This is a genomic window from Faecalibacterium sp. I4-1-79 (assembly GCF_023347235.1).
Lineage (GTDB): Bacteria > Bacillota > Clostridia > Oscillospirales > Ruminococcaceae > Faecalibacterium > Faecalibacterium tardum.
Genome location: NZ_CP094467.1, coordinates 2800473 through 3025827 on the forward strand (window position 1 = coordinate 2800473; position 225355 = coordinate 3025827).

233 protein-coding genes, 5 tRNA genes and 4 pseudogenes (2 of these 242 only partly in view) are annotated in these 225355 nt (G+C 56.6%); 63 read left to right on the top strand and 179 right to left on the bottom strand.

From position 1 onward, the window contains the following. The 4 genes from uidA to MTP36_RS13770 all read right to left on the bottom strand — a co-directional run. On the bottom strand, positions 1-537 hold the 5' portion of the coding sequence (gene uidA / locus MTP36_RS13755) for a beta-glucuronidase (protein WP_249251392.1). It extends 1260 nt beyond the left edge of the window; the window shows 537 of its 1797 coding nt (coding positions 1-537); it begins with the start codon at positions 535-537; its stop codon lies beyond the left edge, outside the window. A gap of 73 nt (positions 538-610) precedes the next feature. Continuing rightward, a complete protein-coding gene (locus MTP36_RS13760; RefSeq protein WP_005920167.1) occupies positions 611-1471 on the bottom strand; it encodes a carbohydrate ABC transporter permease in 861 nt (286 codons plus the stop codon). A gap of 16 nt (positions 1472-1487) precedes the next feature. Further along, the gene (locus MTP36_RS13765) at positions 1488-2414 is read right to left on the bottom strand and encodes a carbohydrate ABC transporter permease (RefSeq protein WP_120081037.1); all 927 of its coding nucleotides are present in this window, start codon (positions 2412-2414) and stop codon (positions 1488-1490) included. Positions 2415-2592: 178 nt separating this feature from the next. Continuing rightward, the gene (locus MTP36_RS13770; RefSeq protein ID WP_158403743.1) at positions 2593-3912 is read right to left on the bottom strand and encodes an ABC transporter substrate-binding protein; all 1320 of its coding nucleotides are present in this window, start codon (positions 3910-3912) and stop codon (positions 2593-2595) included. 344 nt (positions 3913-4256) lie between these two features. Between MTP36_RS13770 and MTP36_RS13775 the strand changes: the two genes are divergently transcribed. The 10 genes from MTP36_RS13775 (at position 4257) to MTP36_RS13820 (ending at position 15888) form a co-directional block, all read left to right on the top strand. After that, positions 4257-6074 carry a sensor histidine kinase gene (locus tag MTP36_RS13775; RefSeq protein WP_158403741.1) on the top strand — a complete coding sequence of 606 codons (1818 nt, stop codon included), beginning with the start codon at positions 4257-4259 and terminating at the stop codon, positions 6072-6074. Next, complete coding sequence (locus tag MTP36_RS13780; protein WP_005943362.1) at positions 6049-7311, top strand: response regulator transcription factor; 1263 nt, start codon at positions 6049-6051, stop codon at positions 7309-7311. The genes MTP36_RS13775 and MTP36_RS13780 overlap by 26 nt, the downstream gene beginning before the upstream one ends. Before the next feature lie 14 nt (positions 7312-7325). Continuing rightward, positions 7326-9122 carry a heparinase II/III domain-containing protein gene (locus tag MTP36_RS13785; protein ID WP_249251393.1) on the top strand — a complete coding sequence of 599 codons (1797 nt, stop codon included), beginning with the start codon at positions 7326-7328 and terminating at the stop codon, positions 9120-9122. A gap of 11 nt (positions 9123-9133) precedes the next feature. Then, positions 9134-9928, top strand: a complete 795-nt coding sequence (locus tag MTP36_RS13790; protein ID WP_249251395.1) for a carbohydrate-binding protein — start codon at positions 9134-9136, stop codon at positions 9926-9928. 1 nt (position 9929) lies between these two features. Then, positions 9930-11333: a hypothetical protein gene (locus tag MTP36_RS13795; RefSeq protein ID WP_015565849.1), complete on the top strand. Its 1404-nt coding sequence runs from the start codon at positions 9930-9932 to the stop codon at positions 11331-11333. A gap of 853 nt (positions 11334-12186) precedes the next feature. Further along, the gene (locus tag MTP36_RS13800; protein WP_249251396.1) at positions 12187-12438 is read left to right on the top strand and encodes a hypothetical protein; all 252 of its coding nucleotides are present in this window, start codon (positions 12187-12189) and stop codon (positions 12436-12438) included. A gap of 72 nt (positions 12439-12510) precedes the next feature. Further along, positions 12511-12945, top strand: coding sequence for a plasmid mobilization protein (locus MTP36_RS13805; protein WP_249234910.1), 435 nt, complete (start codon positions 12511-12513; stop codon positions 12943-12945). Beyond that, positions 12917-14452, top strand: a complete 1536-nt coding sequence (locus tag MTP36_RS13810) for a relaxase/mobilization nuclease domain-containing protein (protein ID WP_249251399.1) — start codon at positions 12917-12919, stop codon at positions 14450-14452. The genes MTP36_RS13805 and MTP36_RS13810 overlap by 29 nt, the downstream gene beginning before the upstream one ends. Before the next feature lie 12 nt (positions 14453-14464). After that, a complete protein-coding gene (locus MTP36_RS13815) occupies positions 14465-15430 on the top strand; it encodes a hypothetical protein (protein ID WP_249251402.1) in 966 nt (321 codons plus the stop codon). A 137-nt stretch (positions 15431-15567) separates the two neighbouring features. After that, complete coding sequence (locus tag MTP36_RS13820) at positions 15568-15888, top strand: transposase (RefSeq protein WP_249251403.1); 321 nt, start codon at positions 15568-15570, stop codon at positions 15886-15888. Here MTP36_RS13820 and MTP36_RS13825 read toward each other — a convergent pair. The 7 genes from MTP36_RS13825 to MTP36_RS13850 form a co-directional block, all read right to left on the bottom strand. Then, a complete protein-coding gene (locus tag MTP36_RS13825) occupies positions 15827-17551 on the bottom strand; it encodes a recombinase family protein (protein WP_442900215.1) in 1725 nt (574 codons plus the stop codon). The two genes, MTP36_RS13820 and MTP36_RS13825, sit on opposite strands and share 62 nt — an antisense overlap. Next, positions 17548-18012 (bottom strand): hypothetical protein, encoded by a 465-nt coding sequence (locus tag MTP36_RS13830; RefSeq protein ID WP_249251406.1) that lies wholly within the window; start codon positions 18010-18012, stop codon positions 17548-17550. The genes MTP36_RS13825 and MTP36_RS13830 overlap by 4 nt, the downstream gene beginning before the upstream one ends. A gap of 176 nt (positions 18013-18188) precedes the next feature. Next, positions 18189-18605 carry a YjdF family protein gene (locus MTP36_RS13835; protein WP_005922200.1) on the bottom strand — a complete coding sequence of 139 codons (417 nt, stop codon included), beginning with the start codon at positions 18603-18605 and terminating at the stop codon, positions 18189-18191. A gap of 849 nt (positions 18606-19454) precedes the next feature. Next, positions 19455-20207, bottom strand: coding sequence for a carboxymuconolactone decarboxylase family protein (locus tag MTP36_RS13840; RefSeq protein WP_249251408.1), 753 nt, complete (start codon positions 20205-20207; stop codon positions 19455-19457). A 30-nt stretch (positions 20208-20237) separates the two neighbouring features. After that, positions 20238-20468, bottom strand: coding sequence for an aldo/keto reductase (locus MTP36_RS16010; RefSeq protein ID WP_330220863.1), 231 nt, complete (start codon positions 20466-20468; stop codon positions 20238-20240). Between the two features lie 53 nt (positions 20469-20521). Next, positions 20522-21175 carry an aldo/keto reductase gene (locus MTP36_RS13845; RefSeq protein ID WP_330220864.1) on the bottom strand — a complete coding sequence of 218 codons (654 nt, stop codon included), beginning with the start codon at positions 21173-21175 and terminating at the stop codon, positions 20522-20524. 15 nt (positions 21176-21190) lie between these two features. Next, a complete protein-coding gene (locus MTP36_RS13850) occupies positions 21191-21730 on the bottom strand; it encodes a flavodoxin family protein (protein WP_097840112.1) in 540 nt (179 codons plus the stop codon). Positions 21731-21848: 118 nt separating this feature from the next. On the opposite strand from MTP36_RS13850, the gene MTP36_RS13855 reads away from it, so the two are divergent. Further along, positions 21849-22316 (top strand): MerR family transcriptional regulator, encoded by a 468-nt coding sequence (locus tag MTP36_RS13855; protein WP_097840111.1) that lies wholly within the window; start codon positions 21849-21851, stop codon positions 22314-22316. Positions 22317-22354: 38 nt separating this feature from the next. On the opposite strand, the gene MTP36_RS13860 is transcribed toward MTP36_RS13855, so the two are convergent. Together MTP36_RS13860 and MTP36_RS13865 are read right to left on the bottom strand one after the other, a co-directional pair. Beyond that, complete coding sequence (locus MTP36_RS13860; protein ID WP_249251410.1) at positions 22355-22606, bottom strand: DUF6061 family protein; 252 nt, start codon at positions 22604-22606, stop codon at positions 22355-22357. Positions 22607-22783: 177 nt separating this feature from the next. Continuing rightward, positions 22784-22870: transfer RNA gene (locus MTP36_RS13865), tRNA-Leu, on the bottom strand. Positions 22871-23268: 398 nt separating this feature from the next. On the opposite strand from MTP36_RS13865, the gene MTP36_RS13870 reads away from it, so the two are divergent. Together MTP36_RS13870 and MTP36_RS13875 are read left to right on the top strand one after the other, a co-directional pair. Continuing rightward, the gene (locus tag MTP36_RS13870) at positions 23269-23646 is read left to right on the top strand and encodes a DUF3592 domain-containing protein (protein ID WP_249251412.1); all 378 of its coding nucleotides are present in this window, start codon (positions 23269-23271) and stop codon (positions 23644-23646) included. A gap of 16 nt (positions 23647-23662) precedes the next feature. Continuing rightward, complete coding sequence (locus MTP36_RS13875) at positions 23663-24616, top strand: FKBP-type peptidylprolyl isomerase (protein ID WP_249251413.1); 954 nt, start codon at positions 23663-23665, stop codon at positions 24614-24616. A 118-nt stretch (positions 24617-24734) separates the two neighbouring features. Here the strand turns inward: MTP36_RS13875 and MTP36_RS13880 are convergent, their stop codons facing one another. From MTP36_RS13880 to MTP36_RS13890, 3 genes are all read right to left on the bottom strand, one after another. Further along, positions 24735-25337, bottom strand: coding sequence for a TVP38/TMEM64 family protein (locus MTP36_RS13880; protein ID WP_118658403.1), 603 nt, complete (start codon positions 25335-25337; stop codon positions 24735-24737). A 171-nt stretch (positions 25338-25508) separates the two neighbouring features. After that, positions 25509-26489, bottom strand: coding sequence for a 3'-5' exonuclease (locus tag MTP36_RS13885; protein WP_249251414.1), 981 nt, complete (start codon positions 26487-26489; stop codon positions 25509-25511). Between the two features lie 19 nt (positions 26490-26508). Next, entirely contained in the window at positions 26509-27330 is an 822-nt protein-coding gene (locus MTP36_RS13890; protein WP_249251416.1) for a Cof-type HAD-IIB family hydrolase, read from the bottom strand. A 308-nt stretch (positions 27331-27638) separates the two neighbouring features. On the opposite strand from MTP36_RS13890, the gene MTP36_RS13895 reads away from it, so the two are divergent. After that, entirely contained in the window at positions 27639-29186 is a 1548-nt protein-coding gene (locus MTP36_RS13895; RefSeq protein ID WP_249251418.1) for an alkaline phosphatase, read from the top strand. 599 nt (positions 29187-29785) lie between these two features. Here MTP36_RS13895 and mscL read toward each other — a convergent pair. The 5 genes from mscL to MTP36_RS13920 all read right to left on the bottom strand — a co-directional run bounded on the left by mscL (position 29786) and on the right by MTP36_RS13920 (position 34859). After that, positions 29786-30235 (bottom strand): large conductance mechanosensitive channel protein MscL, encoded by a 450-nt coding sequence (gene mscL, locus MTP36_RS13900; protein WP_055186740.1) that lies wholly within the window; start codon positions 30233-30235, stop codon positions 29786-29788. 201 nt (positions 30236-30436) lie between these two features. Further along, on the bottom strand, positions 30437-31471 hold the full coding sequence (locus tag MTP36_RS13905; RefSeq protein WP_249251420.1) for a hypothetical protein: 1035 nt from the start codon (positions 31469-31471) through the stop codon (positions 30437-30439). Positions 31472-31559: 88 nt separating this feature from the next. Then, positions 31560-31787, bottom strand: a complete 228-nt coding sequence (locus MTP36_RS13910; RefSeq protein ID WP_055186738.1) for a DUF1653 domain-containing protein — start codon at positions 31785-31787, stop codon at positions 31560-31562. A gap of 74 nt (positions 31788-31861) precedes the next feature. Beyond that, positions 31862-33679 (bottom strand): molecular chaperone DnaK, encoded by a 1818-nt coding sequence (gene dnaK, locus MTP36_RS13915; protein WP_249251422.1) that lies wholly within the window; start codon positions 33677-33679, stop codon positions 31862-31864. Positions 33680-33761: 82 nt separating this feature from the next. After that, complete coding sequence (locus MTP36_RS13920) at positions 33762-34859, bottom strand: SseB family protein (RefSeq protein WP_249251425.1); 1098 nt, start codon at positions 34857-34859, stop codon at positions 33762-33764. A gap of 311 nt (positions 34860-35170) precedes the next feature. On the opposite strand from MTP36_RS13920, the gene MTP36_RS13925 reads away from it, so the two are divergent. The 5 genes from MTP36_RS13925 (at position 35171) to tatC (ending at position 40638) form a co-directional block, all read left to right on the top strand. Next, entirely contained in the window at positions 35171-36910 is a 1740-nt protein-coding gene (locus MTP36_RS13925) for an ABC transporter ATP-binding protein (protein ID WP_330220865.1), read from the top strand. Next, entirely contained in the window at positions 36907-38682 is a 1776-nt protein-coding gene (locus MTP36_RS13930; protein ID WP_249251426.1) for an ABC transporter ATP-binding protein, read from the top strand. Before MTP36_RS13925 ends, MTP36_RS13930 begins: the two co-directional genes overlap by 4 nt. A 257-nt stretch (positions 38683-38939) precedes the next feature. Next, positions 38940-39539: a twin-arginine translocase TatA/TatE family subunit gene (locus MTP36_RS13935; RefSeq protein ID WP_249251429.1), complete on the top strand. Its 600-nt coding sequence runs from the start codon at positions 38940-38942 to the stop codon at positions 39537-39539. Between the two features lie 101 nt (positions 39540-39640). Then, on the top strand, positions 39641-39838 hold the full coding sequence (tatA, locus tag MTP36_RS13940) for a twin-arginine translocase TatA/TatE family subunit (protein WP_015537270.1): 198 nt from the start codon (positions 39641-39643) through the stop codon (positions 39836-39838). 2 nt (positions 39839-39840) lie between these two features. Next, a complete protein-coding gene (gene tatC, locus MTP36_RS13945; RefSeq protein ID WP_005922805.1) occupies positions 39841-40638 on the top strand; it encodes a twin-arginine translocase subunit TatC in 798 nt (265 codons plus the stop codon). 154 nt (positions 40639-40792) lie between these two features. Here tatC and MTP36_RS13950 read toward each other — a convergent pair whose 3' ends face one another. Then, positions 40793-43054 (bottom strand): glycogen/starch/alpha-glucan phosphorylase, encoded by a 2262-nt coding sequence (locus MTP36_RS13950; protein ID WP_249251431.1) that lies wholly within the window; start codon positions 43052-43054, stop codon positions 40793-40795. Positions 43055-43258: 204 nt separating this feature from the next. Here MTP36_RS13950 and MTP36_RS13955 point away from each other — a divergent pair, with 204 nt between their 5' ends. Further along, on the top strand, positions 43259-44098 hold the full coding sequence (locus tag MTP36_RS13955) for an AraC family transcriptional regulator (protein ID WP_249251433.1): 840 nt from the start codon (positions 43259-43261) through the stop codon (positions 44096-44098). Between the two features lie 121 nt (positions 44099-44219). Further along, positions 44220-44477, top strand: coding sequence for a heavy-metal-associated domain-containing protein (locus tag MTP36_RS13960; RefSeq protein WP_055186730.1), 258 nt, complete (start codon positions 44220-44222; stop codon positions 44475-44477). Between the two features lie 254 nt (positions 44478-44731). Here the strand turns inward: MTP36_RS13960 and MTP36_RS13965 are convergent, their stop codons facing one another. The 3 genes from MTP36_RS13965 to MTP36_RS13975 all read right to left on the bottom strand — a co-directional run bounded on the left by MTP36_RS13965 (position 44732) and on the right by MTP36_RS13975 (position 46424). Continuing rightward, entirely contained in the window at positions 44732-45439 is a 708-nt protein-coding gene (locus MTP36_RS13965) for an LrgB family protein (RefSeq protein WP_249251435.1), read from the bottom strand. Beyond that, positions 45432-45791, bottom strand: a complete 360-nt coding sequence (locus tag MTP36_RS13970; RefSeq protein ID WP_113620720.1) for a CidA/LrgA family protein — start codon at positions 45789-45791, stop codon at positions 45432-45434. The genes MTP36_RS13965 and MTP36_RS13970 overlap by 8 nt, the downstream gene beginning before the upstream one ends. A gap of 201 nt (positions 45792-45992) precedes the next feature. Beyond that, the gene (locus MTP36_RS13975) at positions 45993-46424 is read right to left on the bottom strand and encodes an RrF2 family transcriptional regulator (RefSeq protein ID WP_005922796.1); all 432 of its coding nucleotides are present in this window, start codon (positions 46422-46424) and stop codon (positions 45993-45995) included. Positions 46425-46660: 236 nt separating this feature from the next. Here MTP36_RS13975 and cysK point away from each other — a divergent pair, with 236 nt between their 5' ends. Continuing rightward, positions 46661-47593, top strand: coding sequence for a cysteine synthase A (cysK, locus tag MTP36_RS13980; RefSeq protein WP_236130744.1), 933 nt, complete (start codon positions 46661-46663; stop codon positions 47591-47593). A 489-nt stretch (positions 47594-48082) separates the two neighbouring features. Further along, the gene (locus MTP36_RS13985) at positions 48083-49033 is read left to right on the top strand and encodes a tRNA dihydrouridine synthase (RefSeq protein WP_330220866.1); all 951 of its coding nucleotides are present in this window, start codon (positions 48083-48085) and stop codon (positions 49031-49033) included. A gap of 59 nt (positions 49034-49092) precedes the next feature. On the opposite strand, the gene MTP36_RS13990 is transcribed toward MTP36_RS13985, so the two are convergent. Beyond that, positions 49093-49338, bottom strand: a complete 246-nt coding sequence (locus tag MTP36_RS13990; protein ID WP_005921243.1) for an IreB family regulatory phosphoprotein — start codon at positions 49336-49338, stop codon at positions 49093-49095. Between the two features lie 164 nt (positions 49339-49502). Here MTP36_RS13990 and MTP36_RS13995 point away from each other — a divergent pair, with 164 nt between their 5' ends. Further along, complete coding sequence (locus MTP36_RS13995) at positions 49503-49910, top strand: holo-ACP synthase (RefSeq protein WP_249251441.1); 408 nt, start codon at positions 49503-49505, stop codon at positions 49908-49910. A 140-nt stretch (positions 49911-50050) separates the two neighbouring features. Then, a complete protein-coding gene (locus MTP36_RS14000; RefSeq protein ID WP_005921241.1) occupies positions 50051-50401 on the top strand; it encodes a type II toxin-antitoxin system PemK/MazF family toxin in 351 nt (116 codons plus the stop codon). 535 nt (positions 50402-50936) lie between these two features. Here the strand turns inward: MTP36_RS14000 and MTP36_RS14005 are convergent. The 4 genes from MTP36_RS14005 to MTP36_RS14020 all read right to left on the bottom strand — a co-directional run bounded on the left by MTP36_RS14005 (position 50937) and on the right by MTP36_RS14020 (position 54504). Further along, entirely contained in the window at positions 50937-52310 is a 1374-nt protein-coding gene (locus MTP36_RS14005; RefSeq protein WP_249251442.1) for a sigma-70 family RNA polymerase sigma factor, read from the bottom strand. Positions 52311-52361: 51 nt separating this feature from the next. After that, positions 52362-53360 carry an elongation factor P 5-aminopentanone reductase gene (gene ymfI, locus MTP36_RS14010; protein ID WP_249251446.1) on the bottom strand — a complete coding sequence of 333 codons (999 nt, stop codon included), beginning with the start codon at positions 53358-53360 and terminating at the stop codon, positions 52362-52364. 240 nt (positions 53361-53600) lie between these two features. Next, positions 53601-54101 carry a nucleoside deaminase gene (locus MTP36_RS14015; protein ID WP_044959752.1) on the bottom strand — a complete coding sequence of 167 codons (501 nt, stop codon included), beginning with the start codon at positions 54099-54101 and terminating at the stop codon, positions 53601-53603. Between the two features lie 13 nt (positions 54102-54114). Continuing rightward, positions 54115-54504, bottom strand: a complete 390-nt coding sequence (locus MTP36_RS14020) for a CPBP family intramembrane glutamic endopeptidase (protein WP_249251450.1) — start codon at positions 54502-54504, stop codon at positions 54115-54117. Positions 54505-54704: 200 nt separating this feature from the next. On the opposite strand from MTP36_RS14020, the gene MTP36_RS14025 reads away from it, so the two are divergent. Beyond that, positions 54705-55562 (top strand): DegV family protein, encoded by an 858-nt coding sequence (locus MTP36_RS14025; RefSeq protein ID WP_249251452.1) that lies wholly within the window; start codon positions 54705-54707, stop codon positions 55560-55562. Between the two features lie 173 nt (positions 55563-55735). Here MTP36_RS14025 and MTP36_RS14030 read toward each other — a convergent pair whose 3' ends face one another. The 9 genes from MTP36_RS14030 to MTP36_RS14070 form a co-directional block, all read right to left on the bottom strand. Continuing rightward, positions 55736-56509 (bottom strand): TSUP family transporter, encoded by a 774-nt coding sequence (locus MTP36_RS14030; protein ID WP_118658386.1) that lies wholly within the window; start codon positions 56507-56509, stop codon positions 55736-55738. A gap of 159 nt (positions 56510-56668) precedes the next feature. Then, positions 56669-57658, bottom strand: coding sequence for a dipeptidase (locus MTP36_RS14035; RefSeq protein ID WP_249251453.1), 990 nt, complete (start codon positions 57656-57658; stop codon positions 56669-56671). Between the two features lie 15 nt (positions 57659-57673). Further along, complete coding sequence (locus tag MTP36_RS14040; RefSeq protein WP_249251457.1) at positions 57674-60970, bottom strand: DEAD/DEAH box helicase; 3297 nt, start codon at positions 60968-60970, stop codon at positions 57674-57676. Positions 60971-61240: 270 nt separating this feature from the next. Then, the gene (locus MTP36_RS14045; RefSeq protein ID WP_249251458.1) at positions 61241-62419 is read right to left on the bottom strand and encodes a GGDEF domain-containing protein; all 1179 of its coding nucleotides are present in this window, start codon (positions 62417-62419) and stop codon (positions 61241-61243) included. 189 nt (positions 62420-62608) lie between these two features. Then, positions 62609-62998, bottom strand: a complete 390-nt coding sequence (locus MTP36_RS14050) for a metal-dependent transcriptional regulator (RefSeq protein WP_117928862.1) — start codon at positions 62996-62998, stop codon at positions 62609-62611. 207 nt (positions 62999-63205) lie between these two features. Beyond that, positions 63206-63760 carry a Fe-S-containing hydro-lyase gene (locus MTP36_RS14055; RefSeq protein ID WP_249251459.1) on the bottom strand — a complete coding sequence of 185 codons (555 nt, stop codon included), beginning with the start codon at positions 63758-63760 and terminating at the stop codon, positions 63206-63208. A 13-nt stretch (positions 63761-63773) separates the two neighbouring features. Further along, positions 63774-64613 (bottom strand): fumarate hydratase, encoded by an 840-nt coding sequence (locus tag MTP36_RS14060; protein ID WP_055186876.1) that lies wholly within the window; start codon positions 64611-64613, stop codon positions 63774-63776. Positions 64614-64628: 15 nt separating this feature from the next. Next, entirely contained in the window at positions 64629-65801 is a 1173-nt protein-coding gene (locus tag MTP36_RS14065) for an NAD(P)-dependent malic enzyme (RefSeq protein WP_112090919.1), read from the bottom strand. Between the two features lie 165 nt (positions 65802-65966). Next, positions 65967-66104, bottom strand: a complete 138-nt coding sequence (locus tag MTP36_RS14070; protein ID WP_249251460.1) for a hypothetical protein — start codon at positions 66102-66104, stop codon at positions 65967-65969. 76 nt (positions 66105-66180) lie between these two features. On the opposite strand from MTP36_RS14070, the gene MTP36_RS14075 reads away from it, so the two are divergent. Beyond that, positions 66181-67344, top strand: coding sequence for a trigger factor (locus tag MTP36_RS14075; RefSeq protein ID WP_249251462.1), 1164 nt, complete (start codon positions 66181-66183; stop codon positions 67342-67344). A gap of 661 nt (positions 67345-68005) precedes the next feature. Here the strand turns inward: MTP36_RS14075 and pgsA are convergent. The 54 genes from pgsA to MTP36_RS14345 all read right to left on the bottom strand — a co-directional run bounded on the left by pgsA (position 68006) and on the right by MTP36_RS14345 (position 109135). Continuing rightward, complete coding sequence (gene pgsA, locus MTP36_RS14080; RefSeq protein ID WP_249251464.1) at positions 68006-68605, bottom strand: CDP-diacylglycerol--glycerol-3-phosphate 3-phosphatidyltransferase; 600 nt, start codon at positions 68603-68605, stop codon at positions 68006-68008. Positions 68606-68625: 20 nt separating this feature from the next. After that, positions 68626-69951, bottom strand: a complete 1326-nt coding sequence (gene rimO, locus MTP36_RS14085) for a 30S ribosomal protein S12 methylthiotransferase RimO (protein ID WP_055187124.1) — start codon at positions 69949-69951, stop codon at positions 68626-68628. Between the two features lie 576 nt (positions 69952-70527). After that, complete coding sequence (locus tag MTP36_RS14090; RefSeq protein ID WP_249251466.1) at positions 70528-71037, bottom strand: regulatory protein RecX; 510 nt, start codon at positions 71035-71037, stop codon at positions 70528-70530. After that, positions 71038-72210: a recombinase RecA gene (recA, locus tag MTP36_RS14095; protein WP_117553723.1), complete on the bottom strand. Its 1173-nt coding sequence runs from the start codon at positions 72208-72210 to the stop codon at positions 71038-71040. A 116-nt stretch (positions 72211-72326) separates the two neighbouring features. After that, the gene (locus MTP36_RS14100) at positions 72327-73298 is read right to left on the bottom strand and encodes a N5-glutamine methyltransferase family protein (protein ID WP_249251468.1); all 972 of its coding nucleotides are present in this window, start codon (positions 73296-73298) and stop codon (positions 72327-72329) included. Further along, positions 73292-74239, bottom strand: coding sequence for a DUF1385 domain-containing protein (locus MTP36_RS14105; protein WP_097779119.1), 948 nt, complete (start codon positions 74237-74239; stop codon positions 73292-73294). The genes MTP36_RS14100 and MTP36_RS14105 overlap by 7 nt, the downstream gene beginning before the upstream one ends. Before the next feature lie 132 nt (positions 74240-74371). Continuing rightward, positions 74372-75796 (bottom strand): sensor histidine kinase, encoded by a 1425-nt coding sequence (locus MTP36_RS14110; RefSeq protein WP_249251472.1) that lies wholly within the window; start codon positions 75794-75796, stop codon positions 74372-74374. A gap of 90 nt (positions 75797-75886) precedes the next feature. Next, complete coding sequence (locus tag MTP36_RS14115) at positions 75887-76591, bottom strand: response regulator transcription factor (RefSeq protein ID WP_249251474.1); 705 nt, start codon at positions 76589-76591, stop codon at positions 75887-75889. 17 nt (positions 76592-76608) lie between these two features. Further along, the gene (locus tag MTP36_RS14120; RefSeq protein ID WP_249251476.1) at positions 76609-77922 is read right to left on the bottom strand and encodes a hypothetical protein; all 1314 of its coding nucleotides are present in this window, start codon (positions 77920-77922) and stop codon (positions 76609-76611) included. Positions 77923-78743: 821 nt separating this feature from the next. After that, on the bottom strand, positions 78744-79085 hold the full coding sequence (gene rplQ, locus MTP36_RS14125; RefSeq protein WP_249251478.1) for a 50S ribosomal protein L17: 342 nt from the start codon (positions 79083-79085) through the stop codon (positions 78744-78746). 27 nt (positions 79086-79112) lie between these two features. Continuing rightward, positions 79113-80069 carry a DNA-directed RNA polymerase subunit alpha gene (locus tag MTP36_RS14130; protein ID WP_015537248.1) on the bottom strand — a complete coding sequence of 319 codons (957 nt, stop codon included), beginning with the start codon at positions 80067-80069 and terminating at the stop codon, positions 79113-79115. A 111-nt stretch (positions 80070-80180) separates the two neighbouring features. Continuing rightward, positions 80181-80783 (bottom strand): 30S ribosomal protein S4, encoded by a 603-nt coding sequence (gene rpsD / locus MTP36_RS14135; protein ID WP_005921823.1) that lies wholly within the window; start codon positions 80781-80783, stop codon positions 80181-80183. Positions 80784-80803: 20 nt separating this feature from the next. Continuing rightward, positions 80804-81214 (bottom strand): 30S ribosomal protein S11, encoded by a 411-nt coding sequence (gene rpsK, locus MTP36_RS14140; protein WP_005921825.1) that lies wholly within the window; start codon positions 81212-81214, stop codon positions 80804-80806. 14 nt (positions 81215-81228) lie between these two features. Then, on the bottom strand, positions 81229-81600 hold the full coding sequence (gene rpsM / locus MTP36_RS14145) for a 30S ribosomal protein S13 (protein WP_005921827.1): 372 nt from the start codon (positions 81598-81600) through the stop codon (positions 81229-81231). An 82-nt stretch (positions 81601-81682) separates the two neighbouring features. After that, complete coding sequence (gene rpmJ / locus MTP36_RS14150) at positions 81683-81796, bottom strand: 50S ribosomal protein L36 (protein WP_005921832.1); 114 nt, start codon at positions 81794-81796, stop codon at positions 81683-81685. A 35-nt stretch (positions 81797-81831) separates the two neighbouring features. Continuing rightward, a complete protein-coding gene (infA, locus tag MTP36_RS14155; RefSeq protein ID WP_005937979.1) occupies positions 81832-82083 on the bottom strand; it encodes a translation initiation factor IF-1 in 252 nt (83 codons plus the stop codon). 34 nt (positions 82084-82117) lie between these two features. Then, positions 82118-82348: a hypothetical protein gene (locus MTP36_RS14160; protein WP_249251480.1), complete on the bottom strand. Its 231-nt coding sequence runs from the start codon at positions 82346-82348 to the stop codon at positions 82118-82120. Positions 82349-82983: 635 nt separating this feature from the next. Further along, the gene (gene map / locus MTP36_RS14165) at positions 82984-83775 is read right to left on the bottom strand and encodes a type I methionyl aminopeptidase (protein ID WP_005921840.1); all 792 of its coding nucleotides are present in this window, start codon (positions 83773-83775) and stop codon (positions 82984-82986) included. 2 nt (positions 83776-83777) lie between these two features. Continuing rightward, a complete protein-coding gene (locus MTP36_RS14170) occupies positions 83778-84410 on the bottom strand; it encodes an adenylate kinase (RefSeq protein ID WP_005921841.1) in 633 nt (210 codons plus the stop codon). Between the two features lie 121 nt (positions 84411-84531). Further along, positions 84532-85827: a preprotein translocase subunit SecY gene (gene secY, locus MTP36_RS14175; RefSeq protein WP_249241215.1), complete on the bottom strand. Its 1296-nt coding sequence runs from the start codon at positions 85825-85827 to the stop codon at positions 84532-84534. 1 nt (position 85828) lies between these two features. Beyond that, the gene (gene rplO, locus MTP36_RS14180; protein ID WP_097779113.1) at positions 85829-86269 is read right to left on the bottom strand and encodes a 50S ribosomal protein L15; all 441 of its coding nucleotides are present in this window, start codon (positions 86267-86269) and stop codon (positions 85829-85831) included. 20 nt (positions 86270-86289) lie between these two features. Further along, a complete protein-coding gene (gene rpmD, locus MTP36_RS14185; RefSeq protein WP_005921851.1) occupies positions 86290-86475 on the bottom strand; it encodes a 50S ribosomal protein L30 in 186 nt (61 codons plus the stop codon). A 14-nt stretch (positions 86476-86489) separates the two neighbouring features. Further along, entirely contained in the window at positions 86490-86990 is a 501-nt protein-coding gene (gene rpsE / locus MTP36_RS14190; protein WP_005921854.1) for a 30S ribosomal protein S5, read from the bottom strand. Between the two features lie 19 nt (positions 86991-87009). Beyond that, the gene (gene rplR / locus MTP36_RS14195; RefSeq protein WP_005921856.1) at positions 87010-87369 is read right to left on the bottom strand and encodes a 50S ribosomal protein L18; all 360 of its coding nucleotides are present in this window, start codon (positions 87367-87369) and stop codon (positions 87010-87012) included. Positions 87370-87387: 18 nt separating this feature from the next. Then, positions 87388-87939, bottom strand: a complete 552-nt coding sequence (gene rplF, locus MTP36_RS14200) for a 50S ribosomal protein L6 (protein ID WP_055185963.1) — start codon at positions 87937-87939, stop codon at positions 87388-87390. Between the two features lie 17 nt (positions 87940-87956). After that, a complete protein-coding gene (rpsH, locus tag MTP36_RS14205) occupies positions 87957-88355 on the bottom strand; it encodes a 30S ribosomal protein S8 (RefSeq protein WP_005921861.1) in 399 nt (132 codons plus the stop codon). A gap of 111 nt (positions 88356-88466) precedes the next feature. Further along, a complete protein-coding gene (locus MTP36_RS14210) occupies positions 88467-88652 on the bottom strand; it encodes a type Z 30S ribosomal protein S14 (protein ID WP_005921866.1) in 186 nt (61 codons plus the stop codon). A gap of 17 nt (positions 88653-88669) precedes the next feature. After that, on the bottom strand, positions 88670-89215 hold the full coding sequence (gene rplE / locus MTP36_RS14215; protein ID WP_005921869.1) for a 50S ribosomal protein L5: 546 nt from the start codon (positions 89213-89215) through the stop codon (positions 88670-88672). A gap of 17 nt (positions 89216-89232) precedes the next feature. Beyond that, positions 89233-89547 carry a 50S ribosomal protein L24 gene (gene rplX, locus MTP36_RS14220; protein ID WP_015537247.1) on the bottom strand — a complete coding sequence of 105 codons (315 nt, stop codon included), beginning with the start codon at positions 89545-89547 and terminating at the stop codon, positions 89233-89235. Positions 89548-89560: 13 nt separating this feature from the next. Beyond that, positions 89561-89929, bottom strand: a complete 369-nt coding sequence (rplN, locus tag MTP36_RS14225; RefSeq protein ID WP_005921875.1) for a 50S ribosomal protein L14 — start codon at positions 89927-89929, stop codon at positions 89561-89563. A 43-nt stretch (positions 89930-89972) separates the two neighbouring features. Further along, a complete protein-coding gene (gene rpsQ, locus MTP36_RS14230; RefSeq protein WP_005921877.1) occupies positions 89973-90230 on the bottom strand; it encodes a 30S ribosomal protein S17 in 258 nt (85 codons plus the stop codon). Positions 90231-90242: 12 nt separating this feature from the next. Continuing rightward, positions 90243-90428 (bottom strand): 50S ribosomal protein L29, encoded by a 186-nt coding sequence (gene rpmC / locus MTP36_RS14235; RefSeq protein ID WP_005921879.1) that lies wholly within the window; start codon positions 90426-90428, stop codon positions 90243-90245. Further along, positions 90418-90858, bottom strand: coding sequence for a 50S ribosomal protein L16 (gene rplP, locus MTP36_RS14240; protein ID WP_005921880.1), 441 nt, complete (start codon positions 90856-90858; stop codon positions 90418-90420). Before rplP ends, rpmC begins: the two co-directional genes overlap by 11 nt. After that, on the bottom strand, positions 90858-91562 hold the full coding sequence (rpsC, locus tag MTP36_RS14245; protein ID WP_118657947.1) for a 30S ribosomal protein S3: 705 nt from the start codon (positions 91560-91562) through the stop codon (positions 90858-90860). Before rpsC ends, rplP begins: the two co-directional genes overlap by 1 nt. 12 nt (positions 91563-91574) lie before the next feature. Next, positions 91575-91910, bottom strand: a complete 336-nt coding sequence (gene rplV / locus MTP36_RS14250) for a 50S ribosomal protein L22 (protein WP_005921882.1) — start codon at positions 91908-91910, stop codon at positions 91575-91577. 18 nt (positions 91911-91928) lie between these two features. After that, on the bottom strand, positions 91929-92195 hold the full coding sequence (rpsS, locus tag MTP36_RS14255; protein WP_005921883.1) for a 30S ribosomal protein S19: 267 nt from the start codon (positions 92193-92195) through the stop codon (positions 91929-91931). A gap of 17 nt (positions 92196-92212) precedes the next feature. Then, entirely contained in the window at positions 92213-93043 is an 831-nt protein-coding gene (gene rplB / locus MTP36_RS14260; RefSeq protein ID WP_249251483.1) for a 50S ribosomal protein L2, read from the bottom strand. 77 nt (positions 93044-93120) lie between these two features. Beyond that, positions 93121-93417 carry a 50S ribosomal protein L23 gene (gene rplW, locus MTP36_RS14265; protein ID WP_005921885.1) on the bottom strand — a complete coding sequence of 99 codons (297 nt, stop codon included), beginning with the start codon at positions 93415-93417 and terminating at the stop codon, positions 93121-93123. Continuing rightward, positions 93417-94040: a 50S ribosomal protein L4 gene (gene rplD / locus MTP36_RS14270; protein WP_005921886.1), complete on the bottom strand. Its 624-nt coding sequence runs from the start codon at positions 94038-94040 to the stop codon at positions 93417-93419. The genes rplW and rplD overlap by 1 nt, the downstream gene beginning before the upstream one ends. Positions 94041-94054: 14 nt before the next feature. Then, a complete protein-coding gene (rplC, locus tag MTP36_RS14275; RefSeq protein WP_005921887.1) occupies positions 94055-94687 on the bottom strand; it encodes a 50S ribosomal protein L3 in 633 nt (210 codons plus the stop codon). 97 nt (positions 94688-94784) lie between these two features. Then, on the bottom strand, positions 94785-95096 hold the full coding sequence (gene rpsJ / locus MTP36_RS14280; RefSeq protein ID WP_005921888.1) for a 30S ribosomal protein S10: 312 nt from the start codon (positions 95094-95096) through the stop codon (positions 94785-94787). A 1212-nt stretch (positions 95097-96308) separates the two neighbouring features. Next, positions 96309-98063, bottom strand: coding sequence for an Rqc2 family fibronectin-binding protein (locus MTP36_RS14285; RefSeq protein ID WP_249251484.1), 1755 nt, complete (start codon positions 98061-98063; stop codon positions 96309-96311). Between the two features lie 131 nt (positions 98064-98194). After that, positions 98195-98971 carry a Nif3-like dinuclear metal center hexameric protein gene (locus MTP36_RS14290; RefSeq protein ID WP_249251486.1) on the bottom strand — a complete coding sequence of 259 codons (777 nt, stop codon included), beginning with the start codon at positions 98969-98971 and terminating at the stop codon, positions 98195-98197. Position 98972: 1 nt separating this feature from the next. After that, entirely contained in the window at positions 98973-99632 is a 660-nt protein-coding gene (locus MTP36_RS14295) for a class I SAM-dependent methyltransferase (protein WP_249251488.1), read from the bottom strand. Further along, complete coding sequence (locus MTP36_RS14300) at positions 99633-99887, bottom strand: DUF1858 domain-containing protein (protein ID WP_005921897.1); 255 nt, start codon at positions 99885-99887, stop codon at positions 99633-99635. A gap of 105 nt (positions 99888-99992) precedes the next feature. Further along, positions 99993-100871: a YitT family protein gene (locus MTP36_RS14305; RefSeq protein WP_249251490.1), complete on the bottom strand. Its 879-nt coding sequence runs from the start codon at positions 100869-100871 to the stop codon at positions 99993-99995. Positions 100872-100982: 111 nt separating this feature from the next. Continuing rightward, on the bottom strand, positions 100983-101663 hold the full coding sequence (locus tag MTP36_RS14310) for a P-II family nitrogen regulator (RefSeq protein ID WP_442900290.1): 681 nt from the start codon (positions 101661-101663) through the stop codon (positions 100983-100985). A 30-nt stretch (positions 101664-101693) separates the two neighbouring features. Further along, positions 101694-103244, bottom strand: a complete 1551-nt coding sequence (locus MTP36_RS14315) for a DUF1538 domain-containing protein (protein ID WP_249251493.1) — start codon at positions 103242-103244, stop codon at positions 101694-101696. A gap of 427 nt (positions 103245-103671) precedes the next feature. Then, positions 103672-105162: a lipopolysaccharide biosynthesis protein gene (locus MTP36_RS14320; RefSeq protein ID WP_249251494.1), complete on the bottom strand. Its 1491-nt coding sequence runs from the start codon at positions 105160-105162 to the stop codon at positions 103672-103674. Positions 105163-105190: 28 nt separating this feature from the next. Continuing rightward, positions 105191-105745 carry a M48 family metallopeptidase gene (locus tag MTP36_RS14325; RefSeq protein WP_249251496.1) on the bottom strand — a complete coding sequence of 185 codons (555 nt, stop codon included), beginning with the start codon at positions 105743-105745 and terminating at the stop codon, positions 105191-105193. A 1-nt stretch (position 105746) separates the two neighbouring features. Then, positions 105747-106664 carry a DMT family transporter gene (locus MTP36_RS14330; protein WP_249251497.1) on the bottom strand — a complete coding sequence of 306 codons (918 nt, stop codon included), beginning with the start codon at positions 106662-106664 and terminating at the stop codon, positions 105747-105749. Further along, positions 106661-107203 carry a hypothetical protein gene (locus MTP36_RS14335; protein WP_249251498.1) on the bottom strand — a complete coding sequence of 181 codons (543 nt, stop codon included), beginning with the start codon at positions 107201-107203 and terminating at the stop codon, positions 106661-106663. The genes MTP36_RS14330 and MTP36_RS14335 overlap by 4 nt, the downstream gene beginning before the upstream one ends. A gap of 148 nt (positions 107204-107351) precedes the next feature. Then, entirely contained in the window at positions 107352-108638 is a 1287-nt protein-coding gene (locus MTP36_RS14340; RefSeq protein WP_249251500.1) for a glycoside hydrolase family 10 protein, read from the bottom strand. Beyond that, positions 108635-109135, bottom strand: coding sequence for a conjugal transfer protein TraD (locus MTP36_RS14345; RefSeq protein WP_097779100.1), 501 nt, complete (start codon positions 109133-109135; stop codon positions 108635-108637). Before MTP36_RS14345 ends, MTP36_RS14340 begins: the two co-directional genes overlap by 4 nt. Positions 109136-109261: 126 nt before the next feature. On the opposite strand from MTP36_RS14345, the gene MTP36_RS14350 reads away from it, so the two are divergent. Together MTP36_RS14350 and MTP36_RS14355 are read left to right on the top strand one after the other, a co-directional pair. Then, positions 109262-109681 carry a hypothetical protein gene (locus MTP36_RS14350; RefSeq protein ID WP_055185978.1) on the top strand — a complete coding sequence of 140 codons (420 nt, stop codon included), beginning with the start codon at positions 109262-109264 and terminating at the stop codon, positions 109679-109681. 251 nt (positions 109682-109932) lie between these two features. Beyond that, a tRNA-Ile gene (locus tag MTP36_RS14355) sits at positions 109933-110008 on the top strand. 54 nt (positions 110009-110062) lie between these two features. Here the strand turns inward: MTP36_RS14355 and MTP36_RS14360 are convergent. From MTP36_RS14360 to MTP36_RS14410, 12 genes are all read right to left on the bottom strand, one after another. Further along, on the bottom strand, positions 110063-111541 hold the full coding sequence (locus MTP36_RS14360; protein WP_249251502.1) for a site-specific integrase: 1479 nt from the start codon (positions 111539-111541) through the stop codon (positions 110063-110065). Between the two features lie 107 nt (positions 111542-111648). Beyond that, on the bottom strand, positions 111649-111873 hold the full coding sequence (locus tag MTP36_RS14365; RefSeq protein ID WP_055185980.1) for a hypothetical protein: 225 nt from the start codon (positions 111871-111873) through the stop codon (positions 111649-111651). After that, positions 111866-112270 (bottom strand): type II toxin-antitoxin system PemK/MazF family toxin, encoded by a 405-nt coding sequence (locus tag MTP36_RS14370; protein WP_429966217.1) that lies wholly within the window; start codon positions 112268-112270, stop codon positions 111866-111868. The genes MTP36_RS14365 and MTP36_RS14370 overlap by 8 nt, the downstream gene beginning before the upstream one ends. Positions 112271-112352: 82 nt before the next feature. Further along, positions 112353-113198, bottom strand: a complete 846-nt coding sequence (locus MTP36_RS14375; RefSeq protein WP_249251504.1) for a DUF6551 family protein — start codon at positions 113196-113198, stop codon at positions 112353-112355. Further along, the gene (locus tag MTP36_RS14380) at positions 113195-114238 is read right to left on the bottom strand and encodes a hypothetical protein (RefSeq protein WP_249251505.1); all 1044 of its coding nucleotides are present in this window, start codon (positions 114236-114238) and stop codon (positions 113195-113197) included. Before MTP36_RS14380 ends, MTP36_RS14375 begins: the two co-directional genes overlap by 4 nt. Beyond that, on the bottom strand, positions 114216-114461 hold the full coding sequence (locus MTP36_RS14385) for a hypothetical protein (RefSeq protein WP_227613675.1): 246 nt from the start codon (positions 114459-114461) through the stop codon (positions 114216-114218). The genes MTP36_RS14380 and MTP36_RS14385 overlap by 23 nt, the downstream gene beginning before the upstream one ends. 559 nt (positions 114462-115020) lie before the next feature. Further along, positions 115021-115326 carry a helix-turn-helix domain-containing protein gene (locus MTP36_RS14390; RefSeq protein WP_249251506.1) on the bottom strand — a complete coding sequence of 102 codons (306 nt, stop codon included), beginning with the start codon at positions 115324-115326 and terminating at the stop codon, positions 115021-115023. A gap of 341 nt (positions 115327-115667) precedes the next feature. After that, positions 115668-116096 (bottom strand): RNA polymerase sigma factor, encoded by a 429-nt coding sequence (locus tag MTP36_RS14395; RefSeq protein ID WP_117527974.1) that lies wholly within the window; start codon positions 116094-116096, stop codon positions 115668-115670. A 144-nt stretch (positions 116097-116240) separates the two neighbouring features. Beyond that, positions 116241-116423: a hypothetical protein gene (locus tag MTP36_RS14400; RefSeq protein WP_147323233.1), complete on the bottom strand. Its 183-nt coding sequence runs from the start codon at positions 116421-116423 to the stop codon at positions 116241-116243. Continuing rightward, on the bottom strand, positions 116395-117003 hold the full coding sequence (locus MTP36_RS16100; RefSeq protein ID WP_117527976.1) for an accessory gene regulator B family protein: 609 nt from the start codon (positions 117001-117003) through the stop codon (positions 116395-116397). Before MTP36_RS16100 ends, MTP36_RS14400 begins: the two co-directional genes overlap by 29 nt. 93 nt (positions 117004-117096) lie before the next feature. Beyond that, positions 117097-118416, bottom strand: a complete 1320-nt coding sequence (locus MTP36_RS14405; RefSeq protein ID WP_117527978.1) for a sensor histidine kinase — start codon at positions 118414-118416, stop codon at positions 117097-117099. After that, positions 118401-119120, bottom strand: coding sequence for a LytR/AlgR family response regulator transcription factor (locus MTP36_RS14410; RefSeq protein ID WP_117527980.1), 720 nt, complete (start codon positions 119118-119120; stop codon positions 118401-118403). The genes MTP36_RS14405 and MTP36_RS14410 overlap by 16 nt, the downstream gene beginning before the upstream one ends. Positions 119121-119291: 171 nt before the next feature. Between MTP36_RS14410 and MTP36_RS14415 the strand changes: the two genes are divergently transcribed. The 9 genes from MTP36_RS14415 (at position 119292) to MTP36_RS14455 (ending at position 129646) form a co-directional block, all read left to right on the top strand. Next, a complete protein-coding gene (locus tag MTP36_RS14415) occupies positions 119292-119648 on the top strand; it encodes a helix-turn-helix transcriptional regulator (RefSeq protein WP_117527982.1) in 357 nt (118 codons plus the stop codon). A 277-nt stretch (positions 119649-119925) separates the two neighbouring features. Then, positions 119926-120363 carry a hypothetical protein gene (locus MTP36_RS14420; RefSeq protein ID WP_117527984.1) on the top strand — a complete coding sequence of 146 codons (438 nt, stop codon included), beginning with the start codon at positions 119926-119928 and terminating at the stop codon, positions 120361-120363. 139 nt (positions 120364-120502) lie between these two features. After that, on the top strand, positions 120503-122998 hold the full coding sequence (locus tag MTP36_RS14425; protein ID WP_249251509.1) for an ABC transporter permease: 2496 nt from the start codon (positions 120503-120505) through the stop codon (positions 122996-122998). Then, a complete protein-coding gene (locus MTP36_RS14430) occupies positions 122995-123672 on the top strand; it encodes an ABC transporter ATP-binding protein (protein WP_249251510.1) in 678 nt (225 codons plus the stop codon). The genes MTP36_RS14425 and MTP36_RS14430 overlap by 4 nt, the downstream gene beginning before the upstream one ends. Before the next feature lie 557 nt (positions 123673-124229). Continuing rightward, complete coding sequence (locus MTP36_RS14435; protein WP_117527990.1) at positions 124230-125096, top strand: thioredoxin family protein; 867 nt, start codon at positions 124230-124232, stop codon at positions 125094-125096. A gap of 602 nt (positions 125097-125698) precedes the next feature. Next, positions 125699-126652 (top strand): hypothetical protein, encoded by a 954-nt coding sequence (locus MTP36_RS14440; protein WP_117527992.1) that lies wholly within the window; start codon positions 125699-125701, stop codon positions 126650-126652. Continuing rightward, positions 126652-127764 carry an ABC transporter permease gene (locus tag MTP36_RS14445; RefSeq protein ID WP_154244598.1) on the top strand — a complete coding sequence of 371 codons (1113 nt, stop codon included), beginning with the start codon at positions 126652-126654 and terminating at the stop codon, positions 127762-127764. Before MTP36_RS14440 ends, MTP36_RS14445 begins: the two co-directional genes overlap by 1 nt. After that, positions 127761-128936 (top strand): ABC transporter permease, encoded by a 1176-nt coding sequence (locus tag MTP36_RS14450; protein ID WP_117527995.1) that lies wholly within the window; start codon positions 127761-127763, stop codon positions 128934-128936. The genes MTP36_RS14445 and MTP36_RS14450 overlap by 4 nt, the downstream gene beginning before the upstream one ends. Positions 128937-128953: 17 nt before the next feature. After that, a complete protein-coding gene (locus tag MTP36_RS14455) occupies positions 128954-129646 on the top strand; it encodes an ABC transporter ATP-binding protein (RefSeq protein WP_117527997.1) in 693 nt (230 codons plus the stop codon). Positions 129647-129932: 286 nt separating this feature from the next. On the opposite strand, the gene MTP36_RS14460 is transcribed toward MTP36_RS14455, so the two are convergent. The 21 genes and pseudogenes from MTP36_RS14460 to MTP36_RS14565 all read right to left on the bottom strand — a co-directional run bounded on the left by MTP36_RS14460 (position 129933) and on the right by MTP36_RS14565 (position 155315). Further along, positions 129933-131318, bottom strand: a complete 1386-nt coding sequence (locus MTP36_RS14460; protein WP_154244601.1) for a relaxase/mobilization nuclease domain-containing protein — start codon at positions 131316-131318, stop codon at positions 129933-129935. A 53-nt stretch (positions 131319-131371) separates the two neighbouring features. Beyond that, positions 131372-131647: a hypothetical protein gene (locus tag MTP36_RS14465; protein ID WP_154244602.1), complete on the bottom strand. Its 276-nt coding sequence runs from the start codon at positions 131645-131647 to the stop codon at positions 131372-131374. A gap of 105 nt (positions 131648-131752) precedes the next feature. Continuing rightward, on the bottom strand, positions 131753-132085 hold the full coding sequence (locus MTP36_RS14470; RefSeq protein WP_249251517.1) for a plasmid mobilization protein: 333 nt from the start codon (positions 132083-132085) through the stop codon (positions 131753-131755). Next, positions 132082-137823 (bottom strand): DEAD/DEAH box helicase family protein, encoded by a 5742-nt coding sequence (locus tag MTP36_RS14475; RefSeq protein WP_442900291.1) that lies wholly within the window; start codon positions 137821-137823, stop codon positions 132082-132084. The genes MTP36_RS14470 and MTP36_RS14475 overlap by 4 nt, the downstream gene beginning before the upstream one ends. A 161-nt stretch (positions 137824-137984) precedes the next feature. Next, positions 137985-138338 carry a TnpV protein gene (locus MTP36_RS14480; protein WP_249251524.1) on the bottom strand — a complete coding sequence of 118 codons (354 nt, stop codon included), beginning with the start codon at positions 138336-138338 and terminating at the stop codon, positions 137985-137987. A gap of 850 nt (positions 138339-139188) precedes the next feature. Next, positions 139189-139581 carry a hypothetical protein gene (locus tag MTP36_RS14485; RefSeq protein WP_249251526.1) on the bottom strand — a complete coding sequence of 131 codons (393 nt, stop codon included), beginning with the start codon at positions 139579-139581 and terminating at the stop codon, positions 139189-139191. Between the two features lie 160 nt (positions 139582-139741). After that, positions 139742-140323 (bottom strand): methyltransferase family protein, encoded by a 582-nt coding sequence (locus tag MTP36_RS14490; protein ID WP_249251534.1) that lies wholly within the window; start codon positions 140321-140323, stop codon positions 139742-139744. A 94-nt stretch (positions 140324-140417) separates the two neighbouring features. After that, positions 140418-140621 carry a transposon-transfer assisting family protein gene (locus tag MTP36_RS14495; RefSeq protein WP_097779582.1) on the bottom strand — a complete coding sequence of 68 codons (204 nt, stop codon included), beginning with the start codon at positions 140619-140621 and terminating at the stop codon, positions 140418-140420. After that, positions 140611-141126, bottom strand: coding sequence for a YodL domain-containing protein (locus MTP36_RS14500; RefSeq protein WP_249251542.1), 516 nt, complete (start codon positions 141124-141126; stop codon positions 140611-140613). Before MTP36_RS14500 ends, MTP36_RS14495 begins: the two co-directional genes overlap by 11 nt. 8 nt (positions 141127-141134) lie before the next feature. Beyond that, positions 141135-142022, bottom strand: coding sequence for an LPD16 domain-containing protein (locus tag MTP36_RS14505; RefSeq protein WP_249251557.1), 888 nt, complete (start codon positions 142020-142022; stop codon positions 141135-141137). After that, positions 142022-144064 carry a type IA DNA topoisomerase gene (locus MTP36_RS14510; protein ID WP_249251565.1) on the bottom strand — a complete coding sequence of 681 codons (2043 nt, stop codon included), beginning with the start codon at positions 144062-144064 and terminating at the stop codon, positions 142022-142024. The genes MTP36_RS14505 and MTP36_RS14510 overlap by 1 nt, the downstream gene beginning before the upstream one ends. Before the next feature lie 99 nt (positions 144065-144163). After that, positions 144164-144901: a DUF4366 domain-containing protein gene (locus MTP36_RS14515; RefSeq protein WP_249251573.1), complete on the bottom strand. Its 738-nt coding sequence runs from the start codon at positions 144899-144901 to the stop codon at positions 144164-144166. After that, positions 144885-145151, bottom strand: a complete 267-nt coding sequence (locus MTP36_RS14520; protein WP_249251581.1) for a DUF4315 family protein — start codon at positions 145149-145151, stop codon at positions 144885-144887. Before MTP36_RS14520 ends, MTP36_RS14515 begins: the two co-directional genes overlap by 17 nt. Positions 145152-145165: 14 nt before the next feature. After that, positions 145166-146899: a C40 family peptidase gene (locus tag MTP36_RS14525; protein WP_249251588.1), complete on the bottom strand. Its 1734-nt coding sequence runs from the start codon at positions 146897-146899 to the stop codon at positions 145166-145168. After that, positions 146896-148365: a VirB4-like conjugal transfer ATPase, CD1110 family gene (locus tag MTP36_RS14530; RefSeq protein ID WP_442900292.1), complete on the bottom strand. Its 1470-nt coding sequence runs from the start codon at positions 148363-148365 to the stop codon at positions 146896-146898. Before MTP36_RS14530 ends, MTP36_RS14525 begins: the two co-directional genes overlap by 4 nt. A gap of 66 nt (positions 148366-148431) precedes the next feature. Next, positions 148432-150405 (bottom strand): group II intron reverse transcriptase/maturase, encoded by a 1974-nt coding sequence (ltrA, locus tag MTP36_RS14535; protein WP_249251597.1) that lies wholly within the window; start codon positions 150403-150405, stop codon positions 148432-148434. Between the two features lie 739 nt (positions 150406-151144). Then, positions 151145-152092 (bottom strand): annotated as a pseudogene (locus tag MTP36_RS14540) (VirB4-like conjugal transfer ATPase, CD1110 family); the annotation flags it as partial. After that, on the bottom strand, positions 152064-152429 hold the full coding sequence (locus tag MTP36_RS14545; RefSeq protein ID WP_249251607.1) for a PrgI family protein: 366 nt from the start codon (positions 152427-152429) through the stop codon (positions 152064-152066). The gene MTP36_RS14545 and the pseudogene MTP36_RS14540, both read right to left, overlap by 29 nt. A 13-nt stretch (positions 152430-152442) precedes the next feature. Further along, a complete protein-coding gene (locus MTP36_RS14550; protein ID WP_249251617.1) occupies positions 152443-153309 on the bottom strand; it encodes a VirB6/TrbL-like conjugal transfer protein, CD1112 family in 867 nt (288 codons plus the stop codon). 212 nt (positions 153310-153521) lie between these two features. Next, a pseudogene (locus MTP36_RS16105) lies at positions 153522-153626 on the bottom strand (Maff2 family mobile element protein); the annotation flags it as partial. 78 nt (positions 153627-153704) lie between these two features. Further along, positions 153705-155315 (bottom strand): recombinase family protein, encoded by a 1611-nt coding sequence (locus MTP36_RS14565; protein WP_249251642.1) that lies wholly within the window; start codon positions 155313-155315, stop codon positions 153705-153707. Between the two features lie 213 nt (positions 155316-155528). Between MTP36_RS14565 and MTP36_RS14570 the strand changes: the two genes are divergently transcribed. Beyond that, positions 155529-156068: a DUF3795 domain-containing protein gene (locus tag MTP36_RS14570; RefSeq protein ID WP_055246193.1), complete on the top strand. Its 540-nt coding sequence runs from the start codon at positions 155529-155531 to the stop codon at positions 156066-156068. Between the two features lie 61 nt (positions 156069-156129). Here MTP36_RS14570 and MTP36_RS14575 read toward each other — a convergent pair whose 3' ends face one another. The 6 genes from MTP36_RS14575 to MTP36_RS14600 all read right to left on the bottom strand — a co-directional run bounded on the left by MTP36_RS14575 (position 156130) and on the right by MTP36_RS14600 (position 160285). Then, the gene (locus MTP36_RS14575) at positions 156130-156327 is read right to left on the bottom strand and encodes a transposon-encoded TnpW family protein (RefSeq protein WP_009320846.1); all 198 of its coding nucleotides are present in this window, start codon (positions 156325-156327) and stop codon (positions 156130-156132) included. Next, a complete protein-coding gene (locus MTP36_RS14580) occupies positions 156324-157181 on the bottom strand; it encodes an ATP-binding protein (protein ID WP_249251646.1) in 858 nt (285 codons plus the stop codon). The genes MTP36_RS14575 and MTP36_RS14580 overlap by 4 nt, the downstream gene beginning before the upstream one ends. Then, on the bottom strand, positions 157178-157927 hold the full coding sequence (locus tag MTP36_RS14585) for a phage replisome organizer N-terminal domain-containing protein (protein WP_249251656.1): 750 nt from the start codon (positions 157925-157927) through the stop codon (positions 157178-157180). The genes MTP36_RS14580 and MTP36_RS14585 overlap by 4 nt, the downstream gene beginning before the upstream one ends. Next, a complete protein-coding gene (locus MTP36_RS14590) occupies positions 157917-158108 on the bottom strand; it encodes a hypothetical protein (RefSeq protein WP_249251664.1) in 192 nt (63 codons plus the stop codon). Before MTP36_RS14590 ends, MTP36_RS14585 begins: the two co-directional genes overlap by 11 nt. A 184-nt stretch (positions 158109-158292) precedes the next feature. Beyond that, a complete protein-coding gene (locus MTP36_RS14595; protein ID WP_249251673.1) occupies positions 158293-159915 on the bottom strand; it encodes a relaxase/mobilization nuclease domain-containing protein in 1623 nt (540 codons plus the stop codon). Then, complete coding sequence (locus tag MTP36_RS14600) at positions 159887-160285, bottom strand: plasmid mobilization protein (protein ID WP_034479871.1); 399 nt, start codon at positions 160283-160285, stop codon at positions 159887-159889. The genes MTP36_RS14595 and MTP36_RS14600 overlap by 29 nt, the downstream gene beginning before the upstream one ends. Positions 160286-160360: 75 nt before the next feature. Between MTP36_RS14600 and MTP36_RS14605 the strand changes: the two genes are divergently transcribed. After that, entirely contained in the window at positions 160361-160873 is a 513-nt protein-coding gene (locus MTP36_RS14605; protein WP_249251675.1) for a hypothetical protein, read from the top strand. On the opposite strand, the gene MTP36_RS14610 is transcribed toward MTP36_RS14605, so the two are convergent. From MTP36_RS14610 to MTP36_RS14665, 12 genes and pseudogenes are all read right to left on the bottom strand, one after another. Beyond that, positions 160818-161243: a hypothetical protein gene (locus MTP36_RS14610; RefSeq protein WP_005946134.1), complete on the bottom strand. Its 426-nt coding sequence runs from the start codon at positions 161241-161243 to the stop codon at positions 160818-160820. The two genes, MTP36_RS14605 and MTP36_RS14610, sit on opposite strands and share 56 nt — an antisense overlap. A gap of 42 nt (positions 161244-161285) precedes the next feature. Further along, entirely contained in the window at positions 161286-161483 is a 198-nt protein-coding gene (locus MTP36_RS14615; protein WP_249251677.1) for a helix-turn-helix domain-containing protein, read from the bottom strand. Then, a complete protein-coding gene (locus tag MTP36_RS14620; RefSeq protein WP_023921375.1) occupies positions 161461-161919 on the bottom strand; it encodes an RNA polymerase sigma factor in 459 nt (152 codons plus the stop codon). The genes MTP36_RS14615 and MTP36_RS14620 overlap by 23 nt, the downstream gene beginning before the upstream one ends. A gap of 162 nt (positions 161920-162081) precedes the next feature. Then, on the bottom strand, positions 162082-162669 hold the full coding sequence (locus tag MTP36_RS14625; protein WP_005927795.1) for a DUF2812 domain-containing protein: 588 nt from the start codon (positions 162667-162669) through the stop codon (positions 162082-162084). Beyond that, complete coding sequence (locus tag MTP36_RS14630; RefSeq protein WP_249251679.1) at positions 162666-162989, bottom strand: PadR family transcriptional regulator; 324 nt, start codon at positions 162987-162989, stop codon at positions 162666-162668. Before MTP36_RS14630 ends, MTP36_RS14625 begins: the two co-directional genes overlap by 4 nt. A 192-nt stretch (positions 162990-163181) precedes the next feature. Further along, positions 163182-163310, bottom strand: a pseudogene (locus MTP36_RS14635) (Maff2 family mobile element protein); the annotation flags it as partial. Positions 163311-163449: 139 nt separating this feature from the next. Further along, a complete protein-coding gene (locus tag MTP36_RS14640) occupies positions 163450-165189 on the bottom strand; it encodes a VirD4-like conjugal transfer protein, CD1115 family (RefSeq protein WP_442900293.1) in 1740 nt (579 codons plus the stop codon). A gap of 23 nt (positions 165190-165212) precedes the next feature. Further along, positions 165213-165671: a PcfB family protein gene (locus MTP36_RS14645; protein ID WP_249251695.1), complete on the bottom strand. Its 459-nt coding sequence runs from the start codon at positions 165669-165671 to the stop codon at positions 165213-165215. A gap of 109 nt (positions 165672-165780) precedes the next feature. Beyond that, on the bottom strand, positions 165781-166230 hold the full coding sequence (locus tag MTP36_RS14650) for a hypothetical protein (RefSeq protein WP_249251702.1): 450 nt from the start codon (positions 166228-166230) through the stop codon (positions 165781-165783). A gap of 66 nt (positions 166231-166296) precedes the next feature. After that, a complete protein-coding gene (locus MTP36_RS14655; RefSeq protein WP_249251712.1) occupies positions 166297-167244 on the bottom strand; it encodes a ParB/RepB/Spo0J family partition protein in 948 nt (315 codons plus the stop codon). Beyond that, positions 167201-168028, bottom strand: coding sequence for a ParA family protein (locus MTP36_RS14660; protein WP_249254441.1), 828 nt, complete (start codon positions 168026-168028; stop codon positions 167201-167203). The genes MTP36_RS14655 and MTP36_RS14660 overlap by 44 nt, the downstream gene beginning before the upstream one ends. Before the next feature lie 4 nt (positions 168029-168032). Next, positions 168033-168899 carry a DUF6017 domain-containing protein gene (locus MTP36_RS14665; protein WP_249251722.1) on the bottom strand — a complete coding sequence of 289 codons (867 nt, stop codon included), beginning with the start codon at positions 168897-168899 and terminating at the stop codon, positions 168033-168035. A gap of 789 nt (positions 168900-169688) precedes the next feature. Between MTP36_RS14665 and MTP36_RS14670 the strand changes: the two genes are divergently transcribed. Together MTP36_RS14670 and MTP36_RS14675 are read left to right on the top strand one after the other, a co-directional pair. Further along, positions 169689-170108 carry a nuclear transport factor 2 family protein gene (locus tag MTP36_RS14670; RefSeq protein ID WP_003864537.1) on the top strand — a complete coding sequence of 140 codons (420 nt, stop codon included), beginning with the start codon at positions 169689-169691 and terminating at the stop codon, positions 170106-170108. A 253-nt stretch (positions 170109-170361) separates the two neighbouring features. Next, positions 170362-172005, top strand: a complete 1644-nt coding sequence (locus MTP36_RS14675) for a recombinase family protein (protein ID WP_249251730.1) — start codon at positions 170362-170364, stop codon at positions 172003-172005. On the opposite strand, the pseudogene MTP36_RS14680 reads toward MTP36_RS14675, so the two are convergent. Then, a pseudogene (locus tag MTP36_RS14680) lies at positions 171977-172045 on the bottom strand (hypothetical protein); the annotation flags it as partial. The gene MTP36_RS14675 and the pseudogene MTP36_RS14680 overlap by 29 nt on opposite strands. Positions 172046-172241: 196 nt before the next feature. Here MTP36_RS14680 and MTP36_RS14685 point away from each other — a divergent pair. Beyond that, entirely contained in the window at positions 172242-173111 is an 870-nt protein-coding gene (locus MTP36_RS14685; protein WP_249251738.1) for a patatin family protein, read from the top strand. Positions 173112-173391: 280 nt separating this feature from the next. Here the strand turns inward: MTP36_RS14685 and MTP36_RS14690 are convergent, their stop codons facing one another. The 6 genes from MTP36_RS14690 to MTP36_RS14715 form a co-directional block, all read right to left on the bottom strand. Further along, a complete protein-coding gene (locus MTP36_RS14690; protein ID WP_097785312.1) occupies positions 173392-175182 on the bottom strand; it encodes an ABC transporter ATP-binding protein in 1791 nt (596 codons plus the stop codon). 19 nt (positions 175183-175201) lie between these two features. After that, complete coding sequence (locus MTP36_RS14695) at positions 175202-175921, bottom strand: YggS family pyridoxal phosphate-dependent enzyme (RefSeq protein WP_249251744.1); 720 nt, start codon at positions 175919-175921, stop codon at positions 175202-175204. Positions 175922-175926: 5 nt separating this feature from the next. Further along, positions 175927-176487: a TIGR01440 family protein gene (locus MTP36_RS14700; protein ID WP_097779096.1), complete on the bottom strand. Its 561-nt coding sequence runs from the start codon at positions 176485-176487 to the stop codon at positions 175927-175929. 16 nt (positions 176488-176503) lie between these two features. Then, positions 176504-177817: an SMP-30/gluconolactonase/LRE family protein gene (locus tag MTP36_RS14705; protein WP_249251754.1), complete on the bottom strand. Its 1314-nt coding sequence runs from the start codon at positions 177815-177817 to the stop codon at positions 176504-176506. 136 nt (positions 177818-177953) lie between these two features. Beyond that, positions 177954-178694 (bottom strand): glycosyltransferase family 32 protein, encoded by a 741-nt coding sequence (locus MTP36_RS14710; RefSeq protein ID WP_249251756.1) that lies wholly within the window; start codon positions 178692-178694, stop codon positions 177954-177956. A 45-nt stretch (positions 178695-178739) separates the two neighbouring features. Continuing rightward, positions 178740-178877: a hypothetical protein gene (locus tag MTP36_RS14715; RefSeq protein WP_249251758.1), complete on the bottom strand. Its 138-nt coding sequence runs from the start codon at positions 178875-178877 to the stop codon at positions 178740-178742. Positions 178878-178955: 78 nt separating this feature from the next. On the opposite strand from MTP36_RS14715, the gene MTP36_RS14720 reads away from it, so the two are divergent. Continuing rightward, complete coding sequence (locus tag MTP36_RS14720) at positions 178956-179642, top strand: response regulator transcription factor (RefSeq protein ID WP_055186656.1); 687 nt, start codon at positions 178956-178958, stop codon at positions 179640-179642. A gap of 19 nt (positions 179643-179661) precedes the next feature. After that, entirely contained in the window at positions 179662-181194 is a 1533-nt protein-coding gene (locus MTP36_RS14725) for a sensor histidine kinase (protein WP_249251759.1), read from the top strand. Positions 181195-181267: 73 nt separating this feature from the next. On the opposite strand, the gene MTP36_RS14730 is transcribed toward MTP36_RS14725, so the two are convergent. From MTP36_RS14730 to ruvC, 18 genes are all read right to left on the bottom strand, one after another. Further along, a complete protein-coding gene (locus tag MTP36_RS14730; protein ID WP_005921947.1) occupies positions 181268-181429 on the bottom strand; it encodes a hypothetical protein in 162 nt (53 codons plus the stop codon). Continuing rightward, on the bottom strand, positions 181426-182391 hold the full coding sequence (locus MTP36_RS14735; RefSeq protein WP_249251766.1) for a pectinesterase family protein: 966 nt from the start codon (positions 182389-182391) through the stop codon (positions 181426-181428). Before MTP36_RS14735 ends, MTP36_RS14730 begins: the two co-directional genes overlap by 4 nt. A 93-nt stretch (positions 182392-182484) precedes the next feature. After that, entirely contained in the window at positions 182485-184776 is a 2292-nt protein-coding gene (locus tag MTP36_RS14740) for a serine/threonine-protein phosphatase (protein ID WP_249251776.1), read from the bottom strand. A gap of 183 nt (positions 184777-184959) precedes the next feature. Further along, positions 184960-185199 (bottom strand): hypothetical protein, encoded by a 240-nt coding sequence (locus MTP36_RS14745; RefSeq protein WP_249251778.1) that lies wholly within the window; start codon positions 185197-185199, stop codon positions 184960-184962. A 35-nt stretch (positions 185200-185234) separates the two neighbouring features. Continuing rightward, positions 185235-186704: a glutamate--tRNA ligase gene (gltX, locus tag MTP36_RS14750; RefSeq protein ID WP_249251788.1), complete on the bottom strand. Its 1470-nt coding sequence runs from the start codon at positions 186702-186704 to the stop codon at positions 185235-185237. Between the two features lie 157 nt (positions 186705-186861). Next, on the bottom strand, positions 186862-187305 hold the full coding sequence (locus MTP36_RS14755; protein ID WP_249251790.1) for a DUF6773 family protein: 444 nt from the start codon (positions 187303-187305) through the stop codon (positions 186862-186864). Between the two features lie 3 nt (positions 187306-187308). Continuing rightward, positions 187309-187506 (bottom strand): helix-turn-helix transcriptional regulator, encoded by a 198-nt coding sequence (locus MTP36_RS14760; protein ID WP_015537233.1) that lies wholly within the window; start codon positions 187504-187506, stop codon positions 187309-187311. Between the two features lie 157 nt (positions 187507-187663). After that, on the bottom strand, positions 187664-189973 hold the full coding sequence (locus MTP36_RS14765) for an ATP-dependent Clp protease ATP-binding subunit (protein WP_249251807.1): 2310 nt from the start codon (positions 189971-189973) through the stop codon (positions 187664-187666). Between the two features lie 21 nt (positions 189974-189994). Further along, positions 189995-190690 carry a hypothetical protein gene (locus MTP36_RS14770; protein ID WP_249251809.1) on the bottom strand — a complete coding sequence of 232 codons (696 nt, stop codon included), beginning with the start codon at positions 190688-190690 and terminating at the stop codon, positions 189995-189997. A 60-nt stretch (positions 190691-190750) separates the two neighbouring features. Next, the gene (locus MTP36_RS14775; RefSeq protein WP_249251819.1) at positions 190751-191971 is read right to left on the bottom strand and encodes a DUF5711 family protein; all 1221 of its coding nucleotides are present in this window, start codon (positions 191969-191971) and stop codon (positions 190751-190753) included. Beyond that, the gene (gene truA, locus MTP36_RS14780) at positions 191968-192729 is read right to left on the bottom strand and encodes a tRNA pseudouridine(38-40) synthase TruA (protein WP_249251828.1); all 762 of its coding nucleotides are present in this window, start codon (positions 192727-192729) and stop codon (positions 191968-191970) included. The genes MTP36_RS14775 and truA overlap by 4 nt, the downstream gene beginning before the upstream one ends. 340 nt (positions 192730-193069) lie before the next feature. Next, entirely contained in the window at positions 193070-193885 is an 816-nt protein-coding gene (locus MTP36_RS14785) for an energy-coupling factor transporter transmembrane component T family protein (RefSeq protein WP_249251830.1), read from the bottom strand. Then, the gene (locus MTP36_RS14790) at positions 193885-194799 is read right to left on the bottom strand and encodes an energy-coupling factor transporter ATPase (RefSeq protein WP_249251845.1); all 915 of its coding nucleotides are present in this window, start codon (positions 194797-194799) and stop codon (positions 193885-193887) included. Before MTP36_RS14790 ends, MTP36_RS14785 begins: the two co-directional genes overlap by 1 nt. A 14-nt stretch (positions 194800-194813) precedes the next feature. Beyond that, the gene (locus MTP36_RS14795; RefSeq protein ID WP_249251854.1) at positions 194814-195653 is read right to left on the bottom strand and encodes an energy-coupling factor transporter ATPase; all 840 of its coding nucleotides are present in this window, start codon (positions 195651-195653) and stop codon (positions 194814-194816) included. 111 nt (positions 195654-195764) lie between these two features. Then, positions 195765-196640 carry a class I SAM-dependent methyltransferase gene (locus MTP36_RS14800; RefSeq protein ID WP_005921982.1) on the bottom strand — a complete coding sequence of 292 codons (876 nt, stop codon included), beginning with the start codon at positions 196638-196640 and terminating at the stop codon, positions 195765-195767. Between the two features lie 47 nt (positions 196641-196687). Then, positions 196688-197743, bottom strand: coding sequence for a Holliday junction branch migration DNA helicase RuvB (gene ruvB, locus MTP36_RS14805; RefSeq protein ID WP_055186645.1), 1056 nt, complete (start codon positions 197741-197743; stop codon positions 196688-196690). 3 nt (positions 197744-197746) lie between these two features. After that, on the bottom strand, positions 197747-198358 hold the full coding sequence (gene ruvA, locus MTP36_RS14810; RefSeq protein WP_055186644.1) for a Holliday junction branch migration protein RuvA: 612 nt from the start codon (positions 198356-198358) through the stop codon (positions 197747-197749). Positions 198359-198616: 258 nt separating this feature from the next. Beyond that, positions 198617-199129 carry a crossover junction endodeoxyribonuclease RuvC gene (ruvC, locus tag MTP36_RS14815; protein WP_005921987.1) on the bottom strand — a complete coding sequence of 171 codons (513 nt, stop codon included), beginning with the start codon at positions 199127-199129 and terminating at the stop codon, positions 198617-198619. A gap of 232 nt (positions 199130-199361) precedes the next feature. On the opposite strand from ruvC, the gene MTP36_RS14820 reads away from it, so the two are divergent. From MTP36_RS14820 to MTP36_RS14830, 3 genes are all read left to right on the top strand, one after another. Beyond that, positions 199362-199437: transfer RNA gene (locus MTP36_RS14820), tRNA-Val, on the top strand. A gap of 438 nt (positions 199438-199875) precedes the next feature. After that, the gene (locus MTP36_RS14825) at positions 199876-200532 is read left to right on the top strand and encodes a hypothetical protein (protein ID WP_004851532.1); all 657 of its coding nucleotides are present in this window, start codon (positions 199876-199878) and stop codon (positions 200530-200532) included. Positions 200533-200605: 73 nt separating this feature from the next. Next, positions 200606-201025 (top strand): PPC domain-containing DNA-binding protein, encoded by a 420-nt coding sequence (locus tag MTP36_RS14830; protein ID WP_249251862.1) that lies wholly within the window; start codon positions 200606-200608, stop codon positions 201023-201025. A 57-nt stretch (positions 201026-201082) separates the two neighbouring features. Here MTP36_RS14830 and MTP36_RS14835 read toward each other — a convergent pair whose 3' ends face one another. Together MTP36_RS14835 and MTP36_RS14840 are read right to left on the bottom strand one after the other, a co-directional pair. Further along, a complete protein-coding gene (locus tag MTP36_RS14835; protein ID WP_249251877.1) occupies positions 201083-202498 on the bottom strand; it encodes a lipase family protein in 1416 nt (471 codons plus the stop codon). 743 nt (positions 202499-203241) lie between these two features. After that, complete coding sequence (locus MTP36_RS14840; protein ID WP_015537220.1) at positions 203242-204126, bottom strand: LysR family transcriptional regulator; 885 nt, start codon at positions 204124-204126, stop codon at positions 203242-203244. Between the two features lie 247 nt (positions 204127-204373). Between MTP36_RS14840 and MTP36_RS14845 the strand changes: the two genes are divergently transcribed. Continuing rightward, positions 204374-205120 carry a TraX family protein gene (locus tag MTP36_RS14845; protein ID WP_249251885.1) on the top strand — a complete coding sequence of 249 codons (747 nt, stop codon included), beginning with the start codon at positions 204374-204376 and terminating at the stop codon, positions 205118-205120. Between the two features lie 748 nt (positions 205121-205868). Here the strand turns inward: MTP36_RS14845 and MTP36_RS14850 are convergent. Both MTP36_RS14850 and MTP36_RS14855 read right to left on the bottom strand, forming a co-directional pair. After that, positions 205869-205962, bottom strand: a tRNA-Ser gene (locus MTP36_RS14850). Between the two features lie 34 nt (positions 205963-205996). Next, a tRNA-Ser gene (locus MTP36_RS14855) sits at positions 205997-206084 on the bottom strand. 231 nt (positions 206085-206315) lie between these two features. Between MTP36_RS14855 and MTP36_RS14860 the strand changes: the two genes are divergently transcribed. The 4 genes from MTP36_RS14860 (at position 206316) to MTP36_RS14875 (ending at position 209946) form a co-directional block, all read left to right on the top strand. Further along, positions 206316-206948 (top strand): LexA family protein, encoded by a 633-nt coding sequence (locus MTP36_RS14860; RefSeq protein WP_055186311.1) that lies wholly within the window; start codon positions 206316-206318, stop codon positions 206946-206948. A 150-nt stretch (positions 206949-207098) separates the two neighbouring features. After that, complete coding sequence (locus MTP36_RS14865) at positions 207099-208457, top strand: putative DNA modification/repair radical SAM protein (protein ID WP_249251895.1); 1359 nt, start codon at positions 207099-207101, stop codon at positions 208455-208457. After that, on the top strand, positions 208436-209233 hold the full coding sequence (locus MTP36_RS14870; RefSeq protein ID WP_249251905.1) for a TIGR03915 family putative DNA repair protein: 798 nt from the start codon (positions 208436-208438) through the stop codon (positions 209231-209233). The genes MTP36_RS14865 and MTP36_RS14870 overlap by 22 nt, the downstream gene beginning before the upstream one ends. 236 nt (positions 209234-209469) lie before the next feature. After that, positions 209470-209946, top strand: a complete 477-nt coding sequence (locus tag MTP36_RS14875) for a peptidylprolyl isomerase (protein ID WP_005921677.1) — start codon at positions 209470-209472, stop codon at positions 209944-209946. 61 nt (positions 209947-210007) lie between these two features. Here the strand turns inward: MTP36_RS14875 and MTP36_RS14880 are convergent, their stop codons facing one another. The 6 genes from MTP36_RS14880 to MTP36_RS14905 form a co-directional block, all read right to left on the bottom strand. Further along, positions 210008-211414, bottom strand: a complete 1407-nt coding sequence (locus MTP36_RS14880) for an NAD(P)/FAD-dependent oxidoreductase (RefSeq protein WP_055186306.1) — start codon at positions 211412-211414, stop codon at positions 210008-210010. Positions 211415-211502: 88 nt separating this feature from the next. Next, a complete protein-coding gene (locus tag MTP36_RS14885) occupies positions 211503-212207 on the bottom strand; it encodes an HdeD family acid-resistance protein (protein ID WP_118657985.1) in 705 nt (234 codons plus the stop codon). Positions 212208-212253: 46 nt separating this feature from the next. Further along, a complete protein-coding gene (locus MTP36_RS14890) occupies positions 212254-213639 on the bottom strand; it encodes an MATE family efflux transporter (RefSeq protein WP_249251907.1) in 1386 nt (461 codons plus the stop codon). Between the two features lie 208 nt (positions 213640-213847). Continuing rightward, positions 213848-214450 (bottom strand): cytidylate kinase-like family protein, encoded by a 603-nt coding sequence (locus MTP36_RS14895; protein WP_055186304.1) that lies wholly within the window; start codon positions 214448-214450, stop codon positions 213848-213850. A gap of 39 nt (positions 214451-214489) precedes the next feature. Beyond that, positions 214490-215869, bottom strand: a complete 1380-nt coding sequence (locus MTP36_RS14900) for a hypothetical protein (protein ID WP_249251909.1) — start codon at positions 215867-215869, stop codon at positions 214490-214492. 31 nt (positions 215870-215900) lie between these two features. After that, a complete protein-coding gene (locus tag MTP36_RS14905; protein ID WP_015537206.1) occupies positions 215901-216740 on the bottom strand; it encodes a DUF624 domain-containing protein in 840 nt (279 codons plus the stop codon). Positions 216741-216958: 218 nt separating this feature from the next. Here MTP36_RS14905 and MTP36_RS14910 point away from each other — a divergent pair, with 218 nt between their 5' ends. The 10 genes from MTP36_RS14910 to aroA all read left to right on the top strand — a co-directional run. Beyond that, entirely contained in the window at positions 216959-217687 is a 729-nt protein-coding gene (locus MTP36_RS14910; RefSeq protein WP_249251911.1) for a lysophospholipid acyltransferase family protein, read from the top strand. A gap of 195 nt (positions 217688-217882) precedes the next feature. Continuing rightward, a complete protein-coding gene (locus MTP36_RS14915; protein WP_097779066.1) occupies positions 217883-218635 on the top strand; it encodes a hypothetical protein in 753 nt (250 codons plus the stop codon). Positions 218636-218637: 2 nt separating this feature from the next. After that, positions 218638-218817 carry a hypothetical protein gene (locus tag MTP36_RS14920; RefSeq protein WP_097779065.1) on the top strand — a complete coding sequence of 60 codons (180 nt, stop codon included), beginning with the start codon at positions 218638-218640 and terminating at the stop codon, positions 218815-218817. Positions 218818-219006: 189 nt separating this feature from the next. Then, positions 219007-220077, top strand: coding sequence for a bifunctional chorismate mutase/prephenate dehydratase (locus MTP36_RS14925; RefSeq protein ID WP_223450633.1), 1071 nt, complete (start codon positions 219007-219009; stop codon positions 220075-220077). After that, positions 220074-221117 carry a 3-dehydroquinate synthase gene (aroB, locus tag MTP36_RS14930; RefSeq protein WP_249251920.1) on the top strand — a complete coding sequence of 348 codons (1044 nt, stop codon included), beginning with the start codon at positions 220074-220076 and terminating at the stop codon, positions 221115-221117. Before MTP36_RS14925 ends, aroB begins: the two co-directional genes overlap by 4 nt. 3 nt (positions 221118-221120) lie before the next feature. Further along, positions 221121-222263, top strand: a complete 1143-nt coding sequence (gene aroC / locus MTP36_RS14935) for a chorismate synthase (protein WP_249251936.1) — start codon at positions 221121-221123, stop codon at positions 222261-222263. 1 nt (position 222264) lies between these two features. Continuing rightward, a complete protein-coding gene (locus tag MTP36_RS14940) occupies positions 222265-223527 on the top strand; it encodes a shikimate kinase (protein ID WP_249251938.1) in 1263 nt (420 codons plus the stop codon). Further along, a complete protein-coding gene (locus MTP36_RS14945; RefSeq protein WP_015537199.1) occupies positions 223508-223972 on the top strand; it encodes a type II 3-dehydroquinate dehydratase in 465 nt (154 codons plus the stop codon). The genes MTP36_RS14940 and MTP36_RS14945 overlap by 20 nt, the downstream gene beginning before the upstream one ends. Before the next feature lie 154 nt (positions 223973-224126). After that, positions 224127-225143, top strand: coding sequence for a 3-deoxy-7-phosphoheptulonate synthase (gene aroF, locus MTP36_RS14950; RefSeq protein ID WP_015537198.1), 1017 nt, complete (start codon positions 224127-224129; stop codon positions 225141-225143). A 92-nt stretch (positions 225144-225235) separates the two neighbouring features. Further along, positions 225236-225355, top strand: partial view of a 3-phosphoshikimate 1-carboxyvinyltransferase gene (aroA, locus tag MTP36_RS14955; protein ID WP_249251949.1) — the start only. It continues 1155 nt past the right edge of the window; 120 of the gene's 1275 nt are visible here — the first part of the coding sequence; the start codon lies at positions 225236-225238; the stop codon falls past the right edge of the window.

The window sequence follows — 225355 nt, forward strand, 5'->3', positions numbered from 1 at the left end:
AAAGTTCGGGCGGTTCTGGGGTGCGGCGGTGCGCTTGGCGGCTTCCACGCTGGGGATGCCCGCGTTGTCCGAGCCAAAGAAGGCCAGTTGTCCGTCCTCGTTGCCCACAGGCAGGGTGCTGTGGTTCACCCGGTTGTCGCAGGCGACTGTCAGCAGCACCGTCTCGCCGGGGCGCAGCAGGGCGGTGACGTCTGCTTCAAAGGGGGTAAAGCCGCCCTTGTGCTGTGCAATGAGCTTGCCGTTCAGCCAGACCTTTGCGGTGTGGGTCACCGAGCCGAACCGCAGCACCACCCGCTGCCCGGCGCAGAAAGTGGGCAGCGTGACCTTGCGCTGATACCATGCCCAGCCGTAGTGGCGGCGCAGGGCGGTGGTCTGGTCGTTCTGGTCGTTGTAGCTGGCGGGCACGGCGATGGGCTGGGCATCCGGCAGGGGCTTTGCGGGATCGAACTGGTCTTCCACGCAGCTGCCCAGCGCAAACGCCCATGTGCCGTCAAGGCTCAGCTTCAAGCGCGCTTCATTCTGTTCAGGATATAACATAACGCTTTCCCTCTATTTCTGCAAAAAATGCGGGGCGCGGGTACTGCCCACGCCCCGCTTACGGGTGATTTGTTTAACCCTTGATGCCGGTGGATGCCACGCCCTGCACAAAGTACTTTTGCAGGGAGAGGAACACGATCAGCACCGGGATCAGTGCCACCACAGAGGCCGCCATGATCAGGCCGTACTCTGCGGAATACTGGGTGATGAACATACGCAGACCGATCTGGATGGTCTTGAGTTCGGTCTTGGTCAGATAGATCAGGGGGCCAAGGAAGTCGTTCCAGGTATTCACGAAGGTGAAGATGGTCAGGGTGGACAGGGCGGGCAGGCTGAGCGGCAGCATGATGTGCCACCAGATGCCGTACTCGCTCAGGCCATCAATGCGGGCAGCCTCACACAGCTCGGTGGGCACGCCCTCGTAGAACTGCTTCATCAGGAACACGCCGAAGGCGCTGAAGGCCTGTAAGCACATAATGGCCAGATGGGTGTTGTTCAAATGCCACGAACTCATCATCATGAACTGGGGCACCATGTAGGCCTGCCAAGGCACTGCAATGGTGGCAATGTAGCCGAGGAAGAGCGCGTTTTTGCCCTTGAACTGCATCTTGGCAAAGGCGTAGGCTGCAAAGGAGGAGGTGAACAGCTGCAACAGGGTGACCACCACGGTGATCTTGACCGTGTTTTTCACAAAGGTCAGCAGCGGGATCTGGGTCCAGATGTCCACATAGTTCTGCCAGCGGGGATTTTTGGGGATCCACTGGATGGGGAAGCCGAACACGTCCTTATTCAGCTTAAAGGAGGAGGACAGCATCCACAAAAAGGGCAGCAGCATGCAGGCTGTGATGACGATGAGGAAGAAATAGATCAGGAACTTGGAGATGAAATTGCGGCGCTTCTGAGAGGCTTCGGTCTTGATAATAGCAGCAGACATGGTTCTTCCTCCTTTCTCAGTTCTCGCCCTTGGAGCCGCGGAACTGGATGATGGTAACGATCAGCACCAGTACGAACAGCACCATGGAAATTGCACTTGCGTAGCCGTATTTCGGAGTATTGACGAAGGCCACATTATAGATGTAGTACACCAGCGTCATGGTAGCAGTACCGGGGCCGCCCTGCGTGATCATGTACATCTGGTCGTAGACCTTGAAGCCGGAGATGGTGAGCATAATGACCACAAAGAAGGTGGTGGGGCGCAGCTGCGGCAGGGTGATGTGCCAGAACTGCTGCCAGCGGTTTGCACCGTCCAGCTCGGCGGCTTCGTTCAGGTCCGGGTTGCAGCCCTGCAGGCCTGCCAGATAGATGACCATGTAGTAGCCCATGTTCTTCCACACACTGAACAGGATGACCGTGATCATAGCGGTGTCCTTACCGGCAGCCCAGCGGGGCAGGTTTTCCACCGCCACGCCGAAGAACTGGTTCAGGATCATATTGATGGGGCCCATGGAGGGGTTGAAGATCATGTTCCACACCGCTGCCACCGCCACCAGCGAGGCAACGTAGGGGAAGAACGCCACCGTGCGGAAGAAGTTGCGCAGCTTCACGTTCTGGTTCAGCAGCACGGCCATGGCCAGCGAGCAGGCCAGCGTCAGCGGCACGGTGCCGATGACATAGACGATGGTGTTTTTCAAAGCCGCCTGAAAGATCTTATCGGTGGTAAAGAGCTTTACAAAGTTCTTCAGGCCGACAAATTCGATGGCGTGGCGGCCGTCCCATGCGCAGAAGGCCAGCGCAATGGCAAACACCATGGGCACCAGCGTAAACACGCAGAAGCCGATGAAGTTTGGCGCAATGAAGGAATACGCAATCAGAGAATCGCGGGTCGATTTTTTAAGCACTTTACGGGGAGTTTTATTCTGGACAGCAGCACTCGCCATAAAAGAGCCTCCTTTCCCGGAAGTATAACAATTTTTTCAAAAAATGAGCGGAGCGGGCGCTGTGCATACCCGCCCCGCTCGGACAGGGCTTTTTTTCCGATGCTCGTCCATCGGAAAATGAATGGGGATTGAAAACGATGAAGAAGGAGAACCGCAACGTATTGCGGGAAACGCTTTATCAGCCGAGAACTGCGGGCACCTGATCGTTCATGTTCTGGATGCCCTCGTCCACGGTCTCGCTCATGGTCATAATGGCATCGTGCTCGGCGTTCAGGATGGTCTCGATATCAGATGCGTACTGGGTGTAGGGCATTTCCAGATAGACATTGCTGGTGGTCAGTGCATCCACAGAATTGCTGTCCTCGGGGAAGCCCTCGGTGGACTTGATGATCTCGGCGGTAGCAGCGGAGCCGCAGGCCGGGAAGGTGCCGGTCTTGGCAATGGCCTGTGCGCCCTCTTCGGAGACACACCAGTTGATGAAGTCGGCAGCGGCCTCTGCCTTGGGAGAATCGGCGTTGATGGCCAGACTGGTCACAGTGCCCAGCGTAGAACCAGCCTCTGCACCGGCGGGGTGCGGGTACTTGACGATGCCCCAGTTGAACTTGGTCTCGGCATCCTTCATGTAAGCTTCCAGCGTGGAAATGAACCAGCTGCCCATGTTGACCATTGCGCACTGCTGGTTCTCAAAGGCTGCGGAGTAGTGCAGAGAAGAGGTCTTGAGGTAGCCGTAGTCCATGCAGATGCCGTCCTTCTGCTGGGCAATGACCATATCGTAGGTGGGCTTCATGAAGTCGTATTTGCCGTCGATGATGGTGTTCTTGCCGTCCAGAATGGAGAACAGAGAAGCGGCAGAGCGCCAGGTGTGGTAGTGGCAGCCATAGACCTTAGTGTCGCCGGAGCCGCTGGTCATCTTGCGGGCCAGAGCGTCGTAATCTTCCATCGTCAGGTCATTGGAGGGATACTCCACACCGGCCTTATCGAACAGATCCTTGTTGTAGTACAGCACCCAGAAGTCGCTGCGGAAGGGCACGGCGTAGAAGTTGCCGTCATCGGTGGTCAGCTGCTCGATGGTGCCGTTGAAATCGCCGGTATCGCGGGTCAGCACCTCGTTCAGGGGCTTGAGGTAGTCCAGATTGATCAGGTTTGCGTAGCCGGGGATATCCTTGACGGTCACGACATCCAGATCGGCGCTGCCGGCCAGCTGGGTAGCCAGAACGGTCATGTAATCGCTGGAGCCCAGATCCACCATCTCGATGGTCACGTCCTTGTGGCTTGCCATGTAGCCGTCGGCCATGGCCTGCCAGTAGGGGGTGGACTCCTTATCCCACACCGACCACTGCAGGGTAACAGGGCCTGCGGCTGCGGCTGCAGCGGTGGAACCGGCAGTGGAGGAAGCAGCAGTGGAGCTTGCGGAAGAGCCGCCGCAGGCGCTCAGGGCAGCAGCTGCGCCGCAGGCAGCGGCAGCGGTAAGGAACGAACGACGAGAGATCTTTTTCATAAGTGTGTCCTCCTTCAGGGCAGTGTGTTTGTTCTGTGCAGCGGTCTCCCCCGTGCCGGGGAGCCGCTCGCTTTTGTTGACACTAGGATACCGCACAAACGCAAAAACCGGAATGGAAAAATTCCGGGAAGAGTTGCAGTTTTTCTGTATCTTTTAAAAAAAGATGCACTTTCTTACACTGGAGTCTGCACTTTCTTGTTCTCTTGCACAGTTTACATCCATGGCACAAGAAAAAAGCGTATAAAGTACACAATTTTCATGAAAAAAGTCGTTGACAAACCGCGCCGGAATCAGTACTGTATAAAGGAAAGAATGCAAAATATTACCGGAAAGGAGGCACCGTTATGAAGAGCAGCCATCGTTTCCCGCTGCGGCGGCAGATCGTGTGGGGAATGCGCTTTTTTACCTTTCTTACCTCGCTGGCCGTGGGCGCGGCGCTGTTCATCCTCTCCAACCAATATGTGCGCGCCAACTCCCTGCAGGCGGCAGAGTTCAACCTGCGGCTGGTGGCTACCTCCATCGAGACCAGTCTGGACAGCGCCGATGCTCTTTTGAACTGGGCTTCCATCGACAGCACCGTGCGGCGGTACATCACGCAGGAAAATATCAATGGTACCCAGACCATTGCCGCTTACGAAGCCATGCAGGAAAAATACTATTCCAGCACCCTGTACAGCCATATCCTCCGCTTCTTTATTACCAATGAGAACGACCGGCATTTGCAGTTCGGCACGCTGAACTCCTCGGCGGCGCTCAACCGCACCAGCATAAATCAGTTTCTCACCAAGGGGTACGGGATGCAGTTCACCACCGACCCGCTGCTGCCCGGCAGTCCGGGCTGCATCGCCCTCAGCCAGCCTGTCCGCTGCGGCAAGGGCACCTTGCACCGGGGCAGCACCTACCTTGCGCTGGATACTGCCATTATCACCGACCCGGCAGCAGGTTACAGCCTGACCGACGGCAGCGCGTTGTACTGGGAGATGGGCAGCCGCCTGTGGCAGATCGAAAACGGCAGCCTGACCGAGATTGAAAACCCGCTGCGGGAGGTGGACTATACCCTGCGCACCGGCAGCAATAACGGCGTGACAGAGCAGACCGCATGGCAGGGCAAGGTGCAGCTGGACGGCCAGAAGTATTATGTAGTCAAGGTAACGCTGAACGGCCGCAGCGCGGCGCTGGTACAGCTTTTGCCCGCAAATACCTTTTTGCTGCACTACGGCGTGTACCTGTGGCTGGTCGCCCTTGGCACTGCCATCATCTGGGGACTGAGCTTTTTGATGCAGCATTGGCTGGAGCAGGTCATCACCCGCCCGGTGGAGGCGCTGCAAAAGCGCATTGAGACCGTGGGCAGCGGCAACTTTGCCCCGGACCGCACGGTGGAGTGGAACAACGAGCTGGGCGACATCGGCCGGGGCATCAACCAGTTGGCAGAGAACGTGGACAGCCTGATGACCCGCCGGGTGGAGGACGAGCGCCGCAAGCAGGAGCTGGAATACCGGATGCTGCAAAACGAGGTGAACCCGCACTTTATCTACAACACCCTCAACAGCATCCGCTGGATGGCCACCATCCAGCACGCACCCGGCATTGCCGAGATGGTCACCGCCTTTGCGCGGCTGACCAAGAGCATCTCCAAAGGCACCCAGAAGCTGGTGCCTTTGCAGGAGGAGCTGGCATTGCTCAACGATTACTTTACCATCCAGCAGTACCGCTACGGCGGTGACCTGGAGATTGAGGTCTCCCGCATTGAAAGTGAGACCCTTTGCCGGGACTGCATGATCCCCCGGTTCACCTTGCAGCCGCTGGTGGAAAACGCCATCTTCCACGGGCTGGAGCCCAAGGGCGGCCACGGCAGCGTGCTGCTGGATATCTCCACCGACCCAGATACCGGGGACGTACTGCTGCGCATTACCGACGACGGCGTGGGCATGCCGCCGGAGCTGGTTGCTCACCTTCTGGACGAGCCCGCCGAGGGTGCCGAAAAGGCTGAAAAGTTCCGTCATGTCGGCCTGTGGAACGTGAACCGCCGCATCCGGTATTCCTTTGGCGAGGGCTACGGCCTGACCATTGAAAGCGAAGAGGACGTGGGCACCGAGGTCACCATCCGGCTGCCCTATCAACAGAAAGGAGACAGCCATGCTGCGGATATTACTGGTGGATGATGAGCCGCTGGTGCTCATCGGCCTGCAGGGGATGCTGGAATGGGAAAAGCTGGGCTATACCGTCTGCGGCACCGCCCGCAACGGCAAGCTGGCGCTGGAACTCATTGAGCGGGAGAAGCCGGATATCGTCATTGCCGACGTAAAAATGCCGGTGATGGACGGGCTTACCCTTGCCCGCACCTGCCGGGAACGCAGCGCCCTGCCCGCCTTTATCATGCTGACCAGTTTTGAAGAATTTGATTACATCAAGCAGGCCATGGGTGCCGGGGTGGTGGATTATCTGGTCAAGCTGGACCTGACCCCCGAGAACCTGCAAACCGCCCTTGCCAAGGCCGCCGAAAAGGTAAAAAAGGAGCGTGCTTTGCTGGGCGAATTGTCGGCACAGGAAAATCTTGCCGAGAGTGTGCGCAGCTATCAGGAGCGTTTTTTCGTGCGGCTGTACGCCGGGCTGTTCCCGGACGAAGCCGCATTGGAGCAGCCTTTGCAGCACATGGAGCTGAACCTTGCAAGCGACGCCTATCTTGTAGCCAGCTGCGAGATCATCGCCAACACCGCCCTTACTCCCGCCCAGCAGCTGAAGCTGAGCTTTTCCTGCGGGCGGATGCTGGAGACCACCCTGCAGAACTATCTGCCCTGCTATGTGACCGGGGCGGATGCCATGCGCTGCAATGTGCTGTTCTGCCTGACCGATGTCCAGTGCCAGAACTACCGGACGGTGCTGCGCCCGTTGCTGGAACGCGCCAGCCAAATTCTATACAACTATTTCACGGTACGGCTGCTCTGGGCGGTAGGTCGCCCCACCGGCTCCCTGCTGGGGCTGGCGCGCCGCTGCCGGGAAAACGCCCACCTGCAGCCCCTGCTCACGGTGGAGCAGCCCATCCAGTTCGTGGAGGTCAACGAGGGCGACGCCACCGCCGGGAAGATGCAGGTGGTGGCACAGGTGCAGGAGTATATTAAGAATCACCTTTCGGAAAAACTGACGCTGGCCGATGTGGCGGCTGTATTCAATTTTTCGCCCAACTACCTCAGCCAGCTGTTCGGCAAATACGGCGACAGCGGCTTTGTGGAGTACATCACCGAGACCCGCATCGCTGCGGCGAAGGAGATGCTGGAACAGGGCGATTTGAAAGTATACGAGATCGCTGAGAAACTGGGGTACGAAAGCGCCTTTTATTTTTCCAAGGTGTTCAAAAAGGTCACAGGGCTCAGCCCGCGGGAATACCAGCAAAGTATTTAAAATCGGAGGCTTTTATGATACAGGAACAACTTGCCCATCTGCCGGAATTTCTTCCCGATTACCGGCCCTTCCCCCCTGCCAAGGAACGCACCGCATGGCAGGGGCTGCCCCTGCGGGCAAAGCAGCGCTTTTTGCAGGCGGGGGAAGCCGCACTGCAAACGCCCATTGCGCCCCTGCCGCTCTCGCTCTGGCTGGATTTCACCCACACTGGGCGGCGCACGCCATGGGAGACGGCTTACTTCTCCCGCCGGGCGCGGCTGTGCGCGCTGGTAAGTGCCGAGTGTGTGGAGCACACCGGGCGCTTTCTGGATGAAATTGCAGATACCGTATGGGCGATCTGTGAGGAAAGCGCATGGCAGCTGCCCGCCCACAACAGCTACATCCGGGACACCCCGCAGCTGCCCCTGCCGGACACCACCCGCCCCATCGTGGACCTGTTTGCCGCCGAGACCGGCGCACTGCTGGCGCTGACCCGGTACTTACTGCCCGATGAGCTGGATACTGCCGCGTCGGGCATCACGGCGCGGATGGAGCGGGAGCTGAACGCCCGCATCCTGACGCCTTATTTTACAAGCCACTTCTGGTGGATGGGCAACGGCGCAGAGCCTATGTGTAATTGGACGAGCTGGTGCACCCAGAATGTGCTGCTCACGGTCTTTCTGCTGCCCACCACGCAGCAGCAGCGGCAGGCTGCCGTCAAACAGGCAGCGTACAGCCTCGACTGCTTTTTAAAGGACTACGGCGCGGACGGCTGCTGCAACGAGGGTGCGCAGTATTACCGCCACGCCGGGCTGACCCTGTGGGGCTGCCTTGAAATTTTGTCCAGCATTGTGCCGGAGGCCTTCTCTCCCCTGTTCCATGAACCTAAAATCAAAAATATCGCGGAGTACATCTGCAATGTCCATGTAGAAGGCCCTTACTACCTGAACTTTGGCGATTGCAGCCCCCTTGCCGGGCGGTGCGGTGCGCGGGAATACCGCTTTGGGCAGGCTGTGGGCAGCGATGCCCTGCAAGCCCTTGCGGCGGCAGACTTCCGCGCCGATGCCGACCCCGACCATTTGCAGAACCCGGACGGCAGCGCCCACATCAACCTGTGGTACCGGCTGACCACCGCCTTTGCAGAAGAAGAAATGATGGCGTACTCCGCAGCGCCCCGGCACCATTTAACGGTGTGGTACCCCAGTGTGGGCGTCTATGCCGCACGGCAGGGCAGCTGGGTGCTGGGTGCAAAGTTCGGCTCCAACGGCGACAGCCACAACCACAACGATACCGGCAGCATTACCGTGTACAAGGACGGAAGACCGTTTCTCATCGATATCGGAGTGGAGAGCTACACCCAAAAGACCTTCAGCCCCCAGCGGTATGAAATTTGGACCATGCAGAGCGCATGGCACAATCTGCCTACCTTTGACGGTGTGCAGCAACTGCCCGGCGCGGAATACGCCGCCCGGGAGGTGTGCACCGATAAAAACAGCATCACCGGCGAGCTGGCGGACGCGTACCCTCCCATCCCGGGGCTTACCACCTACCGCCGCAGCGTATCCGTCAGCGAACAGGGCATCACCCTGCGGGACGAAACGGACTATCCCGGCACGGTGGAGCTGACCCTGCTCACCGAGCAGAAGCCTGCCCCCACTGCGGACGGCTTTGCGGTGGGCACACTGGGCGGCATCCGTTTTGACCCTGCTGCCGTAACGGCTGCTGTTACGGCGGTGCCCATCACCGACCCGCGCCTGCGCACCGCTTGGCCGGAAACAATCTATAAGATCACCCTGCATTTCCAAAAAATGCTGAACCTCGAACTGTACTAAGGAGAACTGCCATGGAGACCATCAAGCTGAAAATTCTGGACGAAGCCGGCCACACCCTGATGACCTGTGACGCCGACACCGCCGTATCCCTTGTTTACACCAACGAGTACCACCCCGGCGACCGGGTGGCACTGGAAATCGACCATCCCGGGCAGTACTGCGTCATCCAGTTCGAGGACACCATGCCCGAAGCCCTTGTATATGTGGTCAAGCGGGAGATCAATTTCCACATTCCCTTCGGGGAGCAGGCCATCACCTACTCGCCCAAGAGCTTTGCGGGCAGCCGTCACGTTATCCGGGCACGGCTGGCACTGCCGGAAGAGATTGCCGCCCGGCGGAATCTGGCCTTCAACTGCTATGACGAGCATGGCGACACCGGTTTTTATCCCCACGCCAGCGCCAACGTAGAAACGCGCGGCGAGGCGGTGTTTGCCGCCCGCAACGCCATCGACGGCATTTTTGAGAACAGCGCCCACGGCAAGTATCCCTACCAGAGCTGGGGCATCAACCGCGACCCGAACGCAGCCCTGACGCTGGATTTTGGCCGGGAAGTACTGCTGGATGAGCTGCGCATCACCGAGCGGGCAGATTTCCCCCACGACAACTACTGGGTCAAGGCCACGGTGGAATTTTCTGATGGCAGCCAGCTGGACATCCCGCTGGTGAAAAGCGCCAAACCCCAGAGCGTGGCCTTTGAGCCCAAGCGGGTGCGCAGCCTTGTGCTGAAGGATCTGATTCAGGCCGAGGGGACTTCCCCCTTCCCGGCGCTGACCCAAATCGAAGCCTTTGGCACCGAGGTGAAGTAAAATGAGCATCTACAATGCCCTTTATGGGCGGGACGGCCACGGCGTAGGCCCAAACGAGCCGGAGAAAAAAGGCTTTGCACGCTTTTGCCAGATGGTCGGCCGCGACCTCGGCCAGCTGCTGGGCACGAACCTGATGGTCTGCGTGCTCTGCCTGCCTGCCGCACTGGGGGTCTCGCTGGGCGTGACCCTGCTCTCCCTGCCGCTGACGGTGGTGTGCAGTGCGGTCACCGGTCTGCTGACCGGCCCTGCCATGGTGCTGCTGGCAGACTGCGCTCTGCGCAGCTTGCAGAACGACCCCTCCCAGTGGCTGCCCCGGGCAAAGCAGACCCTAGCCGCCCATTGGAAAGCCGCCTGCGGCTTTGGCTGCATTGGCACGCTGGTGCTGGGGCTGCTGTGCTTTGTATCGGCCTTTGTGTTTGAAGCCGCCGCGCAGCAGGGGTATTACCCCGGGCTTGCCATTCTCGTTTTTCTGGCGCTGGATTTTCTGGTGCTGGCGGTTCTGGCTACGCTTTGCGCTGCCGTTCTGCCGCTGCAACTGCCCGCCCCGGACAGCTTGCTGCGCCGGGCGGGCAGGCTGCTGGCTGTCGCCCCGGCGCGCTGCGTCCTGGCAGGCGTTCTCATGCTGGCGGGCATCGGCGGCATGATCTTGCTGTTCCCGGTCAGCGTGTTCTGGGCGGTGCTGTTCGGCTTCTGGCTGCCGGGGCTGGCAGCGATGCAGACCCTGTTCCCGGTTTTGCGGCAGGAATACGGCGTAGAGGTGCGCAGCATCCCGCGCCCGGCAGCGCCGGATAAGCCCCTGACCGCACAGGAGCAGAAAAAGCGCTCCCGCGCCAACTGGTGGTATTACAACTGGGGCATCGTGGCGGTGGCGGCAATGGTCATTGTGGGCGTAGCGTATGTGGCGCACGGCCTGCTGACTACCGTAGACCCGGACTACACCGTGGCGGTAGTCACGGCGGAGGCCCTGCCGGACGAGGCCGTGCAGCGCCTGCAGACTGCGCTGGCAGACTATGCGGAGGACGCCAACGGCGACGGGACTGTGGTGGTGCAGGTGAACAACTACACATGGAGCGCCGATGCCGCCCTGACCGACATGAACGGTCAGATGGCCGGTGCCACCCAGATGAACACCGACCTTGCCAACGGCGAGAGCAAAATCTGGATCTTGGATGACCCGGAGGGCTTCGAACAGGCCTATGGGGCACTGAGCGAAAAGCTGGGCGCGGAATGGCAGACAAAGCTTATCCCGTGGCGCAGCCAGCCCGCCCTTTCCGGGCTGGAACTGGGCAGCTACAACACTGCCGCCGATGGCAGCCAGACTGTTGATATCCAGAGCCGCTTTGCCGGGTACAGCGTGGCAGTGTTTGATGCTTCAGATGCGTTGTGGCAGGCGCTCAATTCGTAAACAGAAACGACCGTCCGTTCTCTTTTTGTTTATGTGGTATTCTATACACAGAAAAATAGACGGAGGCATACCGCCATGAATCCCCATACCACGCTGAATCTTGCCAAGATTGCTCTGTGCGCGGTGGAAACCGTACTGAGGAATACTTCGCCCGATGCAGAGGACTATCCCCCAGCCAGTTGAATAAAATAACAACGCTGCAAGTGCTTATCGTCAGGCTGTTACAGATGCAGCAGCATAAAACGGACATCTCTTCAATAAAAAAGTCAAGTAGACTTCAATTTGAGCCAAATAGTAAGACTTCTTATGCTTTACCGTCATAAATTTTTCAAAATCATCTTGACGCACCTTGCGAAACATGATATTCTCTGTCACAAATCTCACTGATTTTGTGGATTGGTTTGAAACCATCCACAAGATGTGGTCGTGTTCATTTTGAACACAGCCACAGAAAGTGGTTGGTTATCACCGTGAGACCCACCACTTCCGTGAGGAAAAGTCCACGAAGAATTTACCGCCCCGCAACACACCCGATTCATTTTGCCGCTGTTTCACCCGACAAAATCCATCGCTGCGCTGCATGGGCGGTATTTTTCTTTTTTACAAATAAAATCTTATGTAGTTGTACAAATCTCCGAAAATCGTTTTTGGTTGTTGACTGCACAACTTCAAAGTGTTATTCTTACGTTTGAAAGAAGCAGAACGTAGTGTCCGCACTGCGCCCGGCTTTCTTCATACTGAACCTTGAATCTTGCATAAGCCGTCTGAACGTGATACCGTGCCATGACCTCACACTTTCCGTGAGCGAGCCGGACAACGCCGCTGCAAAACAGGGGTAGGAACTGCGTTCGGTGTGAACGGCGATCAACATACACGAGCAGCGGAACTCTCTACTTATTTTTGCGTCTTAACAATTCGGAAACATTTGTTGAAAATGCGTTTTGAGCGCAGCGGTAGAGGGCAAGAACCGTCCCGTGGCCACAAATTTTCAATTCTTGAAAATTTCCTGTCCATCCGGGACTTCACTTCTCAAACTCTTGCGAATTTTCCAAGTGATCTTGTTGGGGCGTGCCTGCCCCAAACCCTGCTCATGGTTCGCACCTGACGGTGCGAACAGCAACGGCGTGTCGTGCTTACATAACTTCACCGAGGAGTTATCGAACAGACAGGAGGTACAATGACCAAAACGAATGTTCAATCGACCCCTAGCAATTCCCAGCACCACGACACGCCGAACAACAAAACGCACGTCATCAAGTTCCGTGTGACAGCGGAGGAAAAAGCGTCACTGGAACTCACTTGTAAACTCCTGAATCTCTCCCTCTCCACTTTCATCCGCCGTGCCATCCACAACGTCAAGATCGAGAAAACGGTCATCGTTGCCGGCGGCGGCGAAGAAACCCTAACCGCTGTTTCCACCCTGCTTGCCCAGTGCAGCAAGGTGGGCACCAACCTCAACCAACTTGCAAGGCACTTCAACTCCGGCGGTGCAGACACCGAGCAGATCCGGGCGAAACTCCTTGACGAACTTGCAGACCTGACCGCATTTCGGCTGCACGCCGAGAAAGTTCTGGGTGAACTGTATGGCAACGCTCAAGCATATCGCCTCTAAAAACTCGGACTACACCGCCATCGAAGCGTACCTCGTTTACCAGCATGATGCGTTCACTGGAAAGCAACTTCTGGATGAACAAGGCCGACCCATGCTGCGGGAATCCTACCTACTCGACACCCTTGAGTGTGGCGATTTCTCGTTTGCAACAGCCTGTCTGCTGGCAAACCGCAAGTATGGCAAGAACACCCAGCATGGTGATATCAAGAGCCACCAGTATATCATCAGCTTTGACCCCAGAGATGCAGCCGACAACGGCTTGACCATGGAAAAGGCACAGGCACTTGGCCTGAAATTCTGCGAAGAAAACTTCCCCGGTCACCCTGCCATCGTCTGCACTCACCCGGATGGGCACAACCATTCGGGAAATATCCATGTCCACATCGTGATCGGCAGCATCCGAATGCGCGAGGTGGAGCGCAAGCCCTATATGCAGAAGCCCCGCGACTGGCTAGAGGGCATGAAGCACTCCAGCACAGCCCAGACCATGCGGCACTTGCGTGTCGAGGTCATGGAATTGTGCGAAGGTGCTGGACTGTACCAGATCGACCTGCTCAACGGCTCCAAGGAGCGCGTGAGCGAAGCCGAGTATTGGGCGCGCAGGCGCGGCCAGTTGAAACTTGACCGTGAAAACGCAGCCCTCACCGCAGCAGGACAACCGCCCCGGCAGAAGAAGTTTGAAACCGTGAAAGACACTTTACGGAAACAGATTTCTTCGGTGCTGCACCGTGCCACCAGCTTTGAAGATTTCTCTGACAAGCTCATGCAGCAGTACGGCATCACCGTCAAGGAAAGCCGTGGACAGCTCAGCTATCTGCCCTCTGGCAGAACGAAGTTCATCCGGGCAAAAAAGCTCGGTGACAAGTTCGATAAGGCAGCAGTGCTTGCCACGTTGCAGGCAAACGCCGAACGAAAACCCAAGGCGCAGTTCAAGCAGGATACCATCGGGAAACTGATCGACATCCAGTCGAGGATGACCGAGGGCAAGGGCGTCGGCTATAAGCGTTGGCTCACGAAACACAATCTCAAAGTTATGGCACAGACCGTGAATCTTCTGCAGGAAAAGAACTTGACCGACGAGGACGCCTTGAACCAGCGCATCGCTGAACTGGAAACCAAGTATCACGACGCACTGGCGGTGGTGAAAGACCTCGAAGGTCGCATGAAGGCCAACAAAGAGCTGCGCTATCACGTCGCAGCCTACGCCAGCACCAAGAACATCGCACAGCAGTTCAAGACCGCCAAGCGACCCGCAGCTTTTGAGGAGCTGCACCGTGCAGAGCTGACAGCGTACCGGGCGGCAGCAGTCTATTTCAAGGCAAACGATATCACTAAGCTGCCCAGCCCGAAAAAGCTGGAAGCCGAGTATGCGCAGTTGGCATCCGAAAAGGCAAAGTTCTACGAGCAGTACAAGGAAGCTAAGGAAGAACTGCTCAAACTGAAAACCGCAAAGCAGAATGTTGCGTCCTTTTTCCGGGAGGAAGAACCTGCGCAGCATGAGAGATAAAGGAGTGTGCGTATGATCAATCTGAAAATCGACCCGGAGTTCCAGAACCAGATCCCGCCGCTGACGGACGATGAGTACAAGCAGCTTGAAGAAAATATCCTCAAAGAGGGCAAGTTGCTCTCTCCTTTGATCGTCTGGGGTAATACCCTTGTTGATGGACACAATCGTTATGCCATTCTCCAGAAGCATCCTGAGATTTATTTTTCCACCATGCCGCTCCGATTTGAGAACCGCGAAGAAGCCATTGCGTGGATTTGCCGGAATCAGTTGGGACGGCGAAACCTGAGTCCCGAACAGAAACGCTATCTGCTTGGGAAGCAGTACGAAGCCGAGAAGAAGGCTGCAAAAATCTTTCGGGGCAATCAGTACACTTTAGCAAAGAAAAGTGGTGGTGCTCACGATGATAACCACCACTCCGGGAAGAAAACCTGCGACCGAATCGCAGAAGAAAACGGTGTCAGCCGTGCCTCTGTTCTCCGTGCCAGCCACTATACACGAGGCATCGACATCGCGGACAACCTCTCTCCCGGCATCAAGCAGAAAGTCTTTTCCGGTAAAGTGAAGTTCACCAACGAAGAAATGTCCAAGCTTGTGCAGGCAAGTGTCGAGCATCGTTCAGATGTTCTTGCTCAAATCCTGCATCCAGAGGCATTGGAAGTGTTGGAATCTGCCAGCGCTGAATTTGAGCCTGAAAAAGCGGAACCCGTTCCCATGCCCACGCCACAAACAGAAGAATTCCGGTGCTATCATGTGCCGGACGAGTTTATGAAGGTTTACAAATCCTTGAGCCGTGCGACCGAAATGATGAAAAACTCATGGAAGAAAACGCTCAAAAACAATCCCAGCTATTTCACTGACCCGGAAAAGCAGAAGGTTCTCCGCTTCGCAATGCAGAGGCCTGCTAACTACCTGACTGAAATCGAAACCTATCTGGAAAAGGCTCTTGCAGAAGCCCTTGAAGAAGAAAAGACCGCATAACAGCAGACACCTGTAAGCCATCAATGAGCCACCAGCCGCAAGTGCAGGGTGGAAAACTTCCGCGCCCTTGCGCCTGATAAAAATTGGAACTTTGATTTTCTCGCCCGACTTTGCCACGGTGGGACGATCAAAGGAGCGTGCGTTTGAACAAAAAGAAAAAGTCCACAAATACTTCCCCTTACCCCGATGAAGTCATTGACCGTCTGGCACGGGCATTCTATCCGGCCATTCTTGCCTGCTGGAACAGCGAGGAAGGGCAAAGAGAATTTGCTGCATGGCAGGCGGAACAGGCTCATCATGCAAACAACGAAAAACAGGAAGTTCCCACTAGCAGAGTTCCCATAAAACAGTATTTGCAAAAGTTCCCTAAATGGGGAAGATTTGGCGTGACTCCGGTCACGCCTTTTCTTTTGCTTCCAGTTCATCCAGAGGGATATACCCCAGCCCATCATACTTAATATGGATGTGCTGCACCCGCTTTCCGCTGGACTTATCCGGGGCATCCACATAGATGGCCGACACCAGTTCACGGAGAGCATAAGGGGTGAGTTCTTCAATATGAACGTACTTGTGCGCTTTCTGGACGAACTTCTCAATATTCTCGATCTGCTGTTCCTGTACTTCGATTTCCTGCTGGATAGAGCGTGCTTCCTCTTCCAGATGCTTCTGTTCGGCATCGTAGCTCTGGCTCATCATGTCAAAGCGTTCATCGCTCAGCTTTCCGCTGGCGTTATCCTCGTAGATTTTCACGAACAGCCGTTTGAGGTCTGCAATCCGCTTCTCATTCCGGGCAAGCTGCTTCTTCAGGACGGTCAGCTTTTCGGTGCTTTCCACCCGAAGCTGCTCCTCCATGACCTTGCGGAAGTAGTCTTCATGACGGAGAATGTAGTCCGTCACCCGCTGAACATGACTCAGTACACGTCCTTCCAGAACCTTTACTCGGATGAAGTGTCCCTTGCACTTGCTCCCGTTCTTCTTGTGCAGAGAGCAATCAAAGAAGTCTTGACTGAAGTCCCTGTTGTTGGACGAACCATATTGCATCTTGGAACCGCAGTCAGCGCAGTAGACCATACCGGAGAAAATGCTGCTCTTGCCTGTCCGGGTCATGCGGTGACGCTGGTTACGAATCTCCTGAACCTTTTCAAACACATCATCGTCAATAATGCGCTCATGTGTATCTAGGAAGATAGCCTGATTTTCCACAGGATTCAGATGTCTCTTTTTATCCCAGATAGAGTTAGTATAGGTCTTGAAGTTGACTGTGCAGCCAGTGTACTCCCGGCGTTCCAGAATCAAACTTACTGCTCTTTTATCCCAGCGGTAAGGGTCTTCCGGGGCAGGTGCGTTTGTACTCCGGCCATGGCTCAACTTGTAGGCGGTAGGAGTCAGAACTTTATCTGCCCACAGTTGGTTCGCAATTTGGGTCGGCCCACGTCCCTCCATGCACATGGAGAAGATGCGCTTCACAATCGCAGCCGCTTCCGGGTCAACAAGCCAATGCTTCGGGTTCTCCGGGTCTTTCACATAGCCGTAGGGGACATTGACCGTCAGCGGTACTCCACGCTCTCCCTTGGCCTTCTGGACAGCCCGAATCTTGCGGCTGGTATCGCGGGCGTAAAACTCGTTGAACCAGTTCTTAATGCCCGCAAAATCGTTGTTTACGCTGTTCGGGTCAATGGTGTCGTAATTGTCGTTAATGGCAATGTAGCGAACGCCATACTGGGGAAAGGTGAAGTTTGTGTACAGACCCGTCAGGGCAGAGTTGCGCCCCAGTCGGGACAGGTCTTTTGTGATAACGATTCCTACACGCCCTGCTTCGATCTCGACCAGCATACTCTGAAAGCCGGGGCGGTCATAGTTCGTGCCAGAATAGCCATCATCAACAAAGAACACCGGGTTCGAGAAGTGGTTCTTTTTAGCGTAGTCCAAAAGGATATCCTTCTGGTTCTCGATAGAAAGGCTTTCGCCGAGTCGCTCGTCCTCCTGCGACAGTCGGCAGTAAAGTGCGGTGATTTTATTCGTTGCTCCAGACATTGTTGTGTCCTCCTTATTCTGTGGAGCAACTGTCAGTACAGGATTGGTTACCGGGTCAAGTATAGCAGAATTGGGCGCAGTTGTCATTCGTCTGCACCCTCATCTTCAAATTTTTGCTGGGCGTTCTTGGCAACAATGCGCTCCAGCTTCTTCAAAAAGGACTCCTTGCCCTCATAGCTGCCGGTCACGGTATAGGTGGTGTGACCGACTTTCTCCGTGGTGGTCAGTTCTGGAATCCAGAAGGCGGACAGGTTCTTGACATGGAGATTGCCGTTCTCATCTACATAGGAGCCGTGCTTCTTCTGCTCTTCGGTCAAGGGCTGCCGCTTGAAATAGATTTCATTTTCGGAGATGTTCACAGTCTCGCTGGTCTGCTCTTTCGGGGCATCATCATACAGCTGTGCGAAAAATGCCAGTGCATCTTCGGGTGGTTCTTCCTCCATGAGCTGCTCGAAAACTCGCTGTTCCTCTGCCGAGAGGTTATTCCATGCGGCTTCCAACTCCTGCTCGTTGGCTGCGTTGACAAAGGCTTCGATCTCTTTTTTCATGGTGCATCCTCCTTTGGCTGCGAAAAGCGTTTTTTCAAAAAGTATGGGTTTTCGTGAGAGCAAGAATCGTCCCGTGGCCACAAATTTTCAATTCTTGAAAATTTCCTGCCCCTTTGGGACAGCTTCTTGTTGGGGCGTGCCTGCCCCAAACCCTGCCAGATAAAAGCAAAGGGGCATTATCTGCCCCGATGCTTTTCCTTTCGCTTCTGCTGTTTCAGTTCAAATTGACGCTGCTTTTCTGCTTCGCGTTGTTTACGGCTAAGTGCTTTTCGCACCAGCTTGTTTTCTTCTCGCTGCATTTGCAACGCCTGCTGTGATTTTGTGCCGATTCCTGTGGCAGCTGTTTCCTTTCGGATTTGCCGTTGCAATCGCTTTGGATTCACAGACTCTTTCTTTACAACTGTCTCAACAGATGGACTGAAGCGCAGCCGACTGTAATTTTTGAGCAGATACTCCCAGACTTCATAGTCCTTTGGTTCTGCGCCAAACACGACTTTACACACTGAAAGCTTTCTTCTCTCAATACGCTCAAACACTCCAATCCAGAATGGAGCCTCAAAAAACACAGTCAGCTTTGTAGAATCAATGTCCATAACGAAACCCTCCTGAAATAAATCCTTACAGGAATGGACAACCCGGAGGGGAAGGTTACTTACCTACACCGTGCGGTGCAGACGGCTGGGCTACCTACCAGCTCTAGCATCTCTCAGGAAGAAATGCGTTGCGTTTTTATCCTGCTTTTATTATATAAAGCACATCCCTGTGCATTATATCTACCTTAATTGGTTTTCCAAGTGAAGTATACCACACTCGTGGTCAAATGACCACCCATATATACGAGAATTTGACCGTTTTACTGCGTACGTGCGTACCAACCTTCCGTACGCACGTACGCAGCGATTCGCCCGAAACGAACCCCATACCACCGTTCCCCCTCGGAGAGCCCACTACACTTTGCAGACCGCAGGGCTGAAAGCGTCATAGTGGGTTATTACACTTCCGCAGAAGTGCCTTTTCCTCGCCGCAAACAGCCGGGGTGAGCCTTTGTGAGAGCTTTCTATGCGGCGAATCCACATCGCCCACAGGCGATGTGAGCAGGGATTCTAAGGGGCGCAGCACCCTTGGCACACGACTTCGGTACAAAGTCTAGTGTGTTACACCTTGCCAAAGGCGTACACGTTCCTGAAATGCAAAAAGCCCCATACCCAACACCTTGACGGTGCAGACATGGGACTTGATGCTTCCTCGGCCTAGCCTGGTACTCGTAACCAATCCTGACAGGGCAGTTGCCGTGTCATTTCTCGAAAACTGTTTTACGGATACCCAGCACTGGGGAACTCCCTGTTGTACATATCGCTATCGTCTGTGGCTTTTGGCAGGGTGCGTCCGGCAGGACGCACCCTGTTTTTGTTTCATCGTGGTTGGGTGTACATCAAAACGCATCACCGCAACTCCTTATAGGTTTCTTCCGGCACCGGCTCGCACCACTCGTTAGAGGTGTCTTCGCCGGGCACTTCCACTGCCAGATGAGAGAACCAGCAATCGGGTGCGGCACCGTGCCAGTGCTTGACCTCCGGGGGAATGTTCACCACATCGCCCGGATGCAGCTCCTGCGGCGCTTTGCCCCATTCCTGATAGTAGCCCCGGCCTGCCACGCAGACAAGGATCTGCCCGCCACCCTTTGCGGCATGGTGGATGTGCCAGTTGTTCCGGCATCCCGGCTCAAAGGTGACGTTGTAAATGCCAACCTGTGCGGTGGACAGGGGTGCCAGATAGCTTTTTCCGCTGAAATATTGTGCAAAACCGTCGTTGGATGCACCGATGGGGAACACCATTTCGCCCTGATGCTGTGCCTTGGCATCCTCTGCAGCGTCCTCTGCCCAGACTTCCTTGGCCATGCGGAAAGCCGCCCACGCCTTGGGCCAGCCTGCATAAAACGCCGCATGGGTCAGGATCTCTGCAATCTCAGTCCGGGTAATGCCGTTGTTTTTTGCTGCCGTCAGGTGATACCGGAATGAGGAATCCGTCAGTCCCTGCGCCATCAGTGCTACCACCGTCACAAGGCTGCGGTCCCGGAGGGAGAGTTTATCCTCTCGGCTCCACACCTGCCCGAATAGTACCTCATCGTTAAGTTCTGCAAATTTTGGTGCAAATTCGCCCAGAGCATCCCGCCCTGCTGTCTGTTTCACTGCCATTGTTGTACCCCTTCCTTTCCGTGTAAACGCTTAGACCTGCTTTTTCCCGCTGAACACCGGGAAAAAGCTGAATTCTCCGTAGTCAGCAATGTGCTCCATCTGCATGAGTGCAGCCATATCTTCCGGAGTGAGGACAAAATCTACGGCGGCATTCTCTTCCATGTGCTGTGGGTCTGCCGTTTTGGGCAGTGCTACTGCGCCAAGCTGAAGAACATAGCGGACACACAACTGTGCCGCAGATACGCCGTATTTCTTTGCCATCTGTGCAATCACAGGGTTCTTAAGCGCCTCGCCGTGGGCAATGGGCGAATACTTTATGAGCCAGAACTACGGCGCGGGACGGCCTGCTTAAGCGCCTCGCCGTGGGCAATGGGCGAATAGGCCTCCACCTGAATGTGCTGCTCTCTGCAGAAATTCAGCAGATCATGATCGGTGTTGCTGATGTGGAGCAAGATTTGGTTCACCATGGGCTGTATCCGGCAATCGGACAGCAGGTTCTCCAAGTCATCCTGCAGAAAATTCGACACTCCGATGACCCGCACCTTGCCAGCCGCCTGCGCATCCTCCAGCGCACGCCAGACGGCTTTGTTCTCTGCAAAGTAGCGTTTGGTGTCCCTGAATTCGTTCCACGGCTGGGGTGCATGGATGATCATCTGGTCCAGATAGTCCAGCCCCATTTTTTCCAGCGTTTCCTCAATAGAGGCGGCTGCAGCCTCATAGGTTTTCAGTTCTGCGGCCACTTTGCTTGCGACAAACAGCTCCTCACGGGAAACGCTGCAGCTACGGATTCCCTCGCCAACGCCCTGCTCATTTTCGTAGGCCTGTGCAGTATCAATGAGACGATACCCCAGCGTAACAGCGGTGCGGACTGTCTGCGCCGCTTTGTCATTGTCAATGCACCATGTGCCAAGCCCCAGTTTGGGGATTTTCGTTCCATTTTCCAGTTTGTAGGTTTCCTGTAAAATCATCTGATTTCCCTCCATTTATACATTTTTTCCCATCTCGTAAGCCTGTGCCATGGCAGGTGTACCGCACACTGCACCCGGCTCGTAAACGCCACATGCTACAAGGACTCCCTTTTCCACGGCACTTTCCACACAGTCTGCATAGCCCCGGAAGCAGGCCAGCGTAGTGTCCGCAGAGGCTTTTTCCTCGTCTGCCATGGTGGTGATGTAGTAGAATTCCTTGTCTTTAACCTCAAGCCACCGTGCCACAGTACGGTCGATCACTGCCTTCAACTGGGCACTAATGGAGTAGAAGTATACCGGGCTTGCCAGCACAATGACATCGGCATCGATCATCTTTTGCAGGATGTCTGCCATATCATCCTTGTGGACGCAGGCTCCGCCGTGGGTGCTGCAGTAGTAGCAGCCGGAGCAGGGAGCCACCTTTTTCTCAGCGACCCGGATCTTTTCTGCTTTGTGCCCGGCATCCTGCGCTCCACGCAGAAATTCATCGCATAGAATATCAGAGTTACCACCCTTCCGGGGACTTCCAGACAAAATCAATACCTTCTTGCTCATAGGAACCTCCTTGACAGCAGAGTGCATCCGCATTATGATGTTGATAAAGTTTGATTTTATCATACAACTTAAAGCGTACTTTAAGTCAAGGTCTTTTTGAAAAAAACGGAGGTTTCAGATGATCTATACCGTAGGCGAAATGGCACAAAAGCTGGGCGTACCTGCCTCCACCCTGCGCTACTACGACAAAGAAGGGTTACTTCCCTTTGTGGAGCGTTCCTCCGGCGGCATTCGGATGTTCCGGGAAAACGACTTCGAGTGGCTGCAGGTCATCCGCTGCATGAAAAAAGCCGGAATGTCCATCAAGGATATCCGGCAGTATATTGAGCTTTCAGTGCAGGGAGACGACACCATTGACACCCGGCTGGAAATGTTCCGGCATCAGCGGGAGGTACTCACCCAGCAGATCCAGCAGTTACAGCATACGCTGGAGACCGTGGAGTATAAATGCTGGTTCTATGAAGCCGCCAAAGCCGCTGGGACAGTGGATGTCCCCGGTGCAATGACCGATGCGGATGTGCCGGAGCAGTTCCGTGCCATCCGACAGGAGCTTCGGGGACAGAAGATGCCGAATATCGAAAGATAAGAAATGCCGTTCCAGTTGCTTTTGGAACGGCATTTCTCTTAATCTTCTAACCCATGGCTCCCGGTTACGTTTTTCAAGTATCCCTCCGTGTCACCGTTCAGAATCAAATCGGCATAGCCCAGCGGATTGTTGTAGATGAGGTAGTCCAGTTCCGTCCTCTGCGCCATGGTCACGTCCAATTCATCCTCGACCCCAGTGCAGTCAATGGAGATCATTCTCCCATCCCGGAGCAGCAGCTCCACACAGCCGGTGTCCATGTTGAAATGACAAGCTCTTTCATCGTACTTCATGTTTGTGTCCTTTCTGCCTTACGGCACCTTTACAGTTGTGACCTTTGTGATACGGTCTTTTTTCTGATAAGGTTTTGGACACACAGCCGTCGGGAAGGAGCCTTCATTTTGCTTTCCGAAGAAAACAAAAAATCCGAACCCTTCTCCTATCGAGAAAAGGTTCGGATTTTCATTGTTTGGTGCGGATAAGAGGACTTGAACCTCCACCGAGTTGCCCCGATTAGAACCTGAATCTAACGCGTCTGCCAATTCCGCCATATCCGCATATTTTGTTTCGTTCCTGCACCGCAGCGCCGGGAACGATAGTTATTATACCAGATACAAAAGAAATGTCAAGGCTTAATTTCAAAATTATTCGACAAAATTTTGCGGCAAAGTTGGTGCACTCTGGATAGCGGCTGCGGGGCGCTTTTTAGGGCAGATTATGGTACAATAAACGATAGGCAACACCGCACAATTCCCGCCTGACGGCTTAAGCACCGTTCCGGCGGCTGCGGCACGGCATCTGCGTTGCCAAAATGCTCGATAATACACAAAGTATTATCTGCGCTTTTGGCTTAGCATCTGCCGCACCTCGCGCGCCGTATCGGCACTTAGAATTATGTGGTATTGCCTATACGTCCGGGCACCGCCCGGCGATTACGGAAAAACGAGGGAAAACGATGCTGAATGTGATAATTTTTCTGGTGGGCGCACTGATCATGTTTTACATGGCGCTGCGCAGCGTGCGTGCGCGGCAGCTGCTGCGCACCAAAGGCGTCTGCGTGCAGGCCACGGTAAGCGGCACGGTGCAGAGCCGGGACGGCGCAGCCTATGTGCTGGAGTTTACCACCGCAGGCGGCAGCCACCGGCTGCAGTACCCCAAGCCCGCCAAGGGCAAGCCCTTTGCCGAGGGCAGCGTGGTCACCCTGTACTATGACCCCGATGCCCCGGAAAAGATGTTCGTGGAGGGCGACAAGTCCGTACTGGGTGCCGAGCTGCTGTACGCCGGTATCGGCGTGGTGCTGCTGGTGCTGATGGTCGGCATCATGAACCGCTGAGAAGGAGGGACACCGCATGAAACTGGAACATTTCGGCATGGCAGAGCCGGGGGACTGCCGGTTGGTATTCACGGCAAGCGCGGAGGAGCTGGCCGGTGCGCTGGCAAAGGAGCAGGCTGCCCCGGATGCCCCGCAGAACGAGGAAGAACTGCTGACAGCAGCGGTGAACCGCACCATTCTGGAGGGCTTTGACCCCCTTTACCGGCAGCTGGTGCAGGAGCAGCAGCTGGTACCGGTGACCGACCCGGATTTCGAGCTGCTGGCGGTCAATAAGGCCGAGGGCTTCCGGGCGGGCGCGCAGTTCTACGCCCTGCCGCCGCTGGAGCTGGGACGGGACACCGGCTTTGTGCAGGCCATCGAGCCCCACCCGCTGCGCCGGTTGACCATTGAACTGGAGATCAACCGCAGCTACGGCGATGAAGAGCGCGCCGCCGATGCCGCAGGCAAGGCCGCGCTGCGCGACCGGGTGACCCGGGAGCTCTACGCAAAGCGCTGCGCACAGGCCAGAGACCGGGCTGAAAAGGAGCTGGTCTGGCAGCTGGGCGATGAGGTGACCGGCCCGGTGCCCAAGCGGCTGGAAGCTGGAAACTACTTTGCCGAGCAACGGCAGTTCAATCTGAGCTTGCAGGCAAACGGGGTCAATTTTGACCAGTTCTTAGCCGTGCGCGGGCAGACGGTGGAGCAGTTCCGGCAGTGGCTGCACCGGCAGGCGGAGCGCAAGCTGCGCAGCTGGCTGGGGCTTTTGCTGGTGGCCGAGCGGGAGGGCTTACAGCCCACCGAAGCCGAGGTGAACGCCGCCCTCGCCGATTGGGACGAGAAGCTGGACGGAGAGCGCACTTTCCCCGCGAATGACACCCGCAAGGTGCGCCAGCGCCTTGCCCGGGCAAAGGCCACGGCCTTTGTGGTGGAGCATTCCACCCTTACCCCGCCGCCGGCGGAGCCCCTTGTGCAGGAACCGGAAGCAAAATAGAAATGATGGATCTCATGTCATGGCGGGCAGTCTGCGGGCTGCCCGCCATGGCATTTTTTTGCAAAAAAAGAGACAGCCGAGCGCCCACAGGTGCTCCGCTGTCCCGGATATTGTAGCTTTATTCCAGATGATGCTTCTGGCAGAACCTTTTGCTTACCCAGTACATCCCGCCCCACAGCAGGACTGCAAGCACAAGGTAGACCGGGTTCTTCAGGGAGCTGACCAGTGACTGTCCAAAGACGGCCATCATGGCCACCATCAACCCCTTGCCCAAGAGGACGGTGCGCAGGTAGCGCTTTTCGTCAAAGTCCGACATCCCGAAGGCAAAGTGCATGAAGGAGGTGGGGGTAAAGGGCAGCAGCGACAGCATAAACAGGGACGAGGTATCGAAGCGGTTCACCCACTGCTGCGCCTTTTCCAGTTTGGGGGAGCGGCTGGCCACTTTCCAGAAAAAGCGCTTGATGAGCCGCCGCCAGAATAAAAACATGATGACGCCGCCCAGCGCTACGCCTGCCCAGCTGTACAAAAAGCCCAACAGGCCGCCGTGCGCGGCTACGTTCAGCGCTACAATGGCGATGAGCGGCAGCGGCGGAAAAAAGGACTCTACCATAGCCAGCAGAATGGGCACAAGGGGGCCAAGTCCCTCAAAGCCCGCCAGCAGCGCTTCCCAGTATTCCAGTGTTCCAAGCTGGTGCACCCAGCCCATCAGTGTGGTTTGCATCCTTTGTTCGATCCCTTTCTGCACAGCCGGTGCCGGGGTGTCCCCGGGCAGACTACGTTAAGCTTAGTATATCCATTCTCTATGACAGAGCCATGAACAGAGTGTGCATTTTTTCGACACGTTATACGCTCTGCTATCAATACTACGAAACGGAAGGGGATTTTCCTGCATTTACTTTTCCGCGGCCTGCTTTTCGGCCTTGGCGCGCATCCGCTCCAGCTGGGCGGTGCGCAGCTTTTCCCAGCGGGCAAGGCTTTCGGCGTCCGGCATCTGGGCGCAGCGGGCAAAGCTCCAGTGCAGGCCGTCCCGGCGGGACAGCTTGTACCGCTGGAACACGCCCTGCCCGGCGGCGTTGCCGCTGCCGGTGCAGCTGGGGCACTGACACAGGGTATACCAGCTGTTGCTGCCCTTTTTCAGCCAAATCTCGTCCGGCTGCAGGGTGGTACCGCACTCCGGGCAGGGCATCTGGCTGATCTTGGGGTCAGCCCGCCATGCGTACTGCTCCACATAGCCGTGGAACACCGTAAAGTCCCGGTAATCGCCGGGGTTCTGGCACAGGCTCTGGCGCAGCGCCTCGTCCTCGGTGGGGTAGGCGGCAAGCCCGGTACGCAGATCCAACAGACGGCAGACATCGGCGGTGTACAGGGTGTCGGAAAGTGCATCGTGGAAGGGGCGCTCCATGGGGATGCCCATGCGGGTGACCACGCTTTCCAGCGTCATGCCCTCGCCCTCCTTGCGGGGATGCTCCCGCAGAAAGACCTGCTGCAGGTCGTACCAGACGGTGGGTTTGGACTCGTCCAGATTGCACAGGAAAAGGTTCTGCTTGAGCACCGGCACATCATCCAGACCCCATTCGGCAAACTCGGCATCCGGGCCACACCACTGCATAAAACGGCGCAATCCCTGCACGATGGGTTCGCCCTTGTCCAGATCGGCCTGCGTCAGGCCGGTCACCTTGGCGATATGGTGCTGCAGCTTGCGGAAGATGCGGGGACGCAGATGGATGGAAAAGGTGTCCAGCACATTGGCATCCTCGTCGATCTTTACAGCGCCGATCTCCACGATCTCGCCCCGCAGGGTCTGCTGCACCCCATGGTAGTTAAAGGTATACGGCTGGTAGCCGATGTTCCATTCCAGATCAAATAAAACCAAGTTACGCGGCATTGCTTTGTTAGTCCTCTCGTAAAATAAACTTCTCCACGGCCTCGGCCACGCCGTCGTGGTTGTTGTCGGCGGTGGTCACATAGTCGGCGCAGTCCTTTACCGGCTGCTCGGCGTTCTGCATGGCCACGCCCACCCCGGCGTAGGCGATCATGGAGCGGTCGTTCAGGCCGTCACCGCAGGCCATCAGGTTCTCGCGGGTCAGCCCCATGCGGCGCAGAAGCTCTGCCAGACTGCCGTCCTTCGCCACGCCCAGCGGCACCGCCTCGATAAAGAAGGGGCTGGAGGGGTACAGGTCGGCGCGGCCCGCAAACTGCTGCTGTCCGGCGGCGCACACTGCGTCCCGGCGGGCGGGGTCCAGCGTGATAAGCATCTTGCACACAGGGTAGTTTACATAGGACGCCAGATCATCCACATGGATCATGGGCAGCTTGGTGGTAAAGCACTCCTTGTTGGCCCACTCGTCCTTGTCCCGCTCGCAGACGATGCCCTCGCGGTTGTAGGTCAGGATGGCAATATCCTGCGCGGCGGCAAAATCGCACAGCTGGGGCACAAGGGCGGGGTCCAGCGTCTTTTCCACCAGCGTCTCGCCGGTGCGGCAGTCCACGATCTTGCCGCCGTTGTAGGACAGGATGCAGCCGCCCTTTTTGTCCAGACCCAGCTCCTCAGCCAGCGGCTGGATGCCGGCGGTGGGCCGGCCGGACGCCAGCACGACGGTCACGCCTTTTTCAATGGCGGCGTCCAGCGCGGCGCGGGTGCGCGGGGTGACGAGTTTCTGGTCGTTGGTCAGGGTGCCATCCAGATCCAGCGCCAGCACTTTGATATCAGACATATTTAAAAGATCCTCTCGTTATAGAAGTGTATCTCCGCTTGCTCTTTCTATTGTACAATGAAAAGCCCCCTGCTTGCAACCCTTGCAGGGCGGTTCGGCGCAAAAAGTGACCCAGATGCGGGCGTTACAGGCAGATTTTACCTGCTTTGCCCGGATTTTACACCGCCACCCTTCCGTGCGCCAAAGGTTTACCTAAGTGTTACACGGGGCTGGTTTCGCCGCTGCGGGCGGTGCGCTACAATACAGGTGTTCCCACAAGAAATAGTAGAACCGCCCCAAGCCGGGCTGAAAAAGAGAGGATATCTGTTATGAAGAACGCGAAAATTTCCCGCCGCAGCTTCCTGAAGGCCGGTGCCGTTGCATCGGCAGTGGGCATGCTGTCGGCTGCCCCCGTAGCCGCTCACGCCGCCGAGACGGATGCTTCTGCCGCAGCAGACGAAGAGAACGGTCTGCTGGACGTGTTCAAAAAGCCCAAGTACGTTTTCCTGCTCATTGGCGACGGCATGGGCACTGCCCAGATCCAATCCGCACGCTTCTACAAGGGCACCGTGGACAACAATGGCGCTGTGACCGAGGCTGACCTGAGCTTTACCAGCTTCCCGCAGGTGGGCAGCGTGACCACCTATGACAGCACCTCCTTCTGCCCGGACTCCGCTTCCACCGCCACCTCCATCGCCACCGGCCACAAGACCGAGAGCGGTGTCATCAATATGTGCCCGTGGACCCGCGATGTGCCCTACGAGACCATCGCCGAAAAGCTGCACGCCCAGAAGGGCTATAAGGTGGGCGTCATCTCCACCGTGAACATCGACCACGCCACCCCCGCTGCCTTCTATGCCCACCAGAAAACCCGCAAGAACTACTACGAGATCGGCGTGGAGCTGGCAAATTCCGGCTTTGAGTACTTTGCCGGCGGCGAGTTCCAGAAGGTGAACGGCGACGGTACCGGCCCCGACAACCATACCGTGGCTGCCAACGCCGGTTACAACGTGGTCACTACCCAGGCCGGTGCAGCGGCTCTGACCGCCGGTGCAGGCAAGACCCTGATCATTGCCGAGAATCTGGGCGATGGCAAGGCCATGAACTACGCCATGGACGCTGCCAGCGGCGAGTGGCAGCTGACTGACTATGTCAAGAAGGGCATCGAGCTGCTGAACAACAAGAAGGGCTTCTTTATGATGACCGAGTCCGGCAAGATCGACTGGGCCTGCCACGCCAACGACGCCGCTGCTTCCATCCACGATGTGCTGGAGATGAGCAACGCCGTGCAGGCTGCGGTGGACTTCTATAATGAGCACCCCAACGAGACCCTGATCCTTGTCACCGCCGACCACGAGACCGGCGGCATGGCCATCGGCTACAAGACCACCAACTACGACACCTTCCTGACCAATCTGGCTCACCAGAAGATGTCCTACGCAAAGTTCGATGCCACCTATGTGCAGGGCTACATTGCCAACAAGACCCCCTTCGAGACTGCCATGCAGGATGTGAAGAACGTCTTTGGGCTGACCCTGCCCACCGATCCCGCTGCCGCCAGCGCAGGCAAGCTGCTGCTGACCGACTACGAGGTGGAGAACCTGCGCAAGGCTTACGAGCGCACCCTGCAGGTGGGCTCCTCCAGCCAGAGCAAGATGAGCCAGCAGGACTACGAGCTGTACGGTACCTACATCCCCTTCAGCATGGCTGTCTGCCACACCATCAACCACAAGTCCGGTATGGACCATACCACCTATGCCCACACCGGTGCCATGGTCAACGTGTACGCCATGGGTGTCGGCGCCGAGAAGTTCGGCGGTGTGTACGACAATACCGAGATCTACCACAAGCTGGCTGAGCTGACCAAGGTTCAGTAAGTAATATATCTTGATTTTTCCGCTCCACTTTTCCACAACCAAGCCGCAAAATGTGCAAAACCCTCCCTGCCGGCAACGCAAAGACTGCGCCCGGCGGGGAGGGTTTTGTTGTAATGCGGCGAAAAATGTGTTACAATGGATTTACCGCCGTAAGGCGGTGAAAGGTGCTGTGTCGAAAACGCAGGCGGCTGCTCTTACCGACAGGAGTTTGTTCCACGGTGACCCATGGAATGAACGGAATGCCGAGGGGCAGGCTTATTTTGAAGTCATCCCCTTACTTGTAGCATTACGAGGAAGGGGGGAGTTGCATGACCTTGTCGGAAGTGATGCTGTTGCTGACTTTGTTAGCGACAGTGGCAGCGTTGATCGTTGATGTAGTAAACACTACATTTGACATCGCGTGGAAAATCTCTCATGACAAATCGAACGATGACAACAAGAAAAGCAAGTAACCGCCACACGCTTCCCCAAGCTAACGGTCACTTGCTTTCTTTACTCTTAGGAACAAGCGATCGCCGGTAACGGGTAGCCGTTTGCCGACCAGCGCCTTTTCTACTTCTATTATAGCGCATCTGCGCCAATTGTCAATGCTGAATGCTTCAGACCTTCATTTCGGGAAAGCCCTCCAGCTTGGAGGTGCAGTGGGGGCAGCGCACAGCCTTGATGGAAATTTCGCTCTGGCAGTAGGGGCACACCTTGGTGGTGGGCTCCTCCGGTGCGGCGGGCTCCTCGGGCTTTTTGTGCAGGGAGTTGACAAACTTGATTACAACAAACAGTACGAAGGCCACGATGAGGAAGTTGATGATGGAGTTGACGAACTCGCCAATCTTGATGCTGGAGCCGCCCAGACCAATGACCACGTCGGAAAAATCTGCCTTGAAGAACAGGCCGATCAGCGGGTTGATGATGTCCTCCACCAGCGCGGTGACGATGGCGGTGAAGGCACCGCCGATGACAACGCCCACTGCCATGTCCAGCACGTTGCCGCGCATGGCAAATGCCTTGAACTCTTCAAGGAACTTTTTGATGCCGCTTTTTTTCTCTTCCATAGATAAACCGCTCCTTCTTGTTCCCTTTTTTTACCGCAAGGGGTTCTTTTATTTTTATAATAGCGTATGGCGCGGCGATTTGCAAGCGTAAAACAGCCCATTTTATAGAAAATAAAAAGCAGCCTCTCCCGTGAAAAAACGATCCCGGAAAATCCGTAGACTTTCCGGGATCGTCCTATTCAAAAATAGTTTTCCGCTGGTTTATGCTGCGGGCTGCTCTGCCGCTTGTTCGGCGGGCTGGGGATCAGCAGTCACCGTAATGGTGCGGCTGATGCTGCCGCAGGAGTAGTTCCCCCCTGCCTTGGCAGTCTGGGTGTAGGTGCCGGGCTCGGTGGGCACGCCGTTTATTTTGCTGCTGAAGCACAGGAAGGTCTTTTTCTTGTAGGTGTAATTCACCTTGCCGTTTTCAGCCACCTGTCCGTCCGAAATGACCTTGGCGGTCAGATCGGCGTTTTGCAGCTGGGAGACGGTCATGCTGGACGGGGCATCGGCTGCCCAGCTCAGGCTGACGTTTTCAGTCTTGGGCTTGATCTTGAACATGGCAAACCCGGCGGCGTTGATGTCGCTGCTTTCCAGCGCGATGGCACCGGCAAAGTACTTGCCGCTGTCTTTAGGCTGCTCGTCCAGATAGATGCGGCTCAGCGCGCCCTCGGGCAGATACTTGCGGATCAGGCTCAGCGCCAGCTTCATGCCGTTGGAAACGTTTTTCACGGTGGTCAGGTAGCTGGCCGGGACAAAGAAGCTGACGGTGTCCATTACCGACACCACCTCGTCCGCGACCCGCAGCAGCACGCTGACATCGTTGCCATCGATCAGCTGCTTGAGGTAGCTGTATACGTTGAATTCCTCGGCCTGATCCGGGGTCTGGGACATCTTTTTGGGCAGGGGGATCAGCTTAAGCAAAGTGCGCAGCTTATCCGAGATCATCAGGGTCACATAGCCGTAGGCTTCGCCGCTGGTGCCCAGCACCACAGCGATATACTGGGTGTTTTCGGGCCGGGTCTCCACCTCCAGCTTATAATCGGAACCATAGACAAGGTTGCCGGTCGCCCGGATGCGGATGTTGACGATATCATTTTCATCCTCTGCCGCGCTCAGCGCTGCGGCATCGGGCAGTTCCTCGCTGACAACAGCGGTGCTTTCCGGCTGCTGCGCTGCCGCCGAGGCGGGCATTGCCAGCACACCAAGCATCATGCTGACCGCGAGCAGGAGCGAGATCCATCGTTTGGCCTTCATACGAAAACCTCCTTTGTTGTTTGGTATCTTACCCACATTTTACCGCAAAATAATCCTAGGGTCAATAACGGGATTCAAGCCGGGCGCATCACTCCCCGATATAGGTAAAGCGGGGCTTTGTAACGCCGTCCCGGGTCACCGTTTCCAGCCACATGGCGGCGGGGCGCACCCACAGCCCGCCCTCGCCGTACAGGGCGCGGTACACCACCATCTCCTCCTCGGTCTCACTGTGGCGTGCTACGCCCAGCACCTGATATTCGTTGCCTTTAAAGTGGCGGTAGCGCCCGGGGCGCACCGGATATTGCAGTTCCTTCATAACTGTTCCCTTCTCTTGCTTCAAAAAAGGGCTGCTGCGCCGGGCGGGTGCAGCAACCCATAAACCTTATTATATTACAGCGTGCTGTCCGTTCCATCGCCGGGGGTCTGCTCGGCAGAGTACAGCAGCATCAGGTGGTTGGCCGAGGCTTCCAACTGGCTCTTAGCCTGCCGCAGGGCGGCTTCCTCGGTCTCGTTCATCTTTTCGGGCTTATCCTTGCGCAGGCAGCGGCGCAGGTTGGCAAGGTCGGCCTTCACGCGGGCCTTTTCGTCCTTGTCCAGCTCTTTTTTGCACTTGGAAAGCGCTTCATCCACCTTGTAGGCCAGCACCTCGGCCTGATTGTGCAGCTCCAAGCGCTCCTTGCGGCGGCTGTCCTCGGCCTCATAGGCGGCGGCATCTGCCATAGCACGCTGGATCTCGTTTTCGGAAAGGTTGGTGCTGCCGGTGATGGTGATGTTCTGCTCCCGCCCGGTGGCAAGGTCTTTCGCAGATACCTTCACCACACCGTTCACGTCGATATCAAAGGTGACCTCGATCTGGGGCTTGGACGAAAAGCTTGCCCGGATGCCGTTCAGTTTGAATTTGCCAAGGGACTTATTGTCCCGCGCAAAGTGGCGCTCGCCCTGCAGAACGTTGATCTCCACGCTGGTCTGCATGGGACGGGCGGTGGTAAAGATCTGGCTCTTGCGGGTGGGGATCATGCTGTTGCGGGTGATCAGCGGGGTGGCGACCCCGCCCAGCGTCTCGATGGACAAGGTCAGCGGGGTCACGTCCATCAGCACCAGTCCCTGCGCTGCCGCACCGGTGGCACCCGCCAGCTTGCCGCCGCCCTGCAGCAATGCACCCTGCACCGCTGCACCCATGGCGACGCATTCGTCCGGGTTCAGGCTGTGGCTGGGCTCCTTGCCCAGCAGCTCCCGCACCTGCCGCTCCACGGCGGGCATCCGGGTGCTGCCGCCCACCAGCAGCACCTTGCCCAGCTGACTGGCAGAGATGCCGGCATCCCGCAAAGCGTTCTGCACCGGGGTCACGGTGCGGGACAGCAGGTCTCCGGTCATCATCTCGAACTGCGGGCGGGACAGGGCGATATCCAAGTGATGGGGCCCGTCCTTGCCCACCGCGATAAAGGGCAGGTTCAGCTGGGCAGAGGGCGCACTGGAAAGCTCCTTCTTGGCCTTTTCCGCCTCCTCCTTCAGCCGTCCCATGGCGGCGGGGTCGCGGGTCAGGTCGATGCGGTCAGACTTTTTGAACTCTGCCACTGCATACTCCACAATGCGCTGGTCAAAGTCGTCGCCGCCCAGATGGGTGTCGCCGCCGGTGGCAAGCACCGTAAAGGTGCCGTCCTCGATCTCGATGATGGACACATCAAAGGTGCCGCCGCCAAGGTCGTAGACCAGGATCTTCTGCGCGGCTTCGTTGTCCAGACCGTAGGCTACCGCGGCGGCGGTAGGCTCGTTGATGATGCGCAGCACGTTCAGCCCCGCAATGCGGCCTGCATCCTGCGTGGCTTTGCGCTGGCTGTCATCAAAATAAGCGGGCACGGTGATGACGGCTTCGGTGACCGGCTCGCCCAGATAGCTCTCGGCGTCCCGGCGGATCTTGGCAAGGATCATGGCGCTGATCTCCTGCGGGGCAAGGTCCTTGCCGTCAATGTGCGCCCGGTAGTCCGAACCCATGTACCGCTTGATGCTGGAGATCGTGCGCCCGGAATTCGTGGCGATCTGGCGCTTTGCCGCGCCGCCAACCAGACGCTCGCCGTCCTTGGTAAAGGCCACCACACTGGGGGTGGTGCGCTCGCCCTCTGCATTGGTGATGACCACGGGCTTGCCGCCCTCCACCACCGCCACACAGGAATTGGTCGTGCCCAGATCAATGCCGATCACTTTGCTCATACTGTTTCCTCTGTTTCTTGTCCGCCGTGTCTGCGGGCTGTTTTTTCTCCAGTCTATCTTACAGGACGGCTGTGACCATTTTTTAGTCCAATTGTAAAGATTCTATGTTATAGGCCGCCGGAGCCGTGGGCGGCTCGTGGGTCAGCGCGTAGAGCAGCTGTTCAGCCTCCTGTAACCAGCGGTCGGCGTCCGGCTCGTGCTCCCGCTGCAAAATGGTAAAGGCCTGCTTTGCCTCTGCCGCCTGCGCCAGCGCCTTTTTGCGGGAGGTGTAGCGCGTTTCAAACTGTGCCAGCCGCAGGCAGACCCGGGGCGTATACTCGATATCCGGCACCGCCGCCGCGTTCTGCCGCGCCCGGCGGTACCACAACAGCGCCTTGCCGTTGTCGCCCCGGGCGGCGCAGTCGTCACCAAGGTTCAAAAGGGCGATGGGCTCGCCGCTTTCGGCAGCAGCTTTCCACATCTTGCGTGCCTGCGCAGCGCTTTTGGGTACGCCGCGCCCCTGATACAGGCACTCGCCCAGCAGCGAGAGCCCGGCAGAATTTCCCTGCTCAGCGGCTTTCTGGTAGCACTCTGCCGCTGCCGCCCAGTGTCCGGCGCGGGCAGCGTCCTTACCGGCTTCGGCCTCCTCTGCGCCGGGGCCCTCCGGGGTGTGGCCTGCGTGCAACAGACCGTTGAGCAGCGCACCGTCCAGCGAGGCGGAATTGCTCCACGGGTCCAGCACCACGCCGTCGATGCCCGGGGTATCCAGCGCCAGCTGCATGGCCTGCTCCAAGGTGCGGTCAGCCATGGGGCGGCTGCCGGTACTGCGGTCCGCACCGGCCGCTGCCACCGAGGTGAACAGCGGCAGCCAGCAGCGCCCCTTATCGTTGCGCAGCGTCCACAAGGCAAGGCCATCGGCCTTTTCTGCCGGGATGGGGTGCTCCATCCACGGGGCGGGTGCCCCCTGCGCCGAAAGCGCCGTCTGCAGCGGCACCAGCACATGGGTCTCCAGCTCCAGCGCATAGTTCAACGCGCTCATCAAAGTCCAGAAGCTTTCCTCGTTCTGGCCTTTATACAGCCCCTGCACGGCCTGCTCGATGGCCGGGCAACCGGTGCCGCGCGGGCTGTACACCGGTGCGGTGCGGCTGCGGCGGCTGCCCACCGGGCGGAAGCGTACCCCGCCGTCTGTTCGTCTTGCCATTGTGTTCACCATACTTCCCTATCAATATCAGCCCTAAGGTGTATCTGAAAACAAAGAAAATGACGAATATTTCGCAAGCACAAGCGGGATTTAAGGCAAACAGCCGCAGGAATCCTTTGTGGATTTCAAGGCTGTTTAACGCAAAATCCAGCTGTGTTTGTAGAAATAGACTAAATTTTCGACTTTTCAGATATACCATAGTATAACAGGATTTGGCAGCTTGTACAATGCAAAACGCAGCTGCAGCACTGGATTTTCAGTATACATCGCGTTATAATAAGGTGTATTTTGACTCCGAAGGAGGAATTTTTTTGAACCGGATGCTTGGCTACCTGAAGGGCTACGAGCGCGAAAGCGTGCTTGCACCGCTCTTTAAGATGCTGGAAGCCACCTTTGACCTGTTTGTGCCGCTGGTCATGGCGGATATCGTCAATGTGGGCATTGCAGCACATGACCTGCATTATATTCTGGTGCGGTGCGGCCTTTTACTGCTGCTGGCTTTCATCGGCCTTACCTGCAGCCTGACCGCGCAGTACTTTTCCGCCAAGGCGGCGGTGGGCTACTCCACCGCGCTGCGGCACGCCCTGTTTGCCCATATCCAGAGCCTGAGCTTTTCAGAGATGGATACGCTGGGCACCAGCACCCTCATTACCCGCATGACCAGCGACGTCAATCAGGTGCAAAGCGGGCTCAACCTGTTTTTGCGCCTGTTCCTGCGCAGCCCCTTTGTGGTGCTGGGCGCCATGGTCATGGCCTTTACGGTCAACGCCCGGGCGGCAATGATCTTTGTAGTCACCATCCCGCTGCTCAGCGTGGTGGTGTTCGGCGTGATGGTGATCACCCGGCCGCTGTATAAGACCGTGCAGACCCGGCTGGACCGGGTGCTGGGCCTGACCCGTGAGAACCTGACCGGCGTGCGCGTGGTGCGCGCCTTTGATAAGGAGCAGAGCGAGATCGACCGCTTTGAGGATGCCAACGCCCTGCTGACCGGGATGCAGCTGCATGTCGGCCATTTTTCGGCGCTGATGAACCCGCTGACCTATGTGCTCATCAACCTTGCCATCGTGGCGCTGTTGTATGTGGGCAGCATTGAGATCAACGTGGGCGGCATGGCCTCCGGCGATGTCATTGCGCTGGTGAACTACATGAACCAGATCCTTGTGGAACTGGTAAAACTTGCCAACCTCATCGTGCAGATCAGCAAAGCGCTGGCCTGTGCTGGCCGTGTGCAGGCGGTGCTGGATACCAAACCCGGCATGACCTTCCCGGCAGAGCTGCTGGGCGAAGTGGCTGAGGACAAGACCGGCGATGCCGTGCGCTTTGACCATGTAGGCCTGACCTACGCCGGGGCGGGCGCACCCAGCCTGACCGACATCAACTTTACCGCCAAAAAGGGCCAGACCATCGGCGTCATCGGCGGCACCGGCAGCGGCAAATCCAGCTTGGTGAACCTCATCCCGCGCTTTTACGATGCCACTGAGGGCAGCGTGGAGATCTTTGGCCGCCCGGTGGCCAGCTACCCCCGGGACGCTTTGCGCGGCAGGGTGGCGGTGGTCATGCAGAAGGCGCAGCTCTTCGGCGGCACCATCCGCTCCAACCTTTTGTGGGGCAATAAGGATGCCACCGATGCCGACCTGTGGGCGGCGCTGGAAACAGCACAGGCCGCAGACTTTGTGCGTGCAAAGCCCCTTGGGCTGGACGAGCCGGTGGAACAAGGCGGACGTAATCTTTCCGGCGGACAGAAGCAGCGGCTCACCATCGCCCGTGCGCTGGTGGGCAAGCCGGACATTTTGATTTTGGACGACAGCGCCAGCGCGCTGGACTACGCCACCGACGCCGCCCTGCGCAAGGCACTGGCGGCGCTGCCCGGGGCGCTGACCGTGTTCATCGTCAGCCAGCGTGCCGCCAGTTTGCAGCACGCCGACCAGATCTTGGTGCTGGATGACGGTCATCTGGTGGGCATCGGCACCCACAGCGCACTGCGCAGCAGCTGCCCGGTGTACGAGGAGATCTACGAGAGCCAGTTCAAGAAAGGGGAGGCAGAAGCATGAGTGCAAAGGCAAAAAACAAGCTGACCCCGCAGCAGCGCAAGGCCACCCTGAACCGGGTACTGCACAAGATCCGTCCGTACAGCGCCTTTGTGGTGTGCAGCCTGCTGGTGGCAGCGGTCAGCGTAGCCGCCCAGCTGTATATCCCCATCCTGTGCGGTGATGCCATTGATAAGATGCTGGGCAAGGGCAATGTAGACCTTGCCGGTGTGCTGCGCATTGCAGTGAGCATTCTGGTGGTGGCAGCCGTAGCCGCCCTTGCGCAGTGGCTTTTGAGCGTGTGCAACAACCGCATCACCTTCTCGGTCAGCCGTGATCTGCGCAACGAGGCGCTGCGCAAGATCCAGACCCTGCCGCTGTCCTATCTGGACAGCCACCCCTCCGGCGATATCGTCAGCCGCATGGTGGCGGATGTGGACACCTTTGCGGACGGCCTGCTGATGGGCTTTACTCAGCTGTTCTCTGGCATCCTGACCATTTTTGGCACGTTGCTGTTCATGCTGCGGGAGAATGTGCCCATCACGCTGGTGGTGGTGTGCATCACCCCGCTGAGCCTTGTGGTGGCGGGCTTTCTGGCAAAGCGCAGTTACGGCTACTTCCAGAGCCAGAGTACCGTTCGCGGCAGGCAGACCGCGCTGGTCAACGAGATGATCGAAGGCCAGAAGGTGGTGCAGGCCTTTGGCCACGAGGCCGAAAGCCTTGCCGCCTTTGACGAAGTGAACGGACAGTTACAGGACGTGAGCCTGAAGGCCATCTTCTTCTCCAGCCTGACCAACCCCGCCACCCGCTTTGTGAACAACATCGTGTACGCGGGCGTAGGGCTTGTGGGTGCGCTGTACGCCGTGCGCGGCGGCATCACCATCGGCCAGCTGAGTGTCTTTTTAAGCTACGCCAACCAGTACACCAAACCCTTCAACGAGATCTCGGGCGTGGTCACCGAGCTGCAGAACGCACTGGCCTGCGCCGCCCGGGTGTTCGAGCTGCTGGACGCCGAGGATCAGGTGCCGGAGGCTGAAAATGCCGCCGCGTTGCAGCCGGACGGCCATGTGCAGCTGCAGGACGTGTCCTTCCGCTACCTGCCCGACCGTCCGCTCATCGAAGGGCTTTCGCTGGACGTACAGCCCGGCCAGCGCATTGCCATCGTAGGCCCCACCGGCTGCGGCAAGACCACCCTGATCAACCTGCTGATGCGGTTCTATGATGTGAACGGCGGCAGCATCAAGGTGTCCGGCACCGATATCCGGGATGTGACCCGCGCCTCCCTGCGCGGCAGCTACGGCATGGTATTGCAGGACACATGGCTGCGTGCCGGTACGGTGCGGGAAAACATCGCCTACGGCAAGCCGGACGCCACCATGGACGAGGTGATCGCCGCCGCCAAGGCTGCCCACGCCCACAGCTTTATCCGCCGCCTGCCCGATGGCTACGATACCGTCATTGCAGAGGACGGCGGCAACATCAGTCAGGGACAAAAGCAGCTGCTCTGCATCGCCCGCGTGATGCTCTGCCTGCCGCCCATGCTGATTCTGGATGAAGCCACCTCCTCCATTGATACCCGCACCGAGGTGCGCATCCAGAAGGCCTTTGCCCGCATGATGCAGGGGCGCACCAGCTTTATCGTGGCGCACCGCCTTTCCACCATCCGGGAAGCAGACGTCATCCTTGTCATGAAGGACGGCCACATCGTGGAGCAGGGCAGCCACGACCAGCTGCTGGCACAGGGCGGCTTCTACGCCAAGCTCTACAACAGCCAGTTCGAGGGCGTGCAGACCTGAGAGTGCTGTTGTATCCTATCCAGCCTGTAATAACAAGCAGCGAAAATTCATTTTGTTGATTAAAACAGGCTGAACGAGCACTCGTTCATAAAATATTAATAATATATTAACATTCAGTACACCACTTTTCGGTATACATAGGGCAACAAAGGCGCGCAGTGCGCCGAACCCCCGCCAAAAAGGGCAAAAACGCGCAGACCGCTATGGTGTGCGGCGGTCTTAGAAATGCCCTTGGTACAGGAAAGGAAACGTTACTTATGAAAATTGGTTTTTGGGAACTTATCGTCATCGTCATCGTGGCGTTTGTGTTCATCGGCCCGGACCAGCTGCCTGTCTACGCAAAGAAGATCGGCAAGATGCTCCGCGAGCTGAAGAAATACACCGGCGCTGCTTCTGAAGAGATCCAGAAGAACGTGGTGGAGCCGCTGAATGAAATTCAGGCTCCCCTGAAAGAGGCTGTTGCCCCCCTGACCGATATCAAAAAGGATATCGACAGCAGCATGCGGGACGTGACCAAGAGCTTTACCGGCATTGGCAAGACCAGCAAAGAGGAAGCCGCCAAGAAGCTGGCTGAGACCGAGGAGGTCACCGACCTGACCGAGGACACTGTGGAGGAGCTGCCCGAGCAGCCTGCCGAAGCCCCGGCTGAAACTGCCGAGACTGCCCCGGCTGAAACTGCCGAGACTGCCCCGGCTGAAACTGCTGAAACTGTGGAGGCTCCCGCCGAAAAGCCGGAGCAGGCCGCTGCCGAGGCCGCACAGCCCGCCGCTGAGCCGGTGGCCGAACCTGTGCAGGAAGCCCCTGCCGCAGCCGAAGAGGCCGCCGAAGCCGCACCCGCTGAGGAAGCAAAGGTGTAAGCGCCCCTACTTATTTATGGATGCACCCGCGCCCGCGGTTGCCAGATACATTCTGTAATACGCCCGCCACGCGGCGCGGCAAGAAAAAGGAGATATTTATTATGCGTATTGGTACTAATGAGCTGCTGATCATTCTGGTTGTCGTTCTGCTGATCTTCGGACCCAAGAACCTGCCGAAGCTGGGCAAGATGTTCGGTAAGACCATCAATGGCTTCAAGAAGGGCATGGAGGACGAGGACGCCGAGCAGTCCGAGGAGACCGTGAAGAAGGCTGATAAGAAGGACGAAGACGAGGAGTAATTGTGGCTACAAACAAAAAGCGCAAAAAGAAAGCCGAAGTCATGGCAGAGGACGGCAGCATGACGCTGACCGGCCATCTGAAAGAACTGCGGAACCGGCTCATCATCTGCGCGGTGGTGTTTGTGGTGGGCGTGGTGGTCTCGCTGGCGTATGCAGACCGTCTGATCGATCTGCTTACCGCCATGGGCCGCGACTATTACCAGTTCGTGTCCATTGCCCCGCAGGAAAAACTGATGCAGTATTTCCGGGTGTCCATTCTGGCCGGTGTGGTGGTAACGGTGCCTGTGGCCTTTTACAACATCTACGCCTTTGCAAAGCCGGGTCTGAAAAAGAGCGAGAGCACCTTTTTCAAGCTGGTCATGCTGCTGGGTCTGATCCTGTTCTGCGTGGGCGTGCTGTTTGCCTATAAGCTCATGATGCCGTTCATGCTGCGGTTTCTCAGCACCGGCATCGAGGGTGCAGAGTACATCCAGACCACGACCAGTATCGAGAGCTACGTCAACCTCTGCCTGACCATGTTCATCATCTTTGGCTGTGTGTTCGAGATGCCGCTGATCACCATCATCCTTTCCAAGATGGGCATCATCAACCCGCAGATCCTCAAGCAGGTGCGCGGCGTGGCCATCGTGGTCATCTTCTTCATCGCTGCTGTGGTCACCCCGCCGGACATCGTGTCCCAGTGCATGGTGGCTTTCCCCATGGTGCTGCTGTATTTCGTCAGCATCTTCCTGAGCGGCATCTTCTATAAGCCGCGTGATACGGATGAGGATGACGAGGAAGAAGAGGAGAGCGAGGACTGATCCCGCTTCCGTTCCGGTTTTCATCAACTGAATCAAACGCCGCTGCACAGCCGTGCAGCGGCGTTTCTTGTTGACACGGAAACAAAAAAGCTGCCGCACAGCTTTGTGCAGCAGCCTATGAGAAAATAAAAGAGAAACGCAGGCTCAAAAACGATTATTTGCCCAGATGCCAGATATCGCGGTCATACTCGGCAATGGTGCGGTCAGAGGAGAACATGCCCGCCTTGGCAATGTTCACAAGGCACTTACGCCGCCAGCCCATGGGGTCGCAGGCGTAATCGCTGAGTGCCTGTCCCTTGCGCACGACGTAGGCGTTGAAGTCCGGCAGGGTCTGGAACCAGTCCTTGTGGATCAGCTCGTCATGCAGGCGGGTCAGGTTTTCGGCATGACCGGCGGCCAGCATCTCCGGCCCAGTGAGAAAGCTGATGGCGCGGCGGATGTTGGCATCGCCCTCCACCCACTGGGCGGGGTCGTAATCGCCCACGGCGTAGCGGTGGATGACCTGATCGGAGGTCTGGCCGAAGATATAGATGTTCTCTTCCCCCACCTGCTGGCTGATCTCCACGTTGGCACCGTCCATGGTGCCCAGCGTCAGCGCACCGTTCAGCATAAACTTCATGTTGCCGGTGCCGGAGGCCTCCTTGGAGGCAAGGCTGATCTGCTCGGACAGGTCGCAGGCCGGGATCAGCTTTTCGGCGGCGGTGACGTTGTAGTTTTCCACGAACACCACCTGCAGCCACTTGGACACCTCCGGGTCTGCGGCAATGACCTTGGAGAGGGTCAGCAGCGCATGGATGATGTCTTTTGCAATGGTGTAGGCGGGAGCGGCTTTGGCGCCGAAAATGCTCACCAGCGGCGCGGCGGGCAGATGTCCTGCCTTGATCTCGTAGTACTGGTGGATGAGGTACAGCAGGTTGAGCTGCTGGCGCTTATACTCATGCAGGCGCTTGGACTGGATATCGAACACGGCATCGGTGCTCACGGTCACCTTCTGGGTGTGCAGCAGCCAGTCTGCCAGTGCCTCCTTGTTGGCCTTTTTCACGGCGGTCAGCTCGTTCAGCACCGTCTCGTCGTCGGCAAAGGCCAGCAGTTTTTCCAGTTCGGCGGCATCCTTGCGGAAACCGGAGCCGATGTGCTTTTCCAGCGTGGCAGTCAGGCGCGGGTCACATTCCAGCAGCCAGCGGCGGAAGGTGATACCGTTGGTCTTGTTGTTGAACTTTTCCGGGTACAGCTCGTAGAAGCCGTGCAGCTCAGAGTTTTTCAAAATCTCGGTGTGCAGTGCCGCCACGCCGTTGGTGGAATGGGTAAAGTGGATGTCCATGTGTGCCATGTGCACCCGGTCGTCCTTATCAATGATGGCAAGGCTCTCGTCCTCGGTGCGGGTGCGTGCCAGCGCATCCAGCTTTTCGATGATGGGCATCAGCTGCGGCACCACGGCATCCAGATAGGCGCGCGGCCACTTTTCCAGTGCTTCGGCCAGAATGGTGTGGTTGGTGTAGGCGCAGGTCTTGGTGACGATCTCCACAGCCTCCTCAAATTCGATGCCGCGCTCGCCCAGCAGACGGATGAGCTCCGGGATGACCATGCTGGGATGGGTGTCGTTGATCTGGATGGCGGCGTAGTCTGCCAGATCATGGAAGTTGCAGCCCCGGGCGGCGCACTCGGCCAGAATGAGCTGTGCACCGGCAGAAACCATCAGGTACTGCTGGTACACTCGCAGACGGCGGCCGGCCTCGTCGGAATCATCCGGGTAGAGGAAGAGGGTCAGGTTCTTATCAATAGCGGTCTTGTCGAAGGCAATGCCGTCATGGACGATGCTCTCATCAATGGTATCAAGGTCGAACAGGTTCAGGGTGTTGGTGCGTCCCTCGTAGCCGGTAACGGCCAGCTTGTACAGCCGGGCGGTGTACTCCTTGCCCGCCAATTCCACCGGGTAGGTGGTGTCGGTCTTTTCCGCCCAGCTGTGGGCAGTCAGCCACGGGTCGGGCTTTTCGTTCTGCACACCGTCCTCAAAGGACTGATGGAACAGACCGAAGTGGTACCGCAGACCCACGCCGTCGCCGGGCAGGTTGAGCGTTGCCAGAGAGTCGAGGAAACAGGCAGCCAGACGCCCCAAGCCGCCGTTGCCCAGAGAAGGCTCCGGCTCTACCTCTTCAATATCGGAAAGGCGCTTTCCCGCAGCAGCCAGTGCAGACCGGGCTTCATCGTACAGCCCCAGATTGATGAGGTTGTTGGACAGCAGCTTGCCGATAAGAAATTCGGCGCTGATATAGTACAGCTTGCGCCCGGTGACCGGCTGCACGCGGTCAGCGCTCTTCTGCCGCACCAGTTCCAGCAGTGCCAGATACAGCTCCTGATCGGTGCAGTCTGCCAGCAGCTTGCCGGTGATACTCTGTAACGTTTCGGTAAAGCTCATAAAAGCATCCTCCTTTGTCAGGGTGCATCTGAAAAGTCGAAAATTCAGTCTATTTCTTTGTTTTCAGATACACCTTACGGAAAACAGGTTTGACATCTGTACTTCAAGATATACCACATAGAACGTTCAAAATCTTGCCTAAATAGTGCAAACTATGGTACAATCCTATCATCAGGGGGTGAGACGATGCAAAATCAGGCTTCTTTGCAGGAGACAAAACAGCACGGTGCAGTGCGGTTTCCGTTTAATTTGTACCCCTGCACCATTCCGGGGGATTTTCAGCAGGTAGCACTCCACTGGCACGAGAGCATGGAGCTGGTCTTTGTCAAGCAGGGCATGGGGCTGGTACAGGTGGGCGCTGTGACCTACCCGGCCTACCGGGGGGACATCTTTATTTTTGCCCCGGGCACGCTCCACGCGCTGCGGCAGGCAGAGGGGCAGCGCATGGAATACGAAAATATCATCTTTGAGCCGGAGCTTCTGGGCGGCGCAGAGGATCTTTGCGCCGAGAAATATCTGCTGCCGCTGCAAAGCGGGCGGCTTTCGCTGCCGGTGCGGCTGACCCCGAACGATTTGTGCTATCTGCAAGCCGCCGCCTGCCTGCGGGAGCTGGAGGATGCCAACCGCGCCAAGCGCCCCGGCTACGAGCTGCTGGTAAAAGGGGCGCTGCTGCGCTTTCTTGCCCTGCTCATTGCACAGGGCAGGCAGTGTCTCCCCACCGAAACCGCCGACACCCAGCGGCTGAAAACCGTGCTGCAGTGGCTTTCGGCCCATTATGCCGAGCCGCTCCGGGTAGCCGATGCCGCCGGGGTCTGCTCCTTCAGTGCCAGCCACTTTATGCGCTGGTTCCGGCAGATGACCGGACAGAGCTTTGTCGCCTTTCTGAACGAGTACCGGCTGAACACCGCAGCCGAAGCGCTGCAAACCACCGATGAGACCGTGCTGACCATCGCCTCCCGGTGCGGGTTTGAAAACCTTTCCTATTTCAACCGGGCGTTCAAGGCGCATTTCGGCATGACCCCTCGGGATTACCGGAAAAAATAAGCCAAGCGCTTGACAGCTGTGGCTGTATGGCGTATGATGTGGGCAGCGGCTTTTCCCGGAGTGAAAAGTTAGTTAATTCTAACTATTATTTTATAAGATATTTCTGAAGGAAGGTATAATCATGATCCAGACGACCGTAGAAGTAGGCGGCATGGCGTGTTCCATGTGCGAAGCCCATATCAATGACGCCGTGCGCAGTGCGTTTCCTGTGGATAAAGTTTCGTCCTCTCATGCCAAGGGCAAGACCGTGATCCTTTCCAAGGAGCCGCTGGACGAAAACGCGCTCCGCGCCGCCATTGAAGCCACCGGATACCATGTGGGCACCATCCACAGTGCACCGTATGAAAAGAAGGGGCTGTTCTCCTTTTTCAAAAAGTAAGCACTGTCCCCCACCGCTGCTAGCTGACTGCAGAGGTACTGCTGTACATCATTCTGCCGCAGGCCCACCGCAACATCATCCCGCAGCTGCATCGTCCGCTCTATGCAGGCGCGGCAGAAGAAGGCCGCATAAAACTGATTGCTACCAACCATTCTTCTTTTCACCTCTTTTTTATTTTTCCCCACAGAGAAACACCCCCGGCAGCCGTTGCGGTTGCCGGGGGTGTTTCTGTATCTTTAGATTTGCACTCGGTTTTAGTGGACAAAGCCCACAAACACCGGGCAGAGCACGGCGGTCAGCACACCGGCTACGGCAATGGAAAGGCCGCTCATGGCACCTTCCACATCACCCATCTGCAGCGCCTTGCTGGTGCCCACGGCATGGGCTGCCGTGCCGATGCCCACGCCCTTGGCGATGGGGTCGGTGATGTGGAACAGCTTGCACACGGTCTCGGCCAGCAGTGCGCCCACGATGCCGGTGACGATGACGATCGCACCGGTCAGGGCGGCAATGCCGCCCAGCTCAGCTGCCACGTCCATGCTGATGGCGGTGGTCACGGACTTCGGCAGCAGAGTAACGTACTGCTCCTTGGTCAGGTCCATCGCCAGCGCCAGCGCAAAGGCGCTGCCCAGACTGACCAGCGTGCCCACCGAGATGCCTGCAATGATGGCGGGCGCGTTCTCCTTGAGCAGATCCAGCTTTTCATACAGCGGGACGGCCAGCGCCACCGTGGCGGGCAGCAGCAGGTAGCTTACCGGCGCGGCGCTGGTTTTGTAGTCCCCGTAGGGGATATTGCACACCGACAGAAAAATGATGACAAAAATACTGCCCAGCAGCAGCGGGTTAAAGATGGCCTTGCCGGTCACCCGGTTGATAAGCACACCCAGCCCAAAGGCTGCCAGCGTAAGCAGCACGCCCCATGCCACAGAGCCGGTCAGAAAGTCGTTCAGCAGCTCAGTCATGGTCGGCCTCCTCCTTTTTATTGCGGGCAGTCAGCGCCTGCGTGGTGCGGCCTGCGGCCGCCATTACCAGCACCGTCACCGGCAGAATGGCGATCAGGATGGGCAGCAGCAGCTGTCCCATCTCTGCCCACAGCTCCATGATGCCCGCAGCGGCGGGCACGAACAGCAGCGGAAAAATACCGGTCAGGTAGGTGCCGGTCTCCTTGACCTGCTCCAGCTTTACAACACCGGCGGTCAAAGCTGCCAGCAGCAGCACCAGACCGTACACACTGGCAGGCACCGGCAGCGGCAGCACCGCGTGCAGCACCTCACCCAGAAAACAAAACGCGAGAATGCGCCCGAACTGAAAAATATACTTCGTGTCAGAACTCCCCTTTCTGGTCTTTTAACAAACAGACAACGGGCTTTTCGCCCGGAATTTTCTGTCTCACACAAAGTAAAAGTATACCGCGGACTGCCCGCTCCATCAACCGTAAATCTTGCCAAGAAGTTCTGCACCTTTTGCGCAGAACTGTACAAAAAAGCGCACCGGGCCAAGGCCGGTGCGCAAGGGTCAGATCACATAGTCATTCCCGGCCTGATCCGGCAGGGCAAGGTCTGCCAGTGTGATCTTGCCAAAGTAGTCCGAGATCAGATCGTTGAGCCCCTTCCACATCTCGTAGGTGCGGCAGTTGGCCATCCGGGCGCAGGCAGAAGCGCCGGGGGTCAGGCAGCTTACCGGGGCAAGACTGCCTTCGGTGAGCATCAAGATCTCGCTTACCGTATACTGATCCGGGCTGCGGGTCAGCCGGTAGCCGCCGCCCTTGCCGCGCAGCCCCTCCAGAAAGCCGTTCTGCACCAGTACCTTGAGGATGTTCTCCAGATATTTTTCCGAGATCTCCTGCCGGGCGGCTACTTCCTTTAAGGGAACATATTTTTCAGACTGATGCTCCGCGAGGTCGATCATCACCCGCAGCGCATAGCGTCCTTTGGTCGAAACGATCATGATCCGTACTTCCTTCCGGTTAAATTTTATTATAACCCATTATACAACAGGGTAAGTCACTTTTCAATCCCACTTTTTTCAAAAAAGCCCTTGACAAGCAAGGAAAACAGGGCTATAATGCCATCAAACCCACAAACAATGTTGGTTTAAAGGTTTAGAGGGAATCACAGCCGGGCACCCCGGCACAAGACAGGGTCATGCACCCCGTAACGATATCAGAAAGAGGGACAAGTATTATGAGCAAGATCTATACCGCCGCAGATCAGTTGATCGGTCACACCCCGCTGCTGGAGCTCAGCCATATTGAAAAGGAAGAGCAGCTGCCCGCCCACGTTATCGCCAAGCTGGAGTACTTCAACCCCGCCGGTTCTGTGAAGGACCGCATTGCCAAAAAGATGATCGACGACGCCGAGGCCAAGGGTCTGCTGAAGGAAGGCTCCGTCATCATCGAGCCCACCTCCGGCAACACCGGCATCGGTCTGGCTGCCGTGGCAGCTGCCAAGGGCTACCGCATCATCATCGTAATGCCCGAAACCATGAGCGTGGAGCGCCGTCAGCTGATGAAGGCCTACGGTGCAGAGCTGGTGCTGAGCGAGGGTGCCAAGGGCATGAAGGGTGCCATTGCCAAGGCCGATGAGCTGGCAAAGGAGATTCCCAATTCCTTTATCCCCGGCCAGTTCGTGAACCCCGCCAACCCGCAGGCACACATCGAGACCACCGGCCCCGAGATCTGGGAGGATACCGATGGTAAGGTTGATATCTTTGTGGCAGGCGTTGGCACCGGCGGCACCGTGACCGGCGTTGGCAAGTACCTCAAGAGCAAGAACCCCGCCGTCAAGGTGGTGGCGGTAGAGCCCGCCTCCTCCCCTGTGCTGAGCAAGGGCACTGCCGGTGCACATAAGATCCAGGGCATCGGCGCAGGCTTTGTGCCGGACGTGCTGGACACCACCGTCTATGACGAGATCATTGCCGTGGAGAACGACGACGCCTTTGCCACCGGCCGTCTGATCGGCCACAAGGAAGGCGTGCTGGTGGGCATCTCCTCCGGTGCTGCCGTCTGGGCTGCCATCCAGTTGGCAAAGCGTCCGGAGAACGCTGGCAAGAACATCGTTGTTCTGCTGCCCGATACCGGCGACCGCTACCTGTCCACCCCGCTGTTTGCGGAATAATCTCAAAAAACTCTCCTCTCCCGCTCTGCATCCCGCAGGGCGGGAGTTTTTGTTTGGGGACAAGACGATTTGAAATGGCTTCCGCTGCGGGCGTGCCCGCTCCCCCTTGGGGGAGCTGTCGCGCAGCGACTGAAGGGCTTTTAATGGAGAAGCGAAAAAAGCGTTAAAGCGATAGCGCCGACTGGCGCAGCGCTAGCTTTTTTGTGCTTCGACTTCTTCTTTAGGTTTGTCAAGGGCGTGTAGCCCTTGGCCCGTTGCGGGGTGGGTGGAGTCCAGAGGTAGGGAGGGGGGAGTCGGAACACCCCTCCCTGCCTCTGGCCCAGCGGAGCGTCTTTGCACGCTGAAAGCAGGCAGTAACTTCCCCCGCAGAGCGCACACTTTTCTGGTTCTCTTTTGGTGTCAAAAGAGAACATCCCCCGTCCCCTCCCCTTTCCCCTCACGCAATTTTATGCTACAATACCGGTAACAAAAACGTTTGGAGAAACGCCCATGCTTTATTATGCTGCCCCTATGGAGGGGTTCACGGACCGGGTCTGGCGGCAGACCCATCAGAAATGGTTCGGCGCACAAGGCGCTGCCGACCGCTATTATGCGCCGTTTATCTCCCCGCCGGAGAACCGGGTGCTCATTAAAAAGAAGATGGCAGAGCTTGCCCCGGCGGCAAACCCCGGTGCGCCGGTCATCCCGCAGCTGCTGGCAAAAGACGGCGAACTGGCTGCGTGGATGATCGGTCAGCTGCGGGCGCTGGGCTATACTGAGGTAAACCTGAATCTGGGCTGCCCCGCCGGGACGGTGACCGCCAAGGGCAAGGGCTCCGGGATGCTGCGGGACCCGGCCAAGGTGGACGCCTTTCTGGACGGGGTGTTCTCCCACGCTGAAGGGCCTGTTTCGGTCAAGACCCGGCTGGGGGTAGAGAAACCGGAGGAGTTTGCCGCCATTCTGGAAATTTATAATCGCTACCCCATCTCGGAGCTGACCATCCATCCCCGGGTGATGCGGCAGCAGTATCGCGGACAGGCCGACCGCGCCGCCTTTGCGGCTGCGCTGCCCCGGTGCACCATGCCGGTGTGCTACAACGGCGATGTGACCACCGCCGCCCAGCTTCACGCGCTGGAAGAGGAGTTTCCCGCCCTGTCCGGCATCATGGTGGGGCGTGGGCTCATCGCCGACCCGGCGCTCTTCCGCAAAGCACGGGGCGGTGCGCCCGCCACCAAGGAGGAGCTGCGGGGCTACCTGACCGACCTGTACCACGGCTACACCGAACTGTTTGGCAGCGCAGGCTGCGCCATCAGCCGGATGAAGGGGCACTGGTTCTACCTCATCCACTGCTTTGCCGGGGCAGAAAAGCTGGAAAAGCAGCTGAAAAAGCTGCGGGAGCCGTGGGAGTACGAGGTGGTGGTGAACCAGATCTTCACCCTGCCGCTGGTGGAAAACGATTAAAATGGTCACACAAAAAAAGCCCGCCGTCTTGCAAGACAGCGGAGCTGAAAAGGACCGTATTACACGTTAAGGTAGCTGCGCAGCATAGCCTGCAGCAGATCGTCACGATCCACCTTGCGGATCATGGCACGGGCATTCTTATAGGTCGTAATGTAGGTAGGGTCTTCGGACAAAATGTAGCCCACCAGCTGATTGACCGGGTTATAGCCTTTTTCCTTCAAAGCATCGTACACCTGTTGTACGATCTCGTGGATCTCATAGTCCTTTTTGTCGTGGATGGAGAAAATCGCGGTTGCGTCTCCCACGCAATACACCCCCTTCGGTTGAAACTAGCCCCATTGTACACGAAATGCGCCGAAACTTCAAGATAATTACGCTGGATTTGCACATCCTGCACAAAATTTCCAGCATTGTTCCGGCAAGATGAACGATGTCCGGGCGGCATTCTGCCCGCGAAAGGAGCCTTTGTATGCTTTACGGCATCGGCTGCGACCTGTGCAGCCTTTCCCATCTGGAAAAAAGCCTTTCCTCTGCTCACGCGGCGGCCTTTGTGCGCCGGGTGTACGGCCCGGCTGAGCAGGCGGCGCTGGGGATTTTGGAAGCGTCCCCTGCACCGCTGAACGCCCACCGCCTTGCCAGCGCCGCCGCAGATTTTGCCGCCAAGGAGGCCTTTCTCAAGGCGGCGGGCACCGGTCTGCGGGAACCCTTTTCTCTATGTGAGATCGAGGCCGTCCGGCTGGAAAACGGTGCCCCGGCCTACCGCTTCAGCGGGCAGACCGCCGCCTGGGTGGCGCAGCACCGGCTGCGGGCCCGGCTCTCTTTAAGCCACGAGGGCGGCATGGCGCTGGCCTTCTGCACGCTGGAAGAGGAAAACTGACTGCCCTTTGTGCATACAATGGAATATCGCCCCCGCACTGCATAAGCCGCACCCTGCCTGCGCATACTGAGAGCAGACAGGATGCGCCGGACGCATCACATAGCGGGGCACATCCTCCAGACAAACAGGAGGGAGATTCCATGGAGGTACACAGAGGAGAAGTTTTCTACGCTGATCTTTCGCCGGTGGTGGGCTCGGAGCAGGGCGGTGTGCGCCCGGTGCTGATCGTACAGAACGAGATCGGCAACCGGCACAGCCCCACCGTGATCGCGGCGGCCATTACATCCCGGCTGGACAAGACCCGCCTGCCCACCCACATCAACATCCGGGCGGCGGACACCGGCCTTGCCAAGGACAGCGTGGTGCTGCTGGAGCAGATCCGCACGCTGGATAAGCACCGCCTGCGGGAGCGCGCCGGGCAGATCACCGCCGCCGATCAGAAGCGTGTGGATCAGGCACTGGACGTCAGCCTTGGGCTGAGCTCGTACTGAAAAACGATCTGGAATGCGCTCCGCTTCGCTTTGCGCATCATCAGCGGAAAAAAGATTTTTTAATTTGGGGTTCTGAAAAGCCTGCGGGCTTTTCAGAACCCCTTTTTCACGGGAGGGGTCGTAGAGGAAAGCGGCAGATGCAGCACCGCTTTCTGCGAAAGCGCGGCGCTGCGGGCGGGCCAGCTCCCCCTCGGGGGAGCTGGCCCGCAGCGACTGAGGGGCTATTGATGGAGAAGCGAAAAAAGCGTTAAAGCGATAGCGCCGACTGGCGCAGCGCTAGCTTTTTTGTGCTTCGACTTCTTCTTTAGGATTGTCAAGGGCGTGCAGCCCTTGGCCCGTTGCGGGATGGGTGGAGTCCAGAGGTAGGGAGGGGGGACTCGGAACACCCCTCCCTGCCTCTGGCCCAGCGGAGCGTCTTTGCACGCTGAAAGCAAACATGAACTTTCCCCACGGCGCTGCAACTGCGGTTTCTCTTCCATGAAAAAAGGGATAGCAGGACCCACGCGGGTGTTCTGCTATCCCAAAATACATATTATTACTCGATCAGGCCGTTGAGCAGGGTCAGGCACTTGCGGCTGTGCAGCTTGCGGATAGCCTTGGCTTCGATCTGGCGCACACGCTCGCGGGTGACGCCGAAGTCGCGGCCGACCTCCTCCAGCGTGCGGGGACGGCCATCGTCCAGACCAAAGCGCAGGCGGATGACCTTTTCCTCGCGGGGGGTCAGGCTCTTGAGCGCCAGATTGATCTGCTGTGCCACCATGGCGCGGTCAGCTGCCTTGCCGGGAGCCTCGGCGTTTTCGTCGGCAACGAAATCGCCCAGAGAGGAATCCTCTTCCTCACCCACGGGGCTTTCCAGGCTGGCGGGCTCCTGTGCCATGCGCTGGATCTCGCGCACGCGCTCCACGCTCATGTCCATGGCCTTTGCCAGCTCCTCCGGGGTGGGCTCGTGACCGTTCTGGTACACCAGCTGGTTGGTGGCCTGACGCATCCGGTTGATGGTCTCCACCATATGCACCGGGATGCGGATGGTACGGGCCTGATCCGCGATGGCGCGGGTGATGGCCTGACGGATCCACCAGGTAGCGTAAGTGGAGAAGCGGAAGCCGCGGTCACAGTCAAACTTCTCGGCAGCCTTGATCAGGCCGATATTGCCCTCCTGAATGAGGTCAAGGAAGGCCAGATTATGGCCGACATGCTTCTTGGCGATGGACACCACCAGACGCAGGTTTGCCTCGCTCAGGCTGCGGCGGGCGTTCAGGCCGTCGCGGCGGGTCTTGAGCAGCTCCTGACGGCGTTCCTCGCTCAGGGGGCCGTTCTCCACGGCTTCCATGGCCTTTTTCTCGTCTGCCTTCTCCTCGGCATCCTCGGCAGACTTTTCGCCGTCCTCGTCCAGATCCTCGGTGTAGCTGCGGCTGTTCTCGTCCTCTTCAAAGGAGAAGCGGGCGCTGTTCTTCTTGATGTACTCCGGTGCGTCGTACTTCTGGCGGTCTGCCTGCAGAATGTGTGCAGCCTCGGCACCCGCATGGATGCGGCGGCTCAGCTCCACCTCCTGCTCGGCGCTCAGCAGCGGGATCTGACCGATCTGCTTGAGGTAGTTCTTCACCGGGTCGTCCAGCAGCTCATCCATGGCGGCCTTCAGGTCTGCCGGGTTCTCCTCGGCATCCTCTTCGTTCTCATCGGCAAGGCCCATGTCATCGTTGTTGTTCTCGGCGTTCTCCACCTCAGCAATGATGCTGTCCACGTCCAGACTCGGCTCGCTCTCCTCCTCCAGGATCTTGATGCCGCGCTCCTCCAGCAGGGTGTAGAGGGTATCTACATCCATGCGGCATTGTGCCGCCAGCGCCTTGGCCTCCTGTGCAGAGAGGGTGCCCTCGCCCTTAGTCAACAGTTCCTTCAAAGTCATGCCCATTTTTTCTCTCCTTCCCACTCCGGGGAAAATTCTGTAATATTGCCCTGTGCATCAGATCACAAGGCCGCCGTTCACCCCGAACACCTGTCCGGTGATGTATCCGGCATCCTCGCCGGCCAGAAAGACCAGCAGCTTTGCAACTTCTTCCGGGGTGCCCAGCCGCCCCACAGGGGTCTCCTCGGCCAGTGCCGCCTTGTCCTCGGCGGTAAAAGCCGCCATCATATCGGTCTCGATGACCCCGGGCGCTACGCAGTTCACGGTAATGCCGCTGGGGCCTTCCTCCTTCGCCAGTGCCTTGGTCAGGCCGATGAGCCCGGCTTTCGCGGCGGAATAGTGCACCTCGCAGCTGCCGCCGGTCTGGCCCCACATGCTGCTCACGGTCAGGATGCGGCCCTGCTTGCGGCGGATCATGCCGGGCAGCGCCAGCTGGCACAGGTGGAACGCACCGCTCAGGTTCACGTCCAGCATCCGCTGCCACTCCTCCGGGGTGATGTCGGTAAACAGCTTCTGCTGCGCGATGCCGGCGTTGCACACCAGCACATCCACCCTGCCCATGGCCTGTTCCACTGCATGAAACGCCAGCTCACAGCTGGCGCGGCTGGCCACATCGCACTGGATGGCGATGCACCCGGGCAGCTGCTGCTCCAGCGCAGCGGCTGCAGCGGCGTTCTGGTGGTAGAGCACCGCCACCTGATACCCTGCTGCCGCAAAGGCGCGGGCAGCGGCAGCACCGATGCCCCGGTCGCCGCCGGAGATCAGCACCCGGCGCGCCGCAGCGGGTGCGGCAGGGGCAGGCCGTTCTTTTACAGGCTGCGGCGCAGGCTCTTCGGGCTGCGGCGGCGCAGGCGGCTGTGGCTCTACGGTTTTTTCCAGCGTGATCACCCGGGTAGGCTCCTCCGCCACAGGTGCTGCCGGTTTTTCCAGCGTCATGATGCGGGTAGGTTCATCCGCCACCGGCGCAGCCGGTTTTGCAGCCGGTACGGCAAGGGGCTCCGGCGCGCTCTCTTCCTCCGGTACCTGAAAGGTCAGTTCAAACTCGTCCTCGTACAAGAGTGTATCCCTCCTGTTCGGTATTCTCGGCCGGGCGCAGTGCCCCAGCCGGAAAAACCCTGTGCCCATTCCCAGACAGTGCAGCGTTCCGTTTATGTATCCGGCAAAGGTCCGGTGCTTTGGCGTGCCTGCCTGTACTTACGATGGGTTTCGACAAGATTCCATTGAATAATATACCACAATCCAGCCCAAAAAGAAAGTGGGAACTGCAATTTTTTACGCAGTTCCCACTATTTTTCCTTATTTTCCCCTGTTTTCGGGCACCGGGGGCTTCCAGCGGGGTCTGCCCGCCCGCTTTTCCCGCAGGGAAACAAAAAACGCCTGCAAAAGCTGCTGTGCCTCGGCCTCCCGCAGCCCCTTTTCCACCACCGGATGGTGGTTGAAGGGCAGCGCAAACAGGTCGGTCACCGAGCCGCAGCACCCGGCCTTGGTGTCGGCAGCGCCGTACACCACCCGGCGCAGACGGCTGTTGATGATGCCGCCCGCGCACATAGGGCAGGGCTCTAAGGTGACGAACAGCTCGCACTCCCACAGCCGCCAGCCGCCCAGCGCCTTGCAGGCGGCATCAATGGCCAGCAGTTCCGCGTGGTGCAAAGCGTTTTTCTCGGTCTCCCGGGTGTTGTGCGCCGTAGCCACCACCTCGCCGTGCCGCGCCACCACCGCGCCCACCGGCACCTCGCCCAAGGCGGCGGCTTTGGCGGCTTCTTCCAGCGCAAGACCCATCAGTTCAAAATCGGTCATGTATCCCATCCTCTCATCCCATCGCCAGCACCAGCAGATTGTTTGCACTGTGCAGCAGCATCCCCGGCCAGAGATGTCCGGTGCGGTCTGCCAGCCACCCCAGACCCAGCCCGCACACCAGTGCATAGGCCATGGCGGCAGCGCTGCCGTGCTGCAAGGCGAACAGCGCCGCCTGCAAAAGAATAGCCTGTCCCCTGCCCAGCGGCTGCGCCCGGCGCTGCACCGCGCCCCGGAACACCCCTTCCTCCGCCAGCGGAGCCAGCAGGCAGACCCGGAAAAACCGCGCCGCACCGCCGGGCGGCATGGGCAGCAGCACCGTCAGAACCTTGCCCGCCAGCAGATACCCCACCGCCCAGCCAAAGGCCGAAAGCAGTGCGGCGGTGCGGGGGTTCAGCTTGTGCATGGTCGGTCTCCTCCTGCTATGGTTCGTTCCCGGTTATAGTACCATATCTGCCGCCGAGTGCGCAAGGTTTCGGCGTTCTGTCGTGGCAAATTTATGCAAAATATTGACACATCGACCTGAATGGTGGTATAATAATTTCCAACCTTTTTAATAAAAGCGTTGTGTATACTGTATTTTACCGGTAGACCGGAGGTATTATTATGATCCGTATCCTCACCGATTCCGCGTGCGACATCCTGCCCGCCGAGGCGCAGCAGCTGGGCGTGACCGTGATCCCCCTGAATGTGACGCTGGAGGACGGCACCGTCCTGCGGGACGGCATCGACATGACCCCCAGCGAATACTATACCCATCTGGCATCCTGCCGCAAGCTGCCCACCACCAGCCAGCCCAGCCCGGAGCAGTTCGAGCGGCTGTATCTGGACGCCGCTGCCGCCGGGGACGAAGTGCTGGGCATCTTCTTGTCCGATGCGCTGTCCGGCACCGGTCAGTGCGCAAGGCTTGCCGCCGACCTTGCCAACGTGGACAATGTGGTGTTCGTGAACACCGAGAACGTCTGTCTGGGACAGTCTTTGCTGGTGCGTCTGGCGGTGCAGCTGCGGGACGCCGGCAAAACCATCACCCAGATCGCTGCCGATCTGGAAAAGGCCAAGCAGCACCTGCATCTGGTAGCCGCTGTGGACGATCTGAAGTACCTGCGCAAGGGCGGCAGACTGTCTGCCGCCGCCGCTGTGGCGGGCGGTATGCTGGGCATTAAGCCCATCCTCGCCGTCATGGAGGGTAAGGTAGTGCTGGCCGGTAAGGCACGCGGTCTGCCCGGCGTGTATGTGGCGCTGTTCAAAAAGATCGACGAGATGGGCGGCATCCACCCGGGCTACACGCCGCTGCTGGGCTACACCGTCAACCCCCGGGAATTGCATCCGCTGCTGACCTATTTGCAGGACAACCTGCATCTGGACGCACCGTTGGTGCGCCAGATCGGCTGCGTCATCGGCACCCACACCGGCCCCGGCGCCTTCGGCATCGCGTTCTTTGATAAAGAGTTGACGCTGGAATAAAACCTATTAGCAAAACAAGTCGGGCAGCCCGCGGGCTGCCCGACTTTGTTTTTACCCGTGAAAAAGTAGTTCCGAAACGCCCGCAGGCGTTTCGGAACTACAAATAAAATATTCTTTCCGCTGATTATGGCCAGAGCAAAGCGGAGACCATTCCAAATCGTCCCGCCTTGCCCTTACAGCACCGCGTCCGAGATGAGCTTGCCCAGCAGCAGAACCAGCACCACCAGCATCATGGGGCGGATGAAGCGGGCACCCTTTTTCAGGGCAAAATGGGAACCCAGCAGGTTGCCCAGAATGTTGCTGACGGCACAGGGGATTCCGATGTGGAACACCACCAGACCGTTCATCAGGTAGGTGAACAGGCTGGCGTAGTTGCTGGCCAGATTGAGCACCTTGCCGTTGCCGTTGGCGGTGCGCAGATCAAAGCCCATCAGGGTGGTAAAGGCAATGATGGCAAAGGTGCCGGTGCCCGGGCCCATAATGCCGTCGTACAGGCCGATGCCCAAACCGATGGCCAGCGCCAGCAAAATCTTTTTCAGGTCCAGCGTGCCGTCGTCCCGGTTCTCATCCGGCAGGTTGCGCTGCCACAGGATGATGACCGCCGCCACCGGCAGGATGATGAACATCATGGTGCGCAGCATCTCATCGCTGAGCAGCAGCACGATGTGCGCGCCCAGCGCACTGCCCGCAAAGCTGCCGATGGCTGCAAGAACGCCCACCTTCACGTTCATGGCACCGCTTTTGAAAAAGCTTGCCGTGGCAAAGGTCGTGCCGCAGGCGGCGCTGAACTTGTTGGTGGCATAGGTGTAGTGGGGCGGCAGCCCGGCAAACAGATAGGCAGGCAGACTGATCAGCCCGCCGCCGCCGGCTGCCGAATCCACAAAGCCTGCAAAGCCGGTCATCAGCATGAGAAACGCCATCATCCACGGCGAGATCGTGATACCCATTGTTATAATTCCTCTTATCTTTCCAAGTCGTTTGTTCTTTTTCAGGGGACGCGCGCCTCAGACCATATAAAACCTCCCCTCGCAGGGCAATACACAGCCCGGGATACCCGCGCACAGCAGGGCATCTCCGGGCACTTTTTGCAATTTTTCGACTTGATATTACAGATTGTTTTTAAAGAAGCGGTATGCGTTGCGCCAGTAGATGGCCTCCACCTCGTCCTCGGTAAAGCCCTCGCGGCGCAGTGCCTCGGCCAGCAGTGGCATATCTGCCGCCGTTTCCAGCTCGCGCTGACCGCCAATGCCGTCAAAATCGCTGCCAAGGCTGATGACCTCAATACCGCCCACCTGCTTGAAGTGTGCCGCGTGCTTTGCCAGCCGCTCCACCGTGCTGCGGCAGAGCTTGGGGTGTGCCGAGTCTGCGTCCACAAAGGAAGCGCAGTAATTCAGCCCTGCAATGCCGCCTTTTTCTGCCAGTGCGCGGATCATCTCATCGGTCAGGTTGCGGTTGTGGGGTGACAGGGCACGGCAGTTGGAATGGCTTGCCGCAAAGGGGCGGGTGCTGTGGTTTACGATGTCCCAGAAGCCCTTATCGGAAAGGTGGCTCACGTCTGCGGTGATGTGCAGCTTTTCCATCTCTTCCAAAAAGGCAAAGCCTTGCTCGGTCAGGCCGGTCTCGGTATTGGCCACCAGCGGCCCGCCGGGGTTTGCGTTGGGGGCTGCCAGCTCGTTGGGGTAGTTCCACGTCAGGGTCATCATGCGCACGCCCAGTTCCTGCAGCCGCCGCAGCACGCCCAGACTGCCCTTGCAGCAGCCACCCTCTTCCACCGTCAGCATGGCGCTGAGCTTGCCTTCGGCGCGGTTGCGCTCAAGGTCGGCGGCGGTGTACACCGGAGCGATTTTTTCCGGGTAAGCTGCCATGAGCCGCTTGAAGATGTCGATCTCCTCCAGCACGCTTACCAGCGGGTCGGCCCCGGGGGCGGGGTCGGCCAGATTCACATAGGCCGCAAAGCATTGCAGCAGATAATCCCCCTGCTGCAATTTTTCAAGGTCGATATGCAGATCGTTGTGCAAAAAGCTTTTGGGTGCGCCCGCCTTTTCGGCGCGGCGCAGTTTAAGCAGGGTATCGCAATGCAGATCCCAAACCTTCATGATGGATCCACTCCTTTATGCTTCTTCTCCCAGCAGCTGCAGCAGCTGTTCGGGGTTCATGGACAAAATCGCGCCGTCTGCCCCACCGGTAACGGTGTCGGCCAGCGACTGCTTGGCCTGTTGCAGCTCCACGATCTTTTCCTCAATGGTGTCCTGCGCGATCAGCCGGTACACCTGTACCGGGTTGCGCTGACCGATGCGGTAGGCGCGGTCGGTGGCCTGATTCTGCGCGGCAAGGTTCCACCACGGGTCGTAGTGGATGACGATATCAGCGGCGGTCAGGTTCAGACCCGTGCCGCCCGCCCGCAGCGAGATCAGAAAGACGTCTGCCTCGCCCTGATTGAACCGGCGCACCTGCTCGGCGCGCACCGGCTTCGGGGTAGAGCCTTGCAGGGTGAAGTGGCTCACCCCGGCTTCGTCCAGCCGCTTTGCCAGCAGCTCCAGCATGGAGGTGAACTGGCTGAACAGCAGAATGCGGTGCCCGCCCGCCACCGCCTCGGTGACAAGTTCCAGACAGGCTTCCAGCTTGGCGCTGCTGCCGGTCCAGTTGTCCGCCACAAGGCGCGGGTCGCAGCAGATCTCCCGCAGCCGCATCAGCACGGCAAACACGGTCATCTTGTCCTCCGGCTTTGCCGCCCGCAGCTTTTCGCGGGCGTCCACCACCGCTGCCAGATACAGCTTGCGCTGCTCGGTCTCCAGCTCAACGCGGCGCACGTTCTCGGTTTTGGGCGGCAGCTCCCGCAGCACTTCCGACTTCATGCGCCGCAGGATGAACGGCCCGGTGAACTGGTTCAGCCGCCGCACGGCGTTGGCATCCTCGTCCTGCACGATGGGCTTTTCAAACCGGGCGCAGAAGGTCTTGTAGGGGGGCAGATACCCCGGCATCAAAAAGGAGAAGATGCTCCACAGCTCGCCCAAGCGATTCTCCACCGGGGTGCCGGTCAGGGCAAAGCGCACCCGGCTGTTCACCCGGCACACCGCCTTGTATTTCTGGGTGGTGTGGTTTTTGATGGCCTGCGCTTCGTCCAGAATGCAGGCGTAGAAGCTTTGCCCGGCATACAGCTTTTCGTCCCGGCGCAGCAGGTCGTAGCTGGTGATGACGAGATCCGCCTGCGCCCACCCATCGACCAGCGCGGCGCGGTGGGCGGCATCGCCGTCCATGGCAACGCTTTGCAGCTGCGGGGTGAACTTCTGGCATTCCTCCTGCCAGTTCAGCACCAGCGACGCCGGGCAGACGATGAGGCTGGGCAGCTGCTGCCCGCCCTCCTTCATGGCCAGCAGGTAGCTGAGCACCTGCACCGTCTTGCCCAGACCCATATCATCGGCCAGAATGCCGCCCATGCCGTAGCCATCCAGTGTGCGCAGCCAGCGGTAGCCGTCCCGCTGGTATTTGCGCAGGGTCTTTTGCAGCGAAAGCGGCGGGGTATACTCGCTGTCCCGCACGGCGTGGAAGCTGCGGCTGATGCGCCGGAAAGCATCGTCCCGGTCGAACCGCAGACCGTTCTGCCCCGAAAGCGCCCAGTCCAGCGTGGGGGCACGGTAGAGCGGCAGGGCGGCGTGGCCGTCCTTCAGCTTTGCGCCGGAAAGCTCCAGCGTATCGTTCAGCTCGTCCAGCCCTTCCAGACTGTCATCCAGCCGCAGCAGACTGCCGTCCCGCAGACGGTGGTAGCGCTTTTTCTGGTGCAGGGACTGCAAAAGCTCCCGCAGTTCCTCCACCGGGAAGGCACCGGTGTCCACCTCTAAATCCAGCACACTGCCGTGCACCGACACCCCTACCGAGATCTTAGGCGGGGCGGCCTGTAAGTTGCGGAAGGCATCGGTCTGGTACACCTCGCCCATGGCCAGCAGGGCGGGAATGCCCTCTTCCAGCAGTTGGAAAAGCGCCTCCTCCCCGGAAATGCTGTAATGCCCCGGCTTGCCGGTCTCGGGTTCCAGATAGGTTTCCAGCAGCCGCTTTGCCCGGTTCTCGGTGCGGGCATCCCGCAAAAGGTCGGGCGGCACCGGCTCGCCGGGGGCTACCCTGTCCTCTCCGTACAGAAAGACCGGGTACGCCGTAACGGTAAGCCCCCGGTCGGCATCCAGATAAAACTGCACCACCGGTTCCAGCGGGATCTGGTTCAGCAGCAGCCGGTCGGGGTCCACGATGTTGACCCGGTTGCCCAGTTCCGGCAGCACATAGCTGCAAAAAGCGGCGGCATCCGCGCTGGTAAAGAACAAACTGCGCCCGCCAAAGGTTTCCAGTACCGGCAGCACCCGGCGGCATTCCTCCCGCTGCATCCGCCAGAGGGTGGTTTCGCCCAGCAGATAGGCATAGTCCAGCCCCTGCACCCCGCTGAGCACCGGCGTACAGCTCAGCTGCACGCCGCCCTTGCGGCGCTCCACCTTCAGGCTGATGACCGGCAGTCCCTCTTTAAGGGTGTAGCCGCCCACAACGCCCTCGGCGGCGTAAAGCTCCACAAGGGCATCCAGCCCCTCGCCGGTCAGCGGCAGACCGCCCGCCGGGCCTTTATCCCAAGCGGAGCGCACCGTGCCCTCGGCTTCAAATTCCTGCCGGGCGCTCACCTGACTGCGCAGCAGCCGCAGCAATTGCTGCGCATCCGGGGCAAAAGCGTCCCACCGGTGCACGAAGGCCAGCGATTTGCCGTAGCTGACGCTTTCGCCCTGCTCGATCGCATCCAGAAACTGCGGGATGCTTTTTACCAGATACTGCCGCCTGCCGATGCCGTCCGAGACCCGAAGCCGCAGCCAGATACGGCCATTGTGCGGCGTAAGCTCCGGTTCCAGCAGAGCAAAGCCGGTGCGCTGGGCAGCGGGCGGGGGCAGGGGCTGCGCGTTCTCCCGCTGGTAGCGCTTCAGCAGCAGCTGGGCCTCATAGTCGGTCTCCGGCTCCTCGCCCCGCCACTTGCGGCCGAACAGCATATCCAGTCCGGCGCTGTAACTGTCCTTGCGGGGCTCAGTGCTCAAGCCGGCAACGCCCCGCTGCACCCCGGGGATACTCTCCGGCTTTTTTTCCGGGGCAGGCGGGTTCTTTTCCGCGTCCTGTAATAGCAGCGCACCGATATGCTTGCAGTAGGTGCCGTCGCCGTTTTGATTATAGGGGCAGTCGCAGGAGGCGCTGACAAAGCTGCCGTTTTCCCGCAGCCAGACCTGCGTATAATAGCAGTCCGGCCCGCTGCCCTGCACCAGCGCCGTCAGGTGCCGCACCCCGTCCTCGTTGGTGGTGCAGCTGCTTTGCAGGATGCGCTTGCGGTACTTCTGTGCCCGCTCAAAGATGCTTTTGCCAAGCAATGCGCGGATCTCCTGTGCGTCCATGTGGTCTCCCTCCCCTGTGCTGTCGCGGTTCCGGTCTATTCTATAAGAATACCGCGTTCCACCCCGGGATGCAAGGGCAGAAGGGTAAAAAACGTTTAGAAAGCGCGGGGCGGGACGATTTTGAATGGCCTCCGCTTTGCTTTGGCCATAAAAATTATTTTTATATAGAGCAATACCGGAGCGTCTGCGGACGCTCCGGTATTGCATTTTTCACGGGAAAGGCCGTAAAGGCAAACGGCATTTATCGTGTTATAGTAAGTTCACAACTGTTCAGTCCTGTTTTTCTGCGGGGGCTGTGCCGTGCTTGCGGGTCTTGAGGTGGTACATTTCCTGATCGGCTTTATCGATCAGGTCGTGCACGGTGGCGATGTCCGGCTCAAGGCGGGCGCAGCCGATGCTGATCTCGATCTGATAGGGCTTGCCGGAGGCGGCGTTGGCGGCGTCCAGCTCCCGCTGGATGGAGACGATCAGGGTGCGCACCTCCACGCTGTTGCAGCCGCAGGCGATGCAGAATTCATCGCCGCCGTAGCGCGCCAGCACGCCGTTATAGTTGGCGCACACCTTTTTCAGGATGCCCGCCAGCAACACCAGTGCGGCATCGCCCTCCAAGTGGCCGTATTCATCGTTGATGTGCTTGAAGTGATCCATGTCCATCATGAGGAAATGCAGCGAGCGGTTGGGGTGGCGGCGGTAATAGGGCAGCTCGCTTTCCAGATAGCGCAGCGCCACGATACGGTTGCTGACGCCGGTCAGGGTGTCCACCGTGAACTTGGTCTGCAGCACCAGCACATACACGCACACCAGCCCCAGCGTAATGCCGCAGCACAGCAGCCCGCGCCCAGGCAGCCAGCCTTGCAGCAAAAAGCCTGCCGCCGGCGCAAGCGCGAGCAGCAGCAGAGTTTTCAGTTCCTCTTTGGGTGTTTCCTGCTTCCAGTGGCTCAGCGTCCAGCTGCAGCGGAGAAAGGCTGCTGCCAGATAGGCAAGCCCCACCAGCTTCGCCCCCCAGAACAGGGTGCTGCCCCGCAGCCCCTCTGCGTCCAGATAGCAAAAGCCGTTTTCGTCCCGCGCTGTCAGCAGCACCAGCAAAAGCAGTGTCACCGGTGCGGCGCTGAGTGCCAGCCTGCGGCCGTCCTCCATCCATGTACGCCCCAGCTCTGCCTCCACATATAAAAACACCAGCAAGCAGCAACACGCCGCCAGCAGATAAAACAAAATACTGCCCCCGGCGTTCAGCCGGTAGGTCAAGGGGATGCCCAGCTCCTCCCACGCGCCCAGCTGCGCCAGCGCACTGCCATAATCTACGATCGTCAGCGCCCCGGCAAACCACAGCAGCGCCGTAAACTGCCGCCCGGGCAGACTTTTATCCCGCATTTTCTGCTGCGCCCGCAGCAAAACCGCCAGTGTGACCAGACAGAGCCCACTGACCTGAGTATGCGCAATAGCATCCATGCCGCAACGCTCTCCTTTATCCTAGGGCGGCTTTGCGCCGTCCCGACCCTTTTTCGCTCTTCCAACGTTCCTTTTTCGCACAGACCCATTGTACCAAATCCATAACAAATATGCAACACAAACCGAAAAATTTATACAAAAAAAGACACCGGAACGTCTTTCGGCGTTCCGGTATCTTTTGAACTCAAATCACTTTGCCTGCGGATGGGCAGCATCGTTGCGCAGGGCGCTTTCGCGGATCTTTTCCAGCGTCTGCTCGCTGAGGATATGCTCTGCCTTGCAGGCGTCCTCGGCGGCGGTCTGCTCGTCCACGCCCAGCTGCACAAAGAAGTGGGTCAGCAGCTGGTGGCGGCTGTAAATGCGCTGAGCGATCTCCTGCCCGGGCTCCAGCAGGGTCAGGTTGCCTTCGCCGTCCACCGCGATATAGCCGTTCTCCCGCAGCTTTTTCATGGCGATGCTCACGCTGGCTTTGGTAAAGCCCAGCTCATTGACAACGTCAATGGAGCGCACTTTGCCCATACGCTGGCTCAGCATCAGGATCGTTTCAAGATAATCTTCTGCGGACTGGTGGATCTGCATGGTTTGTCCGGCCTCCTGCCTTATTCCCTCTGGGGGGATTTTTCCGACAGGGTATGTGTACCCTCTGTCGTATGTTAAAGGATATCACACTTTTGCGGATGATGCAAGCAATTCACGGCAAGTTTGGTTAAGCTAACCATATTTTTCTGCACAGAACTGCTGTTTTGCCGGTTTTACACCGTCCCTGTTTTGTGCAAAGGGTGCAATTTACAGCGCAGCCAGATAGGCCGCAGGGCCAGTCTCGTACAGGTCGCCGCCGTGGGCGTCCAGCACAACGGTCAGGGGCATATCCTGCACGGTCAGGCGGCGCACCGCCTCACAGCTCAAGTCCGGCCATGCGATCACTTCCAGCGTCTGCACGCTTTTTGCCATCAGCGCACCGGCGCCGCCCAGCGCAGCCAGATATACCGCGCCGTTGCGCACCACAGCTGCCTTGACGGCGGCGTCCCGCTTGCCCTTGCCGATCATGATCTTGTTGCCAAGATCCAGCAGCCGGGGGCTCATGGCATCCATGCGTCCGCTGGTGGTGGGCCCTGCCGAGCCGATGACCTCGCCCGGGCGCTCCGGGGTGGGGCCTACATAATAGATGGCGCTGCCTTCCAGATCAAAAGGCAGGGTCTCGCCCTTGTCCAGTGCCTCCATCATCCGCTTGTGTGCCTGATCCCGGGCGGTGTACACCACGCCGGAAAGCAGCACGGTATCCCCCGCTTTCAGCGGGGCCAGCTCCTGCGCGGTGCAGGGGGTAGTCAGTCTGTATTCCATTCTTCTCCCCTCCTTACAGCTCCGCGCTGGCGCGGCGGGTCACATGACAGGAAACATTCACAGCCACCGGCAGCCCCGCCACATGGGTGGGCATCTGCTCAATGGCAAGGCCAAGACAGGTGGTCTTGCCGCCAAAGCCCTGCGGGCCGATGCCCAGTGCATTGATGGCGGTAAGCAGCTCCTGCTCCAGTTGGGCGTAGTAGGGGTCGGGGTTGGGGATATCCAGCGGACGCAGCAGCGCCTTTTTGGCAAGATACGCCACCTTGTCAAAGCTGCCGCCCACGCCGATGCCCAGCACGATGGGCGGGCAAGGGTTGGAGCCAGCCAGCTTTACGGTATCCACCACGAACTTTTTAAAGCCCTCCACGCCGTCGGCGGGCTTGAGCATCTGGATGCGGCTCATGTTCTCGCTGCCAAAGCCCTTGGGTGCCACCGTAATGCGGCAGCCCTCGCCGTCCACCAGATGCACTGTGATGGCCGCCGGGGTGTTATCGCCGGTGTTGCCCCGGCGCAGCGGGTCGGCCACGATGCTTTTGCGCAGGTAGCCGTCCGTATAGCCCCGGCGCACGCCCTCGTGGATGGCGGCTTCAAAGCTGCCGTCAATGTGCACATCCGTGCCCAGCTCCACGAACACACAGGCCATGCCGGTGTCCTGACAGATGGGCAGGTCTTTCTCCTTTGCAGCGCCAAGGTTCGACCACAGCAGGTCTAATGTGTTCTTTGCCAGCGGCCACGGCTCTTCTTCCCGTGCCTTTTCCAGCGCTGCCTGCACGTCCTGCGGCAGCTGAGTGTTGGCTTTAATGCAGAGCCGCGCCACCGTATCCGTAATGCTCTGTGCGGAGATCGTTCTCATGCCTGTGTCCTCCGCTTACAACCGTGCCACGCCGGTCTCGCGGGCAGCCTTTGCCACGGCATTTGCCACAGCCTCGGCCACGCGGGGATCGAACGCGCCGGGGATGATGTTCTCCTCGCTGCGGTCGGCATCGGTGATGAGGTCTGCAATGGCGTAGGCAGCAGCCAGCTTCATCTCATTGTTGATATCCCGGGCGCGGACGCTGAGCGCGCCCTTGAACAGGCCGGGGAAGCACAGCACGTTGTTGACCTGATTGGGGAAGTCGCTGCGGCCGGTAGCCATTACGCGCACGCCGCCCGCCTTGGCTTCATCCGGCATGATCTCCGGGGTGGGGTTTGCCATGGCAAAGACGATGGCGTCCTTGTTCATGGTCTTGCACAGCTCGGTGGTCAGGATGCCGGGGCGGGACACACCGATGAACACATCAGCGCCCTCCAGCGCTTCCTTCAGGCCGCCCTTGATCTGGCGGGGGTTGGTCACCTCGCCCAGCCAGTTCTTGTGTGCTTCGGCGCTGTTGCAGCCCTTGTACAGGGTGCCAAACTGATCCACCGCCACGATGTCCTTGGCACCAGCGGTCATGAGCATCTTGATGATGGCGGTACCGGCAGCGCCGGGGCCGTTCAGGACGATGTGCACGTCCTCCATCTTCTTATTCACCACGCGCAGGGCGTTGATGAGGGCAGCAGTGACCACGATGGCGGTGCCGTGCTGGTCATCGTGGAACACGGGGATGTCCAGCTCCCGCTCCAGGGTCTCCTCGATCTCGAAGCACTCGGGGCTCTTGATATCCTCCAGATTGATGCCGCCAAAGGTGGGCGCAATAGCCTTGCAGGCTGCAATAACGCTGGCAGCGTCGTGGGCGTCGATACAGATGGGGAAGGCATCCACGCCGCCGAACTCCTTGAACAGCACGGCCTTTCCCTCCATGACCGGCAGACCGGCTTCCGGGCCGATATCGCCCAAGCCCAGCACGGCGGTGCCGTTGGAGACAACGGCTACCATGTTGCCCTTGAAGGTGTACTTATACACATCGTCGGGGTTTTCCTTGATCTTGCGGCAGGGCTCGGCCACACCGGGGGTGTAGGCGGTGGACAGGTCGTCACGGGTAGCGACCTCCACCTTGCTCACGATGCCCACCTTTCCCTTGTGGGTCTCGTGCATTTCCAGAGCTGCTTTATTGTAATCCATTTAACTTTCCTCCGTTACGGTTCGCATCCTCGCCCTCTCTCAGTGGACAAGCCTCCCTCCATGAGGGAGGTGGCATCGCGCAGCGATGACGGAAGGAGGAACTCCTCCAGTCTCGCATACGCTCGACAGCCCCCTCAGTGAGGGAGCCTTATGTTCCGGGAAGGCTCACTTATTTTTATTGTAACAGAACCGTCCGGGTATTTCCACCGGTTTTGCGGCATTTCCCGCCTCAAAGCGGGCAAAAGTGATACCTGTGCCGGGCAGCATTTGTGGAATTTTCGCAAAAATCTTTTCTTTTCGCATTTTTCCGTTATAATAGGATGGTATGATATTTGCATTCTCCGTGAAAACGGTCTGCTATTTTTAGGAGGTATCTCTTTTGAAACGCATTACCAAGATCCTGTTGTGTGTGCTGTGCGCGGTGGCTGCTGTGCTGTGCGTAGCTGCGGCCTGCTTTATGCTGCTCAAAAAGCAGGGCAGCACCACGGCATCCTCTGCCGCATCCGGCGCAAGCGTGTCCATCTACGGCAAGGTGTCGGATTTCGACTACGCCAGCTTCGATTATTCGGAGGGGCTGGACGATAACGGCCACTGGACCGGCATCCGCGCACTGGACTATGTGACGTTGCCGGAGGATGTATCCGCGCTGCCGCTCTCCAAGGCCGATATCGAGCCCACCGAGACAGAAATCCAGACTCAGATCGACACTTTGCTGAACCAGTACGCCACCACCCAGAACATCACCGACCGGGCAGCCCAGAGCGGCGACACCGTAAACATCGACTATTCCGGCGCGGTAGATGGCGTAGCCTTTACCGGCGGCACCGCCACCGGCTATGACCTGACGCTGGGCAGCCATACCTTTATTGACGGCTTCGAGGATCAGATCATCGGCCACAACATCGGCGACACCTTTGATGTGACTGTTACCTTCCCGGAGGGCTACGGCGACTCCACCGACGCCGAGGGCAACACCATCACCCTCAGCGGTAAGGAAGCCGTGTTCAGCGTGACCCTGAACGCCATCACCCAGAGCGTTGTGCCCACCCTGACCGACGAGTGGGTGGAGACCAATTTTGCCGCCAGCGACGACCTGCACACCGCAGACGCCCTGCGCCAGTACTTTGACCGTGCCTTGTACGCCAACAATCTGGATAACGCCGCGATGGACTATCTGCTCACGAACTCCACCTTTAAAGATGTCCCCACCCAGATCACGGGCTACTACATCCGGATGTTCCTGAACTACCACTCTCAGCTTGCTACCAAGTACGGCATGGAGCTGGACGCCTACGCACAGGCCAAGGGCTACGCCGATGCCGACGCGATGCTGGCAGATTCCGATGCCTACTTTGAGCATCTGGCCAAGCAGGATCTGGTCTTTCAGGCCATTGCGGAGCAGCTGGACATCACCCCCACACAGGAGCAGATCGACAGCGCCAACAGCTCCTACGCCGACACCTACGGCGCACAGCGCAGTATGCTGAACGCTTTGCAGCTGGCGGTGCTGGACAAGGTGGAGGAAAGCGCAGTGCTTTCCTGACAATGCACCTGCCGGGGCGTGAACGTTTTTAATGCGCTCCGCGTTGCTCTGCGCATAAATAGCGGAAAAATTATTTTTAATAGAGCAATGCCGGAGCGTCTGCGGACGCTCCGGCATTGCATTTTCACGAGAGGGGGCGTAGAGGAAAACGACAGCTGCCGCGCCGCTTTCTGCGAAAGCGCGGCGCGGCGGGGGAAAGTTTTTTGCAGACTTTCAGCGGGCTGAACTCCCTCAGTCAAAGCCTGACGGCTTTGACAGCTCCATCTGGGAGGGAGCCTTTGGCATGGCGAGAAAGTTTCCGACTAAAGCACAAAGCTTGCGGGTGGAAACGCTCCCCTTGGGGGAGCTGTCGCGCAGCGACTGAGGGGCTTCAAATCGGCGGAGCCGGAAAAAACGGTTAAAAGATCTTCACGCCGAACAGGCGTGAATCTTCAGTTTTTTCCGGTGTAGCCCTCCCCTTTGGGGTTAAAAGGGGCGAGCAGCCCCTTTTTCGTGGCTCCAGCGCGTCGAAATCGCTGGCACTTTTCTGGTTCTCTTTTGGTGTCAAAAGAGAACATCCCCGGCTACCACCTGCTACCCCTGCGGAGCGCATTCCAAATCGTCCCACACAGTCAAAAGGCCGCTGCACGGTGAGTGCAGCGGCCTTTGGTTTTCCACATTTTTACTTTGCGGTGTTGATAAAGCTGCGGTTGTCCCACAGGTACTTGATGCCGGAAATGGCGGTCACAGCGGCCACCAGCCAGCACAGGGCGATAGAGACCACCACCACGATGGAAACACTGTCCACCGTACCGCGGTAGCTCAGGGCAGTGCCGAAGAAGTAGAAGATGATGCTCAGCATCTGCAGCACGGTCTTGACCTTGCCCCACATGTTGGCGGCGATGACCTTGCCGTCCTTGGCGCCGGCGGCCACCATGCGCAGGCCGGACACTGCAAACTCGCGCGCCAGAATGATGCACAGCACCACGGGGCTGCACACGCCGTCCCGCAGCATGTAGATGAAGGCCACCGTGGTCAGCAGCTTATCGGCCAGCGGGTCGGCAAATTTGCCGAAATCGGTGACCATGTTCCACTTGCGTGCCAGATGGCCGTCCAGATAGTCGGTAAAACTGGCAGCAGCGAACACGATACCGGCCAGCAGGTAGAAGGTGGGGTTGAAAGTGCCGTCTACGATGCCGTCCAGACCGGTCAGGGACACAAAGATCATGAACACCGGCACCAGAATAATGCGGGTCAGGGTAAGTTTATTGGGCAGATTCATAGATTTTATCCTCCAATTCGTTATTTTACGACTGTACCATACAGATCGTAAAGGTCGCTATCCTCTACCAGCACATCATAGAACTGGCCGGGGTACAGCGGTTCCTCGCTGGAAACGCAGACGCAGCCGTCCACCTCCGGCGCATCGCCGGTGGTGCGGCAGAGGTACAGGCCGTTTTCCTCGTCGATGCCGTCACACAGAACGTGCACGGTCTGGCCTACCTTTTCGGCCTGCTTCTGCGCCATGATGCCGGTCTGGATCTGCATCACCAGCTCGGCACGCTTGTCCTTGACCTCCTGCTCGATCTGGCCGTCCATCCGTGCTGCCACGGTGTTTTCCTCGGCAGAGTAGGCAAAGCAGCCCAGACGGTCGAACTGCACTTCCTTGACAAAGTTGCACAGATCCTCGAACTGCTCCTCGGTCTCGCCGGGGAAGCCCGCGATCAGGGTTGTGCGCAGGGTGATGCCGGGGATCTCGCGGCGCAGCTTGCCGATCACCTCCAGCAGCTCCGCACGGGTGGAGCGGCGGTTCATGTTCTTCAGGATGGTATCGTTGCAGTGCTGGATGGGCAGGTCAAGGTAGGGCACCACCTTCTCGTTGCGCTTCATGGCGGCGATGAATTCATCGGTGATGCGCTCCGGGTAGGCGTACATGATGCGGATCCATTCCAGCCCCGGCACCTTGTTCAGCTTGTCCAGCAGCTCACAGATGCTGCCGGGCTTGCCCCAGTCCTCGCCGTAGGCGGTGGGGTCCTGTGCCACAACAATAAGCTCCTTCACGCCTTCACCGGCCAGCCAGCGGGCCTCGGCAACGCAGTCGGCCATATCGCGGCTGTGCAGCGGGCCACGGATGCCCGGGATAGCGCAGTAGTGGCAGCGGTTGTTGCAGCCCTCGGCGATCTTTAAGTACGCATAATGGGCGGGCGTGCCGATGACGCGCTTGCCGCCCAGCGGGAAGTCCTTTTTGGCGCCGTAGCTTTCCAGATGGTTCTCCCCATGGAACAGCCGCTCCACGATGGTATCAATGGCCTTGTTGGAGGCACAGCCTACAACGGCGTCCACCTCGGGGATCTCTTCCTCGATCTGGCTGCGGTAGCGCTCGGCAAGGCAGCCGGTAACGATGACCTTCAGGTTCGGGTTCTGCTGCTTATAAGCGCAGGCTTCCAGAATGTTTTCAATGGCTTCGGTCTTGGCGCTCTCGATAAAGCCGCAGGTGTTCACAAGAATGACATCGGCTTCGGCCAGATCAGCCACAGTCTCGTGCCCGGCAGACAGCAGGATGTGCACCATCACATCCAGATCCACCTGATTCTTCGGGCAGCCAAGGGAAATACACGCAATTTTCATAAGGGATGATACTCTCTTTCTCTTTTGAGGGATGCTTTTGAATTTTTACGATTTAAGGATTTAAAATGCGCTCCGCGTTCGCTTTGCGCATAGTCAGCGGAAGAACTATTTTAAATTTTGGGGTTCAGAAACGCCTGCGGGCGTTTCTGAACCCCATTTTCACGGATGGGGTCATAACGGAAAACGGCATTTGCAGCGCCGCTTTCTGCGAAAGCATGGCGCTGCGGGCGAGCGCTTGCTCCCCCTTGGGGGAGCTGTCGAGCGTAGCGAGACTGAGGGGCTATAAATGGAGAAGCGAAAAAAGCGTTAAAGCGATAGCGCCGACTGGCGCAGCGCTAGCTTTTTTTGTGCTTCGACTTCTTCTTTAGGATTGTCAAGGGCGTGCAGCCCTTGACCCGTTGCGGGGTGGGTGGAGTCCAGAGGTAGGGAGGGGGGAATCGGAACACCCCTCCCTACCTCTGGCCCAGCGGAGCGTCTTTGCACGCTGAAAACAAGCAGAAAGTCACCCCGCGGAGCGCAATGCACTTTTCCGGTTCTCTTTTGGTGTCAAAAGAGAACATCTCCCGTCTACTGCCTCTACCCTTCCTCCTCCACCCTGCGGATGGCTTCTTTGATGACGGGGTAGGCAAAGCCGCGGCGCTGCAACGCGGCCACCACAAGGTCGCGGCGGCCGATGGCCAGCTTTTTGCGGTAGCGGCTGTCCACCAGCGCGGCGGCGGCCTCCAGCTCCGGGTCGTCGCCGCCGTCCTCCGGGGCGTAGACTGCTTCCAGCGCGCCCGCTACCTCGGCGGGGGCAAGCCCCTTCTGGCGCAGGCTCTGGGCGGCGGCGCGGCGGCTTTTGCGGGCAGCCAGCAGACTGTGTGCCCGTGCCTCGGCGTAGCGGGCATCGTTCACATAGTCCAGCTGCACCATCTCCGCCACAGCGGCGGCAGCGGCCTGTTCGGTATAGCGGCGGCACAGCCGCTCATACAGCATATTGGCAGAGACCTCCTGCCCGGCCAGCGTTTCCAGGGCGCTGGCCCGCGCCTTGACGGGGTCGGCGCACTTTTCCGCATCCGGGCGGGGTCGACGGCGGTAGAAGGCCATTTAGTCCTCCACCATGATGTCCAGCTCGCTCTCGCTGCTGCGGGTGGGAGCCTTGACCACCGGCTCCTTTGCGGCGGCGGGCTCGGCGGGCTTCTCCACTGCGGCGGCGCGGCCTGCCGGGCGGCGGGTGGCGTACAGCTTATCAGCGTTGGCGCGGATCTGCCCCTCAATGTCATTGGCGATCTCGGGGTTATCCTTTAAGAACTGCTTGGCGTTGTCGCGGCCCTGACCCAGACGGATATCGCCGTAGTTGAACCATGCGCCGCTCTTCTGCACGATACCCAGCTTGACGCCCACATCGATAAGCTCGCTCATTTTGGAGATGCCCTCGCCGAACATGATATCGAACTCGGCCTCACGGAACGGCGGAGCCACCTTGTTCTTGACGATCTTGGCACGGGTGTGGTTGCCGATAAACTGGCCGGAGGAGTCCTTCAGGCCCTCCACGCGGCGGATGTCGATACGCACCGAGGCGTAGTACTTCAGGGCACGGCCGCCGGTGGTCACCTCCGGGTTGCCGTACATGACGCCCACCTTCTCACGCAGCTGGTTGATGAACACGCAGACCGTGTTGGTCTTGCCGATGACGCTGGTCAGTTTACGCATGGCCTGACTCATCAGACGTGCCTGCAAGCCCACATGGCTGTCGCCCATCTCGCCCTCGATCTCGGCGCGGGGCACCATAGCGGCCACCGAGTCCACTACGATGGCATCAATGGCACCGGAGCGCACCAGCGCTTCGCAGATCTCCATGGCCTGCTCGCCGGTATCCGGCTGGCTGACCAGCAGGTTGTTGATATCCACGCCCAGTGCCTCGGCATAGGTGGGGTCCAGTGCGTGCTCAACGTCGATAAAGGCCACCTCGCCGCCCTTCTTCTGGGCTTCGGCAAGGATATGCAGTGCCAGCGTGGTCTTACCGCTGGATTCCGGGCCGTACACCTCGATGATGCGGCCGCGCGGCACACCGCCCACGCCCAGCGCCAGATCCAGCCCCAGACTGCCGGTGGAAATGGCATCCACCTGCATGGAGGCGTTGTCGCCCAGCTTCATGACGGCGCCCTTGCCGAACTGCTTTTCGATCTGCGCCAGCGCCGTAGCCAGCGCGTCCTTCTTGGCTTCCGGCTCGGTCTTTTGGGTGGCCGGTGCAACGTTGTTGTTCTGATTTTTTGCCATAGCCTGCTGCTCCTTTTATCCTTTGCGCCCGCAGAGGGCGGGCTGTGCTTCGCTTTCCTTCTTAGTATAACACAAAATCAAAATATTACAACAAGAAGTTGTTTGTTTTTTCCAATTTATTTTGGGCGGCGGGCAGTCACGCAGCGGTCGTTGCCGCCAAAGTCCTGAATGCAGCGGATGTCTGCCCAGCCGTACTCCGCCAGCAGGGCGGTTACAGCTTCCCGCTGCTGCCAGCCGATCTCCAGCACCAGCGCCCCGCCGGGGCACAGCGCATTTTTGTAGTGCTGCGCCAGCGCACGGTAGAACACAAGGCCGTCCTCCCCGGCTTCCAGCGCCATGGCAGGCTCCTGTGCCACCTCAGGCTGCAGCTGCTCCATCTCTGCGGCGGTCAGGTAGGGCGGGTTGGAGACGATGAGCTCCAGCTGCCCCTCCGGCAGGGTTTCCCAGTAGGTGAACAGGTCTGCCTGCACCGGCTGCACCGCGTAGGCGGGCTTTTGGTTTGCCCGCAGCGCGTTCAGCGCCGGGCCCCAATCAAAAGCAGGGGCATTTGCCTGCTCAAGGGCAGAGGGTTCCAGCACATTCTCGGTCTGTCTGCCCTGTCCGCTCAACGCGCAGCGGGCGTTCTTTTCCAGATAGGCAAAGGCCGCAGGGCTTTTTTCCACGCAGGTCACCTGCGCGGCGGGGCAGAAGCGCTTGACCCCCAGCCCCAGACAGCCTGTGCCGGCGCACAGGTCCAGCACCCGGGGCGCGGCGATACCCACAAGGGTCTCGGCGGCGGCCTGCGCCACCACCTCGGTGTCCGCCCGGGGGCAGAGCACCCCGGGGCCCACCGCCAGCTCAAAATCTAAAAAGCTCCAGCTGCCGCAGAGGTATTGCAGCGGCTCCCGCGCGGCGCGGCGGGTGCAGAGGGATTCCAGCCCCGCCGCCTGCTCTGCGGTCAGCGGACGGTCGGAAAGGCGCACGTCCCGCCCGGTCGCCAGCCGGAACAGCTCCCGCGCGTCAAAGTCCGCGTCCGGGCAGCCTGCGGCGGTCAGCCGCTGCTCCACCTCCCGCACCGCTGCGCGGGGGAGCATTGCTTCGCTTACCATTTGCCCTCCTCCGGGGTCTCGGGCAGCACGGGGGTAACGGCTGCAATGGCCACCTCGATCATGCTGTCATCCGGCTCAAAGACGGTGAGATGCTGCACCCAGATGCCCGGCTGCCGGATGATGCGGGTGGCAATATTGTCCGACCGGCCGCACCACTTGAGCAGCTCATAGCTGATGCCCATGACCAGCGGCAGCAGCAGCAGCTTGCACACCACCCGCAGACCAATACTGCCCCACGGCAGCACACTGTACAGGAACACGCTGACGATGACTACCAGAATGAGGAAGCTGGTGCCGCAGCGGGGGTGGAAGCGGGTGTACTTGCGCACGTTCTCCACGGTCAGCGGGTCGCCCGCCTCGTAGCAGGCAATGGTCTTGTGCTCTGCACCGTGGTACTCAAACACGCGGTGGATCTCCTTCATTTTAGAGATGCCCACCATATAGGTCAGGAAGATGGCTACCTTCAGCACGGCTTCCAGCACCACCTTGCCCCAGCGCCCCAGCGGCAGCAGACGGTTCACCCCGCCCACAAGGAAGGTGGGCAGCACGGTGAACAGCAAAATCGCCAGCAGACCGCCCAGCACCGCCGCCACGGTCATCAGCGCGTTCTCGGCTTTTTCGCCCAGATGCTCCCCCACCCATTTTTCAAAGGCAGTCTCCTCCTCGGCGGGGTCGTAGTCGTCCCCCATGCTCACCTGTGCCGAGTACATCATGTAGCGGTAGCCCACGATCATGCTTTCGATCATGGCAATGGCACCGCGCACCAGCGGGATCTTCGTCCATACCCCGTGGGTGGGGGTGGGGTCGAGCTTGGTCTCAATGGTGCCGTCCGGCTTGCGTACGGCGCAGCACATCTGTTTAGGGCCGCGCATCATGATGCCTTCCATCAGTGCCTGCCCGCCTACGCTGGTCTTAAAGCGTTCCTTTTTAGGTTGATTCATTGGTTTCTCCCGATATCCGCCCCTGCCGCTTGCGGCAAAGGACGGTCTTTTTTATATTTTATCCGGGGCCTATCCCCGAGCAAAGCTCATTTTAGCACACAAATGTGACAAAATCTGTGTTTTGGGCGTTTCTCATGCCTTGTGGTACAGCGGCAGACCCAGCGTGACCACCGTGCCGCGCCCGAGGGTGCTTTTGATATCCAGCGTGCCGTCCAGTGCGGTCATGATGGAATCCACCAGCGCCAGACCGATGCCGCTGCCACGCACCGAGTTGCTGCCCTTGTAGAACTTGGTCTTTACGTTTTCCAGATCCTCCGGCGGGATGCCGCGTCCCTGATCGATGATCTCCACAAAGGCCTTGTACTCCCCTGCCCACAGCTTGACCGTAATACGCCCGCCGGGGGCAGAGTACTTGATGGCATTGTCCAGAATATTGATGAACACCTGCCGCAGACGATCCGGGTCGGCGTAGACAGGGATCATCTCCTCCGGCTCGGTGTAGTGGAGCAGCAGTCCCTCCTGCCGGATGCGCGCCTCGCAGAAGAGTACCGCATCGGTCAGCTCTGCCACCAAGTCCAGCGGGCGGCACTCCATGCGGATGCGTCCGTTCTGCAGGCGGCTGAAATCCAGCAGCTCCTCTACCATATTGTTCAGCCGCCCGGTCTCGTTATTGATGATCTCCAGTCCCTTGCGATAGTTCTCGTCCGTGGGGTCGTCCAGTGTCATCAGGGTCTCCACCCAGCCCCGGATGGAGGTAAGCGGGGTGCGCAGCTCGTGGGACACCGAACTGATGAACTCGTTCTTCATCTTCTCGGTCTCTTCCAGACCCTCAGCCATCTGGTTGATGGTGCCGCGCAGCCGATCCACCTCATCATGGGGGTCGCCGGTCAGGGGCAGACGCACATCCAGCTCGCCCCGGGCGATGCCGGCAGCGGTGCGTTCCACCTGCCCCAGCGGCACCACGATGCCCCGCACGAAGTACAGCCCGGACATGATCGTAAACAGCAAGATCGCAATTGCAATGAATACACTGATGATGATGGCGTTTTTGACCTGCCGCTCCACCAGCGCTAGGCTGGTGACCAGCCGCAGCGCGGCCACGTCCTCGGCGTCGTAGGGCACCAGCGAGCAGGCCGCCATGACTACCTCACCAGACTGGGTGCGGTACACCGCCACGCCCAGACCGTCCGGGCCGTTGAGCGCCTGTTCAAAGTCCTTACTGCTGACGATGCCCTCCGCGTCTGTACCGCTGGAGGAGGCAATGACGCCGCCGTAGCTGTCCAGCAGCATGAACTCGTATTTGTCCTTATCGGCAAACTGTTCCACCATGCGCCGTAGCGCCAGACTGCGGCTGGCAGCGGCGCTCTGGGCGGTATCGCCGGTATACATTTTCAGCTGACCGGTCACCGAGGAGAACCGCCGGTACATGATCTGCTGCACACTGCTGTAATAGCCCCGGGTATAGCTGTACAGGAACATTACCTCGGCCAGCAACACCACCAGTACGGTGATCAGCAGGTTGCCCCGCAGCCAGCGGCGGGTGATACCGCTTCGCATAACAGTGTCCTCCTTTCGGTGAGTATCGATAATAAAAAAATATTTTTTTGTGATTCAGGAAAGTCCGTAGGACTTTTCTGAATCACATTTTTATTCTTCCCACCGGTAGCCGTAGCCCCACACGGTCATGATGTGGGTGGGGTGACTGGGCTCGTCCTCCACCTTCATGCGCAGGCGGCGGATGTTCACATCCACGATCTTTACGTCGCCGAAGTAGTTCTCGCCCCAGACCCCTTTCAGGATCTTTTCACGCACCAGCGCGGTGCCCGGGTTGCGGAAGAACAGCTCCATGATCTGGAACTCCACCTGTGTCAACTCAATGGGCTGACCGGCCTTCAGCAGAACGCGGCGGTTCTCGTCCAGCACAAAGTCGCCGCTGGTCAAAGTGCCCAGCGGGGTATTCTCCCGGCTCTCCCCTTCCTTGGTGCGGGTGACTCGGCGGCACAGCGCCTCCACCCGCGCCAGCAGCTCGCTGACGCTGAAAGGCTTGGTCATGTAATCGTCTGCGCCGATGGACAGGCCGCGGATCTTATCCTGCTCCTGTCCCTTGGCGCTGAGGATGATGATACCGATCTGCTGGTCGGTGCGGCGGATGGTCTCGCACAGCGAGAACCCGTTCATGCCCGGCAGCATCACGTCCAGAATTGCGGCATCACAGCCGGGTTTCTGTGCCAGCAGCGGCAGAGCGGCTTCGGCGCTTTCGGCCTCCACTACCTCCATCCCCGCATGGCGCAGGTTCAGGGCGATCATATCGCGGATATTGGCTTCATCTTCTACAACAAGCACTCGTACCATGCAGCATCCTCCATTCCTTAATTCAGCAGATACAACGCCTTGGAAAGGCGGTAGTTCGTGTCAGATAGCAAAACGTCCGGACCCATTTTGGCCTGCACCTGACGGGACGCTACCACGCCCAGCCGGGTCCAGCCGGTGGAGTTGGCCGAGGTCCTTGCCAGCCGTACCGTCAGCACCAGCTGATTCTCGTCCACCGTGCGCAGCTCCACTGCGCCGTCATATTCCTCGCTGTCGGCCAGTTTCAGATTGCCCTCCCACTCAGCGGGCAGTTCGATATAGCAGTTGGTCTCTTCGTCCAGCAGGCCAAAGCTTTTTTCCGGGTGGCTGCTGGTGTAGTCCATCCAGACGATAAAGTCCATGCGGCGGCTCTGGCTCAGGTTCAGCAGACCCGCCTCGTCCGGCTGGGTGGGGATCTCCACGATGCCGTCCCCGTCCAGGTCTCGGCTGACCAGCGTGGGCACGTTGCGCAGAGAAGCATTATACAGCCGCTGGCTGCTGATCCGTGTGGCGGGCACCATCTGCTGGCTAGTCTCGTCGTAGCACAGCAGCACCGAGGCCAGATTGTTGCCGGAAATGCCAGTCCAGCCGTCCAGCACCAGATAGTGCCGTCCGTCCGCGCCCGCGCCCGCCGCCACCGAGGCGCAGCCGGAGAACTTATCCGCGGAAAGGCCGTTGACCGTCACCTGCCGGAAGCTGCCCTTGCGGTCTGCGGTCAGCAGCTCGATCTGCACGCTGCCGTCCTCCTGTGTGGACATCAGGATCAGATCCTGACTGCCGCCGCCGGTGATATTTTCCACCAGATACTGCTCATACTGCTGCTCCAGAATAGTGGACAGGGTGCCGTCCTGATAGGAGTACACCGCCAGATAGTGATCATTCTGGGCGGCGGTATAGCCCACAACCAGCTGGCAGCTGTCTGTATCCTGCAATTGGGCAAGGCTGACGTTCTCCACCGTTTCGGCAAGGCCTTCCACGCTCTGGCGCACCTGCCAGCTTCCGGCATCGTCTCGCTGCAAAATGGCTACGCAGACGTTGGCGGTCTGGGCGGTGGTATACAGCACCGCCGCGTCCTGCTGACCATCGCCGTCCAAGTCCTGCAGCACAAAGGGAGAAAGCAGCTCGCCCTGAATGGGATATTTCAGCTGGGCGCTCTCCCCCAGCCAGTCGTTCAGGGCAGTTTGCAGCGCGCCGTAATCGCCGGAAAGTTTCGGGGCACGCAGCAGTTCCTCTACCTGTGCCTTTTCGTTGGCCGGCAGCACGGTCTGGCAGCTGCACAGCACAAAGCACAGCAGCGTGCACAGCACCAGCCGCAGCCTGTGGGTTCTGTTCATACCGGTCAACCTCCTTCCGGGCATAAAATGCTATTTTCAGTATACCACACTTTGCGGACACAAAAAAGGGGGTGGGCATATCTGGCGCTTACGCGTGGGACGATTTTGAATGGCCTCCGCTTGCGCTCTGGCCATATTCAACGGAAAGATTATTTTTAATAGAGCAATGCCGGAGCGTCTGCGGACGCTCCGGCATTGCATTTTCACGGGTGGGGTCGTGGAGGGAAACGGCATTTGCAGCGCCGCTTTCTGCGAAAGCGCGGCGCGGCGGGGAAATTTGCGGCAGGCTCTCAACAGGCTGAACTCCCTCAGTCAAAACCTGACGGTTTTGACAGCTCCCTCTGAGAGGGAGCCTTTGGCATAGCGGGAAGGTTTCCGGCTCAAGTGCAAAGTTTGCGGGCGTGCCCGCTCCCCCGGGGGGGGCTGTCGCGCAGCGACTGAGGGGCTATAGATGGAGAAGCGAAAAAAGCGTTAAAGCGATAGCGCCGACTGGCGCAGCGCTAGCTTTTTTGTGCTTCGACTTCTTCTTTAGGATTGTCAAGGGCGTGCAGCCCTTGACCTGTTGCGGGGTGGGTGGAGTCCAGAGGTAGGGAGGGGGGAATCGGAACACCCCTCCCTACCTCTGGCCCAGCGGAGCGTCTTTGCACGCTGAAAACAAGCAGAAAGTCACCCCGCGGAGCGCAATGCACTTTTCCGGTTCTCTTTTGGTGTCAAAAGAGAACATCCCACGCACTTTTGCAATAAATTGCAAAAAAAGAAACCACTGCACAAAAGCTGTGCAATGGTTTCTTTGGTTACTGTATCAAACAGTCAGAGCAGGATCAGACGAGCTCCAGAACTGCCATCTCAGCTGCATCGCCGCGGCGAGCGCCGATCTTGATGATGCGGGTGTAGCCGCCGTTGCGGTCAGCGTACTTGGGGCTGATCTCGTCAAACAGCTTCTTTGCAACATCTTCCTTGGTGATGTAGGCGTAGATCTGACGCTTGGTGTGCAGGTCGCTGGCCTTGCCAAGGCTGATCATCTTCTCGGCCATGGAACGAACGTCCTTAGCGCGAGTGACAGTGGTCTCAATCTTGCCATTCTCTAACAGGTAGGTAACCATAGCGCGCATCATAGCGTTGCGGCTGTCGCTGGTTCTACCGAGCTTTCTGGTACCGGGCATCCCGTTTCACTCCTTAAATTATTTTAGTTATTCGTCATCCGTGTTCAGCTTGAAGCCAAGGGAGTCCAGCTTAGCCATGACTTCCTCCAGGCTCTTGCGACCGAGGTTACGGACCTTCATCATCTCGTCCTCGCTCTTGCTGACCAGATCTTCCACCGTGTTGATGCCTGCGCGCTTCAGGCAGTTGAAGGAACGCACGCTCAGATCCAGCTCTTCGATGGTCATCTCCAGAGCCTTCTCCTTGTCGTCGTTGGTCTTTTCTACCATGATCTCAGCGCCGGCGGCCTCGTCCGACAGGTTGACGAACAGGTTCAGGTGCTCGGTCAGCACACGGGCAGCCAGAGAAACGGCTTCCTGTGCGTTGATCGTGCCATCCGTCCAAACCTCAATGGTCAGCTTGTCGTAATCAATGGCCTGTCCAACACGGGTGCTCTCGACGTTATAATTCACCTTGAGCACAGGGGTGTAAATGCTGTCAACGGGAAGGGTGTTGATATCGTTCTTCTCGATGATAGCCTGTTTGTTGCGCTCTGCGGGCACATAGCCGCGACCCTTGTCGAAAGTCAGCTCCATAACGAGCTTGGCACCCTCGCCCAGAGTTGCAATGTGCCACTCAGGGTTCAGAATTTCGATGTCGTCGCCCTGCTTGATGTTGTCAGCAGTGACCTCACAGGGACCAACTGCCTCAACACGCACTGTCTTCGGACCATCGGTGTACAGCTTTGCAGCGATACCCTTCAGGTTCAGGACAATTTCGGTAACGTCTTCCTTGACGCCCTCAATGGTGGAGAACTCGTGGACCACACCGTCAATCTTGACGCTGGTCACGGCGACACCGGGCAGAGAGGAAAGAAGCACACGACGCAGGCTATTGCCCAGTGTGATGCCAAAGCCACGCTCCAGAGGTTCTGCCACGAATTTGCCGTAGCGACCGTCCGGGGACAGGCTTGCCGTTTCGATCTTGGGACGTTCAATCTCCATCATATCTATGCCCTCCTTGTCAAACCGGTGTTTCCACCGGCCCATTATTGAATTCTTTCAAAAAAGAATGCGAAAGCGTGCCATCCAAAAGGAAGGCAGTGCCTTCTTAATGGATTACTTGGAGTACAGCTCGACGATGAGGTGCTCTGCGACTTCGTAGTCGATATCGCTGCGCTCGGGCAGCTTAGCGACAACGCCCTTCAGAGAACCGGTCTCGCGGTTCAGCCATGCGGGCAGAGCCACAACGGGAGCCTCGGCACCGGTCAGCTTTGCAAACTTTGCAGAGCTGCGGCTGGACTCGCGCACTTCGATCACATCGCCGGCCTTCACCTGGTAAGAGGGGATGTTGACCTTCTTGCCGTTGACGGTGAAGTGAGCGTGAGACACCAGCTGACGAGCGTCGCGGCGGGTCTGAGCAAAGCCCAGACGGAACACGACGTTGTCCAGACGGCACTCCATGATCTGCAGCAGGTTCTCACCGGTCTTGCCGGGGCGGGACTCTGCCTTCAGGTAAGCGTTGTGGAACTGCTTCTCCAGAACGCCGTAAATGAACTTGACCTTCTGCTTCTCCTTCAGCTGAGATGCGTACTCAGACTGCTTCTTGCGGACGTTGCCGTTGGAGTTGCGGGTGGTATTCTTCTTTGCATAGCCCATGACCGCAGGAGAAATGCCCAGGGCCTTGCAACGCTTTGCGATAGGCTGCGTATTCTTTGCCATAATTCAATTTCCTCCTTCGATCAGACACGACGGCGCTTCGGGGGACGGCAGCCGTTGTGGGGGATGGGAGTCACGTCCTTGATCAGGGTGACTTCCAGACCGGTAGCCTGCAGCGCACGGATAGCGGACTCGCGGCCAGCGCCGGGGCCCTTGACGTAAACTTCAACAGTCTTCATGCCGTGCTCGATGGCAGTCTTAGCTGCGGTCTCGGCAGCGGACTGAGCTGCGAACGGGGTGCTCTTGCGGCTGCCACGGAAGTTCAGGGAGCCGGAGGAGCACCAAGACACTGCATTACCCTGCAGGTCGGTGATGGTAACGACAGTATTGTTGAAGGTAGACTGGATGTGAGCCTGACCAGCAGCAATGTTCTTGCGCTCTTTCCGCTTCATGCGGACATTTGCGCCCTTCTTGGCGTTATTTGCACTTGCCATTTCTCAAATCCTCCTTACTTCTTCTTGTTTGCGACAGTGCGCTTGGGACCCTTGCAGGTACGAGCATTGGTCTTGGTGCGCTGGCCGCGGCAGGGCAGATTCTTGCGATGGCGGGTGCCACGGAAGGACTGGATCTCGACCAGACGCTTGATGTCCAGAGCCACGTTGCGGCGCAGGTCGCCTTCAACGAGGATGTTTGCCTGATCGATGTAGTCACGGATCTTAGCCTCTTCGTCCAGAGTCAGATCCTTGACGCGGGTATCGGGGTTGATGCCAGTTGCTTCCAGGATCTTGTTAGCAGTGGTCTGGCCGATACCATAAACGTAGGTGAGACCCACCTGAACGCGCTTCTCGCGGGGCAGGTCAACGCCGGCAATACGTGCCATAGTAGTTTCCTCCAAAAATCATCCCATGTCAGTGTCGGGGTCTGCGCCGGGACTCTACGCACTTGACCCCCAGGCGCCCGAATTAGCCCTGGCGCTGCTTGTGCTTGGGGTTCTGGCAGATGACCATCACGCGGCCTTTGCGGCGGATGACCTTGCACTTTTCGCAGATGGGTTTCACGGAAGGCTTGACCTTCATGATGTTGAACCTCCTTTTGGTTGATGCCCTGACGCTTATTTGGAGCGCCAGGTGATGCGGCCCTTAGAAAGATCATAGGGCGACATTTCCACGGTTACCTTGTCCCCGGGCAGGATACGGATGAAATTGGTCCGCAGCTTGCCGGAGATGTGCGCTAAGAGGATGTGACCGCTGGGAGTGAGCTTCCCGGTGTTCTTATCCTCGCTCAACATTTCCACCTTAAAGATGGCGTTGGGCATGGCTTCACGCACAATGCCTTCGATCTCGATGACGTCTTCTTTAGACAAGCTATTTGCCTCCTCATTGGATCTGCTCAGTTTGTCATAATTGAGCACCGGTGCTCCCGCTCCAAAAAACAGAAAGCACTGCATTCTTCCGTGCCTGCGCCCGTTTTTGTGCAGTTTGCCGCTTCTCTTTCGGGGAGCTTTCACGCCGATTCCCAGACGGACAGGTGGCGATGAGCGCCACATACTTCATCTCCTGCGGCACAAAATCCGCAAAACGGGCAGACTGAGCCTGTCCGTCGAGGAAGTATCTGGCTTCCACAGCCATTTATAGATTATACACCTTTTGTTGTCAATTTGCAAGAGGTTTTTTCCGTATTTCCGATAAAAAATTATTCTGTATAAAAGCTCTTTTCCGTCCCGTCCTCCTTTCGCGGTTCTCCACCGCGAAGGTGAAACTTTTTCACGAAAACTTGTCACAATTGCACAAATTGCAGGGTGGAGGAGCGGAAAAGGCAGTCTGCTGTTTCTCCGCAGACAGCCTTTTGGGGCAAACAAAACGATTTAAAATGCCCTCCGCTGTGCTCTGGGCATAAATAGCGGTACGATTATTTTTATTTTTGCGTTTGTCGCACTCTGCGGAGTGCTCCAAACGCATTTTCACGCAGAGGGGTCGTAAAGGGAAAATGGTTACATACCGGTTCAGCCTGCTGAAGGCTGGCAGAAGGTTTTCCTGCAGCACCGCACTTTCGCAGAAAGTGGCGCTGCAAATGCTGTTTTTCTCCACGACCCCACCTGTGAAAATGGGATATCGGAACGCCCGCAGGCGTTCCGATATCCCGAAATTTAAAATAATTCTTCCGCTAAACATGGCTAGAGCACAGCGGAAGCCATTCAAAATCGTCCTTCTAGCAAAAGAAGCCGCCGCACATCGTCTGTGCAGCGGCTCCTTTTAATGGTTGCTTACTTCAAGCTGAAGGTGGCCGGGTCAAAATCCGGGTCATCCCAGCTGCGGGTCATGATCTCGGTGCGGTCCTTCAGGATGGCGATGGAGTGCTCAAAGTGAGCAGCCAGCCCGCCGTCCTTGGTCTTGACAGTCCAGCCGTCGCTGAGCTGCTTGATCTTGTAGTCGCCCTGACAGATCATCGGCTCAATGGCAATGGTCATGCCGGGCACCAGACGGGGCCCGCGGCCCTGATGGCCGTAGTTGGGCACCTCGGGGTCCTCGTGCAGTTCCTTGCCGGTGCCGTGACCCACAAAGTCACGCACCACAGAGAAGCCCGCGTCCTCGCAGTAGCTCTGCACGGCGTAGCCGATATCACCGATGCGGTTGCCCGCCACGGCCTGCCCGATGCCCTTGTACAGAGAAGCCTTGGTCACCTCCAGCAGGCGCTGGGCTTCCAAGTCCACCTTGCCCACCGCGTAGGTGCAGGCGTTGTCGCCGTTGAAGCCATCCACCTTGGCACCGGTGTCGATGCTCACGATGTCACCCGGGCGGATGACGATATCATGAGAGGGGATGCCGTGGATGACGGTATCGTTCAGGCTGATGCAGGCTGTGCCGGGAAAACCGTACAGACCCTTGAAGTTGGGGATGCCGCCGTGCTTCACGATGAAGTCGTAGATCAGCTTGTCCAGCTCCCAAGTGGTCATGCCTGCTTCGATGTGCTCTCCGCCGTACTTCAGGGCAGCTGCGCTCAGGGCGTTTGCCCGGCGCATACCGTCCAGCTCTTTTGCATTTTTGATCTGAATCACGCTTATGCCTCCAAAGCCTTCATGACTTCAGCCGTAGTCTCCTCGATGGAGGGGCAGAACTTGATCTCTGCCAGCTTGCCGCGGGTGCGGTAGAACTCCACCAGCGGCTCGGTCTGCTCATGGTAGGCTTTCAAACGATCCAGCACGGTTGCGGGCTGGTCGTCCTTGCGGATGACGGTCTTGCCGCCGCACAGGTCGCAGACGCCCTCCACCTTGCTCTTCTTGTTCAGGATGTGGTAGCTTGCGCCACACTTCTCGCAGACGCGGCGGCCGCTCATGCGCTCCACGATCACGCTGTCCTCAACCTGCAGTTCCAGCACCTTGTCGATGCGGATGCCCATGGTCTCGATGGCCTCTGCCTGCGCAATGGTGCGGGGCACGCCGTCCAGAATGAAGCCGTTGGCGCAGTCAGCCTGTGCCAGACGCTCCTTCAGGATGCCGATGATGACTTCATCGGGCACCAGTGCACCGGCGTCCATAAAGCTCTTGGCCTTCAGACCCATCTCGGTGCCCTCCTTGACAGCAGCACGCAGGATGTTGCCGGTGCTGATGGAAGGGATGTTCAGCTTTGCGCAGATGATCTCGGCCTGCGTGCCTTTGCCTGCGCCGGGTGCGCCCAACAGGATCAGATTCATAGGATCGCTTCCTTTCTTATATGTCACATGATAGAAACATACCGTACAAAAGCAAAAAAGCACTGAAAAGTATGAGCGTACTCTCCTTTCCAGTGCTTTCTTACATCTTTATTGCTTCAGATCAGCCAAGGAAACCCTTGTGGTTGCGCATGGTCATAAAGCTATCGAGGCTGCGGGTGGTATCCAGTGCCACACCAACCACGATCAGCAGGCTGGTACCGCCCAGCTGAATGCTCATACCGGTCAGGTTGCCCAGAATGATCGGCAGTACAGCCACCGCAGCCAAGAAGATGGCACCGATAAGGGTGATCTTGTTCAGGGTGCGGGTGATGAAATCGCTGGTCGGCTTACCGGGACGGAAGCCGGGAATCGAGCCGTTGTTGCGGCGCAGATTGTTGGCGATCTCAACGGGGTTGTACTGGATGGCCACATAGAAGTAGTTGAATGCCAAAATCAGCAGCAGGTAGATCACAACGTACAGCCAAGAGGTGTAGTTGAAGGTATGGAAGAACGCATACCAGACCGGGTGAGCGGTCTGATCGATCTGCAAAAAGCTGCCGATGGTGCCCGGGATGGACACCAGTGCCGAAGCGAAGATGATGGGCATGACGCCGCTCATGTTCAGCTTCAGGGGCAGGTAGCTGTTCTGGCCGCCCATCTGCTTCCGGCCCACCACACGCTTGGCGTACTGGATGGTGATGCGGCGCTCTGCGTTGGTCATGACCACCACAAAGACCACAGCGACCAGTGCCAGAATTACCAGAACGGGCAGCAGGATATAGAATTGAGGCTCGCCGGCCGCTGCGCGGGTCATCAGACCCGTCACAGAGGTGTACAGCGAGGACCAGTTGGAAACGATGGAGGCGAAGATCAGAAGGGAAACACCGTTGCCGATACCCTTGTCATCGATCTGCTCGCCCGCCCAGGTGATCAACTGAGCACCTGCAACGAAGGTAGCGATGATGACCACAGCGGCGAACACGCCGACTGCGCCGGAAACATACTTCAGTGCACCCATATTGCGGATCACGAAGTAGTAGCCAATGCTCATGATCAGTGCGACCACGGCACCGGCGTACCGGTTGATCTGCTGCAGCTTCTGCTGGCCGTCCGCTTCCTTTGCCAGATTTTCCAGCGCGGGAATGGCCACAGTCAGCAGCTGCACAATAATAGAGGCGTTGATATAGGGTGTCACACCTAACGCGAAGAGCGTGCATCTTGCCAGTGCGCCGCCGCTCATCATATTGAGGTACGAGAGCATATCGCCGTTTGCAAACATCTGCGTCAGTGCAGAGCCAGAAACGAACGGCACGGGGATGGCACAGCCAAGACGGTAAACCACGAGGATCGCCAGCGTGAACAGAAGACGATTTTTAAGCTCGGGGATCTTCCATGCGTTACGGAATGTCTGGAACACCTTACATCACCTCAGCCTTTCCGCCTGCCTTCTCGATTTTCTCTTTGGCAGAAGCGGAATAGGCTGCGGCCTTCACGGTCAGAGCCTTGGTCAGCTCGCCGTTGCCCAGAACCTTAACGCCGTCCAGAGTCTTCTTGACCAGACCCTTAGCCTTCAGAGCCTCGGTATCGACGACATCGCCGGCATTGAAAGCAGCCTCCAGATCGGCCACGTTGACGATGGCGTACTGGGTAGCAAAGATGTTGTTAAAGCCAACCTTGGGCAGGCGGCGTGCCAGAGGCATCTGACCGCCCTCGAAACCAGCGTGCTTCACGCCGGAACGGGCCTTCTGGCCCTTGCTGCCGAAGCCGGCAGTCTTGCCATTGCCGGAGCCAATGCCGCGGCCCTTGCGGGTTGCAGCCTTATTGGCGCCCTTGCTGGCGTGCAATTCATGAAGCTTCATTGTGCGTATACCCCCTGCTATTAGGCTTCGGTGACGCTGAGCAGGAAGCCGATCTTTGCGATCTTGCCCTGCGTAGCGGCGTTGTCAGGCTGAACGGTAACGTCGCCCGGCTTCTTCAGGCCCAGAGCCTCAGCGGTAGCGATCTGCTTAGCGCCGCGGCCGATCAGGCTCTTCTTCAGCTCGATCTTGAGCATCTTATCTGCCATGGTTAGTTACCTCCTTAACCCAGAATTTCTTTCACGGTCTTGCCGCGCTTCTCAGCGACAGACTCGGCGCTGACCAGACCGCACAGACCTGCAAAGGTAGCAGCAACAACGTTGATGGGGTTGTTGGAACGCATAGACTTCGCACGAACGTCCTTGATGCCAGCAGCCTCAATGACGGCACGCACGGGGCCGCCGGCGATCATACCGGTACCGGGTGCAGCCGGCTTGAGCAGAACAGCGCCTGCGCCGTACTTGCCGACGATCTCGTGGGGGATGGTGGTGCCCTTCAGGGCAACCTTGTGCATATTCTTCTTGGCAGCGGCCTCACCCTTGCGGATAGCCTCGGGAACTTCACCGGACTTGCCGATGCCGTAGCCGATGGTGCCCTTGCCGTCGCCAACGACAACCAGAGCAGCAAACTTCATGATGCGGCCGCCCTTGACAGTCTTGGAAACGCGGTTGATAGACACAACCTTGGTGATCATGCCGTCGTCTTCACGGTTTCTCATAGCCATAATGTGTTTCCTCCTCTCATTACAGCTTCAGGCCGCCCTCACGGGCGCCATCAGCCAGGGCCTTAACACGGCCATGATAAACGTAGCCACCACGGTCGAACACGACCTCGGTGATGCCCTTTTCCAGAGCCTTTGCTGCAACCTTCTTGCCGATCTCAGCAGCGGCCTCGACGTTGCCGCCGTTGCCGTTGAAGTCCTTGTCCATAGTGGACGCCGACACCAGAGTAACGCCCTGCTCATCATCGATGATCTGAGCGTAGATGTGCTTGGCGGAGCGGAAAACATCCAGGCGAGGACGTGCTGCGGTGCCGCTGATCTTGTTGCGAACGCGGCGATGACGACGAAGACGAGCTTCGTTCTTGTCGATCTGCTTAACCATTGTCTTTCACTCCTTACCTTATTTCTTGCCCTTACCGGCCTTGCCTTCTTTGTGCTTGACGACCTCGCCAGCATAGCGAATGCCCTTGCCCTTGTACGGCTCAGGCGGCTTCTTGCCGCGGATCTCTGCAGCATACTGGCCGACCTTCTGCTTGTCGATACCGGTAACAGAGAAGTGGTTGGGATCCTGCCACACAATGGTGCAATCCTCGGTATCGGGGATATTCACCTGATGAGAGAAGCCCAGGTTCATGACCAGGTTGGAGCCCTGCTTCTGGCAGCGCATACCAACGCCAACGATCTCCAGCTTCTTCTCGTAGCCGTTCACAACACCGTTCACCATGTTGGCGATGTTGGTACGGGTCAGGCCGTGCAGGCTGCGGGCCTTGGGTTCGTCATTGGGGCGGGTAACCAAAACCTCATTGCCCTCGACCTTAACGGTCATCAGGGGATGATAGTTGGAATTCAGGCTGCCCTTGGGGCCCTTGACGGTAACAGTGTGTTCTGCCTCATCGACAGTGACAGTGACACCGGCAGGAATGACGATGGGTTTTCTTCCAATTCTCGACATTGTCTTTTACCCCTTTCTTACCACACGTAGGCCAGGACTTCGCCGCCGACGTGCTCAGCACGTGCAGCCTTGTCAGTCATGATGCCCTTGGAGGTGGAAATGATCGCGGTGCCCAGGCCCTTCATAACCTTGGGCATATCCTCGCAGTTGGTGTAGATGCGCAGGCCGGGCTTGGACACACGGCGCAGGCCGGCAATAACGGGCTCGCCGTTTGCCTGATACTTCAGGGTGACAACGATGGTGCCCTGAACAGTGTCGTTCTTGACCTGCATACCCTTGATGTAGCCCTCGTCAACCAGAATCTGGCAGATAGCCTTCTTCATGTTGGAAGCGGGGATCTCCACAGAAGGGTGTTTGGCAGTGCTAGCGTTGCGGATGCGAGTCAGCAGGTCCGCGATAGGATCAGTAATCTGCATTTGCCACTAACCTCCTTAGATTAGCTCTCATTTGTTTTATAATGATACCGCCCCGAAACAAGTTGTTTGCCCCGGGGCGGATATCCGACATTCTATCCAGCCCTCTGGTAATTACCAGGAAGCCTTCTTCACGCCCGGGATCTCGCCCTTGTAGGCCAGCTCACGGAAGCACACACGGCACACACCGTACTTGCGCAGCACGGAGTGGGGACGGCCGCAGATGCGGCAGCGGGTGTATGCACGGGTAGAGAACTTAGCAGGACGAGACTGCTTCAGCTTCATAGACAGTTTAGCCATTGTACAAATCTCCTCCCTTAGTTGTTCTCTGCGAAGGGAGCGCCCAGAGCCTTCAGCAGCTCCTTGCCCTCCTCGTCAGTCTTTGCGGTGGTGACGAAGCAGACATCCATGCCGCGGACAGCATCGACCTTCTCGAATTCGATCTCGGGGAAGATGATCTGCTCCTTGATGCCGCAGGCAAAGTTGCCGCGGCCGTCAAAGCCGTTGCCGTTGATGCCGCGGAAGTCGCGCACACGGGGCAGAGCCACGTTGAAGAAGCGATCCACGAACTCGTACATACGCTCACCACGCAGGGTGACCTTGCAGCCGATGGGGGTGCCCTGACGCAGCTTGAAGTTAGCAACGCTCTTCTTGGCACGGCAGACGACTGCCTTCTGGCCAGTGATCTGGCCCAGATCCTTCATAACTGCTTCCAGGATCTTCTCGTTTTCCTTGGCTTCGCCGCAGGCAACGTTGATGACGACCTTGTCCAGCTTGGGGATCTGCATAACGCTCTTGTAACCGAACTTGGAGTTCAGAGCAGGAGCAATTTCATTGACATACTGTTCTTTCAAACGAGCCATTGTTCCTTACTCCTTTCTTACAGCTCAGCGCCGCACTTCTTGCAGACGCGAACCATCTTGCCGTCCTTCTCAACGTGGCCCACACGCACGGCCTTGCCGCACTTGGGGCAGACGGGCATGACCTTGGAAGCGTAGATAGCGCCCTCGGCCTTAACGATGCCGCCCTGCTCACCCTGACGGCGGGGCTTGACGTGCTTGGTAACCATGTTCTGGCCTTCAACGATGACCTTGCCTTCAGCGGGGCTGACCTGCAGGACCTTACCAGTGTGGCCCTTGTCCTTGCCGCTGATGATCATCACGTTGTCGCCGGTTTTAACATGAAGATTATTCATTTTTAAAACCTCCTTACAGCGATTCCGGAGCCAGGCTCAGGATCTTGGTGTAGCCGGCATCACGCAGCTCGCGAGCAACAGGTCCAAAGATACGGGTACCCTTGGGGTTCTTGTCGGCCATAACGATAACGGCGGCGTTCTCATCAAAACGGATGTAGGAACCGTCGTCGCGGCGCACGCCATGCTTGCTGCGCACGATGACAGCCTTGACGACGTCGCCCTTCTTAACGGAGCCGCCGGGGGCTGCCTTCTTGACAGAGCAGACCACGACGTCACCAATGTTTGCGTATCTCTTGCGGGTGCCGCCCAGCACACGGAAGCACATCAGCTCCTTGGCACCGGTGTTGTCGGCAACTTTGAGATAAGTTTGCATCTGAACCATATCAGATATCTCCTTTCAAACTGTTCAAAGCAGCGGGCAAAGATTACTTTGCCTTCTCAACGATACGGACCAGGCGCCAGCGCACATCCTTGCTCAGGGGGCGGCACTCCATGATCTCAACACGGTCACCGATACCGCACTCGTTCTGCTCGTCACGAGCCTTGAACTTCACGGTACGCTTCAGGATCTTCTTGTACAGGGGGTGCTGCACGCTATCCTTAACGGCAACCACGATGGTCTTATCCATCTTGTCGGACACGACAACGCCGACGCGGGTCTTTCTCAGATTACGTTCTTCCATCGTTTAACCTCCTTACTGCTTCTCAGCCAGAACGGTCATCACGCGGGCGATGTCCTTCTTGACTGCTTCGATGCGGCCGGGGTTCTCCAGCTGGTTGATGGCATGCTGGAAGCGCAGGTTAAACAGCTCAGCCTTCAGATCTGCCAGCTTGCTGGTCAGCTCTGCGGTCTGCATTTCGCGGAGTTCATTAGCCTTCATTGGTGCCATCCTCCTTCACGGAGTCCTCACGGACAACAAATTTGCACTTGATGGGCAGCTTGTGCATAGCCAGACGCAGAGCCTCGCGAGCAGTTGCCTCATCGACATCTGCCAGCTCGAACATCACGCGGCCGGGCTTCACGACTGCAACCCAGTATTCGGGAGAGCCCTTACCGGAGCCCATGCGGGTCTCAGCGGGCTTTTCAGTCACGGGCTTATCGGGGAAGATCTTGATCCAAACCTTGCCGCCACGCTTGATGTAACGAGTCATGGCAACACGGGCAGCCTCGATCTGCTTGGAGGAGATCCATGCCGGCTCCAGAGCAACAAGGCCGTACTGACCCTGGCACACCACGTTGCCGCGGGTAGCCTTGCCGGTCATGCGGCCGCGCTGAACGCGGCGGTACTTAACACGCTTAGGCAGTAACATTACTTGTTGCCTCCTTCCTTCTTAGGAGCGGTCTTTGCGCTCTTGAGGACCTCGCCCTTGTAGATCCACACCTTAACGCCGATGCGGCCGTAGGTGGTAGCAGCCTCTGCAAAGCCGTAGTCGATGTCGGCGCGCAAGGTCTGCAGGGGGATGGTGCCCTCGTGGTAGCTCTCGGTGCGGGCGATATCAGCGCCGCCCAGACGGCCGGAGCACATTGCCTTGATGCCCTTTGCGGGAACGGTTGCGCGATCGCGGGGGCTCATGGCATTGCGCATGCACTGCTTCATAGCACGACGGAAGGTGACGCGGTTCTCCAGCTGACGAGCGATGTCCTCAGCAACCAGCTGTGCGTTGGTGGAGGCGCTCTTCACCTCGATGACATTGACGATAACAGTCTTGCCATACTCCTTGGTTAGCTTGTTCTGCAGGGCGATGCGCTCTTCGCCGCCCTTGCCGATGACCATACCGGGCTTAGCGCAGTAGATGTTAACGGTAACGCGAGGAGCGGAAGTGGAAGGATCCACAGTGCGCTCGATCTCGATCTTGGGGACGCCAGCGTCCTTCAGCTGAGCCTTCAGCTCAGTGCGGATCTTGTGATCCTCGACGAGGTTATCGCTGAAATCCTTCTTGGAGGCAAACCAGCGGCTGTCCCAGTCTTTAATAACGCCGACACGAATGCCGTGCGGATTTACTTTCTGGCCCATTGTTTTCCCTCCTTACTCTTTCTCTTTCAGAACAACGGTCATGTGGCTGGTGCGCTTCAGGATGCGGTAGCCGCGGCCCTGTGCACGAGGCATCATGCGCTTCAGCGTCGGGCCGGGGCAAACGTAGCACTCGGCGACGTAGAGGTTGTTCTTGTCCATATTGAAGTTGTTTTCCGCATTAGCGGCTGCAGACTTCACCAGCTTCAGAAGGGGCTCACAAGCTGCCTTCGGGGTGTACTGCAGGATTGCCAGCGCTTCGTCCAGGGGCTTGTTACGGATCAGGTCCATAACGATAGACACCTTACGAGGACTAATGCGGGCATAACGAAGAATTGCCCGAGCTTCCATGTTGTGTTCCTCCCTCTATTACTTAGAATTACCAGTGTGGCCCTTGAAGGTACGGGTGGGAACGAACTCACCCAGCTTGTGGCCAACCATGTCCTCAGTCACATACACAGGCACATGCTTGCGGCCATCGTGGACGGCAAAGGTGTGACCAACGAATTCGGGGAAGATCGTGGAGGCGCGGCTCCAGGTCTTGATGACCTGCTTCTTGCCGGAAGCGTTCATCGCTTCAACGTGCTTCATAAGAGCAGCCTGGACGAAAGGTCCTTTTTTAATGCTTCTACCCATTGTCTTAAACTCCTCTCTTACTTACCTGCACGCTTCACGATCAGCTTATCGGAGCGCTTATGATGCTTGCGAGTCTTGAGACCCAGAGCGGGCTTGCCCCAGGGAGTCATAGGACCGGAGTGACCAACAGGTGCGCGGCCCTCGCCACCACCGTGGGGATGGTCGCAGGGGTTCATAACGGTACCACGGCTGCCGGGACGCACGCCCATGTGGCGCTTGCGGCCTGCCTTGCCCAGGTTGACGTTCTCGTGGTCGATGTTGGAAACCTGACCGATGACTGCAGTGCAGTTCAGGGGCACGTTGCGCATCTCACCGGAGGGCAGACGAACCAGAGCGTAGCCATTCTCCTTAGCCATCAGCTGAGCCATGTTGCCAGCGGAACGAACCAGCTGAGCGCCGCGGCCGGGATACAGCTCGATGTTGTGGATGATGGTACCGACGGGGATGTTCTCGAAGGGCAGGCAGTTGCCGGGCTTGATATCGGCAGACTTGCTGCTGACGACCACGTCGCCCACCTTCAGGCCATCGGGAGCAATGATGTAGCTCTTGGTGCCATCGGTGTACTCGACCAGAGCGATGAATGCGCTGCGGTTCGGATCGTACTCGAGAGTCTTAACGGTAGCGGGGATATCGGTCTTCTGACGCTTGAAGTCGATGACACGATACTTGGTGCGGTTGCCGCCGCCCTGATGGCGGACGGTGATACGACCGGTGTTGTTGCGGCCGCTGTGCTTCTTCATGGGCTCCAGCAGGCTGCGCTCAGGAGCGACCTTGCTCAGGACGCTGTAATCCGTGACGGTCATGCCGCGGCGGCCCGGAGTAGTGGGGCCATACTTTTTGATAGCCATTGTGCTATTCTCCTTTGTTTATCTTATGAATTATTATCGGGGTCATATCCCCATAGAGGAACCCTCGGCGGGTTCTATCAGACCATGCTGTTGAAGAACTCGATCTCCTTGGAGTCCTTGGTCAGGGTCACGATAGCCTTCTTGGATGCAGCGGTGTAACCAGCGTGCATACCCTGACGGCGGAAGCGGCCACGGACGGAGACGGTGTTCACCTTAGCGACCTTGACGCCGGGGAACAGAACTTCAACTGCCTGAGCGATCTCGACCTTGGTAGCATCGGTAGCGACCTTGAAGGTGTACTTCTTGTCAGCGATGCCAGCCATGGAGTTCTCGGTAATGACCGGCTTCAGGACGATATCATGTGCGGTTTTCATTAGCCAAGCACCTCCTCGAGCTTCTTAGCTGCGTCGACGCTGATGATCAGCTTGTCGGCGTTCAGCACATCGTAGGTGTTCACGCTGCCTGCGAAGGTGGTCTTGACACCGGCGATGTTGCCAGCGCTCTTGACGAACTTTGCATCGACAGTCTCGTTGACCAGCAGGTTCTTCTTGCCGGCGCCCACAGCGTTCAGCATAGCAACCACAGCCTTGGTCTTGTACTCGTCGCAAGCGAACTTGTCAACGACGACCATGTTGCCATTGGCAGCCTTGTCGGACAACACGCTCAGCAGAGCCAGACGCTTGACCTTGTTGTTGATGTGGTAGTTGTAGCTGCGGGGCTTGGGGCCCAGAGCAACGCCGCCGTGGGTCCACTGCGGAGCACGGATGGAGCCCTGACGAGCGTGGCCGGTGCCCTTCTGACGCCAAGGCTTCTTGCCGCCGCCGGAAACTTCCATGCGGATCTTGGTGTTCTGGGTGCCCTGACGCTGGTTGGCCAGGAAGTTCACCACAGCAATGTGGACAGCCTTCTCATTCGGGGTGATACCGAACACGGCGTCGGAAAGCTCGATCTCGCTAACGTGCTGACCGTTCATATCGACTACATTAAACTTTGCCATTGTAGCTTTCCTCCTTACGCCTTGACGCTGTTGGCCAGGGTGATGATGGTGCCCTTGGAACCGGGAACCGCACCCTTGACAGCGATCAGATTGTTCTCGGTGTCAACCTTGACAACGGTCAGGTTCTGCACGGTAACGCGCACGCAGCCCATGTGGCCGGGCAGGCGCTTGCCGGGGAACACGCGAGAGGGGTTGGAAATAGCGCCCATAGAACCTGCATGACGTGCCACCGGGCCAGTGCCGTGGCTCTCACGCAGACGGTGCTGACCAAAGCGCTTGATAACGCCCTGATAGCCCTTGCCCTTGGAAACGCCTGCAACGTCAACCTTGTCGCCTGCTGCAAAGACGTCAGCCTTCAGGATGTCGCCAACGTTCATTGCGGAAACGTCGTCCAGACGGAACTCACGCAGGGTCTTCTTGGGGGCAACGTTTGCCTTCTTGAAGTGACCTGCAGCTGCCTTGTTGACCTTCTTGGCGGAAACCTCGCCGAAGCCCAGCTGAACAGCCTGATAGCCATCGCTCTCGACAGTCTTCTTCTGCACGACGGTGCAGGGGCCTGCCTCGATGACGGTGACGGGGATAACCTTGCCGCTCTCATCGAACAGCTGGGTCATACCGACTTTCTTGCCGATAATGCCTTTAACCATTTTCTTTTCCTCCTGTAAAGGTTATTGGTTGGCAGCGCACGTCACTGCCAACATGACCCCTCGGGAAACGAGGGCATCGAATTTGATCGTGTGTGGTTTACAGCTTGATCTCGATGTCCACGCCAGCGGGGAGCTGGAGGCTCATCAGAGCCTCGACCGTCTTGTTGGACGGCTTCAGAATGTCGATCAGACGCTTATGAGTGCGGCTCTCGAACTGCTCGCGGCTATCCTTGTACTTGTGGGTAGCGCGCAGAACGGTAACGACCTCACGATCGGTGGGCAGGGGGATGGGGCCGGACACGCGAGCGCCAGTGCGCTTTGCGGTCTCCACGATCTTCTCTGCTGCGGCATCGATCAGCTGAGCATCATAGCTCTGCAGACGGATTCTGATTTTCTCTTTGACTGCCATTGCTTACGCCTCCTGAAAAATTGTTTTTGCCCTAGGCGAGCCGATAAATTGCTCTACACAGTTCCGGGTGTTCCTCGATTTGGCACTATAAAAACCGGTGAACCGCATGGCAGTTCTCCCGGAAACATATTAGCAAATCAAATCCGAACATTGGTTCCGCCCGTTTCGCAGAGGAGTAACTTCTCTGCCGAGGGAACGTATTCCATCGCTGTCAGTAATTTTTTCGCCCGGTTCTAAGATCGGACATACTCCGCGGAAATAACCCATCGCAGCTATCGCCGGATGACAACCTCCCGCATCAACGCATATCGCTGGCCTGCACGACTTGTATCGCACAAGCCTTTTGCAGCCGAGAGATATTTTATCACATCTTCGTCTATTTGGCAAGTGTTTTTTGCAGAAAATTACGATTTTTCTTTTTTATTTTCTCTGTTTTGTCAATGGCCGCATTTTCTGTGCAAGATGCACAATCTCAGCGCTTTCTGCCGGTGGAAAACTCCCCCGTTCCCCTTTGCAGCATCAGTATGGGCGGGAAAGGCGGGGGTTATACATATTATATAAGGGAACTCCCTCAGTCATCGCTGCGCGATGCCAGTTCCCTCTAGGAGGGAGCCTTTGGCATGGCGGCAAAGTTTCCGGCTAAACCGCAAAGCTTGCGGGCGCGGTTGCTCCCCTGGGGGAGCTGTCGCGCAGCGACTGAGGGGCTATGGATGGAGAAGCGAAAAAGCGTTAAAGCGATAGCGCCGACTGGCGCAGCGCTAGCTTTTTTGTGCTTCGACTTCTTCTTTAGGATTGTCAAGGGCGTGTAGCCCTTGACGACGGGTTGCGGCACCCAGCATCCGCTTCGTGCCTTGGGCGGCACTCGCGTCTTGCTGGCCGCTGCCCCAACAACTGCTCCCTGTTTCCGCCGCTGGCGGCGGTCGCAGTTGTTGCGTTGCGGGGTGGGTGGAGTCCAGAGGTAGGGAGGGGGGAGTCGGAACACCCCTCCCTGCCTCTGGCCCAGCGGAGCGTCCCTGCACGCTTGCGACAAGCAGAAGCTTTCCCCGCAGCGCCGCCGCTTCCGCAGGAAGCAGGCGCTGCAAATGCCGTTTGCCTTTACGACCCCACCCGTGAAAATGGACTGCCGGAGCGTCCGCAGACGCTCCGGCAGTCCGAAATTATAAAGTTTTCTTCCGCTGAAGATGCGCAGAGCAGCGCGGCGCGCAGTTCAAATCATTTCTTCTTCAGCTGTTCCTCCAGCCCTTCCCGGGGCGTGATGTAGACGGTGGTGTACACCTCGTACAGCACCATGCCGGGCTTGGCACCGTTTGCTTTCCAGATGTTCTTCACCTCGGTGGTGTCCACTGCCACCTTGGCGCCGGTGCCCGCCTTGTAGGCGCTGGAATGGATGACCGCCAGCTCCGCAGCTTCCTGCTTGGTGGTGTCCGGGATGTCTTCGCCCCGGCTCATGACCACAACGTGGCTGCCGGGTGCTTTCTGCACATGGAACCATAGGTCCTTGCCCCGGGCGGTGTGCAGGGTGAGCTTGTCGTTCTGGGCATTGTTACGGCCTATCAAGATCTCAAAGCCGTCGCTGGAGGTATAGCGCAGAAAGTCCGCAGGCTTCTGCTTTTTGTCCCGCTGCTTGTAGTATTTCAGGTAGCCCTGATTTTTCAGTTCCATGCGGATCTCGTTCAGGGCGGCTTCGCCGGAGGCGCTTTCCACCTCGTAGAGCACCGTTTCCAGATAAGCGATCTCCTTTTCGCCCTCGGCCAGCAGGTCTACCAGCATCCGGGCGGCGGTCTGCTTCTTTTTGTAGTTCTTGAAGAAGTTCTGGGCATTCTGGCTGGGGCTGAACCGCAGATCCAGCGGGATGGTCACCTCTTTGCCCTCGTCGTACCAGTTGGGCACGGTCAGGCTCTTCATGCCCTTTTGCGCCAGATAGAGGTTGGCAGACAGCAGCTCACCGTACAGGCGCAGCTTTTCGCTTTTGCCGCTGGCAGCAAGCTCTTCCTGCCGTGCCGCCTGCTTGCGCAGAGCGCGGTCATACATATTGTGCACCGCCTTGTGCAGCTCCTTGCTCTTGGTGCGCAGCCGCTCAGCGCGGTCCTTCTCGGCGTAGTAGCCCTCCAGCATCGCGTTGAAGGACGGCCACTCCCGGATGGTGTACTGCTCGCCATACTGCTGCGGACGGAAGAAGGTATACTCCACCGGCTTGCCGTCCGGCGCGGTGACGCTGCAGGGACAGCCGCCCTGCGCGTGCAGTTCCTTCAGCTCGTCGATTGCTGCCATCAGGCTGCGCTTCTGGGCATCAGTCAGCTCGTTGGCGGGCAGATGCTCCCCGTCAAAGGCGCGCCATGCGGCTTCGCGGCAGACCACCGGCCCTACACCGGCTACCGTCTTGTTCAGAGCATCTGCCACCGGCAGCTCCCGCTGACAGGCCGCTGCCACGATGGATGCGCTGCTCACCAGCAGAAAATCCGGGCGGGCAGGCTTGGGGGGTGTGGTGTAGGGCAGACCCGGCAGCAGCTGCCGGACGTCGCTGTCCTCAAAATCCACCCGCTTGAGGGCATCGATAATTTTGCCGCTCTGCACCAGCACAAGGTTGGAGTAGCGCCCCATCAGCTCGGCGCACAGGGTATTGCGCACAAGGTCGCCCATCTCGTTGGTGCACTGAAAATCAAAGTAGACGATGCGGTCGCCCGGCTCCATGTGCACGTCCAGCAGTCTGCCGCCGGTCAGGTGCTTGCGGATGAGCATACAGAAGGAGGGCGGCGTCTCGGGGTTTTCAAAGGTTTCCTCGGTCAGGCACACCCGTGCAGAGCCGCTGCGGGCAGACAGCAGCAGCGCGTAGGTATCGGTGCGGGTGCGCAGGGTGATGACCAGCTCATCCCGGGTCGGTTCAAAAATTTTTGCGATCTTGGCATCGGTCAGGGTGGCTTTCAGCTCCGCTGCCGTCAGCGCCAGTGTCGCGGCATCCAGTGCCATAGTGTTTACCTCGTTTTATCTATAACCCTCTCAGTCGCCTGCGGCGTTGCCAGTTTTTCGGTTTATGCTGAAAGACCTCCCCCTTTCGGGGGAGGTGGCATTGCGCAGCAATGACGGAGAAGGTTCTCTCTTTATAAATAAGTATACGGGTCGCGGTTCTCGGTGCTCACCAGCACCTCTACCTCCGGCAGGGCGGCGCGCAGGGCAGCTGCCACAGCAGCGGTCACCGGGAACTCGGTGGCGTAATGCCCTGCAGCAATCAGGGAAAGCCCCAGCCGCTTGGCGTCCAGCGCATGGTGGTGGTTGGCTTCGCCGGTCAGCAGACAGTCCGCGCCCTCGGCGATGGCTTCGGCAAACAGACTGCCGCCCGCGCCGCTGATGACCGCCAGCCGGCGCACCGGCTTTCCGGTGTCGGCAAACTTCACCTGTACCGCTGCACCGGTGTCCGGCGCGTTGCACAGGGCAGCCAGCTTGTGCTGCGCCAGCGCAGCAAGTTCCGGCACGGTGATGGGGTCGATGTTCCCTACCCGGCCGCAGCCGTCCGCAAAGGCGGTGCGCTGCCGGATGCCGAAAATGTCTGCCAGCACATCGTTCACCCCGCCCTCGGCGGCATCCAGATTGGTGTGCATACAAATGGCGGAAATGCCCGCCTGCACCAGCTGATAGGGCACATCGGCGGGGCACAGCCGCTTGAGCGGGTCAAAGATGACCGGGTGATGCGCCACGATGACCGTGCACTGCTTTGCCGCCGCTTCTGCCACCACCTCTGGGGTGATATCCAGCGTCACCAGCACCCGGCGCACCTCGCCGCCGCAGTCCACCAGCAGGCCGGGGTTATCCCAGTGCTCTGCCAGTTCCGGCGGGGCAAGCCGCTGCATTACTTCGTATACCTGCTGTACCGTGGTCATTTCAGTTTCCCTCTTTCAGAATGGCGTCCATCTCTGCGGCAAGCGGGCTACCGTCCGGCACGCCCAGCCGCATCCGGGGCAGCTTTGCCCGCTGCCACGCGGCGTAGCCCGCGCCCTCCGGCCAGCGGCCGGTATCCCCCAGCAAGCACTGGGTAAAGGTGGGCTCTGTCACCTTACCGGTGTACTCTGCCGCTATCACCGCGTACCAGCGGCCAGCGGCCTGCACCGGGCGGTCTGCCACAAGGGCAAAGCCATGCTGCCACAACCAGCGGCGCAGCTCGCTGTGGCGGGTGGCAGGCACCATGACAAGGCGCGGCCCGCCCACAGCGGACACCCACGGCGCTTTTTCGATGATCTCCCATGTGGTCTGTGCCGACACGCCCGCCAGCACGATGCTGCCCACCTCCCCGGCAGACAACACAGAAAGACCGTCGCCAAGCCGAAGTTCAGCGCGGTCCAGACAACCTGCATTTTCCAGCGTCTGTTTTGCCTTTGCCAGCGGGCCGGGGCGCAGGTCTGCCCCGATGACCTTCGGGTACCTGCCCGAAGCCGCCAGCACCGCCGTCAGCTTGCCGTGGTCGCAGCCGATGTCCGCCACCGGCTGTCCCGGGCGCACCAGCTCTGCCGCTGCGGTCAGACGCGCATCCAGTGTGGGCAGCACTCAGGCCTTCTTGGCTGCCAGATGGGTGTTCAGCTTCTCCAGCAGCTCGTCACAGTTCACGCCGTGCACTTCGCAGGCTTCCTCGATGGTCTCCCCGCGGGAAGCCGGGCAGCCCAGACAGTGCATCCCGATCTCCATAAAGTATGGTGCGGTGGTCTGGTCCATATCCAGAATGTCGCCGATGATGGTATCGCGGGTCACCTGCTTGGGTGCGGTGTGTGCCTCTTTTTTGAGCATATTGAAAATATCAAACATGATAGCTTTTCCTTTCTGTTTTGGGTGAGATACAGTATAACCTACTGTTCCTCTATACTATACCCCAAACCGGGGCAGTTTTGCAAGAGCCTTGGGGAAATCCACTCACTCCTCCACCTGATAATCCTTTTCCAGCGAGAAGCCGCGCCCGCTCACCTCGGTAACGTGGCTCACAATCATAAAACAGGTGGGGTCGATGGTATGCGCCAGCTTTTCCAGCCTTGGCAGCTGCCGGTTGGAGACCACGCTCAGCAGCACCGACTCCGGCTCCCGCAGGTAGCCGCCCTCGCCGTGCAGGATGGTCACGCCGCGGTCCAGCTGCGCAAAAATGGCTGCGCAGATCTCGTCGGACTTGGCGCTGATGATCTTTACCTCGGTGCGGGTGGTGCCCAGCATGAGCACCTTGTCCAGCACGACCGTGTAGATAATGGCCATCACCACGCCGTACAGGGACTGCCGCACCGGGCTGAACGCCGCCTGCGCCGCCAGAATGATAAAGTCGAAAACCATCATGGTGCTGGACACCGGCAGGTGGAACCACTTATTCAGCACCAGCGGGGGGATATCCATGCCGCCGGTGGAAGCACCGGCGCGGATGGTGATGCCCAGCGAGATGCCGATGCCAAAGCCCGCGAATACGGTGTTCAGCACCAGATCATCGGTCAGTACAAGATTGCCCAGCAGCCGCTCCCACAGCGCCATAAAAAAGGGGCTGAGCACCGTGCTTGCAAGGGTGTTCAGGGCAAAGCGGCGTCCCAGCACCCACCAGCCCAGCAGCAGCATGACCACGTTGACCACGAACAGCACCGCGGATACCGGCAGTCCGGTGACCTTGTTGAAAGCCAGTGCGATACCGGTAGCACCGCCGGTGATGAGGCCAGAGGGCATCAGAAATAATACCACAGTCAGCGCATACATCGCATTGCCCACCACGATGGACAGTGCGTTGAAGAGCTGCTGTTGCTTGTGTGTTAATTGCGTCATCTTCATCTTCCTTTGTTTATAGTTGAAGGTTCTTCTACTATGATAACGAAAATATCCGCATTTATCAAGCCTTCGGCGATAAATGCGGATATCGGGATCAATTTTAAGGGGTCAAAGGGCGGCTTCCGGCTGGGCTTCGTCCTCTTCCATCAGCCGCAGACCGGCGGTATCGGTCACCGGCAGCGAAAACACGATGGCGCCCGCCTTGGGGTTTGCTCCCTCCATGATGGCCTTCATGATGGTGTTTTTCTGGCTGGTGCGGCTGACGATGAGCACCAGCTCCTTTTCGTTCACCAGCTCCACGCCCAGAAAGGCGGCTGCACCCTCCATGCCGGTGCCCTTTGCGTGGATCACCGTGCCGCCGCCTGCACCGGCGTTGCGGGCAGCATCCATAATGGAGCCGGTGTAGCCCTGATTTGCCACCACCAGCAGCAGTTCGTAGCGGGTATCCTTCAAGGTGCTCTCCTCCTTCCATGTAAGGGGCTGGTGCTCGGTAAGGAACATCAGCGCCCGTTTGCCGCCAATGCTGCTCAGCGGCACAATGAACGCAATGCCGGTGCCCGGCACATCGATCTGCATTTTGCGGCGCAGATCCTTCTGGATCTTCTGCCAGCTCTCTGCCGTTACCACAGCCAGCAGCACCGCCTTTTCGGTCTTTTCCAGCCCAAGGGTGGAAAGCGTCTCCTGCACCGCCGTGCCGGAGCCCACGGTACGCATACTTACCGTTACGCCGTGGCTTTTGTACAGCTGCAAAAAGCCATCGGTAGAGCGGCGGTCGGTGATGGTGATCATCAAAAACAAACTGCTCACGTTCTGCCTCCTTTACAGCTCGATAATGGCGTCATCCGGCAGGTCTGCAAACACGGTGGCAAGCACCGCAGCGGGCTGCGCCGTCCGTGCCTTGCGGGTGCGCAGCTGCGCCACCAGCCCCATCATCTGCACGGTGATGAGCGGAGTCATGGCGACCATCGCCACCACGCCGAAGGCATCTGTGACGATATTGCCGCCCACCGCCACGCAGGCACCCTGCGCCAGCGGCAGCAGGAAGGTAGCGGTCATGGGGCCGGAAGCCACGCCGCCCGCGTCAAACGCGATGGCGGTAAACAGCTTGGGCACCACAAAGGAGATGCTGATGGCGAACACATAGCCCGGCACAAGGAACCACAGGATGGAGATGCCGGTCAGCACCCGCACCATGGCAAGACCCACTGAAATGGATACACCGGCGGAAAGTGCCAGACCCATCGCCTGTGCCGAGATGGCACCGTCGGTCACCTCTTCCACCTGCTTGTTCAGCACATAGACCGCAGGCTCGGCCTTGACGATGAAGTAGCCGATAAGCATCCCGATGGGAATGATCACCCAGCGCATCCCGCCGCCTGTCAGCACCTGACCCAGATAGTTACCGGCGGGCATAAAGCCCACGTTTGCGCCGGTCAAAAAGAGCACAAGGCCGATATAGGTATACACAAGGCCCACGCCGATGCGCCCCAGTGTGCGGCGGTCCAGCCGCAGGGCGATCAGCTGAAATGCTCCGAACATCAGCACGATGGGCAGCAGCGAGCGGGCGATCTCGGCCAGATAGGTAGGCAGACCCTCCCGGAACAGCTGCCACAGCTCCACCGAGTCTGCCACCTCCGGCAGAACGGGCGGGATGTAGGTGCTGTCCGCTGCGCGGAACGCGATGCCCAGCGTCAGCACCGCCAGAATAGGGCCGATGGAGCACATGGCCACCAGACCAAAGCTGTCGTCTGCCGCGTGGCGGTCGCTTCGGATAGCAGAAACGCCCACGCCCAGCGCCATGATAAAGGGCACGGTCATGGGGCCGGTGGTCACGCCGCCGGAGTCAAACGCCACGGCAAGGAACTCCTTGGGCACAAAGGCCGCCAGCAGAAAGATGAGCCCATAGAACAGCACCAGCAGCTTCGGCAGCGCAACGCCGATAAGCATACGCAGGAAGGCAAAGACCAGAAACAGGCCCACGCCCGCCGCCACCGAAAGGATCAGCGTGCCGCTTGGAATAGAGGGCACCTGATCTGCCAGCACCTGCAAGTCCGGCTCGGAGATGGTGATAAGGAAGCCCAGCAAAAAGCCGAGCACGAGGATGAGGGGCAGCTTGCGGCTGCAGGTGATGACTGCACCCACCCGCTCGCCCATGGGGGTCATGCTCATCTCTGCCCCCAGAGTAAAGAACATGATGCCCACCACGATCATGGCAGCGCCCAGCAAAAAGCACAGCAGGATGCTGGGCGATACCGGTGCTACCGAGAAGCAGAGCACCAGCACAATGGCCACAATGGGCAGCACCGCCTGCAGCGCCTCCAAAAGCTTTTCCCGCAGCTTGGGGAGCGATCGTCTGAGAATGATGTCCACCGCCTTTCGTCTGTATCCTGTTTGTACACTTTTGCACAAGATATATTTATAGTATACGTTTTTGAGGCTATTCCGTCAATCCACAGAAGGAAAAAACTTGAGCAAGTTCCATAAATTGTAAAAAATTACGTTTTCCGAAGGATACCCCTTCCGTCTGCTCCCCCTTTTGTCGCTACGCGACATCTTCCTCCGGCCGGGGGAAGTCGGCCCTCAAGGGGACGGCTTTCGCGGTGGCGGGTAACTTTGCGGCATTGCTAAAAGGCGTCCCCTTGGGGGAGCTGTCGCCGCAGGCGACTGAGGGGGTTTCCCTCCCGTGAAAATGGAATACCGGAGCGTCCGCAGACGCTCCGGTATTCCGAACTTATAAATAATTTTTCCGCTGAATATGGCCAAAGCGCACGCGGCGGCCATTCAAAATCGTCCCGCTTTACGCCTTTTTCGGCTTCAGCCAGCCGTCCACGGCGGCTACCAGCGCCTTGCCCCGGCGGCCCAGCAGGCGGGGCAGCAGCACCCGCGCCATGGCCCATACGCCCGCAAAGTTGTACAGGATGATAACCAGCGTGATCAGCCCCGTCCACAGTCCGTACAGCGGCGGCTCTGCCAGCAGCACAAAGGCTTCAAATACCAGTGCGGCGGCGTTTGCCAGCACCCGCGCCGGGTGGACATGCATCCCGATCATGCGGCGGGCATCCACGGCGCGCAGGGTGAACACCAGCGCAAGGCCAAGGAAGGACGCATAGGTCGCGCCCACAGGCCCCCACAGCTTGATGAAGAAATAGTTCATGATGCAGTTGCTGATAGCACCCGCCATCATGGTGACCATGCTGCGCTGCGACTTTTTGGTCACCACATAGACGCTGTTCATGAACTGGTTGAAGCAGCTGCAGGTGGAAGCCAGCACAAGGAACGGCACAAAATGCCATGCGTAATAATAGTTGGACTTCATGACGTGCATCACCGGGCGGCACAGCCAGATAATACCCGCCGCACAGCAGAACAGAACGCTGGAATAGGTGCGGAAGATCTGGGTAAAGAACCGCGCACGCCCTTCCTCCTCGGTGACAGCGGAAAGCTGCCACGCATCGTAGAAGATCAGACCCAGCGTGGTCAGGATGGTGGGCAGGAAGTAGCCGGTGGAAAGCAGGCCACTCCATGCGTTGCCGGTGCGCCCGTCCAGCCCCTCGCACATCTCGCGCACAAAGAACAGGTCGGACGCATTGATGATCCAGAAACTGATCTGCGCCGGGATCATGGGCAGCGAGAAGTTGAGCATCTGCCGCCACAGCTTTTTGTTGACGCCCTTCAGCTCCACATAGTTCCACAGCTTGCCGGTGAACATCAAGAACAGCACGCTGGTCAGGTCGCCGCTGATGATGGCCAGCAGGTAGCCGTTGGCGCCCCACTTGAAGCTCACCAGATACAGCACATAGAACGCCATGGTCGCCACGGTGCACAGCACGCCGTCCACTGCCACCAGCTTGTTCCACTGACGGCTGCGCACGAACTGGGTGCATAGGGTGCGCAGGCAGCTCATGAGCACATAAATGTAGATCAGCAGGCCGTACTGCGCCATATCCGGCAAAAACTGGGTGACCGGCCAGCACAGCACCAGAATGCCAAAGCCGCCCAGAATGGTGAGCAGGCCGTTGGTGAACACCTGTTTTTCGCTGTTGCCCTTGTCCAGACCAAAGCGGATGATGGCGTTGGACATGCCCATGGACACAAAGGGGATGAGCAGGTTTGCGTACTGGCTCAGGATCTTGGACAGACCCAGATCCGAGATCTCCGCCATGGCGTAGGTCAGAAAGGGCTGTACGATCAGGGTAAGCAGCTTGGACGAAAAGCTGGAGATTGCAAAGATCAAAGTATTGCCGGCCAGTTTGGAATATTTATCGCCGGTCTTTTTTTCGTTTTCCAAGGGAATTTCCCTCCGTTTTTACGATAGATTATCTTTTCAGCAGCTCCCGCCGGGCCTTCCAGTCCGGCAGCAGCTTTTCCACTTCTGCCCAGAAGGCTGGGCTGTGGTTCAACTGCAAAAAGTGGCAGTACTCGTGTACTACCACATAGATCTGCGCCGCAGGGGGCTGGTTATACAGCTGCAAAGCAAAGGTGATCTGCCGCTTGCCCGGGCAGCACACGCCCCAGCAGCTTGTCATGCTGCGCACCTTCAGAACGGGCTTCTGCCCGCCCAGCACCCCGGCAAAGGCCGGGTAGACCTTATCGCTCATGGCGGTAAAGTAGGCCAGTGCCGTGGCTTTGTCCGGCAGGTCGGTGTTGTCCCTGTTCCGCTTGGTGATGTTCTTCACCCGGGTATCCCGGATCCACTGGGCGTTTTGCAGCACAAAACGGTCAGCCTGCTCCAGACTGGCCGTCAAAGGGATGCTTACCATCACGGTGCCGTTGCTGCGCACCCGCAGATGCAGCTGCTTTACCTTTTTGCGCACCAGCTCGTACTGGATGCCCTCCACGCTGCGCAGCTGGGCGCACGGCTTTGCCGGCATCTCAGGCCTTGCTCCGCATCAGGCGGCCAAGGGGCAGCTGCGCCAGCACCACGGCGGCAAACAGCAGCACACAGCCGGTAGATTCCCGGAAGGAGAGGTTCTGGTGCAGCAGCAGCCAGCCGCCCAGAGCGCTGAATACGCTTTCCAGACACATGATCAGGCTGGCCACGGCGGGGTTCAGGTCCCGCTGACCTAAGATCTGCAGGGTGTAGGCCACGCCGCTGGACATGATGCCGCAGTACAGGATAGGCCCGGCGAAGGTGACAAACTCTGCCATGGCAGGCTGCTCGAACAAAAACGCCGCCACGGTGCTTTCCACCGACACCACAAAAAACTCCACAAGGCTCAGGCGCACGCCGTCCATCTGCGGGGAAAAATGATCCACTGCCATGATCTGGAAGCTGAACAGCACCGCACACAAAAGCAGCAGCCAGTCGCTGCTCTGGATGCTGCCAAAGCCGTCCTTCATGCACAGCAGGTACAGCCCTACCACGGCAATGGCCATGCTCACCCACAGCTGTGCGCTGCCCTTGCGGCCCAGAAACAGGCCGAACACCGGCACCAGCACCACATACATGGCGGTCAGAAAGCCCGCCTTTGCGGTGGAGGGGTCCAGCGTGATGCCCAGCTGCTGCGCTGCGCTGGCTAAAAACAGCAGCGTGCCGCACATAAGCCCGGCTTTCAGCAGCAGCTTGCGCTCTGCCGCCGTTTTGGGCTTGCCGTCCGGCTTGCCCTGCCGGTGGTGCAAGGCGTCAAATGCCTTGACCGTGGGCAGCAGCACCAGTACCGCCATCCAGCTGCGCCCCGCCAGAAAGGAGAACGCACCCATGCCGGAACCGGCGCTCTGCGCCACAAAGGCTGTGCCCCAGATCAGGGCGCACAGCATCAGCAGCATTGAATTTTTCGTCTGGTTCGTCATCCGGCAATGCCCTCCACCTTCATCAGGCCGTACAGGTAGTACCGGCTGGAATCATAGGAGATGGTCACGCGGTACTGCGCCGCCGGGTCCAGCCCGGAAATGGTGCAGCGGTAGTCGGTGCCATTGGTCTTGAAGTAGTAGGTGCTGTCCGGCACATACGCTGCGCCGCCGTCCACCTTTTTCCACAGTGCTACCTTGAACTTCTGGGTACCCTCGGCGGTGCCGCAGGCCATAATGTTCAAACTGCCGCCCGGCACGGTAAAGTAGCCGGTGTTGCGGCTCCAGATGCCGTTGAATACCGCATACAGGCAGCCGTCTGCGGTGGCGGTGGCATACTTTGCCGAGGCATCCGCAATGCCCTGAATGATCAGCGGGTCGGTGGTAGCTTCTGCCCAGCGGGTGGTGTCCTCCTCCTGCACTTCCTCGGAGTGGCCGGTCACCTTCTGCGCCACCTTTTTCAGGGTCTCCTTGCAGCCGGTCAGGCTAAGCACCATCACCGCCGCCAGCAGCAGTGCCAAAAGCTGTTTTTTCATCTTCATAGCTTTCCTCATAGAAACAAAGAAACTTTTCTTTTTCGTGCGTCTCTGCCAACGGGCAGATACAAGTTAAGTATACCGCATTTTGCCGCTCTGCACAAGATACCTACGTTTATTTTGTGCGGTTTGCCGCCTGTTTCTGCACAAATTTTCACGTATTCAGCGCCCGCAGCGCCGCGCACTCGGCCCCGGCCAGCGCGGGAGCCTCCGGCCCGAACAGGCTGCCGTAGCGGTACAGTGCCCAGCCGCCCGCCGCCTGCTGCCGTAAGTCCTTTACCTGTGCCGCCAGCGCGCTGCCGGTGCTCCAGCCGGACACGCTGTCCGGGTTCGCGCCGCCATCCCCGGTGCCCACCCGGTACGCTCCCAGCCCGAAGTACAGCGCCACATCTCCCGCCCGAGGGTAGCTAAGCCACGCCGGGACGATGTTTTCAAAGGCAAAGCGGGTGCTGCCGGATTGCAGGGTAAAGCCATAACCCCAGTACACCTGCGGGCAGAGGTAGTCGATGACCTTTTCCTCCCCGCCTGCCGCCAGCCACGCGGTCACATCGCTGTACTGCTGGTCGAGGTCGTTGTCCGGGTTGCCCTGCGGACTGATGCCGAACCGCAGCGTGGGGTCTGCCGCCTTTACCGTGCGGTACACTTTCGCCACCAGCGCGGTAACGTTCTGCCGCCGCCACGCGGCAAGGTCGGCTGCGCCGCTTGCCGCAAACTGCACCGCATCCACGGCGGCGTCGGTGGTGGGGTAAAAGTAATCGTCAAAGTGGATGCCGTCCACCGGGTAGTTCTGCAAAAGCTCTGCCACCCCTTGCACCACATAGTCTGCGGCGGCAGGCACGGCGGGGTTCAGGTACAGCCCCTCCCCGGCGGTGCACAGCCAGTCCGGGTGGGTGTTTGCCAGATTATTCTCTGCCAGATTCGGCGGCATCGCCGCCGAGGAGCGCAGACGGTAGGGGTTGACCCACGCCTCCACCCCGATGCCCCGGCGGTGCGCCTCGGTCAGAAAGACATCCAGCGGGTCAAAGCCGGGGTCTTTGCCCTGCACCCCGGTGCACAGATGGCTCCACGGGAACAAACTGCTGCGGTACAGTGCATCCCCGAAGGGACGCACCTGCGCCAGCACGGTGTTCAGTCCCAGCCCGGCGCAATTGTCCAGCAGCTGCGCCGCCCCGGCGCGGAAGGTGTCCTCGGTGGAGAAATCCAGCAGCGCCCAGTCCAGATAGCTCACCCACACCGCCCGCCACTCTCCGGCGGGCAGGGCGGGGTTGGGTGCCGGGGGTGTATCCTGCCCGGAGGCGGCAGTGTTTTCCGCGTTGCCCTTTTGCCGCAGATACCACCCCGCCAACCCGCAGGCGGCAACGCCCGCCCCAGTCAGAAAGGCTCTGCGCCCAAAGCGGCGTTTCGCCTTGGCTTTTTTAGACGTCCTGCGGCGCTGGGTCACAGGGTCTCCTCCTGTGTCTTATACAGGGTAAGTCCCGCCCAGCCCCGGGCGCAGGTCAGCAGCACGAACATGATATTCGTCCAGAAGGCAAGGCCGCTCATGCCCGCGTACTTGGTCAGCATCCAGAACACCAGCCGCAGCACCTCGGCGGCGCTCACCAGCTGCAGCTGCCGCTGGATGGGTCTGCCGCGCTCGTACTCAGTCGCCAGCAAGGCAGGCCACACCAGCGCCGAGCAGATATCCCCTGCCCAGCCGCTGGCACCCAGCTTGCTGAGCATCAGCACCACGAACACGCCGGTGTAGTTGCGCTTTTCCCTTGCCGGTGCGCCCTTTTGCGCCGCCAGAAACAGCACCGCGATGCCGGTAAGGCAGAACACGATCATTTCCAGCCCGGAAAAATCCATCCCGCCCAGCACGGCAAAGCCGCCCAGCATGGACACCGCCGCTGCAGCCAGCAAAAAGAAATACCAGGTCTTGCGTGTAAATTTAAGCTTCATGAAGCCCTCCCCCGGGCGTTTGCGCCCGGCTTGCAGAAAAATTTAAAAAAGAATTGTAAATATTATAGCACAAACCCCCGCAGGTTGTGTTACAATAAGGAAAACTCTTTTGGGGAGGGTCTTTCCATGAACGCTGTCGTTTCCGTCTGTCTTTTAGCCTGTGCGCTGGGCATAATCGTGTATCTGCTCTCCCGGCGGGAGACAACCCGCCGCAGCCAGTACGGCCCCGCCGGCCTGTCCGAGTTCCGCACCGGCCTTGCGCTGGACGAGTGCTTTGACCGTCTGGACACCTGCAGCGACACCGACCTCTTTGCCTACGAGTGCCGCCGGGAGAACGACGGCAGCTTTCTGCTGCACCTGACGCTGCACCAGCCCAGCCAGCAGCCGCTGGACACTTTGTACACCCTGCGGCTGGACCCCGGCCGCCAGACCGTGGTGACTTTGATCTTTATCCGGGAGGCCTTTGGCTACAAAGAGCCGCTGTTCCCGCCCGCCATGCTGGACGAATTTATGCTGCAAAAGCTGGATGCCCACCGCACCAAATGATTTTTGCGGAAAATGCTTTCCTTTTTGCGCAGTTTTTGTTATACTAGTGCGTGTTGCAGCAATGCAGCACCCCTGCGGGCCAGTAGCTCAGCTGGTCAGAGCTGGCGGCTCATAACCGCCAGACCTTACCATTTCCACCTCTTTCAAACAGCGTTTTTCCGTTGTTTTTTGGTTTTCAAGCAGCAAAAAGATCGTACTTGGGTATTTTCTGGGTACGAAAGCCGTTTGAAGAATCTCAAACAACGTCATAAGGGCCATTAGCTTAACGGTTAAAGCCGGCGGCTCATAACCGCTCCAGTGGGGGTTCGAATCCCTCATGGCCCACCAAAAAAGCACGAGATTTTGCGTCTCGTGCTTTTTCTTTTGCCTGATGGAGCAATCTCACTTGTACAGTTCTCTGCTCATCTGTTTCCGAATCTCATCACGCCGCCTATCATAGACCTGCGTGTAAATTGCAAGGGTAGTACTGGGCTGTGCGTGTCCGGCTTCTGCGGCTACTGTCGCCACACCGATATTGGGATTGGACAACAGAATGCTGACGAAGGTGTGCCGGAACATATGCGGATGAATTTTTTCAATGCCCGCCTTTTTTCCAACACGGCGTACCAATGCGCCATAGCTATCCGGGTTGATAGGAAAACCATAGTCGTTGCAAATCACGAAGTCGTTCCCACGCAAATCCAAAAGGGACTGTGCGTATTTGGAGCCTTTCTTCTCCAAATTCTTCTGCCAGCTTGCACCCATCAGCTTCTTCTGGGCTTTCCACTGTGCATAATAGTCCTTCAGGAAATCCATGAACTCCGGCGCAACATCCACATCACGGATATTGCTTTCCTTCGTTGTGGTAAGCTGATAGCCATAGTTCGGAAAGACCAGCAGGGATTTTGACACATGGATCGTTCCCTCGCGGAAGTTTACGTCTTTCCATGTAAGTCCAGCCAATTCACCACGGCGGACACCTGTGTTCAGCAAGCACAAAACGATTGCTTTTTCCAGCATAGAACATTCTTGTAAGGCAGCTTGCAGAGCTTCTACCTCATCACTATGTAAGCAATCCACCGATTTTCCTTTTCGACCAGATGCCTTTATCATTGGCATTTGAAGTGATGTTCCATAGTTATCATTGGCGTAGTTCAGAACTGACCGAATGAACAGATTGTACTCTCGCATCGTCTTTTTCGTCATGGGACGGCGATCAATCTCTACTTCAAACATCTGTTCAACGGTCTTACCTAAAGCCGTTGCCACCTGTTGTGCCGAATCCAAAGATACCGTTTCGCCACGGAAGATTCGCTCAATGGTTTCCTCTCGGATGGTGCATTCCTTCGCAATTTTAGGGCAGGATACCGTTTTGAACTCTTTAGCTTCTGGTTTCAAAACTGCACGTTTGTAAACTCGTGCGTCACTGTCCTCAATGAAGCGAATCATCGAATCACAATCCTTTTTTGTAATCAACGCAATCGGCTTTTCAGAAAACTCCGGATAACACTGGATGCGCTGAAGATATTTTTCCTTTTTCAAACTCGTGTTCTCTTTATTCCTGTTGCTATCATAGTCGCCCTTCAGACGAACTGAAGGTGCCATACGAGAACGGTTTGAAGCTATGTACTCCTGCGCCACTACTGCAAAGGTCTTTCCTGCATTGCTGGCTTCCTTGTCTGCCTTTTCCTGTTCCAGCCGTTCAAATTCGGCAGCGGCAGCTTTCGCAGCAGCGTTGCGCGCACGAGCGTTTTTCAGTTCGGTGGAGTCAAAATCGAACCGACCATAACGGCGTTCAATTTTGCCGTTCACCAGAACATTTGCGATGAGTTTATAATAACGAGGCTTCTTTTTGGGTTCTCGCAATTCAAACGATGCCATATATTTGCCGTCCTTTCTGTGTGGTGGTTATCTCTGTCACGATGAGTATAGCAGATCGGGCGGTTAATTTTTAGGATGTCGCAGTTTACGCCCGCATCCTTGACAAATCACAAAGTTGTCGTTCCACCGTTGAAGTAGTCAGCCATCTTGCCAAGGTTGATGTACCACTTGATGCCTGACTGGAACGCCATACCCGGCACTTCCCGGCAAAGGCGGCGGATGTAATATTCAGGCAAGCCCATACGCTGACTTGCCTGCTTGATGCTGACGATCTGCGGCAGAACAACCGCTTCGGTTTGGATCTCTGGCGATACCATCACTTTTTCATTCATCGGCATTCCTCCTGTCCCATTCATTGATTTCCAAACTGTTCATCAGGGCTTCTTCGATCCTGCGCATTTCATGCCGTGTAGTCTGTCCTAAGAAGCGCTGTATACGGCTTTTGTCTATCGTGAAGATCTGTTCCAGCTGAACCACAGACGGCTTCTCAAAGGCTGTATTGTGGGCTATCAGAACGTGTGTGGGCTGGTATTTCTTTTTCTCGGTGCGGGAAGTCACTGTCGCCACGATAAGGGTAGGCGCATAGCGGTTTCCTACATCGTTTTGCAGAACCACCACAGGGCGGGTGCCGCCCTGCTCGGAGCCGATGTGCGGCTCCATGTCTGCATAGTAAATGTCCCCTCTGAGGTATTTCCAGTCTTTTGGTATGATAGCGATCAGACCTCCTATCCTTCTATATGTAGCAAGAGCCGCCCGTTTATGGCAGGCGGCTCTTGCAGGAAAAAGGAGTATGCCTAGAAAGGCAAGAATGTTACTGCTTGATGGGAAGATTGAAGCGGCGGCTGGAGCCGTTGTAGGTGCGCAGGATCAGCATCATATATTTGTAGCTGACCGTGCCACTCAGAGATTTCTCGTCGTTTACCAACGTCATGGGGTGAACAGTGTGCAGCCGCTTGACCAGACGCTCCGGGTCATACTCGCCCTGATACAGAGCCACAAAGCGAACCATGCCCTGCAGGATGCCGGAGCGGAGGGAATCGGGGTCACCCTCCCAGCCCTTTGCCAGCATGGTCAGGGCTTCTTTGTAGAGGTCTGCGCCGTAGGTCTTGTACTCCTTGAATGCCGTGCGGATGCAGATGATCTTCCACGGGGCACGGTAGCTGTCCAGACCGAGCTGCAGACCGGTGCTTTCGGTGGCTTTCACGAATGCGAGAGATTCCGGGTCTTTGCCCACCAAAGCGGCGCGCAGCTCTGCGCCAGCGGTCAGCGGCGTGGAAACGCCAGTCTGCCGGGAAAACAGCATGGCTTCTTCTTCCTCTGTCAGTCCCTCATACACCTTACAGATGATCGGAAGATCCTGCCCGCCGTTCATCGCCCGACGGGTCACGATGGTATGCTGACCGTCAAAGACGAAGTAGTGACCGTCCCGATAGCTGACCTTGGGCGGGTTGGCGATCAGTTCGGTGAACTCCGCCGACATCTTTTCGACATTGGGGATGTTCAGCTTGCGCTGATATTCCGCAGGGATTTCGAGAAAGGCACTGTTGATGACCTTTTCTTCGTAAGGCCGCTGAGCGAAAAGGGCTTCGATGATGGCTTCATCGGTGATTTCGGGCATGATCTCAGGCATGGTGCTGACGCAGTTCATATTTTTCATAGCAGTTCCTCCATCTTATCTTCCAGATTATTCAGGTAATCTCTTAGCTTCTGAATCGTTCGTCCTACGGATGCACGGTTCTCTGCATCGGACAGAATGTCGGGATATTCCCGGAAAACGCTTTCCCAGCGGCGCATCATACTGTTGGCGGCTCCCGATACTTCGCAAAGCATCGCTGTACCATCGGCAAGTCGTTTGGGTACATAGCGGCTGTTTGCGATTTCAAGAATCTGCTGACGGTCGATTTTCAACGGTTCATTCACTTTTTGTGGAAAAGTCTGCTCCTGCGGAGCCGGAGTGTGAACCAGTTCTTCGTCCGTAGATTCTTCCTCGGATGTACTGGAATCGGAAAGCGGTTTGGCTGCTGGGGGCGGTGTTGTTCTGGTCATGGCGGCTTTCTTCTGGTCTTTGGGTTTGCAGATTTCAGCCACCAGTGCCGGACGTTCTTCGGGAGGTGCGCGGGCAACGGATGCGATCTCAGCAGCGGTCGGTTTTACCTCGCCAGTAAGGACTTTCTGACGGGTGCCGGGAACAGCTTTTTCGGCGGCATCCACGCCCTTGGAAAACTGCTCAGCCCTTTTTACAAAGCTGTCATTGACACCGTTTTCATCGGCGATTCGTCGACGTGTCCACCGTTTGTCAATCGACTGGCCATTTTGGCCAGTCGATTTTTTAAGGTTACTTTTCTGATCACCACCATGGTTTAACTTCTCGGCTTCGTATTGTTTCCCAATGAGGTACTTCTTCTGTTCCGGGGTGAGATTGCGCCGCCCCAGCTGATTCTTGCAAATCCAGATGATGGCTTCATAGCGGTTTGCAAACTCCGTTTCGTGAACAGTGAACGGGATTTCCGGGTGCTTCTTGGCGATGATGAAACGGTTGTGTCCGTCCACAATCAGCCCCTCCCACACGATGATGGGATTGATGATGCGTCCATCCCGCAGGATGTTGGCTTCCAGCTGGTTAAGTTCTTCAAAGGTCAACGGTGGAATCTTGCCCTGAAATTCAGGGTCAACTTTAAGCGCATTCAGATTCATCATCGAACCGTCCTTTCTTAAAATAGGTGGATTTCGGGCTGGTGGGCTGGATGTAGTAGTCGTAGCCGAAGTTGGTCTGGCAATAGGTGCAGGGTTCCTTTACGATCTGACCGGGGTCTGCACGGCGGACACGGATGCCACGGGTGTTCCGAAAGGCATTCAGGCAGCGGGGGCAGAGGGTGGTCAGGGTCGATTCGTCAGTCTTGTGGGTAAAAGTACGGCTCATAATCATTACCTCCGTGTCATCAGAATGAATATTCGGTATGGAAAAAGCCCACTGCCTTGATTCAGAAGAATCCCGGTGGTGGGCTTTGAAGTTTTGCTTTAAGTTTTTCCAACCTATTTGTCCTCGACCCCCGTTGGATTTGGAATGCACCTCGGTAAGTGGGGACTTGCACCCACACTCCACATTGGCTTCTTCAGCCACCCCGCCTTCTTTATGGCCGGGCCGCGAGTTACGGAAGTTTCATTATTTTGTCCGAGGGAATGATATTCAGTTTTCAAGGTACGGCTTACAGCTTCGGGCTTCTCCCCGTCTGGGGTGTTGCCCTTGCTGTGACCATAGTGTACCTGAAAACTGAATGCTTTTTTAGGAGGTCGTACCTCCGGTTTTTAAGCAAAAAACCGGAAGTATCGCTTCCGGTTTTGAGTGTTTTTCATTGATGTTGCGACATAAATTTTTCGACAGTTTTACAAATGCGACTTTGAACTTTTTTCAAAGAAAAAAGCCCTCTCGGACACCGGCTTGTATGAGCCATCCGTCCGAAAGAGCTGTTGTGTGTAATTTATAACTCGTAAGCAAGAGCCTCTAGGCTGCGTGCCATGCGCTGAAGTTTGGCACTGACTTTCTTCTTCATCAATTCTTCTTGCTCAGAAGTGGATTTCCCCATAATCAAATGGTCGAGCGTAGTGTTGAAAAATTCAACGATTTCAACGAACAAGTCAACCGAGGGGGTGTACTCTCCTCTTTCAAGGCTACGGAGGTGGCGGTCACTGATGTTCAGTTTGATTGCCAACTCCTCCTGCGTCATGCCTTTGACCTTGCGCAGGTGCTGGATACGTTTGCCGGTGGCGTAAGAATCAAAGTACATAAGCCAGCCCTCCGAACCCAAAGTGCGGGTGTTCGCGCCAGCGATGCCACTCGTGCATGGGTTCAGAGGCTTTGCAGCCAAAGGGGGCTTGCGTTACAATTTTGGAAATCTTAAACATCTTCGTCCTCGCTTTCTGTCGTTAAAGGCATAGTGGGGGCGGAGTTGAAAGAAAAAACGGGCGACAAAAATCAGACCCGCGTCACCTCGCCGCCACGACTTAATAGCGAGATGCTCGAAATCTATTTTTGCCACCCTGCGCAGAGCGTTTTTCCTTTCGTTGATAGGAACGGAAAAATTGTCCCTATACTAATAATGACAAAAAATGCCCATTTGTATGGGTATTATGCGAAAACTTCACAGTTCTCTCGCAATTTCGCTAATGCAGCTTGAATGCTTTCATTTACACTGCCTCTTGTAACCCCCTCCAAGTGCGCGATTTCTTCTATTGTCTTATTATGGTGATAACGCTCGATCAGTCGTTTTATCTGTTTTTCAGAAAGCATCCGAAACGTATCACCAAGCTGCGTTAGCTGCCACCTCTTTTCCACTGTATCACAGGGGTCATTTAGAAAGTGCAGCACATCACATTCATATTGCGCATAAGGATTGTCCAAGGAGTGCTGTGCATGATAACGACACACTTGGCGCAAATGCGCTTTTTCGCGCCGAACCATTTCGTGCATGACTTCAAATATTTCTTGTGTCACCTCAATAAAGCAGTCTTGCTGGTGTGCATCGGGATAGTGGTCTTTCAAATTGATTTCTGGCATCGTGTTCCCTCCTTATACGAGCGGACAAGCGGTGTCGAGCCGAGATAATAATATAAATAAAGATGGCAATATGAGATTCGGCTTGCACTCTATCGAGGATGCCACGAAAATCATATTGCCACCCAAAGTCATTCTGCGAATACGTTACAAAGTCTGTGTATGTTGAACAGAGCATTTGTTTGGCTCATCGGCTATGGAGTCATCATCTTTCAAGGGGCGCTGTGCTTGATAGAGCCATCCAAAGCATTCGGGTGGCCACGCTTCCATGTCTTTTTTGATCATTTTCTGAATCAAAATTTTAGCGTATCTTTTTGTTGTTACATTCATATGTAGCATCCTCCATTTTATGCTGGCTGACCTTATTATAATGTGCAACAATCAGAGAAATTGCATCTGCAATTAAAGCTGCTGCTACACAACGGAACAAATTGCCTAAATAGATTATATCAAAAAGGCAGATTAAATTTATAACAATCAGTCGAATTCGAGACTTCTTTCTTAACGCACAAATTTCGTCAATTGAAAGATGAATGCACGCATTATTACTTGGAGAATTAAACCAAACAACCAAATCTGATATTATTAGAAATATCGTTGTGGCAAGTAACGAGAAGCGATTCGAAAACCATAGACAGCAGATTTCCATACACAATGACAAAAACAAACAACGCATATATGAAGTGGCGTGGAAACCATTAGTACATGCTCTCAAAAACAAAAAACAGAATCCGAACACTATTGTTTGCACAAACCCAAAGAATAAGCCTCCTACCAGTATTAAAAGCGCCCAAGTTACCCAAGTGGTAAGCCGCTTTAACATACTATATACAAGCCATTCATAAGACTTGGGCTCTATAATGTTGAGAGCAATACATTTTAAAGCAAAACATTTTATTAATGAATCCATATACTCTTTCTTTCCATCGGTTGTTCGTTTTATTTATGATAGCATAAAATATGTGCATTATCTGCTTTTTTGTAACAAAAACGGTATTTTATGTCATGAAACACGAGAAAATGCTATTTCCCCTGTAAACTGAAACCATCCATCTTTATAAGACATGGCGTAATCACCGCTGTATTTTTTTAGGATAAGTTTGACATTTTCCAATCCAAAGCCATGCATCTCAGGCTCTTGTTTTGTTGTGGGGATGCTGTCATTTATAATTTCAACTGGAGCAGAGGTATTACGCACCGTAAAAAAAAATGTATCATTGGCCACTGCTGTAATCTGCACTATTTTCTTTCCGTTAAGTTTTTGACACGCTTCAATTGCGTTGTCTATCAGATTGGATAATAACACTACCATATCGGCTGCATCCAATGAAATCTTTGATAAATCATTTACCTCAAAGTCCATTTCAACACCCACGCTTTCAGCAAATGAAGCCTTTGTATTAAATAGCGCATCTAAGATTGGATGGTGTGTGTTAACTAAAAGCAACCGTTCTGACTGAAATTCTTTAACGGAAACAATATACGCCTCTGCTGCGGTGTATTCATGCGTTTGCAGAAGATTATCAAGTACATTGATATGCGCACGAAAATCATGAACTTTTTTTCGTTGTGCGGCATATAGATTGCTTGCTGCTTCCATGTTTTTGATTTGAATTTGAAGTTGCTGATCTAAAGCTAATAATCGTTCCCTTGTTCTTGCAGCCTGCTCTATTTGTTCCAGCAAAAAAAGGACGGCAATATTTGCAATAAAAATCACAATGCAACAGACGGCAATCATTCCATCACTGAGAGGCCGAGCGCTGGATGCATAAAGAAGCACAATAAGCATCAAAAAAGAAGAAAAAGGATACAAAAAATACAGGCTCAATTGAGAAATCCCTAAAGTAGAAGCCTCACGTGAAGATGGTTTTACCCACGAAAATTTCCGAAAAGCGAGAACGATTGTTAACTCAGATGAGTAATACAAAGCGGAGTAAATAACAAACGGAACTTGCGCATAGCCGAATTCGTTTCCTTCAATTCCATAAAGCGTAGACACAAGCATTCCCATTCCCATTGAAAGTGCATAATTTAATAAGTACTCTATCGTAACAAGAAAGAAAATATAAATCGATGTTATTTCTTGATATAAAATTCGTGCCAAGAAAAAGCTCGTTACAAGCACAATAATGATTTTTGTGCTTTGTTCGCCAGAAAACAGCAGACGGTTTAAGAACAATCCGCCAAACGAAAGCAAAACAAATGTAAGCAGAACGCCCCAAAAACGCACTCCTGTCCAACGACGTGTTGCAAAAGCATCCAAAAAGAAAACCATGCAGAGAATATCAATCAATGTAAATGCAAGACTCAACAAATACTCCATTTGTTTTCTCCTCTCCAAAGAAGATATTTTTTCTTTAATTCCGCCCGATTCTTTTCGCTGGGTGTCAACACAATTCCTCCTGCAAGTTGAATTCGATTGTGTTGAAAGATTTCAATGTATTCCATATTAACCAGATAGCTCTTTTGTATTCTTAAAAAGCCCAACATCTCCATTCTTTTCTCCATGTTGGTCATACTTTCATAGAAGCGATAAGTGGCATGACCGTTATGCACCAAATGCATCACAATAATTCGCCCCTCTGATTCAAGGTATAGAATATCGTGAATCGGGATATCAATACTCTCAGCGTTGATTTTGATTGTAACAACTTTACGACATTTTAACATTTCTTGAACAGCAAGATCAAAAAACTCTACCAAACGAATTGAAATATCCGATTTTAATAGGTAACGGAACGCCTTGACCTCATATCCTTCGGGCGCATATTGAATAAAATTTGTTACAAAAATAATGACGGCTCTCGGTTGAACGAGTCGCAAATTTTTAGCCAATGTAATTCCATTCATGCCAGGCATATCAATGTCCAAAAAGGCAATGTCAATAATTTCCAGAACATTCACACATTCAGGCTGCGTATATGAATATAGTTTGGCCGAAATGCATTTTTCTTGGCATCGCGTCTGTAGCATTGTTGTTATCGTATTAACGGCATTTTCATTATCATCACATACCAAAATATTCATCTGTTTTTCCCTCCAACGAACATGGGCCAAACCGGATTCTGAACATAGCATAACTTTCCTACCCCCTACAAGTCAATCGAAGTTCAATATAATCGAACATTATATGTAGTATAGTACGATTATGTTGAAATTTCAAATAGTACACTTTATATAGGATAGGAGTGTACTGGAATGGAGCATTATTTAGGAGAAAAGCTAAAAAAGCTGAGAGAAAGTCGTGGCTGGACGCAGGCGGACTTGGCTAAACGGTTAAATAAGGCTGTATCCACGGTCAGTGGATATGAAAGTGATGCACATGCAATTCCGTTGGATGTTCTTTCAAGCATTTCATCCTTATTTAGCATTTCAACAGATGAACTCCTAGGACTGGATGCGCCAGAACTGTTGTCTCTTTCAGGACTGACGGAAGATCAAAAGAAAACGTTGGTAAAGCTACGGGATGAATTCTTAGCACCAAGTCAACAGGGAAATGACCTTTCTCCACAACAAATGGAGATTTTGCATGATGTTATAAAAGCCTTTGGCTGATAGCTGGCTTACGATATGGCGCGAGTACGCGGCAATCATCCGTTCTGATATGTCCCCCGATGCTGGAAGTCCAGTGTTGGGGGACATATCGTTATATATGAATCCGACTTCGTTACAAATTTTCTCCATTTTGCTACAAAATTGTGGACTTTAATTAACTCTTGTGCTTTGATATAATCAATAGTTGTAATAAAATTTGAACTGGAGGTGGTTCCGGTGCAGAAGCAGTGACCATAAGACATACATTGTATAAAAACTCTATACAGGAGGAAGAACAATGAAATCTATGAAAAAGATGTTTGCACTCTTTGCAGTGTTTTCGATGATGGTCACCTGTCTTTCCCTCTCTTCCTTTGCACTGGAGCCTGACACCGTTCCGTCGGACACCACCCCCGATGCGGACGCTGCTATGAGCGAAACCGATATCGCAGCGGATGCGATTGAAGAAGATACGCTCGTTATGCCTGAATACGATGCAGTGCTGGATGATGTTATCTCTGAAATTGCTCCAGAGGCAGAGATCGTAGATTCGGTTGAATCTGATAATATTTATCCGGCTTGTAAGCACGACTACATTCGTTCTCCCGTTGGAAGCCGTTACCAAGTATATGACTCCGAAAAGAAACAGTATGGTTATGCGCAAGATTATATCTATCGTTGCTCTAAATGTGGCGAATATTACTACCATACTGAATATTCTGAATGGCATTATTAAAATCATCTTAGAAGATAGTCATAGTTTTTTCTGACGATACAACTTGATTATATTCTTCTGCCTGCTCACAGGCACTTGTGAGCAGGCGTTTTTTATTAAAGTAGATTTATGCTTGATTATTCTGCAGCGAGGGTGCGTTATGAAAGTCAAAGAAAACCCATCTCTTATTTTGGCGTTCCATGGGATGCTTGGGCGGAAAAAGCAAACCAGCCTGTTGCTGATCCTGCTGACGATGGTTTTTTCGTTTCTGACAGCAGCAACGATTTATTCCAACAGTTCCGCCCAGGCGTTGCAGGATACCCGATGCGAACTGTACGGCGAGTGGCAATATCTGAGATTATCGGATACGGACACGGATGCTGCACAGGTGCGGGAGAATCTGCCTGCGTCCGCAAAAGCCAGCACAACGATTCAGAATGGAATCGTTCTCGGCGCAGACGATGGCGTGGCGGGCGGGATCGGAACGGTAGACGATACCTTTGCACAGCTGGGGCGTATCGTGCCGATCAGCGGTGATTTCCCCACCCAGCCCGATGAGATTGCCATGACGACGACGCTGCTGGATGCGCTGGGCTGCTCCTATGACGTAGGGCAGACGGTCACGCTGAAGGTGGCTGCCAATGATTACGACCCGCTGGCAGGCTCCGGCGCAGTGATGGAAAAAGCCTATACCCTGTGCGGTGTTCTTCCTGCCTATGATGTTTATTGGAATCTGAACGGCAATCTCACCGTCAGCGGCATTGTAGCAGAGCCGCTTGCCTTGGACGGGCAAAAGTTCCAGACGTTTTATTATCTGAATGCAACCGCACCCGTGACCGCTTCGACCGACCCTGCTTTAGTGGCAAACGAGTATGCCTACCCGCAGGAGGATACCGTTTCGTCCTCCCTGCGCTTTTTGCTGGTCGCAGCGATTCTGGTCAGCTTTTTTGCAGTGGCGCAGTATTTCCTGATCGTTCTGCACAAGCGTGTACATACCATCAACACCTTCCTGACGCTGGGGGCTAAAAATCGGGATCTCCGGCTTATGTGCCTGTGGGAAGCGCTTTTTGCCGGGCTTGCAGCAGTTGCTGCAGGGTTTGCACTGGGCTGCGGTGCTGCGGCCGTCGGTCTGGGGCTGCAGAAGCACCTTTCGTTCTTGGCGGTCCCCGCTGCATCTCTTGTGCCGTTGGCGGTGCTGTTTCTGCTCTCCGTACTGCTGGGTGCACTTTTGCCTGCGGTGCTGGTTCGCCCGCAGACCGCAAAACCCAAAGAGAAGCCTGCAAAAAAATTCCGCTTGGCACAGCTGCCGCTTGCACCGCAGATCGGTGTCGGCTGCGCGGTATTGCTGATCGCCGTCAGTTGTTTGTATGTCGGCTGGCGTGTCATGCTGCCATATGATCTGGATGCACCGTATGCCTGTCTGTCCATCAAGATGAACGGAACCTCCGGGATGCCGTTTTCTCTGAAAGAGGATCTCGCTGCATTGCCCGGTGTGGAAGAGGTTTCCGCTGCAATTGATCTGACCGATACCTATACCGTGACGTCAGACAAGATCCAGTCCAGCAAGATGCTTGCCGATATCTGGGTCAAGGACAACGGTTTCTATACGGACATTCCGAGCTTGCTGCAAAATGCAGAAAGAGGAACGCTGAACACGACTGTCTGCGCCTTGCCGGAGGACGAACTGCGCCGCATTGCCGCAGATGCCGGCGTTTCGGACGAGAAAATAGAGACACTGCTGTCCGGGGATTCTGTTTTGACCCTGTGGGGAGATTGCTATTATGACCCCGCTGCGGATGAATATTATCAGGGCTTCCAACCGGATGGCAGTACGTTGGTTGAACCGGTTTTTGCGGCCGGAGACAAGTTGAGTATCCAATATCGGCGTTATACCGGGCAGGATGAAGCCGGGAATGAGGTCTACCGGACGTACACCGCCCAGCTGCCCATTGCCGGTGTCGTAAAGTCTGCAAGCAATTACACACTGCTGACAACAGACCGGCTCCTTTTCAGCGGCACAATTTTTGTCAGTACGGCTCTTTACCATAAAATGTTTGAGAGCGCAGGAAGTTTCTTTATGGAAAAGGAAGGATACAGCAGCCTGAACGTGAAACTGTCCGCTGGCAGCAATTTCTCTTTGCGGCGGTCTATTTCCTCCATTGCGACGCGCAGGAATGGTATCCTGCGTGCAGATAACTACGACCTGATCAGCCAGAGCTACACCGAGGGCACACAGAGCGCTTTCCTTGTCGGTATCCTTGCGGTATTCGGGGTCCTTCTGGGGTGTGCGCTGCTGGTGGTTTTGAATCTTTCGGCTTATGAAGTCCAGCAGCAGCGGCTGTCGCTTCTCCTGACGCTGGGCGTTTCCCCGAAAAAACTGGTGCTGTCCTATGCAAAGCTGCTGCTCCCGGTCATCGTTGGGACAACGCTGCTTGTGAACATCGTTGTCTATGCGGTAGTTTCGCGTATCGTTCCGATCCAGAGCATTCTCGACCTGATCCGTATTCATACAAGCGGACGGGTATATGCGTTCCATAAACCCGTGGGAAGTCAGATCATGGTCAGCGTTCTGCTGATGGTGTTCTGGCTGTCCGCAGCGTTGCTGCCGATCTTCTCTTTTATTCGTAAAAAAGCATCCAAGGGGGACATCTTATGAAGGATAAAATTCTGGAAGCTGTACAGATCTCCAAAACCTACGGGGAAGGGGAAAGTGCGGTTCACGCCCTCAAAAATAGCGACCTGACCCTTGAAAACGGTACATTTGCGTCCATCATCGGTTCCAGCGGCAGCGGAAAATCTACGCTCCTGAAAATTCTGGGAGGACTTTTGCCGCCCACCACCGGTAAGGTGCTGCTGGACGGTCAGGACATTTATGCAATGAATGCGGAGCAGCTGGCACAGGTGCGGCGGCAAAAGATCGGCTTTATTTTTCAGGATTTCCGCCTGTTCCCGGAGTACACGGTGCAGGATAATATTCTGACCCCGTTTTATCTGGACCATAGAGCACCGGATGAACAGATGCTCCATAAGCTGACCGGAATCTTGGGCATTGCGGGCAAGCTACATTCCCGCCCCGCACAGCTTTCCGGCGGACAGCAGCAGCGTGTGGCAATCGCCCGTGCGCTGATTGCAAAGCCCCGCATCGTTTTTGCAGACGAGCCTACCGGAAATCTGGATACGCGGACGGGTGAGGATACGATGCGGCTGCTGATGGAATGTGCTGCGGAGTTCGGGCAAACGCTTATCGTTGTCACGCATAACCCGGAAATTGCGCAGAAGGCGCAGCAGATCATTCGGATCGAGGATGGACAAATTCTGAGCAACATTTGATCGATTTGATTGTAGGGTCTCTCCTTTGCATAATGATTTTCTGACAACTATCATTTTACAGGAGCCCTAGTGGCTTGTCTATTACTGATTCAATTTTGCGAACTCAATTATACGCTATCATGGGTAAAGTCTAACCACCGTTTTATTGAGCACTTACGATAAAACAGATTTGAATGTACATGCCCATTCAAAAAAGAATGCGCTCCCCAAAAGTGTACAGCATGCAAACAACAGATTTGCTGAACAATCAAAATGACGCATTCACTTCGATATTTGGTGAGCGGCTTCACCTCCGTCCAACTTCATAGCGAAAAGTATCAACCATGTAAAAAAGATTTTTGAATAACGCCGATGGATTATGAGTGCCCCTCAAAATCCATCGGCTTCTTTTTCATTACAATAAAACCCTTGATTATAACAAAAATGTTGATTTATTGAAAAAGTATTATATCATATGAACAAATCAAAATGTTCAGCTCCGCTATAATTTTGATTTTGAACGGTCAGACATGATGCTTAAAGCATTTTGAACCCATTAGGAAAGGACGCTCGACGGTATGAAAAAAGTTGTTGTTGTTCAAAGCGCTATTATTGCGGTGCTATTATTACTTTCTGGAGTTTTGGTGATTGCACAGGCAAATGGAATAAGCTTGTCATCCATATTAAATGATTCGAACGTATCATATATTGAATTCGGAGATGAGTTCTCCGGATTTGATTTATGGGATCATGAAGGTAAAGCCGTGACTAAGATTTCCAAAGGCAAGAAGTACACAGTTACCTTTTATCTCTCCAGTTCCTGTTCAAGCTGTCTTGACAGTATTTCTGATTTTGAGAGGTTTGCAGCTACCTTTGGTGACCAGATTGATTATGCGATTATTTGGCAGGATAAAATCCCTGATCATTATATAAATAAATATTCGCTTGACCCAAGCATCAACTATTCGTTAAATGGGGAAGCTAAATTGTCCACCGCTACTCCGACATTCTTTATACTTGATGATTCTGGATTTGTAATATTTAAGGATGTTTCCCGAGAAAATTTGATTGAGAAGCTTATTCTACTTGACGTAACAGATAGCGACGAATTAAAAAGCAACGCCAATAAATATATTGTTGATAATTATTCAAATAGCTCATCAAATAAACCCGTGCTTATCTATTTTTACATGCCCGGCTGTTCTGATTGCGATGCCGCAAGCAAATTGTTTGAAAGTAACAACGTTTCAGACGATTATGAAATTATCTATATTTATAAATATGATTCGGAGAATGGGGACTACAATATAGACAAAGACAAACTGTTTGGACTGGTTTACGATATTAACTGGTATCCTTCATTTATAATGATAGATAAGGGTTCGTACCGAGAAATCGGGGAAACCCCAGTTGAAAACCTTTTATCTGTCATATATCAGCGGTAATCTTCATGCCACAACATTTGTGTGCTTTCTCGGCTAGTCACACAGAAAGGAGTTCAATAATGACAAATATCTCAAAGGCTGTGAATCGTCTTGTGGTTGTATGTATGCTATCTGTAATGATTTTCCTTGGGATAATCTGTAACGGTGCAATGCAAGCTAATGCTGCTTGTGGAAATTGGACCACATATAAAACTGGAAGTCCATACTGCGTGGATAAGGGATGCGGTTTATTCTGGTTAAGTGATACAGAATATCAAAAAGCATATCTTAAGCAAGTATGCACGACATCCAGTGGAACCACTAATACTAATTATGATGTACAAGAGAATAGGTTGGGATGCTGTTAATAGGGCTGCAATTATGCACATCTAACGGTGGAAGTCTATGTTGGCTTTAAGCTTTTGCTACAATTTCAAATAAGGAATCGCGATAGTGAATGTTGAGCCCAAACATTTTTCCCGTTCCAATAAAAACTCAATTCTTTATTGCTTGATTGTGTGACTGGCCGAGAAAACATATAAAAAGTATGAGGATTCAATTTATGAGTATGGATTGTAGTGACAATTGAATTCAATTTGTAGAGTAGTGAGGATACAAAACAGATGAAAAAAATAATACTTGCTATCGTAACTGTTTTGGCCGTGTGCATCATAGGATACACGATGAGCTATCCCGATAGACAAAACATGGCTGCGGAAGAAATAAGCACAATTGTAAATTCCGACTATTTTTTTGAAAGGAAAATCAAATACTCGCAGCTCGCAGGGATAGCGAACTTTGGATCAAATATAGTTGTAGCGAGGCCAGATCAAAACTGCCTGGAAATATTGGATAGTTTTGGCGAAATCAAAGGACAGGTTGGTAATTTGGGAAATGCTTCAGGAGAATTTGTTCGCCCTACAGGTCTGGCTGTCTGGAATGATAGGCTTTATGTTATTGATTCCGGAAATTCTCGTGTTCAAATTCTTGATGAGAATTTTCATACGATTCGGTCAATAGAGCTCGACCAATTGTCTGATTCTCAAAACAATTACTATATGGATATCTCAATTTCTGATGATGAAACACTTTTTCTTACTAATAATTGTGCAAATGAGGAGAAATCTTGTGTTTCTCTAATTGGTTCAAACGGGAAAAAACAAAGGTCTTCAGAACCCTTTTATGGATTTATAACATGTACAGATAAAACCGTCTACGGTGTTAATACTTTTGTACATTGGAAAGATTCTCACTCATTTCATGCCAGTGGTGGAGAAAGTTATCTCTATGAAATAACGGCACATGGAAAATTGAAGAAAGTGTTTGCTTTTCCTTATAAATATTGTCCAACAGATTTTTGCATTGACGGTAAGGATATTTATGTGCTCACATGCGCTTGGGCGCGGTTAGATCATTATAAGTTGGACGGCACATATGTTGAAACCTTAATAGAATTTGAAGAATTATCTCCGGAATCTTATCTTGTACGTACTGAAGATGGATTTTGGGTATCTGATGCTACACAAGGCACTCTCTATCATATAAAACGCTCAAATTCTCCCTCTGAGGTATCTTGATGAAAACGAATAGTTTTTCTTATTACATTTGGCTTTCAACCGTGCAATTTTGTCATGAATTTAAAATCAATGTGATTTTGATTGTTTCTATGGCATTAGGGCTACTGTTCCCTATTTTTTGTCTTGGCAACATTAATGTATTCGTACAGAACATCAAGACTATGCGTATTCAGGGGGGAGCAGATACAACCGTGCTTACTTTATATGGCGAAGATGTCGCATTTCAGGATGTTCAAAGAACTATACAAAACGTAGGAATAAAGTCGGCAGATTTTGCCCTCATTGCGTATTGCAATAGTACTGTAGACTGGAACGATGAGCGTCACAGTGAGGTGGTCTATTATACAACTGAAAACATCACAGACTTTGAAATGTTTGTACCTGTAGCAGGAGAATCCGTATTTTCTAAAAATCAAAATACATGCATTATAGAAAAAACGGATTTGGAGCAATATGGTGAGTTGTCTATAGGCGATACTGTCACGGTTGACGGTCAAGCATACAAGCTGGCGGGTGTTTATTCTTCTGTGCGCAACAACGGCAAAATTTTCCTTCCGCTTGCGCCGCAGACCAGTAAAGGCGCTTTACAGTACAGTCGAATCTATTTTCGCAATACGCAACAAAGTGATTTAGAGCGTTTGTGCACTGCGCTCGAAACCATTGGACTGAAAGTTCGTAGCGTTCGCAATGGTGAGCAGGACTTTCAAAAGCTTCTCAGTCAGTGCATCCAACAGTCAGTTCTCATATTCAGTGCGGGGGCTGTCAGCCTGCTGTTTGCAGGTCTTAACATTGGGCTCGTGCTTACCGGAAAAATCCTACACAATAAGCGGCTCATTGGCATACATATGGCGCTGGGCTCTTCTTACAGCACGGAACTTTTCTCCGCATTGGTAGAAAACCTGTTGTGTTTCGCTGCTGCGTTTATTCTTGATTTGGCGCTTGTGCAACTTTTGCGGCCAACGGCTCCCCAAACCTTTGCTCTTGCCCTTACTGCTGGCGTATACATCGGAGCGTTCGTCTTCGGAGCAGGAATGGTATTGCTTGTCACGTGGGCCACCATGCGAAATTTGAAAAGAAGAAAGCTTGTAGAATTGATGGAGAGGGTGTCATGATGTTATATCCGCTCTACCGTGCGGTGCAAAAGCTGTGGCTGAACCGTAAAACCTATCTTTTTCTGCTTATAGAGTTTGTGCTTGGCACGACAGTTGTACTTTGTGGATATTTGTCCGGCAGAGCCGCCACATACCGTTTGGAAGCCTACGAAATGCAGAGCAGAAAAAGCAGTATATCCATTCAGTATTATGGCGGCGATGGTCTCAATGCTGCCGTAACGCCTGAAGATTATACTCAGTTATGCGAAATATATGGCTCGGAGTATAGCTTTTCATATCTGTTGCTTGAACGAACAATCTATACATTTGAGCTACAAGAGGATAAGGTGCAAGATGTCATATTTTCTTCTATGGATGAGAACACTTTTGAATTCTTCTTCGGCGTACAGCCAGAACCGGATACGGTTTATTTCGGTGCGCAAATAGAAAAGGACTTGCCCAACAGATTGTTCTTTTGTCGTGATTGGTTTTTGCTTGATGAACAAGGCGCAACGATAAACGGACAGCTACTGCACACAGCAACCTTACCTGACAATTCTGATCTCTTACTATTGAGCGCTATGGAAAGTGAAAATGTGGATACCGCACAGCTTATCGTTTTGCCGTTTTCGCAGCTAAATATGTTGACTGCCAATGCTGACGCCCCCATGGCCTATTTGAGCGTATTTTTACAAAGCGGACAGGGTATTGACGATGTACAGAGAATTGCCGATTGGCTACAAAGCCGTCATCCGTCCTACAGTTATACGGTGTCTGACCAACGCGCGGAACTCAAAAAATCCATCCGCGATTTAACTCAATGGATGGAGCTGTTTGTATGGGTGGCAAAATGTTCGCTTGTCATTACAACGGTGGGCATCATCGGAGTTTTACTTATCTATGTAGAACAGCGCAGACGAGAATTCGTTATTGCGTTGACTTTGGGGGCAACACACGGTACGCTTATTTTTGAACTGTTTTGCGAAGTGTTGCTTTTTTCACTTTTGGGAGGCGTAATAAGTTTGCTGTTAACAATATTTATTGCACCGCAGCTTTCCACTGTGACATTCACAGTGCGGTTTTCCTGGACATGCGCGATACTTGCAATAGGCATGGCATTTGGAATCACGCTTATATGTTGTGTATGTACGGTCCTCGGCACGCGTAGTCGCTACCCAACGAAGATTTTATAGCGCTAAAAGGAGCAAAAATGAAACCGATTCTAAAGCTGCAAGATGCAAGTAAAATTTATCGGCAGGGTGGTGTGAAAACTGTAGGGATCGAGGCGGTAAACCTTGAAATCTATCCTCACGACTTTGTTGCTATTACAGGCCGTTCAGGCTGCGGCAAATCGACTCTGCTAAACATTTTAGGCTGTATGGATGAACTGACAAGCGGCAGTTATTTCTTTGACGGCGAGGACATTACACGACTGAAAAGTAAAGCCGGCGCGGCATTACGTAACGAAAAAATTGGTTATGTATTCCAAGCATTCAACTTGGTCAATGAAATTAGCGCGCTTGAAAACGTCTGTATGCCGCTTGGTTATGCGGGTGTGTCCAAACGGGAAAGAGATGCGGTTGCACATGAACTGCTCGCACGCGTTGGCATGGCCGAAAAAGCCAACAAGCGACCAGTAAATCTTTCTGGCGGCGAACAACAGCGCGTTGCCATTGCAAGAGCGCTAGCTCGTTCGCCGCGTGTGTTACTGGCCGATGAACCTACCGGCAACTTAGACAAAGCTAACAGCCTCGCCATTATGGAACTGTTTTCCAGTTTCAATCGCAGTGGCATGACGATTGTTATGGTAACACACTCTCCAGATGTGGCAGCGTACGCAAGTAGGCAAATACATATCTGTGATGGAAAAATCATTGAATCCTTTTTAGGAGGAACATATTAATTTGTTTATCTCACTTGGTACAACCAGCGAGGTGATTTATGCGGTTATTGATTGAATATCTAACGATAGAATCAAAAGCATAACATTACCAATCAGTACCTGCAAGCAGGGCGTCCGTATATACAAACGCCATTTTTGCTCTGCAAAATGCTTGTTGGGATAGTCCCAAACCCTTTGTGTACTGCATCCGCTGGATGCAGGCTGCGCATTTGCGCCAAATGCTTCTATAACGAAAAAGAACACCGAGGACTCCCCAAAAACGGGAAGAATCCTCGGTGTTCTCTGTTTATCGGGTCTGCGCTTTATCCTTGGGGACCTTTTCTTCTGCGAAAAACATCTCTACATTCTTCTGAGCTTTCATCAGTTCCTGCATCTCGTTCCGTGCCTTGCGGTAGTCCGGGTAGGCTGCTTTCTTCTTGGTCAGCAGTTCTGCGAACTCCGCATCCAACGCCTTGACCTTCGGCAATTTTTGTAGCCCTGCCTCGTCAAAGGCAGCCTTCGCCGCCTTGTGCAGGGTGATTTCCTCCCGATGAGCTTCCAAAAACTTTTTACTGTACCCTGACTTGCGGTAGGCATCATAGACCGGACGGGTCTTGGCGTAGTTGATGATGTGGGTTTTCAGCACGGCAATTTCTGTCAACCTTGCTTCCGCTGCCTTGATGGAATCCCCCATAGCATGATAGCGTTCTGTTGCCGCCGCTGCACGTTCCCGCAGTTCTTCGGCGCTGCCGATTTTCTGCTCCTGTAAAAATAGCAGCGTTTTGGACATCTCTTTCAGGTTGAACTTCGTTGCCCACTTTTTGTAGCCGACACTTTTGCCCTCTGCCATTTTTCCCTGAATATCCACCAGCAACTGGAAGGGCTGTTCTTTCGGCGGCTGCTTCTGGTACGGCTGGTGTTTTGCCTTGCCCTCCAGCACCGCCTTGATCTCGTCCTCACCATAGCCGGTGCCCAGAGTGCGGAACCGGATAAAACGTTTCTGTCCCTTGCCCTTCACCGCCGTGTGCTTGCCACGCTTCGCCTCATATCCCTGCCGCTCCAGTTTTTGCAGAAAGACTTCAAAACTTGCAGGCTTCTCGTTCAGCAGGATGCCGTCGATTACGGCGCACAGCTTATCACGATTGCTTTCTTTGAGTGGATAAAGTGTGCGCTTTTGCCGCTCCCGGTACGGCTTGATTTCAATAACAGACAGCTGATGTTCCAGACAAATCAAATCGCTCAACCGCTGTACCGCAAGCCCGGACAATAAAAAATCCCGGAATTTCCGGGTGCTGTCCAGCGCAGTGGAGTTATAAATAATGTGGTTGTGGATGTGCTGCCGGTCCGTGTGGGTAGCAACGATAAAAGCGTGCTTGCCTTTCGTGAACCGCATGGCAAGCTTATAACCGACCTTGTTGGCTTCTTCGGCGGTGATTTCTCCGGGTTTGAACGACTGCCGAATCTGATATGCGATCACATCACTTTTCTGCCTGCGCCCAGTCATCAGTTCATACTGGCGTTTGGAGATCATAAATTCTTCATCCACGGTCAAGGGACTGCATTCGTAACTGCTGACCAGCTCGCCCTGCTGAGTTTTGTCCGGGTTCTGGGCGTAATCTGTTCGGCTTTTCAGGCAGGCCGCAACGGATTTTCCCTTGTTTTTGTGCAGTGCAATCAATCGTGTTGCAGCCAGTTTGACCACCTCCCGGCAAAAAGGAAATGCCGCACATCGGCGGCATAAAAATTTTATAGTTCTGCAATCCAACCACTGAACCATTCCACGGCTTCTACAATGACTGTCCCAGCAGTGATAAGCAGGAAGCATCCAAACTCTGCCACCAGCAAAATCAAAAATTGCAGCCACTCCCGGCAGTACAGCGTATAAAGGCCGCAGCCGAAGATATACAGCATGGGCAGCGCCAGCACAAACGCTGACAGGTTCAGCGTCCATTTCAGCATCAGCGCAAGGAAAGCCGTAAGCAGCCAAAACGGGAAAACGATCATCTTAAAAACGAACCTCATGTCCAGCACCTACCTTTCGTCCCTATTATAAAGGTGTCAACGATTGCTTTGCAAGGATGTCAACCCTTATGTACCCCCGCAGCCCTCCAACTACGGGGGAAAATTTTAGAGTTCTGCCAGCCGAGCGAGAATTTTTCTGCCAATGTCGATCAGCTCGTCCAGCCGCTGCCGCAGGTCCTCCATGTCGGCGGCGTAGACTTTGCCGCACTCGTTGGCACGTTTGGCGTACTGGTTGAGGTTGTTGCTGCACATTTGGAGCAGATAAGCCATGCGGCGCAGTTCCTTCAGGTCGAGGTGCAGGCAGTAACCGTCCAGAGCCATCTTGCGAATATAGGCGCTCAGGCTGCGGATGCCTATGCCCAGCATCTTTTCATAGATACGATTTTTCTCCGCTTTTGTGGTTCTCAGGATGATGATCTCGTCCCGTTTTTCCCTCACCGGGCATCACCGTCCTTATCCAGATAGCTTTTGAAGGGCCTCACCGGCTCCGGCTTGTCCGTTTTTTCCTCCAGCGCCGCCAGCACCGAGGGGCGGCGAGGTGCATCCGCCTGTTCTTCCTCGTCCTGTTCCGGCTCGTGGCTCTTTTCGTCCACATCCAACTGGGCGTTCAGTTCTGCAAGCCGTGCGGACTTCTCCGCCAGTTCTTCCTCCTGCGGGAAGGGCTTTTCCACCTCGATCTGCGCCGCCGCCTGCTGCTGATGCAGGGTATCCAGCTCGTTCTCGGCGGCAGTGATGCGCTCCGGGAAGTTGTTCAGGGAGTTATCCAGACGGATGATATTGCCCAGTGGGTCAGTGCCCAAGGGAACCGTGTACTTCCTCTGCCCTTTCAAGAGTGCCTGATACTCCGTGCGGAAAGCATCGAACCGCAGGGACAGTTCAAAGCCCCGGTAGCTGCCGATGACTTTTTCCTCGGCGTTGGGCAGTTCCGAACAGGCAAGCACCAGACGCTCACCGGCGGTCTTTTTCTCGTCGTAGGCAACGCCCTTAATGACCATGCCACAGAACTCCTCCTTGCCCTGCGGATGGGCGGCGGCAAGCTGTGCATCGGCTTTCAGCCCGGCAATGTGAGCGTTCGTTTCCTGAATGTCAGCCGGGAACTTGGTCAGCAGCTTGTCTTGCAGACGGAATTTCTGGCTCTGGTGGTCGGCTTTCAGGACTTTCAGTTTTGCAACCTGCACATCCAAGTCCATCTTCTCCTTGATAAGAGGGTTTCCGGCGCACAGTGCCTTAATCTCCGCATAGGATAATGCCTGCTCGTCCACATCGTCGCAGGAGCGAACCGGGGATTTGGAAGTCATAATTTGCGAGATGAATCGCTGCTTGTTCTCCAAAGTCTGAAAGAGATAGCTGTCAAACGTCCCCTCCGTAACGTAATTGAACACCTTGACTTCTTTATTCATATTGCCCTGCCGGATGATGCGACCATTGCGCTGGGTCATGTCGCTGGGCTTCCAGCCTACGTCCAAGTGATGCACTGCCACAAGCCGGGACTGGACGTTGGTTCCGGCTCCCATTTTCGCCGTACTTCCGAGCAACACTCGCACATCGCCGGAGCGCACTTTGGAGAACAGCGCCGCCTTTTTTGTTTCGCTGTCGGCATTGTGGATAAATTCGATCTCGTTTTCCGGCACACCGGCGGCGATCAGCTTTTTGCGAATATCATCGTAGACGTTGAAGTTGCCATCGTTCTTTGGGGTCGAAAGGTCGCAGAACAAAAGCTGGGTCAGCTTCTGGTCTTTGCCCTCCTCCCAGATTTTCAGCACATTCTGTACACAGACGTTTAACTTACTGTTGGGGTCATCCGGCAGCATGGGGTTCATCAGGCGCACATCCAGACCGATTTTTCTGCCGTCGCTTGTGACGCAGAGCATATTGTCCACAGACGCATCCACCGTGCCGGAGTGGATTTCCGCAGCACGTTTGCTCAACTCCTGCACCATCTCCTTTTGGAGGTCGGACGGCTTTGCCACCACGGTCTCAAACTTTGCCTCCGGCACCGGCAAGTGGAGCTGGTCGGCAGTCTTGATGTCCGCAACCTCCTTGAACATGGACATCAGTTCCGGCAGATTGAAGAACTTTGCAAATCTCGTCCTCGCCCGATAGCCAGTACCTTCGGGCGCAAGCTCGATGGCAGTGGTGGTCTCTCCAAAGGTGGATGCCCAGCAGTCGAAGTGGGTCAGCTTTTTCTGCTGCAAGGTGCTGTATTGCAGATACCGCATGACCGTGTACAACTCGGTCATGGAGTTGCTCACGGGGGTGCCGGTAGCGAACACCACGCCCCGTCCGCCGGTGATCTCGTCCAGATAGCGGCACTTGCCGAACATATCGCTGGATTTCTGGGCTTCGCTGGTGGATAATCCAGCGACATTCCGCATTTTTGTGGTCAAAAAGAGGTTCTTGTAGAAATGTGACTCGTCCACAAAGAGCCTGTCAACGCCCAGTTGCTCAAAGGTAATTACATCATCCTTGCGCTCATCGGAACGCAGTTTTTCCAGCTTGGTTTCCAGCGTTTTCCGGGTCTTTTCCATCTGCTTGATGGAGAAATTCTCGCCTGCGTGGACTTTCAGCTCATTGATGGCGGCAAGCGTTTCATAAATCTGCTCCTGAATGATACGCTCCTGCCGCTCAAAGGACAGCGGAATGCGCTCAAACTGGCTATGCCCGATGATGACAGCATCGTAGTCGCCGGTGGCGATGCGGGCGCAGAACTTTTTGCGATTGGCAGTTTCAAAGTCCTTGCGTCGTGCCACCAAAAGTTTTGCGTTAGGGTAGAGGTTCAGGAACTCGCTTGCCCACTGTTCCGTCAGATGGTTGGGCACTACGAACAAGGATTTCTGGCACAGCCCCAGCCGTTTCGCCTCCATAGCGGATGCCGCCATTTCGTAGGTCTTGCCCGCACCGACTTCGTGTGCAAGCAACGTATTACCGCCATAAAGCACATGAGCGATGGCGTTGCGCTGGTGTTCCCGGAGGGTGATCTCCGGGTTCATGCCCACGAATTTGATGTGACTTCCGTCATACTCACGGGGGCGGGTAGAGTTGAACAGCTCGTTGTACTGTTTCACCAGCGCAATGCGCCGCTGGGGGTCTTGCCAAACCCAGTTGGCAAAAGCATCCTTGATGACCTGCTGTTTTTGCTGCGCCAGCATGGTCTCCCGCTTGTTCAGCACACGCTTGGGCTTGCCCTCGGCATCCTCAATGGTGTCGTAGATGCGGACATCTTTCAGGTTCAGGGTCTCCTCCAGAATCTTATAGGCATTGGCACGGGATGTGCCGTAGGTCTCGGACGAAATAATGTCACTCCGCCCGGTGGCGGTCTTGCCCTCCACACGCCACTCGGCGGTATACGGAGAATATCTCACCTTGACCGCATGGCGCAGATAGTAGGGAATCTGAAAAGTCTCGGTCATAAACTTCTGGATAATATCCGGGTCCAGCCATGTGGCACCCAAGCGCACATCAATTTCGGAGGCTTCCAGTTCTCTGGGCTGCGCCTTTTCCAATGCGGTGACATTAACGGCAAATTCCGGGTTGGTCTCTGCCGCAAACTGCGCCATCCGCAGCTTTGCCCGGACATCGCCGGACAGATATTCGTCTGCCATCTGCCAGCCCGCTTCCGGGTCGGTGGGGTCAGCGGCAGGGTCTTTGAAGATCACACCGGAGAGTTCGGTGGTAATACGCCCATAGTCACCGGGCGTGCCCAGCAGCTCTGCCATATAGGGCAAGTCCACCTTGCCGTGTTCTCCGATGGATACCGCCAACGCTTCGCTGGGGGTATCCACACTGGTGACGGTGCGCTCCGGGCGAATGGTGCGTTTGGTGAACATCGCCGCTTTGGATTTAAGCTGCCCCTGCTCGTCCAGATTTTCCAAGGAGCAGAGCAGATAGTAGGAGGAATCCTGCTCAAACAGCCGCCCGTTTTTGCGGTCATTCAGCAAGCCGTACTTGGAGGTAAAGGCATCGTAGGCAGTGTTCAAACGCTCCTGCGTTGCCTTGATGTCAGCATCGGGGTAATCCTCCAACTGTTGCTGAATCAGCTCGTTGACGATCTGCCGCAGCTCCACCATGCCGGTAACACGCCCCTTGGCGGTGTCGGACAGCTCCACCTGCGTCATCACGGAGTTTTCCCGGTAGAACACCTCGCCGTCCACCACGGTGTAGGAGAAATTCTTCACTTCCGGGTCGGCAGGCAGGGTGCGCCGGGTGGCTTCTTCCTCGGCAATGTCGGGAGCGTCCACCTCGGCGGCGGTGTACTGCCCCTCGATGTGCTGCACCGCTTCGGCAAGCTGGTCGGAAAGGTTTGCGCCCTCGATGGGGGCAACGGTCAATTCCTCTCGTCCGTACTGGGTGCTTTCGGTGGTCAGTTCGCCCAGCACCATCTCCGGGTGGTCTACGAAATACTGGTTGATGGCAAAGCCATCTTCCGTTTTTCCAAGCTGTACCCAGTCCGGCTCAATGTCCGCAGGGCGGTCACGTTTTTGCAAAAAGATAATGTCCGAAACCACTTCGGTGCCTGCGTTCGCCTTGAACGCATTGTTGGGCAGACGGATCACACCCAGCAGATCGGCACGCTCTGCCATGTGCTTGCGGGCGGTGCTGTCCTTGCTGTCCATGGTGTAGCGACTGGTGACGAACGCCACCACGCCGCCCGGACGCACTTGGTCGATGGCTTTCGCAAAAAAATAGTTGTGGATGCTGAATCCCAGCTTGTTGTACGCCTTGTCGTTGACCTTGTACTGACCGAAAGGCACATTGCCCACGGCAAGGTCATAGAAGTCACGGCGGTCGGTGGTCTCAAAGCCGGCAACAGTAATGTCAGCCTGCGGATACAGCATCTTGGCAATGCGCCCGGTGATGCTGTCCAGTTCCACGCCGTACAAGCGGCTGTCCTGCATGGTGTCCGGCAGCATTCCAAAGAAGTTGCCCATGCCCATGGACGGCTCCAAGATGTTGCCAGACCGGAAACCCATGCGTTCCACTGCATCATAAATAGAGCGAATCACCACCGGGGCGGTGTAGTGGGCGTTCAGGGTGCTGGAACGGGCAGCAGCGTACTCATCCTCGGAGAGCAGCCCTTTCAACTCTGCATATTCCTTTGCCCAACTATCTTTGCCGGGGTCAAAGGCATCCGCCAGACCGCCCCAGCCCACATATTGCGAAAGCACCTGCTGCTCCTCGGCGGTGGCACCACGATGCTCCTGTTCCAGCTGGAACAGGGTTTTGATGGCCTCGATATTTCTTGCGTACTTCTGCTTTGCGCCGCCCTCGCCCAGATGTTCATCTGTGATGTGGAAATTCCCGACAGGTTCAGACTCAGATTCTGCGTTGACGGCTTTATCCAAAGCTGCGGCATCCGGGAAAGTCTGCACTTCGCCGTCAATGACCGTTGAGATCGGCAGTTCATCCAGTTCTTCGTCAGACGGCTCCGGCTCGTCCTTGTCTGCTAAAAATTTTGCGTGTTCGACTTTGAGCCACTCGGCGGCTTCTCTGTCTGCAACTTCTTTTTTCAGATTTTCCAGATAAGATTCTGCCTGCTTCTCGTCAGAAAACTGTGGAACGGCGTGATTGGTTTCATAGTAGTCATCATAAAGATCATCCCAGATAGCAAAAAGCGGCATTTTACCGTCAACGACTTTTCGGACAGAGAAACGTTCGTATTCAGGCACTTCGGATTCCTTGGCGATGGCTTCTGCCTGCGCCAGCATTTTATCCACACGCTGAGCAGTCGCACTCTGTCGCAGCCCCTGCTCAAACTGCTGCTTGTTAATAACCTCATTGTCCCAAGACTGCCCGTGCGCACTGGTGTCGATGCGCACATCGGTTTCGCCAACATAGCCGATGGTACCTTCAATCGTTCTGGTGGGCAGGTCTACCACAACTTCATCCCCGACATTGTAGTTGGATGCTTCCTGTCTGGTAGCACGCTGTTCCTTTTCCTCATCTGTCAGATAGCGGTCGGACTGAATCATAAGGTCGATATACTTTTCCACCTGCGCCCATTTCAGGGTGATTTTCTGGTGGTCGGGATAATGAACAAATTCCAGACCCTTCCAGTCGTGGTTGACGAAGCCTCGACTGCCATCCAGATAATCGTGGGAGTGCCCACCGATGCCGTACTCCTTTGCCAGTGCTTTGGCACGGAGTTTGCGGTCAGGCTGGGTCTGGTACAGCGCAATAATGCGCTGTTTGCCGCCTGTAAACCCTGAACCATGCCGCCGCAGCTCGTTCTCAATTTCAGCCTGCGACAAAACAAAAGCGGAGGGCGTTTTTTCGCTCTCCGCTTGGTCGATCTTCTCAATTTGCTGGGCTTCGGTGGGGATGTTCGCATCCAGAAAACTTAGCTGTAGATCAGCTCCGTCAGCACCAGTTCCTCTGCCTGTGCTTTCAGACTGTTCATGTGCTGCACCCACTGCATCTGATGTTTTTCTTTGTCCGGGGCCGGGTTCTTCGCCAGCAGTTCGGTCATCAGATGCTCCTTCATCGCTGCTGCGTTCTGCTCCACCTCCGTCAGGTGCGGATACAGGCTCCCGTTCATCAGCATCGTGTGGTACAGCACCGGGCGCTGCTCCTTCAGGTAGGTCCGGCGCAGCCTGCCGTACTTGCCCAGCGGCTTCCGGGGCTGGTTCAGGGTCAGGTTCGGGAGAAGGTAATCCCCGGTCTGCGTGTAGTTCAGATTGCTGCTCATATTCATGCTGACTCCTTTCATTGTTTCGGCGGCGGATGGTGGTTTTTACGGTGCGCTCAATTTGGCGTAAGACTTCCCGGCTCATGTCGCTGACGGCTGCGCCGAGGGCAAAGACGGCATCCGGGGTGGAAAACTCGTGGATGGCTCGAAAATCTTCCTTGTCGAACCACCCGGCAGGCTCAAAGCCGCAGCGTTCCAGCAGCGTGTAGGTGACGCTGATGGCGGCGGCGGACTTGAACTGCATCTCCACCCCGGCATCATCATAATCCATCAAGAGCGAGCCGTCAACGATGGCACGGATGTCCCCACCGTTGTTGTCCCAATAATCAGCAACCAGTTTCCCGGCAACATCCGCAAGCTGCTGGCTGACACGCTCTCCGCTGATGCCGTAGGTGGCGGCGAGCATTTCCGAAACCGGTTGTTTCAGGTCATCGTTGAACTGCCACACCTCCGGGTCACGGGAATTGCGGCGCACCCCGGTGTCGCTTACGTCAAAGACGTAATGCAGTCGGGGGAATCCGCTGGATTCGTCCAGCAGGGCGATGCCCTTGGCACCCCGGCGCACATAGCGGTTCATCCGGTTGTTCCAGATGTCAAAGTCGGCGCAGGCAGTGGCATCCGGGCGCTGGGCGTAGATCATGAGCTGGTCTGCAAAAGGGTACTTGTACAGCCGAGATGCGGTGGTCAGATAGTCCGTCCAGCTTTCCCAATACCGGGTCAAGCCGTTGGCTGTGCGCTGGGCAAGGGCGAGATATTCTTCGGTTTTGCTTGGCATAGCGTTCCTCCCTTCAAGTTCATGGTAAACAAAAAAGCGAGCGGCCTTTTCAGGTCACTCGCTTATGGAATCTATGGTAGTTTATTCGTGTTTTGCGGCAAACTTTTCCGCCATCTCCAACAGACAGTCAAAGGTCTGCTTTTCTTCCGGCTCCTCGATCAGTTTTGCAAGGAGCGCACGGAACACATCGGTGCTGTCCTGCCCCAATGCAACTGCAACTTTTTCAATGCAGTCGTGCAGTTTCTTGACATCATCATCGGAAGGTTTAGATTTTGCAAGCAGGTCGGACAGGTAGCTGATGAAGGGATAGGTGGAATCATCGTTGATGATCTCGTTGGTCTCCTCGATGATCTTCTGGTTATCTTCGGGGGTCATATCGCCCTTTTCTTCCCATACGTCACGGGAAGAAGTGCGGCCTTTCAGAAAGGTGGCAAAAAGCAGGCGGTCGATGGGTGATCTTTTTTTGGTATCCATTGGCTATCCTCCGCTTTCAATTTTTCTGTGCATTAAAGCTGGTTTGAGTATAGCATGAATGGAAGGGTTCTATCAAGACCACTTTCTTGCTGGTTATAATTTTTTTCAGAGCGATGGCTTATAACACTATCCCGGTTGACGACCATCGGCAAACTGGAATTTATCTTTTTCTTCCTAAATATCGGCATACTTTTGATTTGTATTGCAGGTACTCATTTCCGAATGCTTCTATCAAAAAATCTTCCTCTACATTGACTATCTGTAAATGAAAAAATACCACTGCAAAACCTGTTGCAAAGCAAAGGAACCAATTAAAGAACGAAAACAATATTCCTATATACATTAAATCAAAACCCAAAAATGCAGGATTTCTGCTAATAGAATAGATTCCCGTTGTTACCAAATTGGTCTTTTCTTCTTTTTGCACACCTGCTCTCCAATTCTCCTTCATCTGTGTAACAGAAACAATAAAAGCAAGTACACCGAACATTGTTATTACAACTCCTGTAAATTGCAACACAGTATGTGCTGTTCCCGAATAAAACACAATACTGATAATCTGTATTACAGGAAGCAAATATGTGATTATTTTAAGAGCTACTTCTATAAATTTGACAAATCCCTCTTTTCCTTTTCCTAATTGGTCTGTCTTTATGCCTTGCTTTTTCTGACTAATCAGCTTTGCAAAATAGCAGATGTAGAACACTGCCATCAGTGAAATTGTAACAATTTTTGTTATCATCGTGCACCTCCAAATTCCGAGTTGTCGAGTTCAGTATACCACACCGAACCCCATTGTAAAAGAACTTATGTACGCCGCCCGCAGGCGGCAAAGATCAGTCCGGGGGAAATTCCAGTTCGGCAAACTCCGCATCAGTCAGCAGTTTCAACTTCTCGATAACACCCTCCGACAATTCCCGCAGAGCAGTTTCATCCGGCATCAGGTAGCACTGCATGAGCCGCAGCTCGTGGATAAGCCCCAACCGGGTGCCGGTGTTGTAAAGCATCATCAGCATCAGTTCCTCATGGTTAAAGTTCATGTTCAGCCCTCACTTTCCGGCATACCGTGGGGTTGCACTCCGGGGCATCGCACTTTTCCTTGAGATTCATCAGTACCGAATGGCGTTCCGGCTGCTTGTCCAGAAACCCCTGTAAATCTTTGAAGCCGATGCTGTCCACATAATGCACAGACACCTCGCCATTGCGTTTGAGTGCGATCACATCGCTGACCGACAGGCTGTGCCCCTCAAAATCCTGCGGACGGGAGAGGTTGAACATCTGAAATAGTTCTTCCAAAATCTCGTTGTTCGGCACATCCTGCCACATGGCGGGCAAATCAGCATAGTAGGTGACCTCATAATGCTCCGGGTCTGGCGTTTTGCCCCGACGATGCAGTTCCCGCATGGAAGCAAATCTTTCATCGAAGATTTTTTCGTCATGCCGCAGCTGCATCACCATATAAACATCGCACCCTGCGTTCAGAAACTTCTGCGGGATGTCCGTCATGGGTTCACCGTCAAAATTCTGGTTCCATTTTTGCTGCATCGTCCACCTCACAGTTCTGGCGCAGAACGTGCAGACGATTTTGGCGCAGACGTATCACTTGCCAGTTCTGCCAGCTTTTCCAGTGTGGAAGGGCGGTGGTCTGCGCTCAGTTCCTCAGCTTCCGCAACTTTATCCATGACGGCATCGTAGTCCTGCAACAGCCGCCGCCCCTTTTCCAAGTGGTGCGCTTCCAGAATCTGCTCACGAGCTTCCTGAATGGTCAGTTCCGGGGCATCCAGCTGCCCACCGTCCATTACGGAATAATCACTGTGGTAAATAGTGTAGTCCCAGCCGTCCTCACAGGACTGGATAGCAAGATAGCCCTTGCCGCCCAGTTCCCATGCAGCCTGCTCGTCCTGTGTCTGAATTTCGGGGTAGAAGTCTGCATGGTTTCGTTCCATGACCTCGGCAAACTGGCAGATGTGGAACACATTGCCCAGACCGCCCATGTCAAAGTGGTAATCATCCAGATGTTCCACCCGTGCTGTAAAACTGCGCCCATCCGGGTAATCCACCTGAATCACGCCGCCATCTGGAATGCGATAGAGGTCATCATAGTGGCTGTTGATGAGACGAATGTCTTTCGGCAGCGTTTCCGGCTCCCAGATGCGCCGTCTGCCAATGCCCGTCTGCGGGATGTTTTCGAGGATCTTTACGCTTTCCTGTTGGATGGCCTTACGGTCATCGTCCGAAAGTTCAAACAGATACCAGTTCCGGGCGGCAGGAATGGTGTTTTGTCCATCCGGCGGCAGATTCTTTTCCGAGATCTGCCCGCTTTCCAGCGGCTCTCCAGTTACCTTGTTATAGGTGGCAAAGCCGACCCCTGCACCGTTTTCCCGGAGATGCAGATAGCGTTCATCGTTGATAAGGTAGACCGCTTCTTTTATCTGCTCCATCAGCACCCACCCTCAAATTCCAGCGAGAACTTGCTGCGGCCATCTGCTTCGGTGGACAGCAGCACAGTAGCATTGTAGGTCTTGCCCTTGGCACTCTTGCAGTCCTTCAGGCGGACCCGACCATCCCGCAGTAGCTTGTCTGCCGCATGAGCATCCAGCCGTTTACCCAGACGCTTGAAGAACGCATTGTCCTTCCACAGCACGAAACGGCACTCCCGGTTCTCGCAGAACCAGCCCTTTTCACGCTCCACAACATTTGCACCACAGTTGGGGCAAACACCAATGATTTTGTTTTTCATAAGCGCATTCGCTCCTTTCCTAGCCTCGGTGGTCGTTACCAGCGAGGAGATCATCTCTTTGATTTCAGTCATAAAAGTTTCCGGTTCCATTTCGCTGCGCTCAATACGCAGTAGCTTCGTTTCCCAATCGGCGGTCATTTCCGGGGACTGGATTTCTTCGGGCATTACGGTGATGAGGGCTTTGCCCTTGTCGGTGGGGAGCAGTACCTTGGTTTTCTTGCTGCCCTTGCGTTCCAGAAAGCCCTTCTGCACCAGCTTTTCGATGGTGGCAGCACGGGTTGCCGGAGTTCCGATGCCCTGCCGCTCCACGCCCTCCGGCATACTGTCCGCACTGGCGGTTTCCATAGCGTGCAGCAGGGTGTCCTCCGTAAAATGCTTCGGCGGGGACGTTTGCCCCTCCTTCAGCTCTGCGTTGAGGATGCCGCACTCGTTTTCTGCCGCATTAGGCAGGGCGGTGAGTTCCTGTTTTCGGTTCAGGATGTCGGCAAGCACCTTGCGCTCCACCGCTTTGCAGCCTTCCTCCAGAACCTCTTTTCCCTTGGCGGTAAATTCCTCCCCTGCACATTCGGTGGTCAACAGGGTCTCCAGATACCGGAAGGGCTTGCTCACCGCCATCAGCGTCCGGGCAATAATGAGCTTCAGGACGTTCTGCTCACCCTTGGGCAGAGCCTCCAGATCGGCTTGCAGCATACTGCGGGTGGGCAGAATGGCGTGATGGTCGGTGACTTTTTCCCGGTTGACTGTGCGCCGTGCCCGGGGCACAGCCTCGTCCACATCTTCCGTGGTAATGCCGAGAAAAACTTCCAGTTCCTCGGTCAGCTCCTCCAGCATTTCCTCGTCATCGTCGGTAATATAGCAGCTATCAGTTCTGGGATAAGTGGTAAGTTTCTTCTCATACAGGCTCTGCACATAGTCCAGCGTCTGCTGTGCGCTGTACCCCAGCAGGCGGTTGGCGTCTCGCTGAAGGGTGGTCAGGTCGTACAGCGACGGCGGATTCTCGGATTTTTCCTTGCGGGTGATGCGCTGGATCGTTGCCACCATCTCCTTTCGGCAGGCTTTCAACAGGTTTTCTGCAACGGATTTTTCAGGAATGCGGCGGCTGGATGCCGTGCAGCCGCTGGTCAGTTCCAGATCCACCGTGTAGAATTTCTCCGGCACAAAGGCAGCGATGGCGGCTTCCCGCACCACCGTCATGGCAAGCACCGGGGTCATAACACGCCCTACCGCCAAGGGCTGGTTGTACAGGCACGAAAAAAGCCGGGACGCATTGATGCCGACCATCCAGTCGGCACGTTCCCGGCAGAGTGCTGCATTGTACAGCGCGTCGTATTCAGTTGACGGTTTGAGGTGGGCAAAGCCCTCCCGGATAGCGTTTTCTTCCATGCTGGACAGCCACAGCCGGGAAAAGGGCTTTTTGCAGCCCGCTTGCTGGTACACCAAACGGAAGATCAGTTCTCCCTCGCGTCCTGCATCGCAACTGTTCACGATGCTATCCACATCCGGGCGGTGCATCAGCTTTTGCAGAATGCCAAACTGCTTTTTGGTGCTGGCAGACACCAGATACTGCCACTTTTGCGGCAGGATGGGCAAATCTGCGAGGCTCCACTTAACGTACTTTTCATCGTAGATGTTGGGCGGTGCAAGCTCTACCAGATGACCAACGCACCAGCTTACCAGATAGCCGTTGCCCTCAAGGTAGCCATCCTGACGGCTGGTGGCACCGAGGACTTTGGCGTAGGACATGGCAACCGAGGGTTTTTCTGCTACAACTAGAATTGAAATAAGCGTTTCCTCCAATCTGTTTTCATTTGGATATGTACGGCGGCAAACGCCGCCTTAAAATCAGATGGGTTCGGTGTCCTGCTCGTCCGGGGTTTCGTCCTCGTCCGGCACATCGGTGGGGATCTCAAAATCGCCCTTGTCCTCGGTGTAGTTTGCATCGGGGTCAAGGGCTTCTTTTTCTGCCTGTTTTTTCTGCTTCTGCTTTGCGAAAACGTAGAAGCCACCGCCTGCCGCCAGCGCAATCAGCACGACTACGCCCAGAAAGCCGGATGCGATCTTTGTGACCTTGTTTTCCTTGGGCTGTTCCTCGCCGGATGCCGCTGCTTCTTCTGCGGCTTTCTTGGCTTCTTCCTCAGCTTTCAGCTTATCCTGTTCCGCCTGCGCCGCCGCTTCTTTTTCAGCGGTATAAGCATCGGCAGCATCTTCCTCCATCAGAGCCAGAAGGTCGCTCTCATCCACGAGGTTCATAAAGTGGACGGTCTGCTGCCCCTTAGCGTTGCGGTCGATGACCAGATAGAAGGTGCTGCCGGACTTCGACACCAGCGTAATGAACTGCTGTCCAGAGCCGTCCGAGTAAGAGGTGTGATAGTCGTCCACCAGCGTCAGGTTGCCCTCCGGGGTCAGGGCACCAGAGGTTTCGTCCGTGATGGTGACAACATCCTTCTCCACCACTTCCGGCAGAACAGGCTGTTCCGCCGGCGCGGTATCATCCCCATAAGCGAATGCCGGAGCTGCCATGCCGATACACAGCACCGCCGACAGCAACAGCGCACCAATTTTCTTAATCTTCATCAGCATCGACCTCCTTCTCAAAAGTTGCACCCACGGCAGACAACGCAGCCGGGTTCGGGGTAGCGTTAGCAGACTGCCGCAGCAGGGCAGCAAGCTGTTCCGGCGTGACCTTTGCGGTCCGCACCATCTCGTTGACCTCGGCGGAATCCTCCTCCTGAATGCGCCGCTCCAAAATCTCGATGCGGTTGTTCAGCTTGATGCGGCGTTCCTTCTCTTTTGCCAGCATCGCCCGCAGCTTATCCGATTTTTCGCTCATAGTAACTCCTCCAATCATTTTGAAAGCCGTCCGAATCCGGCGAGATGCTTCTCCCAGTAGGACGAGTGAATGTTTGCGTACTTGATGGGGTCTCCGGCACTGACCATCATGCCGTTGCCCAGATAAATCCCGGTATGGCTCATGCCGGGAGTGTCGTAGGTGCCCTTAAAAAAGACCAGATCACCGGGCTTTGCTTCCGCTTCGGAAATGTGCTGGCTTTTCTGCCATAATCCGTTTGCCGTCGTGCGCCCTACATCGTAGCCGTTCTGGTTGTACACCCAGCAGACGTAGCCGGAGCAATCGAACCCGGTTTCCGGGGTAGAACCGCCCCACACATAGGGCGTGCCCACATACTTTTGGGCTTCCTTGTAGATGGCGGCGAACTCGCTGTCCGTCAGGGCTTCTGCCGGAACCTGATAATCAATACCCGGTGCGCCGGAGCCATCGGTGCCACCGGGCGGCAAGCCTCCATTAAAAAGATAAGGTCTGCCGCCCAAGGTGTCCTGAAAGATCTCATACCGTTTCCACTGGTCGTTGTCCAGTTCCTCTCGGATGACGACTTCCAGCCCTTTGTTCACCAGCTTTGTGTGAAAAACACGATACTCATAAGGCACCTGCGTGGGAACAGGGATTCCTGCCGGACTGATGACCCACACGGTCTTATACCGTATCTGCACCTCCACCCATGTGGTCAGCTGGTACTGCTTTTTGAAGGTCTCCTTCAGCTTGCCCTGCACCTCTGACCGGGTGTAATCGTCATACAGAGTCGTGAGAAAAGAGGTCAACTGCCACGGGTCGTGCTCGATGGGATCAAGGTGATACTGGTACTCATTGTAGCCGGGGTGGTCGGTGGGAGTGCGCTTGATCTTTTTATCCAGTTCCTTTTCCAGCTTCTTGTAGTCCTGCTCTGCACCCCGGATGTCCCTGTCCTCGGCGGAGTACATGGTCTGCCCGGACACCTGTGTGCCGCCGGAAAAAAGGATACCGCAGGACGAGAAGCCCGACATGACCATGAGGATGAGCAAAAGAAAAACGCCCACGATCACCAGAACGTGTGCGTTGCCTTTGGCGGCATTCATCAGCCCCTTTACGGCAGTGCTGACAGCGGTTTTGCCTTTCTCCGCCGCCTGTTCCACGCCGGACCGGGCAGCAGATGCACCGTTGGATGCCGCCTTGCCGCCTGCGGTCTGCGCCGCCGTGCCCGACCGGGCGGCGGTATAATAGCTTTTGTGAATTTCTTGCCGTTGTTTCCAACGTGAAAGCCAGTTGGAGCCGCCCTCACCGGTGCCGGATGCGCCTGCATCTTGTGCCGCAGTCGGCTCTCGTGCAGAAGATTTTGCGGTTTTGGTGCCCTTCTTGCCCTGCATCTTGGCTTTCTTTTTCAGCTTCCGGGCATAGCGGCTCTTGGCAATATCGTGGGTGGTCTCGGCGGCTTTTTCGCCCTCGCTCAGAGCCTGCACACCGACGTTTTCATCCTCGTACTGGTCAACTTCTCGGTGCACCGCAGAGCGGGCGGCATGGGCGGCGTACATTTCCCGCATCTGCGCCTTACTCAACCGGCTCAACTCGTCCGGGGTCAGTTCGGCCTTGCCAAACCGCAGATGCTGTGCCTTTTCCGCAGCTTTATCTGCATCGGTTTTCAGCTTTTTCTTTTTGGGCACCGACTGCTCCACCTTGGTTTTCTTCGGGGGAGAACGGGTCTTTTTTGCGGACGTTTCCTCTTTGATGTTCAGCTTCGGATTACTCATTTCTGTGTGCCCTCCGAGATCTCACCCAACTTGGTGGTCATAATGCGGTAGAGTTCCAAATCAGTGGGGAAACGGTCAACGAACGGAAGAATGACATTGCCGAAAAACAGCAGCCCCTCGCCCTCGCCGGAGTGGGTCACATAGGAAAGCTGGTGGGGAGAGATATTGAGCTGCTTTGCGAGAATCTGCCTGTCGCCATTTGCCTGATTGAGCATATACACAAAGTCTGAGTTCTCAAAAATGTTTGATACTTCGGGACTTGCCAGCAGATCTTTGACGTTCTGGGTCAGGGCTGTCGGGATGCCGCCCCACTTGCGGAAACGCTTCCAAATTTCAACGCTGTATGCCGCAGTCTGCTCCTCTTTCAGCAAAAGGTGGAATTCGTCTGCATAGTACCGGGTGGATTTTCCGGCACTGCGGTTGGCGGTCACACGCCCCCACACGGCATCCTGCACGATGAGCATTCCCAGCTTTTTCAGCTGCTTGCCCAGCTGCTTGATGTCGAAGCAGACAATGCGGTTGTGGATGTCCACGTTGGTGTGGTGGTTGAAGATGTTCAAAGAACCTTTGACGTAAATCTCCAATGCCGCCGCCACATGGCGCGCTTCCGGTTCATCCTGCGTCAGCAGGGCGTTGTACAGATCTTCCAGCAGGGGCATATTTTCCGGGGTGGGATTCTCGAAATACTTGCGGTAGACCACATGAACACAGCGGTCAATGACCGTCTTTTCTACAGGTTGCAAGCCCTCTTTTCCGCCTACCACCAGTTCACACAGCGAAAGAATAAAGTCCGCTTTCAGAGCCAGCGGATTGTCCTCCTCGCTGTAATTGCTGTTGATGTCCATCGGGTTGATATACTGCGTACTGGCAGGACCGATGTGGATAACCTGCCCATGCAGACGCTCCACCAGCGGAGTGTACTCTGCTTCCGGGTCGCAGATGATAATATCATCATCCGTCACCAGAAATGCGTTGGTGATCTCGCGCTTTGCCGAGAAACTTTTGCCACTTCCCGGAGTGCCGAGGATCAGCCCATTGGGGTTCTTCAGCTTCTTGCGATCCACCATAATCAGGTTGTTGGACAGAGCATTCAGACCGTAGTACAGGCTTTCCTTACCGTTGTCGAACAGCTCCTGCGTGGTAAACGGCACAAAAATTGCCGTGCTACTAGTGGTCAGTCCCCGCTGAATTTCGATCTGGCAATCCGCCAGCGGCAGCGAGGACATCAGCCCCTGCTCCTGCTGAAAATCCAGCCGGCACAGGTTGCAGTTGTGCTTCTGGGCAATGGAGCTGGCCTGAAAGACGTTGTTTTCCAGCTCCTGCTCCGTGCGCCCGGTGTTCAGCACCAGAAAAGTGACAAGGAACATCCGCTCGTTCTGGCTCTGCAATTCTTTGAGCAGGGCTTTCGCATCCCGCCCGTAGGTCGCCAAATCCGACGGAAATAGCGATAGGTAAGTCTTTGAAATCATCTCCGACTTTTCCCCCGCTTCACACCGGACATGCGACTTTCACCGCATCCGGCGCTCCCTCAATTAAACAGTTTTCTTAATCTCCTTAGTCATACCATTGTGAGACTGGTTTTCTAAAGCTACTTCTTCCAATTCTATGGGTTTTACCTCAGCCAAAATCCTCAACTTATTCAACTTTGCCAACTGCTGTTGGTTCAGTTTTAGAGATGAAAGACTCGAATCTATGGTGCTTTTGTTTGTGGCGTGAATCAGCTCATGCACAGGTGCTAAGACCAGCACAAGATTTCCATACTTGTCGGTTCCACCAAGGCTTCTCGGCCTCTTGTGGTGACAGTGGATGTCTGTCACGCATTCAAACGGCTTTCCCGTGATTGCACATTTTCCCTGCTGGGCAGAGAAAAGCGAAATACGGTTGTCCATATATTCTGCGCTACGGCTGTATGCGGTTGCTTTCATAAGCTGCAAAAGCAGGGTAGTATCTATCCTCAAATCATTGTGGATTTCGCTTCGACCCTGCGGGGTATAGGCACATACATTCCGCTTTAAGTCCATCGGTTTTTTACACCGCACATAGCTTACCGGATAAACTGGCTCTTTTGATTGTGCGAGATATCTCAGTTTTTTGGATTTCCCATATCTTTGAAATTCGCTTTTGGTCAGGTCACGGCCTTCCTTTTTCAAACGATGAGATTTTCCAGATTTCAGTCTGTTCTTGAGAACTATATCAACTGCTCTGCCGATGTCGCTACAATCAAGGCTGATGTCCGTAGCTAACCGGTAGTAGTTCTGGATTCCCATGACCATGGAGTTGAACAAATGAACTTCACCTGCTTCTCCTCGGTCAGCTCTGGGGGACTTGATGTTTCCAACCTGCTTTACAAGGTCGGCTTTGACCCGCTTATATGCTTTATCGCACATGTGCGACTGCACAACACGCCTTTTCCCTTTCTTGCGTAATCTGATTTTGAATCCAAGAAATTCCGAATAGCTCCGCCTGACATCAACAATCCTCGTTTTCTCTGGAGAAACCTCAAGTTTTAAGCGTTCAGTCAACCATTTTGTCACCGCTATCAGCGTTCGATTCGCTTGTTCTTTCGTTTTGCAAAGAATCCGAAAATCATCTGCATATCGCACGATATACATTTCTTTCAGGTTTGTATTCCGCATTGCCCGATACGCATGACTGTGTATCGGGCATCCTGCTGCATTTTCCCTGTAGGAGTATTTCTCTATAACCGGATGGTTCTGCCATTGGCTTTCGACCCAGTGGTCAAGCTCATTTAGCACAACATTTGCCAACAGGGGAGATATTATTCCACCTTGCGGTGTTCCTTTCTTGGGATTTTCCAGATGTCCGTCCGGCATCTGAATTGGAGCTTTCAGGATTCTGCGGATAACATGGAGCAATTTTTTATCTCGGATATTCAACGACCACAGTTGCCGTATCAGCTTCGTGTGATCTACATTGTCGAAGAACCCTTTTATGTCAAACTCTACCACATAGTAAAGTCCTGACCTCTGCATCAGACGGTACATCGCAGCGATTGCATTTTCAACCGACCTGTTCGGGCGGAATCCATAGCTATTACTGCTGAATTTTGCTTCGCAGACTGGTTCCATGACTTGCTTGATACATTGCTGTATCAGCCTGTCCCAAATGCACGGTATTCCCAGAGGTCTGGTCTTGCCGTTCGGCTTTGGGATTTCTTTTCTTCTTACGCTTCTTGGGGTATAGCCGTTCCTTCCTCCGTTGACAATTTTTCGTACCCTTGCGACAACTTCATCGGCAGACAGTCTGCCAATATCTGTTATCCGCAGTCGGTCTGTTCCCGGAGTTGCACTTCCAGAATTCGCCTTGATGTTCCGATACGCCAACATGATATTTTCTCTTGACAGAATCAAATCCATCAGGTCATCAAATATTTCTCCGGCCTGACTTCTGGCGTATAGTTCATCGAAGGTACGTTGCATGTCGTAGTATTCTGCATGGCGAAGGGATTCCATGCTTTTTGCTTTGGGGCGTTTCTCACGTGGCATTAGGCATCACTCTCCTTTACGGCGAGTGACTTCTTTTTGTCATACTCGCAATCCTAATTGCGACTAAGTGTTAAGGGTGTCTGTTTAACTGACTTGAGGCCATTCCTGTGCTTTTCTCTTTTTCGCAAAAAGCATTATCGGTTCGACCTCTGCTTTTCAGCAGTGACTCAGGGGCTTATATGATTCGTCCCCTTACTTTCAAATGAGAAAGCTCGCTGCCTTTCCTCGTTCCAACAATCCTATCTTTTCATATACCTTTAGGTTTCCGCTTTGGTCCTGCCAGCTTGAACAAGCCTGTAACTTGCTATGGCGTTTCATAACATCAATTCTTACTTCACCACACTGACGAGCGATTAACGCTCTCGGCACATTTCTATGCCGTCATCGTATAGACCCGTACATTCGCGGTTTTCGTCAGTTATCTTGCAAACATTCTAACCTTGGGTATCTTGTAGACCTCCGGCCTATAGGCAGCACCGTCCACCTCTGGACGGCTTTCGTGGGGCTGGTGACTTTCCAGCATTTCTTACGGCTGCTCTCGGCCGCCTTCACCGAGCTTCTGACACCGGATGTTTCCATCTTTGGTGCCAGTCGGAGTATTAAGGGGGCGTTTCAGGGCGTTACCCCATCATTCCACCGCTTGGATTGTTAGTTCTCCTAACTTTAGAACCTCGTTCTTTTGTTAGTGCCTGATTTTATCCTTCAACCACGAAGGTTTTGTTCAGGAACGAGTCGCACTGATGTCAATATCATACCCGGCACGGATAGCTTTTTTCTGCTCCTCGATCTTGCTGCGATCCAGTTCCGTGATGGTGCGCTTCACCGTCTTAATGGCACGGTTCTGGTCTACGGACTGGATGTGCATGGTGACGATCTGGCTGGAGTCCATATCCAGAAAATCCTTCAAAAGCTGGTCGCTGATGTCGGATGCCGTGATGCTCAAAAAGCTGGCGGCGCAGAAGATACCGCCCATCTGGAAGGTACGGCTGTTCTTGAACGCAAAGGCGGTGGGCGCAATGGCGTCTTTTACGGAAAGCCCGCTTTTCACAAGGTCTTTCCAGTCAAAGTGAAACTTGCTGGCGCCGTCCATGTTGAACATGTCGTGCATGAGCTTCAGCCGCTGGGCACCGTTCAGGGGCTTTGCCTGCACTCCAAGCCGGTGGAAGTTGTTCAGTAGGTCATTCTGGATGTGGTCGAGTCGGGGCTTGACCTGCGCCATGCTCTCGCCCTCCACACCAAAGGTGATGAATTTGGTCTTGGTCAGACCATTATTGCCCTTGGCAAGCTGCTGGCGCAGCATCTGGGAATACTCCGCACGAACATCATCGAAACCGTCCTTCTGGAACGGAATGCGGATGCTCTTTTCAAATTCGGTGCTGTCGGTTGCCATGTTCACAAAGGACAGTTCAAATTTGATGCTGGAATCGAAGAAGTTCAGAAAACTGCACCATTCCTCGAAAATGGCGGTTTTGTCCTCCTGCTGGGCAAGCTGATAATTGATGTCCTGATACTGGATGGTGCGGGTGTAGTAGTTGGGTTTCACCCGGCAGGTGCCATCCTCAAACATCCGCTGCATGGGGATGGACTGCTGGGCGGTCCGGGGCACAGCGGGCTTTGCGTTCTGTCTGTGCTTCTGCGCAGACTGTGGGCCGCTGTGCTTACCGGTCTTTTTCCAAAACGGGGTCATGGGTCATGCCTCCCTTCATAAGCAGTGCATAGTAGTTGTTGGTCTTGTAGGGGCGAATTTTCGGGCGAAGAAACCGGGACTGCACATAGTACGACAGCAGCTTTTCCATGGGCTGACCGTTTTTCTCGTACATCCCAAGGAAGAACGCCGGAAGCATGACGATCATCATGCCAAGAGTCGCCGCGGTGTTTCCGCCAGAATCCCGGAGAACAAAAAACAGCGGCACTCCAATGAGAGCCGCTGTGCTAAAGCAGACAAGCTGCCGTTTGGTCAGGTTGAACGCGACCTTCGATTTCACTTTCGTCAGGTCACGGGGAACGGAAATATACGCAGCCAATCGAACACCTCCTTTAGTGCGCTCCGAGGACGGATTTCGTCACGGAGCTGGTCTTGAACAGGCTAAAACAGAGCAGAACAGTGTAGCCCACAATGCTCCAAATGGAGTTGATGGCGTCCCCGGAAATTGCCACGCTCTGGATCAGCACGGCATAAATTGCCACGCAGATGAGGATGAGAAAGCCCTGAAAGCCCAATGCGAACAGGCATTTCAGGTAGTTCTGCCCCATGTGCGATTGCTCGTGGTTGCCGAAGGTCGCCATGGGGATGGGTGCAAGGCTCACCATGCAGTAAATTTCAATCATTCTTCCGTAGACGATGACGAAAATCACGATGGACAGGATGCGCATGGTGATACCGATGAAGAAACTTTGCAGGAAAAGCCCGAACAGGGGTCCTACATCCATCTGCATCAGGCTGGATTGCAGCATGGACAAGCCAATGTCGTTGACACGGGTGTTTCCGGCGATGATGCCGCTGGAATCGGACACCACCTTCTGGGTGATGTCGAACACCGCCATCACAATATCGAAGGTGTTGGAGATGAACCAGACGGACACCGCCGTTTTGAAGATCCAGCGCATGATGAGGGCAGGCTCGAACTGCGCCATGTTGTTGTGCTGGGTGATCATCTCAATCAACTCATAACAGGCGATGAAGGTCAGGATGATGCCTGCAATGGGCAGCACCACGTTCCGGGAGAGGGCTTCGATCATAGCGAACACTCTCGGCTCAAAGCTGGAGGGCTTGGTGCCCACCTGCTGGGCGATATTGCCGACCTGCGTGTTCACATCGTCGAACAGCCCACTGAGATTTGACATAATACCTGCCGTCAGGATGCCTTTGATCCAGTCGGCAATGGCTTTGAGAACGGTTTCCATTCAGCAGTCACCGTCCTTAGCTGAAGTGGTTGATAAGGGTCTTGAGGAGATTCAGAAGAAAAATAATGTGGGTCAAAAACTGCATAAGACACCGCCTTTCATTGATGGGTGGAGATTCGTACCGCAATGCGCTCCTTATGATAAAGGGCTGTTATCCACAGCAAAGATAGAGCGATTGCGTATGTACAGGCGGGAAAACCCGCCTGCGGCTCTTAGCCGAACAGACCAGACAGCAGAGGAATGAGGGTGATGCCCACCAGAGCGACACCGCCGCCAGCCATGAGCTGCTTCATGCCCTGAGACTTTGCTGATGTGTTATAAAGAAGTAATAGAAGTGTAAAAAATTTTGCCGTTCCTATCCGGCACTTGCGCATTGTGTCGGATAGGTCGGGCGGTTATTCGGGCAAGTCCACCTTGCCAACAAAAGAATAATAAATCTCAATGTCCTGTCTGCGGGTCTTGTTCTCGTCATAGCTGCACTCATGCACAACGATTTTCTCTACAAACTCCCGCAACAGAGTAGGGGTAAGTTCTTCAAAACTGGTATGCCGCCGGACAACATTCATAAACTTTTCTGCGTTCACGGTGGCTTCCTGTGCTTTGGAAAGCTCCGCTTGGATTGCAGCGGCTCTTTCTTTCAGCTCCCGTTGCTCTGCTTCATAGTCTGCCGACAGTTCTGTGAAACGCTCGTCTGATATGCGCCCGGTCACGCTGTCCTCATACAGCCGCTTGAAGATAGCGGATAACTCGGCTATGCGTTTCTCGGCGGCTTCCAGCTCCTTTTTCTTGGCGGCGTTCCTGCGCTTGCCCCCGTCCTCGTTCTGCTCAATCAAGAGCTTCATAAACCGGGCCTCATGCTTTGCCGCATAGCTGGTCACTTTCCGCAGATTGGAGAGTACACCAGCGGTCAAGAGGTCGGTGCGGATAAAGTGCGCCGTACAGTCATGGGTGCGTTTCTTGTAGTTGCCGCAGATATAACAGTCCTGCTTGCGCTTGTCTGTCTGGTATCGCTGCTGATACATCACACTGCCGCAGTCCGCACAGAACAGTATGCCGGAGAACAAGCCCACTTCATCATAGCGGTTGGGGCGTTTACGCTGCTTGCGTAGCTCCTGCACCCGTTCCCATGTTTGGGTGTCTACGATAGGCTCGTGGTGGTTCTCGAAAATCACTTGCTTTTCCGGGGGATTTTCTACACTGTGCTTGACTTTGTAAGAGAGCTTTTCTGTCTTGAAGTTTACCAGACAGCCTGTGTATTCCCGGTTTTCAAGGATATGCACAACGGTATTGGTCGCCCACTTGCACTCATAGCCGGGGTGGTAGCGGCGGGTGCTGCCCGTCCTGCGGTATTCCAGCGTCCCCGGCGTGGGGATCTGCTGCTCTGTGAGCATACGGGCTATCTTGGTCGGACCGTTCCCGGCAAGGCAGAGGTTGTATATCTGCTTGACTACGGGTGCAGCTTCCTCGTCAATAATGAAATTTTCGTCCTCGTCCATGAGGTAACCATACACAGGCTTGCTTGTGATAGGCTTGCCACTCATGCCCTTTGAGCGTTTTACTGCTTTGATTTTCTTGCTCGTATCTCTCACCAGCCATTCGTTAAAGATATTCCGCAGCGGGGCAAAGTCATTGTCGCCCTGTGCGCTGTCCACTCCGTCATTGATAGCGATGAAGCGGACGCCTTTCTGTGGGAAAATCATTTCCGTGTACATTCCCACTTGCAGGTAGTTTCGCCCTAACCTCGACATATCCTTTACGATAACTGTCCCGACTTTTCCGGCTTCAATGTCCGCAAGCATGGCTTGGAAACCGGGTCTTTGAAAGTTCGCACCAGAATAACCGTCGTCCGTGTACCAGCGCAGATTGGAAAAGCCGTTCTGCTTTGCATAGGTTTCAAGGATACGCTTCTGATTGGAAATGGAATTGCTTTCGCCTTGCAGCTCGTCCTCATGGGAAAGTCTTGGGTAAAGGGCGGTAATTGGTTGTTGGTTGGTCTGTCTTAACATAAAATCCTCCGTTTCCGACAGCCAGCCCCACTATTCCGTACCTTGATTGTACCACATGGGGCGGCTGTCTGTATAGCGGCAAAAGCGTCAAATCTGCTTCTTTATGGTCGGTCAAATCGCCGTTTTTTGTGTAGCAGATGATTGGGATTGCATAGTAGAAAAACTCTTGTTCTTATGGTAAAATGGAGCTAATCAATACAAGGGGGTGTGACAATGAAAGGGTTTGTCCGTAACAATCAGTACCTTTCTCTTTGTGGTCTAAATTGTAAATTATGTCCTATGAATTTGGCAGGGCATTGTTCCGGTTGCGGCGTTGATAATCAAAGTTGTAAAATCGCAAAGTGCAGTATTGAACATGGGAAAATCGAATATTGCTTTCAGTGTACCAGCTTCCCTTGTGACAAATACGCTCATATAGATGATTTTGATTCTTTTATAACTCATCATAATCAAATGAATGACATGGAAAAAGCCAGCCAGATAGGGATTCCCGCCTATAATGCTGAACAGGAAGAAAAGCGCAAATTATTGGATTTCCTCTTGTCACACTATAATGACGGGCGCAGAAAAAATCTATTCTGTGTTGCAGTTAATCTCTTAACGATTAAAGAAATTGAAAATATCTTGCAAACAGTTAAATCCGATAAGGATTTTCAAAGTATGGGGAAGAAAGAACAGGCTTCTGTTATCGCAAAACTGTTGCAGGATATAGCTGCTCCAAAAGGCATTGAGTTGAAACTTCGGAAAAAATAAAGTTGTTACTGATATTCCAGCGGTCATGCTCCCCGGCGTGACCGCTTTTCCATGTCATCACTTATGCGCTGAACGGTGGCGTATGTCCGGCAGCAGCCTCCGCTTCCAGCACTTTCATCATCTTGTCGGCTGCGGTATCGGTTGCGCCCTGCTTGAAGAAGCCGGAAACGGTAAGGACGGAATTGCCCATGCGGATTTCCGTTACACAGTCCGGGCGGCGGTCTGTTTTGGTGGTGCTTGTCTGTTTCGTTTCTGTCATAGGCTCTCCTTTCGCTGCTTCATCAGTTGCTTTAAGCGTTCCAGCTTTTCCTGTGCGGTTTCCTTTCGGAAGTTGCTGCCCGTGAAACGGACGGGGGCGCACATGGAAGTCAGCCTGTCATAGATACGGGCGTGGGGCGTGTCCTGTGGGTGCTGCAATTCCTCCAGCGTGAGGTTGGTCGTGGCGATCAGCGGCTTGCCGCTTCGGTAACGGCTGTCAATCACGCTGTAAACCTGTTCCAGCCCGTACTCTGTCCCTCGCTCCATGCCAAAATCATCAAGTATCAGCAGCGGGTAGCTGCAAAGGCGGGAAATATATTCGTTCCTGCCCTCAAAGCTGGCGGCAAGGTCATTGAGTATCGTTGCAAAGTTTGTCATGCAGACGGCAACCTCTTTTTCCATAAGGGCGTTGGCGATACAGGCGGCGAGGTAGCTTTTTCCTGTCCCCACGCCGCCCCAAAACAGGTAGCCGATATTTTCAGCCTGCATGGTTTCCCAGCTCTCCACATAAAAGCGGGCGGTTTCGGTCTGTGGGTTTCTGCCGTTGTCATGCTCAAATGTCCAGTTTTGCATAGCGGGGTCGGTAAAGCCCCGGCGTTTCAAGTCCTCCACTTTTTCAAGGTGCTTCTGTCGGCTTTCAGCGGCTTCCCGTTTTTCACGGGCTGCCCGGTGGCAGTCGCACTCTGCCGGGTGTCGGTCATGCCCTAACCATTGGGCGGTTTCTTTTGAAAAATAGGCTTCTTTGGGCGTATGGCACTTGCCGCAGTATAAAAGCCCGTCCTCGCCTGTGTAGTCCTCCGCTTCGGCGGTAGTGGCTGTAATGTCCGTAATCATAGCTTCAATCTCGTTTTTCATAAGCTCTCGCCCTCCTTGCATGAATAATCGGGTATGCCCTGTTTCGGGGCAGCCTTGCCTTTGGCAGCGTCCTCCTGCGCCCACTTGTAAATGGTGGCTGCATGGCTGTGGTACTGCTTCCCGGTGGAAGCGATATGGCAGGAAAGCCGGTCAATATAATACTCCAATTTGTCGGGCAGTTCCGCTTTCAGCTCGTCCAGTTCCGTATCGGAAAGAAAAACATTGTTGTATCTGCCATAGCTGCGGGCGGGAGCTTGTCCCGTTTCTAACTCTCTCTCTTTTTCTATCTCTATATCTATCTCTTTCTTTATCTCTATCTCTGGTGGACGAATGTCGGACAAATGTCTGCCGTTTGTCCGGGGTGGTGGCAAAGCCTTGTTTGCAAGCCTTGCCGCCCGTTTTCGTTCCGCTTCGGTAGAGGATTGCCCTATCATCAGTTCAATATCGGTCATGTAGAGCAAGCCGCCGTGTAGCTGCTCCACAAGCCCCAACTGCTGAAAAATCCCTAACGCCCGTTCCACCGTGCCTACCTGCTGACGGGTAAGAGTGGCGATCATCTGTGCTGTGTAAGGGATATTCTCGTCAAGCTGCAACTTGCCGCCGTTTTTCAGCGATTTTAAGTACAGCTTCAAGAGGATATTGGAATATAAAATCCCGTCTTTCATATCTTCCAGCAGCACAATGGAGTCGCTGTCAAAAAAGTTCTCTTTCAGCTTGAGATAGTAATACTTGCGGTTATCTGCCATTGTCCCTGTCCTCCTTTTTCCAACGCTTGGAGTAATACCGGTGGCAGAGGATAATCACGGCTCGGAAACTCTGCTTGCAATCGTGGGTGCAGCCCCGGCAAAGGTCGTTATAGGTAATTCGGTTTCGGTGGTTGAGGAAAAAGCTCCATTCAAGCCGCCGTTTGTTGCTCATGCGTGGCATGGGTGCGCTCCTTTCTGCCGTTTCCGCTGGTGTGGCGGTATCGGCGGTAATTCTGTATCATCTCGGTATCATTTTCGGGGTTTTTCTGCCCTGTAAGCCCGTTAAAAAATCCTTTAGTATTGCGGATAAGGTACGGGGCAGCCCCCTTGTTCTGTATGGGTTCGGGTACATTTGGGGGCGGTTTTTATCGCTCCTGTTCCTGCCTTTTCACAGGCTTACGTTCCCGGCGTAAAATCTGGTCGATATTGCCTTTGACAGTCTGTAAGCGGCGGTATTCCTCCCGTTTTGTCCGGTAATCGTTGTAACCGCTGTTTTTCTCTTTGATAAGGGATTCAATCTCTGCTTGCAGGGCTTTATAGCTCGGCAGCTTGGAAATGCCGTTCTCCCTGAAATAGCGGGCGGCTGCGTCTGCTATGATAAAGTCGCTTTCGTGCTTCTGACGGTAGGCAGCTTTTGCTTTTGCGTTTTTCTGCTGTTTCAGCCCGTCCCGGACAGGGCGGGTCTTGGAATAGGCAAGCACCTGCCGTTGCAGCTCCTTTTTCCCGTCCAGCGTCTTTTCCACCTGCTTCAGCTCTGTAAGGCTTTCCTGCATGGCGGCATAGGCGGCAGAACAGGCTTCGTCCAATTCCTCCGGGGAAGAAAAGCCGTACTGCTGGTAGGCGGTAACGGTAGCTGCCATCTGCTTTAGGTTGTGCTTTGCCGCCCAGCGGTCATAGCCCACGCCCTTGCCCTCGGCTCGCTTGGCTTCCCGGTCAACCATGCGCTGCAAGGTGTTGTCTGCCGGGGTGGTTTTTGTGGCTTTTTCCTCCCGCAAGCGTCCCTTTTGGGTGTGGGGGTATTCCGGTATGGCTTTGATCTGTTCGGCGGCTCTGTGGGCGTTCTGTGTGAGCAGGGCAAGGACAGTAGCCTTGTCAAAATCGTCCCCCAGCTTCCGGGCTGTGATAGGCTTTGTCCTGTCCGGCGTAAGGTAGGAAAGCCTTCCCCGGCTTTCCTTGACGGTCACGCCCTCCCGCAGCAAAAGGGAAGAAAACTCGTCAAAGCTGGCGGCTTGGGAAAGTGCCTGCCGTATCGTCCGGCGCAGCTTCGCCTTGTCCGTTTCAAACTTGGTGGGCTTGGTCGGCTGTCCTGCGGCTTCTCTGGCGGCGTTCTCTTTATCAAGGGCAAGCTGCCCTTTCTTTGCCGCCCAGTATTCCTGTTCCGTTATCCGTTCCTTGCTGCCGCTTAGGAGGTCGATTTGGTAAAGCCCCTCCCGGTGGCACATCTCCATGACTTCACTCTTGAAATATTCCATGGCGGCGTTGGTGCAGCGGTGCTTGCAGCCCTCCCGTGTGTCGGCGGGTCTGTCCATGTAGGGCAGAAGCGGGACTTCGTAAATCCGCAGGGAGTTGATGACGATATGCACATGGATATTGCCGCTGTGGTTATGCCCGTCCGGGTGGGTGCATACAAGGGCTTGGTGTCCGGGGAAATGTGCCTTGCAGAACTGCTCGCCCAGCTCCTGCGCCCGGTCTACGGTCAAGCCGTTGTCTGTTCCGTCCCGTGGGTCAAAGCTGATGATATAGTGGTGGCTTTTCACATCTTCCCGTTTTTGGTTTTTCTCATGGCGGAGATTGGCTCGCATACAGGCAACAGCGAAATCCTCGTCCCCGCAGTTAAGGGAAGAAATGCGGTAATCCTCCCTCGGTATCAGCCGCCTGTTTTCATCAAGGGTGGGCTTCATGGTAAACTCGTCATGTTCAAATGTGAGATAGGCTTCCGCTGCGCCATAGTCCGCATTTTTAGAGCTGATATGTTTGAATGTTGCCAACAGCGTCACCCACTTTCTGCAAGACTTCAAACTTTAGGGCAGCAAGGTCGGAAACCGCCGCCCGTACCTCCCCGGCAAGCTGCGGGTAGGGGCTGTGCCACTCATTCAGCGTCCGAGCTATCTGGTTTAAGTTGCCGCCGATCCTGCCGTATTCGGCGGTCAGCTTCCCAACAGCGGCAAGCAGCTCGTCATTGACGGGGGAAACGGTTATGATGGGGCGTATGGCTGCCCCGGTTATGGCTTGCCGGATAAACTCGGCTTGGCTCATGTTGCAGGCAGAAAGCCTTTCCGCAAACTCGGCATATTCTTCCTCGGTCATGCGTGTCTTGACTACCCGGCTGCGGTGCGGCGTGTTGTATCGTTTTCGCATGGTAAAAAACCTCCTTTCTGTGCGTGGTATCCTCTCACTAATAGGAGAAAAACAGGGGGTAAAGCGGAACTGTTTTTGAAAAATCCGAAAAATTATTTTGAGGGATTTTTAAGCGGCGCAAGCCGTATAAGCAGGGTTTGGGGAAGGCACTCCCCAACAAGATTCCCGCAGGGGCAAAATGAGCGAAAAGCGAATTTTGGTACTGCGGTAGAATCTTGCTCTAAAAAACTACCGCTTTCCTCGGCGGCTCTGGTTTGCGGATATACTGGCTTGCTCCACCAATATAGCGATTGCGGCGGCGTGTTCTGCCCGCTGTTCACCACTACAACGGTGAAAAGGGGGCGTTTTGGCAAACGCAGCGGAAATTTTTTTGTTTTCCCTGTCTGCTCCCTACAACAATCCGGCGGTGTGGTTTGCCAAAGATTTTTGAAAATGGGCGCAAAAAAAGCAGTAAACCTTTTCAAGATTTACTGCTTATCTGCCGCTGTGATGGGCGGTGGTATTAAATTGTCAGCCGTTTTTCAAATGGAATTTATCTGCAATCGCTTTCTTTCCGCTTTCCAATTCCTTTTCTGTAATCTTCCATAATCCTAACGCAATGATCTGCTATCTTTTGCATTCCGAGTTCTTCAAAAAAGGCAATTTGTATTTTCATCAGTTCTTCACAAACAGTCAACTTCTGCTCATCCATATTGCTAATAGCAAGCCATGGGAACGCTTTATATTTCTTAGTGTCCCCAATGAGAAAATTGTACCCTATCAACTCATTTTCACGGAAAACGAAATAGAATTGTGGGCCTGAACCTGGAACTGACTTTTCCATAATTTGCTGCATTGTTTTCACGCCGCCGTATGCCGGAAAAAAACCTATTCGCTCAAGAGCATTTAATATGTCAATCCTTTTATCTGTGGGTATGTCTCTATAATTGATAATCTGTTCCATTTGCTCTACCCTCATTGAAGTTTAATTTGTCAGGCTCTAATTATACAACTTTTCTGTTTAGCGGTCAAAGCGGAACTTCAACAGGCTTTCTATCAGTTGCCTGACGATATGCTCCTGCATATCCGTGTTAATCTGTCCGTCTATTTTCGCACAAGAGCGGATATATCCCGCATAATGGGATAGGACGGCGGCAACAGCTTCCGGGTCGCCCTCGCTTGACTTAACGATTGTCTCATAGGGAAGTAGCTGGCTCATAGGACAAACCCTCCAACTCTGCCCGTAGCCGCCGTAAAATCATCTGAATACGCCGCCCGGTTGTGTTGCCAGCCCGTCCATATCTCCGTCCAATCTCCCTATGCGTCAATCGTTGGAAGTAGTACAAGAAAATGATTTCCTGTTCCATCTGTGATAGTGCGGACAGGGCTGCGGCAAGCTCTGGACTTTCCAAAAGCACCATCTGACCACAGACGAAAAGCGGATAGCTGGTCATGCCGGATTGCTCCGCAAAGTATTTATCTGTGGTACTGAATGGATAGTGTTTTTCTTCTATCAGATATTCAAGCGAGATTTCCCGCTTGCGGCGGCTCCGTATGCTCCGGGCTGCGTCTATGGCAGCGTGGCGAATAACAGTCTTGCAAAAGGCATCGTGTGTATGCCGGATATGTTCTTGATACTTTTCGTGTTCGGTCATGGAAAATCCCCCTTTCTGAATAATGGCAGAGGGCGGCAGCATCTTGTGCTGTCGCCCTCTTGATTACCGAACAGCAAAGACGGGCGGGGCTGTCAACGGCGGCACATTTCCGCCGTTCATCTTGACCGTTGACAGGCTCGGCTGGATTTGCTATTTATTTCCTCACCATTCCTGTGTCTTGGCTTCCTTCCGGATTTTCATTATCTGTATTTGATATATACTGCCAGGAATTACAGAAACCAACGCAAAAATACCAAAGATTATAGACTGCTTTGTAACTGCGAATAGTGCAAACATGAGCAGTAGAAATAGCCACGGATTGCGTAAGTTGCGATAATATTTTTCTTTATCGTCATAAGAGGTATGGAGTTCAAAAGGCTTTCCATCATTTGCTTTTTCCACAATCAAGATTTCTCGATTAAAAGTTGTTGTGTTTGTCGCAATACGACCGCCCCTTTCTGCCCATGGGCGCCAGCGAACTTTTCCAACAGAATAGTTTAGATTGATATTTTTAAAAAACACCTTATATCCCATATCCTCCAAAAAATTAGCATAATCTATTGAACTCTCTTTTGATTTTTCTCCGATAAACTCTACACAATAGGTCACTTCATCGGGCTTGCATTTTTCAAATTCGTATAACAGTTTTCCTGTCCGAACAAGTCGATAACCCTTTTCAGACATTTTGTTTAGCCATTTTTCCTGCGTATTTAGCAATCCGCCAAAAAAGCGATAACATTTTTTACTCATACTGCACCTCCAATAATTTCACTTGCAATGCTTACAAGTTCATTTAGTCTTGCAAGCTCTTTTTCTGCAATTTCTTTTCCCTGTGTTGTAATGTGGTATTCTTTTTTTCTTCCCTCACTATCTCCATAAGGTTCAATCCACTTCTTGTCCTGCAAAGAGTTTAATGCTCCATATAAAGTGCCTGCGCCTAACGAAAGCCGCCCGCCCGTTTTTTCTTCAACAAACTGCATAACGGCGTATCCGTGTTTTGGTGTATAAAGAGAGAGTAAAATATAAAAGGTCACTTCTGTAAGTGCGCCACTTTTTGCATTGTCTCTCATAGTCCAGCCTCCTTATTACGGTTACTGTAATAAATATATCACTAACCGTAATATAAGTCAAGCAGATTCAAGGAAATTATTTAAGGGGCATGAAAATGGAGCAGCAACATTTTCGTGTTACTGCTCCACTTTGATACAGAATAGTAGGGTACGCTGTTCTCAATTTGTGTTGTTGCTTCTTTACCGTATATGAGCATTGGAGCCGGGGTTGTCGTTACCATAGCCTTCCAGCAGGTTGATGGCACCCCAAACGCCGAGACCGGCACCCAGAGCGACAACCAGAGTCTGAAGAACTTCGATAGCAGAGTTAAAGAATTCCATAGTCGTTTCTCCTTTATTTTGAAAAAATTGTAGACCGTCCGTACACACCTGAAGCTGCCTATTGAAGCCGCGAACTGCGGCGAGAGTGGACTTTCTGGTGTACCTCTCTGGTCCGGGTAAAATTAAACCGTCTACCGGGTCAGGCAGACGGGAGCGAATCAGCGTCCACCACGATGAACTCATCACTGGGGTGGATTTTTTCTTTTCGGTTCAGATATTTTTCAATATCGAAAGTGTTTTTAGGGTCATAGTCCGAGGTCAACTTGTAGTTGGGGTGCTGGGTCAGGTCGTATTTGTCCGAGAGAAACGGTCTGACGCCACGCAGCTGCAAAATGCACTTGCCGCCGTCCAGCACCGCCAGCTCGTCCCGGCTCAATAATTCGTGACCCATCTTCTGGAACGTAGTGCCGTAGCTGGGGCTGTTGCCACGGGTGTCCGAGGTGTTGAAGGCATCAATCGTTTCTTTGCCTAGTATTTCGGACAAGTCTTTCAGGGTGGTAGGTTCGGAGCCGCCCAGAAAAATTTGAGAATCCATGTTGCCCACGATGGTGTCCGCATTGTCTTTGTAGATGGCTTTCAACTGGCTACGGGCTTGCAGTACCAGACAGGCCGAGATCTCACGGCTGCGGATGGTGGCTACCAGCTTTTCCAGATTGGGGATCTGCCCGATGTTGGCGCACTCGTCGATGAGACACCGCACATGGATGGGCAGCTTGCCGCCGTACACATCATCTGCTTTGTCGCACAGCAGATTGAAAAGCTGGGTGTAGACCATGCTGATGAGGAAGTTGAAGGTGCTGTCCGTATCGCTCATGATGAGGAACAGCGCCGTTTTCTTATCGCCCAGCGTGTCCAGTTGCAGCTCATCGTACATGGTGAGGTCACGCAGTTCTTGGATGTCGAAGGGAGCGAGCCTCGCGCCGCAGGAAATGAGGATGGATTTTGCGGTCTTTCCGGCGGCCAGCTTGTAAAGTTTGTACTGCCGCCCGGCAAAGGAGTTGGGCTTCTTTTTTGCCAGTTCTTCAAACAGCAGATCCACCGGGTTCTGGTATTCCTCGTCGTCCTCCAGCACCTGCATGGTGTTGAGCATTTCCAGCAGGGTAGCAAAGTTTTGTTCCTCCACCGGGGCTTCATAATGCAGATAGGCGATCAGGGCGGTGAGCAAAAGACGCTCCGATTTTTCCCAGAATGGGTCCCCGCCGGACCCTTCACCCTTGGTGTTGGTCATCAGGGTCGTAACAAGTTTCAGAATGTCCTTTTCGCTGTGAACATAGGCGAAGGGGTTGTAGTGCATCGACTTTTTGAAGTTGATGGTGTTCAGGATTTTCAGCTTGTAACCGTTTTTCAGAAGTGCGTTCCCGCACTCGACCACGATACTACCTTTTGGGTCAGTGACCACATAGGAACTGTGACATTGTAAAAGGTTGGGTTTAAGCCAGAATCTCGTCTTGCCGCTGCCGGAGCCGCCCACCACCAGCACATTTTTGTTCCGGGCGTTTTTGGGGTCCGGTGGGCGGTTGGACATCATCAGCCGTTCCGTTTTGGTCAGGATAATGTTGTCGGCAAACTTGGGAGCCATGAACGGCTCAATGTCCTTGGGGGTGCCCCACCGGGCAGAGCCGTACTCCATGCCGTGGCGGTACTTCTTGGCGTTTTTTCCACGCAAATAGACCGCCAGCCGTAACCCTGCACCGCAGCACAAGCCCACCAGCAGATCCAGAGGGTGCAGACTGGGCAGAGGATTTGCAAACGCCATCGGGATGGTGCCCATCATAGACATGATCTTATCACCCAGTTCCTTGCCCTCCGCAAGCTGCCATACTTCGCCAAAGTTGGTTGCCACCAGCCCCAGCAAAATATAGGGCAGATACAGTGCCATCAGCTTTGTCAGCTTTTTCGTGGTCACAGTCCACGCTCCTGTTCCTTATGCCGGACTTTGCCGGGGAGTTCTGCCGCCGCCTGCACCAGTTCATGCAATCGTGCCAGCACCGAGGGGCGTTTGTCCTTGTTCAGCAGGGATGCCGAATACTCCTTGAACGCCGAGTGAAAGGCTTCTGCATCCGGGGCTTTGAAAAAGACCAGATACCGGGGCGGCACTTCAGAGCTGTCCTTGCGGATGGCATAGTCGATACCGTACTTTTTGGCATAGCGTTCCAAACCACGGATGCCGGTCTTGCTGATCTCCACGCTGGACACGCCACGGTTTTGCCGTAACAGGGTGCGGACACTTTGCTTGCCTTGGGATGCCTTGGACTGGTACATCCGAAACGCCGCCTTTACCGCCCGCAGGACAGTCCGGGCAGACAGCTTTGTGGTGGAGATTATCAGGTTGAAGGATTTCTGTTCGATTTCTTCCTGCATCGTTCATCACCATCCCTTGCCGCCTGCATCAGAGCAGCCACGAAGAAGCCGAAAAAAGCACCTGCTTCAAAAAATGCGAAACCGATAAAAAAGTTCAGCATGGCGTACCTCAGTCGATACAGATGCAGGTCAGCTTCTGCCCATCTGCCATCAGGGTGGTGCTGTGGCTTTCCAGATAGGTCTGAAAGCGGTAAATATCCTCCACCGTCAGGGATACGATGGAACTGTGCCCATCGGTGCGGTAGAAGATGACCGGACCGGTCAGGTACCGCTTGCCTGCCAGCTTGAGGACCTGCGCCGGATTGTAGCTGATAAACAGCGGCGCACCCTTCACGGAAATCAGGGCATCGTCCTCGTCAAAACAAGGCAGAACGGAAGGGGCATCCTCCTCCATGATAATGGTCAGCTCCATGTCGGGACCGATGGCGGCAAGGTAGACATTCTCGCTTGCCATTTCGCTCAAGCAGGATGCCGCCTGCTTCAGCATGGTCAGGATGTTCACATCCACCGTGATCTGCGGGGCGTGAGTTGCGGGGTGAAAAGGAATCGTGTTGTTCATAGGCGTTACCTCCAAATTTTTGCAAACAAAAAAAGACCCCATCGGGTCTCTTGGTTCAGTCTGCGCTCAACGCGCTTCTTCCTGCTTCTTTTGTTTTGCCTGCTGCTTTTTCAGTTGCCACTGGTCGAGCAGCTTGATGATGATGTTTTCCATCTGCCGGGGCGTGTAGTTGCGCGGAAAGTATTTCCGCAGAGTTTCGTTTTTGATGGTCACGGTGTCCAGTTCGCTTTTCTTTTCCTCGTTCATAATGTCGTAGACAGCATCGTAGTCAAACTCGCCCTGCTGTGCCAGCTTTTTTATCCGAATGGCTTGCGAAAGAGAGGGCGCATTCTGGGAAGCATCCATTGCTTCTAAAAAATCTTGCTGCTGTTTTGCATCAAGATAAGACAATTCGACCGCAGGGTTAAAAGAGATTTTCTTTTCGTCCACCATGTCCAGTAGTTCAGGGACAAGATTGGTGAGCCGAATGAAACGCTGGACTTGTCTGCCGCTTTCATCAGTGGCTTTTCCGACTTCATCAGCGGCTTCCAACTTCCCGACAACTTGTCGGGAAGTTAAATCCGACCTAGCACCTTGATTTTTTATCGCATCCAGCTTCATCTTGTACGCAAATGCCCTCTCACTCGGTAGGATGTGTTCTCTCTGCAAATTGGAATCGACCATCAATATCGTGGCGGCATCATCCTTCATATTGCGCACAATGACTGGCACGGTGTCCAGATGGGCAAGCTCTGCGGCGTGTTTCCGGCGGTGCCCGGAGATGATCTCATAGCCGTCACCGTCCGAGCGAGGGCGGGCAATCAGCGGAGCCAGCACACCGTACTGTGCGATGCTTTCCACCGTCCGGGTCATAGCTTCATCGTCCAGCACTTTGAAAGGGTGGTTGGTGAAGGGGTGCAGCGCATCAATAGGAATCTGCTGTACCTGTTCCCGTTGCTCCTCTTGTCGGTTTTCCTCGGTGGAAAACAGGTCATCTAGCCCTTTCAGAGCTAAGTTTCCGCTGTCGATCGGCATCCGCCAGCACCTCCTTTGCAAGAGATTGGTAGGCTTCTGCCACCTTGCCTTTGGGGTCATGCTGGAAAATGCTCTTGCCTGCCGCACTGGTTTCAGCCGCACGGACCGACCGGGGGATGGTCTGCTCAAACACCTTCAGGTGCTTTCCGTATGCCTGCCGGATCAGATTGCTGATCTGCTTTCCGTAGTTGGTGCGGCTGTCGGTCATAGTCAGCAAGATACCCTCAATTCTCAACTTCGGGTTGATCTGCCGCCGGACCTTCTGCACCGTCTGCAAAAGCTGTTCCAAGCCTTTTGCGGAAAGATACTGCGCCTGCACGGGAATCAGGGCAGCGTCTGCCGCCGCCAGTGCGTTGATGGTGAGCATCCCCAGCGAGGGCATACAGTCCAGCAGGATATAATCGTACTCCCGCTTTGCCCCCTCCAACACCTGTTTCAGCATCTTTTCCCGGTTCATGCTGTTTACCAGAGCCACTTCCAGTCCTGCCAGTTCGATGTTCGCAGGAATCAGGTCAACGCCCTCCGCATGGTGCAGGATACCTTCGCCGGGCGGAATGGGCTGGTCGTTCATGGCTTTCTGCATCAGAGTGGACAGGGTGGTGGGCAGTTCATCGGGCTGCTGCCAGCCCATGCTGATGGTCAATGACCCCTGTGGGTCGGTGTCCACCAGCAGGACTTTTTTGCCCTCCATTGCCAGCCCGATGCCAAGATTTTCACAGGTGGTGCTTTTTCCGACACCACCTTTTTGATTGGTGACTGCAATAATCGTAGCTTTCTTTGCGATAACATCACCCCGCTTTCGGAGAACCGCGCGCAAAGTCGTGGTTCGTTTTGTTTTGATAGTAGAGGTTCATGGTGGTGGGCGCATTGTAGAGCATCGCCAGCAGATACTGCTTCATGTTCCGCACCGGGGCAGTGTTTTCTGCCAGCGAATCCAGCACAAAGCGGATGTGGTCGGCATTCAGCTTTTTCAGCCGACTGCGTACCACCTCGGCAGGCTTGTCATCTCCGGCGATCCGCAACATCTTGCGTTTGGTAGAACAGGTGTCCACAAGTAAGTCCACGATCTGGTAGATGGTGTCCTCCTCGTCCGGGCAGAGCCGGAGAAGCAGCTCGACCTCCAACGCCTGATAAAAATAATCCTCAAGCTGCTCCCGGATGCCCTCGGAATAGATAGGGTCAGGATCGTTCCACTCTGTTTTATTCTTATCAGTCTTATTTGCTTGCGGTTTTGGCTGTACCAGAATTGCGCTTTCGGCAGCACCAGAATTGCTGTTTGGGCAATTCTGTACTTGCGCTTTTGGCAGTCCAGACGAAAAGTCCTTGACGTAGATCAGACTGGGTCTGCCCAGACCACGGCGTTTGCGCTCGATGAGGTCGATGCCCTCCAGTTCCCGGAACAGCTTGACCGCCTTGTGCTCGGCGCAGCAGAGGGATTCCTGCACTTCCCGGACGGTGTAGATGATATACACCCGCCCCTGCTCGTCCAGCCAGCCGTTTTTCACCGACAGGCTCATGCGGTCCAGCAGGATGCCGTACAGCGTCCGGGCATCGGTGGAGAGCTGCCGGAAACGGCAGTCTTGGAACAGTGCCTTTGGGATGCGGAAGTAGGAGAACAGTTCGCCCGACTGCCCATAGAAGTAGTCCAGCGTCATTTGGTGTGTCCTCGGATTTTCAACTGTGTGGGTGTGTTCATGTGGAAAACCTCCTTCCTGATTTCTGCAAAAGAAAAAGCTCACCTTCCTTTTTTGAAAGTGAGCTATGTAAAAGCAAAACGGTAACAGTAAGTGTCGAGTTTCGTACCCAAAAATTCTTGGGTACGGTTCTGGGTACAAAGAGCCATTTTAGACACGAAAAGACACCAAAAGTTACGTCAAAGTACACAAAGGTGGTTTTGCGGAACTATGAGATAGTTACAAGATTTCACAAGAAAAACGGGATTTCAAAATTAGCGACGTTCTCATAACCGCTTGGTCGCGGGTTCAAGTCCTGCCTGGCCCACCATACAGTTCGTACTCGAACCCGATTCTTTACGAAAAAGGGTTCGGGTACGTTTTTTGTTTATCGGAGGTTCTGCGGAAGGACTACTCGGAACGGTAAACGAGCAAAGGCAGGGTATCACTATGATAGTGGTATCCTGCCTTTTGTTTTGCGGAATCAAGTTCGCTTTGTGCGAACTTGGTCGTCACCCTATATGACGCATTGGGGGCAATCGCTGCGTACGTGCGTACCGGGAGAGCGTGTACACCTCTGGCAAGGTGTAACACACTAGACTTTGTCCCAAAGTCCGTGTGCTAAGGGGTCAAGCCCCTTAGAATCCCTGCGGATCGTGTACGCACGTACGCAGAAAAATGGCAAAATTTCACTATATCGGGGTGTTCTTTCATGGTGGAGTGTGGTATACTCGGCTTAGCCCAGTAAATCGGAAGTTATGGAGGTACTTTATGAACGAGAGAGAAAAAATTATCCGATTATGGTTTGATATGTGGATTAAGAAAGCAGATTTAGGAATTGACAATATTTTTACAGATGATGTTGTATATACTGAGAGTTGGAGTCCTAAATATGAAAACCGCAAAACGGTAAAGCACTGGTTTGACGAATGGAATACACGCGGAAGTGTTCTTGTCTGGGAGATTAAGCAATTTTTTCATCAAGGCAATCAAACAATCGTGGAGTGGTATTTTAAAAGCAAAATGAATAATGGAAATGTTGAAGAATTTGACGGAATATCTTTAATTGTATGGACACAGGATAACAAAATAAAATCATTAAAAGAGTTTGGTTGCAATCTTCATAATTACAATCCATATCGAGATAGTGATATTCCCGTATTTCGAGAAGAAAAAGCAAATTGGTTTTGAGAGGACTATAAATTCCAGTTTGCCGTACTCGTTCCAGCAGGGTTTGGGGCAGGCACGCCCCAACAAGAAGCTGTCCCAAAGTGGCAAGAATTTTCAAGAATTGAAAATTTGTGGCCACGGGACGATTCTTGCTCTCCCCTTTTTCGCTGCGTTTCGCAATTTTCACATTTCAATCTGCTCGCAGATTGTTGACAAGCTGCGCTTGACCCGATACTATAAAGGCAAGTCGAATACGCGCCAAGGAGGTGCAACCATGACCGCCGTGATCTACGCCCGCTATTCATCCGACAGCCAGCGTGAAGCGTCCATTGAGGGGCAGCTGCGCGACTGCAAGGACTACGCCGAGAAGAACGGTATCACCGTGGTCGGCACCTATATCGACCGTGCCTACTCTGCCAAAACGGATGACCGCCCAGACTTTCAGCGGATGATCAAGGACAGCGGAAAGAAAATCTTCGACGTAGTTCTGGTCTGGAAGCTGGACCGCTTTGCCCGGAACCGATTCGATGCCGTGAACTACAAGTACCAGCTGGAAAAGAACGGTGTCCATCTGGTGTCTGTCATGGAACCCATCTCGCAGGGGCCTGAAGGCATTATGGTGGAGAGTATGCTGATTGGCATGGCGGAATACTATTCCGCCGAACTCGCCCTGAAAGTGGCGCGCGGTGAGCGCGAAAATGCCCTCCAGTGCAAGTACAACGGCGGTGTGGTGCCGCTGGGCTTCACCATCGGCAAGGAGGACAGGCTGTACCATATCGACCCGGAAACGGCTCCCATCGTGCAGGAGATCTTCACCCGGTACGCCGACGGCGAACCGGCTGAGAAGATTGCAGCATCCCTGAATGAGCGCGGCCTGCGTACCCGCACCGGGAAGCCGTTCGTAAAGAACAGCTTCTTCCAGATCTTCCGCAACCGCCGCTACATCGGCGAATACCGCTACAAGGACATTGTGACGCCGGGCGGCATTCCGGCTATTGTTGACCAGGATTTGTTCGACCGGGTGCAGCAGCGTTTCGAGCAGAACAGGATCGCCCACGGTCGGCCTGCAAAAGAGGATGTGAGCTATCTGCTGACCACTAAGCTGTTCTGTGGCAAGTGCGGCACCCTGATGGGCGGCGAAAGCGGCACCAGCCACATGGGGAACACCTACTATTATTACAAGTGCGGCAACGCCAAACGCCACGGCAAGGCGCACTGCGACCTGAAAGCCATCCGCAAGGAGCCGCTGGAACGGTTCGTGGTGGATACCGCCATTAAGGTGATTTTCAGCGATGAAATCATCGAACGGCTGATAGATTTGGTCATGGATGCCCAGCAGAAGGAGAACACCCGGCTGCCTGTCCTGAAAGAGCAGCTCCGGGACACGGAGAAGCGGCTGGCAAACCTTCTGGAAGCCATTGAACAGGGCATCCTGACCCCGACCACCAAGCAGCGGTTGGACGAGCTGGAAGCCCGGAAAGAAGCCCTGAACACCAGCATTCTGGAAGAAGAGCTGAAAAAGCCCGTCCTGACCCGTGAGTGGATTCGGTTCTGGCTTGAAAAATTCCGCAAGGGTGACGTGGGCAGCACGGAACACCAGCGGCAGATCATTGATACCTTTGTCAACTCGGTCTACGTTTTTGACGACCGGGTCGTGCTCAATTTCAACTTCACGGACGATTCCAAAACCATCTCCCGTGAAGAGGTGTTGGGTTCGAGTGCTGTGGACAATGCTCCACCAAAAAAGCACGAAGGTTTCGGCCTTCGTGCTTCTTTTTTGCTCATTCGTACAGTTCCTTGCTCATCTGGTTGCGAATCTCTTTGCGCCGCTTGTCATAGGCCTGCGTGTAGATTGCAAGGGTCGTACTGGGCTGAGCGTGTCCGGCTTCTGCGGCCACCGTTGCCACGCCGATATTAGGGTTCGACAACAAAATGCTGACGAAGGTGTGCCGGAACATATGCGGATGGATTTTCTCGATTAGGGGTACATATCACAGAGCACATGATACGCTGGCCGTTTTTGTTTGCCCCCATTACGGCAGATCCTGCTTTCTGCCGCAAATTGCATCAGATCCCGCCGTTTGCTCAATGAGTATTTCCCGCCGTCCCGTTATACTGGGAGGGAAATGGAATTAAACGATGGAGGAACAGACCATGAAATACGGTGTCATCGATGTGGGTGGCGGCCTGCGGGGCATTTACGGCGCTGGCGTGCTGGACCGCTGCCTGGAGGAGGACCTCCGCTTCGATCTCTGCATCGGCGTTTCGGCGGGCAGCGCCAATATGGCGTCCTATCTGGCAGGCCAGCATGGGCGGAACAAGCCCTTTTACGATGAATACTCCTTCCGCAGGGAGTACATGAGCGTGCACAACCTCATCCGCAAGCACTCCTATCTCGATCTGGGCTATGTCTACGGCACCCTCAGCAATGCAGGCGGCGAGAATCCGCTGGATTACGCGGCGCTTGCCCGCAGCCCGGCAGAGCTCTGCGTGGTGGCCGCTAATGCACAGAACGGCGAGGCGCAGTATTTCACCAAGGCAGACCTCCACCCGGACGACTACCGCGTCCTCATGGCGTCCTGCTGCATCCCGGTCATCGACCAGCCCTGCGTCATCGACGGCGTGCCTTATTTTGATGGCGGCCTGGCCGACCCCGTCCCGCTGGAATGGGCCTTTGCCCACGGCTGCGACCGGGTGGCTCTCATCCTGACCAAGCCCATCGGGCTGGTGAGTAGTGATGCCCGGGACAAGCATCTGGCACACCTGCTGCAGTCGCATTACCCCGCTGCAGCCGAGGGGCTGCGCCGCCGGGCATGGCGGTACAACACAACTGTCCAGCGGGCGCGGGAGCTGGAGCGACAGGGCCTTGTCTGCATCATCGCCCCGGACAGCACCGAGGGAATGTCCACCCTGACCAAGAACCGCGCCTGCCTTGAAAAAATGTACGCCAAAGGCAAACAGGACGCCGAAGCGCTGGTGCGGTGGATGCAAAACACCAAACAAGATGAATCGGTGGGCACCTAGAGATGAAACCCGTTCACTTCCCTTGACAATATCCGCCCCGGACATTATAAGATGATGTGTACATACGGACAAAGGAGCCTGGAGTGGTATCGCTCTGGGCTTTTTGCATTTTGTTGTTCTGCTGCGGACAGATAGAGTGGGTCCGCAGCAGAGGAGTGGAAAACCTCCTTCCCGATTTCTGCAAAAGAAAAAGCTCACCTTCAATTTTAGAAAGTGAGCCATGTAAATCCAAAGAAAAAAGACACCCTTTCGGGTGTCTTTTTTTGTATTTCAGGCGCTTTTATTCCCCATCCTCTGCGGGCAGCTGGTTCCACAGGCGGTAGTAGACGCCCTGCTTTTCCAGCAGCTGGGCGTGGGTACCCTCTTCCACGATTCCCTCCTCGCCCAGCACAAGGATACGGTCGTAGTCCTTGATGGTGGTCAGGCGGTGGGCGATGGTCAGGGTGGTGCGGCCATGCGCCAGCTTTTCAAGGCTCTGTCCCACAAGGATCTCGCTCTCGTTGTCCAGTGCGCTGGTGGCTTCGTCCAGAATCAGGATGGGCGGGTTCTTCAGGAATACCCGGGCAATGGCGATGCGCTGCTTCTGTCCGCCGGACAGCTTGACGCCGCGCTCGCCCACATAGGTGTCGTAGCCGTCCTTCAGCGCAAGGATGAACTTTTCCGCGCCCGCCAGCCGGGCGGCGGCTTCGATCTCCTGCCGGGTGGCGCCGGGCTTGCCGTAGGCGATGTTCTGCGCCACCGTGCCGCTGAACAGGTACACGTCCTGCTGCACGATGCCGATATCCTGCCGCAGGCTCTTCAGGGTGACCCGGCGGATATCCTGTCCGTCAATGAGGATGCGGCCGCTGGTCACCTCGTAAAAGCGGGGGATCAGGTTGCACAGGGTAGTTTTGCCGCCGCCGGAGGCACCCACCAGCGCCAGACGCTCCCCGGCGCGGATGTCCAGACTGACGTCATGCAGCACCTTGTTGTGGTCGTCCGGGTACTCAAAGCACACCTTCTCGAACCGGATCTCGCCGGGGCCGGGCTGCAATGGCACTGCGTCCGGTGCGTCCTTGATGGCAACCGGGGTGTCCATGATCTCGGCAAAGCGCTCGATGCCGGTCATGCCGCGCTGGAACTGCTCGGCAAACTCCACGATGCGCCGGATGGTGGCGATAAGGGTGGTGACGTAGAGCATATAGGCCACAAGGTCACCGGCGGTGATCTTACCGTACACCAGCGACAGGCCGCCCGCCAGAATGACCACCAGATACATCAACCCGTCAAACAGGCGGGTGGAGGTGTTGAAGGCGCCCATGGCGTAGTAGCCAAGGGTCTTGATCTGCTCAAAGGCGCGGTTGCCCCTGGCAAACTTTTCCCGCTCCTCGTCCTCGGCGGCAAAGGCCTTGACCACGCCCTGTCCCAGCAGGCTGTCCTCAATGGTGGAGTTCAGCTCGCCGATCTGGACGCGCTGCTGGCGAAACCGCGCCCGCAGACGTCCGTTCAGGTACACCGACACCACGCCCATCAGCGGCACACAGGCAAACACTGCCAAGGTCAGCGGGATGCTGGCGCGGCACAGGATGACAAAGGACGCCACGATCTTGATGCCCGCGATAAAGAACTCCTCCGGGCAGTGGTGGGCGAACTCGGTCACATCAAACAAATCGTTGGTGATGCGCCCCATGATGGTGCCCACCTTGGTGTTGTTGTAGTAGGTGTGATCCAGCTGCAACAGGTGGTCAAAGGCATCGCGGCGCATATCCGTTTCGATATGCACGCCCATGATGTGGCCGATGCTGGACATATAGTAGCTGGCTGCGCCGTCGATGATGCGCAGCACAAAGTAGAGTGCCGCCAGCTTCAGCACGATGCCCGCCGTCAGGGTGATGCCCACCCCCATGGCGGAGTTGGTGATGGTGCTCATGATCTTGGGCAGCACGATATCGCACAGGGTCGTCAGCGCTGCGCAGAACAGATCAAGGCACAGCACCATCTTATAGTTTGCCAGATACGGCAGAAAACGCCGGATCAGCGCACCGCTGCTTGCGTGGTGCGCCCCGGGGTCGTTGGTTTTGGTTTTCGGCATGGTTCCTCCGTTTTTATCGTTACTTTTTACTGTAATCCCGCTCACCGTAGATGGCGGTACCGATGCGCACAAGGGTAGCGCCCTCCCGAATAGCGTTTTCAAAATCGCCGCTCATGCCCATGGAAAGGGTCTGCATCTCCACGTTGCGGTAGCCCCGCTCCCCTGCCCGGACGAACAGCTGATACACCTGTGCCAGATACCGGCGGTTCTGGGCATCGTCATCGTTTACGGGCGGGATCGCCATCAGACCCTTCACCCGGATATGCTCCTGTGCGGCGGCGGTATCCAGCAGCGGCCAGAGCAGTTCCGGTGCAGCACCGGTCTTGCTCTCCTCCCCGCCGATGTTCACCTCCAGCAAAATGTCCTGCACGATACCGGCCTTGGCGGCTTCCTTCTCGATGGCCAGCAGCAGATGCTCGCTGTCTACACTCTGGATCAGGCTTGCCCGCCCCAGCACCTTTTTGATCTTATTGGTCTGCAAATGGCCGATAAAATGGCTGGGCTTACCGCAGTAAGCTCCGGCATCGTAGTTTGCACACAGCTCCTGCACATGGTTTTCGCCAAACACATCAATGGGCAAAGCCGCACTGGCTGCTATGGTCTGCGCCGTGCGGGTCTTGCAGGCGGCGCACAGCTGCACCGCTGCCGGGTCGCGCCCGGCTTCCCGGGCGGCTGCGGCCATCTTTTCCCGGATCTCGGCCACGGCCTGCCGCATTTCTTCCAAATTCTTTTCTGCCATGTCGCTCAATCCTCCTCGGTATAGCGGGCACGTTCGCCGCCGATCAGCTTCGGGCGGGTGTAGGCACACAGAATGTTTGCTTCGCCGATCTTATTAAGGCTCAGCCGCACCGGCACCGCCACCCGCTTCAGATGCATCCCGATCAGGGTGCCGCCGATATCCATGCCCGCGTTGGCGCGGATCTCCTCCACCGCCACCGGGTCTTTGAAGTTCTTCCAGCAGGTGGTGGCCCAACTGCCGCCCGCATGGGGACGGGGCACGACGCACACTTCCTCCCAGCCGTATTTCTCTGCGGCTTCCCGCTCAAGGATGATGGCGCGGTTCAAATGCTCACAGCACTGCGCCGCCAGCCAGACGCCTTTTTCTGCCAGCACCGGCGCAGCGCCCGCGTACAGCGCCCGGGCGGCTTCTATGCTGGAATCCTTGCCGATGTGACCGCCCACCATCTCACTGGAAGAGCAGCCCACCACGAGCACATCTCCCTTTTTCAGCTTTGCCGCAGCCACCAGCTCGGTCATTGCCTGCCGTGCCTCGGTCTCGATCTGTTTTGCAAATGCTTCGGTCATACAAAAAACACCTCGCTTATCGGTTTGCAGTCAGCAGGCTGTCTGCCCCTGCTGCACCGAAATATACTTTACTTTCCACCGGACACACCGCCGCGCAGCTGTCCTGTGCAAGGCCGGTAAAGGTCTGCTCCCAAGCCCCGGTGGCAAGGCTCACCGCTTCGGCGCAGGGGGCATCTGCCGTGCATCGGAACAGCCGCTCCTGCGTATTCTGCCCCGCCCGCAGGGCGATGCCCCGCAGCAGGGTGCTGTCCGCGTTCTTTTCCAGCCAGCTGCTGCGCGCCCAGCGGTAGCTGATGTACAGCGTGCCGTCCGTGTCTGCCGCCAGCGCACCCGGGTAGCCCGGCAGACCGGCAAAGGCGGCGGTGCAGCCCCGTCCCCCGGCGGTCAGCTCCCGGGCGTCGGCATCCACCGCCCAGATGCAGCGGCTGCCAAGGTCGGAGACATACAGGGTGCTGCCGTCCGGGCTGAGCGCCAGACCCGCAGCGCCCGCTACCCCGCCCAGCACCTTTTCCACCGTGCGGGCGGCGGGGTCGTACACATACACGCAGCCGGTGGCGGTGTGCGCCAGCAGCTCGGTGCGCAGGGCGCTTTCCAGCCCGTTCTCCGCACCTGCCGCCGCAGCCACCGCAAAGTACACCTTGCCCGCCGGGCTTACCTCCACGGCAGATACCGCCCCCAGCGGCGCACCGTCCAGCTGGGTGACCACCTGTTCCACCGCTGCGCCCCAGCTGTCGTGCTTTGCACGGCAGAGGGTACCCCCGGCGGTGGTCAGCTGGGTCAGCCACACATCCCCGGCGGCATCAAAGGCAAAGCCGGTCACCTCGCCCTCCACGCTCAGGATGGCGGCAGCGTGCCCGCCATCGGTGCGCACAAGGTCGCTGGTGCGCTTTTTCAGCGCAGCGCCGTTCCATGCGGCGGCATACAAAAGGCCGTCCTTGGCGCGGATGCAGTCCACCCCCTGATACTCCCCCAGCTCCAGCCGGGTCTTGCGGTCGGTGGAAACTGCCGTCTGCATCGCGCCCGTCTCCTGCCGGAGGTCGGGGGCTTTATAGGCCTGCGGCGGGGTTGCGATGGGGCGGAAGCCCAGCGCATACACCAGCACCAGCAAAATGCCCACCCCGAACACCGTGCTGGCGGTGCGGAACCGCTTGAGCATGGCGTCCCGCTCGGCAGCCATCTGGGCGGCATACTCTGCCCGGCGGCGCGCCGCCATGGCGTTGGCGCGGTTGGCGCGCCGCATCCACCGGTCCACGAACAACGCCACCCGCGGCCCTACCGTGAGGGACGCAATGGCCAGTATGAGCAAAAATTCGATCAGTCCGATTCGCATAAGCGCTTATCCTTATCTCTGAAAAACCTGCGGACAGCGCACTGTCCTTTATCGCTAAAGTATAGCATTCCTGCGCAAAAAGGGCAAGCGGGAACAAAAAGAACTGCTGCACAGCATCGTGCGGCAGCTCCGGCTTTCAGGTCCTCTTTCTCAGCCGTCCCTCGATCCGGCCGCGCAGAGGGCAGTACCATGTATAATAGTGCTTCTTCAGCAGCCGCTGCAAAATGCGGCTGACCGCGCTGGGCTTCGGCTTCCAGCTTTCGGCATAGCGGTGGATGGAGTAGGTCTTGGGCGTTACCCGAAGCTTCCGGTTGTAAAGATCCATCGGGCAGAAATACTCTGCCGGAAAGATCTCCATTTCCGCGATGCTCTGCCTTGTGCCGTCCTTGCGCACGCCCAGTGCCTGCAACACCCTTGTGTTCCGCTCCGGGCAGGGCGTCAGATCCGCGCTGCCGTCTGCCTTTAAAAAATCCAGTGCATCGTAATCCCGCAGCAGCGCCTGCACCACCAAGTTGCCCTTGCGTGCCCCGAACCCCAGCCCGGTGGCTACCTCGTTATTGGTCTGAAAACCCATAAACCCGGGCAGCTCCAGCAGCTCGTCCAGCGGGCGCACCAGCTCCACATCCGTGTCCAGATAAATGCCGCCGTACTCGTACACCACCGCCAGCCGCGCATAGTCCGATACAAAGGCATATTTCTTTGCCTCGTAGGCCTGCTGCACATAGCGGTTTTTGCTGATATCAAAATTCTGCTCGTTCCATTCGATGATCTTGTAATCCGGGCAGTATTTCTCCCAGCTTTCCATACATTTCCGGTTCTCCGGGCTGATAGTCCCACCGCCGAACCAGCAGTAATGGAGGATCTTGGGGATGCTCATGAGCACTTCTCCTTTTTCTCCGCAAATTTCCTGATCGTTACGACCTTATTTTACAAAAGTCCGCATTTTCTTGTCAAGTTTCCCTCCGCGTATTTTGCCGCGCATTCCCGTAAAAAGATTGCCGCCCCGCCGCCCGGTGTGGTATACTGGGTGCAGACGGTTTTGTTTTTCCAAACCATTCACTTAAAATTCACAGCTTTTTCCAATTCTTGCATTAAAATAAAGTCGTATACTGATCTATGATAGGAGGAGTCCTGTTTTATGGCAAAGATCCTGATCGTTGACGATGAGCCCCGCATCCGGGAGCTTATCCACGAGCATCTGCAATATTCCGGGTATATCTGCGAGGAAGCCGGGGACGGCTCTGCGGCGCTGGCACAGCTGTCCGGCGGCGGGTTTGATCTGGTGATCTTAGACCTGATGATGCCCTTTATGGACGGCATGACCTGCCTGCGGGAGATGCGCGCCCGCCACATCAACACCCCGGTCATCATCCTGACCGCCCGGGGCGAGGAATACGACAAGCTGGCCGGGCTGGAAAGCGGCGCAGACGACTATGTGGTAAAGCCCTTCTCCCCCCGGGAGCTGGTGGCGCGGGTGCGCGCGGTGCTGAACCGCACCATGCCCCGCCCCACCGAGGCCGCCGACACCATGACCTTTGGCGAGCTGACCATCGACACTGCCAGCCATACCGTGCGGGTATCCGGCGAGGAGGTGGCCCTGACTCCCAAGGAGTTTGACCTGCTGGTATTTCTGGCCTCCAACAAGGGCATTGCCCTGAGCCGGGAAAAGATCTTGCAGAAGGTGTGGAACTACGACTACTTCGGCGAGGACCGCACCGTGGACACCCATGTAAAGATGCTGCGCGGCCATCTGGGCAAATGCCGCAGCTACATTGCTACGGTATGGGGCATCGGCTATAAGTTCGACCCCGATGCCGCCCGTTGACTGAAGGAGCGTGCGGTTCATGCGGCAAACCACCAAAGCACGGCATACCCTTGGCATCCGCGGGCAGCTGATGTGGTTTTTGTGCTTCATCTGCCTGTTTCTGCTGGGGCTGTTCTGGCTGCTGTCCACCCAGCTGCTGGAGCCTTTGTACACCAAGCACATCGAGACTCAGCTCACCAATCAGGCTGACAGCATCGTGGAGCGGCTGGACGATGCCATTGCCGAGGGCAAGGTGCTGTCCAGCTGGTCCTTCGGACAGCTGTCAGTCAACAGCGATTTTTTTGATAAGCTCACGCTGGAACTGTACACCAAGGGCACCTTGAACAGCTTCTGCGTGGATATCTCGGACACCACCCTGCACACCATTTATAAGATCGAGAACCAGTCCTTCTGCAACCTGCACGGCACCTATCTTTCAGACTCTGCCAACAACGATAAGATCATTGCCACCGCCCTTGCCATGCGCCGCAAGTGCCGCAGCGTGGGCAGCTTTGTGCAGACGCTCAACCCGCCCCGGCTCTCCGGCTCGGCGCAGCTATTGGTAGGGCGCACCACCGCCGACGGCAGCTACACCGTGCTGGTGACCACCAGCCTTGTGCACGTTGCCGAGGCCAGCAAGGTGCTCAGCACTCTGCTGCCGCTGGCAGCGGCGCTGATCTTCGGCTTTGCCATGTCGGCGGCGTGGCTGTTCAGCGAGTGGTTCACAAAGCCGCTGCGCCAGCTTTCCAGCGCCGCCCGGCAGATGGCGCTGGGCAACTACGCCGTGCAGGTGGACAACCGCCGCAACGACGAGCTGGGCGACCTTGCCCGGGACTTCAACCACATGGCTGAGGAGGTGCAGCACGCGGTGCAGATGCAGCGCGATTTGCTGGCCAACGTCTCCCACGACCTGCGCACCCCGCTGACCCTCATCAAGGGCTACGCCGAGACGGTGCGCGACCTGACCGGTGACGACAAAGCCCACCGGGACGAGCAGATGAACATCATCGTGGATGAGGCCGACCGCCTGACCGCGCTGGTCTCCAGCGTGATGGAGCTGAGCAAAGTGACCAGCGGCACCTATAAGTGCGATCGGGTGCACTTTGACATGGGGCAGCTGTGCGATGAAGTAAGCGAGCGCTACGATGCAGTCTGCGCCCAGAACGGCTGGCAATTGCAGCTGGAGCTGCCGGAAGAGGAGCTGCCAGTCTATGCCGACCCGGACATGATGCAGCGGGCGCTGCACAATCTGCTGGGCAATGCCATGCACCACATCGGCCAAGACGGCATTTTTATTCTGCGCGCCTTCCGCTGCACCGAGGGCGTGCGGGTAGAGGTGGAGGACCACGGCCCCGGCATTGCCGCCGCCGACCTGCCCTATATCTTTGACCGGTACTACCGCTCCCGCTCGGACGCCGGCAAGCAGGGCACCGGTCTGGGGCTTTCCATCACCAAGGCCATCTTCCAGCAGCACAGCTTCCGCTTTGGCGTACAAAGCACCGTAGGCAAGGGCACCACCTTCTGGTTCGTCATGAGCGATCTGCCCTATGTGGACGATTTTGAGGGCAAGTGAGCACCCCCTGTGATACAGAAAAAGCACCGGCAGTTTTCCAGATCTTCCAATCGGGAAACTGCCGGTGCTTTTATTATGTTCCACTCTCTGCCGTATGGTAGATGCCAAAGGTGTTGTCCGGGGCGGGCATCTCCACGCGGGAGGCACGGTCGTTCACCGCCCACATCATCGCGCCCATGGCACCCAGCACCACCAGAATGATGAGCCATTTTACTGCATTGGGTAATTTTTTCATTCCGTTATCCTTTCCGTAGTCTCCATGCGGCACTTCTGCCGGGCAGCGCGCAGCAGCGCAGCGGCTTCGGCAGCCGAAAGCGCCTGCACCCAGCCGGGACGTTCCCCTGCGCCCGCACCGGTGCTGCCTGCCTCGGCAAAGCCGGCCAGCGCCGTGTCGGTGCGGTCGTTCCAGCCGGCAAAGCCCTCCGGCGCAATGTGCGCCCCAAGGCGGCAGTCCAGCACCGCCGTTTTGCCGGTAGGCCGCCACGGTCTGCCCAGATACACGCTGCCCGCCGGGCAGTCCGAGACAAAATCGCAGTCCCAGAACACAAAGCCCAGCCCCTCTGCCGCACCGGAGGGCGCGGTGACCCAGCTGTGCGCAAGACCGTTGTTCACCGTGCGCAGGGTGCAGTGCTCAAACAAGGCGTCCGCACCGCCAAAGATAAAATCGATATCTCCGGCAATTTCGCAGGCGTGGTAATACTGTGCGCTTGCCCGGCGGGGTGCCAGCACCCGCGGGCCAAGGAAGCCGTCCTTCTCCCGCTCCTTCTCCGGCAGAGGGGCACAGAACAAGGTATCCTGATTGCCCAGCAGCCGCACACGGCTGAACGCCGCCCGGGCGCTGTCCACATAGGCAGCGATGGCCTGCCCTGCTTTTACACCGGGGCCTGCGTCGTTTTCAATGGTCATATCCTCCACCCGCAGCTTCTCCCCGCTGAAAAAGGCGGTGTAGCTGCGGAAGGTGTGGGTGGGACGCCCATCCGGGTGCGGCAGCTTGCCGCCATCGTTCCATACCAGCCGGGTGGCATCCATGCCCGCGCCCGCAAGGGTGATATCCTTTTTCTCACAAACCAGCTTTTCCCGGTAAATGCCCGGCGCGATGCGGATGACCGCAGGGCAGTCATAGGGCACCGCCAGCACCGCCTCGGAAATGGTGGTAAACTGTCCGCTGCCGTCGGGTGCAACGTTGATGGTAAGCATAAGCCGCCTCCTGCGCCCGGCGCTGCCGGGCTGAAAAATATGCTTCCAGTATACCCCTCCTTCCCGCAAATTGCAACGGAAACTCTGCCGCCGTTACCCACTCTTTTCCAGCCGGAGCACGGCGGCGGTGATATCATCCGGGCGACCGGTCTTTTGTGCGCGGATGCGGGCGGTCTGCACCAGCGTTTCGGCAAGCTTTTCCGGCGCATCTCCCGCCGCCGCCGAAAGCTCCACCTGCTTCGCCACCCAGCCCGCGCCGTCCACCAGTAAGCCGTCCGATACCAGCACCGCGTAGTCCCCGGCGGTCAGGTGCACCACCCGGCTCTGCCCGTTCACCCCGCCCAGCACCCCCATGGGCAGGGTAGCTTCGCCCACAGCCCGCACCCGCCCGCCGTGCACCAGAAACCCCGGGGCTGCTCCGGCCTTGAACAGCCGCGCCGTGCCGGTGTATAAGTCCACGCTGATGAGGTCCAGCGTTGCGCCGCTCTCGTCCTCGCTTTTCAGCGCCAGCGCCACGTTCACCAGCCGCGCCGCCAGCTCGGCGGTAAAGCCCGCCTTGAGCAGCCGGGCGGTCAGCTCTGCCGCCAGATTGCCATCCACCGCCGCCGGGCGTCCGGTGCCCATACCGTCACATAAGATCATCTGCGCCGCCGTAGGGCTGCAAAATTGCTGCACTGCATCGCCGGAAACTTCGCCCCGGGCGGCTGCGCTTGCCGCCCCGAACACCGCCCGCAGCGCCGGTCTTTCGCTGAACAGCAGGGTGGTCATGCCCTTGCAGGAGAGCACCTGCGGCACCTCCAGCGTGCGGCGGCAGATATGCCCCACCTCCCCCGCCAGCGCCGCCAGCTCCTGCGGGGTGAACCGGGTGCGCGGCAACGTGACGGCGGCATGGGTGCGGCCAAGGTCGTCCAGCGTGACGGCGCACTCCTGCGGCGGCGCACCCAGCCCGGTGAAGAACTCCGCCACCCGGCTGGATTTATAGGGCTCCGGGTCGCCGGGGCGTCCCAGCTGCTCGCTGAGCACCCCCAGTGCCTCGGCTACGGCGCTGTACTGCTCGGTCAGGGCGGTGCGCATGGCCTCGGAATGGATGCGCGCTTCCTTGCGGCTGCGGTACAGCGCAAAGCTGCGCCCCGCCGCTGCACACAGCGCCGCCGGGTGGATGCAGCGGGACAATTGCCCGGGCAACTGCGCCGCTTCCACGCTTCCATTCTGTTCCAGCAGCGGACGCAGCGCTTCCATGCCCGCCATGGTGGCGGTGTATTCCTGCTTCCAGCAGGTCTCCCGCCGCCCGCAGTTAAAACAAAGGGTATCATGTACATTGTCTATGACCCAACGGAAACCTTCCCGCCGCCGGGGCAAGCCCTCGTAGACTGCGTTCACCGTCTCCGCCAGCGAGGAAAGGCTCTGCGCCACGGCTTCCAGCCGGGTGGATGCCGCCGCACTGCGGGCGGGCGCGGGGGCGTTTTCCCCGCTCTGTGAGGGTTCCGCCACCGGAGCCAGCCAGCCGCCGGGCAGCAGGCAGACCACCGCCATGCCGCCGCAGGCGCTGAACAGCAGCCCAAAAGCGTTTCCGGGCGGCTGCACGCAGAGTACCCCGGATACACACCCGCCCGCGTAGGCGGCAAGGGTCTCCACCCGCCGCCCGGGTGCCAGCACCGCCGCCGCTGCCGTGGCACAGCCAAGCCCCGCTGCCGCCGGGGCAAGGGCGGGGTCTGCCGCGCAGAGGGCGGCACCCAGCACCGCGCTGCCGCTCAGGGCGGCAAACTTCTGCGCCCGGCAGCAGAGTGCCAGCTCTGCGGCGGCACACGCCAGTACCCCGGGCGAAAGCCACCCCCACCGCACACTGCCCAGCGCCGCCGCCACAGCTGCGCCCACCAGCAGCGTGCCCATGCCCGGGCGCTCCGGGGCGAATTTGCGCAGCCCGAAGCCGATGCCCGCCGCCAGCAGAGCGTCTGCCGCACTGTACAGCAAAAGGTCTGCCCCGCTGCTGCCCAGCGCAAAGCACAGCGCCATGCCGGTCAGGGTGCCGCAGCCCGCCAGCGCGGCGGGCATAAACCTTTGCGGCAGCAGCCAGCGTGCTGCCACGGCAGCGCCCAGCGCACACAGCTGACACAGGCTGCGCAGTGAGAGCGCCCCCAGCCCATGGAGCAGCAGCCCCAGCGCCGCCCCTGCCGCGCAGGGGGCAAAACAATCCTCTGCCAGCCCAAGGGTCAGCCCCAGCCCAAAGGGCATCAGCGCCCCGTACAGCACCGCCCAGCCGCCTGCAAAGCCGATGCCTACCGCTGCCAGCCGCCGCGCCGCCGGGCGCAGCATCGCCCGTGCCGCCAAGGGCGAAGGCTGCAAGCACCGCCCGTCCGAAGATAAAACACCCATCCGCTCTGTCATAAAAATCCCCCGCTTTCCGGCGGGGATTTTTGTTCTGTTCCCCGCACTGTCTGCATATACTGTAACGCGGGGCAGCGGCAGTTTTTGGCGCGGTGCATAGAACCGCCCCAAACCCGCCCAAAGACGCAAAAAAGCCCTGCGGCCGTCATTTTGCCGCAGAGCTTTGGGGGTATTTTCAACTGTTCAGCAGAAATAGCAGATTTTTCTGGAAGTGGACTCCACGATCTTCTGATACCGCGCGATCTCCTCCGGCGTGAAGCCGTGCACCTCCTGCCAGTCATAGCCCGGCAGCCAGCACACTGCTGAGTGGAAACAATCTTCTGCATCCGGTTTTTCAAGGTACACCTTCACCCGGCCATCGGGCTTCATCTCGGAATGCACGATCTCGGTATCATCGTCCAATGTCATAAACGGGTACATCATAGGTTCCACCTCCCAGATCACTGTACTTATATCACTCAGCCGTTCAGCTTTGCAATGGCATCCTGCACGCGCTGCAGGGTCTTTTCACGGCCCATCATGCAGGCAAGGTCGGTGCCGCCGCCGGGGGTGCGCTGCTTGCCGGACAGGGCAATGCCCAGCGGGTAGAGCAGCCAGCCGTTCTTTTTGCCCAGCTCCTCGGCCTTTGCCTTGCAGACATCGAACACGGCATCGCGGTTTGCAAAATCCAGAGCCTCGTCGCTCAGCACCGGCAGCAGGGCTTCCAGCGCTTCCTTGGCCGTTTCCGGGGTGGTCTTTTGCTTTTTGTTGGCATACAGGCTCACGTCATACTCCGGCATGGCGTCAAAGAAATCCAGCTGCTCGGGGATCTCGCCCAGCACCTCGCACCGGGGCTGCAGGTTTGCGCACAGCAGCTTTTTGTCGATGGCGCTGTGCACGGCGCTGTCGATCCACGGCTCGGCCTTTTTCTGGAAGTCCTCGGGGCTGAGGCGGCGGATATACTCCGCATTGATGGCGCGCAGCTTGAGGGGGTCGAAGATGGCGGGGGACTTGGAGATGCCCTCCGGCGACCAGATCTTGACCAGCTCCGGCAGGGAGAAGATCTCCTGCTCGGCGTACTCGCCGCGGGGGCTCCAGCCCAGCAGGCAGATATAGTTCAGCACGGCCTCGGTCAGGTAGCCCTTTGCCACCAGATCCTGATAGCTTGCATCGCCGTTGCGCTTGGACAGCTTGTTCTGTGCGTCCTTCATCACCGGCGGGCAGTGGATATAGGTGGGGATATCCCAGCCAAAGGCCTGATACAGCAGGTTATACTTGGGGGTGGAGGACAGATACTCGCTGCCGCGGATGACGTGGGTAATGCCCATCAGGTGGTCGTCCACAACGTTAGCAAAGTTGTAGGTGGGCATCCCGTCGGTCTTGATGAGGATCTGGTCGTCCATCTCGCTGTTGTTCACCTCGATGTGGCCGTACACCACATCGTCAAAGCCGGTCACGCCCTCGCGGGGGATCTTCTGGCGGATGACGTAAGGCTCGCCTGCGGCAAGGCGCTTTTCCACTTCCTCCTTGGGCAGCTCGCGGCAGCAGCCGTCGTAGTGGGTCATCTCACCGGCAGCGCGCTGCTCGGCGTGCAGAGCCTCCAAGCGCTCCTCGGTGCAGAAGCAGTAGTACGCCTTGCCCTCTGCCACCAGCTGCTCGGCGTACTGCTTGAACATGCCCATGCGCTCGCTCTGCACATAGGGGCCCACGGGGCCGCCGATATCCGGGCCCTCGTCCCACAGAAGGCCGGTCTCCCGCAGGGTGTTGTAGATAACATCCACAGCGCCCTCCACATAGCGGCCCTGATCGGTGTCCTCGATGCGCAGGATGAAGGTGCCATCCTCGTGCTTTGCCATCAGGTAGGTGTACAGGGCGGTACGCAGGTTGCCAACGTGCATATAACCCGTGGGCGAGGGTGCAAAACGGGTGCGGACTTTATTGCTCGGCATAGAAAAACGCTCCTTTATTCTCATGCAAAAAATTTGCGGATAGCTATGTTTTATTGTACTTATTCTGCGCAGTTTTGTCAATGCAGGATAATATCATGCACCCATGCAAAAAGGGGCTGCTGCATCAAATGCTGTGCAGCAGCCCTTTTGCGTAATATTATTCTCCGTCCTTCGGGTCATCCAGATGCTCGCGCCGTTTGCGTGTCAATGCGGCGCACAGCTGCAGCAATGCAAAGCACAGGATGCCGGTAAAAACACCGACAAAAACAGCACCGACCCAGTATCCACGGGAAAACCCGATGATCAGCGTAACCGCCACCGCAGCCACCAGAGACCACACGGCATTGGCCGGGGCCGTATCCGAAAGGTGGCGATCCCACAGACCATTGCGCAGACACGCGACAACCGTATAGATACAGCCGATCATGAATACGACCCACTCTCCGGCAGCCTTGTCCGCAGCCCCGAACATCATCTGCACGATCCACGCCGCCAGAAGGCTGCCCCACAGCAGCCAGAAGCCATGGCTTTCAATTTTGCGCATGGTCTGCTCCTGCATCTCGTCCAACCGGTTTTTCTTGCTGTATAGTGAAAATTTCATAACTCATTCCTCCCAGAACAGTTCATCCAGTGTCTTATCCAGAATTTTACAGATACTGCGGCAAAGGTTGATGGTGGGGTTGTACTCCCCTTTTTCAATGGCGTTGATGGTCTGGCGCGAAACCCCTGCCGCTTCGGCAAGCGCGCCTTGCGTCATATCCTTTTCCGCACGGGCGGCCTTTAATTTCAGGTTCTTCGGCATTGATATGCTCCTTTCCTGCCGGGTCGGCATTTGTTTTATCCTCTGGACATATAGTAGCATTTACCATTCTAAATGTCAAGTATATATTACAAAAAGTTTTTATGAGCAGACAAAAAGCACCCCGGCTGTTTCCAGCCGGGGTGCTTTGCGGTTATGATTATTTCAGCACGACTTCGCCGTTTTCATCGGCATCCACCACAAGGGTGCCGCCGGATGCCAGCGTGCCGTCGATCAGGCGCTCGGCGGCGGGGTCCTCCACCGCCTTGCGGATGGTGCGGCGCAGATCGCGTGCGCCGAAGCGCCCGCCCTGACTCTTTTGCACCAGTGCCTTGAGCGCTGCCGGGGTGTAGCTGTAAGCGATGCCCTTGGCTTCCATGCCGGGCTTGTACTCGTCCAGCATCAGGGCGGCAATGCCCTGCAGGGTCTCCTCGGTCAGGGGCTTGAAGGCGATGACCTCGTCCACGCGGCCAAGGAACTCCGGGCGTAGGAACTGCGCCAGCGCCTTGCGGGTCTTTTCCTCGCTGCGCTGGGCGTCGCTCTTGTTAAAGCCAAGGCTGCCCGCGCTCTGGTCGCTGCTGCCCGCGTTGGAGGTCATGCAGATGACCGTGTTGGAAAAATCCACCGTGCGTCCCTGCGCATCGTTGATCTTGCCCTCGTCCAGAATTTGCAGCAGAATGTTCATTACATCCGGGTGTGCCTTTTCGATCTCGTCAAACAGCACCACACTGTACGGACGGCGGCGCACCTTCTCGGTGAGCTGACCGGCTTCCTCGTAGCCCACATAGCCCGGAGGAGAGCCGATCATGCGGGACACCGCGTATTTTTCCATGTACTCGCTCATGTCCAGACGGATGAGCGGGTCGGGGCCGTCGAACAACTGTTCTGCCAGCTGCTTGACCAGCTCGGTCTTGCCCACGCCGGTGGGCCCCACAAAGATAAAGCTTGCGGGACGGCGGCGGCCGGAAAGGTCGGCGCGGCTGCGCTTGATGGCCTGCGCCACCAGATGCACGGCTTCGTCCTGACCGATGACCTTCTGCTTGAGCGCGTTTTCCAGCCCTGCCAGCTTGACGTACTCGGTCTCCCGAATTTTCACCGCCGGGATGCCCGTCCACAGCTCGATGACCTTGGCTACATCGTCCATGGTCACCTGAATTTCACTGGCAGCAGCCTGCTTGGCGGGCAGCTCGGATTCCAGTTTGGCGATGCGGGTCTTGCGCTCGGCTACGCGCTCGTAGTCGATGGCTTCGTTCACATCCGCGCTTTCCATCTCGGCTTCTTCCTGCTTCAGGGCGTCCAGCTCCTTCTGCATCCCCAGATACTCGGAGATGACCGGGTGTGCCAGATTGCAGCAGGCGCAGGCTTCGTCCAGCAGGTCGATGGCCTTATCCGGCAGAAAACGGTCGGTGATATAGCGCTCGCTCAGGGTGACCACCGCCGAAAGCACCTCGGCGGGCACCTGCACATGATGGTGCTGCTCGTAGTAGCGCTTGATGCCGTTCATCACCGCAAGGGTGTCCGCTACGCTGGGCTCTTCCACCCGCACAGGCTGGAAACGGCGTTCCAGCGCCTGATCTTTTTCGATGTACTTGCGGTACTCGGTAAAGGTGGTGGCGCCGATGACCTGAATTTCGCCACGGGAGAGGGCGGGCTTTAAGATGTTGCCCGCGTTCATGGCGCCCTCGCTCTCACCGGCAGAGGTGATGGTGTGGATCTCGTCAATGAACAGGATGACGTTGCCCGCTGCTTTTACCTCGCTCAGCAGACCCTTGACCCGCTGCTCGAACTGACCGCGGAACTGGGTGCCCGCCACAAGGCTGGTGAGGTCCAGCAGAAAGATCTCCTTATCCCGCAGACCGATGGGCACCTGACCCTTGGCAATGCGCTCGGCAATGCCCTCGGCAATGGCGGTCTTGCCCACACCGGCTTCACCGATGAGGCAGGGGTTATTCTTCTGGCGGCGGCTCAAAATCTGGATGGTGCGGTAGATCTCGCGGTCGCGCCCGATGATATCATCCAGCTTACCCTCCCGCGCCTTGCGGGTCAGGTTTTCGCAGTAGGTATCCAGAAACTTGCGCTTGGGCGGCTTTTTGCCGTTTTTGTGGTCGGCCTTTTTTTCGCCGTCCTGCTTCTCCGTGCCGGTAAAGCCCAGCGGGAAGGTGGCATTGCTGCCGGGTACAAGATCCTCGTCCATGTTCTCCGCATCGGCATCCTCGCCGCTGCCGGACATATTCATCAGCATGGAAAGGGGGTTGGAATCGCCCAACTCCTCCATCATGCTCTCCATGCGGTTTTCCATGTTATCCAGATCCTGTTCCGACATCCCGAATTGTTTCATCAGATCGTCCACGGGCTTGATGTGCAGTTCCCGGGCACAGTGCAGACAATACCCTTCCTGCTTCATCTGACCATTCTCCATCCGCTGGATAAAGATGATCGCCGGACGCTTCTGGCATCGAATACAGACCATAGTTCCTCCTTGTCGCCCCTGTTACAAAAAGGGGTTGAACATATTAAACGCTTTATAGTAAAGACTGCTGTGCATCACAGTGTCGTTAAGCACATTCAGGTTGCCGCCGGTGATGACCACAAGCCCCCACACCACGCACAGCACGAGGTATAAGTCCAGCATTGCGGTCATGCCGCCGGTCAGCCAGCCCAGACCCCGGTTGACCGTGCCGATGACCGGGAGCTTATTCACCAGCCCCAGCACGGTGACCAGCATACTGACCAGCAGCCGCAGCACCGCGTAGAACACAAAGAACAGCACCAGCATGATCACCGGGGTGAGCAGCGGCTGCAATACTTTTTCCACGATGGTATCGGCCAGCACCACGGCATTATCTGCCAGCACAGCGTTGATGCTGCGCTCACAGGCCGCCACGATGGAGGCGCGGAAGCTTTCGGGCAAAAAGCCCGCATACTGCTGCGCAATGCCGGAAAGGTTCACCACGCCGTCTGCCGAAAGATGGGCGGCGATCTGGGTACGGAAGCCCCCGGCCAGCAGATTTTCAAACACCCAGCCCGCGCAGGCGGCAGAGAGCTGCCGTGCGCCCAGCAGGCTGATGAGGTTGCCAAACAGCTGCACGATGCTGGCAAGAAAGCCCTTGCGGGCGTAGCGTGCCATCAGCACCAGCCAGACCACCGTACATAGGATATCAAAAAGAAATGACGGATTCTTGAACATACCTTGTTTTCCCTGTTATAAAGATCACTTTCCCCGCAAAAATACCGGTTTCCCCCTCGGTCACCGGGCGCTGGAAGCCGTTTGCTCCGGCGGAGCGATCTGCTGCACCGTGTTGCCGCACAGCACCAGCAGCTGCTTGCCCGCGATGAGCGCCTGCGGACGGACGGAAAGCGTCTGTCCCCACTGATACACCCCATCTGCGGCAAAGCATTCCACACCGCTGTCGGTGAGCAGATAAAAGTTTTGACCCCGGCGCAAGATCTGGTTTGCCGCCGGCACATTGCCGCTGTACTGCACGTTCAGGTCCTTATCCAGCAGCACGGCGGTGCACACCTGCCCGTTTTCCAGCAGCAGGGCGGCGTTTGCGCCGTCCTGCGAAACGCTGACAAGGCTACCGCCGCCAAGGTCGAAGCGCCCCCGCTCGCCGCCGTCCGCACTGTACACCACGGCGCAGTCCTCATACACAGCCAGCACGGTGTCGTTGTTCAGCCAGCCCAGCCATTGGGGCACGCTGCCCCCGCTGCTCAGCTGCACCGGGTCGCCCTGCGCAAGGTTGAGCACAAAGAGATTCGCCTGTAATTGTCCCGCACTGGAGGTGACCGCCGCCACCGCCAGACGGCGGCTGTCGGCGGCAAAGGCCATCCGCACCGGGGTGCCCTGCGCGCTGGTCATATCCCAGTGCAGCTGCTCCGTCATGGTGGGGGTATACACGGTCAGCCGGGCGGTGCTGTCGGCAGAATCGGTGGCCACTGCCAGCGTGCCGGTGTCCGACATGGCGCACAGATAGATGCTGTTTTCCAGCGTTTTGCTGTACAGGTTCTGGGTGCGGCTTTCCACCCGCAGCTCGTTTCCGGAGCGGTTGTACAGCACAAAGCGGGTCTTGCCCGCAGCCAGCGCCGGGCGGGCGTAGCCGCTCTGGATGCCGGCAAGGCGGGTTCCGCCCAAGCTGTACACCACGCAGGCATCCTCGTCCATGGCTACAAAGCTGCCGGACATGGGCTGCACGGCCGTCAGATTGTCAAGACCGGTCTGCTGCGGCCAACCCACCGCCGGGGACAGGGCGATGTGCACCGTATCCACCATGTCTTTTACCCGGGCGATGGATGTACCCACCGCGCCGGTGGCAAACAGAGTGACCAGCGTAAGCACCGCCAGAATGATGACAGTGCGGCGCAGACGGCGGCGGTGCACCCGCTGGCGCGCTGCCTCCAGATATTCCACCCGTCCGGCAGAAAGCGGCTCTCCGTCCGGGTTGCTGCCGCCGCGATGAAGCTTTTTCATGGCTGCTCCTCCTTTTCCGGGTAATCCACACACTTTAAAAACAAGCCCTTTGCGGGCAGAGTGGGGCCTGCCCGGCTGCGGTCCCGGCTTGCCAGAATGGCGGGAATGTCCGCAGCGCGCAGCCGCCCCGCGCCCACCTCGCACAAAGTACCCGCCAGAATGCGCACCATGTTGTACAGATAGCCGTCGGCGGTCACTTCAATGTCCACCTCGTCCCCGCGCCGGGTGACATGGCAGTCCGTGATGGTGCGCACGGTGTCCCCGTGGGCGGCAGCAGAACTGCCCGCCGCGCACAGCGCCAGAAAATCGTGGGTGCCCACGAACTGCTGCGCCGCCGCCTGCATGGCAGCTTCGTCCAGCCGCCGGGGCACCCGGGTGTAGTAGGCGGCGTCAAAGGGCGAGTCGATGGGGTGGTTATGGATGCGGTACAGGTAGGTCTTGGTATGGGCGGCGTACCGGGCGTGGAAATCCTCCGGCACGGTCTGCGCTGCAAGCACCCGGATATCCGGCGGCAGATGCTGGTTGAGCGCCAGCGGCAGCTTTTGTGGCGGGATGCGGGTGTCGGCGTGGAAATTCAGCCGAAAGCCCAGCGCGTGCACCCCGGCATCGGTGCGGCTGCAGCCCTTGATATCGGGCCGTGCGCCCAGCACCGCTTCCAGTGCATCCTGAAAAGTGGCCGCCACGCTGCGCCCGTTGGGCTGCACCTGAAAGCCGCAGTAATTTGTGCCATCGTAGGCAAGGGTAAGTAAAAAGTTCATAGTATAAAACCCTCTCAGGCGCTCCCGCGCCAGATTTCCCCTTTTGTCACCTGCGGTGACATCTTCCCCCGGAGCGGGGGAAGTCTTTCCTCTCAGGGAGAGCCAAGCCGTAAGGCTTGTTGCTAAAGTATTAGGTGTAATGAGAAAGCTTCCGGCAGTGCTCTTGCCTCTCCCTTTGGGAGAGGTGGCACGGCTTAAGCCGTGCCGGAGAGGGCGCACGCCGTTAGCCTTGTCGCTGAAGTATCAAACGCAACAAAAAACTCTCCCACCACCGCCAAAAGCTCCCCCTTTCGGGGGAGCTGTCAAGGCCATCAGGCCTTGACTGAGAGGGTTCTCCTCTTTAATAATTTGGGAACACCAGCCGGGAGGCAAGGATGACAGCAAAGCAGGCGATGCACACCGCAAGGTCGATGTAGTCCTGCTTTTCGCAGCGCAGCACCTTCAGGCGGGTGCGGCCTGTGCCGCCGCGGTAGCAGCGGCACTCCATGGCCATGGCCAGCTCGTCCGCGCGGCGGAAGGCCGAGATGAACAGCGGGATGAGCACCGGCACCAGCGCCTTGACCCGGTCGGTCATTTTGCCGGTGTCCAGCTGCGCGCCGCGCGCCTTTTGCGCGTTCATGATCTTATCCGTCTCCTCGATGAGGGTGGGGATAAAGCGCAGGGCGATGCTCATCATCATCGCCAGCTCGTGCACCGGGAAGTGCAGCTTGCCCAAGGGCTTGAGCAGCTGCTCAATGGCATCGGTCAGCACGATGGGGCTGGTGGTGTAGGTAAGCAGGCTGGTTCCCGCAATCAGCGCCATCACGCGCACCGCCATCAGCACTGCATAGCGCACGCCCTCGGCGTAGATGCTCAAGAACCAGAAATGCACCAGCGGGTCGCCCTCGCCGGAAACAAAGAACAGGTTCAGTACCGCCGTGAATAGCACGATGGGCAGAATGGGCTTCAGGCTCTTGCCGATCATCTTGACCGGGATTTTTGCCACCTTGTACATGACCGCCAAAAAGAGGATGGACAAAGTAAGCCCTAAGGGGTTGGAGGCTGCAAACAGCAGCACGATATAAGCGATGGTCAGCACAAGCTTCAGTCTGGGGTCGAACCGGTGCACCAGACTGTTGCCCGGGAAGTGCTGACCGATGGTGATATCTCGCAGCATCAGACAGCACCTCCTTTCTGTGCAGCGCTGCGGGGCAGCACAAGGCTTTCCCCGGCATCGCGGCGGCGCTTTGCTTCCAGCAGGGTCTTGACCGCATAGGGAATGGTGTACACGTCCGCAGGGACGTCCACCCCCATCTCCCGCAGCTTGAGGAAAATTTTAGTCACCTGCGGCACCGACAGCCCCAGCTCCAGCAGCTCCGGGGCGCGGGCAAAGACCTTTTCCACCGTGTCATACATGGCAATTTTCCTGTTGCTCATCACCAGCACGCGGTTGGCGTACTTGGCAATATCCTCCATGCTGTGGGACACCAGCAGCACAGTGGTGCAGGTCTTTTTGTGGTACTCCTTCACCTCGGAAAGGATATCGTCCCGTCCCTCCGGGTCAAGGCCGGCGGCGGGCTCGTCCAGCACAAGGATGCGGGGCTTCATGGCCATCACACCTGCCACCGCCACCCGGCGCTTCTGACCGCCGGACAGTTCAAAGGGGCTGCGCTCCAAAAGCGCCGGGTCTAAGCCTACAAAGTCTGCGGCCTCGTGGACGCGGCGGTCTACCTCGGCTTCGTCCAGACCCATGTTCTTGGGGCCAAAGGCGATGTCTTTGTAGCAGGTCTCCTCAAACAGCTGGTATTCCGGGTACTGGAACACAAGCCCGGTGAGAAAGCGGAAATCCCGGATCTTTTCCGGGTCTGCCCACAGATCGCGGCCGTCAATGTAAATTTTGCCGCTGGTGGGCTTGTTCAGGCCGTTCATGTGGGTGATGAGGGTGCTTTTGCCGGAGCCTGTCGCCCCGATGATGCCCACAAAATCGCCCTCTTCTACGGTAAAGCTCACGTCGTCCAGCGCGGTCACTGCGGTGGGCAGGCCGGGGTTATAGACGTAGCTCAGATGTTCTACCTTAATGATATCTGCCATTTCGTCCGCCCCCCTTACTGCAGCAGTTCATACAGCGCCTGTGCGCAGGCGCCGGTGTCGATGATGCCCTCCGGCATCGGGATACCGGCCTTCACCAGCTCGTCCCGCAGCTCGGCGGCCTGCGGCACGTCCAGATGCAGACTGCGCACCTTTTCGGTCTGGCTGAACACCTCTTTCGGGGTGCCCTCCATCACCACATGACCCTTGCTCATCACCAGCACACGGTCGGCCTGTGCGGCTTCTTCCATATAGTGGGTGATGGAAACCACCGTGATGCCCATGTTCCTGTTCAGGTAGTGGATGGTCTGCATCACCTGCTCGCGGCCGCGCGGGTCCAGCATGGCGGTGGCTTCGTCCAAGATCAGGCAGTCCGGGCGCATGGCAACCACACCGGCAATCGCTACGCGCTGCTTCTGACCGCCGGAAAGGTTGTGGGGTGCGCGCTCGCGGTATTCGTAGATGCCGGCCATCTTCATGGAGTCGTCCACCCGGCGGCGCATCTCGTCCTGCGGCACGCCGAGGTTTTCCAGCGCAAAAGCCACGTCCTCTTCCACCACGGTGGCAACGATCTGGTTGTCCGGGTTCTGGAACACCATGCCCACGGTCTGGCGGATATCGTAGAGCTTGTCCTCATCTGCGGTATCCATGCCCTCCACATACACCTTGCCGCTCTCCGGCAGCAAAATGGCGTTGAAGTGCTTGGCCAGCGTGGATTTACCACAGCCGTTTGCACCCAGCACCGCCACGAACTCCCCGCGCTTTATCTGCGCAGATACGCCGTCCAGCGCGTAGACCGGCTGCTCGGCATCGTAGCGGAACTTCAAATTTTCAGCAGTTAAAATCGTATCACTCATGCTTTGTTTCTCTTTCTGGTGGTGCGCCCCTCCGAAAGGGGCTGTACCCCATTCTTAGCATATATTTATCTCAGTCACGGCTGTCGCCGTGACTGAGATAATATTTTACTTTCATTCTTCCCAAATGGCGGTGGCGCCGCAGGGCACCACGCCACCGGTGGCAGACACCGGCAGGCCGATCTCGTCGCAGCTGGTCTTGCCGCCAAAGCGGGGCACCAGCGTGGTCTTGAGCATATACTCCATGACCGCCGGGGACAGGCCGGTGGTGTAGCTGTTGACCGCAAAAAACAGCGGGGTATCGCTGAGCACTTCTTCGCACTGGCTGATGAGGTCGTAGATGCAATCCTCCAGCTTCCAGATCTCGCCGCCGGGGCCGCGCCCGTAGCTGGGCGGGTCCATGATGATGCCATCGTAGGTGTTGCCCCGGCGCTTTTCCCGCGCCACGAACTTGGCGCAGTCATCCACCAGCCAGCGGATGGGCTTATCGGTCAGGCCGCTTGCCACGGCGTTGTCCTTGCCCCATGCCACGATGCCCTTGGAGGCATCCACATGGCAGACGGTAGCACCGGCAGCGGCGCAAGCCAGCGTAGCGCCGCCGGTGTAGCCGAACAGGTTCAGCACCTTTACCGGGCGGTTCGCGGCGCGGATCTTCTGCTGGTACCACGCCCAGTTGACCGCCTGCTCCGGGAACACACCGGTGTGCTTGAAGCCGGTGGGGCTGACGATGAGGGTGAGCTTATCCTCTCCCTCGCCGCAGCTGATCTTCCACTTTTCCGGCAGACGGCGGCGGTACTCCCACTCGCCGCCGCCCTGATTGGAGCGGTGGTAGATAGCATCTGCCTTTGCCCACAGGGGGCTCTGCTTGGGGGTCTTCCACACCACCTGCGGGTCGGGGCGGATGAGCAAAGTTTCTCCCCAGCGTTCCAGCCGGTTGCCGTCGGTGGCATCCAGCAGTTCGTAATCTTTCCAAGTATCTGCAGGGCGCATAGCGTCCTCCTTCCGTTTATCGCGTCAAAAGTCCTATATATAATAAGTCAGAACAGGCTCTGCTGGCCGTTTTCCTCGGCGCTGCCGGTCTCCGGAGCTTTCATGCCCAGATGCTCATAGGCAAGGCGGGTGGCGCAGCGTCCGCGCGGGGTACGGGTCAAAAAGCCCATCTGCATCAGATACGGCTCGCACAGATCTTCCAGCGTGACCGCCTCCTCGCCCAGCGCGGCAGCCAGCGTTTCCAGACCTACCGGGCCGCCGTTGTACATCTCGATGATGGCGCGCAGCAGGCTGCGGTCCAGCTCATCCAGACCCAGCGCGTCCACGTCCATCCGCTTCAGACCCAGCAGCGCCACGTCCCGATCGATGATGCCGTCACCCAGCACGGTGGCAAAGTCGCGGATGCGCTTCAAAAAGCGGTTCGCCACGCGGGGCGTACCACGGCTGCACTTTGCCAGCTCATAAGCGCCTTCCGGGGTGATGGGCTGATCCAGAATGCCCGCCGACCGCATGATGATGCGGGAAAGCTCGTCCGGGCTGTACAGTTCCAGCTTGAGCAGCACGCCAAAGCGGTCGCGCAGCGGGCCGGTGATCTGTCCGGCGCGGGTGGTAGCGCCCACCAGCGTGAAGCGGGGCAGATTGATACGGATGCTCTGGGCGCTGGGGCCTTTGCCGATCATGATATCCAGCGCGTAGTCCTCCAGCGCGGGATACAGCACCTCCTCCACCTGCCGGGACAGGCGGTGGATCTCGTCGATGAACAGCACATCGCCCTCCTGCAGGTTGGTCAGCAGGGCAGCAAGGTCGCCGGGCTTTTCAATAGCCGGGCCGCTGGTGATGCGGATCTGCACCCCCATCTCGTTGGCAATGATGCCCGCCAGCGTAGTCTTGCCCAGACCCGGCGGGCCGTAGAGCAGAATGTGATCCACCGGCTCGCCCCGGCGCTTGGCGGCTTCCAGATAAATTTTAAGGTTCTGCTTGGCCTTTTCCTGCCCGATGTAGTCCTCCAGATGCTGCGGGCGGAGGTTATTTTCCTCACTGTCCGCCGGGGTCATGGCGGGCTGCATCATTTTTGCGCCATACAGCGCGGTATCGTCCTGCATTGCTTACCTCCTGCCTGCCATGCTGCGCAAGGCCAGCTTGATGATCTCTTCCACCGGCAGCGTGGCATCGATCTTTGCGATGGCCAGCGCCGCCTCGCTCTGGCTGTAGCCCAGCGACACCAGCGCTGCAATGGCCTGTGCACTGCTTTGGGTCGCGGGCGTGTCGGCGGCAGAGCCGGCCACATCCTCCAGCGAGATGCCGTCCACAAAGCCCTTGGCCACCTTATCCTTCAGTTCCAGCACGATGCGCTGCGCCAGCTTCGGCCCCACGCCGGAAGCAGCCTTGAACGCCTTGTGGTCCCCCGCCGAGATGGCCAACGCCACCCGCTGCGGCTCCATGACGCTGAGGATGGCCAGCCCCACCTTGGGACCCACGCCGGACACGGCGGTCAGCATCTCAAAGCAGGCCTGCTGCTCCTCGGTGGCAAAGCCGTACAGGCTCACATCGTTCTCAGTCACGCTCATCACGGTGTACAGGGTAGTTTCCTGCCCCACACCGGGCAGCGCCCCCGCCACGCTGGCCGGGCACTGGGTATAGTAGCCCACGCCGCCGCAGCTGAGCACCACGGCATTCAGGCTTTTTTTCACGATTTTTCCAGTCAGACAGTAGATCATAGAATCCTCTCAGTCAAGACCCGCCGCTTTGCAGGCATAGAAATCAATTTTCCTCTAAAGGCTTCCCCCGGTCGGGGGAAGTTGTCACCGAAGGTGACTGATGAGGGCGCAGACAAGCGGCAGTTTACGGAAAATTACCCCTCATCCGTCTGCTCACTGCGTTCGCAGCCACCTTCCCCCCAAGGGGTGAAGGCTTTTGCTCTGGGGCAATCTTCAAAAGTTGATTTCCGTGCCCCGCAGGGCGGCTGTGGTATGCGGTCAGATGGGGCCCGCCACCCGGCGGGTGTAGCGGTTGAGCTGGTTGCCGTTGGTGTGGCAGAAGGTAATGGCCATGGCCAGCGCATCGGCGGTATCGTCCGGCTTTGGCACGGCGGGCAGGTGCAGCAGCACCCGGGTCATCTCCTGCACCTGCTTTTTCACGGCCTTGCCGTAGCCGGTGACCGCCTGCTTGACCTGCATAGGGGTGTACTCGTAGATGGGCAGCCCCGCCTGCGCCGCCGCCAGCAGTATGACCCCGCGCGCCTCGGCTACGCCGATCACGGTGGTCTGGTTGTGCTGGTAGAACAGCTTTTCGATGGCCAGCACCTCGGGCTTTGTGCGTTCGATGACCTCCTTGATGCCGGTATACACCTCGTCCAGCCGCCGCTCAAACGGTACGCCTGCGTCCGTGCACACCGCGCCGAAATCCACCGGCGCAAAGCGGTTGCCCGCATACTCCACCACGCCCCAGCCCACGATGGCGTAACCGGGGTCGATGCCCAAAACTCTCATGCTGTGTTCCCTTTCCGACACTACTCCTATTATAGTTTTCTATTATAGCACAACGTCTGGTTGGGGGCAACAAGAAAGCTGTTGCCAGCCGCCCCAAAACCCGCGCTGCACCGCACAGAAGCCGGGTTTCGGGGTGCTTTTTCAAAAAAGTTTTACAATTTTTGAAAAAAGCCTTGCTTTTTGGCATCGGATATGGTATTATAATCTAGCTGATTTTGGCAAAACAGAATATGGACGGTTAGCTCAGCTGGTAGAGCATCTGCTTGACGTGCAGGAGGTCACAGGTTCGAGTCCTGTACCGTCCACCATACAGTTCGTACTCGAACCCGATTCTTTACGAAAAAGGGTTCGGGTACGTTTTTTGTTTATCGGAGGTTCTGCGGAAGGACTACTCGGAACGGTAAACGAGCAAAGGCAGGGTATCACTATGATAGTGGTATCCTGCCTTTTGCTTTGCGGAATCAAGTTCGCTTTGTGCGAACTTGGTCGTCCCCCTATATGGCGCGTTTGGGAGTAGTCGCTGCGTACGTGCGTACCGGGAGCCTGTACACCTCTGACAAGGTGTAACACACTAGACTTTGTGCCAAAGTCTGTGTGCCAAGAGGTCAAGCCCCTTAGAATCCCTGCGGAGCGTGTACGCACGTACGCAGAAAAATGGCAAAATTTCACTATATCGGGGTGTTCTTTCATTGGAGAGTATGGTATACTCGGCTTAGTTCAACAAATAAGAATTTGTGAGGGTAATTATGATAAATTTTTTGAATGATATAAGGAATGCAGAAAATCCAATATCCAATAATAGAAAACTTATAAATACCATAGCGATATTGTTTCTCGGAATAGCTTTGGGAACTTTCTCAAAATATCTGGATTTTCGTCAAACTGAACTTCCAGGTGTGCTTATGGCAATAAATGGAGTCTTAGATATTGGTAATTTTCTTGGGCGTTTTGCAATCTGGATATTGATTGCACTGTGTATTTCTATTTATAGCAATTCTGCAATAAGAGCAAGCATCAATGTTTTTGTATTCTTTGTTGGTATGGTTGCAAGCTACTATTTGTATTCAAACTATATTGCAGGATTTTTCCCAAGAAGTTATGCGATGATTTGGTTTGGATTTACAGCTGTTTCTCCATTATTGGCTTTTGTCTGTTGGTATGCAAAGGGGAAAAGCAAACTGGCATTTATACTATCAGCGCTGATTTTGGCAGTATTGTTCAATATGTGCTTTGTATATGGATGCTGGTATTTTAATGCAAAATCTGTTTTGGAAGTGATAGTCTTTATTATTGGACTTATTGTTTTGAGGAGAGACACATTGAGGAGTTCTGCGCTAATGGGAACGATTAGTATAGTTCTTGCAGTTTTACTTGATATGGTTATTCCATTTCATTTTGGATAAACAATTCCAGTTTGCCGCACTCGTTCCCGGCAAAAGGCAGCGCACAAAACCCACATAAAGGAGATGCTTCCCCATGGAATACAAACGTTTTGGCAATAAGATCATTGCACGCATCGACAAGGACGAGGAGATCCTTGAACAGGTCAAAGAGCTTGCCCTGAAGGAAAACATCCGCCTTGCCGCCGTGCAGGCGCTGGGTGCTACCAACAACTTCACGGTGGGCGTATATAATGTGGCAGAAAAGCAATACCACGCCAACACCTTCAGCGGCAGCTTTGAGATCGTGTCCCTGACCGGCACCATCAACACCATGAACGGTGCGTTCTACACCCACCTGCACATGAGCGCCGGAAACGACAAGGGCGAGGTGTTCGGCGGGCATCTGAACCGGGCGGTGGTCAGCGCCACCTGTGAGATGGTGGTGGATGTTCTGGACGGCACGGTAGACCGCCAGTACGACCCCGTTACCGGGCTGAACCTGTTCAAGTTCTGAGCTTTGCCGTAAAACGAACCAAGGCCGCCGCGCGATGTCTGCGCAGCGGCCTTTTGCTTATAGTTCTTCCTGCCGGGTGTAGGGCTCCATGCCATGGTCGGCGGGGTCGTAGGATTCCAGCACGGTGATGTAGTTTTCCTGAAAGTGGCACATCACGGTCTTTAAAATGCCGCTCAGCTGCCCTTTTACCGTGATGGTGGACAGCACAAAGTCTGCCACCAGCTGCACGGTATCCGGCTGCAATTCAAAGCACAGACCGACCGCCAGCATAGGGATGACGATCTGCTGCGCCTGCAGCGGCACCGCGCTGCCAAGCTTTTCCAGCACCGGGCGGCTCAGCGCCGAAGCCGCCTGTACGCTGCGCTCCACCTTTTCCTGTGGGAAGCGCCGCATCAGCTCCATGCTGCGCAGCTGTGCCACCACGGCAGCATCGTCCCGTATGATGCCCCGGGTCACTTCTTCCTCCGTGCGGGTGGTCGCGCATTGCAGCATACAGCGCATGGCGTCCTCGTAGTCCTCGTAGTAGGTCTGACGGTCGCAGAACAGATCCAGCATGGAGCGCAGCACGGCATCGGTCTCCTCGGAGACAGCCAGCCGCCCGAAGTCTATCGGCGTGCCCTCCATCCGTGTGCTGCGGTCGTTCAGCGCCTCCAGTTCCTCCGGGATAACCGTAGAGGGCAGAAAGCGGTCGTTGCCGTTGCGATAAAAGCCCCACGCTGCGGGCAGGATGCGGGGGATGACGTCGCCGCTGGAAACGATATTGAAGATGTTGCTGGTGCCCCAGTCCTTTTTCAGCCTGCCGTCTGCCGTGTGGTTGTTGTCAAAATCCTGCTGAAATTCGTGGCAGTCTGCCGCCGTCAGAGCTGCCGGGGCGGCAAAGGTATAGACGTAGGTGTTTTTCTTTTCCAGCTGCGGCAGCACGGCGGGCAGACGCGCTGCCACAAGGTTGGTCACGCCGCCGCCCCGGCTGTACCCGCCCATCCAGAGCTTCAGGGTGCCCAGCGGCTGACGCTTTGCCGACGCCTGAACGTATCCGCGTATTTTTTCAACCAGCTGCCGCGCCGCCGTCACAAAGCCGGTGTGGGCGCTGCCAGGCCCTGCATGAAGGTTGCCGGACCACTCAGCTCCATAGCCGGAGCCGCGCAGGAACGCCCCGATGATAGTCACCTGTCTGCCGCCGCGCACCAGCGTTTTGCGGGCGATGGCACAGGCCACGGTGTCCGGGGTGTCGTTCAGGCTGTGGGTATAGTTGAACAGCTGCACCTCGGTAAAGCCCAGCTTTGCAAAGGCGTCCCGGATATGGTCGGCGCGGCCGACCTCGCCTTCCATCCAATAGCGCTGGTCGCTCTCCCATGTACAGTCGGTGGCGATTGCCATGCCCAAGGTGGCCAGCGCCAGCTGGTTGTCGTACTCCGTGGCAGGGTGGTCGAACAGGCTGTCGCTGTAATAGTAGTCGTGCCGCAGCGGGAGCAAGTGCTCCCGCCGCAAGGGTCACCGCAAGACCCTTGCAAAAATCCCGTCGTTTCATGGTTTCATCCCCTCACATCCGTCTCTGCGGCCTGTACACCGCAGGCTTTTTTATAGTATAATCCTTTTTGCCGCCGGATGCAATTTTTACTTGCGGCGGCAGACGGGACAATTTGAAATGCCCTCCGCTTGCGCTCTGGGCATAATCAGCGGAATTGGATTTTTTATTCGGGATTCAGAAAAGCCTGCGGGCTTTTCTGAATCCCCTTTTCACGGGAGGGATTGGGAACGAACTCCCTCAGTCAAAGCCTACCGGCTTTGACAGCTCCCTCCGGGAGGGAGCCTTTGGCATGACGGCACTGTTTCCGGCTGAAGCGCAAAGCTTGCGGGCGTACCCGCTCCCCCTCGGGGGAGCTGTCGCGCAGCGACTGAGGGGCTTTGAATCGGCGGAGCCGGAAAAAACGGTTAAAAGATCTTCACGCCGAACAGGCGTGAATCTTCAGTTTTTTCCGGTGTAGCCCTCCTCTTTGGGGTTAAAAGGGGCGAGCAGCCCCTTTTTCGTGGCTCCAGCGCGTCGAAATCGCTGGTGGTTTTCTGGTTCTCTTTTGCCACCAAAAGAGAACATCCCTCGGCTACCACCTCCTACCCCGCAGCGCTGTAACTACCGTTTGTCTTTACACTTCTCTATAAAAATTCAACCGGCAAGCTCCGCAGAACTTCCCGGTTGATAAATACCATAATATTCTTTATTACAGCGAAAGATCCAGCTCGTGGCAGTACTCCACGATATGGTGGAACATCTGCTCCACGGCGGGAGCCATGGAGGCCGGGCGCTGCACGGCCAGACCCACCACGCGGTACTCCTCCGGCTCGATGGGGTACACCTTGACGGCGGCTTTGCAGTCCCGCAGCAGCATCTGCGGCATGATGGAGATGCCAAGCCCGGCCTCCACCATGGCAATGTTGGACTGGTCGTCGATGACGTGGCAGCGGCGCTCGGTGCCGATCTTGTATTTCTTGAGGAACTGGCGCATCTCGGCGTCGGTAGCGTCGCACTGCACCACAAAGCTCTGGCCGTTCATCAGCGCCGGAGTCATTACGCCATCCTGCGGCTCCGGCCAGTCCTGCGGCACGATGCACAGCAGCGGCTCCCGGAACAGCTCGGTGAGGTTGAACTCCTCCCGGCAGGTAGAGGACAGGAAGGCGATGTCCACCTGACCGGTGCGCAGCCACTCCTTGACATCATCGTAGGTGCCCTGATATACTTCGATCTCGATCTGCGGATAATGCGCCGCAAAGCTTTTCAGCAGCCCGGGCAGCAGCGAGGCGCACACCGAGTTGAATACACCCAGCTTTACCTTACCCTTTTCCAAGCCGTTCAGGCGGGCGATGCTCTGCTTCAGCGCCTCGTCACTGTTCAGCACATCACGGATAGAGGGATACAGGGAAGCGCCGTAACTGGTCATGGATACGCCGTTTTTACCGCGGTTGAACAGGGCAAAGCCCAGCTCCTCCTCCATTACGGCAATGGCGTGACTGATAGCCGAGGGGGTCAGATGCAGCTGCTGTGCCGCCTTGTTGAAGCTGCCCTGCCGGGCCACGGCATCAAAAATTTCGTAGGAAAAAAGCGTCATGCCCAAAGCCTCCTTCCGTCTTTACTGGTTCGGAGACGCCTGATTCTCTGTGAATCTTTTTCATCTTTCATTTGAGATAGTTCAATTATCTTCTTGATTGTACTATCCTGCGCCTTTTCTGTCAAGCATTTTGCCCCGATTTTTGCACGTTCTGTGCAGATTTTGCCGCGATTTTTGCAGGAAATGCCGTCCTTCCTCCGTTATAGTTCCTGTAACGATTTTTAACGACCTGAACGAGGTATTTTTTATGACCGCACTATCCCCGCGCCGCACTTTCAGCGGCACTGCTCTTAAAACCATTGCCTGCATTACCATGCTGGTGGACCACATCGGCGCGTCCTGCATCGAGGCGGGCATCCTTGTGCCCGGGCTGGACGCCGGCACCCTCTCGCAGGACACCCTTTCTGCCTACCCGCTGTACCGGCTGGACATGGTGCTGCGCTTCACCGGGCGGCTGGCCTTTCCGCTGTTCTGCTTTTTACTGGTGGAGGGCTTTGTGCACACTCACAACGTCAAAGACTACCTTGGGCGGCTGGTGCTGTTCGGCCTTCTGAGCGAAGTACCTTTTGACCTTGCGTTCTTCCGCACCCCCTTTGACCCCAGTGCGCAGAACGTTTACTGGACGCTGGCGCTGGGCGTGCTGGCTATGGCAGGACTCAAACGCTTTGAAAAGGAAAACGGCCTGCCCGGCTGGCAGGGGCTTGTATGGGCGGGCGGGTGCGCCGCACTGGCGCTGGCTGCCAATACCGACTACAACGCCAGCGGCGTGATCATCATCTGCGCGCTGTACCTCACCCGCACAAACCGCAAGCGGCAGTGCCTTGCAGGCGCGCTGCTGTTCTTGTTCGAGCTCACCGCCCCGCTGGCCTTTGTGCTGGTCTGGTTCTATAACGGGCAGCGCGGCGCGTGCAGTCCGCTGCAAAAGAAAGCCTTTTACTGGTTCTACCCGGTGCACCTGCTGGTGCTGGCAGGCATCACGAATCTGCTGCTGTAAAGCTTTTCCGGTTCAGCTGGCTCACCGCTGCAAGACGAAACGATTGGGAATGCCCTCCGCGTTGCTCTGGGCATATTCAGCGGAAAAATTATTTTTAATTAGAACAAGCCCGGAAAGTCTGCGGACTTTCCGGGCTTGTATTTTCACGGGTGGGGTCGTGAAGGAAAACGGCATTTGCAGCGCCGCTTTCTGCGAAAGCGCGGCGCTGCGGGAAAAGGGCTTGCCAGCTCTCCCAAAGGGAGAGCCCTTGGCATGGCGGTACAGTTTCCGGCTAAACCGCAAAGCTTGCGAGCGCAGCCGCTCCCCCTGGGGGGAGCTGTCGCGCAGCGACTGAGGGGCTATAAATGGAGAAGCGAAAAAAGTGTTAAAGCGATAGCGCCGACTGGCGCAGCGCTAGCTTTTTTGTGCTTCGACTTCTTCTTTAGGATTGTTAAGGGCGTGCAGCCCTTGACCCGTTGCGGGGTGGGTGGAGTCCAGAGGTAGGGAGGGGGGAGTCGGAACACCCCTCCCTGCCTCTGGCCCAGCGGAGCGTCTTTGCACGCCGAAAGCAATCAGAAACTTTCCGTCCTAACCGCAAACCTTCTCCCATGCCAAAGGCTCCCTCTCCGAGGGAGCTGGCAAAGCCGTCAGGTTTTGACTGAGAGAGTTCAGGCGCCTCCTTGGGGGAGCTGCCGAACGGAGCGAGACTGAAGGGGTCACAAAAAAGGAAAATCCCCCGCAGTTTTCACGAAACTACGAGGGATTTTCTTGGCGGAGTAGGAGGGATTTGAACCCTCGCGCCGTTGTTTAGACGACCTACGCCCTTAGCAGGGGCGCCTCTTCGGCCTCTTGAGTACTACTCCAGAGCAAAGTGCATTACACTTATTCAATAAAAAATGGCGGAGAGAGTGGGATTCGAACCCACGGTACGTTGCCGTACGGCAGTTTTCAAGACTGCTTCCTTAAACCACTCGGACATCTCTCCTTGTGGACACTCGCGTTACGCCGTGTCGAATGCCTATTTACTTTACCAGATTTACGCTGTTCTGTCAAGCCCTTATGCAAATTTTTTCTTTTTTCTGTACGGCAACTGTACAACGGGCGCATTTATCACAACCTTTATTCGAAGTTTTTTTGGAATTTCTCTTTACAGAAACACCTTTTTGTTGTATAATAAAACCAACATAAACCACCCATCGGGAAAAGGAGCATCATCATGTCGTTTTCAGAGCTATTGAAGCAGTGCCGCAAAAAGCAGGGCGTCAGCCAAGCGGAGCTTGCCTCCAGACTGGGGGTCACACAGCAGGCTGTCGGCAAGTGGGAAAGCGGCAAGTCCTCCCCCGACCCCTCCACCGTGGCCCGCATTGCGGAGCTGTTGAACACCACGGCGGACTATCTGCTGGGGTTGTACCGCCCGGTCAGCAATGTTTCTGCCCCCGAGGAGCGCTTTTTCGGCAGCTATACCGAGAGCCTGATCCCGGTCATCGGCACGGTGAAGGCCGGTTACGGCGCACTGGCCTTTGAGGAGGACTACGGGCAGGAGTACGCCCGGGTGAAAGACCCCGCCAACTATTTTTATCTGGTGGTGCGCGGCGACAGCATGGAGCCCCGCATTCAGGACGGCGACCTTGCGCTGGTGCACAAGCAGGACACGCTGGAAAACGGCGATCTGGGCGTGCTGATCTACGGCGACGAGGGCGAGGGCACCCTGAAGCGCTACATCCAGCGCGGCAACTGCGTGGTGCTGCAGCCCTTCAACCCCGCCTATCATGAAATGGTCATCAAGGGCGAGGAGCTGAACCACCTGCACATTGCAGGCCGCGTGGTAGAGACCAAGGCCAAGTGGTAAGCGGAACCCTCTCAGTCATCGCTACGCGATGACTGAGAGGGTTCGCGGCCAGACGCCCCCTGTTTTTCATAAAGCCATCTGCTGTTTTGCGTATGGCTTTATTTTTTGACCCTTTTTTCCGATTTTATCCTCTTTGGAGGTGTTTTTTGCATGGAACAGACCCTGATGGATAAGCTGACCATTTTGGCCGACAGCGCCAAATATGACGTTGCCTGCACCTCCAGTGGGGCGTCCCGCACCGCGCGCCCGGGCACGGTGGGCAGCTGCTACGCGCCGGGCTGCTGCCACGCCTTTACCGCCGATGGCCGCTGCGTCAGCCTGCTCAAGGTGCTGATGACCAACTGCTGCTCCTTCGACTGCGGCTACTGCGTCAACCGCCGCTCCAACGATATCCCCCGCGCCACCTTTGCGCCCCGGGAGCTGGCAGAGCTGACCATGGAGTTCTACCGCCGCAACTACATCGAGGGGCTGTTTTTGTCCAGTGCGGTGCTGGGCACCCCGGACTACACCACCGAGCGGATGCTGGCGGTGCTGCGTCTGCTGCGGGGTGAATACCGCTTTGGGGGCTACATCCACGCCAAGGCTATTCCGGGCACAAGCCCGGAGCTTGTGCAGCAGCTGGGGTATCTGGCCGACCGCCTGAGCGTGAACGTGGAATTGCCCAGCGAGCGCAGCCTGAACCTGCTGGCCCCGGACAAGGGGCGGCACTCCATCTTCCGCCCCATGAAGCAGATCGCGGTGTCCGGCGCTGCCAGCCGGGAGGAGCTTACCCTCTACCGCCACGCGCCCAAATTCGCCCCCGCCGGGCAAAGCACCCAGATGATCGTGGGCGCTTCGCCGGAGACAGACTACCACATCTTAAAACTGACCGAGGGAATGTACCACAAATACGGGCTGAAGCGGGTGTTCTACTCCGCTTACATCCCGGTAGCCGAGGACACCCGTCTGCCCGCACTGGACACAAAGCCGCCCCTTCTGCGGGAGCACCGGCTGTATCAGGCAGACTGGCTGCTGCGGTTCTACCAGTTCGAGGCGGACGAAATTTTAGATAAGGATAACCCCAACTTCAACCCCTATCTGGACCCCAAATGCAACTGGGCGGTGCAGCACTACGGGCTGTTCCCGGTGGATGTGAACCGCGCCCCCTTCGAGATGCTGCTGCGGGTGCCGGGCATCGGCCCCAAAAGCGCCCGGCGCATCTGGCGCGCCCGCAAGCAGGCGGCGCTGGGTCTGGACGAGCTCAAGCGCATGGGCGTGGTGCTCAAGCGGGCGCAGTACTTCATCACCTGCCGGGGCTTTTCCGGGGCGCACCCGGGGCGCGGCAGTGCCGGGCGGGAGCGCATTACCCGGGCGCTCATCGACCCCAACGTATTCAGCGGCAGCTGCGAGCAGCTGAGCCTGTTCAGCCCGCCTGCTGTGGACAACCTCATCGGGCAGGGCGTGCCGCCCCGGGCGGCTGTCCGCATGGTAAGGGAGGAGGCGGTGCAATGTCTTGCCAAGACGCTGTAAGCCCCAAGGGGGCGCGCAAGCTGCACGATGCCGACGTGGTCTACCTGTACGACGGCAGCTTTGAGGGTTTTCTGTGCTGCGTATACGAAAGCTTTGCCCAGCATGAGCTTCCCTTTGCGGTGTGGACGCCCCAGCGGGAGACCGCCACCCTCTACCCGGTCAAGGACATTGCCACCGACCCCGCCATCGCCCGGCGGGTGTTCGCCAGCTTTGGCAAAAAGCTGGGCGCAGAGACCGAGTATCTTGTCAGCCGGGATTTTCTCTCCGGGCAGGAGGACAAGGAGCTGCTGTTGCTCCGCTTTCTGCATCTGGCTTTTGCGCTGGGCCCGGGTACGGTCAAGCGGGAGGGGCATCCGGTGGTCGCGCCCCTCCACGCCATGAAAAAAAGTCTGGACTGGGAGGTAGACAAGTTTCAGGGCTTTGTGCGGTTCGAGGAGCATGACGGGATGCTGGGCGCGGTCATCCACCCCAAAAATTATATCCTCCCCCTGCTGCGCCCGCACTTCTGCGGACGCTTCCCGGAGGAGGATTTCATGATCTACGATGCCGTCCATCAGGCGGTGCTGCTGCACGAGGGGCGCAGCACCCGGCTGCTGAAGCTGGCAGCGCCCTTGGAGCTGCCGCCGCCCAGTGCGCGGGAGCAGCAGTTTCAGGCGCTGTGGACGCAGTTCTACAAAACGCTGGAGATCAAGGCGCGCCACAACGAAAAAGGCCGCATGACCCATTGCCCCAAGCGCTTCTGGGCGGATATGGTGGAGATGCAGGGGGAATTGTAATTATTTTTTGTGGCACGATTCTAGCACAAAAGCCCGGTTGCGTCCACCAACCAGAGCGCAAACTCCGGTTGCGGCGCACATTTTTAGCCTATTGGGGCAGATAATTCACAAAAACGTTGCATCTGCATCGTTGCAACGGGCAAAACCTATGGTATACTATAAGGGATATCCGGGCAGTCATTTCTGCCACCAACACCCCCGCTGCGGGGTCAACACAAAAGGAGTATTGTAGCGTTATGGTTCGCATTACTATGGAAGACGGCGGCATCATCGACATCGAGCTGAACGAGGAAGTTGCCCCCATCACCTGTGAGAATTTCAAAAAGCTGGTCAAAGAAGGCTTTTACAACGGCCTGACCTTCCACCGTGTCATCCCCGGCTTTATGATCCAGGGCGGCTGCCCGCTGGGCACCGGCACCGGCGGCCCGGGCTGGAACATCAAGGGCGAGTTTGCCGCTAACGGCGTCAACAACCCCCTCAAGCACACCCGCGGTGTGATCAGCATGGCCCGCAGCATGAACCCCAACAGCGCAGGCAGCCAGTTCTTCATCATGCATCAGGATGCCCCCCATCTGGACGGCCAGTACGCCGCCTTTGGCAAGGTGGTTGCCGGCATGGACGTTGTGGATAAGATCGCTGCTGTCCGCACCGACTGGAACGACAAGCCCACCACCCCGGTCAAAATGGCCACTGTGGAGCTCATCGAGGGCTAAAATGTGATAACAAAAAATCCCGACACCTTGCGGTGCCGGGATTTTTTATTATAGATAACTTTTAGCAGCCTTCTTTTTCAGCCAGCTTGCGGCCCATCAGCACGCCCATGACCGAAGCCATCATCAATCCGCGCGTCCAGCCGGAGGAGTCGCCCAGACAGTGCAGACCCTGAATGTTGGTGTCAAGGTTCTCGTCCATCTTCACCTTGTTGGAGTAGAACTTCAGCTCCGGGCTGTACAGCAGGGTCTCGTTGGCGGCAAAGCCGGGCACGACCATGTCCAGCATCTTGATGAACTCGATGATGTTGGTCATGGCGCGGTAGGGCATGGCGGCGGTGATATCACCGGCCACGGCATCCTTCAACGTGGGCTTCACGTTGGACTGTGCCAGCTCCTTCTGCCAAGTGCGCTTGCCGTCCAGAATATCACCGTAGCGCTGCACCATGATGTGACCTGCGCCCAGCATATTGGTCAGCTCACCCACCTTCTGTGCATAGGCGATAGGCTGGTTGAAGGGCTCGGTAAAGTTGTGGGACACCAGAATGGCAAGGTTGGTGTTCGGGCTCTTCTTTTCCTTAAAGCTGTGGCCATTGACCACCGCAAGGTCGTTGTCGTAGTTCTCCTGCGCCACAAAGCCGCCGGGGTTCTGGCAGAAAGTGCGCACCTTGTTCTTCCACGGCTTCGGGTAGCCGATGAGTTTGGACTCATACAGCACCTTGTTCACCTTTTCCATCACCTCGTTGCGGCACTCCACACGCACGCCGATGTCCACCGTGCCGGGCTTGTGAGCGATGTGGTGCTCTGCGCAGAGCTTTTCCAGCCAGTCTGCGCCGCGGCGTCCGGTGCCGATGACCACCTCGTCCGCATACACGGGCAGCAGGCTGTCGCCGTCCTTCAGCAGCACGCCCTTGCAGCCGTCCTCTTCCAGAATGATATTCTCGCACTCGGTATTGAAGCGCATCTCCACGCCGTTGTCTGCCAGATAGTTCTGGATGGCCAGATACAGCTCCTGTGCCTTCTCGGTGCCCAGATGGCGGATGGGGCAATCCACCAGCTTCAGACCCGCGTGGATGGCGTTTTTGCGGATCTCCTTGATGTCCTCACCGGTGTAGATGCCCTCTACATGGGGGTCTGCGCCGAACTCCAGATAGATCTTATCGGTGTAGTCGATCAGCTCCTGCGCAAACTCCTCCCCGATGAGGGTGGGCAGGTCGCCGCCCACCTCGTAGGAAAGGCTCAGCTTGCCATCCGAAAACGCGCCCGCACCGGAAAAGCCGGTGGTGATGGCGCAGGTGGGGCGGCAGTTGACGCAGTGGCCTACCTCTGCCTTGGGGCAGTGGCGTTTTTCCACCGGCTTGCCCTTTTCCACCAGCAGCATCTTCTTTTTGCTGCCGTGGCGCAGCAGCTCCACAGCGGTAAAGATGCCGGCAGGGCCCGCACCCACGATGATCAGATCGTACTTTTCCATGATTTTGTTCCTTTTTCCTTTTCTTGATAATTTGGTGTAGAACCCTCTCAGGCAACGCCTGACGGCGTTGCCTGAGAGGGTTTATTCTTTACTCCCGCTCCTCCTGCTCCACGGTGGCGCTCTCGTCCACATGGTCCAGCTCCACGGCGGTGGCTTCTGCATCGGTGCGGGTCACGTCCGGGGCGACAACGCCATCGCCGTTCAAATCCTCACCGGTAATGCTTTCCAGTACGGACTGGGTCTCCGGGTGCAGCTTTGCAAAGCGGCGCACCGCAAGGATGGTGTACAGGGCGCTGAGCAGGTTGATGGCACCCTCTACGATCAGGATGACGCCGATGGCCATCACCAGTGTTTCCATGGCGCCGAAGGGGTTCAAAATCAGCACCACGCCCAGCACCACGCTGAGCACCGGCAGCAGCAGAAAGCCCTTCCAGCTGTCGTAGCCGCAGCGGCGCAGGTCTAAAGCGTTCTGCACCCGGCCAATGGCGTCAAAGATAACGAACAGGCCGAACACAATGGGCAAAATGCTTACCACGATATCGCTGCGCAGCAGCAGAAAAACACCCAGCGCAAGGCAGATAAGGCCGGAGATCAGGGTAAGCTGGCTCTGGAACACCCCGCGCTCCACCACAAAGTAGCGGATCAGCTGCACCGCTGCGCAGGCCAGCACCACGCCGCCCAGCGCGTAGCAGACGATGTTCAGCGCCGTGCCGGGCTTCATGACCAGAAAAATGCCCAGCCCGACATACAGCAGGCTCATGAGGATCAGGTTCCACTTCAGCTTTTTTACCATAGAGATCACGTTCCTTTCGTTTGCAGGGCCGCTGCCCGCACCCGGGTCAGTGGTACAGGGGTGCGATGGTGGTCTTGTTGATACGGGCATAGAAGGCCAGGCTCATCAGGATGCTGACGACTTCCGCAATGAGGAAGGCCCACCAGACATTGTTGACGCTGCCGGTCTGTGCCAGCAGCCACGCTGCCGGCAGCAGCACGAACAGCTGGCGGCAGACCGAAACGATGAGGCTAAAGACACCGTTGCCCAGCGCCTGAAACACCGAGCTGAGCACGATGCTGACACCCGCCAGCAGGAAATGCAGGCAGATGATGCGCATGGCCGGGATGCCGATGGCCAGCATGGCGTCGCTGGCGGCAAAGATGCTCAGCACCTGCCCGGGCGCAAACTGGAAGATGCAGAAGCCTGCCAGCATGATGCCTTCGGCGTAGCACACCGCCAGCTTGATGGTCTTTTTCACGCGGTTGGGTCTGCGGGCACCGTAGTTGTAGCCGATGATGGGCACCATGCCGTTGTTCAGGCCGAAAATGGGCATGAACACGAAGCTTTGCAGCTTGAAGTAGACGCCGAACACCGCCACAGCCGTGGCAGAGAAGGCCATCAAAATCAGGTTCATGCCGAAGGTCATCAGGCTGCCCACGCACTGCATGGCAATGCTGGGCAGACCCACGGTGTAGATGCGGCCAATGGTCTTGGCGCTGGGCCGGAAGCCCTTGAAGCTGATCTGGATATCCGGGTTTTTGCGGGTGTTGAAGTACAGCGTCATGCCTGCACCGCAGAACTGGCCGATGACCGTAGCCACCGCCGCGCCGGTGGTGCCGGACAGCGCCTGCCCGCAGTAGCCGAAGATGAAGATGGGGTCCAGAATGATGTTCACCACTGCACCCACCAGCTGGCTGATCATGCTCAGCTGGGTGCGGCCGGTGGCCGCCAGCAGCTTTTCGCCCATGGTCTGGGTGAAAATGCCCAGACTGAAGATGCAGCAAACCGACAGATACCGGATGCCCTGCTGCGCGATGACGGGGTCACTTGTCTGGGCGTAGAAGTAGGGTTTCATACAGGTAAAGCCGATGACAAAAAACACCGCAAAGCTGCACAGGGAAAGGAAGATGCCGTTTTCTGCGGTGGCGTTGGCGCGGCTCTGGTTCTTTTCGCCAAGGCTCTTGCTCAGCAGGGCGTTCACGCCCACGCCGGTGCCCACACCCACGGCGATCATGACGTTCTGCAGCGAAAAGGCCAGCGATACGGCGGTGAGGGCGCTCTCGCTGACATGGGACACGAACACCGAGTCCACCACATTATACAGCGCCTGCACCAGCATGGAGATCATCATCGGGATGCTGAGTTTCAGCAAAAGCGGGTTGATCTCCATGGTGCCCATGATATTTTCCCGCACCTCGGCGGGTGCGGTCTGCGATTGATTTGTTTTCACGATTTCTCCTTTTGAACACTTGGGATTGGGGATGCTGCGGCATGGATACCGCTCTCAGTCAACGCCGCAGCCACTAAAGCCTTCCCCCCAAGGGGGGAAGCCTTCAGAAGGTATACGCTCTGTAAGAACTTCCCTTGCCGGAAACATGGGCAGGGCGCAGAAGCGCCCTGCCCACGTTCTGTCGTTGTTTATTGGGTCTTGCCGGGGGTCACAGCGTCTTTTCCTTTGCGGCGGCTGCGTCTAAGATCATCTTCACGCAGGTCTCGCGGCCAAGGGCGGCGTTAATGGCCAGATCGTAGTTGTGGGCATCGCCCCAGCGGTTCTGGGTATAGTAGTTGTAGTAGGCCGAGCGGTTGCGGTCGGTCTTTTCCACCTCGTCTTTGATGCCCTTTTCGTCCTTGGCCTTTACCAAGGGGTTGGTCTTGGCGTACTGCAAGCGCCACTCCTTGGGTGCATACACGAACACCCGCAGCACGTCCTTGCGCTCCCGCAGAACGTAGTCACCGCAGCGGCCAAGGATCACGCAGGGGCCTTCCTCGGCCAGCTGCTTGATGATACGGCTCTGCAGAATGAACACCTGATCGCCCAGCGGCAGCTCGTTACCCATGGTGTACAGGCTGTACAGCAGGCTGTGGGTGTGCCGTTTCTCGCTGGCGGCAACAGCCTCCTCCGACAAGCCGGAGTTCTTTGCTGCCATGGTGATCAGCTCCTTGTCGTAAAGCTTGATGCCCAGTGCATTTGCCACGTCCTCTGCGATGTAGCGTCCGCCGGTGCAGTACTCACGGCCCAAAGTGATGATCGTCTTTGCCATAATGTGTTCCTCCTGTTTCATATATCGCCCTGAAAAAGCTTACGGCTGTGCCGGGGCGTCCCCGGTCTGGCCGCTGGCCTTGGGTTCTGTGCTTGCAGGTACGGGGGTCGGCTTCGGCAGCCGTACCTCTGCTACCCGCATGGTGCCGGTCTGATCCACTGCATACACGCTGTAGCGCCCGCCTGCGGCCAGCAGCTCCGGCGGGAACTGTACCCCGCCGTCCTCGGTGCGGGTACAGCGCAAAAAGGTGCGGTGGGCAGTGGTGGCGTGCGCCACGCCGTCGTGGGGCGCGCAGGCGATCCAGCCGGAAAAGCTTTCCGGCAGGTCTGCGGGCTCTCCCCGCCGCTCAAAGTAGTAAACGCCCGGCTGGGTGCCGGCGCGCAGGTCACACCGCAGCCGCCGGGGACGGTCGGCCTCAGTCTCCCGCTGCTTTGGCCGCAGAGCAATGGCTTTGCCGGTAAAGTAACGCATAAAATCCACCAGCGCCATGGTGCAGTTCACTGCGCCGTCGGTATCGGCGGTGGGGTCGTTCAGCAGCACAAAGTCTGCCATCACGGCGTCATCGTGGCCAAAACCGCGCAGCCCCATCCACAGCCGCGACGGGTCGCGCTGGCCGCGCACCCGCCGCTCCACCTGCACCGCCACCGAGCAGCCGTCGTGGATCTGCTCCCGCAGGTCGGCAAGGTCCATCCACGCCTGCCAGCAGGGGTAGCCGCAGCAGCCTGCGGCGGCAGCAGCAAAGGCGGTGTTGCCGGTAGAGCGGGTGCTGCCGTCCTCCATGGCGTAGGCCACTTCCTCCGGCAGGATATCCTCGCCCCAGCGGTTCATCAGCGCCGCCATGACCAGCGGCAGATCCATCTCCCGCCCAAAGCTGGGGTCGTGGGCGGAAAGGCAGTATTCCGGCAGATAGAGCCGCCGGTTCAGCGGGTGGCCGTTGTGCTTTTCCCACGCAAGAGGACGCACCGCCGCGGCCAGCAGACGCACCGCCGGGCTAACTTTATCGTTGTTGGTGGAAAGGTTCACCTGCAATTGCACGCCGGTGCCACCGCCCGGGGCGGCTACCGTGACGGTATCGCCCATCAAAAAGATCATGCCGTCCTCGCTCTGGCTGGACACGCTGCACCGGGGGTAATCCGGTGCCCACTTGCCAAAGCTCATCCAGCTTGTCCACGCCCCTGCTGCGTACACCCGGCAGCGCACCTCCACCATGGTGTCCCGGGGTGCATGGGCGTTCCAGCTGACGTTCAGGTTGCAGAAGGCCGGCATGGCAAACTCCGGGGTGGTGTAGCTGCCGTACAAAAGGCTGCGCCCGGCTACGCTATCCAGCACCAGTGCGCCGTTTTCCAGCGCAAGGTTGTCCAGCTGCCCGCGGGAAAAGGTCTCCGTCCCCTGCAGCACAAGATTATTCCGTTGTTCCATGGGACATCGCTCCTTTCCGCAGTTTTATCGCTTATTCCTCCGGGGTGTCATCGTCGGCGTAGTCCTCCTTGAGGGCTGCTTCCAGCTCGGCGTCCTTCATCTTGCGGATGTTCTCCTCAATGTGGAACACCCGGTCAATATCACCGTACACGATCTGGCAGGACACCTCGGTGACGAACCAGAAACCGAAGATCAGCATCAGGAAAAGCCCCAGCGGCATGCACAAAATGACTACGCCCCAGAACAGCACCTGCACGATGGCAGCAGCCAGTGCGTGGGGCAAAAAGGCGATCATGCAGTTGATGCTGTTTTTCAAAGTCAGGCTCAAAGGCTGGTCCAGCAGCACCACCTGCGGCCACATGTAGGCAAACAGCATCTGGAACAGCACCAGATTGAGCACCGTAGCCACCCACAGCGGGACGCCCACGTTGGTACCGTGGTACAGCATATTGAAGCAGAAATAGACGAGGAAAATTTGCAGCGTGACCACCACGGTGTACAGCACACCGGGCGCAAGGCTGGCCTTGAAGTTGCGCTTGAAGGCCTTGCGGTAGGTCACCCACCAGTAGCCCGCCTCGTCGCGCAGCGCGCGCAGGACAGTATCGTACATTCCGGCCAGTGCGGGCCCGGCCAGCAGGCCGCCCACGGCGGCGCTGCCCAGCATCACCGGCAGGCTGTTCTGCAAAAAGCCGATGTACACCAGACAGATGACCGGTGCAAATCCGATACAGGTCAGCAGGTTTGCAAGGAACATCCCGTTCATATCACGGCCCACAAGCTCAAAAAAGCGGCCGATGCCGGTCTTGCGGGGGGCATCCTTTTCGACACCCTTACCGGCCTTGAAATCATTGGCAGAAGGAAAAAGACCCATAGTAACCGCGGTACCTCTCTTGTGTTTTTAACCAGCACCGCAGGCGTTTTGTCTGGAAAGTGCCATTGTGCTGGCTTTACAGATATAAATATACCTGTATTTTGTCAACTTTGCAAGATACAACCGGGGCTAATTGTAAAAAAATATTTATCTCTCCCTTTTTTACGCAAAATGTGCTACAATGACAATGGCATTTTTTGCAATAGGAGGAAACCATTATGAGCATTCTTCGCACCATTGCGATGTTTATTTATCTGTTCGGGTACATGATCCTGCATTACAGCATCCTGCGCCGTGCCGAGCGCGCCGCAGCCGCCGGAGATACCGCCACCGTGGAGCAGATCGTGAACCAGCATATCCCCCGCTGGAGCCGGGGCATCTTAAAGGTGACCGGTGTGTCCCTGTTGGTGGAAGGGCTGGAGAACATTCCCAAAGACCGTCCCTGCGTGTTTGTGGCGAACCACCGCAGCTACTACGACATTCCTTTGCTGCTGGCCGGACTGGAAAAACCCCACGGCATCCTTGCCAAGGAGGAGCTGGAAAAGATCCCCCTGCTCAACCGCTGGATGAAGCTGCTGGGCTGCGTGTTCGTGCAGCGTGACGATGTGCGCGCCTCGGTGCGGGCACTGAACGATGCCACCGCCATCGTGGAGGGCGGCCGCAGCTTTGTCATCTTCCCTGAGGGCACCCGCTACAAGGGCGAAGAGGGCGGCGCAGGCGAGTTCAAGGCCGGTGCCTTCCGCATTGCGGTCAAGACAAGCGCCCCGGTGGTGCCTGTGGCTGTCACCGGTGCCCGCGCCCTGTTCGAGACAAACGGCAACCGCTGCCGCCCGGGCAGTGTGCGCATCAAAATCATGTCACCCATCCAGACCGCCGGCATGAGCAAGGCTGAGCAGAAGCAGCTGCCCGACGCCGTGCGCCAAAGCATTCTGGCTGCACTGAAGTAACATCGTTTTAATCGCCGTTCTGCTCAAAGGCTTCCCCCGGTCGGGGGAAGCTGTCACCGCAGGTGACTGATGAGGGCGCTGCTGCCGGAATTACCCCTCATCCGGCGCTGCGCGCCACCTTCCCCCCAAGGGGTGAAGGCTTTGGGAACCGGCTTTGCAATGCTGGCTGACCGTATCACACAGGAGAACTATTTTATGGCAAGCTACCGTTACGAACGCGACATTGACCCCAAGGATCTCAAGCCCCGCAAACAGCGGCAGTACAGCCGCAAGGAGCGCTGGGCAAACTGGTGGGACTACAACCTGAAATGGGTGCTCATCTTCGGCATTGCGGGTGCGTTCGTGGCGTACTGCTTTATCGGGCAGTATTTCCTGACCACCCACCCGGATTACAACATTGCAGTGGTCAGCCCCTACTACCTGCCCGAAGCCACCGTCACCGCCCTGCAACAGCAGCTTGCCGCCTATGGCGAGGACTGCAACGGCGACGGCAAGGTGGTGGTGAAGCTGAACCAATACACCATGGCCTTCAACAGCGAGGACTCGGACGCTTATCTGGATATGGCGGGCACCACCAAGCTTTCCACCGATATCCAAAGCTCCCTCAGCTCCATCTTTATCCTGTATGACCCCGCAGGCTTCCAGCAGACCACCGGCACGCTGCGGTATCTGGACGGTCATCTGCCCAAGTCCGACGCCGACAGCGACTGGTGGAACATGGTCTACCGCTGGACGGATTGCCCGGTGCTGACCGGGATGGAGCTGGGCAGCTACACCTCGGACGCGGTGCAGAGCGCAAGCGGAGACAGCCAGCAGCTGCTGGCAGATTACTATATCGGCATCCGGGGCGCATGGCTGAAGGAATCGGCTTCCCTGCTGGAAAACAGCGAGCCCCTTTGGGCAAGCCTGACCGCCGGGGCGGTCTCCACCGCCGGGGAGGGGCATTAAAGATGCGCTTCCGCATCAAAGCCGGCGGCCCCGCTGCCCGGTTCACCTTTGACCGCACCCCAAAACCCCAGCCGCCCGCGCCGCCTGTCCTCCGCGCCGCAGACCTTGATAACCCCTATGGGCGCTATTATGGCCGCGCCCGCAGCTGGGAGGATATTTTGAAGAATAAAAACAGCGATTGAGAGGCTCTCTGGTCGTCGCCGCAGGCGATGACCAGAGAGCCTCTGTTTTCTATTTTCGTCTTTTTACCCATGGCTGATTTGAAATTTTCTCCACCCTCAAATGGAGGGCGGTTTGTTGTTTCTCTGTCCCGGTTATGGTATACTTACTAGGTATCCCCGCAAAAACCGACCAAAAAGGATGTGACCCCCATGGACGCACTGGAACAAGCCCGTGCCGAGATCGACACGGTGGATGCGCAGCTGGCTGCGCTGTTCGAGCGCCGGATGGCTGCCGTTTTGCAGGTAGCCGAATATAAGCGGGCGCACGGCCTGCCCATCTACGATGCCGCCCGGGAGGCCGCCGTGCTGGAAAAGGCCGCAGCCCGCATTCAGCAGCCTGCGCTGCGCCCTTACTATAAAGACCATGTCCAGCACATGATGGATCTTGCCAAGCAGTACGAAGCCGCTGTGCTGGGACGTAACCGCGCTGCCTATCAGGGGGTGGAGGGTGCGTTTGCCCACATCGCCCTCAAGGCGCTGTTCCCCCACGCCGAGGCCGTGAGCTATTCCACATGGGACGAGGTATTCGAGGCCGTGGCCTCCGGCGAAGCCGCCCACGGTGTAGTGCCCTTTGAAAACAGCCACGCCGGGGATGTTTCTGCCGTGCTGGACCTGTGCTATAACCACCCGGAGCTGTGGGTGGTGGACGTGTACGACCTGCCCATCTCCCAGAACCTGCTGGTGCTGCCGGGCACCCAGCTTTCCCAGCTGCGCACCGTGTACAGCCACCAGCAGGCGATCGCCCAGAGCGAGACCTTTTTAAAGCAGTTCCGTCTGCCCGCCACCGCCATGGCAAACACCGCTATGGCTGCAAAGTTCGTGGCTGAAAGCGGCGATGCCTCCAAGGCCGCCATTGCCAGCGCCGAGACTGCCGCCCTGTACGGGCTGGAAATTTTAGTGCCCAACATCAACACCGACGGCGACAATACCACCCGGTTCATCGTGCTCAGCCGTGAAAAGCCCACCGCGGGCAACCGGTTCTCGCTGCTTTTCACGGTGGACAACAAACCCGGCAAGCTGGCGGAGGTGATTCAGGTCATCGGTGCCAGCGGCTTCAATATGGAGTCCATCAAGAGCCGCCCCATGCCGCACGTCCCCTTTGAATATTATTTTTATGTAGAGCTGGTGGGCGATGCCGCCGCCGGCGAGACCGCCGCGCTGCTGCGCGAGCTTGACCGCACCTGCCGGACGGTGCGGCTGTTAGGAGTGTATACAAAATGAGTGATTTTATCGGAACCAAGCTGACCATGAATCTGGGCGAGCGCAGCTACGACATCATCGTCAAGCGCGGCTCGCTGGAAAACCTGTACCAGTTCGCCCGGCTGGACCGCCGGGTGGCGGTGGTCACCGACAGCGGTGTGCCTGCACAGTACGCCCAGATGGTAGCCGACCAGTGCAAGGATGCCACCATCATCACCGTGCCGCAGGGCGAGGCCAGCAAGAGCTTTAAGATCCTTGAGACCGTGCTGCGGCAGATGCTGGACTTCGGCATGGGCCGGGGCGACCTTGTGGTGGCCGTAGGCGGCGGCGTGGTGGGCGACCTTGCCGGGTTTGCCGCTTCCATCTATATGCGCGGCATCGACTTTATCAACTGCCCCACCACCACCCTTTCTATGATCGATTCCTCCATCGGCGGCAAGACCGCCGTGGATCTGGGCGACACCAAGAACATCGTGGGTTCCTTCTGGCAGCCAAAGCTGGTCATCGTGGACCCGGACACCCTGTCCACCCTGCCCCGCCGCCACTTCATCAACGGTCTGGCCGAGGCGGTCAAGGCCGGGCTTCTGGCCGACCCGGAGCTGTTCTCCATCTTTGAAAAAGAGGACGTGGACGACCGCATCGGCGAGATCATCTGCCGCAGCCTGCGCTTTAAAAAGAGCATCGTGGAGCAGGACGAGACCGAGCAGGGTATGCGCAAAGCGCTGAACTTCGGTCACACCATCGGCCACGGCATCGAAGCCGTGAAGGGCATCAAGGGGCGCCGCACCACCGGCCTGTTCCACGGCGAGTGCGTGGCGCTGGGCATGCTGCCCATGATCGAATCCAAGGCGCTGCAAAAGCGGGTGCGCGGCGTGTACCGCCGCTTAGGGTTACCCACCCGCACCGCCTACGATAAGGAAAAGGTGCTGGCCGAGATGCTGCACGACAAAAAAGCGCAGGACGGACAGATCACCATTATCAAGGTGCCCGGCCTTGGCTGCTGGCGCGCCGAGACCATCCCTGTGGAGGGGCTGCGCCCGCTGCTGGGCATGGAGGACTGACCCATGAAAAATACCTTTGGCAGCGACCTTTCGCTGACCATCTTCGGCGAGAGCCACGGCCGTGCCGTGGGCGCTGTGCTGGACGGCATGGCCGCCGGTGTGCCGGTGGACGAGAGCTTTCTCGCCGCCTGCATGGATAAGCGCCGCGCCCGGGGCGACGGCCTTTCCACCCCCCGTGTGGAGGCGGATGCGGTGCAGCTGCTTTCCGGTGTGGTGAACGGCCACACCACCGGCACCGCCATCGCCCTGATGATTGAAAACCAGAACACCCGCAGTGCGGACTACGCCAAGACCGCCGACCTGCTGCGACCCGGCCACGCAGATTTTACTGCCTACGCCAAGTACCACGGCTTTCAGGATGCCCGGGGCGGCGGGCACTTTTCCGGCCGGGTGACCGCCGCCCTCGTGGCGGGCGGCAGCATCGTGCTTGCCGCATTGCAGCGGGCGGGCATTGATATCACCACCCACATCGCCCGGTGCGCAGGGCTTGCCGATACCCCCTTTGCGCTGAACGATCCCGCCGCCCTTGCGGCACAGGTGGGGACGCTTACCGCCAAGACCGAGGGCTTTGCGGTGCTGGATGCCGCCGTGGAAGAACCCATGAAAGCCGCCATCCGCGCCGCCGGTGCCGAGGGCGACAGCGTAGGCGGCGTGCTGGAAACCGCCATCCTCGGTCTGCCCGCCGGGATCGGCGAGCCTTACTTTGACAGCGTGGAAAGCGAAATCGCCCATCTGGCCTTTTCCATCCCGGCGGTCAAGGGCATCGAGTTCGGCACCGGCTTCGGCTTTGCCGGGCTGCGCGGCTCGGAAGCAAACGACGCCTTCCGCATGACGGCAGAGGGCGCGGTGGTCACCGCCACCAACCACAACGCGGGCATCAACGGCGGCATCGCCAACGGTATGCCGGTGGTGTTCCGCACCGCCGTCAAGCCCACCCCCAGCATCTACAAACAGCAGGATACGGTGGACTACATCGCCAAAAAGGACGCACAGCTGTCCATTCAGGGACGGCACGACCCCTGCATCGTGCCCCGGGCTGCCATTGTGCAGACCTGCGCCGCCGCCATCGCTGTGGGCGACCTGCTCACCGCCCGGTACGGTGCCCGGTGGATGACCGACCCCACCGGCTACCGGAAGGAGGACTGAGATGGAATACGGACTGATTGGCGGCAAGCTGGGACACTCCTACTCCAAGACCATCCATGAGCTGCTCTGCGGGTACAGTTACGAGCTGTGCCCCCTGCCCACCGAAGCAGACGCCCGCGCCTTTTTGCAGCGGCGGCAGTTCAAGGCCATCAATGTGACCATCCCCTACAAAAAGCTGGTGATGGAGTACTGTTCCTTTATCGACCCCCGCGCCCGCGCCATCGGCGCGGTGAACACGGTGGTAAATAAAAACGGCCTGCTCTACGGCTACAACACCGATTATCTGGGCTTTGCCCACCTGTGCGAAGCCCACGGCGTGGAGCTTGCGGGCAAGACGGTGCTCATTCTGGGCACCGGCGGCACCCACAACACCACCCGCGCGGTGGCTCTTGATAAGGGCGCTGCCAAAGTGCTGACGGTCAGCCGCACCCCCGACCCGGAAAAGGGCGAGCTGAGCTACGCCGAAGCCGCCCGCAGCGGTGCACAGGTGGTGTTCAACACCACCCCCGCCGGGATGTACCCCAACGTGGGCGTGTGCAGTCTGGACGTGGCCGCCATGCCCGGGCTGGAAGCCGTGGTAGACGTGGTCTATAACCCCAACAAGACCGAACTCATTCTCCGCGCCGAGGAAGCCGGTGTGCCGGTGGCCGTAGGCGGGCTGGAGATGCTGGTGGCACAGGCGGTGTATGCCGCCGAATACTTCCTTGGCCGCAAGTTCGAGGACGCCCCGGGCGAGGTACGGCGCATCACCGCCGCGCTGCGCCGCGAGACGCTGAACATCGCCCTTGTGGGAATGCCCTCCTGCGGCAAATCCACCCTTGGCCGCCTGCTGGCAAAGCAGCTGGGCAGACCCCTTGTGGATCTGGACGAGGAGATCGTCAAGGCAGATGGGCGCAGCATCCCGGATATCTTTGCCGCCGAGGGCGAAGAGGGCTTCCGCGCAAAGGAAGCCGCGCAGATCGCCCGTTTCGGCAAGGAAAAGGGGCTTGTGCTCTCCTGCGGCGGCGGCGCGGTGAAGCGGGCAGAGAATGTCCGCGCCCTGCGCCAGAACGGCGTGGTGCTGTTCATCGACCGGCCGGTGGAAGCGCTGGCTGTGGGCGGCGACCGTCCGCTTTCTTCCAGCGCCGAGGCGCTGCGCACCATGGAAGCCCAGCGCCGCCCGCTGTACCTTGCCGCCGCAGATGCGGTGATTTCTAACACCGGCACGCTGGCCCAGACGCTGGCAGCTGCACAGGAGGCACTGGATGAAATTTTTGATTCTTAACGGGCCAAACATCAATCTGGCGCGCTGGTCTGAGCCCGGCGTGCCCGGCGAAGTGGACTACACCGGCCTGATGGACTATGTGCAGGCGGGCTGCGACCAGCTTGGCATTGAAACGGATATCTGCCAGTCCAACCACGAGGGCGATTTGATCGACGAGATCCAGTCTGCCCCCGGGCGGGTAGACGGCATCGTGCTGAACCCCGGCGGCTACGCCCATTACAGCGTGGCCATTCTGGACGCGCTGCGGCTGTGCAGCGTGCCCGCCGTAGAGGTGATGCTGGACGCCCCGGACGAGCGCGAGCCCTTCCGCAAAACGGACGTGGTGTCCTTTGGCTGTCAGGGACATTTTATCGGCGAGGGCCCGCAGGGCTACCTGCACGCCTGCATCTGGCTGGCGCAGCTGCTGCGCACCGACGGCTCCTCTAAGGCGCATATCGTGATGTAAAGGACGAACCCTCTCAGTCGCCTGCGGCGACAGCTCCCCCGAGGGGGGAGCTTTTCCGCCCGGGCACGCCATAAAACCTCCCCCCTTCGGGGGAGGTGGCATCGCGCAGCGATGACGGAGAGGGTTTTATAAAACAGGAAAGGAATAACCTCTCATGATCATCTCCACCAAAAAAGGCACTCCCAAAGAGGAGCTGGAAAAGATCGTTGACAAATTCGAAAAGCAGGGTCTGGACGTGACCCTTATCACCGGCAAGGACTACAACGTGTTCGGTCTGGTGGGCGACACCACCAAGATCGACGAGCGGGACGTGCTGGCAAACCCGTGGATCGACAACGTTACCCGCGTGTCTGCGCCCTATAAGCGCGCAAACCGCCTGTTCCACCCCGCAGACTCGGTCATCGACTGCGGCGGCGTGAAGATCGGCAGCAAGGAAAAGATCGCCGTCATGGCAGGCCCGTGCAGCATCGAGAACGCCGAGCAGGCTCTGCGCATCGCGCAGGGGGTCAAGGCGGGCGGCGCAGCGCTGTTCCGCGGCGGTGCCTACAAGCCCCGCACCTCCCCCTACGCCTTTCAGGGTCTTGAGACCGAGGGCATTCTGGATATGGTAAAGGCACGCGAAGCCACCGGCCTGCCCATCGTCTCCGAGCTGATGAGCGAGGACCGCATCCCGGAGTTTGAGGAGTATGTGGACGTGGTGCAGATCGGCGCACGCAATATGCAGAACTTCCAGCTGCTCAAGGCCGTGGGCAAGATGCACAAGCCTGTGCTGCTCAAGCGCGGCCTGTGCAACACCATCGAGGAGTGGATCATGAGCGCCGAGTACATCATGGCCGGCGGCAACGAGCAGGTCATCTTCTGCGAGCGCGGCATCCGCACCTTTGAAAAATATACCCGCAATACGCTGGATCTTTCCGCAGTGCCCATCATCCACGAAAAGACCCATCTGCCCATCGTGGTAGACCCCAGCCACGCCACCGGCAAGGCCAATCTGGTAGAACCGATGATGATCGCCGCTGTGGCCGCCGGTGCGGACGGTCTGGAAGTGGAGGTGCACTACGACCCCCAGCACGCATGGAGCGACGGCGCACAGTGCCTGACCCCGGACGCCTTTGCACAGGCCATGGCAAAGTGCCGTCAGGTGGCTTGGGCTATCGGCCGGGAGATGTAAAACGTTTACCCCCTCAGGCGCTGGCGCGCCAGCTCCCCCAAGGGGACGCCTGAAGCGCCGCCCGGGGGAAATTGCAAAAGGATAACACCGCTATGCTTGTAAACATCAGACCTGCCCCCGGCGGCATCGGGGGCGTGATCGCCGCGCCGCCCAGCAAAAGCATGGCGCACCGCGCCGTGCTGTGCGCCGCGCTGGCCGTGGGGCGCTCCCAC

Excerpts from the sequence above, each read along its gene's own strand:
- MTP36_RS13760 (WP_005920167.1), bottom strand. The coding sequence starts at position 1,471 with ATGTCTGCTGCTATTATCAAGACCGAAGCCTCTCAGAAGCGCCGCAAT.
- MTP36_RS13765 (WP_120081037.1), bottom strand. The coding sequence starts at position 2,414 with ATGGCGAGTGCTGCTGTCCAGAATAAAACTCCCCGTAAAGTGCTTAAA.
- MTP36_RS13770 (WP_158403743.1), bottom strand. The coding sequence starts at position 3,912 with ATGAAAAAGATCTCTCGTCGTTCGTTCCTTACCGCTGCCGCTGCCTGC.
- MTP36_RS13775 (WP_158403741.1), top strand. The coding sequence starts at position 4,257 with ATGAAGAGCAGCCATCGTTTCCCGCTGCGGCGGCAGATCGTGTGGGGA.
- MTP36_RS13780 (WP_005943362.1), top strand. The coding sequence starts at position 6,049 with ATGCTGCGGATATTACTGGTGGATGATGAGCCGCTGGTGCTCATCGGC.
- MTP36_RS13785 (WP_249251393.1), top strand. The coding sequence starts at position 7,326 with ATGATACAGGAACAACTTGCCCATCTGCCGGAATTTCTTCCCGATTAC.
- MTP36_RS13790 (WP_249251395.1), top strand. The coding sequence starts at position 9,134 with ATGGAGACCATCAAGCTGAAAATTCTGGACGAAGCCGGCCACACCCTG.
- MTP36_RS13795 (WP_015565849.1), top strand. The coding sequence starts at position 9,930 with ATGAGCATCTACAATGCCCTTTATGGGCGGGACGGCCACGGCGTAGGC.
- MTP36_RS13805 (WP_249234910.1), top strand. The coding sequence starts at position 12,511 with ATGACCAAAACGAATGTTCAATCGACCCCTAGCAATTCCCAGCACCAC.
- MTP36_RS13810 (WP_249251399.1), top strand. The coding sequence starts at position 12,917 with ATGGCAACGCTCAAGCATATCGCCTCTAAAAACTCGGACTACACCGCC.
- MTP36_RS13815 (WP_249251402.1), top strand. The coding sequence starts at position 14,465 with ATGATCAATCTGAAAATCGACCCGGAGTTCCAGAACCAGATCCCGCCG.
- MTP36_RS13825 (WP_442900215.1), bottom strand. The coding sequence starts at position 17,551 with ATGACAACTGCGCCCAATTCTGCTATACTTGACCCGGTAACCAATCCT.
- MTP36_RS13830 (WP_249251406.1), bottom strand. The coding sequence starts at position 18,012 with ATGAAAAAAGAGATCGAAGCCTTTGTCAACGCAGCCAACGAGCAGGAG.
- MTP36_RS13835 (WP_005922200.1), bottom strand. The coding sequence starts at position 18,605 with ATGGACATTGATTCTACAAAGCTGACTGTGTTTTTTGAGGCTCCATTC.
- MTP36_RS13840 (WP_249251408.1), bottom strand. The coding sequence starts at position 20,207 with ATGGCAGTGAAACAGACAGCAGGGCGGGATGCTCTGGGCGAATTTGCA.
- MTP36_RS16010 (WP_330220863.1), bottom strand. The coding sequence starts at position 20,468 with ATGGCAAAGAAATACGGCGTATCTGCGGCACAGTTGTGTGTCCGCTAT.
- MTP36_RS13845 (WP_330220864.1), bottom strand. The coding sequence starts at position 21,175 with ATGATTTTACAGGAAACCTACAAACTGGAAAATGGAACGAAAATCCCC.
- MTP36_RS13850 (WP_097840112.1), bottom strand. The coding sequence starts at position 21,730 with ATGAGCAAGAAGGTATTGATTTTGTCTGGAAGTCCCCGGAAGGGTGGT.
- MTP36_RS13855 (WP_097840111.1), top strand. The coding sequence starts at position 21,849 with ATGATCTATACCGTAGGCGAAATGGCACAAAAGCTGGGCGTACCTGCC.
- MTP36_RS13860 (WP_249251410.1), bottom strand. The coding sequence starts at position 22,606 with ATGAAGTACGATGAAAGAGCTTGTCATTTCAACATGGACACCGGCTGT.
- MTP36_RS13870 (WP_249251412.1), top strand. The coding sequence starts at position 23,269 with ATGCTGAATGTGATAATTTTTCTGGTGGGCGCACTGATCATGTTTTAC.
- MTP36_RS13875 (WP_249251413.1), top strand. The coding sequence starts at position 23,663 with ATGAAACTGGAACATTTCGGCATGGCAGAGCCGGGGGACTGCCGGTTG.
- MTP36_RS13880 (WP_118658403.1), bottom strand. The coding sequence starts at position 25,337 with ATGCAAACCACACTGATGGGCTGGGTGCACCAGCTTGGAACACTGGAA.
- MTP36_RS13890 (WP_249251416.1), bottom strand. The coding sequence starts at position 27,330 with ATGTCTGATATCAAAGTGCTGGCGCTGGATCTGGATGGCACCCTGACC.
- MTP36_RS13895 (WP_249251418.1), top strand. The coding sequence starts at position 27,639 with ATGAAGAACGCGAAAATTTCCCGCCGCAGCTTCCTGAAGGCCGGTGCC.
- mscL (WP_055186740.1), bottom strand. The coding sequence starts at position 30,235 with ATGGAAGAGAAAAAAAGCGGCATCAAAAAGTTCCTTGAAGAGTTCAAG.
- MTP36_RS13905 (WP_249251420.1), bottom strand. The coding sequence starts at position 31,471 with ATGAAGGCCAAACGATGGATCTCGCTCCTGCTCGCGGTCAGCATGATG.
- MTP36_RS13910 (WP_055186738.1), bottom strand. The coding sequence starts at position 31,787 with ATGAAGGAACTGCAATATCCGGTGCGCCCCGGGCGCTACCGCCACTTT.
- dnaK (WP_249251422.1), bottom strand. The coding sequence starts at position 33,679 with ATGAGCAAAGTGATCGGCATTGATCTGGGCACGACCAATTCCTGTGTG.
- MTP36_RS13920 (WP_249251425.1), bottom strand. The coding sequence starts at position 34,859 with ATGGCAAGACGAACAGACGGCGGGGTACGCTTCCGCCCGGTGGGCAGC.
- MTP36_RS13930 (WP_249251426.1), top strand. The coding sequence starts at position 36,907 with ATGAGTGCAAAGGCAAAAAACAAGCTGACCCCGCAGCAGCGCAAGGCC.
- MTP36_RS13935 (WP_249251429.1), top strand. The coding sequence starts at position 38,940 with ATGAAAATTGGTTTTTGGGAACTTATCGTCATCGTCATCGTGGCGTTT.
- tatA (WP_015537270.1), top strand. The coding sequence starts at position 39,641 with ATGCGTATTGGTACTAATGAGCTGCTGATCATTCTGGTTGTCGTTCTG.
- MTP36_RS13950 (WP_249251431.1), bottom strand. The coding sequence starts at position 43,054 with ATGAGCTTTACCGAAACGTTACAGAGTATCACCGGCAAGCTGCTGGCA.
- MTP36_RS13960 (WP_055186730.1), top strand. The coding sequence starts at position 44,220 with ATGATCCAGACGACCGTAGAAGTAGGCGGCATGGCGTGTTCCATGTGC.
- MTP36_RS13965 (WP_249251435.1), bottom strand. The coding sequence starts at position 45,439 with ATGACTGAGCTGCTGAACGACTTTCTGACCGGCTCTGTGGCATGGGGC.
- MTP36_RS13975 (WP_005922796.1), bottom strand. The coding sequence starts at position 46,424 with ATGATCGTTTCGACCAAAGGACGCTATGCGCTGCGGGTGATGATCGAC.
- cysK (WP_236130744.1), top strand. The coding sequence starts at position 46,661 with ATGAGCAAGATCTATACCGCCGCAGATCAGTTGATCGGTCACACCCCG.
- MTP36_RS13985 (WP_330220866.1), top strand. The coding sequence starts at position 48,083 with ATGCTTTATTATGCTGCCCCTATGGAGGGGTTCACGGACCGGGTCTGG.
- MTP36_RS13995 (WP_249251441.1), top strand. The coding sequence starts at position 49,503 with ATGCTTTACGGCATCGGCTGCGACCTGTGCAGCCTTTCCCATCTGGAA.
- MTP36_RS14000 (WP_005921241.1), top strand. The coding sequence starts at position 50,051 with ATGGAGGTACACAGAGGAGAAGTTTTCTACGCTGATCTTTCGCCGGTG.
- MTP36_RS14005 (WP_249251442.1), bottom strand. The coding sequence starts at position 52,310 with ATGGGCATGACTTTGAAGGAACTGTTGACTAAGGGCGAGGGCACCCTC.
- MTP36_RS14015 (WP_044959752.1), bottom strand. The coding sequence starts at position 54,101 with ATGACCGATTTTGAACTGATGGGTCTTGCGCTGGAAGAAGCCGCCAAA.
- MTP36_RS14020 (WP_249251450.1), bottom strand. The coding sequence starts at position 54,504 with ATGCACAAGCTGAACCCCCGCACCGCCGCACTGCTTTCGGCCTTTGGC.
- MTP36_RS14025 (WP_249251452.1), top strand. The coding sequence starts at position 54,705 with ATGATCCGTATCCTCACCGATTCCGCGTGCGACATCCTGCCCGCCGAG.
- MTP36_RS14030 (WP_118658386.1), bottom strand. The coding sequence starts at position 56,509 with ATGGGTATCACGATCTCGCCGTGGATGATGGCGTTTCTCATGCTGATG.
- MTP36_RS14035 (WP_249251453.1), bottom strand. The coding sequence starts at position 57,658 with ATGAAGGTTTGGGATCTGCATTGCGATACCCTGCTTAAACTGCGCCGC.
- MTP36_RS14040 (WP_249251457.1), bottom strand. The coding sequence starts at position 60,970 with ATGGACGCACAGGAGATCCGCGCATTGCTTGGCAAAAGCATCTTTGAG.
- MTP36_RS14045 (WP_249251458.1), bottom strand. The coding sequence starts at position 62,419 with ATGGATGCTATTGCGCATACTCAGGTCAGTGGGCTCTGTCTGGTCACA.
- MTP36_RS14050 (WP_117928862.1), bottom strand. The coding sequence starts at position 62,998 with ATGCAGATCCACCAGTCCGCAGAAGATTATCTTGAAACGATCCTGATG.
- MTP36_RS14055 (WP_249251459.1), bottom strand. The coding sequence starts at position 63,760 with ATGGAATACAGACTGACTACCCCCTGCACCGCGCAGGAGCTGGCCCCG.
- MTP36_RS14060 (WP_055186876.1), bottom strand. The coding sequence starts at position 64,613 with ATGAGAACGATCTCCGCACAGAGCATTACGGATACGGTGGCGCGGCTC.
- MTP36_RS14065 (WP_112090919.1), bottom strand. The coding sequence starts at position 65,801 with ATGGATTACAATAAAGCAGCTCTGGAAATGCACGAGACCCACAAGGGA.
- MTP36_RS14070 (WP_249251460.1), bottom strand. The coding sequence starts at position 66,104 with ATGCGAAAAGAAAAGATTTTTGCGAAAATTCCACAAATGCTGCCCGGC.
- pgsA (WP_249251464.1), bottom strand. The coding sequence starts at position 68,605 with ATGAATCTGCCCAATAAACTTACCCTGACCCGCATTATTCTGGTGCCG.
- rimO (WP_055187124.1), bottom strand. The coding sequence starts at position 69,951 with ATGAAAATTGCGTGTATTTCCCTTGGCTGCCCGAAGAATCAGGTGGAT.
- MTP36_RS14090 (WP_249251466.1), bottom strand. The coding sequence starts at position 71,037 with ATGGCCTTCTACCGCCGTCGACCCCGCCCGGATGCGGAAAAGTGCGCC.
- recA (WP_117553723.1), bottom strand. The coding sequence starts at position 72,210 with ATGGCAAAAAATCAGAACAACAACGTTGCACCGGCCACCCAAAAGACC.
- MTP36_RS14100 (WP_249251468.1), bottom strand. The coding sequence starts at position 73,298 with ATGGTAAGCGAAGCAATGCTCCCCCGCGCAGCGGTGCGGGAGGTGGAG.
- MTP36_RS14105 (WP_097779119.1), bottom strand. The coding sequence starts at position 74,239 with ATGAATCAACCTAAAAAGGAACGCTTTAAGACCAGCGTAGGCGGGCAG.
- MTP36_RS14110 (WP_249251472.1), bottom strand. The coding sequence starts at position 75,796 with ATGCGAAGCGGTATCACCCGCCGCTGGCTGCGGGGCAACCTGCTGATC.
- MTP36_RS14115 (WP_249251474.1), bottom strand. The coding sequence starts at position 76,591 with ATGGTACGAGTGCTTGTTGTAGAAGATGAAGCCAATATCCGCGATATG.
- MTP36_RS14120 (WP_249251476.1), bottom strand. The coding sequence starts at position 77,922 with ATGAACAGAACCCACAGGCTGCGGCTGGTGCTGTGCACGCTGCTGTGC.
- rplQ (WP_249251478.1), bottom strand. The coding sequence starts at position 79,085 with ATGCCCGGTACCAGAAAGCTCGGTAGAACCAGCGACAGCCGCAACGCT.
- MTP36_RS14130 (WP_015537248.1), bottom strand. The coding sequence starts at position 80,069 with ATGATGGAGATTGAACGTCCCAAGATCGAAACGGCAAGCCTGTCCCCG.
- rpsD (WP_005921823.1), bottom strand. The coding sequence starts at position 80,783 with ATGGCAAAGAATACGCAGCCTATCGCAAAGCGTTGCAAGGCCCTGGGC.
- rpsK (WP_005921825.1), bottom strand. The coding sequence starts at position 81,214 with ATGGCAAGTGCAAATAACGCCAAGAAGGGCGCAAATGTCCGCATGAAG.
- rpsM (WP_005921827.1), bottom strand. The coding sequence starts at position 81,600 with ATGGCACGTATTGCCGGCGTTGACCTGCCCCGCGAGAAGCGCGTTCAG.
- rpmJ (WP_005921832.1), bottom strand. The coding sequence starts at position 81,796 with ATGAAGGTCAAGCCTTCCGTGAAACCCATCTGCGAAAAGTGCAAGGTC.
- MTP36_RS14160 (WP_249251480.1), bottom strand. The coding sequence starts at position 82,348 with ATGGCTGTGGAAGCCAGATACTTCCTCGACGGACAGGCTCAGTCTGCC.
- MTP36_RS14170 (WP_005921841.1), bottom strand. The coding sequence starts at position 84,410 with ATGAATCTGATCCTGTTGGGCGCACCCGGCGCAGGCAAAGGCACGCAG.
- rplO (WP_097779113.1), bottom strand. The coding sequence starts at position 86,269 with ATGAAGCTTCATGAATTGCACGCCAGCAAGGGCGCCAATAAGGCTGCA.
- rpmD (WP_005921851.1), bottom strand. The coding sequence starts at position 86,475 with ATGGCAGATAAGATGCTCAAGATCGAGCTGAAGAAGAGCCTGATCGGC.
- rpsE (WP_005921854.1), bottom strand. The coding sequence starts at position 86,990 with ATGGCTATGAGAAACCGTGAAGACGACGGCATGATCACCAAGGTTGTG.
- rplR (WP_005921856.1), bottom strand. The coding sequence starts at position 87,369 with ATGGTTAAGCAGATCGACAAGAACGAAGCTCGTCTTCGTCGTCATCGC.
- rplF (WP_055185963.1), bottom strand. The coding sequence starts at position 87,939 with ATGTCGAGAATTGGAAGAAAACCCATCGTCATTCCTGCCGGTGTCACT.
- rpsH (WP_005921861.1), bottom strand. The coding sequence starts at position 88,355 with ATGCAGATTACTGATCCTATCGCGGACCTGCTGACTCGCATCCGCAAC.
- MTP36_RS14210 (WP_005921866.1), bottom strand. The coding sequence starts at position 88,652 with ATGGCTAAACTGTCTATGAAGCTGAAGCAGTCTCGTCCTGCTAAGTTC.
- rplE (WP_005921869.1), bottom strand. The coding sequence starts at position 89,215 with ATGGCTCGTTTGAAAGAACAGTATGTCAATGAAATTGCTCCTGCTCTG.
- rplX (WP_015537247.1), bottom strand. The coding sequence starts at position 89,547 with ATGAATAATCTTCATGTTAAAACCGGCGACAACGTGATGATCATCAGC.
- rplN (WP_005921875.1), bottom strand. The coding sequence starts at position 89,929 with ATGGTTCAGATGCAAACTTATCTCAAAGTTGCCGACAACACCGGTGCC.
- rpsQ (WP_005921877.1), bottom strand. The coding sequence starts at position 90,230 with ATGGAAGAACGTAATCTGAGAAAGACCCGCGTCGGCGTTGTCGTGTCC.
- rpmC (WP_005921879.1), bottom strand. The coding sequence starts at position 90,428 with ATGAAGGCTAATGAACTCCGCGAAATGCAGACCGCAGAGCTGACCAGC.
- rplP (WP_005921880.1), bottom strand. The coding sequence starts at position 90,858 with ATGTTACTGCCTAAGCGTGTTAAGTACCGCCGCGTTCAGCGCGGCCGC.
- rpsC (WP_118657947.1), bottom strand. The coding sequence starts at position 91,562 with ATGGGCCAGAAAGTAAATCCGCACGGCATTCGTGTCGGCGTTATTAAA.
- rplV (WP_005921882.1), bottom strand. The coding sequence starts at position 91,910 with ATGGAAGCTCGGGCAATTCTTCGTTATGCCCGCATTAGTCCTCGTAAG.
- rpsS (WP_005921883.1), bottom strand. The coding sequence starts at position 92,195 with ATGGGTAGAAGCATTAAAAAAGGACCTTTCGTCCAGGCTGCTCTTATG.
- rplB (WP_249251483.1), bottom strand. The coding sequence starts at position 93,043 with ATGGCTATCAAAAAGTATGGCCCCACTACTCCGGGCCGCCGCGGCATG.
- rplW (WP_005921885.1), bottom strand. The coding sequence starts at position 93,417 with ATGAAAACCGCACATGATATCGTCCTGAAGCCGGTCATTACCGAGAAC.
- rplD (WP_005921886.1), bottom strand. The coding sequence starts at position 94,040 with ATGGCAAAGTTTAATGTAGTCGATATGAACGGTCAGCACGTTAGCGAG.
- rplC (WP_005921887.1), bottom strand. The coding sequence starts at position 94,687 with ATGGTTAAAGGCATTATCGGCAAGAAAGTCGGTATGACCCAGCTGTTC.
- rpsJ (WP_005921888.1), bottom strand. The coding sequence starts at position 95,096 with ATGGCAGTCAAAGAGAAAATCAGAATCCGTCTGCAGAGCTATGATGCT.
- MTP36_RS14285 (WP_249251484.1), bottom strand. The coding sequence starts at position 98,063 with ATGGCACTGGATGCCGCGACACTGGCGCTGACGGCAGCGGAGCTGAAA.
- MTP36_RS14290 (WP_249251486.1), bottom strand. The coding sequence starts at position 98,971 with ATGACCACGGTACAGCAGGTATACGAAGTAATGCAGCGGCTTGCCCCG.
- MTP36_RS14300 (WP_005921897.1), bottom strand. The coding sequence starts at position 99,887 with ATGTTTGATATTTTCAATATGCTCAAAAAAGAGGCACACACCGCACCC.
- MTP36_RS14305 (WP_249251490.1), bottom strand. The coding sequence starts at position 100,871 with ATGACGCAATTAACACACAAGCAACAGCAGCTCTTCAACGCACTGTCC.
- MTP36_RS14310 (WP_442900290.1), bottom strand. The coding sequence starts at position 101,663 with ATGATCACCATCACCGACCGCCGCTCTACCGATGGCTTTTTGCAGCTG.
- MTP36_RS14325 (WP_249251496.1), bottom strand. The coding sequence starts at position 105,745 with ATGCCGGCAAAGCCGTGCGCCCAGCTGCGCAGCGTGGAGGGCATCCAG.
- MTP36_RS14330 (WP_249251497.1), bottom strand. The coding sequence starts at position 106,664 with ATGACGAACCAGACGAAAAATTCAATGCTGCTGATGCTGTGCGCCCTG.
- MTP36_RS14335 (WP_249251498.1), bottom strand. The coding sequence starts at position 107,203 with ATGAAGATGAAAAAACAGCTTTTGGCACTGCTGCTGGCGGCGGTGATG.
- MTP36_RS14345 (WP_097779100.1), bottom strand. The coding sequence starts at position 109,135 with ATGAAGCTTAAATTTACACGCAAGACCTGGTATTTCTTTTTGCTGGCT.
- MTP36_RS14350 (WP_055185978.1), top strand. The coding sequence starts at position 109,262 with ATGAACGCTGTCGTTTCCGTCTGTCTTTTAGCCTGTGCGCTGGGCATA.
- MTP36_RS14360 (WP_249251502.1), bottom strand. The coding sequence starts at position 111,541 with ATGGCATCGTTTGAATTGCGAGAACCCAAAAAGAAGCCTCGTTATTAT.
- MTP36_RS14365 (WP_055185980.1), bottom strand. The coding sequence starts at position 111,873 with ATGAATGAAAAAGTGATGGTATCGCCAGAGATCCAAACCGAAGCGGTT.
- MTP36_RS14375 (WP_249251504.1), bottom strand. The coding sequence starts at position 113,198 with ATGAAAAATATGAACTGCGTCAGCACCATGCCTGAGATCATGCCCGAA.
- MTP36_RS14380 (WP_249251505.1), bottom strand. The coding sequence starts at position 114,238 with ATGATGAATCTGAATGCGCTTAAAGTTGACCCTGAATTTCAGGGCAAG.
- MTP36_RS14385 (WP_227613675.1), bottom strand. The coding sequence starts at position 114,461 with ATGAGCCGTACTTTTACCCACAAGACTGACGAATCGACCCTGACCACC.
- MTP36_RS14390 (WP_249251506.1), bottom strand. The coding sequence starts at position 115,326 with ATGTACTTTGATTCTTACGCCACCGGCAAACGTATCCAGCACCTGCGC.
- MTP36_RS14395 (WP_117527974.1), bottom strand. The coding sequence starts at position 116,096 with ATGCCAGAAATCAATTTGAAAGACCACTATCCCGATGCACACCAGCAA.
- MTP36_RS14400 (WP_147323233.1), bottom strand. The coding sequence starts at position 116,423 with ATGAATGTAACAACAAAAAGATACGCTAAAATTTTGATTCAGAAAATG.
- MTP36_RS16100 (WP_117527976.1), bottom strand. The coding sequence starts at position 117,003 with ATGGATTCATTAATAAAATGTTTTGCTTTAAAATGTATTGCTCTCAAC.
- MTP36_RS14405 (WP_117527978.1), bottom strand. The coding sequence starts at position 118,416 with ATGGAGTATTTGTTGAGTCTTGCATTTACATTGATTGATATTCTCTGC.
- MTP36_RS14410 (WP_117527980.1), bottom strand. The coding sequence starts at position 119,120 with ATGAATATTTTGGTATGTGATGATAATGAAAATGCCGTTAATACGATA.
- MTP36_RS14415 (WP_117527982.1), top strand. The coding sequence starts at position 119,292 with ATGGAGCATTATTTAGGAGAAAAGCTAAAAAAGCTGAGAGAAAGTCGT.
- MTP36_RS14420 (WP_117527984.1), top strand. The coding sequence starts at position 119,926 with ATGAAATCTATGAAAAAGATGTTTGCACTCTTTGCAGTGTTTTCGATG.
- MTP36_RS14425 (WP_249251509.1), top strand. The coding sequence starts at position 120,503 with ATGAAAGTCAAAGAAAACCCATCTCTTATTTTGGCGTTCCATGGGATG.
- MTP36_RS14430 (WP_249251510.1), top strand. The coding sequence starts at position 122,995 with ATGAAGGATAAAATTCTGGAAGCTGTACAGATCTCCAAAACCTACGGG.
- MTP36_RS14435 (WP_117527990.1), top strand. The coding sequence starts at position 124,230 with ATGAAAAAAGTTGTTGTTGTTCAAAGCGCTATTATTGCGGTGCTATTA.
- MTP36_RS14440 (WP_117527992.1), top strand. The coding sequence starts at position 125,699 with ATGAAAAAAATAATACTTGCTATCGTAACTGTTTTGGCCGTGTGCATC.
- MTP36_RS14445 (WP_154244598.1), top strand. The coding sequence starts at position 126,652 with ATGAAAACGAATAGTTTTTCTTATTACATTTGGCTTTCAACCGTGCAA.
- MTP36_RS14450 (WP_117527995.1), top strand. The coding sequence starts at position 127,761 with ATGATGTTATATCCGCTCTACCGTGCGGTGCAAAAGCTGTGGCTGAAC.
- MTP36_RS14455 (WP_117527997.1), top strand. The coding sequence starts at position 128,954 with ATGAAACCGATTCTAAAGCTGCAAGATGCAAGTAAAATTTATCGGCAG.
- MTP36_RS14465 (WP_154244602.1), bottom strand. The coding sequence starts at position 131,647 with ATGAGGTTCGTTTTTAAGATGATCGTTTTCCCGTTTTGGCTGCTTACG.
- MTP36_RS14480 (WP_249251524.1), bottom strand. The coding sequence starts at position 138,338 with ATGAATATGAGCAGCAATCTGAACTACACGCAGACCGGGGATTACCTT.
- MTP36_RS14485 (WP_249251526.1), bottom strand. The coding sequence starts at position 139,581 with ATGGATACCAAAAAAAGATCACCCATCGACCGCCTGCTTTTTGCCACC.
- MTP36_RS14490 (WP_249251534.1), bottom strand. The coding sequence starts at position 140,323 with ATGATAACAAAAATTGTTACAATTTCACTGATGGCAGTGTTCTACATC.
- MTP36_RS14495 (WP_097779582.1), bottom strand. The coding sequence starts at position 140,621 with ATGAACTTTAACCATGAGGAACTGATGCTGATGATGCTTTACAACACC.
- MTP36_RS14500 (WP_249251542.1), bottom strand. The coding sequence starts at position 141,126 with ATGCAGCAAAAATGGAACCAGAATTTTGACGGTGAACCCATGACGGAC.
- MTP36_RS14505 (WP_249251557.1), bottom strand. The coding sequence starts at position 142,022 with ATGGAGCAGATAAAAGAAGCGGTCTACCTTATCAACGATGAACGCTAT.
- MTP36_RS14510 (WP_249251565.1), bottom strand. The coding sequence starts at position 144,064 with ATGTCCTACGCCAAAGTCCTCGGTGCCACCAGCCGTCAGGATGGCTAC.
- MTP36_RS14515 (WP_249251573.1), bottom strand. The coding sequence starts at position 144,901 with ATGCTGATGAAGATTAAGAAAATTGGTGCGCTGTTGCTGTCGGCGGTG.
- MTP36_RS14520 (WP_249251581.1), bottom strand. The coding sequence starts at position 145,151 with ATGAGCGAAAAATCGGATAAGCTGCGGGCGATGCTGGCAAAAGAGAAG.
- MTP36_RS14525 (WP_249251588.1), bottom strand. The coding sequence starts at position 146,899 with ATGAGTAATCCGAAGCTGAACATCAAAGAGGAAACGTCCGCAAAAAAG.
- ltrA (WP_249251597.1), bottom strand. The coding sequence starts at position 150,405 with ATGCCACGTGAGAAACGCCCCAAAGCAAAAAGCATGGAATCCCTTCGC.
- MTP36_RS14550 (WP_249251617.1), bottom strand. The coding sequence starts at position 153,309 with ATGGAAACCGTTCTCAAAGCCATTGCCGACTGGATCAAAGGCATCCTG.
- MTP36_RS14565 (WP_249251642.1), bottom strand. The coding sequence starts at position 155,315 with ATGTTAAGACAGACCAACCAACAACCAATTACCGCCCTTTACCCAAGA.
- MTP36_RS14570 (WP_055246193.1), top strand. The coding sequence starts at position 155,529 with ATGAAAGGGTTTGTCCGTAACAATCAGTACCTTTCTCTTTGTGGTCTA.
- MTP36_RS14575 (WP_009320846.1), bottom strand. The coding sequence starts at position 156,327 with ATGACAGAAACGAAACAGACAAGCACCACCAAAACAGACCGCCGCCCG.
- MTP36_RS14580 (WP_249251646.1), bottom strand. The coding sequence starts at position 157,181 with ATGAAAAACGAGATTGAAGCTATGATTACGGACATTACAGCCACTACC.
- MTP36_RS14585 (WP_249251656.1), bottom strand. The coding sequence starts at position 157,927 with ATGGCAGATAACCGCAAGTATTACTATCTCAAGCTGAAAGAGAACTTT.
- MTP36_RS14590 (WP_249251664.1), bottom strand. The coding sequence starts at position 158,108 with ATGCCACGCATGAGCAACAAACGGCGGCTTGAATGGAGCTTTTTCCTC.
- MTP36_RS14600 (WP_034479871.1), bottom strand. The coding sequence starts at position 160,285 with ATGCGAAAACGATACAACACGCCGCACCGCAGCCGGGTAGTCAAGACA.
- MTP36_RS14610 (WP_005946134.1), bottom strand. The coding sequence starts at position 161,243 with ATGAGGGTAGAGCAAATGGAACAGATTATCAATTATAGAGACATACCC.
- MTP36_RS14615 (WP_249251677.1), bottom strand. The coding sequence starts at position 161,483 with ATGAGCCAGCTACTTCCCTATGAGACAATCGTTAAGTCAAGCGAGGGC.
- MTP36_RS14620 (WP_023921375.1), bottom strand. The coding sequence starts at position 161,919 with ATGACCGAACACGAAAAGTATCAAGAACATATCCGGCATACACACGAT.
- MTP36_RS14625 (WP_005927795.1), bottom strand. The coding sequence starts at position 162,669 with ATGAGTAAAAAATGTTATCGCTTTTTTGGCGGATTGCTAAATACGCAG.
- MTP36_RS14630 (WP_249251679.1), bottom strand. The coding sequence starts at position 162,989 with ATGAGAGACAATGCAAAAAGTGGCGCACTTACAGAAGTGACCTTTTAT.
- MTP36_RS14640 (WP_442900293.1), bottom strand. The coding sequence starts at position 165,189 with ATGGCACTGTATCTGCCCTATATTTTGCTGGGGCTGGTGGCAACCAAC.
- MTP36_RS14645 (WP_249251695.1), bottom strand. The coding sequence starts at position 165,671 with ATGCAGGAAGAAATCGAACAGAAATCCTTCAACCTGATAATCTCCACC.
- MTP36_RS14650 (WP_249251702.1), bottom strand. The coding sequence starts at position 166,230 with ATGAACAACACGATTCCTTTTCACCCCGCAACTCACGCCCCGCAGATC.
- MTP36_RS14655 (WP_249251712.1), bottom strand. The coding sequence starts at position 167,244 with ATGCCGATCGACAGCGGAAACTTAGCTCTGAAAGGGCTAGATGACCTG.
- MTP36_RS14665 (WP_249251722.1), bottom strand. The coding sequence starts at position 168,899 with ATGACGCTGGACTACTTCTATGGGCAGTCGGGCGAACTGTTCTCCTAC.
- MTP36_RS14670 (WP_003864537.1), top strand. The coding sequence starts at position 169,689 with ATGAACGAGAGAGAAAAAATTATCCGATTATGGTTTGATATGTGGATT.
- MTP36_RS14675 (WP_249251730.1), top strand. The coding sequence starts at position 170,362 with ATGACCGCCGTGATCTACGCCCGCTATTCATCCGACAGCCAGCGTGAA.
- MTP36_RS14685 (WP_249251738.1), top strand. The coding sequence starts at position 172,242 with ATGAAATACGGTGTCATCGATGTGGGTGGCGGCCTGCGGGGCATTTAC.
- MTP36_RS14690 (WP_097785312.1), bottom strand. The coding sequence starts at position 175,182 with ATGCCGAAAACCAAAACCAACGACCCCGGGGCGCACCACGCAAGCAGC.
- MTP36_RS14695 (WP_249251744.1), bottom strand. The coding sequence starts at position 175,921 with ATGGCAGAAAAGAATTTGGAAGAAATGCGGCAGGCCGTGGCCGAGATC.
- MTP36_RS14700 (WP_097779096.1), bottom strand. The coding sequence starts at position 176,487 with ATGACCGAAGCATTTGCAAAACAGATCGAGACCGAGGCACGGCAGGCA.
- MTP36_RS14705 (WP_249251754.1), bottom strand. The coding sequence starts at position 177,817 with ATGCGAATCGGACTGATCGAATTTTTGCTCATACTGGCCATTGCGTCC.
- MTP36_RS14710 (WP_249251756.1), bottom strand. The coding sequence starts at position 178,694 with ATGAGCATCCCCAAGATCCTCCATTACTGCTGGTTCGGCGGTGGGACT.
- MTP36_RS14720 (WP_055186656.1), top strand. The coding sequence starts at position 178,956 with ATGGCAAAGATCCTGATCGTTGACGATGAGCCCCGCATCCGGGAGCTT.
- MTP36_RS14725 (WP_249251759.1), top strand. The coding sequence starts at position 179,662 with ATGCGGCAAACCACCAAAGCACGGCATACCCTTGGCATCCGCGGGCAG.
- MTP36_RS14730 (WP_005921947.1), bottom strand. The coding sequence starts at position 181,429 with ATGAAAAAATTACCCAATGCAGTAAAATGGCTCATCATTCTGGTGGTG.
- MTP36_RS14735 (WP_249251766.1), bottom strand. The coding sequence starts at position 182,391 with ATGCTTACCATCAACGTTGCACCCGACGGCAGCGGACAGTTTACCACC.
- MTP36_RS14740 (WP_249251776.1), bottom strand. The coding sequence starts at position 184,776 with ATGACAGAGCGGATGGGTGTTTTATCTTCGGACGGGCGGTGCTTGCAG.
- MTP36_RS14745 (WP_249251778.1), bottom strand. The coding sequence starts at position 185,199 with ATGATGTACCCGTTTATGACATTGGACGATGATACCGAGATCGTGCAT.
- gltX (WP_249251788.1), bottom strand. The coding sequence starts at position 186,704 with ATGCCGAGCAATAAAGTCCGCACCCGTTTTGCACCCTCGCCCACGGGT.
- MTP36_RS14755 (WP_249251790.1), bottom strand. The coding sequence starts at position 187,305 with ATGAAATTTTCACTATACAGCAAGAAAAACCGGTTGGACGAGATGCAG.
- MTP36_RS14760 (WP_015537233.1), bottom strand. The coding sequence starts at position 187,506 with ATGCCGAAGAACCTGAAATTAAAGGCCGCCCGTGCGGAAAAGGATATG.
- MTP36_RS14765 (WP_249251807.1), bottom strand. The coding sequence starts at position 189,973 with ATGGTCTGTATTCGATGCCAGAAGCGTCCGGCGATCATCTTTATCCAG.
- MTP36_RS14770 (WP_249251809.1), bottom strand. The coding sequence starts at position 190,690 with ATGTTCAAGAATCCGTCATTTCTTTTTGATATCCTATGTACGGTGGTC.
- MTP36_RS14775 (WP_249251819.1), bottom strand. The coding sequence starts at position 191,971 with ATGAAAAAGCTTCATCGCGGCGGCAGCAACCCGGACGGAGAGCCGCTT.
- truA (WP_249251828.1), bottom strand. The coding sequence starts at position 192,729 with ATGAACTTTTTACTTACCCTTGCCTACGATGGCACAAATTACTGCGGC.
- MTP36_RS14785 (WP_249251830.1), bottom strand. The coding sequence starts at position 193,885 with ATGCTGCGAGATATCACCATCGGTCAGCACTTCCCGGGCAACAGTCTG.
- MTP36_RS14790 (WP_249251845.1), bottom strand. The coding sequence starts at position 194,799 with ATGGCAGATATCATTAAGGTAGAACATCTGAGCTACGTCTATAACCCC.
- MTP36_RS14795 (WP_249251854.1), bottom strand. The coding sequence starts at position 195,653 with ATGAGTGATACGATTTTAACTGCTGAAAATTTGAAGTTCCGCTACGAT.
- MTP36_RS14800 (WP_005921982.1), bottom strand. The coding sequence starts at position 196,640 with ATGCGCCCTGCAGATACTTGGAAAGATTACGAACTGCTGGATGCCACC.
- ruvB (WP_055186645.1), bottom strand. The coding sequence starts at position 197,743 with ATGCAGGACGATACCGCGCTGTATGGCGCAAAAATGATGCAGCCCGCC.
- ruvA (WP_055186644.1), bottom strand. The coding sequence starts at position 198,358 with ATGATCTACTGTCTGACTGGAAAAATCGTGAAAAAAAGCCTGAATGCC.
- ruvC (WP_005921987.1), bottom strand. The coding sequence starts at position 199,129 with ATGAGAGTTTTGGGCATCGACCCCGGTTACGCCATCGTGGGCTGGGGC.
- MTP36_RS14825 (WP_004851532.1), top strand. The coding sequence starts at position 199,876 with ATGATAAATTTTTTGAATGATATAAGGAATGCAGAAAATCCAATATCC.
- MTP36_RS14830 (WP_249251862.1), top strand. The coding sequence starts at position 200,606 with ATGGAATACAAACGTTTTGGCAATAAGATCATTGCACGCATCGACAAG.
- MTP36_RS14840 (WP_015537220.1), bottom strand. The coding sequence starts at position 204,126 with ATGACGCTTTTTTCCTACGAAATTTTTGATGCCGTGGCCCGGCAGGGC.
- MTP36_RS14845 (WP_249251885.1), top strand. The coding sequence starts at position 204,374 with ATGACCGCACTATCCCCGCGCCGCACTTTCAGCGGCACTGCTCTTAAA.
- MTP36_RS14860 (WP_055186311.1), top strand. The coding sequence starts at position 206,316 with ATGTCGTTTTCAGAGCTATTGAAGCAGTGCCGCAAAAAGCAGGGCGTC.
- MTP36_RS14865 (WP_249251895.1), top strand. The coding sequence starts at position 207,099 with ATGGAACAGACCCTGATGGATAAGCTGACCATTTTGGCCGACAGCGCC.
- MTP36_RS14870 (WP_249251905.1), top strand. The coding sequence starts at position 208,436 with ATGTCTTGCCAAGACGCTGTAAGCCCCAAGGGGGCGCGCAAGCTGCAC.
- MTP36_RS14875 (WP_005921677.1), top strand. The coding sequence starts at position 209,470 with ATGGTTCGCATTACTATGGAAGACGGCGGCATCATCGACATCGAGCTG.
- MTP36_RS14880 (WP_055186306.1), bottom strand. The coding sequence starts at position 211,414 with ATGGAAAAGTACGATCTGATCATCGTGGGTGCGGGCCCTGCCGGCATC.
- MTP36_RS14885 (WP_118657985.1), bottom strand. The coding sequence starts at position 212,207 with ATGGTAAAAAAGCTGAAGTGGAACCTGATCCTCATGAGCCTGCTGTAT.
- MTP36_RS14895 (WP_055186304.1), bottom strand. The coding sequence starts at position 214,450 with ATGGCAAAGACGATCATCACTTTGGGCCGTGAGTACTGCACCGGCGGA.
- MTP36_RS14900 (WP_249251909.1), bottom strand. The coding sequence starts at position 215,869 with ATGGAACAACGGAATAATCTTGTGCTGCAGGGGACGGAGACCTTTTCC.
- MTP36_RS14905 (WP_015537206.1), bottom strand. The coding sequence starts at position 216,740 with ATGGGTCTTTTTCCTTCTGCCAATGATTTCAAGGCCGGTAAGGGTGTC.
- MTP36_RS14910 (WP_249251911.1), top strand. The coding sequence starts at position 216,959 with ATGAGCATTCTTCGCACCATTGCGATGTTTATTTATCTGTTCGGGTAC.
- MTP36_RS14915 (WP_097779066.1), top strand. The coding sequence starts at position 217,883 with ATGGCAAGCTACCGTTACGAACGCGACATTGACCCCAAGGATCTCAAG.
- MTP36_RS14920 (WP_097779065.1), top strand. The coding sequence starts at position 218,638 with ATGCGCTTCCGCATCAAAGCCGGCGGCCCCGCTGCCCGGTTCACCTTT.
- MTP36_RS14925 (WP_223450633.1), top strand. The coding sequence starts at position 219,007 with ATGGACGCACTGGAACAAGCCCGTGCCGAGATCGACACGGTGGATGCG.
- aroB (WP_249251920.1), top strand. The coding sequence starts at position 220,074 with ATGAGTGATTTTATCGGAACCAAGCTGACCATGAATCTGGGCGAGCGC.
- aroC (WP_249251936.1), top strand. The coding sequence starts at position 221,121 with ATGAAAAATACCTTTGGCAGCGACCTTTCGCTGACCATCTTCGGCGAG.
- MTP36_RS14940 (WP_249251938.1), top strand. The coding sequence starts at position 222,265 with ATGGAATACGGACTGATTGGCGGCAAGCTGGGACACTCCTACTCCAAG.
- MTP36_RS14945 (WP_015537199.1), top strand. The coding sequence starts at position 223,508 with ATGAAATTTTTGATTCTTAACGGGCCAAACATCAATCTGGCGCGCTGG.
- aroF (WP_015537198.1), top strand. The coding sequence starts at position 224,127 with ATGATCATCTCCACCAAAAAAGGCACTCCCAAAGAGGAGCTGGAAAAG.